Source organism: Isoptericola halotolerans (genome assembly GCF_045689585.1).
Lineage (GTDB): Bacteria > Actinomycetota > Actinomycetes > Actinomycetales > Cellulomonadaceae > Isoptericola > Isoptericola halotolerans_B.
The window spans coordinates 1,699,420-1,925,367 of record NZ_CP140108.1 but is presented as its reverse complement, the minus strand read 5'-3'; the positions used below and the strand labels follow the sequence as shown (position 1 = coordinate 1,925,367).

Genomic DNA, 225,948 nt, shown 5'->3' with positions numbered 1-225,948 from the left:
GACGCGCTGTCCATGCGCCGCATCGCCCGTGAGCTCCACGTCGGCACGATGTCGCTGTACCGGTACGTGCCCACCAAGGACGTGCTGCTCGACCTCATGCTCGACCGCGTGAGCGAGCCCTCGCCGGCGCAGAACGAGGCCGTCGACACCTCGTGGCAGGCCGTCCTGGAGACGGCCGCCCGGGAGGGCCGCGCGCTCTACCTGCGCCACTCCTGGCTCATCGAGGTCAACTGGACCCGGCCGATCATCGGACCCCGCAGCGCGCACTCCCTCGAGGTCCTCATCGCCGGACTCACCGACCTTCCCCTGACCGACCAGGAGAAGCTCATGGTGATCTCGCTGCTCGACGGCTACGTCATCGGCAGCGTGCGCCAGGAGCTGCTGTACGAGTCGGCCTCCGACGAGACCGGGCTCAGCGAGGGCGATTTCTGGAGCATCCAGCTGCCCTACCTGGAGCACGCGATGGCCTCCGGGGCCTACCCGGTCCTGGCGACCATGGACGAGAACTCCTTCGACGCCGGCTGGGACGAGACGTTCGACCTCGGCGTGCGGCTCTTCCTCGACGGGCTGGAGCGGGAGGTCGCACGCCGCGAACCGTCCGACGAGTCACACTGAGGGACGGAACAGCAGCACGGTCCACGGCGTTGCCATCCTGGACACCCCACCGGAAGGACCCGCATGCCCGACGGCCCCCTCATCGTCCAGAGCGACAAGTCGATCCTCCTGGAGGTCGAGCACCCGCAGTCCGGCGACGCCCGCCGCGCCATCGCGCCGTTCGCCGAGCTGGAGCGCGCCCCCGAGCACGTGCACACCTACCGCCTGACGAACCTCGGCCTGTGGAACGCGCGCGCCGCGGGCCACGACGCCGAGCAGGTCGTCGACACCCTCATGGCGTACTCGCGCTACCCGGTGCCGCACGCGCTGCTCGTCGACGTCGCCGAGACGATGGGGCGCTACGGGCGCCTCACCCTCGCCTCGCACCCCGTCCACGGGCTCGTGCTGGAGTCCACGGACGCCGCCGTGCTCGCCGAGGTGCTCAAGTCCAAGCGCACCGCCGGACTCGTGGGCGAGCGGATCGACACCACGACCGTGGCGGTGCACCCCTCCGAGCGCGGGAACCTCAAGCAGGCCCTGGTCAAGCTGGGCTGGCCGGCCGAGGACCTCGCCGGGTACGTCGACGGCGAGAAGCACGCCATCGCGCTGTCGCCCACGACGAAGCCCGTCTACCCGGGCGAGGACGCCGCCGAGTGGGAGCCGCGCCCGTACCAGGCGCAGGCCGTCGACGGCTTCTGGCACGGTGGCTCCGGCGTCGTCGTGCTGCCCTGCGGTGCCGGCAAGACGATCGTGGGTGCAGGAGCGATGGCGCGGTCCGGGACCACCACGCTCATCCTCGTCACCAACACGGTCAGCGCCCGGCAGTGGCGGGACGAGCTGATCCGGCGCACGTCGCTCACCGAGGACGAGATCGGAGAGTACTCGGGCTCCCGCAAGGAGATCCGCCCGGTCACCATCGCGACGTACCAGGTGCTGACGACCAAGCGGAAGGGCGTCTACACGCACCTGGAGCTGCTCGACGCCCGCGACTGGGGCCTGGTCGTGTACGACGAGGTGCACCTGCTGCCCGCGCCGATCTTCCGCATGACCGCCGACCTCCAGGCCCGTCGTCGGCTCGGCCTCACGGCGACGCTGGTGCGCGAGGACGGCCGCGAGGACGAGGTGTTCTCCCTCATCGGGCCCAAGCGTTACGACGCCCCGTGGAAGGACATCGAGGCGCAGGGCTACATCGCCCCGGCGGACTGCGTCGAGGTGCGCCTGACCCTGCCCGAGCACGAGCGGATGCTCTACGCGACGGCCGAGCCGGAGGACAAGTACCGGCTCGCGGCGTGCGCACCGGGCAAGAACCGGGTGGTCGAGCGGCTGGTCGCCCAGCACCCCGACGACCAGGTGCTGATCATCGGTCAGTACATCGACCAGCTCGAGGAGCTCGCCGGGCACCTCGACGCGCCGCTGATCACCGGCGCGACCACGGTCCGTGAGCGCCAGAAGCTGTTCGGCGCGTTCCGGTCGGGCGAGATCTCCCGGCTGGTGGTGTCCAAGGTGGCGAACTTCTCCATCGACCTCCCGGAGGCGTCCGTGGCGGTCCAGGTCTCGGGGTCGTTCGGGTCCCGCCAGGAGGAGGCGCAGCGGCTGGGGCGCGTGATGCGACCCAAGCAGGACGGTCGCACGGCGCACTTCTACGCCGTCGTCGCCCGGGACACCGTGGACCAGGACTTCGCCGCCCACCGCCAGCGGTTCCTGGCGGAGCAGGGGTACGCCTACCGCATCGTCGACGCGGAGGAGCTGGACGGAGCGAAGTGACGGCGACCAGGAGCCCGAGGCACCGGGCCGGCACGGAGCGCGGTCCGGCTTCGACCACAAGCTCCGAGGAGCTGGACGGAGCGAAGTGACCCTCTCGCTGTGGGTATGAAATCTCCCGTCGCGCGCGACGCGCGACGGGAGATTTAATACCCACAGCGCTGGCGGGGGTTCGAGGTGCGGGCATCCGGCATCCGTCCCACCGTGGTCGGGTGACGAGATTCGGATACACCCTGATGACCGAGCAGTCCGGCCCGCGGAGCCTCGTCGACTACGCGGTCCGGGCTGAGGACGCCGGCTTCGAGTTCGAGGTGATGAGCGACCACTACTTCCCGTGGCTCGACTCCCAGGGCCACTCGCCGTACGCGTGGAGCGTGCTGGGAGCCGTCGCCCACGCGACGGAGCACGTCGGGCTCATGTCCTACGTGACGTGCCCGACCCTGCGCTACCACCCCGCCGTCGTCGCCCAGAAGGCGGCCACGGTCGACCTGCTGTCGCAGGGACGCTTCATGCTCGGGCTCGGCGCGGGCGAGAACCTCAACGAGCACGTCGTGGGCGCCGGCTGGCCGGCCGTCGACGAGCGCCACGAGATGCTCTCCGAGGCGGTCCAGATCATCGCGGCGCTGTTCGAGGGCAACCTGCTCAGCTTCCGCGGCGACCACTTCCAGGTCGACTCGGCACGGCTGTGGGACGTGCCGGACGATCCCGTGGAGATCGGCGTCGCCGTCTCGGGCGAGCAGTCGGTGGGCACCTTCGCCAGCCTGGCGGACCACCTGATCTCCACCGAGCCGAAGCCCAGCCTGCTGCAGCAGTGGGACGCCGCGCGCTCGGACGCCGACCTGCCGGCGTCCCGCAAGATCGCGCAGATGCCGATCTCCTGGGACCCGGACCCCGACGCCGCCGTGGAGCGTGCGCACGAGCAGTTCCGCTGGTTCGGCCTCGGCTGGCCCGTGAACGCCAACCTCCCGACCACGGAGGCGTTCGACAGCGCCAGCGCGTTCGTGCGCCCGGAGGACGTCGCCGAGTCGATCCCGTGCGGTCCGGACCTCGACGCGATCGTCGAGTCGGCGTCGGCCTTCTGGGAGGCCGGCTACACGGACCTGGCGCTGCACCAGATCGGCGACGCCAAGCAGGAGGAGTTCCTCGGCACGGCCGCCGGGCCGCTGCTCGAGAAGCTGCGGGCCGCTGCGCCGGACGACGCGACCGCCTGAGACGCCGGTTTCCCGGGGGAACCGGGCGCCGACGCAATACGGTGCGAGCATGGCCGACGACGACGGCGCACCCTCGAGCCCGCCCGACGACACGGCGGACGGCGGTAGCCGCCCGGTGCTGCACGACTCCGCCCGGCCGCCACGCTGGGTGCCGCGGGTGCTGGTCATGGGCGCCGTCGCCGTCTTCGTCGCCGCGTGGGTGTGGCGGGCGCTCGGCCAGCTCACCACCCTGTTCGTCTACCTGCTGATCGCGTTCTTCGTCGCGCTCGCCCTCGAGCCGGTCGTCACGTGGCTGGTGCGCCACGGCTGGCGCCGGGGCGTCGCCGCCGCCACGGCGTTCTTCGGGTCGGTGATCGTGGCGGTCGCGGTGCTGGCACTGTTCGGCAACCTGTTCATCCAGCAGCTGATCCAGCTCGTCGGGGCGCTGCCGGAGCTGTACGCGTCGGTCAGCGAGAGCGTGCAGGCGGCCTTCGACGTCGACCTCCCCGCGTCCGACGACCTCCTCGCCCAGCTCCTGAGCACCCACGGCACGGACGTCGCGACCGGCACGCTCGCCGTCGGCACCACCGTGGTCGGCTTCGTGTTCGCCGGGCTGACGATCGGCCTGGTGACCTACTACCTGATGGCGGCCGGTCCGCAGTTCCGCGCCGCGGTGTGCCGGTGGCTGAGCCCGGGTCGGCAGACCGAGGTGCTTCGGCTGTGGGAGATCACGCAGGTGAAGGTGTCGGACTTCATCAGCTCACGCATCGTGCTCGCCGCGCTGTCGGCAGCCTTCACGGCGGTCTTCCTCGTGGTCCTCGGGACGCCCTATGCGCTGCCGTTGGCCCTGTTCACCGGCGTCGTCTCGCAGTTCATCCCGACGATCGGCACCTACATCGGCGGGGCGCTGCCGGTCGCCGTCGCGCTGACCTCGCAGGGGATGCCGCAGGCCGCCGCCGTGCTGGCGTTCGTCATCGCCTACCAGCAGCTCGAGAACCTGTACTTCTCCCCCAAGATCTCGGCGCGGGCGCTGGAGATGAACCCGGCGGTGAGCTTCGTCGTCGTGCTCGCGTTCGGTGCAGTGTTCGGGGCTCTCGGGGCGTTCCTGGCCCTGCCGATCGCCGCGACGATCCAGGCCGTGGCGAACACCTACCTCACCCGGCACGAGCTCGTCGACTCCGAGCTGCTGCGCGACCCGGAGCGTGCCCCGCCCCGGGAGTCGCGGCGGTCGCGCAACCTGCGTGCCGCCCGGGAGGCCGCCCGCACCGTCGACGCGCGCCGGGCGGACGGCGTCGAGTAGGCGCGGTGCCGGGGCCTCGCGTCGAACGTCACCCACCCCGGGATTGCGCCGTGCCTCCGCGCGCGGAACGATGCAGTCCGTGATCCCGTCTCCCCAGGCCGCGCGGCGACGCGCGGCCACGCTCGCCCGCCGGACGCTGCTGCTGGCCGCCGCGCTGCCGGTGGCGTTCACCCTCACCGTCGGCGTCTCGCACGCGCAGCCCCCGCTGACCGACCTGGACGGCGACGTCACCGACACCGCCGACGTGCTCAGCGAGGACGAGCTCGCCGAGGTGCAGGGCGCGCTCGACGAGCTCGCCGACGAGACGCCTTACCAGCTCTTCGTCGTGTACACCGACCGGTTCGACGGTGTGGACGGCCGCTCCTGGGCGGACGCGACGGCGACGAACGCCCAGCTCGGCTCCTCCGACCTGCTGCTGGCTGTCGCGACCGAGGACCGTCTCTACGGTCTGAGCTGGGACAACAACATCGACCTGACCGACGAGCAGCTCGACACGGTCCGCGACGCCACGGTCGACGCCCTGCGCGACGACGACTGGGCCGGCGCGACGGTCGCCGCGGTCGACGCGACCCTCGCCGTCACGGGGGCCGGTGACTCCGGCGGGGGCGACGACGACGCCACCTCTGGCGGGTTCTCCGTGCCCGCACCGGTGCTGGTGGGCGGGGCCGCCGTCGTCGTCGGCGGGGGTGTCTACCTGTGGGCCCGCTCCCGACGTGACAAGGAGCTGACCCGCCGGGGAGCCGCCGCGGCGGCGGCCCGCACCGGCGCGGGCGGACCCGACCCCGACCCGCTCGCGAACCTCACGACCCAGGAGCTGGCCCAGCGGGCGGGCAGCGCTCTCGTGAGCGTCGACGACGCGATCCGGACGTCGGAGCAGGAGCTCGGCTTCGCCCAGGCGGAGTTCGGGCTCGAGGCGACCCGGGAGTTCACCACCGCCCTGGAGCAGGCCCGCGCGGACGTCGCCGAGGCGTTCCGCCTCCGCCAGGAGCTCGAGCACGGCGTACCGGCCGGCGGGTCGCTCGGTGACGCGCCGCCGTCGGACGCCGCCCGGCAGCGCGCCGTGCTCGCGGACGTGGTCCGGCGCTGCGAGGCGGCGGCAGCGGCCCTGGACGCGCAGACCGACTCCTTCGACGACCTGCGCCGGCTGCAGTCCCGCGCCCCGCAGGTCCTCGACGAGGCGGAGCAGCGCGCGGGCGAGATCGAGGCCCGCCTGGAGGTGGCCCGCAGCACGCTCGCCGGGCTCACCGCCACCTATCCCGCCTCGGCACTGACCAGCGTGCGCGACAACCCGGACCAGGCGGCGGCACTCGTCGCGAACGCCCGCGAGGCGGTCACGGCCGGCCGCACCGCCGTGCAGAAGCGCAAGAAGGCGGTCGCGGTCGCCGACGCGCGCGCCGCGCAGAACGCACTGGGCCGGGCCGTGGCGCTGCTCGACGCCGTGGCGAGCGCCGGCGACGACCTTGCCTCCGCCGGGACGAACCTGGACAAGGGCATCGCCTCGATCACGCAGGACATCGTCGATGCCGAGCGGCTGGCAGCGCACGACCCCGCCGTGCAGCAGGCGGCGTCCGAGGCGCGGTCCGCCGCCGAGCAGGCACGCGGCGCCCGCGGCGGCGGCGACCCGCTGGCGGCCCTCGCCCGGCTGACCGAGGCCGAGGCGGCGCTCGACACGGCACTGGCGCCGGCCCGCCAGCAGGCGGAGTCCGACGCCCGTGCCCGCGCCCTGCTCCGGGACGTCCTGGGCCGAGTCGAGTCGCAGGTCCGCGCGACGCAGAGCTACGTCACGACCCGGCGCGGCGCCGTCGGACCCGACGCCCGCACGCGGCTGGCCGAGGCGGAGCGCCTCGCCGCCGACGCGCGCAGCCGGCAGACGACGGACCCGCACGGGGCGCTGGCGGCCGCGCAGCAGGCGGAGCGCTTCGTGCAGCAGGCCGCGCAGATGGCCCAGACGGACACCTCAGGGTGGGACATGCGCCACGGCGGCCCCGGCGGCTTCGCCGGGTCGGGCGGGCGGTCGACGAACGTGGGCGGCATGATCCTCGGAGGGATCGTCCTCGACTCGGTGCTGCGTGGCGGTTCCCGGCGCGGCCGGCGCGGTGGCGGGCTCGGAGGCTTCGGCGGCGGGTTCGGCGGGGGCTCGCGCGGCGGGTTCGGCGGGGGCTTCGGCGGCGGCGGTGGCCGGGGCGGCGCCGGGGGGCGCTTCTGATCGTCCGGCAGCGTCCGGCCCGGGAACTACCGGGCCCGCGCCGTCGTCCTCTTCACATCGGCAACACACCGGGTACAAGGCACCAGGAAGGCACGTCATGACGCAGAAGCAGAGCATCCTCGGGCGCATCAGCCAGCTCGCGAAGGCGAACCTCAACGCGCTGCTCGATCGCGCCGAGGACCCGCAGAAGATGCTGGACCAGCTCATCCGGGACTACACGAACAACATCGCCGAGGCCGAGCAGGCCATCGCCCAGACGATCGGCAATCTGCGCCTGGCCGAGCAGGACTACCAGGAGGACGTCCAGTCGGTGCGGGAGTGGGGCGGCAAGGCGCTGGCGGCCTCCCGCAAGGCCGACGAGCGGCGCGCCGCCGGTGACGCGGCCAACGCGGACCGGTTCGACGAGCTCGCCAAGGTCGCCCTGCGCAAGCAGCTCGACGCCGAGGGCGAGGTCCGGTCCGCGCAGCCGATGATCGAGCAGCAACAGGTCACCGTCGACAAGCTCAAGACCGGCCTGGCGCAGATGAAGGACAAGCTGGTCGAGCTGAAGTCCCGGCGCGACCAGCTCGTCGCGCGGCAGAAGGCCGCGGAGGCGCAGCAGACCGTCCACGGCGCGATCAGCTCGATCAACATCCTGGACCCCACCAGCGAGCTCAGCCGGTACGAGGAGATCGTGCGTCGCGAGGAGGCCCAGGCCATGGGCCAGGCCGAGATCGCGGCGTCGTCCCTGGACTCGCAGTTCGCGGAGCTGGAGGGCTCCATGGAGGACGTCGAGCTGGAGGCCCGCCTCGCCGCGCTGAAGTCCGGCGAGACCCCGGGCCAGATCGGCTCCTGACCCTCCTCCCCTCGGGCGCTGTGGGTGCACGACACGCCGTCGGACGCCATCCGGCGACGGCGTGTCGTGCACCCACAGCGCCGAGGAACAACAGCTCAGGCGGCCGCGGGTGCGGTCCGCTGCCCGACGGCGGCCCGCGCCTGGTCGAGGAACGCGGCGGCGAGCAGGTCGCCGGCCCGCGCCAGACCGTCGTCGTGCGCGGTGACCTGGGTGTGCACGACGGCGGTGTCGACGTCCGTCTCCCCCAGCGCCCAGCGCACGGCCAGCGACGGGCTCGCCTCCGGGTGGAACTGCACGCCGAGCGCCGACCCCCACCGGAACGCCTGGTACGGGTAGGTGTCCGACCAGGCGAGCCACTCCGCGCCCGCCGGCAGCTCGATGACCGCGTCGGAGTGCATGGACACCACGGGTGTGACGCAACCGGGCCGTTCGACGTCGTCGTCGCACGCCGCACCGGCGTCCCGCACCAGCGGGCCGAGGACCGGGTCGTGCAGCGCCGGGGCACGCCAGTGCACGTCCACGACGCCGGCCTCCCGACCGGGCGGGGCGGCGACCTGCACGGCCCCTCCCCCGGCGACGGCGAGGAGCTGGGCGCCCAGGCAGATGCCGAGCGTGGGCAGCCCGGCGCCCACCGCGCCGGCCAGCAGCGACCGGACCGCGGGCAGCCAGGGCGCCTCGTCGTCCGCGTAGGCATGCATCCGACCGCCGAGGACGACGAGCGCGTCCCCGCACTCGTCGAGGGCCGGGACGGGGTCGCCCGCGAACAGCCGCACGACGCGGGCGTCGTGGAACCGGCGCGCGAACCGGTCGAGGGGGACGTCGGAACCGTGCTGCAGGACGGTCACCCGCGGGTGGTCGAGCCTCGTGATGTCGGACACGGCCGCTGAGATTACTCCGCCGAGCGGCCCGGGTCCATGGGCGAGAGCGTCCCGGCCGCCGGACCGGCGTCGTCGCGCGTACCCTGGGCGCATGGTCTCCCCCTTCTCTGCGTCGACCGCCTCGCCTGCCCCGGTGCCGGCACCGGACCCGGTGTCGCCGGACGTGCCGAACGAGCCGCGCCGGACCACCTACCTGCTGGTGGACGGCGAGAACATCGATGCCACGCTCGGCATGAACGTGCTGAACCGCCGCCCGAACCCGGAGGAGCGGCCTCGGTGGGACCGGATCACGAAGTTCGCGAGCCGGGTGTGGGGATCCGACGTCGTCCCGCTGTTCTTCCTCAACGCGACCAGCGGCCAGATGCCGATGTCCTTCGTCCAGGCGCTGCTCGCGATGGGCTACCGGCCCATCCCCCTGGCGGCGAACGGCGACGAGAAGGTCGTCGACCTCGGTATCCAGCGCACCCTGGAGGCGATCGCCGGACGCGACGGCGACGTCCTCCTCGCCAGCCACGACGGCGACTTCCTCCCCCAGGTCGAGCGGCTGCTGGCCGACGACGGTCGGCGGGTCGGCCTGCTGGCCTTCCGCGAGTTCGTCAACGGCCAGCTGACGTCGCTCACCGACGAGGGGCTGGAGATCTTCGACCTGGAGGGTGACGTCGACGCGTTCACCAGCCCGCTGCCGCGCGTGCGGATCATCCCGATCGACGAGTTCGACCCGCTGCGCTTCCTCTGACGGTCAGGGGGTGGGGGCCTGCGTCGAGCGGCGCTCACCGGGGACGTCCGCCGTCCGCTGGGCGACGGAGATGCCCACCAGGCACGCCGCGCCGAACAGCGCGACGAGGACGAGTGCCACCCAGCTGAAACCGGTGAGGACCACCACCAGCACGGCGAGGCCGATCACCGTGACCCGCAGGACGTCGGCGTGCCGGGCGACCCCCTGCGCCAGCCGGCCGTCGCCGCCGGTCACGGTCCGCACCCACGGCCACCGTCCGGCCGCCCGCTCGAGCCAGTCCGGGCGGCCGAGCAGCACCCCGACGACGACGGCCACGGCGGCGATGATCCCGATCAGCCAGAAGATCTCGTGGAGGCCCCCCGAGACGGTGTCGAACAGCACCGCCGCGACCCGCTCACCGTCGGGCGTGCGCGCGGCGTCCACGAGGACGCCACGGAGCTGTGCCACCAGTGCGGCGGCGATCACCAGCCCCGCCACGACGCCGATGCCGAGCTGGGCGGTGCCGCGCCGGCGGTCGGGCGTGACCACGAGGGTCACGACGACCAGCAGCACCGTGAGCACGACCAGCAGCCAGACCGCGCGGTCCACGGTGGTGACGGAGCCCTGGACCATGTCGAACGCCTCGCGGTCGAGGAGTGTGATCTGGCCGAATCCCTCGGGCAGCCGCGCTCCCAGGGCCTCACCGAGCTGGGCCCGCGCCTCCGGCACCCGCTCCGCGAGGGCGTCGGGCAGCGTCACGTCGGGCAGCATGTCACCGACGCTCCCGAGAGCCTCCCGCAGCGCCTCGGCGATCAGCGGCGTCGTGTTCAGCACGACCGCCTCGTCCGTGAGGTACACGTTCGGGTAGTCGGCGACGTCGGCGCGCGCGATGCCGACGGCGGCGCGGTGCGCGCGCTCGACGAGCTGCGGCAGCCGCTCGTGGAACGCCTCGGACGTGACGAGCCGGTCGACCACGGTCTCCACCCGCGCCTCGAGCCGGTCGACGACCACCGGGGTGAGCGCCGCGAGGCTGGGACGGTCGATGCGGGTGCTCAGCGCCTCGAGCAGCGGCCCCGGTTCGGCGTCGAGGCGCTCGACGAGGGCGAGCGCCACGACCTCGTCGAGCTCGGTGAGCCGCGCCGAGACGCGGGTGTCGAGGTCCAGGGCCAGCAGGGTCTGCTCGGTCACGTTGTCCGCGAGCGCGTCGTAGAACGCCGGGTCGTCCAGCGCCGGCCCGACGGTGTCCATGAACTCGTCGGTGTCGAACACGGTGCGGTGCGCCCACACCGCCACCGACGACGCCACGACGAGCAGCGTGGTCACGACCACGAGGACCGCGGCGACCCATCGGCGCACGGTCGGGCTGCGCGACGGGGCGGGGGCGAGCACCGGTGCGGTCACACCACGCATACTGCGGGCTGCCGGAGCGGCACGCGACTCGTACGCCGCACGTCCAGGAAACCCTCAGGGATCCGGCGCACACTGGAGTCATGGCTGCCTCCACCGACACGCCCGAAGCCCGGCTCGTCGTCGTCGACGACGAACCGAACATCCGTGAGCTGCTCTCCACCTCCCTGCGCTTCGCCGGGTTCGAGGTGCACGCCGCCGCCGACGGCGGGAGCGCCCTGCAGCTCGTGCGCGACACGGAGCCGGACCTCGTGGTGCTCGACGTGATGCTGCCCGACATGGACGGCTTCACCGTGACCCGCCGCATGCGCGCCACCGGGCGGCACACGCCGGTGCTGTTCCTCACCGCCCGCGACGACACCCAGGACAAGATCCAGGGCCTGACCGTCGGCGGCGACGACTACGTCACCAAGCCGTTCAGCCTCGAGGAGGTCGTGGCCCGGATCCGCGCGGTGCTGCGCCGCACCGCGGGCGGAGAGCCCGACGACGACGCCGTCGTGCGCGTCGGCGACCTCGAGCTCGACGAGGACTCGCACGAGGTGCGCCGGTCCGGGGTCGAGGTCGACCTGTCCCCCACCGAGTTCAAGCTCCTGCGCTACCTCATGCTCAACGCCGGCCGGGTGCTGTCCAAGGCGCAGATCCTCGACCACGTGTGGCAGTACGACTGGGGCGGCGACGCGAACATCGTCGAGTCCTACATCTCCTACCTGCGGCGCAAGATCGACCACGTGGCCGTCACCGGCCCGGACGGCGAGGACGTCGAGCTGCCGCCGCTGATCCACACGAAGCGGGGCGTCGGCTACCTGCTGCGAGCCCCGCAGCGATGACCTCGGACCGCCCCGACAGCACCGAGCCGACGTTCGCCGCACCGGAGGTTCCCCGTGCGGCGAGCGGGGCGGCGGTACCGCCGTCGAGCACGGACGGCGCGACGCCGGGGGCCTCCGAGGGCGCGGCGCCCCCGCCCGGCGCGGGGGCCACCGCGGAGCCCGCGTCGCACGGGCCGCAAGGGTCGCTCGGAGGCTGGTTCGCCCGGGTGCCGCTGCGGGTGCGGCTCGTCGCGATCATCGTGCTGCTGCTGGGCGCGGGCATGATCATCGCCGGCCTCACGACCCGGACCGTCGTCTCGAACTACCTGGTCGACCAGCTCGACACGCAGCTCAAGCAGTCGGCCCAGGGCGTGGCCCGGATGACGGCCCTGAACCCGACGGAGAGCAGCCAGCACATCCCCAGCGACTACGCCGTGGCCCTGCACAACTGCAACGGCCTCTACGGCGGGCCCGAGGGCTGGAACGCGACGCTCGAGCGCTTCGGCGAGCCGAAGATCCCCGAGGAGTCGCTGACCACTGTGGTCGACCGTGGTCTCGAGCCCTTCACCGTCGACTCCGAGGGCGGCTCCGACCCGACGACGTGGCGGGTCGTGTCCATCCCCTGCAGCCAGACCCAGGACAGCCCCGTGGAGGGCGCCGCGTACGTCGCGCTGCCCATGGCCGCCGTCGACAAGACGACCGCCTACCTGTCGAGCTCCCTGCTCTGGTCGGGCCTCGGCATCGTCGTGCTGGGCGGCGCTCTGGCCTTCTGGCTCGTGCAGCACTCGTTGCGCCCGCTGCGCCGGATCGAGGCCACGGCGGCCGCGATCGCCGAGGGCGACCTGTCGCGCCGCGTCCCGGAGCAGCCGCCCTCGACCGAGGTGGGCTCCCTGTCCCGCTCGCTGAACGCGATGCTCGCCCAGATCGAGGTGGCCTTCGCCGCCCAGGAGGCCTCCGAGCAGCGGATGCGGCGTTTCGTCTCGGACGCGAGCCACGAGCTGCGCACCCCGCTGGCGACGGTCCGCGGCTACGGTGAGCTCTACCGGATGGGCGCCCTCGACACCGAGGACAAGGTGGACGACACGATGGTCCGCATCGAGGACTCCGCCCGCCGGATGGGTGCGCTGGTCAACGACCTGCTGGTGCTGGCCCGCCTGGACGAGGGCCGCCCGCTGCGGCACGACGTCGTCGATCTCGCGGACCTCGCCCGCGAGACCGCTCAGGACCTCCACGCCCTCGACCCGACCCGCACCGTCACGGTCACGGGGCTGCGTCCCGGCGAGGCGCCGCCGTCGACCCTGCGCACCATCGGGGACGCGGACCGGCTGCGGCAGGTGCTCACCAACCTGGTCGGCAACGTCGCGCGCCACACCCCGGCCGGGTCGCCGGCCGAGCTCGCCCTCGGGACCGCGGCGGGCGGCGTCGTCGTCGAGGTGCGCGACCACGGACCGGGCGTCCCGGCGGACCAGGCCGGGCGGATCTTCGAACGCTTCTACCGGGCCGACTCCTCGCGCAACCGGGAGTCCGGCGGGTCCGGGCTGGGCCTGGCGATCGTGGCGGCGATCCTCGGGGCGCACGGCGGCTCCGCGTCCGTGGCGCAGACGCCCGGCGGTGGACTGACCGTGCGGGTTCTCCTTCCGGGCGCCGACGGCTACGCTGCGTGACGGCCCTGTCAGCACGGGTCGGCGCACCGGACACGTTTGTCGGTCGGCGGTCGTAGGCTGGCAGGGAGACAGAGAACGATCTCCGAGCGAAGGTCTTGATAGCGATGGGCGTCCTCAGCGCCGGCGCGCCGCAGTGGTTTCTCTCGGCGTTCGTCCGCACCTGTCGAGGGGCGGGTGCCACGGGGTCCGAGGACTCGATCCGCGCGGTGGGTGAAGAGCTCATCGAGCGCTGGTCCGGGCCGGGCCGCCACTTCCACAACCTGCGTCACCTGGCCGCCGTCCTGCACCGGGTCGACGAGCTCGCGCACGAGACCCACGGGCCCGACCTCGTCCGGCTCGCCGCCTGGTACCACGGCGCCGTCTTCGACGCCGACCGCAAGGTCGCCTACGCGACGCGCGGCGGCGAGCAGACGACGCTCAGCGCCGAGCTCGCGCGCACCCAGCTCGTGGAGCTCGGGATCCCCGCCGAGTCGGCGGACCGCGTCGGGGAGCTCGTCGACACGCTCGCCCGGCACAAGGCGGCACCCGGCGACTTCGACTCCGCCGTCCTCAACGACGCCGACCTGGGCATGCTCGCCGCCGAGCCCCAGCGCTACAAGGAGTACGTGGCGGAGATCCGCGCCGAGTACGCCCACATCCCGCTGTCGGACTATCTCGACGCCCGGATCAACGTCCTGACCAAGCTGCTGGGCCGCCCGAAGCTCTACGTGAGCCCCCTCGGCGCGACGTGGGAGGAACCTGCTCGGCAGAACCTCGACGCCGAGCTGCACCGCCTGGTCAAGGAGCGCCGCAAGCTGGGTCAGGAGGCGACGGCCGGCCCGGCCCGGCGCTGACCCTCCGCACGTCCGGTCGTCCACAGGCTGTGGACGACGACGGCGCGGGACGCGCACCGCACCCTACCGTCGAGGCCAGCCCGGACCACCGGGACCCACGACGAAGGAGCAGCACGTGCGATACGAGGTCGACAGCGATCGGGTGGCGCAGGCGAGCGCCGCGGTGAACGGTTCCGTGGGCGCGATCCGCGCCGAGGTGGGCGCCATGATGCGGCACCTGCAGGATCTGCAGGCGAGCTGGCACGGGAGCGCGGCGACGTCCTTCGCGGGAGTCATGACGCAGTGGCAGTCGGCGCAGGCCCAGGTGGAGACGGCCCTCGACTCCGTGACGGCGGCGTTGCAGTCGGCGTCGACGACGTACGCGGAGGCCGAGAGCCAGGCAGCGCGCCTCTTCGCCCGCTGACCCCCGCTGCCGCTGTGGGTATGAAATCTCCAGGCCCCAGCGACGAGAGCTCATAGATTGCCTACCCACAGCGAAAGACGACGGTCGGTCGTCCCGGGAGCGAGGATCCCAGGACGACCGACCGACGTCGTGCATGGCGCGGGCTACCGCACCGAGCGGGCGTGGATCAGAAGCCCATGCCGCCCATGTCACCCATGCCGCCACCGTCGCCGGCCGAGGCACCGGCGGGCTCCGGCTTGTCGGCCACGACGGCCTCGGTGGTGAGGAACAGCGCGGCGATCGACGCGGCGTTCTGCAGCGCGGAGCGCGTGACCTTGACCGGGTCGTTGACGCCCGCGGCCAGCAGGTCCTCGTACTCGCCGGTCGCGGCGTTGAGGCCGTGACCCGGAGTGAGCTGACGGACCTTCTCCGCCACGACGCCGCCCTCGAGGCCGGCGTTGATGGCGATCTGCTTCAGCGGGGCCGAGATCGCGGCGTTGACGATCTGCGCACCGATCGCCTCGTCGGCCTCGAGCTCCAGCTTGGCGAACGCGGCGGCACCGGCCTGCAGGAGCGCGACGCCACCACCGGCGACGATGCCCTCCTCGACGGCGGCCTTCGCGTTGCGCACCGCGTCCTCGATGCGGTGCTTGCGCTCCTTGAGCTCCACCTCGGTGGCCGCACCGGCCTTGATGACGGCGACGCCGCCGGCCAGCTTGGCGAGGCGCTCCTGGAGCTTCTCGCGGTCGTAGTCCGAGTCCGACTTCTCGATCTCGGAACGGATCTGCTGCACGCGACCGGCGATGAGGTCGGCGTCGCCGGTGCCCTCGACGATCGTGGTCTCGTCCTTGGTGACGACGACCTTGCGGGCCTGACCGAGCTCCTCGAGCGTGGCGTTCTCCAGCTTGAGGCCGACGGTCTCGGTGATGACCTGACCGCCGGTGAGCACGGCGATGTCCTGCAGCATGGCCTTGCGGCGGTCGCCGAAGCCCGGGGCCTTGACGGCGACGGACTTGAAGGTGCCACGGATCTTGTTCAGCACCAGGGTCGCCAGGGCCTCGCCCTCGACGTCCTCGGCGATGATCAGCAGCGAGCGACCGGACTTCATGACCTGGTCGAGCAGCGGCAGCATGTCCTTGACGTTCGAGATCTTCGACTCGACGATCAGGACGTACGGGTCCTCGAGGACGGCCTCCTGGCGCTCCGGGTCCGTCTCGAAGTAACGCGCGAGGAAGCCCTTGTCGAAGCGCATGCCCTCGGTGAGCTCGAGCTCGAGGCCGAAGGTGTTCGACTCCTCGACGGTGATGACGCCTTCCTTGCCCACCTTGTCGAGGGCCTCGGCGATGAGCTCGCCGATGGCGAGGTCGCCGGCGGAGATCGCGGCCGTGGCGGCGATCTGCTCCTTGGTCTCGACCTCGACCGAGGCGTTGAGCAGCTGCTCGGTGACCGCCTCGACGGCCTTCTCGATGCCGCGCTTGACGGCGATCGGGTTCGCGCCGGCCGCGACGACGCGCAGGCCCTCGCGCACGAGCGCCTGGGCGAGCACGGTCGCGGTGGTGGTGCCGTCACCCGCGACGTCGTCGGTCTTCTTGGCGACCTCCTTGACGAGCTCGGCGCCGATCTTCTCGAACGCGTCCTCGAGCTCGATCTCCTTGGCGATGGAGACACCGTCGTTGGTGATCGTGGGGGCGCCCCACTTCTTGTCCAGGACGACGTTGCGGCCCTTAGGGCCGAGCGTGACCTTGACGGTGTCGGCGAGCTGGTTGAGCCCGCGCTCCATGCTCCGACGAGCTTCCTCGTCGAAGGCGATGATCTTGGCCATGGGGACTGATCCTCCGCTGTGGCTGGTGGATGGTCGGCCGGTGCCCGCGACGGACGACGCGCCCCCGCACCGTTCACATCACGGGCGTGGGCGTGCCTCACCTTTCGACCAAGGTTGTTCACCCCCGGCTGTCACTCGACAGTCGAGAGTGCTAACCCATTATTGGCACTCTCCCCCCGAGAGTGCAAGACGTTCCGCCGCCGGCGCACAGCGCTCCCCCGCCCGGGCCGGTCGGTGCGCGACGGCGGCACCCCGGACACGACGAAGGCCGGCGCCCCCGACGCATCGCTGCGCCGTCGGACGCCGGCCCTCGCCGACGCTGCCTGTCGAGGTCCGCTCGATCAGAGCGGGCGGACCTGCTCCGCCTGCGGACCCTTCTGGCCCTGGCCGACCTCGAACTCCACCTGCTGACCCTCGTCGAGGGTGCGGTACCCGTCTGCCTGGATCGAGCTGAAGTGGACGAACAGGTCCTGTCCGCCGTCGGCCGGCGTGACGAAGCCGTACCCCTTCTCGGCGTTGAACCACTTGACGGTGCCCTGAGCCATCTACTTCTCCTCATCGTTCTGGCACACGGGGCCGGTGCCCCGCAGTGGACAGGAGACTAGTGGTGAAGGTCACTCGAAGGGAAGCATCCTCGCAGGGACGTCCCGATCCTCGGCGAGCGACGCCGGCTACTCCGCGATGTCGAGGGCTTCCTTGATCACGACGACCACGTCACCGCTGGCCAGCGGCTGCTGCGACGTCTCCTCGGCAGGGATGCCCATGATCGCGGCGACCGCCGCCGCCGTCTCCGCACGCCCCTCGGCGTACCAGACGACGTTGGCCGACTGTCCCGAGTCGCCGTCGTAGTTGTTCGCCTCGGTGTTCGTGAAGCCGTGGTCCGCGAGCGCGTCGGCACCACGCCCCGCCTCGCCGCTCTCGCCGCTGTCGTCGTTCAGCACCCGCACGAGGGCGCTGGTGTCGCCGGCGGCGACGAGCGCCTCGATGTCGGTCGCCTCCCCGGACTCCTCGTCGCTCGGCTCCTCCGACTCCTCGTCCTCGGACCCGTCAGCCCCGGAAGCGTCCTCGGCGCTCTCGCCGTCGGTCGGTTCCTCACCGTCGGTCGACTCCTCGCCCTCCGACCCCTCGGCCCCGGAGCCCTCGCCCTCGGACTCCTCCGGCGCAGGCGACTGCTCCGAGGCTGCGGGCGGGTTCGCCTCGGGCGTGTCCCCGCCGTCGGAGAGGTAGGCGACGATGCCGACCCCCAGGCCGGCGAAGACCACGGCGACGAGCAGGAACGGCCACATCGAGCTCCACCCGCTCCGGGGCTCGCGGTGGACACCCACCGGCGCGCCCTCCGGACCGCGGACGTCGAACTCGTCGGGCGGGTACGGGTACTGGCTCTTGGTCACGCCGGACAGGGTAGCGGTTCCCCGCCGCGAGACCTACAGACCTTGTTCAGCGTCCCGGTCAGCATCGCGCCGCCGCAGGTCAGCCGTTCGTGCCGTCGAGGCGCCGCGCCGTGCGGGCGCGCTGCCGGGTGGCGCGCATCCGGCGCAGCCGCTTGACGAGCATGGGGTCGTGCTCGAGCGCGGCGGGGGTGTCGATCAGCGCGTTGAGCACCTGGTAGTACCGCGTGGCCGACATGTCGAAGAGCTCACGCACGGCCTGCTCCTTGGAGCCGGCGTACTTCCACCACTGCTTCTCGAAGGCGAGGATCTCGCGGTCCCGGTCCGTCAGGGCACCGCTGTCGGTGGCCGACGACGGGGCCTCCGTCGTGGTGTCGATGTCCTGGACCAGCATCTCGCTCATAGCGGCCAGTATGGGGCACCTCGGGCGCCGTCCCGGGCATCTGACGCCGCGCGTCGCGACCCGCCCGAGTTGTCAGAACGTGGTGGCGGCATGTCCGCACCTGGATCTGACAGCTGGGGGCCGCCGCGAGTTGTCAGATCCACGTGGCGACAGACAGAGGCCTCGTCCTGACAGTTCGCGGGGCGGGTGCGCTAGCGTCGCCGTCGTGGACACCCCGACGACGACGCGCCCGGCGCTCGAGACCGTGATGGCACCCGACTGGGCGGCCGCCCTCTCTCCCGTCGAACCGCAGATCCACGCCATGGGGGACTTCCTGCGCGACGAGGTCGCCGCGGGCCGCACGTACCTGCCCGCCCCGGGCGACGTCTTCGCCGCGTTCCGGCGCCCGCTGGCCGACGTCCGGGTGCTGGTGGTCGGCCAGGACCCGTACCCGACGCCCGGGCATCCCATGGGGCTGTCGTTCTCCGTGCAGCCGCACGTGCGCCCGGTCCCCAAGTCTCTGGCCAACATCTACACGGAGCTGGCGGACGACGTCGGCGCACGTCCGCCGTCGTCGGGCGACCTGAGCCCGTGGGCCGACCAGGGCGTGATGTTGCTCAACCGGGTGCTCACCGTCCGGCCGGGCGAGCCGGCCTCGCACCGCGGCAAGGGGTGGGAGCAGGTGACGGAGGCCGCGATCAAGGCCCTCGTGGCCCGCGGCGGACCGCTGGTCGCGATCCTGTGGGGCCGGGACGCGGCGTCGCTCACGCCGTGGCTCGGCGGGACGCCCACGGTGGAGTCCGCTCATCCGAGCCCGCTGGCCGCCTACCGCGGGTTCTTCGGCTCCAAGCCGTTCTCCCGGGTCAACGCCCTCCTGGATCAGCAGGGCGCCGCGCCCGTGGACTGGCGCCTGCCCTGAGCGACGGGTGCAGAATGGCGGGGTGACTTCGCCCGAGACCACCCCTGCCGGCACCCCGCGCTGGTCGCGCTACGTCGCGATCGGCGACTCGTTCTCCGAGGGGCTCTGGGACCCCTACCCGCGCACGGACGGCACCCCCGTCCCCGCCGGCACGGAGTCCGACGGCGTCCAGCGCGGCTGGACCGACCGGCTCGCCGACCACCTGGCCGAGCGCCGCGGCGACGCCCCGCTGGAGTACGCCAACCTGGCGATCCGGGGCCGCAAGCTGCGCCAGATCATCGCTGAGCAGGTCCCGACGGCCCTCGCCACGGCACCGGACCTGGTGTCGCTGGTGGGTGGCGGCAACGACATCCTGCGGCCGCAGGCGGACCCGCACGGGCTCTCGGCCGTGCTCGAGCGCGCGGTGGTGCAGATCCGCGCCACGGGCGCCGACGTGCTGCTGGCGACCGGGTTCCGCACGGCGGGCGCCCTGAACTGGACGCAGGGCCGGGTCGGCATCTACAACGCGAACATCTGGTCGATCGCGCGACGCCACGGGGCGTTCGTGCTGGACACCTGGGGGCTGCAGAGCCTGCAGGACTGGCGGATGTGGTCCGACGACCGCATCCACCTCACCGACGAGGGGCACCGCCGCATCGCGAACGCCGCGCTCGTCGGTCTCGGACTCGCGCCGGACGACCCGGCGTTCGACGCCCCGCTGGACGCCGCGCCGTCGCCGCGGTTCCGGCAACGGCTCCAGGCGGACGCGCAATGGGCGCGGGTGCACGTGGCCCCCTGGGTCCGACGGCGGATCACCGGCACGTCGAGCGGTGACGGCCGGGCGCCGAAGTGGGCGGAGCCGCAGGTGTGGCCGCCGTCCGAGCGCTGATCGCTCCGGGCCGACCCGGGGCGCCGGGCGGAGACCCGAGGCAGGTGAGCGGTGGAGCCGCCTGTCGGATTCGAACCGACGACCTTCCGTTTACAAGACGGGAGCTCTACCAGCTGAGCTAAGGCGGCGAGGCGGGGTCCATCGTACCGAGCGCGGGCCCGCCACCGAACCCCGAGCGCTGTGGGTATGAAATCTGCGGGTTCCGTCGCTGGAGACCCGGAGACTTCATACCCACAGCGCGGTGGTGGGGGCGGGGGTCAGCCCTCCGAGGATTCCTCGGCCGGCTCCTCCGACGGCGCGGGCTCGCCGCCCTGGACCGCCGAGAGCAGGGCGCCGGGCTGGTTCCAGCTCTCGAAACGCTCACCGTCGATGAGGATGGTCGGCGTGCCGAAGCCGCCGTTGGCGTTGAACAGCGCCTCGTCCGAGGTCGCGTCGTTCGTCAGGGAGTGCACGTACTGCCCGAACGTCGCGCGCGCGGTGCCGTCCGCGATCCCCGCCGCGACGTCCGCGGGCACCCCGGCGTCCTCGGCGATCTGCGCGAGCTCGTCGTCGTCCAGACCGGCCGTGCTCTCCTCCGGCTGGTTCGCGAACAGCGCCTCGTTGAACTCGTAGAAGGACGCCGGGGCCCGGTCGGCCACCCAGTAGGCGGCGGACGCGGCGCGCGTGGAGTACTCGGTGTTGCTCGACATCCGGTCGAGGATCGACACCGGGTGGAAGACGACGGTGGCGTCACCAGAGGTGAGCATCGTCTCGACGTCGGCGCCGTTGATCTCCTCGAACTGGCCGCAGACGGGGCACAGGTAGTCGAGGTACTCGTCCACGACCGGCGCCTCGGGGTTCTCCGACCCGGCGACCAGGTCGGAGCCGACCGGGATGCCGCCCGACTCCAGCGCCGTCGACGGCACGTTCTCGACCTCGGACAGCGGGATGTCCTCGACGCTCTTCTTCTCGCCCTCGTTGATGAGGATGAACGCCGCCACGGCGACCAGCGCGGCGATCGCGACCCCGAGCCCGCCGAAGACGAGGAGGCGGTTGCGCCGGTCGCGCTGCGCCTGCTTCTGCTGCAGCGCGAGCGCCTCGGCGCGCGCCTCTTCGCGGCGCTGGGCCTTGTTCTTGTTCGACATCTCGGTAGAGGTCCTTCGGTTCGTGGGTTCCGGAGCGACAGATCCGCGCGCCAGCCTACCTGTGCGGACGCGTCGGCCCGCGTGACCGTAGCGAGCCTTCCTGGGAGGGACCTGAAGAGCCTCAGAAGAACGAGGGCGGCCCGTCCATCGGCCACCACTCGATCGGGTGCGGGTCACCGGTGAGCTGGCCGTACAGGATCCAGGACCCGACGACGCACAGCCCCACCACGACCGCGGCACCGACCAGCCCCGGGGCGAGGTTGCCGAGGATGGTCCGCGCCCCGTCACGCGCCGTCCGGCCGGCCGGACCGAACCACGTCGCCAGGACCGCCGCCACCATCGCCCCGACGAGCACGAGCCCGAAGACCACGGGAGCGTTGCGGCCGCCGACCGACCGCGACTCGACATCGGCCAACGGGGCGACGATGAGGTTCCCGTCGCCGAACAGCCAGAAGCCCCCCACGATCGCGAGCAGCCCCACGCAGCCGCCGACCAGCGCGGCCGGGATGATCCCCAGCGCCCCGACCACCGCGTGGTAGGGCAGCAGCAGCGCCGCCACCCAGCCGTCCGAGCGCCGGGCTCCCTTGTGCTCGCGCCGCTCGTGGAACCGGTGGCCCGCCGTCCCGACGATCCGGCACAGGACGGTGACCCCGCAGAAGACGCCGAACGCGACCAGCGGGTAGAACGCGGCCAGGACGACGAACGGCAGGCCGAGCGCCAGCACCGTCCCCCACCGCCGCGGATGGCGCGGGGCGACGTACGGCCCGGCCGGCTCGTCCGGCACGGGGTCGGGCACGACGTCGCCCAGCTCGTCGTAGCTGCGGTAGCGCACGTCGCCGACGGGGACGGCCTGGGTCGCGCCGTCGTGGGCGAGCGCCCGCTCCCGGTCGTCGGCCGTCATCACGTGCCCGGTGTCCTGCTCGTCCGGCGGCAGCGGCGGACCGAGGACGGCGGTCTCGTCGCCACCGGGCGCGGGCGGCGCGCCGGGCGGTCCGACCGGGGCGACGTCGGCGGTCCCGGTGCCCGGCTCGTCGCCCGACGCCCCCGAGACCGCGGTGTCGGAGCCCGCGCGGGCCCCGGCCGCCGTGGCCCCGGCCAGGGCCGCCGTCGCGGCCCCCGCCGCGACCACGATGCGCTGGGTCGCCTGCGGGTCGTCCGGCACGCCGACGACGGCGTTCCCCCCGTCCTCGAGGTCGCGGCGGACGGCACGGACCACGTCGGTCGGACCCCACCGGCGGACGGGGTCGGCGTGCAGCGCCCCGGCGAGGGCACGGCCCGTCCGCGCCGGCACGCCGACGAGGTCGGCCCGTCCCTCCCGGGACCGGCGCAGCACCAGGTCGGTGGGGCGCACCCCGAACGGCGAGCGGCCGGTGGCGGCGAAGGCGAGGAGCGCGGCCCAGCTCCACCAGTCCGTCTCGGGCACCGGGTCGCCGCCGTCGAGCAGCTCGGGGGCGATGTACCCGGGGGTGCCCATGACGAATCCCGTCATGGTGGTGCGGGCGTCCTCCGTGCTCTGCGCGATCCCGAAGTCGATGAGCGTCGGCCCGGCGCCGGTGACCATGACGTTGGAGGGCTTGAGGTCGCGGTGCACCACGCCGGCGGCGTGCACCGACTCGAGGGCGTCGGCGAGCTGGTCGGCCAGGGAGAACAGGTCGGCGACGTCCAGCGGCCCGCGGGCGTCCACCTCCTCCTCGAGCGTGAGTCCCTCCACGAGCTCGGTGACGACGAACGCGTGCGGCCCCTCGAATTCCGCGTCCAGCACCTGCGCCACGGCGGGGTGCCGCAGGCGTTGCAGGGCGGCGACCTCGCGGCGCAGCCGTTGCCGGCCCGCCGGGTCGGCGTCGACGTGCGCGTGCAGCACCTTGAGCGCGACGCGCTGCCCGCCGCCGTCGACGGCCTCGTAGACCGCCCCCATCGCCCCCCGGCCGAGCAGGGAGGCCACGGAGTACCCTCCGACGTCCGCACCGGCGGGGAGCGCCCCGTCGGCTCCGGACGCGGGAGCACCCGTCGTCATCACCTGCGCCTCGTCGCCCTCACCCATGGGCCACACCGTAGCGCCGGGGCGCGGGTCCCCGCGCTCGCGGTGCGCCCGGGACGCCGCGTGTCGCGCGCCCTGCACGGACAGGCCGAGCGGCCGCAACCTGGGCTCGGTAAGGTTCGCCGTGGGCGTCTGGCTACCCTGTCGAGCACACGACAGGGGCCACCAACCTGGGGAGAGAACACGTTGACGGATCAGGGATCGGCACGCAGCTCCGAAGGCTCAGGAGACTACGACCTGGTCGTCGTCGCGAACAGGCTCCCCGTGGACTTCTCGGTGGGCGCCGACGGCGAGGTGGACTGGCAGCGCTCGCCGGGCGGCCTGGTCTCCGCGCTCGAGCCCGTGATGCAGGAGAACGACGGCGCCTGGGTGGGCTGGTCCGGGGCACCGGAACTCGCGCACGAGCCCTTCGAGGCGGACGGCATGATGCTCGTGCCGGTGACGCTGTCGGCGAGCGAGATCCGCAAGTACTACGAGGGGTTCTCCAACGACACGCTGTGGCCGCTCTACCACGACGTGATCGCCCCGCCCGCCTACCACCGGCAGTGGTGGGAGGCCTACCGGCGCGTCAACCAGCGGTTCGCCGAGGCGGCGGCCGCCCAGGCGTCCCGGGGCGGCGTCGTCTGGGTGCACGACTACCAGCTCCAGCTGGTGCCCAAGATGCTGCGGGACCTGCGGCCCGACCTGCGCATCGGGTTCTTCGACCACATCCCGTTCCCCCCGGTCGAGCTGTTCCAGCAGCTCCCGTGGCGGCGCAGCATCCTCGAGGGGCTGCTCGGCGCCGACCTGGTCGGTTTCCAGCGCGGCGGGGACGCCTCGAACTTCGTCCGTGCCGTCCGTCGGCTCACCGACCACCCCACCCGCGGGTCGGTGGTGTCCATGGACGACGGCGACGCCCAGGGCCGGCGCGTGCGGGCGGCGGCGTTCCCGATCTCCATCGACACCCAGCGCTTCGACGACCTGGCCCGCAACCCCGACGTGCAGGCCCGGGCCCGGGAGGTGCGGGCCGACCTGGGCGACCCGGACGTCGTCATGCTCGGCGTCGACCGCCTCGACTACACCAAGGGCATCCGCCACCGGATCAAGGCGTACGGCGAGATCCTGCAGGACGGCCGCATCGACGCCGAGCACACGACGCTCGTGCAGGTCGCGAGCCCGTCGCGCGAGAACGTCGGCGCCTACCAGGAGCTGCGCGAGCACGTCGAGGGCCTGGTGGGGCGCCTCAACGGCGAGTTCGGCGAGATCGGGCACTCGGCGATCCACTACCTCCACCACTCCTACCCTCCCGAGGAGATGGCGGCGCTGTACCTCGCGGCGGACGTCATGCTCGTCACCTCGCTCCGCGACGGCATGAACCTGGTCGCCAAGGAGTACATCGCCGCGCGCTCGGACCTGGGTGGCGTGCTCGTGCTCAGCGAGTTCACCGGCGCGGCGGACGAGCTCGCCCCAGGCCCGCTGCTGGTCAACCCGCACGACATCGACGGGATGAAGGACACCATCGTGGCCGCCGCCCACATGGACCCCAAGGAGAAGCGGCGCCGCATGCGACGCCTGCGGCGCAAGGTCATGGGCGACGACGTCGCGAAGTGGTCGAAGAGCTTCCTCGGTGTGCTCACCGCGATGCCCTCCCGGGACACGCATGTCTGACACGCTCGGCACCACGCTCGGCACCGCGCTGGAGCGGCTCGTGGCCGACGACGGCGCCGCGGTGCTCGTCGCCCTCGACTTCGACGGGGTGCTCGCCCCGCTCGTCGACGACCCGACGGCGTCCCGCATGACGCCGGCCACGCGCGCGGCCGTGGACGGGCTCGCCGCGCTCGTCCGCGGGGCGATGCACGGCACCGCGGGGCGCGCTCGACTCGCCTTCGTCTCGGGCCGCGACCTCGAGGACCTGGCCCTGCGCTCGCTCCCGCCGGCCGGCGCCTACCTCGTGGGCAGCCACGGGGCGCAGACCGGCCACGCGACCGCCGACGGGCTCGACGCGGTGCCGCTCGAGCTCACGCCCGAGCAGGCCGACGTCCTGGCGGCGCTCACCGCGGCGCTCGACGCCGCCGTCGTCGGCAGGGACGGCGCCTGGGTGCAGCGCAAGCCGAGCGCCGCCGTCCTGCACACGCGGCAGGCCGGACCGGACGACACGGCGGCCTCGGTCGCCGCCGCGGACCAGGCCGCCGCACGCCTCGGGCTGGACGCGATGCACGGCAAGGACGTGGTCGAGATCGCCGTGCTGCACACGTCCAAGGGCGAGGCGCTCGAACGGCTGCGCACCGTCGTCGCGCGGGATGTCGACGCCTCGGTCACGCGGGTCCTGTACGCAGGCGACGACACCACCGACGAGAAGGCGTTCGCCGTGCTCGGCGCCGGCGACGTGACCGTCAAGGTCGGGCCCGGCGAGACGCTCGCGACGCACCGCGTCGCCGACAGCGACGGCGTCGCCGCGGTCCTGGACCGGATCGCCGAGCTCCTCGCGCCGTGACCGGGGACGCCGCGGAGAGGTGACCAGCGACATGGCGTGATCCCTGTCACGGGCATGTACTATCGAGCAGCGCGCCGGAGCCCCGGGACGGACCGCGGCGGGGCGTGCCGAACAACAGAATGTGTCACCGCCGACACGCACGTCGTGAACGCAAGACACCCGACCACAACGGATCGTCCGGCACGTACCTGCCGGTGGAGGGAATCATCATGGCTTCGGTCACCTACGACCACGCGACACGTATCTACCCGGGCACCGAGCGCCCGGCCGTGGACCAGCTCAACCTCGAGGTGGAGGACGGCGAGTTCCTCGTCCTCGTCGGCCCCTCGGGCTGCGGGAAGTCCACGTCGCTGCGCATGCTGGCAGGGCTCGAGGACGTCAACGGCGGGCACATCTACATCGGCGACCGCGACGTCACCGACGTGCAGCCCAAGGACCGCGACATCGCGATGGTCTTCCAGAACTACGCGCTGTACCCGCACATGTCCGTCGCGGACAACATGGGCTTCGCGCTGAAGATCTCCGGCACGCCGAAGGCGGAGATCCGCCAGCGCGTCGAGGAGGCCGCGAAGATCCTCGACCTCACCGAGTACCTCGACCGCAAGCCGAAGGCGCTCTCCGGTGGTCAGCGCCAGCGTGTCGCCATGGGCCGCGCCATCGTGCGCCAGCCCCAGGTGTTCCTCATGGACGAGCCGCTGTCGAACCTGGACGCCAAGCTCCGTGTGCAGACCCGTACGCAGATCGCCTCCCTGCAGCGTCGTCTCGGCGTCACGACCGTCTACGTGACGCACGACCAGACCGAGGCCCTCACCATGGGTGACCGCATCGCGGTGCTCAAGGACGGGCTGCTGCAGCAGGTCGGCACCCCGCGCGAGATGTACGACACCCCGGCGAACGTGTTCGTCGCGGGCTTCATCGGCTCCCCGGCCATGAACGTCGGCACGTTCGACGTCAAGGACGGCAAGGCCGTCGTCGGCCACGCGGCCGTGCCGATCGACCGCGACGCCATCAGCCAGCTCACGGACGCCGACGGCGGCAAGATCACCGTCGGGTTCCGCCCCGAGGCGCTGAACATCGTCTCTGCCGGCTCGCCCGACGCGCTGCAGGTCGAGGTCAACCTCGTCGAGGAGCTCGGCTCGGACGCCTTCGTCTACGGCTCGCTCAAGAGCGAGGGCGTCACCGGCGACCTGCACTCCGGCAACTCCGACCAGGTCATCGTGCGCATCGACCCGCGCGACGTCCCGATGAAGGGTGACACCATCCACGTCACCATCGAGCCGGGCAAGTCGCACGTCTTCTCGCCCGCCACGGGTGCCCGCCTCTGAGCGAGCGCACCGCGTAGCACCACGCCGCGGGGCGGGTCCGGCTTCGGCCGGGCCCGCCCCGTCGTCGTCTACGCTGACACCCGATGGAACAGCTGCAGATCACCTCGGCGACGCCGAACTCGGCGCTGCTCGACCTCCCGTGGCGGCAGCCGCTCGCCGAGTGGCCCGCCGACGTGCTCGCCGCGCTGCCACGCGGCATCTCGCGGCACGTGGTGCGCTTCGTGCGCCTGGACGGCCGGGTGCTGGCCATCAAGGAGATCAGCGAGTCTGTCGCGTTCCGCGAGTACGAGATGCTGCGCCAGCTGCGCAAGCTCGAGGTCCCGGCCGTCAAGCCCGTCGGCGTCGTCACCGGTCGCCGGTCGGACGCCGGGGGGCCGCTCGAGGCCGCGCTGGTCACCGAGCACCTCGCCTTCTCGCTGCCGTACCGCTCCGTGTTCAGCCAGGCGCTGCGCGACGAGACCGCCAATCGGCTCATCGATGCCCTGGCCGTGCTGCTCGTCCGCCTGCACCTGACCGGGTTCTTCTGGGGCGACGTCTCGCTGTCCAACACCCTGTTCCGCCGCGACGCCGAGCAGTTCGCCGCCTACCTCGTCGACGCGGAGACCGGCGCGCTGCACCGCGAGCTCACCCGCGGCCAGCGCGACTACGACCTCGAGCTCGCCCGCGTCAACATCATCGGCGAGCTCATGGACCTCGCGGCGGGCGAGCTGCTCGACGAGGAGGTCGACGAGATCGGCATCGGCACCTCGCTCGTGGCGCGGTACACCGAGCTCTGGGAGGCGCTCACCGGGGTCGAGGCCTTCCACACCGACGAGCGCTGGCGCGTGGCCGCCCGCATCGAGCGGCTCAACGAGCTCGGCTTCGACGTCGGCGAGCTGTCGATCACGACCGACATCGACGGGACGACGGTCCAGATCCAGCCCCAGGTGGTCGACGCCGGCCACCACTCGCGACGGCTGCTGAAGCTGACGGGCCTCGACGTCCAGGACAACCAGGCGCGACGACTGCTCAACGACCTCGACTCGTACCAGGCGGCGACCGAACGCCAGGAGGACGACGAACAGCTCGTCGCGCACGACTGGCTGCAGAACGTCTTCCACCCGACCATCCGGGCGGTGCCGCGCGAGCTGCGCCGCAAGCTGGAGCCCGCGCAGCTCTACCACGAGATCCTCGACCACCGCTGGTTCATCTCCGAGCAGGCGCAGCGCGACGTCCCCATGCCCGAGACGGTGGCGTCGTACGTCGAGAACGTGCTGCAGCACCGGCCCGACGAGAAGGCGATCCTCGGGCTGGCCCCGGGCGAGGAGCCCGAGGCCGGCCCCGAGGCGGACTACTTCCACTACGCCGCCGCCGATCCCGACGACGACCCGGCAGGCTAGCGCTACCTCGCGGAACGTCGCGCTACCTCGCGGAACGTCGCGCTACCTCGCGGGGATCGCGCTACTGCGCGCTGCGAGCCTGCGCGACCTCGTAGAGCGCGATCCCCGCGGCCACGCCGGCGTTGAGGGACTCCACGGACGAGGCGATCGGGATGGACGCCACGGCGTCGCACGTCTCGCGCACGAGGCGTGACAGCCCCTTGCCCTCGGAACCCACCACGATCACCAGCGGGTCGGTCGCGAACGCGAGGTCGCGCACGGCCGTGTCGCCGCCGGCGTCGAGCCCCACGACGAACACCCCCGACTTCTTCAGCTCGGTCAGGGTGCGTGCGAGGTTCGTCTCCTTGGCGACGGGCACCCGCGCGGCAGCCCCTGCCGACACCTTCCAGGCCGACGCCGTCATCGATGCCGAGCGCCGCGAGGGCACGAGCACGCCGTGCGCACCGAACGCGCCGGCCGACCGCAGCACGGCCCCGAGGTTGCGCGGGTCGGTGACCGAGTCGAGCGCCACGATGAGCGGCGGCTCGTCCGCCTCGGCGGCAGCATCGAGGAGGTCGTCGACCGAGGCGTACTCGTACGGCGGCACCTCGAGCGCCACACCCTGGTGCACGGAGCCCTCGGTGAGCTGGTCCAGCGCACCGCGCGAGGACTCCAGCAGCCGGGCGCCGCGCATCGAGGCCAGCTCGAGGATCTCACGGGTGCGGTCGTCGTGGTCGATGCGGTCGGCGATGTGCACCGCCGTCACCGGCGCCTGGGTGCGCAACGCCTCCAGGACGGCGTTGCGGCCTGCCACGACCTCGGCGCCGCCCGTCGCCTTGCGCGTCCCGCGGGCCACTCCCTTGCGGGCGCCCTGGGTGGCCTGCGACGCCTGCCGCTTCTCGGCGGCGACCTTCTTGCGGTGCGCCGGGTGGTAGGTGCGGTCCTCCGCCTTCGGCGTCGGGCCCTTGCCCTGCAACGCCTTGCGGGAGTGCCCGCCGGTGCCGACCTGGGCACCCTTCTTCGTGCCGTCCTTGCGCTTCGCGCCCGGGCGCTGCGAGTTGCCCGCCATCAGTTCTCCTCGGCTGTGGACAGCGTCCAGCGGGCGCCGTCGGGTGAGTCCTGCACGACGACGCCGGCCGCGGCGAGGCGGTCCCGGATCGCGTCGCTGGTGGCCCAGTCCTTGGCGGCACGTGCCGCGGCCCGGGCGTCGAGCTCGGCGCGCACGACGGCGTCCAGCGCGTCGGCGACCTTCGTGTCGGTGCTGCTCGCCCACCAGGGGTCGGCCGGGTCGAGCCCGAGCACGTCCAGCATGCCCCGCAGCGCGACGAGCGCGGCGCGCGCACCGTCGTCGTCGGACGCCGCGAGCGCCGTGTTCCCCGCGCGGAGCGTCTCGTGCACGACGGCGAGCGCGGCCGGGACGTTGAGGTCGTCGTCCATCGCGGCCTCGAACGCCTCGGGGAGCGCGGTCGTGGCGACCTCGTCGCGAGGCACCTCGCCGACCCGCTCGGAGGCGCGGCCCACGAACCCGCCGAGCCGCTCCCACGTGGCGCGGGCCTCGTCGAGCGTGTCCGGACCCCACTCGAGCATCGACCGGTACTGGACCGCCGCGAGGGCGTACCGCACCACGGGTGCCGGCGCCTTGGCGAGCAGCTCGCTCATGAGCAGCCCGTTGCCGAGTGACTTGCTCATCTTCACGCCCTGCTGCGTCACCCAGGCGGAGTGCATCCACCGGTCGGCGAACCCGTAGCCGGCCGCACGGGACTGCGCCTGCTCGTTCTCGTGGTGCGGGAACCGCAGGTCGAGCCCACCGCCGTGGATGTCGAACTCCTCGCCCAGGTAGCGGTGCGCCATGGCCGAGCACTCGAGGTGCCAGCCGGGACGACCGCGCCCGTAGGGCGTGTCCCAGGCCGCCGTCTCCGGCTCCCCCGCACGCGGCGCCTTCCACAGCGCGAAGTCGTGCGGGTCGCGCTTCTCGGTGGCGACGGCGTCGTCGGTCGCCTCGGGGTTGAGGTCCTCGAGCCGCTGCGTGGTCAGCTCGCCGTAGGACGGCCACGAGCGGACGTCGAACCAGACGTTCCCCGGGCCCGTGCTGTAGGCGTGGCCACGCTCGACGAGCCGTTCCATGAGCTCGACCATCTGTGGCACGTGCCCGGTGGCGCGCGGTTCGTAGGTGGGGGGCATGATGCCCAGCGCGTCGTAGGCGGCCGTGAAGCCGCGCTCGTGGACGGCCGCGTGCGCCCACCACTCGACACCGGCGGCAGCCGCCTTGGTGAGGATCTTGTCGTCGATGTCGGTGACGTTGCGGATGAGCGTGACGTCCAGGCCCTTGCGCAGCAGCCAGCGGCGCAGCACGTCGAAGGCGACGGCGGGGCGCAGGTGTCCGACGTGCGGCGCCGACTGCACGGTCGCCCCACAGAGGTAGATGCCGACCTTGCCCGGGGTTCGAGGGACGAGCTCGCGCACGGTGCGCGTGGCGGTGTCATACAGGTGCAAGGTCACCGGTCCAGGGTACCGGCCTGGTGTCAACCGAACGTGCGACCCTCGCCCCGGTAGGTGGGCACCGTGTCGGCCACCTCGTCGCCGCGCACCAGGTGCACGGCGGCGAACCGCTCCATCGGCTCGCCCGCCTTGGCGGGCCTGAACCACACCCGGTCGCCCACGTGAAGGGTCTTGCCCCCGCGCAGCCGCAACGGTGTCTGGACCTCCCCGGCGGCCTCCTGCCGGGTCAGCGACCAGCCGGGCGTGACCAGCCGTGGCAGCCGGGACGTCCCCGCCGGCCCCGAGGCCACGTACCCGCCACCGAAAGCCGTCGCCCACCCCCGTGCCGGCCGACGCACCACGTCCAGCCCGAAGAACGCCGACGGCCGCTGCGTCACCCGGCGCATCCCGTCGAACGTGCCCGGCACGAACAGCCCGGAGCCCGACGTCACCTCGGTCACCCCGGTGCCGGCCGAGGACGTCTCGAGGGATCCGGTGCCACCGGCGTTGACGAGCTCGAGGTCCTGCCCGACGGCGGCACGGACCGCGGCGAGGATGTCGCGGCGCCGGCGGTCGACGTCGGGCACGGACAGCGCCTTGACGACGCGGACCGCGGCCGTGTCGGGCAGTCCGGCGACCTGCGCCTCGTAGAACATCAGGCCCCGCAGCCGCAGGCCGTCGGTGCCGGCGACCCGGGCGGCGAGCTCCGCCACCTGCGCGGGCGTGCGCAGCGGCGAGCGCCGGGTGCCCAGGTGGGCCTGCAACCGGCCGACGCCCAGGCGCAGCGAGGAGTCCACGTCGAGGCACACCGCCACGTCGCCTGAGGGACCGGGGGCGCTGGATGCCCGGGGCGCGGAGTTCGGCCCGTCGTCCGCCCGGACGCGCTCGAGGGCGGTGCGCGCGAGCGCGAGCTGAGCGACGTCGTCGACCATCAGCGTGATCTCGCGCCGGGCGACCGGGTCGGCGGCGAGGCGGTCGAGCGCGGCGGCGTCGACCGTCGGGTACCCGAGCAGCACGTCGCGCACGCCGGTGCCGACGAGCCACAGGGCCTCCTCGAGGGAGTAGGCCATGACGCCTGCGAACCCGGCGTCCAGGGCGCGGGCGACCAGGGAGCGCACGCGGACGGACTTGCTCGCCACGCGGACCGGGGTGCCGCCAGCACGCCGCAGCAGGCTCGCGGCGTTGGCGTCGAACGCGTCGAGGTCGACGACGGCGAGCGGCGCGGGCAGGCCCCGGGTCGCCCGGGTCAGTCGCTCGGTCGCGTTCATGCAGGCACGCTACACCGGCGGCCGGACGTGGCAGAGTGTGCGCCGTGACGTTCACCACGTGGGGGCGGACCTTCACCGCCGAGCCGGCACGGCGCGCGATGCCGCGGGACGAGCCGGAGCTCTGCGCGCTCGTGGCGCGCGCCGCGCAGGACGGCATGCACGTCCGGGCGGTCGGTGCCGGGCACTCGTTCACCGACGCGGCGGTCACCGACGGGCTGCTGCTGAGCCTCGACCACCTGCGCGGGATCGAGTCGGTGCAGCGGCTGCCGTCGGGCGGCGCGCTGGTGACGGTCGCGGCCGGCACCCGCCTGCACGAGCTCAACCGGCTCCTCGCCGCGAACGGGCTGGCGATGCGCAACCTCGGCGACATCGACCGGCAGTCCGTGGCCGGCGCGATCTCCACGGGGACGCACGGCACCGGGGAGCGGCTCGGCGGGCTCGCGACCCAGGTCCGCGGGGTGCGCGTCGTGCTGCCGGACGGCTCGGTGCGCTCCGTGTCCGACGACGACCCGGACGGCTCGCCGGAACGTGTCCTCTTCGAGGTCGCCCGCCTCGCCCTCGGCGCGGTCGGGGTGCTGGCGGCCGTGACGCTGGAGGTGGTGCCGGCGTACCTGCTGCGTTCGACGGAGACGGTGCGGCCGTGGCGCGAGGTGGTGGACGGATACGACGAGCTGGTGGCCCGGCACGAGCGGGTGGACGCGTACTGGTTCCCCGGCACGGACCGGATGCTCACCTGGTGCAACGACCCGCTCGACCGGGAGGAGGCGGCGGCGCACGCCGCGCGGCAGGAGGGGCCGGCCGGGGCGGTGCGGCGGCTCGGCGCGGGCGCGCGCACCTTCCTCGACGAGGAGGTCCTGGCCAACGCGGCGCTGGGAGCCGTCATGCGCACGGCCACCGTGGCCCCGCGGTGGGTGCCGCAGGTCAACCGGGTCAGCGCGGCGCTCCTGGGCGACCGCACGTACGTCGCGCCGTCGGACCGCGTGCTCGTGACCCGGCGCCGGGTGCGCTTCGCCGAGATGGAGTATGCCGTGCCCCGGTCAGAGCTGGCCGGGGTGCTGACGGAGCTCGCGGCGTGGTTGCGCACCTCGGGCGAGCCGGTGCCGTTCCCGGTCGAGGTGCGGTGCGCGGCCGCGGACGACGTCTGGCTGTCGACCGCGCGGGGCCGGGACACGGCCTACGTGGCCGTCCACCAGTTCCACCGGATGCCCCGCGAGCGCTACTTCGCCGCCGCGGAGGAGATCTTCGTCGCCGCGGGCGGGCGGCCGCACTGGGGCAAGCTGCACACCCGCACGGCGGACGACCTGGCCACGCACTACCCGCTGGACGACGTGGCCAAGGTGCGGGCCGTCGTCGACCCCGACGGCGTCTTCCGGAACCGCTACACGGACCGCGTCCTCGGCACACCGTAGCGCTGTGGGTATGAGATCTCCCGCCGGCGAAGCCGTCAGGCGGGAGATCTCATACCCACAGCGCTACGGGCGGGGTGCGACGACGGCGGTGGCGATGGCGGCGACGCCCTCGCCGCGGCCCGTGAGCCCGAGACCGTCGGCCGTGGTCGCGCTGAGCGAGACCGGTGCCCCGGCCGCCTCCGACAGCACGGCCTCGGCCTCCGTGCGGCGCGGGCCCAGCCGGGGCCGGTTCCCGATCACCTGGACCCCGACGTTCCCGATCTCGAAGCCCGCGGCGCGCACCCGGCGGGCGGCCTCCGCGAGCAGCGCGGCACCGCTCGCCCCGGCCCACTCGGGCTCGCTCGTGCCGAAGTGCGCACCCAGGTCACCGATCCCGGCGGCGTTGAACAGGGCGTCGGCCGCCGCGTGCGCCGCGACGTCGGCGTCCGAGTGCCCGGCCAGCCCTCGCTCCCCCGGCCAGCGCAGCCCGCCGAGCCACAGCTCGCGCTCGGTCCCGTCGGGAGCGAAGGCGTGCACGTCGACGCCGACGCCGGTCCTCGGCAGAGCGGTCATCGTTCCTCCGGCGCGCTCGTCCACCAGCAGGGCCGCGCGCGCGAGATCGGCCTCGGTGGTGATCTTCAGGGCCGCCGGATCGCCGGCGACCACGTGGACCGGCTGGCCGAGCGCCTCGACCAGGCCCGCGTCGTCGGTGGCGGCGAGGTGCTCCGCGGCGGCCCGGGCGGTCCCGTCGGCGTGCGCACGCTGCAAGAGCTCACGCTCGAAGCCCTGCGGGGTCTGCACAGCGCGCAGCACGCCCCGGTCGGGGGTGTCGACGACCCTCTCGACCACCGGCTCGCCGGCGGGCCGGCCGTCCGGGGTGGCGTCCCCACCAGGCGAGGCGGGCAGCACCCGCTTGATCGTGTCGGTGACGGGGAGCCCGGGGACGACGGCGCGATGCCCGCCGCGCACCGCCGCCACCACGCGCTCCACGAGGGCGGGCGGCGCGAACGGGCGGGCGGCGTCGTGCACCAGGACGACGTCGACGTCCGGACCGGCGAGGGCGAGCCCTGCGGCGACCGAGGCCTGCCGGGTGGCTCCTCCGTCGACCACCCGGACGTCCACGTCGAGCGGTCCGACGGCGGCGCGCATCTCCGCGCTGCGGCCGGGGGGTGCGGTGACGACCAGCGCGTCCACCGCGCCCGACCGCACGAGACCGCGGGCCGCATGAGTGATCATCGGCAGCCCGCCGACCTCGACGAGCGCCTTGGGGAGGTCGCGCCCGAGCCGCGTCCCCGACCCGGCGGCAGTGAGGATCGCGAGGGTCGTCAGGAGGCGAGCACCTCGTCGATGATGGCGCCGGCCTTCTCCTCGTCGACGCCCTCCGCGAGGGCGACCTCGGACTCGAGGATCTGGCGCGCCTTGGCGAGCATGCGCTTCTCGCCGGCGCTCAGGCCGCGGTCCGCGTCACGGCGCGAGAGGTCGCGCACGACCTCGCCGACCTTGATCACGTCGCCCGAGGCCAGCTTCTCGAGGTTCGCCTTGTACCGGCGCGACCAGTTCGTCGGCTCTTCGGTGTACGGGGCGCGCAGCACGTCGAAGACCTTGTCGAGCCCTTCCTGGTCGACCACGTCGCGCACGCCGACCAGGTCGACGTTCTCGGCCGGGACCTCGATCGTCAGATCACCCTGGGCGACCTTGAGCTTGAGGTACATCTTCTCTTCGCCACGGATCTTGCGCGTCTTGACCTCTTCGATCAGCGCGGCGCCGTGATGCGGGTAGACAACCGTCTCGCCTACTGTGAACGTCATCTGTAGATGTCCCCTTTCCCAGTGGCCGAGTCTATCACGGGAAAGGGCTCCCTCCCCGTGCCCGAACAGTTCGACGCCGCCGCTCGAGAGAGCATCGCTGCAGGTCAGAGGACTGGAACTGGCCTCGGTGGATGTCGGTCTGCCTCCCCCACTAGGATGGCTTCGGGCGCACTGCGTCCTCCCATCCAGTGACACAACGCGTGCACAAGACCTGCCGTCGGCACGCACGCTCCACCCGAAGGAGAGCACGTGGCCCGCTCCGCCCGTCCTGCCCGTCCCGCCCTCGCCGTCGCGGCCACCGCCGCCGGGGCGCTGCTGCTCGGGGCGTGCGCGCCGATCACCACGCAGCTCCCGTACGCGCCGTCCGACGGGTCACGCGTCGACTTCGAGGACCTCGACGTCCGCGGCCTCAACCTGCTGCTGATCTCGCCCGAGGAGGGCGCCGAGGGCAACGTCCTGGGAGCGCTGGCCAACAACACGTCCGAGGAGGTCGAGTTCGTCCTCACCGTCTCGGGCGCCGCCCCTCTCACGTTCGTCGTCCCGGCCGAGGAGACCGCCTACCTCGGCACCGACGGCGTGGAGACCCTGGTCGACTCCGTGGCGACCATCCCCGGCGGGACGCTCGAGGCCACCCTCTCGGTCGACGGTTCGAGCGAGGAGTTCTTCATCCCGGTGTTCGACGCGACCCTGCCGGAGTACGCCGAGTACGTCCCCTCCTGACCACGCACGAAGCCCCTCCCGCTCGAACGAGCGGGAGGGGCTTCGTCGTTCCACGACCGAGGTTCACCGGCCGGGCGCGGGGGTCACCCGAAGCGGCCGGAGACGTAGTCCTCGGTGGACTTCTCGGCGGGCGACGAGAAGATCGTCGAGGTGTCGTCCATCTCGATGAGCTTGCCCGGCTTGCCGGTGCCCGCGATGTTGAAGAACGCCGTCCGGTCGCTCACGCGGGCCGCCTGCTGCATGTTGTGCGTGACGATCACGATCGTGTACTCGCTCTTGAGCTCGCCGATGAGGTCCTCGATCGCGATCGTGGAGATCGGGTCCAGGGCCGAGCACGGCTCGTCCATGAGGAGCACCTGCGGCTTGACGGCGATGGCCCGAGCGATGCACAGACGCTGCTGCTGCCCGCCCGAGAGGCCCGACCCGGGCTTCTCCAGACGGTCCTTCACCTCGTTCCACAGGTTCGCCCCGTGCAGCGAGGACTCGACGAGGTCGTCGGCGTCCGCCTTCGAGATCCGCTTGTTGTTGAGCTTGACCCCCGCCAGCACGTTGTCGCGGATCGACATCGTGGGGAACGGGTTCGGGCGCTGGAACACCATCCCGACGTTGCGGCGCACCGCCACGGGGTCGACGTCGCTGCCGTAGAGGTCGACGCCCTCGAGCTCGACGGTCCCCTCGACGCGCGCGCCCGGGATCACCTCGTGCATCCGGTTGAGCGTGCGCAGGTAGGTCGACTTCCCGCAGCCGGAGGGACCGATGAGAGCCGTCACCGACTTCGGCTCGATCGTCATCGCGACGTCCTGCACGGCGAGGAAGTCGCCGTAGTAGATGTTGAGATCCTTGACATCGATGCGCTGTGCCATCGTTATTTCCTTCGTGTGAGCTGCGGCTGATCGACAGGTCTGCGCGTCAGCGCAGCTTCGGGGAGAACCATCGGTTCACCAGTCGGCCGACGAGGTTGAGGAGCAGGACGATCACGATGAGCACCAGCGCGGCGCCCCACGCGTTCTGGAACGCGATGTCGGCGACGCACGACGCCGACTCGCCGGCGGGGCACGGGGCGTACCCCTGGTGGTACTGCCGGTAGCTGAAGACCGGCAGCGTCATCATGCGGCCGTCGAACGGGTTGAAGTTGATCGAGTCCGTGACACCGACGGTCACGAGCAGGGGCGCCGTCTCCCCGATCACCCGGGCGACGGCGAGCAGCACGCCGGTGGTCAGTCCGGCCACCGAGGTGCGGAGCACCACCTTGACGATGGTCAGCCACTTCGGCACGCCGAGCGCGTAGGAGGCCTCCCGCAGCTCGTTCGGCACGAGCTTGAGCATCTCCTCGCAGGAGCGCACCACCACGGGGATCATCAGCACCGAGAGCGCCACGGCGCCCATGATGCCCATCTGCGCGCTCGGCCCGAGGAAGAGCGCGAAGAGCGAGAAGGCGAAGAGACCGGCGACGATGGACGGGATGCCCGTCATGACGTCCACGAAGAACGTGACCGACCGGGCGAGCCAGCCCTTGCCGTACTCCACCAGGTAGATCGCCGTGAGGATGCCCACCGGCACGGAGATCACCGCGGCGATCCCGGTGATGATGAGCGTGCCCATGATGGCGTGGTAGATGCCGCCGCCGGGGTCGCCGCCGAAGATGTTGCGCGTCGACAGCGTCAGGAAGTCGATGCTCATCCGGCCGACGCCCTCGACCGTGACGGTCCACAGCAGCCAGACCAGCGGGATCATCGCCAGGGCGAAGGCGAACCAGATCAGCCCCTGCATGATGCGGTCCGTGCGGCGCCGACCGCCGTCGGCGGTCGTGAGCAGCGCGCGCGTCCGCTCGGTGGACTCCAGGGTGTTCGTGCTTTCGGTCGCGGCACTCATCAGTTGGCCCCCGAGAATTCCTTGCGGCGCGCGACGATCCAGCGCGCGGTCATGTTGACGGCCAGCGTGATGACGAAGAGGACCAGGCCCGCGGCGATCAGCGTGTTGATGCCGAGCCCGGTGGACTCCGGGAAGTCGGCCGCGATGTAGGCGGCGATGGTCTGGTGCTGGCCGGCGGCGAGGATGTCCAGGCTGTAGCTGAACCCGGGCGAGATGATCATGAGCACCGCCATGGTCTCGCCGAGCGCACGCCCGAGGCCGAGCATCGCCGCCGAGATGACACCGGAGCGCCCGAACGGCAGCACGGCGGTCCGTACCACCTCCCACCGCGTCGCCCCCAGGGCGAGGGCGGCCTCCTCGTGCAGCTTCGGCGTCTGGAGGAAGACCTCGCGCGAGACGGCGGTGATGATCGGCAGGATCATCACCGCGAGGACCACGCCGACGGTCGCCATCGCGCGACCCGTCGTGGAGGCCTGCCCGCCGTACAGCGGGATCCAGCTCAGGTTCTCGTTGAGCCAGAGCCAGAACGGGGTCAGCACGGGTGCCAGGACGAGGAAGCCCCACAGCCCGTAGACCACCGAGGGGATCGCGGCCAGCAGGTCGACGAGGTACCCCAGCGCCTGCGAGAGCCGCCGCGGCGAGTAGTGCGAGATGAACAGGGCGATGCCGATCGCCACGGGCACCGCCAGGCACAGGGCGAGCACGGCGGCCAGGAGCGTGCCGAAGACCAGGGGGCCCACGTACGCCAGGAAGGACGTGTCCTCCGGGAACCGCGGGACCTCGGCGGCGAGCTCGTCCCCGCCCGCCGTCAGAGCCGGCCACGCCTGCCAGAGCAGGAACAGGGCCACCGCGGCCAGGACGACGAGGATCAGGACGCCGGCGCCGACGGCGATCCAGCGGAAGCCACGGTTCAAGCCGCGGTCGGACGACCGCCGTCGGCGGCCCGTGCGGGTGCCCGCTCGCGGCGGGCTGTCGGTGGTGGTCACTCGGATTCCTCGCTCATGCGTATGCGCTGCTCTCGTCTGTCGTGGCCCGTGCCGCTGCCGACGGCCGGGCGCCTCGCCTCGCTCGGCGGGGTCGCCCGGCCGCCGGCCGGTGTCGTCGGCTCGGGTCAGCCCGCGGAGATCGACTCGATGCCGGGCAGGACCGCCTGGCGGATCGTGTCGGACAGCGGGGCGGAGCCGGCGGCGTCCGCGGCGGCCTGCTGGCCCTCCTCGCTGGCGACGTAGCTCAGGAAGCCCTTGACCAGCCCGGCGGTCTCCTCGTCCTCGTAGCTGGTGCAGGCGAGGCTGTAGGAGACGAGCACGATCGGGTAGGTGCCGGCGATGTCCCGCTCGAGGTCGATCGTGTAGACGTAGTCGCTGGTGCCCTCGGTCCGCGGCGACTGGGCCACGACCTCGGCGGCGGCCTCGGCCGAGTACGGCACGAACTCCTCACCGACGCCCACGGCGACGGTGCCCAGGTCGGCGACCTGCGAGGCGTCGGCGTAGGTGATGGTGCCGTCACCGGCCTGGGCCGCGCCCACGACGCCGGAGGTGCCCTGCGCGGACTCCTGGCCCTCGACGGGCCAGACGCCGGAGGGCTCGTGCGGCCACGCGTCAGGGGCCGCAGCGGCGAGGTACTCCTCGAAGTTCTCCGTGGTGCCCGACTCGTCCGAGCGGTGCACGACGGTGATCGCGGTGTCCGGGAGCTCGGCGTCGGGGTTGTCCGCGGCGATCGCCTCGTCGTTCCAGGCGGTGATCTCGCCGGAGAAGACTCCGGCGATGGTCTCCGGGGCCATGTTCAGCGAGTCGACGCCCTCGAGGTTGAAGGCCACGGCGACCGGGCTGACGTAGCCCGGGAACTCGATGACGCCGCCCTCGCCGCACTGGGCCTCGGCGGCGGCGAGCTCCTCGTCGTCCAGCGCGGCGTCCGAGCCGGCGAACTTGTACGAGCCGTCACCGAAGCCGGTGCGGCCGCCGCCGGAGCCGACGGGGTCGTAGTTGACGGTCGCGTCCGGGTTCGCCTGCTGGAAGCCGGCGCGCCACGCGTTCATCGCGGCCTCCTGCGACGAGGCGCCGCCGCCCGAGAGCTCGCCGGCGAGCGATGCCATCTCGCCGGACTCCGTCTCGGTCGACTCCGGCGCGTCGCCCGCCGCGTTGTCCGCGGGCTCCGGGTCCGAACCGCACGCGGCGAGGCTCAGAGCGAGCACGCCGACGGCGACGGCAGATCCGGCACGAGTGAATCGGCTGAGGTTCACGAGTCGTCCATCCTTCACGCATTTGGTGGCACCGGCGGCCGCCGGCGTTCGTCAGGAACGCTAGGGATGCCAGGTGGACCGGTGACCAGGAGCAGGTGAACGACGAATGAACAGCCGACGGCCGATAGGCGAGAAGGCCTACGACTCGTCGTCGGCGAGCTTGTAGCCCAGTCCTCGGACGGTCAGCAGCAGGGTGGGTGAACCGGGGTCGGACTCGATCTTGGACCGGATGCGCTTGACGTGGACGTCGAGGGTCTTGGTGTCGCCGACGTAGTCCGCACCCCACACCCGGTCGATGAGCTGTCCCCGGGTCAGGACGCGACCCGCGTTGCGCAGCAGGAGCTCCAGCAGGTCGAACTCCTTGAGCGGCAGCGACACCGCCGTCCCGCCCACCGCCACCGTGTGACGCTCCACGTCCATGCGGACGGAGCCGACCTCGAGGACGGACTCGCCGTCGTCGTCGTGGCCGTTGGCGCCGCTGTCGACGCTGCCGGTGCCGCGACGCCGCATGACGGCGCGCATCCGTGCCAGGAGCTCGCGGAAGGAGTACGGCTTGGTGACGTAGTCGTCGGCGCCGAGCTCGAGGCCCACGACCTTGTCGATCTCGGAGTCCTTGGCCGTGAGCATGATGATCGGGACGTCACCGCGCTGGCGCAGCTCGCGGCACACCTCCGTGCCGCTCAGGCCGGGGAGCATCAGGTCGAGCAGCACGAGGTCCGCGCCGCCGTCGTCGAACCGGTCCAGCGCGTCGTTGCCGTTCGACGTCGCCACGACCTCGTAGCCCTCACGGGTGAGCTGGTACGTCAGCGGGTCGCGGTAGGACTCCTCGTCCTCGACCACCAGGATGCGCGTCACGCGCCTACCTCCTCGTTCGTCGGGCCTTCCGGCCCGCGGTCATGGTCACCGGCGCGTCCCGCCGTCGGGGGCGCGTCCGGAGCGTGCTTCACGTCGTCGGTCTGGTCGTCGGGGCTGTCCGACGAGCCGGACGGCAGCTCGCCGGCCGGAAGGTCCGCGGCAGGAATCCGCAGGGTGAACGTCGAACCCTTGCCCGGCTCGGACCACACCCGCACGTCCCCGCCGTGGTCGGCGGCGACGTGCTTGACGATGCTCAGGCCGAGCCCGGTGCCGCCCGTGTCGCGCGAGCGCGCCGGGTCCACACGGTAGAAGCGTTCGAACACCCGCTCCTGGACCTCGGCCGAGATGCCGATGCCCTGGTCGACGACGTCGATCTCGACCAGGCCGCCCCGCTCGTGCACGCCCACGCCCACCCGGGTGTTCTCCCCCGAGTAGGACACGGCGTTGTCCAGCAGGTTGCGCACGGCCGTCACGAGCAGGTTGTGGTCGCCGAACACCACGCAGTCCGCGGAGCCGCCGACCGTGATGGTGATGTTCTTGCCCTGCGCCGTGGTGCGGGCCCGGTCGACGGCCTCGTCGACGACGTCGCGCAACGGGACGGGCCGCACCTTCTGCAGCGCCCCGGCCACCTGGAGACGGGACAGCTCGATGATCTCGTGCACGAGCGCGGAGAGGCGGTGCGCCTCCGACTGCATGCGTTCGGTGAACCGCCGGACCGCGACCGGGTCGTCGGCGGCGTCCTGCACGGTCTCGGCGAGCAGGGCGAGCGCGCCGACCGGCGTCTTGAGCTCGTGCGAGACGTTGACGACGAAGTCGCGCCGGATGGCCTCGACGCGGCGCGCCTCGGTGCGGTCCTCGGCGAGGACCAGCAGCTTGTCGAGCCCGAGCGCGGCGACCCGCACCTGCAGCAGCACGGTGCCCGAGCCGATGGGGCCCCGCGGCAGCTCGAGCTCCTCCTCGCGGATGACGCCGTCGCGCCGCACGTCGCGCACCATGTCGACGATGGCGGGGTGCACGAGGGCGTCGTTGCGGACGACGCCGAGGGCGTAGGCGGGCGGCGAGGCGCGGACGACCTCGTCGTCGTCGTCCAGCACGACCGCGGCCGAGCGCAGCACCGACAGCACCCGGACCAGCCCGCTGTCGAGCTCGGCGGCCCCGGAGTCCGCGTCACGGTGCTGGGCGCGGTCCGAGAAGCGGAAGGCGAGGGCAGCGACGAGCCCGACGACGACGCCGAGCACGCCGGCGACGACGGCGGTCGCACCCTGGATGATTCCCTCCACACCCTCAGCCTAGGTCGCGCGAGGCCCGCCACCGTGCCAGGGCGCCTTCTGCTCCCTGACGTGTCGTCCACTGTTCACCTGTGGACCTCGCGACGTTCACCTGAGAGTCTGTGCCGGCTGCGAGAGTTGCTCAGCACCAGAATCGAGAGGACACCCATGCGAGAGATCTTCGACGCCGAGCTGCAGCAGATCGGTCAAGGACTGGTCGAGATGAGCCGGCTGGTCGAGTCCGCGATCACGCGGGCCGGCGCCGCGCTGCTCGACGGCGAGCACCAGCTCGCTCAGGACGTCATCGCCGCCGATCACGAGATCGACCGGCTGGAGAAGGAGCTGGACGAGCGGTGCGTGCACCTGCTCGCCCAGCAGGCGCCCGTGGCCACGGACCTGCGGGTCGTCATCAGCGCCCTGCGGATCAGCGCCACGCTGGAGCGCATGGGTGACCTGGCCCAGCACGTCGCCGAGGTGGCGCGCGGCCGCTACCCCGCGGCAGCGGTGCCGGAGCCGGCGCGCGAGACCTTCGTGCGGATGAACGAGGCGGCGACGCTCGTGGCCCGTCGCACCACCGAGCTCCTCGCCACCCGGGACGTCGCGCTGGCGGCCGAGGTCGAGCAGGGCGACGACGACCTCGACCAGCTCCACCAGGACACGTTCGCGGCCACCCTGTCGCCCGAGTGGGCGGGGACGGCGCAGGAGACCGTGGACGTGACGCTCCTGGGCCGCTACTACGAGCGGTTCGGCGACCACGGCGTCTCGGTCGCGCGCCGCATCACGTTCCTCGTGACCGGCGAGTTCGAGGCGGAGCACGGCGTGACGAGCCCGAACGCCTGAGCCCTCGGCACACCGGTACGACGACGGCGACGCACCCCACGTGGGGTGCGTCGCCGTCGTCGTCGGTCGTACGGGCCGATGCCTACCGGCCCTGGCTGGCCACGGCCGCGATGGCGTCCTTCGCGGCCTCCGGGTCCAGGTAGGTGCCGCCGGGGTTGGTCGGCTTCAGCGTCTCCTCGTCGAGCTCGTACACCAGCGGGATCCCGGTGGGGATGTTGAGGCCGGCGATCGTCTCGTCGTCGACCCCGTCGAGGTGCTTGACGAGCGCGCGCAGCGAGTTGCCGTGCGCGGCGACCAGCACCGTCTGCCCGGAGCGCAGGTCGGGCACGATCTGGGCGTCCCAGTACGGCAGCGCCCGCTCGAGGACCTGCTTGAGGGCCTCGGTGCGCGGGATCGGCTCACCGGCATAGCGCACGTCGGCGTCCTGGGAGAACTCCGAGCCGAGCTCGATCGCGGGCGGGGGCACGTCGTAGGAACGGCGCCAGAGCATGAACTGCTCCTCGCCGTACTGGTCACGCACCTGCTTCTTGTCCTTGCCCTGCAGGTCGCCGTAGTGACGCTCGTTGAGGCGCCACGACCGCTTGACCGGGATCCAGTGGCGTTCGGCGACGTCGAGGGCGTAGTTGGCCGTCATGATGGCGCGACGCAGCAGCGAGGTGTGCAGCACGTCCGGCGCGACGCCCGCCTCGGCGAGGAGGGTGCCGCCGCGCTTCGCCTCCTCGACGCCCTTGGTCGACAGCGGGACGTCGACCCAGCCGGTGAAGAGGTTCTTGGCGTTCCACTCGCTCTCGCCGTGGCGGAGCAGCACGAGGGTGTAGGTCATGCCTCCATCCTGCCCTGAGCGAGGGGCCCGACGCACCATCCGGCCGGATCGCGGACGCCCGCCGTCCGCCGCGAGGCCCGCCGTCAGACGTCCGCGCGCTCCAGGACGAAGACGGGGATCTCGCGGTCCGTCTTCCTCTGGTACTCGGCGTAGTCGGGCCACGCCGCGACCGAGCGCTCCCACCACACGGCCTTCTCGGAGCCGGTGACCTCGCGCGCGACGTAGTCGTGCTTCTCCGTGCCGTCCTGCAGCTCGACCTGCGGGTCCGCCACGATGTTGTGGTACCAGACGGGATGCTTCGGCGCACCGCCCAGCGAGGCGACGACGGCGTAGGCACCGTCGTGCTCGACGCGCATCAGCGGCGTCTTGCGCACCTTGCCGCTCCTGGCGCCGAGCGTCGTGAGGATCACGACGGGCTTGCCGCGCATCGTGGTTCCCTCGGTTCCGCCCGAGGCCTCGTAGGTCGAGACCTGGTCGGCGGCCCAGGCGGACGGGCTGGGGACGTACTCTCCGGTGATAGGCATGTCCGCGGCAACGCCGTCGTGCCGCCCGGGCATTCCCGCCCGCCGCAGCGTCCTACCGCGCGCGGCGCACCTTGCCCGCCTGGGAGTAGACGTCGAGCATCGCCGCGGCGGCCCGGTCCCAGGAGAACCGCTCGCTCGCCCGTCGGGCACCGGCCGCGAGCCGCGCGAGCCGCGCCTCGTCCTCCAGCAGGTCCGCCAGCTCGCGCGCCCACGTCCACGGGCTGTGGTCACCCACGAGCACCCCGGAGACGCCGTCGACGACGACGGTCTGCAACCCGCCCACCGCCGCGGCGACGACGGGCGTCCCGCAGGCCTGCGCCTCGGCCGCCACCAGCCCGAACGACTCGTTGTGCGACGGCACGGCCACCACGTCCGCCGCCCGGTACCAGTCGGCGAGCTCCTCGCGAGGCACGGGCGGACGCACGTCGAGCCGGTCGGCGACGCCGGTCTGGTGGGCCAGCGCCTCGAGCTCGCGCACCGCCGTCGGACGGCCGCTCGCTCCACCGAGGACGACGAGACGTGGCAGGCCCGTGCCCCCCGGCGCCGTCGGGTCCGCGTGGTCGGCCATCACGCCGAGCGCGCGGACGAGCACGTCGGGCCCCTTGAGGAGCTGCACCCGCCCGGCGAACAGGATGACCGGGTCGTCCACGGGCAGCCCGAGACGACGCCGCGCCGCGCCGCGCGACTCGGCCGGCGCGCCCGGTCCCGGCGCGAACTGCTCCAGGTCGACGCCGGGCGCGACCACGTGGACGCGGTCCGGGTCGGCGGCGTAGTACCGGACGAGGTCGTCGGCCTCCTCCCGGGTGGAGGCGACGAGCGCGTCCGCGGCCGCCACCACCTGCTCCTCGCCGATCACCCGGCCCTGCGGTTCCGGGCTGTCCCCCGGGGCGAGGGCCGCGTTCTTCACCCTCGCCATCGTGTGCATCGTGTGCACCAGCGGGACGTCCCACCGTTCGCCGGCCAGCCAGCCGACCTGCCCCGACAACCAGTAGTGCGCGTGCACGACGTCGTACCAGCCCGCCGGGCGGTGCGCCTCGGCCCGCAGCACGCCCGCCGTGAACGCGCAGAGCTGCCCGGGCAGCTCGTTCTTGTCCAGTCCTTCGTAGGGTCCGGCCGCCACGTGGACCACCCGGATCCCCGGTTCGGCGTCGACGACCTTCGGTTGGGCCGACGTCGTCGCCCGGGTGTAGATCTCGACCTCGGCACCTCGGCGGGCGAGGGCACGCGACAGCTCCAGCACGTAGACGTTCATGCCGCCGGCATCGCCGGCGCCCGGCTGGTCCAGGGGTGAGGTGTGGACCGACAGCATCGCGACCCGCGGGCCCGGCCCCGGCGAGCCGCTCACCGTGCCACCAGGACGCAGGCCGGTGGGGTGTCCCAGGACGCACGGGCGACGACCTCTCCCCGGCCGGTCGCCGCCTCCACGCGCACGCAGGCCAGCTCGGCCGTCCCCTCCAGCGCGACGACGACGAGCTCCTCGTCGCCGACCACCTCGTGGTGCCGGGGTCGGGCGCCCTCCCCGAGCGGGACGTCGGCGAGGTGCTCGACCCGCGGGACCGCACCGTCGGACACCGCATGGACGGCCAGCACGTCCGCCCCGCGCACGCCGACGTGCAGGCGGGTCCCGTCGGCGCTGAGCGTGACGTGACCGCCGAAGTCCGCGCCCGCGACGGCGCCGGGAAGGATCGGCACGCTGCCGGAGTGCTCCCACCGCCCGTCCGCCGGGACCAGGACGTGCAGCCGCGCGTCGAGCTCACCGACCACCACGAGGGCCCCGCTCGGCAGCACGACGAGGTGTCGTGGGCCGGTGCCGGCCGGGAGCCGCGCGGCCACCGCCTGATCGTCGGCCGCTCCGTCCGCTGCGGCAGCCCCGGCCGCCTCGGGATCCGCGGCCGTGCCCGGCCGCGCGTCGACGGGATAGCGCCGGACGAGGTCGGCGCCGAGATCGGTGACCAGGACCTGGTCGCCGACGGCGGTGACCTGGTGGGCGTGCGGCCCCGCCTGACGGTCCGGCACGGGGCCGGTGCCCGACCCGGTGTGCAGCGCACGACGGTCCGTGGCCGGTTCGCCGTCCCCCTCGGAGACCCCGAGGGCGGCGGCGGTCCCGTCACCGTAGTTCGCCACCCAGACGGTGCGAGTCGTCGCCGCGAGGTGGCACGGGTCGTCACCGCCGGAGGGCGCCTCCCCGAGCGGTGCGAGGGTGCCGTCGGGGTGGACGCGCAGGGCGGTGACGCGTCCCGCCGGCGTCTCCGTCACGGCATAGAGCGCCGGGGCCCGCGGGTGCAGCGCCAGGAACGACGGCGAGGCGACCTCGGCCGCGAGGACGGGGGTGCCCAGGGCACCGGACGCCGGGTCGACGTCGACGCGCCAGACGCCCTCCCCCGACCCCGGGGCACGGTCGCCCGGATACGTGCCGATCCACAGGGTGCGCGAGCTCGTGGCGATCATGGGTCAAGCGTAGGCTCCGGGCGGCTCGCCGCCGCACCCCCGCCCGGTGCTGCCGGCCCCGGACAGCACCGCGCCCCGGCCGGGTCGATCCGGCCGGGGCGCAGGCTGACTGGGGAGGGGCGTCAGTGCGCTGCCTCGTAGGCCTCCAGCACCCGCCCGGGGATGCGGCCGCGGTCGTTCACGGTGTGGCCGTTGGCGCGGGCCCACTCGCGGATCTTCTGGAGCTGTTCCCGGTCGGTCCGACCGCGACGAGATCCGGAGGTGGCGCGGGGCGCGACCTTCGAAGCCGTCTTGCGGCCGTGCCCGACCCACTGGGAGAGAGAATCGCGCAGCTCCGCAGCATGCGCCGCGGAGAGGTCGATCTCGTACGACACCCCGTCCAGCGCGAAGGTGACCGTCTCGTCACCCTCCGTGCCGTCGATGTCGTCGAACAGTACGACCTGTGTCTTCTGGACCACGCTGTCACCCTCCGGTGTCTCGAAACTCTTGAGCGATTCGAGCATGCACGAACAGAGAATGAAAAGTCAACTCACCACGACGAGTTCTGCATTGCCTGCGACGGATCTTTCAGTAATTCCTACTGCATGTCCAGCCGCGCCTCGGCGTCGTGCCGTTCCAGGGCCGCCCGTTCGTTCCGGTCCGCCCGGACGATCTTTCGCATCGCCAACCAGAAGAGCAGACCTACTCCGATGGAGGGAATCAACCCTGCGATCACTGCCCAGAACGTACTCATGACCTGTCCTCTCAGTGTGTCGGCTTGACGAGGGGAAAGAGAATGGTCTCGCGGATCCCGGCGCCCGTGAGCGCCATGAGCAGCCGGTCGATCCCCATCCCCATCCCGCCCAGCGGGGGCATCGCGAACTCCATCGCGGTGAGGAAGTCGTCGTCGAGCCGCATGGCCTCGTCGTCCCCCGCGGCAGCCAGCCGGGCCTGTGCCTCGAAGCGCTGCCGCTGGATCACGGGGTCCACCAGCTCGGAGTAGGCCGTGGCGAGCTCGAAGCCGCGCACGTACAGGTCCCACTTCTCGACCTGTCCCGGCACGGTCCGATGATCACGCGTCAGCGGAGAGGTCTCGACCGGGAAGTCACGGACGAACGTCGGCTCGTGCAGGTGGTCCCCGACGTGGTGCTCCCACAGCTCCTCGATGAGCTTTCCGTGGCTGGTCTTGCGGGGGTCGACCGAGATATCGGCCTTCTCGGCCAGGTCGGCGAGGTGCTCCACCGACGTCTGCGGCGTGATGTCCTCACCCAGGGCCGCCGAGAGGGAGTCGTACATCTTGATATCGGCCCACTCGCCGCCGAGATCGTACTCCTCACCATCCGCCAGCGTGACGAGAGTCGTGCCGAACACGTCCGCGGCCGCCTGCTGGACAAGGTCCTTGGTGAGCGCCGCCATCGTGTCGTAGTCACCGTAGGACTCGTACGCCTCGACCATCGCGAACTCCGGCGAGTGCGAGGAGTCGGCGCCCTCGTTGCGGAAGTTGCGATTGATCTCGAAGACGCGCTCGACGCCGCCGACGACGGCCTTCTTGAGGAACAGCTCCGGCGCGATGCGCAGGAAGAGATCCATGTCGTAGGCGTTCATGTGCGTCTCGAAGGGCCGGGCGGACGCACCGGAGGCGACCGCCTGCAGCATCGGGGTCTCGACCTCGAGGAAGTCGCGGCGGTGGAAGTTCTCGCGCAGCGAGCGCATGACGCCGGCTCGCACCCGCACCATGTCGCGCGCAGCAGGGCGCGCGATGAGATCCACGTACCGCTGGCGGACGCGGGCCTCCTCGGACAGCTCCTTGTGCAGGACCGGCAGCGGGCGCAGGGCCTTGGCCGCCATCCGCCAGGAGTCCGCGAAGACGCTGAGCTCGCCCCGCCGGGACGCCCCGACCCGGCCATGGACGAACAGGTGGTCACCGAGGTCGACGTCGCCCTTGAACGCCGTCAGCGACTCCTCGCCCACGACCTTCTGGCTGAGCATCGCCTGCAGCCGGTTCCCCTCGCCGTCCTGCAGGGACACGAAGCACAGCTTGCCGGTGTTGCGCAGGAAGACCACCCGCCCGGCGACACCGACGACGTCGTCCGTCTCGACGCCCGGTTCGAGGTGCCCGTACCCGTCGCGGACCGCCGCGATCGTGCTGGTGATCGGCAGACCGACGGGGTACGCCTCACCCCCCGCGGCGATGATGCGGTCCCGCTTCTCACGGCGGACACGCAACTGCTCGGGCAGGTCGTCGGGCAGGTCGTCAGGCACCGATGAACCGGTGTTCTCGGGGGATGTCACCGTCCGATTCTACGGGCGCCGCCGACCGTGTCCCCGCACCCGTCAGACCAGCGAGACCCGACGGTTCCACGAGTGGGCGGTCCACACGACGCACACCACAGCGCTCAGCAGCAGCGCCGGCAGGAACCCGATCGGCATGATGTCGGCCGAGCTGCCCGCCATCATCTCGGCGAAGAGGTCGAACCGGACGATGCCGAGCCGGCCGTCCTCCATCCCCACGGCGAACGGCACGGTGGCGAAGGACACGAAGGTGAGCACCTGGGTGGCGGTGTACACGCCCAGCCAGACGAGAACCGGGCCGCCCACCCCGAGCCGGTTCATGGGGGCCTGACTGCCGATGGACGCCGCGAAGAAGTACTGGGCGGGCCAGACGAGCACGAGCGCCACGAGCAGGAGCACGCCGGCGGCGATGCCCCAGCCGGGCGCCACCTCCCTGAGCGTCGCCCAGCCGTCGCCGAGCCGCTGGAAGACGTCGCCCCATCCCGCCCGCGACAGGAGCGGCGAAACGGCCAGCGCGAGGCCCACGCTGAGGGCCACCCCGGCGACCGAGACCGCCGCCGCCCAGAGCGCCTTGGCCCCGTAGATGGTGGAGCCCTTGACCGGGAAGGTCTGTGTCAGATACCCGGTCCGCCCGTAGGCGGATCGCCAGTAGGCCACGACCAGCAGGATCTGGGCGGCCGGGACGAGAGCGAAGACCGCGCCGACCGCGAGCAACGTCCCGAGCGGTGCGAGCACCGCCCAGCCGGTCGCGGCGAGCAGCGCACCCACGACGGCGACGAGCGACGCCACCAGCCCGACGAGTGCCAGCATGCCGCGGGTCTGGATGATCTCATGCTTGAGGAGCGCGATCATGAGCGGTACACCTTCCGGAAGATCTGGTCGAGGCTGGACCCGTGCTCGGCGCGCAGGTCGTCCACCTCTCCGGTGAGCAGCACCCGGCCGTGACGCATCATCACGACCGAGTCGAGCGTCGTCTCGAGGTCGTGGACGAGGTGGGTGGCGACGAGCAGCGACGAACCCGGCTCGAGGTTGTCGAGGACCCCCGCGAGGATGCCCTCGCGTGCGGCCGGGTCCACGCCGGAGATCGGCTCGTCGAGCAGGAACACGCGGGCCCGGCGCGCCATGGTCAGGGACACCTGCACCTTCTCGCGCATGCCCTTGGACATCTGCTTGAGCCGCATCGACTCGTCCAGCCCGAACCCGGCGACCAGCCGGCGCGCCTTGTCGAGGTCGAAGTCGGCGAAGACGTCGGCGAACAGCTCCAGGCAGTAGCGGACCCGGACGTGGTCCGGCAGCGAGCTGCGGTCCGGGAGGTAGGAGACGATCGCCTTGGACTCCGGGCCGGGTGCGTGCCCGCCGATCCGGATCTCGCCGCTGTAGTCCGCGTAGAGCCCGGCGAGCGTCTTGAGCAGCGTCGACTTGCCGCAACCGTTCTCCCCCAGGAGACCGACGATCTGGCCGGCGGGGACGTCCAGGTCCAGCCCGTCCAGGGCGGTGCGGGAGCCGTACCGTACGGTGAGGCCGCGGGTGCTGACCAGCGCGTGCTCAGGCGCCATCGTGTCCCCCCGGTCCGACAGGGGCAGGGACGTCGTCGTCATGGGTCCATCTCTCCTCGATGAGTCGCCGGGCCTGGGCCGGGGGCATGCCCAGCCCCCGCGCCCGGCGCACGAAGTCGTCGGCGGCCTCGCGTGCGAGCTCCGCTCTCAGGTCGTCGATCGTCGGTCCGTCGGACGTGACGAACCTGCCGGCCGTGCGCTCGGAGCGGCACAGGCCCCGGCGCTCGAGCTCGGCGAGCGCCCGCTGGACGGTGTTGGGGTTGACGCCCAGCCCGGATGCCAGCTCTCGAACGCCCGGGATCCTGTCACCGGCCGACCACGCCCCGGTGACGATGCGCCGGGAGAACTCGGTGACCAGCTGTCCCCAGATGGGCGAGCCGGTGTCGAACTCCACGCCGCACCTCCTGTCTCGCTGTATTAAGCCACTAACACACTAACACAGCCCCCACCCGGTCCTCGCTGTGGGTGGACGACGCGCCGCATGCCCGGACGGCCCATCGGCGCGTCGTCCACCCACAGCGCTGGAGGTCTCCGCGGGTACCGTTCCGGTGTGAGCACGCCCGAGACCTCCCTGCCCGTCCATGTGTCCCCCTCCGCCGTCGAACCGGCCCTCGACGCCGCGTGGCTCGCCCGCACGGTCGAGGTAGCGCTCGCCGAGGACCTGGGCCCCGCACCCGGCCGCGACGTCACCACCCAGGCGACCGTCCCGCCGTCGGCCACCGGCACGGCCGATCTGCTCGCCCGCGAGAGGGGCACGGCCGCAGGCCTCGTCGTCGTCGCCGAGACCCTGCGCCAGACGGCGGAGCGCCTCGACCTGCCGGCGCCCGAGGTGACGTTCCACGCCCAGGACGGCGACGCCGTCGTCCCCGGGCAGGTGCTCGCCACCCTGGCAGGTCCGACCCAGGTGCTGCTCGTGGCCGAGCGGACCCTGCTCAACCTCGCCTCGCGCGCCTCCGGGGTGGCCACCGCGGCCGCCGCCTTCACCCGCGAGCTCGACGGCACCGGCGCCCAGGTGCTCGACACCCGCAAGACGACACCGGGGCTCCGGGCGCTCGACAAGTACGCCGTCCGCGCCGGTGGTGGGACGAACAAGCGGATGGGCCTCTACGACGTCGCGATGGTCAAGGACAACCACGTCGTCGCGGCCGGTGGTGTGGCCGCCGCGATCCGTGCCGTCCGCGCCGCGTTCCCCGACGTGCTCGTCCAGGTGGAAGCGGACACGACCGCCCAGGCCATGGAGGCTCTCGACGCCGGCGCGGACTTCCTGCTCCTGGACAACATGCCCACCCCCGTGCTCGCCACGACCGTCGCCGCGGTCCGCGAGCGCGAGGGGCGCGACGGCGTCGCCGAGCACGTCGAGCTGGAGGCGACCGGGAACCTCACCCTCGACCGCGCCCGGGAGGTCGCGACGACCGGCGTCGACTACCTGTCGGTCGGGGCGCTGACGCACTCCGCACCGATCCTCGACCTGGCGCTCGACCTGCGGGACCGAGCGCTACCTCGCGAGCTGTAGCGCTACCTCGCGCCTCGCAGCGCTACCTCGCGGGCCGGTGCGCTACCTCGCGAGCAGGGTGCCGTCGGCGTCCAACGACACCGTCACGCGCCGCTCCCACGCGGGATCCCGGTCGGGAAAGTCCGTGCGGAAGTGCCCGCCGCGACTCTCGGTCCGCGCCCACGCCGCCCGCACGAGAGCCCGCGCGACCTGGTGGACGTTCGTCGTCTCCCACTCGGCCGTCTGCGGGGCCGCCACGACCTCCGCCTCCTGGTGGGCCGACGTCGTCACCCCGGCGAGCGCCGCGTCGGCACGCTCGAGCGACTCGGCCGACCGGACGGGCCCGGCGCCGTCGGACGCCGCCCGCTGCACCCTCGAGCGGGCGACCGCCGCGACCAGCGCCGCCTCCCCGGGCCGCGCCACCGCCGCGGGGGCGTGCCGCAGCTCACCGCTCTCGTAGCAGCGCACGGCGTCCGCCGCCGCGCGCTGGGCGAAGACGAGCCCCTCGAGCAGCGAGTTGGACGCGAGCCGGTTGGCGCCGTGCACCCCGGTGCACGCCACCTCCCCCACGGCGTACAGCCCCGGCACGGAGCTCCGCCCGTGCAGGTCCGTGACGACGCCGCCGGAGTGGTAGTGCTGCGCGGGTGCGACGGGCACCGGCTCCTCGGTCCAGTCGATGCCCGCCTGGCGGAGCCGCGCCGTGATGCCGGGGAACCGCCGTCGCAGGAAGTCGGCGCCGAGCGCACGGGCGTCGAGCAGCACGTGGTCGGCCGACGTCGCGGCCATCCTCCGCACGATCGCGTGCGCCACGACGTCGCGCGGGGCGAGCTCCGCCAAGGGGTGCGCGTCCGGCATGAAGCGGTGACCGGTCACGTCGAGCAGCAGCGCGCCCTCCCCGCGGACCGCCTCGCTGATGAGCGGCAGCTGGCCGCGCGCCCCCGCGCCGAGCCACAGGACGGTGGGGTGGAACTGGACGAACTCCAGGTCGCCGAGCACGGCACCGGCCCGCAGCGCCGCGGCGATGCCGTCGGCCGTCGCACCGGGCGGGTTGGTCGACGAACGGAAGACCTGACCCACCCCCCCGGTCGCCAGGACCACCGTCGGGGCGAGGACCGCCCCGACGCCGTCCCGCGACCCCTCGCCCCGCACGTGCAGGGTCACGCCGGCCACCGGGCCGGGGCCGTCCGACGACGGCGCACCGGTCAGGACGTCCAGCACGAGGGCGTTCTCGATCACCTCGATGCCGGGGTCGTGCTGGACGGCCTCGATCTGGGCGACCAGCGCCCGGGAGATCTCCGCACCGGTCGCGTCGCCGCCGGCATGGGCGATCCGGTCCGCACGGTGCCCGCCCTCGCGGGTGAGCGCGATGCCGCCGTCGTCCGCCCGGTCGAACGTCGCGCCCCGGGCGACCAGCTCGCGGACCCGGTCCGGGCCCTCCGTGACGAGCACCTCGACGGCGGCCGGGTCGCTGAGCCCGCCACCCGCGACGAGCGTGTCGTGCTGGTGCGCGGCCGGGGTGTCGTCCGGGTGCAGCACCGCGGCGATCCCGCCCTGCGCCCAGACGGTCGAGCCGGAGGACAGCGCCGCCTTGGTGACGAGCAGCACCCGGGGCACCCGGGTGCGCAGCTCGAGCGCGGCGGTCAGCCCGGCGATGCCCGACCCGACGACGACGGCGTCCGCGTGCGCCGTCCAACCCGGCGCGGGCGCGGCGAGGGTGCGGGCGAGCCGGGCCGGCCTCACCGGGCCGCGACGGGGATGCCGGAGCTGACCAGACCGAAGCCGTCCGGGACCTGGCCCGGGTCGTCGTCGACCTGGACGATCCGGTTCGCACCGTCGACGAACACCACGTTCGGCAGGAAGCTGCGTGCGTCCGCGTCGGACAGCATCCCGTAGGCGATGATGATGACCGTGTCGCCGGGGTGCACGAGGTGCGCCGCGGCACCGTTGATGCTGATCTGCCCGGAGCCGGCCGCGCCGGGGATGACGTAGGTGGTCAGCCGGGCCCCGTTGTCCACGTCCACGACGTCGACCTGCTGGCCGGGGATCAGGTCCGCGGCGTCGAGCAGGTCGGTGTCGACCGTGATGGATCCCACATAGTGCAGGTCCGCCTGCGTCACCGTCGCGCGGTGGATCTTGCCGATCATCATCGGGCGCTGCAACGAGGCGGGGCGCGGTGCCGGCGTCCGGGGGTCGCGCACGCCACCGGCGGCGACGTCCGCGGCAGAAGCGGTCTGGTCAGTCACGAGATGCCTCCTGGCCTGGGGTCTCGTTGCCGTCGGAAGGCGCGACGACGTCCACGGCCTGGTTGTCGATCAGTCGGGTGGTCCCCACGCGCGCCGCGACGAGCAGGAGCGCGGGTCCGGTGTGCTCGGCGGGAACCTCCTCCACGGTATCCGGGTCGACGAGCGCGAGGTAGTCCACCACAACGTCGGTGGCCTCGTTGAGGATTCCCGAGGCCGTCGCCCGGACCGCCGCCGCACCCGCCCCGTCGGCCGCCCGCTCCGCCCCGGCCCGCAGCGCACGGGACAGCGCCAGCGCGGAGCGACGCTCGCCGTCGGACAGGTAGGCGTTGCGCGAGGAGAGCGCCAGGCCGGCGTCGTCGCGACGGATGGGCACCCCCACGATCTGGACGTCCAGGTCGAGGTCGCGCACCATACGGCGCACCGCGAGCAGCTGCTGGGCGTCCTTCTGCCCGAACAGCGCGACGTCGGGGCGCGTCTGGTGCAGCAGCTTGAGCACCACCGTCAGCACCCCGTCGAGGTGTCCGGGCCGGAACGCCCCCTCGAGCACCTCACCGATCTGACCTGCGCTGACACGCACGATCGGGTCACCGTCGGGGTAGACGACGGCGGGCGTGGGCGCGTAGACGACGTCGGCTCCCGCGGTCGCGAGGAGCGCGACGTCCCGCTCGAGGTCGCGCGGGTAGCTGTCGAGGTCCTCCCCGGCGCCGAACTGCAGCGGGTTGACGAAGATCGTCACCAGCACCTGCCCGCCCGGGCCGGCCTCCTCGCGAGCACGCCGCACCAGGTCGAGGTGCCCCTCGTGCAGCGCCCCCATCGTCATGACCACGGCTCGCCGGTCGGTCGCGGCAGGCGCGGACAGCGCCCAGACCGCCATGGCGTCCCGCAGTGCGGCGCGGGTCGTGACGACGGCGGGTGGCGGGGTCGGCGCGGACCCGTCCTGCGACGTCGTCGCAGGTTCGGTGGGAGTACTCATTCCTGCTCCTGGGGTGGTGCACCGAGGACGTCGAGCAGCGTGCGTGCGGCGTCCTCGTCGATCCGGTGGCTGGCCAGGGCGCGCCTCGTGGCACCCCTCGCGAGCCGGGTATAGCTGTCGGGCACGTCCGTCGCGCCGGTCCGGGCGGCGAGGTCACCGAGGACGTCGAGGTGCGCGGTCACCGTGCCGCTGTCGCCGCGCGAGACCGGCCCCGTCAGGGCGGCGATGGCCCCGGGGCCGACGCCGTCGCGCACGTCCGCCGACCGCGTGGCGCCGTCGAGCGCCGCACCGAGCAGCGGCGCGAGCACCCGGCCGGGCCGCTCGACCCCGGCGGCCTCCAGGGCCTGCGCGGCCTGCGCCACGAGCACCACGAGGTGGTTCGCGCCGTGGGCGAGAGCCGCGTGGTAGAGACCTCGGGCCGCCTCGTCGACGACGACGGGCTCCCCGCCGATCTCCACCACCAGCGCCTGGCCGATCGGCAGCACGGCACCCGGGGCGGTGACCGCGAACGTGCAGCCCGTCAGGCGGGCGAGGTCGAGAGACGTGCCCGTGAACGTCATCGCCGGATGGATCGCCAGCGGGATCGCCCCGGCCCGCTGCGCGGGCGCCAGCACGTCGGTGCCGTAGCGGCCCGACGTGTGCACCACGATCTGACCGCCCTGCCACGCCCCGACCTCCGCGAGGCCCGCGACCAGGTCGGCCAGCGCGTCGTCGGGCACCGCGAGCAGCACCAGCTCCGCCCGCTCGACGATCTCGGGGATCTGCAGGTTCTCGACGCCCGGCAGCAGCGTCTCGATCCGCTCGCGGGAGTCGTCCGAGACGCCGCTCGCGCCGACGACGGCATGCCCCGCCGACCGCAGCGCGCCGCCCAGCACGGCGCCCACGCGGCCCGCGCCGACGACACCCACGCCGAGCCGCCCCGGTCGCGACGGGCTCGCGGGGTCCGGGCCGCCCGACGACGGCACGCCGCTCACGCGTCGTCCTCGCGTCGCGCCGGGGTGGTACCGGGCTGCGCTGCGCCGTCGGCAGGCCCGCTCCCCTGCTGGGTGTCGGGCTGGGCGTCGGGCCGGGCGGCGGCCACCGCGGCCACCGTCTCCATCCAGCGCTCCGGCGTCTGCTGGGCCCGCGCCGTGCGGGCACGCACGGCCTGCTCCGCGATGAGCCGGGCGGCGTCAGGCGCGTCGAGGTGGTACACGGCCGGGCTGATCGGCCCCGGGGTGGAGTGCACGGTGAACGACGCCACACCACGGCGTCGTTGCCACGGACCCTGCTCGACGCCCAGGGACTGGGTGCGCTCGTGCGGCACGACCGCGAGCCGCCGGGTCAGGCGCCCGCCGCGCAGCAGCAGCGCCCGGTCGGTCACGACGAAGCCGTTGCGGCGCCACGTCAGCGGGTCGAGGACCCGGGCGCGGCGCGGGCTGGTGGTGAAGCTCGCGTCGGTGCGCGAGTCACCGGTCAGGCCCTCGTCGACGAGCGCCGCCGGGTCCTGGGTGCCGAGGTCCGGCAGGACGAGCCACAGCGCGGTCAGCGCCTCCTGCCGAGTCCCGACGGGCAGCAGCACGCTCTGGGTGTCGTTGCCCTCGATGCCGTACCCGGCGACGTTGACCTTGATGCGCCACCAGTCCTTGCCACGCCACCAGATGCCCTGCGTCAGCTCGATGGCCTGCACCCGGCCCGGCGGGATGGTCTGGGCTCGGGTCTCGAGCAGGCCGTGCCGCAGCCGGATGCCGTCCGGGGACACCGCTGCCCGGAAGCCGAACTCCCCCGCGAACCGGTTGAACAGGAACGTCGCCACGCCCAGCAGCCCGGGCAGCAACGAGAACAGGATCCCGAAGTTGCGGGTGGCGGCCACGCCGAGGCCGACCAGGACGAGGACGAGGAGGATGATCCAGACCGCCGGCAGCCGGATCAACGAGGCCACCAGCCGACCTGGCGGCACCTCGTAGACCTGGTTCTCGGGAGCCTCGACCGGCACGGCGGGGACCGTGGAGAGGTCGGCGGCCTCTGTCGGCACGCCACCGGGCGCCGTGCCGTCGACGGGGGCGGCGCTCGACGTCGCGCTCTCGGCGCCCGGACCGGCACCGTCGTCCGTGCCCGCTCCCGTGCCCGGCCGGGCGACCGTCCCCGTAGCACCGTCGACGGTGCGTGCCGTGGACGCCCCGGCGGCCCGACGCGCCTTGACCCCCGCGGCCCGAGCGAGCAGGTCCGCGCGCAGCGCGGTCGCCTCGTCGAGCCGCAGGAACCCGATCGCGACCGCGGAGTCCGTGCCACCGGCCACCTCCAGGGTGAGCTCGGCCAGCCCGAAGATCCGGGCGAGCAGCGGCTGGCGGACGTCCACCGCCTGCAGCCGGTCGAGCCTGGCGTGCCGCTGCTGGCGGAACAGGATGCCCTTGCGCAGGTGCGCGGCGTCGTCGTCGACCGCGTAGCTGGTCATCCGCCAGGCCAGCGCCGCGAAGCCGAAGACGAGGAGCAGCACCCCGAGGACCCCGAGGGCGAGCACCCACCAGATCCGGGCGAGGTCGTCGACGATCTCGCCGTACGGGATCCCGTCGAAGCTCTGCTGGGCGACGACGAAGAGCAGGGCGACGATGATCGCCCAGCCGCGCACGAACGGCGTGACCGGGTGGACACGACGCCACTCCAGGCCCTCGCCGGGGCCGCTGGGACCGTCGCCCGACGACGTCGAAGGGTCTTGCGCCGGTACGGGTGCCGGGCTGCTGTCGCTCACAGGCCCGCCAGCCTCGCCTCGCCCCGCGCGGTGAGACGGTCGCGCAGTCGCTCCGCCTCGTCCGGGGCCAGCCCGGGGATGACGGCGTCCGTGCTCGCCGCCGCGGTGTGCAGCTGCACCTTGGCGATGTCGAGCTTGCGGTCGAGCGGACCGGCCTGGACATCGACGAACTGCATCCGCCCGTAGGGGACGACGACGAGCTGGCGGAACAGGATGCCCTTGCGGATCAGCAGGTCGTCGTCGCGCTCGGCGTACCCGATCGCGCGGACCTGGCGCGGCACGAGCAGCACCACCCACAGCAGCAGGACGCCCAGGACGCCCGCCGGGACCCACACCCAGGGCGTCACCAGCACGGCCACCAGGACGCAGGCGAGCGTCGGCAGGCCCAGCCCGACGCCGAGCGAGACGAGCCGCGCCGTGACGAGCCGCGGCGAGACGCGGTCCCAGGTGATGTCCGGCGGGTCGAACGGGCCGACGGCGGCATCCGGCACGGTGGCAGACGGCGGCACGGGCGTCGCACCCTCCGCGGATGCCTCGGACGGCACCGGCGAGGACTCGGGACTGGTCATGGGTCCATCCTGGCATCGGCCGAGGGAAGGAACAGCATCAGCCCCGGCTCCGAGGCGTCACCGCTCTTTGAAGTAGCGGAAAAGATGCTTCTCACGGGTGGTCAGCACCCCGACCAGCGTGCCGATCAAGGTCGCCGCCGCGCCCGTACCCGCGGCCATCCCGGCCGTCGCCCACGTCCCGAGGTACGGCCCCGGGCTGCCGACCAGCGCCGCGACGCCGGTCGCTGCGGCCGTCACGGACAGCGCTGCGGCGAGCCAGCACCCGGCCTCCAGCAGGTGCTGCCAGGTGAGGAAAGGCTTCGGCACCCGGGCGTGCAGCGCCGAGGCGAGCTCGAGCCGTCGGGTCCGGACCGCGAGGTAGCCCAGCACGAGCCCCACGGCGGCGGCCGCTGCCGGAGCGACCGCCGTGGGACGCGCGTCGACCAGCCCGGACAGGTCGTAGCCGCTCCCTCGGGTGGAGTTGAGCTGCCCCAGGCGAAGGTCGTCGGCACCCGGAGACGTCGCGGAGTAGAGCAGCCCGGCGGCATCGTCGTCCACCGGCCAGGCTCCGGCCCAGCACCGTTCGAAGGTTCCCGTCGCCGGCACCGCGACCACGGCGGCGTAGGCCAGCACGCGGTCTCGGCCGTCATCCGGCCAGGTATACACGCCGGCGACGCGCACACGTCCGTCGTCGATCACGAGCTCGTCCCCGGCTGAAGCCCCGAGGGCAGCGGCAAGGTCGTCCGCCAACCAGAGACCACCCGTCGTCGTGCCGGTCGCGGTGCGGACCGGACGGGCCGTCGTGGTCAGCAGATCGAGGACACCGGGGGTGACCTCCCACACCGTCAGGTCGGAGCTCGGCATGCTCGCCGCGCGGACAGGTGCGCCCGGCCGCAGCGCCCCCGCTCCCGTCAGCCCCGCGACGCCGCTCAGTGCCTGGCAACGCGTTCCGTCCACGACCTGTTCGCGCTCGGACGCCAGCGTCTGGACAGCAGCTCCCGCGGACCGGAAGGCGTCGGCGTCCTGCCAGACCCGCACGAGCACCCGGGCGTCGGCCACGGCCAGACCCCCGACGAGGACGACGAACGCCAACGCCCACCACAGCGCTCGCGTGGTCCCCGTGACCAGGTTTCGTGCCGCCTCACCGGCGACAGAACGAGCCTGCATGCTCACGCTGCCGCACGGACGGCAGGCGAGAACTCAGCCAGGTCGACCACGCGGGTGCAGGCGTCGCGGGTGGCCGTATCGTGCGTCGCGACGAGCACGGCCGTGTCGTCCTGCACCAGCTGTGCCAGGACACCGTTCACGGTCGCTGAGGTGGCGAGGTCGAGCTGCGCCGTCGGCTCGTCGACCAGCAGCAGATCCGGTGCGGTGGCCACGGCACGCGCGAGCATGAGCCGCTGCGCCTCACCGCCCGAGAGCGCCTGGAACGGCCGTCCAGCGATACCCGACACACCGAACCTCGCCAGGATCAGCTGCGCTTCCGGCTCGGCGGCACGGCGGGACCGCCCCCGAGCCAGCAGCGGCAGCACGACGTGGTCCAGGGCGCTGCGCCGGGCGGAGCCGTGCGGGTTCTGGAACACCCATCCGGTGCGCACGACACCTTCCCGGACGACCTGGCCGCGGGAGGGCACGACCCATCCCGCCAGGATCGCCATCAGGGTCGACTTGCCCGATCCGGACGGCCCGACGAGTGCCACGACCTCGCCCGCGTGCACCTCCAGGTCGAGACCCTCGAAGAGCATCCCGTCCGGGGGAAAGCTGTGCGCGAGCCCGGTGGCGTGCAGCACCGCCATCAGCAGTCCACCCCGTCTGGCTCCAGGCGGACCGGACGTGGCTCCTCCGTGTCGACGAGGCGGACCATCGTCTGCCCCAGCGACGACGCCACCACCTCCACGCGCAGCGCCTCACCGTCGTCGGTCTGGACACACCCCTGCCCTTCCCCGGTGGGGACGATCGCCGACGGCGGAACCACCACCACGTCGATCTCCTTCGCGAGGGCGATCTCCATCGTCAACCGGTCCGTCCCCTCGTCCTGGCCCTGCCGAAACTGCTCGCTGGCCTCGACGGCGGCGAGAAGCTGGCTGTCCCGCACGACGCCGTCGCTGTCGATCGCTCCGACGTGGCCGTCGTGCCGCACGACCCAGCCCTCACCGGGCGGCTCGACGACGGTCAGTTCCGTCAAGCCCCCGGAGACCGTCGCGATCTCGCCGTCGGTGACCCGGTCGCCCACCTGTGCGAGGCAGTCGGCGACCACTACCTCGGGATCCGGCAGCCACAGGACAGAGGCAGAGGCCAGCACTCCGTCAGGTCGTCCGACCCCAGCGCCTTCCTGGACCGCACGGACGGCGGCTCGCGTCGCCTCCCCGAAGTAGCCCTCCGGCTCCAGGTCGTGGCCCAGTCGGGAGAGCTCCTCCTGCAGCGCGAGAACGTCCTCCCCCCGGGAGCCCGACTGCAGGTCGCGCCACAGCGGAACGTCGGTGGCCAGAGCGACGGCGGGCCGGTCGTCGATGACCAGCGGGACGTCACCGGACTCGACGGTCCCACCGGGCTCGCAGGCCGACGCCGTCACCCGGCCTGTGTCGGCGACCGTCAGTGACTCCGCAGACCTCACGGTGGCCCGCACCGACACCTGCCGGGCACCGTCGTAGGTCTCGGTGCTGACCGCTACGGCGTCCTCACCTACGGTCGACTGCGCCGGAGCCTCCTCGACAGGGCCGGGCAGCAGGATCAGGGCCGCTGTCACACCACCAGCGGCCAGTGCCGCGACCGCCAGCAGCCCCGCGGAGAATGCGACCCGAAGGCCCCCGTGCCCCTTCACTCCCCGCCGGCCTCCATCTGGCTGCCGGCCAGGAGCTCCCTGGCGGCATCGGGCGTGAGGCCATTCGTCCCGAACGGATCGTGGAGGCAGACCATCGCCTCGGGGGTGGTCGGCCGCATCTCGGCCGCCTTGATCTGCCGGTCCAGCTCGGCCCCGGGCACGCCGGCGAGCTCCGTGGCCCCGGCCTCGTCCAGGCAGCGGCGCATCGCCTCACCCGGGCCGAGCCCTTCGGGGTTCTCTCGCATACCGAGGTAGATCGCCTCGACGGGCCCGGTCGTGCTGTCCAAGCACCCCGTCGTCAGGTCGAGCGTGCGGGAACCGTCGTCATCACCCGCGATATCCGCCGTTTCCAGACTTCCGCCCTGATCCGGATCCATATCGTGCTCGATCCCGTGCCCGGAAAGGCAGTCCGACAACTGTTGGCGGAGCTCACCGTACTCGGCCTCGCTGATGGTGTAGTCGGCGAGAATCTGGCGGTGCGCCTCGGTCACATGCTCACTCTCACTGGCCAGAACCTGATCGATCTGCACCCGCCACAGCTCCGGAGCGTCGCCCGCGATCTCCTCGGATGCTGAGCATCCCGCCAGGACGAACACGGCCAGCGTCACCACTGAAGCAGTACTCGCGGCAACTCGATGCATCAGTACCTGTACCACGCGGAGTTCGCCGCTCCGACCTGGGCTCGCACTCCGCGAACGATGCCAGACGAGTTCCCTGCCGACGCAGAAGAGTACCCCGCCATGGCACCGTAGTTCGTGACATTGGTGCCATAGTTGTTGTATCTGATGTAAACCTGCACCTTGTTGCACGCCGCCGCCTGCGCACTCGCCGCCAGCGAAGGCTTGTACACGTCGACCGTACAACTGTACGCACCGCGTGTGATCGTCTTCGGCGCAGCCTGCGAAGGCGCCACGCCCACCGTCAGGACGAGCCCCAACGAGGCCAAGACCGTCACGGTCGCACGAATGAACTTGCGAATCTTGCACTCCCGTCGTTGTGGAGCGCTCCCGTCGTTGTGGAGCGCTCCCATGCCGAAATTAGTGATATGTCGCTGCGGCTGTCAAGGCAACATCCGCGATGGCGGGCAAAGCCGCCGTGCCGTCGCGCACGGCGTCAGGACGTGATCGCCTCGGCCTCGCCGTCGTCGTCCTCGGGCGGGGGGATCTGGCAGAACTTCTCGACGAGCACACCCGCCGTGCTCAGGGCCACCGCGGCCAGCGCGGCGACCCCCGACGTGATCGCCTGGTCGAGGCGCGCCTCGACCTCGAGCTCCGGCAGCACCACCAGCACGTGCGCTGCATACCGCCCAGCGAGCAGCGCTCCCGTGTACGCGGCAGCCTTGCCCATCGCGAACGTCCGTGCCGCACGCAGGGCGTCGAGGTCCGGCTTGTCGCCACGCAGGTAGGCGCGCACCGACCAGCCGGCAGCGAGGACCAGGCCGGCGAGCAGGACGATCGCGAAGACCTCCACCCACGCGGCGCCCGGCAGGTAGACGCGGTGCGACTCCAGCAGCCGCAGCACCAGCGCGCCGACGCCGGCGACCGTCGCCGCGACGGCTACCAGCGTGCGGACGCGGGAGCGGCGCACGTCAGGGTTGCCTCGGACCGGTGTCCGGTGCGGGCGGGATCGGAGCGTGCAGCTGTGGCTGCGGCGAGGACTGCGGGTACGGCTGCTGGTACGGCCGCGGCGCCGGGATGGTCGCCTGCTCGGCCGACGACGGCGGCTGAGCCGTCGGCGGCAGCGTGGGCGGCACAGTGCGTGCCGGCTCGGCATAGACCGGCTGAGCGCCGTACCCCGGCGAACCGCCGTTCGGGTCCTGAGCACCGTGCTCGGTGCGCCCGTCGGGTACCGCGCCCCGCCAAGGCTCGGGGTGCACGGGCTGGGCGGGGGCCGGGGCCGGGACCGGCGCGGCGGGCACGAACGCCGGTGGCTCCTGACGCTCGGGCAGCACCTCCGGCTCGTAGGCCCACCCGGCGTCACCGGCGCGCTCGGACGTCTCACTCGCCTCCCGAGCGGGCTCGTAGCCGTGGACCGGGCCTGGCTGCGAGGACTCCTGCCGCGGGACCGGGATCGACGGTGGCAGCTGGTCGCGATCCCGGGACGGCGCCTCCGACGAGGCCGGGACTCCCCCGGTCGCCGGTTGCTGCCCGGCGGGCTGCGGCGCCACGCCGCCGGCAGCAGGCTGCGCGCTGGACGGCGCCTCCTGGTACTGCTCCGGCTCGTCGGCTGCCTGCGGCTGTGCCGCCACGGCGCCGGTCGTCGCCGACTCGGTCAACCAGTCCAGGGCCAGCCACCGGATGCCGGAGCGGTCGGGAGCGGTCGCGGCGAGCTGCGCCACGGGACCCCCGCCGAGGCCACCGAGGACGGCCTGCGGGTCGACCTCCGCCCACGGCACGAGGACGAAGGCCCGCTCCCGCGCCCGCGGGTGCGGCAGCTCGAGGTCGTCCGCGCTCGCCACCAGCGAGTCGTACTGCACGACGTCGACGTCCAGCGTGCGCGGCCCCCAGCGCTCGTCGCGGACGCGGCCGTGCAACAGCTCGACCTCTTGGCAGGCATCCAGCAGGTCGCGCGGCGGCAACGTGGTCCGCACGAGCAGCACCGCGTTGAGGAAGTCCGGCTGCTCGGGCCCGACGGCGGCGGTGCGGGCCAGCGGCGAGACCTCCATGACCTGCAGCCCGGCGATGCGGTCGATGTCGGTCACGGCGGCTCGCAGCGTCCCCTGCGGGTCACCGAGGTTCGACCCGAGGGCGAGCACGGCGTCCACGGGCTCGGTGGGCGGCGTGTCCAGCGGGTCCCGCGGCGTGGCCTGCTCGGGCTCGGGAGCGGGCTCGGGAGCGGGCTCGTGGAGGGTCTCCGGCGCGCGTTCCGGTTCCGGGACCGAGGCGCCCGCGAACTGCGCCGGCACGGCGGAGATCATCGTGGCGTCCGGCCCGGGCGCGGCGGCCGGCGCGGGGTCCGCCACCGTCGCCGGTGCGGCGGGAGGCGTGGGAACGGGCTCCGGCTCGCGTGCCGACGCCGTCCGAGGCTCCGGGTGCGACGGCACGAGGGGCAGGTGCTCCCGGTCGCGGCGGACGACGATCTCGATGTCGTCGAACGGCACCGCGACGGGCGCCTGCGGCTTGTGGACCCGCACGTCGACGGCGTGCACCGCGGAGTACGCGAGCACGGCGGCGGCGATCCTCTCGGCTACGGTCTCGACGAGGTCGGCGGGCGGCCCGGCGAGCACGTCGTGCACGTCCTCGGCCACGTCGGCGTAGCTCACGGTCGCGGCCAGGTCGTCCGAGCCCGCCGCGGGCTGCGTGTCGAGGTGCAGCACCACGTCGGCGCGGAACACCTGTCCCTCCGCACGCTCCTGGGCGAGGACTCCGTGGTGACCGGTCGCGGTCACGCCGGACAACCGGATCTGGTCGAGGGGACGACCGTCCGGGCCGGGCACGGCATCGGCAAACGTCACGGGGTGGCCTCCGTCTCGTGGACCGGGTGCGCGACGGCGTCGCGCCCCGGAGGGGTCTTCTCCTGGGTGGTGCACGCTGCGTCCCAGGCGGCTGCCACGCGCACGGCGTCCACGCTCGCACGCGTGGCGTGCACGCGCACGCACCATGCCCCGGCGTGTGCGGCGAGCGCGGAGATCGCGGCGGTGGCGTCGTCCCGCGCGAGCGGGGGCGCCGGGTCGCCGCCGGCCGGGGCGAGCAGGTGACCGAGGAACCTCTTGCGCGAGGCACCGACCAGCACCGGCCGGCCGAGGGCGTGCAGCGCGTCGAGGTGCGCCAGCAGCGGCCAGTTCAGCGACCCCGCCTTGGCGAACCCCAGGCCGGGGTCGAGGATGACCTGCACGGGTGCGACACCGGCGTCGTGCAGCGCCGCCAGGCGGGCACCGAGCTCGTCGCGCACGTCCGTGACGACGTCGTCGTACTGCTGGAGGTCGTCCATGACGTCGGAGTGGCCGCGCCAGTGCATGGCGACGTAGGCGGTCCCGGTCTCCGCGACGACCTCGGCCATCGCCGGGTCGGCGAGACCGCCGGAGACGTCGTTGACGAGCCGCGCACCGGCCGCCACCGCGCGCTCGGCCACCGCGGCGCGCGTCGTGTCCACCGAGACGACGGCGCCGGCCGCGGCGAGCCGGCCGATGACCGGGATCACGCGGCGCAGCTCCTCCTCCTCGTCCACGCGGACGGCCCCGGGCCGGGTCGACTCGCCGCCGACGTCGAGGATGTCCGCCCCGTCCGCGAGCAGCTCCAGGCCGTGCTGGACCCCGGCGTCCGGCTCGAACCACTCGCCGCCGTCGGAGAACGAGTCGGGGGTGATGTTGACGACCCCCATGACCAGGCAGCGGCCGGTGCCGGACAGCTCCGGGAGCCCGGCGACGACGGCGTCGCGCGCGACCATCGGGCTACCGTCCCAGGATGAGGCTCATCGCCTCGGCCCGGGTCGCCGCGTTCTGCATGCCGCCGCGCACCGCCGAGGTGACGGTGCGCGAACCCGGCTTGCGCACGCCGCGCATCGACATGCACAGGTGCTCGCACTCGACGACGACGATGACGCCCCGAGGATCCAGGATCCGCACCAGGGCGTCCGCCACCTGCGACGTCAGCCGCTCCTGCACCTGCGGTCGCTTCGCGTAGACCTCGACGAGCCGCGCCAGCTTCGACAGCCCGGTGATCCGGCCGTCCGTGCTGGGGATGTAGCCGACGTGCGCGACCCCGTGGAACGGGACCAGGTGGTGCTCGCAGGTCGAGTACACCTCGATGTCCTTGACCAGCACCATCTCCTCGTGGCCGAGGTCGAAGGTGGTGGTCAGCACGTCCTCGGGCTCCTGGTGCAGGCCCGCGAAGATCTCCCGGTAGGCGCGGGCGACCCGCGCGGGGGTGTCGCGCAGGCCCTCGCGGTCGGGGTCCTCGCCGACGGCGAGCAGGAGCTCGCGCACCGCGGCCTCGGCTCGTGCGGCGTCGTACGCCGGCACCTCGGCGGCCGGGCGGACGCCGAGGGACACCGCGCTCAGGGGCAGGTCCTCCCCTGTCACGGGCTCTCCTCGGCACGCCCGTCGTCCGACGTGGGCCCCTCGCCGTCGCCGGCGGCCCGCGCGATCCGCCCGCCGACGTCGGACCGTGCCGCCTCCTCCGCCTCGAGGTTGCCGACGACGGCGGCCTCGTCCTGCGGGACGCCCGGCGTGCCGTTCGTCGAGAAGGCGGCCTTCTCGCCGTCGGTCATGACCGGGCCGCGGGTGTGCACGGCGCGCTGCTCGCTGGACAGCCAGACGTCCCGTGCGGGTCGCTTGACGACGGGGCCGAAGACCTCGGCGAGCTCGGCCTGGTTGAGCGTCTCCTTCTCGAGGAGCTGGAGGACCAGGTCGTCGAGCACGTCGCGGTACTGGGTCAGCACCTCCCAGGCCTCGTCGTGCGCCGCCTCGATCAGCCGGCGCACCTCGTGGTCGACGGTGCCCGCCACGGCCTCCGAGTAGTCGCGCTGGTGCCCCATGTCCTTGCCGAGGAACGGTTCCGACGACGCGGACCCGAGCTTGATCGCCCCGACCTTGTCGCTCATGCCGTACTCCATGACCATCTTGCGGGCGATGGCGCTGGCCTTCTCGATGTCGTTGCTCGCCCCGGTCGTCGGGTCGTGGAACACGATCTCCTCGGCCACGCGGCCGCCCATGGCGTAGGCGAGCTGGTCGAGGAGCTCGTTGCGCGTCGTGGAGTACTTGTCCTCGGTGGGCATGACCATCGTGTAGCCGAGGGCGCGACCGCGCGGCAGGATCGTCACCTTCGTGACGGGGTCCGTGTACCGCATGGCGGCGGCCACCAGGGCGTGACCGCCCTCGTGGTATGCCGTGATCTTCTGCTCCTTGACCTGCATCACGCGGGTGCGCTTCTGCGGTCCGGCGATGACGCGGTCGATCGCCTCGTCGAGCGCGCGGTCGTCGATCAGCTGGGCACCGGACCGGGCGGTGAGCAGCGCGGCCTCGTTGAGCACGTTGGCCAGGTCGGCACCGGTGAAGCCCGGGGTGCGGCGGGCGACGGCGGCCAGGTCGATCTCGTCGACCATCGGCTTGCCCTGGCCGTGCACCTGCAGGATCCGCTCGCGGCCCTTGAGGTCCGGCGCCTCCACGGCGACCTGCCGGTCGAAGCGGCCGGGACGCAGCAGCGCCGGGTCCAGGATGTCGGGACGGTTCGTCGCGGCGATGAGGATGACGTTCGTCTTGACGTCGAACCCGTCCATCTCGACGAGCATCTGGTTGAGCGTCTGCTCACGCTCGTCGTGCCCGCCGCCCATGCCGGCCCCGCGGTGACGGCCGACGGCGTCGATCTCGTCGACGAAGATGATCGCGGGAGCGTTGTTCTTCGCCTGCTCGAACAGGTCGCGGACGCGCGAGGCGCCCACGCCGACGAACATCTCGACGAAGTCCGAGCCGGAGATCGTGTAGAAGGGCACGCCCGCCTCGCCCGCGACGGCGCGGGCGAGCAGCGTCTTGCCGGTGCCGGGCGGGCCGTACAGCAGCACGCCCTTCGGGATCTTCGCCCCCACCGCCTGGAACTTGTCCGGCTCCGCGAGGAACTCCTTGATCTCGTGCAGCTCCTCGACCGCCTCGTCGACCCCCGCGACGTCCGCGAAGGTCACCTGCGGCATGTCCTTGCTGATCAGCTTCGCCTTGGACTTGCCGAAGCCCATCACGCGGTTGCCGCCGCCCTGCATGCGCGACATCACGAACCAGAAGATCGCCAGGATGATGAGGAACGGGATGAGGAACGACAGCATCGACCCCCAGAACGACGCCTGTGGCACGTCGGTGTCGTACCCGTCCGGCAGGTCGGCGCTCTCGACCGCCGCGACGACGTCCTCGCCCTGCGGCGCCACCCAGAAGAAGTCGACCTTCTCGCCGTGGTCCACCTCGTCGTCGGTGTCCGCGTCCACGACGTACGGCTCGGACAGGTCGAGCTCGACGCGTTGCTCGCCGTCGACGATCAGGGCGTGCTCGACCGTGTCGCCCTGCAGGAGCTCGAGGCCCTGCGAGGTCTCGACACGGCTCACGCGCTCGCCGGTGAAGGCCGAGAACGCGAGCGCGACGAGCACCAGGCCGAGGACGATCCAGACGATCGGTCCGCTGAAGATCTTCTTGAGGTTCATCCGTGACGGGGCGCTGCCCCGCTTCCCTTCGTCCGGGCGGTGGTTCGAGAACCGAAACTACACGGCGGCCCTGAAAGTTCCCCGTGTGTTCGCGCAGGGCTCAGCACGGTCAGGAGTAGACGTGCGGTGCCAGGGTCCCGATGAACGGCAGGTTGCGGTACTTCTCCGCGTAGTCGAGGCCGTAGCCGACCACGAACTCGTTGGGGATGTCGAACCCGACGTACTTGACGTCGACCTCCACCTTCGCGGCCTCCGGCTTGCGGAGCATCGTCGCGATCTCGACCGAGGCGGGCCCGCGCGAGCGCAGGTTCTGCACCAGCCAGGACAGGGTCAGCCCCGAGTCGATGATGTCCTCGGCGATGAGGACGTTGCGGCCCGACAGGTCGGAGTCGAGGTCCTTGAGGATGCGCACCACGCCCGAGGAACGGGTGCCGGAGCCGTACGACGACACCGCCATCCAGTCCATCTCGACCGGGTGGTGCAGGCGGCGCGAGAGGTCGGCCATGACCATCACGGCACCCTTGAGGACGCCGACCATCAGCAGGTCCTTGCCCGCGTAGTCCGCGTCGATCTGGGCGGCCATCTCGTCGAGCCGCTCGCCGAGCTGGTCCTCGGTGAGCAGGATGTCGGCAAGGTCGCCGGCGACGTCCGACTGGTCCACGGGCTACTCCTCATGGTGCGGGGTGGGGGCAGCGCCGGGACCGGGGCCCGAGCGCAGCACCAGCCTGCCACACGCGCGAGCGGCCCGTGCACCACCGGGCAGGTGCACCTCGCCCTGCCCACGCCACCGCACGACCAGGGCGTCGAGCGCCTCCACGTGCCGCGCCGTCGTCGTCCCCGCAGGGCATCCGGCCTCCAGCGCCGCCGCCCGGAGCGCACGACGACGCAGAGCGGTGGGTGCCTCGGCGAGCGGTGTGACGTCCAGCACGACGGCACCGCCCCCCTCGTCCTCCTCACCCGTTTTGCCGATGTCGGTAGTTCGTGTCGAGATCGGCAGTCCGGACTGCCGATCTCGACACGAACTACCGACATCGGCAAAACGTCCGCGGGGGGACGTGCGGGCGGCGGCGAGGAGGTCCGCGGCGAGCTCGTCGAGCAGGTCCGCGTCGTCGCGCAGCTGGTCGGCGCTGCGCCCGAGCGCCTCGACCGCGCCGGGCCCGAGCACGTCGGAGAGGGACGGCAGCAGACGGCCACGGACCCGTGAGCGCAGGGGTGCCCCGGCCGCCCACCCCTCGTTCGTGGGGTCGTGCCAGGGCTCGAGGCCGACGACGGCGCACACCTGCTGCGTCTCGGCCCGCCGGAGCCCGAGGAACGGCCGGCGGTAGCGGCCGCGCCGCCGAGGCATCCCGGCGAGCGACCGCGTCCCGCTCCCCCGCGCCAGCCCCAGCAGCACCTGCTCGGCCTGGTCGTCGAGGGTGTGACCCAGCAGGACGACGACCGCTCCCGTGGTCGTGGCGACGTCCTCGAACGCGCCGTAGCGGGCGTCGCGCGCACCGGCCTCCGGACCGCCCGCCGCCGGGTCCACGGCGACACGACGGACGACCACGGGGTCGAGACCCAGCCCGCGGCACTGCTGCGCGGCCCGCTGCGCCACGCCGTCGGACCCGGGCTGCAGCGCGTGGTCGACGACGACGGCCCCGGCCCGCACCGCATACCCGCGCGACCGCACGGACCGGCCCACCCGCCGCGCCTCCGTGGCGACGGCGGCCGCGAGCGCCAGGGAGTCCGGGCCGCCGGAGCACGCGACGAGCACCAGGTCGTCCGGGGCGAGGTCGGCGAGCTCGGCCCGCACGGCGGTGCGGGCCGCGGCCAGGGCCGGGTCGACGGGAGGCATGCGGCCCCTAGGAGTGGACCCGGCGGACCCATGCGCGCGGGTCGTGGATCTCCCGCGGCCCGGGCAGGTTCTCGGGTGCGGCCCAGACGGCGTTGAGCCCGGGGCGCCCGACCTGCTTCTCGACGGCGCGCACGAAGGCCGCCCCGTCGCGGTACTGGGCGAGCTTGGCGTCCATGCCGAGCACCCGGCGCAGGACGGCGTCGAACCGGGGCGCGCCCTCGCCGTCGCGCCGCTTCTCGAACCGGGCGCGGATGGTCCGCACGCTGGGCACGACGCGTCGCCCGACGGCGTCCATCATCACGTCGGCATGGCCCTCGAGCAGCGCCATCACGGCCGTGATCTCGGCGAGCACCCGCTTCTGCTCCGGCCCCAGCACGGGGTCCAGCGGGGTGGTGAGGTCGCCACGGACGGCGTCGAGCACGGCTCGCCCCACCAGCGCGGCCTTGTCGCGCCACGGGGCGCTGGTCAGGTCCCGGGAGGTGGCGGTGACGTCGCGCAGGAGGGTGGCGAGCCGGCCCGCGAGGTGGTCGGCGAGCCACGGCGCGGCGGCGAACTGCAGGGCGTGGGTCTGCTCGTGCAGGCACACCCACAGCCGGAAGTCGTGGGGGTCGAGCCGCAGGGCGCGCTCGGTGGCGAGGACGTTGGGGGCCACCAGCAGCAGCACGGGCCGACCCTCGCCGTAGGGGTCGAACTGTCCGAGCACCTTCGAGGAGAGCAGGGCGAGCAGCCCGCCGACCTCGGCGGCCCCGGCGAGCCGGGCGGCGCCGGTGCCGCCCGGGCGGGCGTCCGGCGAGAGCGTCGTGAGGGCCGGACCGGTCATGGCCGCCATGGACCGGGTGTTCGCGAGAGCCCACGTCGCGCGGTCGACGACGCGCACGTCCCCCAGGTCGGGGCGCGGCACCCGCACCCGGCGCAAGCGGCCGTCAGGGTGGTGGTGCCGCTCGACGTCGCCGGTCGCCGGCCGCATCCGGGTGACGCGCAGCACGTGCCCGACGGCGTCGTCGGCGGCCGTGCGCAGCCCTCCGACGAGGTCGTCGAGCTCGGTGCGCGAGGCGACCGGGCCGGGCCGCGCGACGTGGCGGGCGATCTGGGCGGCCGTCGCCCAGTCGACGAGTGCGGTGCTGGGTGCGGTCACGGCTCCACCGTAGCCGCACGGTGCCGAGCAGGAACCTGGGCCCGCACAGGTGAAGGGTTGCGGGCACAACCTCCTGTTCGGCGCCGCTGGGGGTCAGGAGCAGCCGCAGGCGGCGAGATCACCGACGAAGTCGTCGAAGATCAGGTTGGCCCCGAACGACCCGCCCTCGGGGATCCGGTCGGCGATGGTGGCGAAGACGAGCAGGCGGTCGTCGGCTGTGACGACGGTGCCGGCGAGCGCCCGCACGTCCGGCAGGCTGCCCGTCTTGGCCTCGGTGTACCCCCGCCCGGGGTTGTCCCCGCCGAACCGGTCGCTCAGCGTGCCTTGCAGCCCGGCCACGGGCAGCCCGGCGACGGCCTCGCGCAGCTCCGGTTCGGCGGCGCCCACGACGAGCGTGTCCACGAGCTGACGAGCGGTCATCCGCGAGCCGGTGCCGAGCCCGGACAGGTCGGTGAGCTCCGCACCGGTGAGGTCCACGCCGAGGCCCTCGACCTCGGCCAGCACCTCGCTGACGGCGGCCTCGCCCGACCCGGGCAGCCCCGCGTCGATCGCGACGAGGCGGCCGACCACCTCGGTGATCGTGTTGTCGGACTCCCGGAGCAGGTAGCTGACGATCTCGCCCAGCCGCGCGGACTCGACGCGCCCGACCTCCTGGGCCGACGACGGCGCCGCCTGGCGCACGATCTCGCCGGTCACCGTGACCCCGCGCTCGGCCAACACGTCGGCGAACGTCTCGGCGGCCGCCAGGGCGGGATCGTCCTCGCGGAGAGCGTACTTCTCGTCGGAGAGCCGCGCGACGTCCACGGCGAGCGCGGCGACCGGCGCGATGTAGTCCTGACCGCTCTCCCCGCGCCGCTTCTCGGTGACGGACGGCGGGATCGCCGGGCCGGTGAACAGGGTGTCGTCGACGGCGACGGTGACCCGGTCGACGCCGGTGAGCGCGATCTGCGCGACCACCTGGTCGGCGAGGTCGCCGAGCCCGGCCCGGCCGTTGACCGCCTCCGGGTCGCCGTCCCCGGCGGCGAGCATCATGTCGCCACCGCCGACGAGCACCAGCCGGTTGTCGCTGTGCAGCATCGCCCGGGTGACCAGCCGCGTGTCGCCCCCGGGCCCCGAGTAGGCGGCGACGGCGGTGAGGACCTTCTGCGTGGACGCCGGGACGAGGAGCCGGTCCTGGCCGGAGGCGCCGAGCGTCTCGCCGGTGCCCGCGTCGGCCACCATGACGCCGACGCGCCTGCCGAGGCGGTCGTCGTCGGCGAGCTCTTCGACGAGGTCGCCCGTCGCGGAGGCGGACGGCATGGGCGCCTCGTCCGACAGGGCGGGGACGGCGACGGCGGGGCTCGGCCCGGTGACGGCGCCGGGTGCGGTGGGGAACGGGGCGGCGGGTTCGGGGGCGGGCTCCAGGGTGACCATGCCGGGCACGACGTCGTAGGAGTCGGCCACGAGGTAGCCGCCGAAGAGGGCCACGACCGTCGTCACGGTGGCGCCGACCCTCAGCCGCCACCCCATGCGGTCCTCCCCGTTCTCGTGAACCTGGTCACAAGCAGGTTCCTCCACCGGCATTCTCGCACGTTCTCGCCCGTGAGCGGCACTGCGCCACGGCGTCCGGACGGCGTCCGCGTGGCACACTGGGGGTGCGCGCACGCCCCGAGACTGGAGGAACAGTGGAGTTCGACGTCACGATCGAGATCCCGAAGGGTCAGCGGAACAAGTACGAGGTCGATCACGAGTCAGGTCGCATCCGCCTCGACCGCATGCTCTTCACCTCGACCCGCTACCCGGACGACTACGGGTTCATCGAGGGGACTCTCGGCGAGGACGGCGACCCGCTGGACGCCCTCGTCCTGCTGGAGGAGCCCACGTTCCCCGGCTGCCTCATCAAGTGCCGGGCGCTCGGCATGTTCCGCATGCGCGACGAGGCCGGCGGTGACGACAAGGTGCTGTGCGTCCCGCTCGGCGACCAGCGGGCGGCGTGGCGCCAGGACATCGACGACGTCTCGGACTTCCACCGCCTGGAGATCCAGCACTTCTTCGAGGTCTACAAGGACCTGGAGCCCGGCAAGTCGGTCGAGGGTGCGCACTGGGTCGGCCGCGAGGACGCCGAGGCGGAGATCGAGCGCTCGTTCCAGCGCGCGAAGGACTCCGGCTACAACCACTGACAGCGCGACGACAGGCCCCCACTCCGGTGGGGGCCCGTCGACGTCTCAGGTAGTGGATCGCCCCTTCCGCCCACCGAGACCGACCTCGTACGGTCGGGCCATGACAGACGCACCGCGGTGGTCGTTCGCGACCCGCCAGATCCACGCCGGCCAGGAGCCCGACCCGACGACGGGGGCTCGGGCGCTGCCCATCTTCCAGACGACGTCGTTCGTCTTCCCGGACGCGGAGACCGCCGCCAAGCGGTTCGCGCTCGCCGAGCTCGGCCCGATCTACACCCGGATCAACAACCCGACCCAGGAGGTCGTGGAGAACCGCGTCGCGGACCTCGAGGGCGGTGTCGGCGCGCTGCTGCTCGCCTCCGGCCAGGCGGCCGAGACGTTCGCCATCCTCAACCTCGCCGGCGCCGGAGACCACGTCGTGGCCAGCGCCAGCCTGTACGGCGGCACGTACAACCTGCTCAAGCACACCCTGCCCCGGCTCGGCATCGAGACCACGTTCGTCGAGGACGCCGACGACGCCGACGCCTGGCGCGCCGCGGTGCAGGACAACACCAAGGCGTTCTTCGCCGAGACGATCCCCAACCCGAAGAACGACTTCCTCGACATCACACTCGTCGCCGACGTCGCGCACGCGACCGGGGTGCCGCTCATCGTCGACAACACGGTGGCGACCCCGTACCTGGTCCGGCCGATCGAGCACGGGGCGGACGTCGTCGTGCACTCCGCGACGAAGTACCTGGGCGGGCACGGCACCACCGTGGCCGGTGTGATCGTGGACTCGGGGAACTTCGACTACGCCCGGTACCCGGAGCGGTTCCCCGGCTTCAACACCCCCGACCCCTCGTACAACGGCATCGTGTACGCCCGTGACCTGGGCGTCGACGGCATCCTCGGGGCGAACCTCGCCTACGTGCTCAAGGCGCGCGTCCAGCTCCTGCGCGACCTCGGTTCCGCCCTGTCGCCGTTCAACGCGTTCCAGATCGCCCAGGGCATCGAGACCCTGTCCCTGCGGGTGGAGCGGCACGTCGACAACGCCCAGCGGGTCGCCGAGTGGCTCGAGGCCCGCGACGACGTCCGCACCGTGCACTACGCGGGCCTGGAGTCCAGCCCGTGGCACGCCACCCAGCAGCGCTACGCCCCCCGCGGCGCCGGTGCGGTCCTGGCGTTCGAGCTCGACGGCGGCGCGGACGCCGGGCAGGCGTTCGTCTCGGCCCTGCGGCTGCACTCGAACGTCGCGAACATCGGCGACGTGCGCTCGCTGGTCATCCACCCCGCCTCCACCACGCACAGCCAGCTCACCGCCGCGGAGCAGGCACGGTCGGGCGTGACGCCGGGCCTGGTGCGCCTCGCCGTCGGCATCGAGGACGTCGAGGACATCCTCGCGGACCTCGAGCTGGGCTTCACCGCCGCCAAGTCGGCGCTCGACGGCTGAGCCGTAGGCCGACGAGCTCGGCCGGCCGCCACCTGAGACGAGGTCTCACGACGTCCGCCGACGGCGGTGCCACACCGGCGCCGTCGTCGGCCTACGGTGGGGACCATGCTCTCCACGATGATCCACGGCGCGCGGGACGTGCGCGCCGAGCGACGCCCCGACCCGGTGCTACGCACCCCGCGCGACGCGGTGCTGCGGGTCACGGCCGCCTGCGTGTGCGGCTCCGACCTGTGGCCCTACCGCGGGGTGGCGCCCACCCAGGAGCCGCACCCGATCGGGCACGAGCTGGTCGGCGTCGTCGAGGAGGTCGGCGCCGAGGTGACCTCGGCGCTCCCCGGGGACTTCGTCGTCGTGCCGTTCTCGCTGAGCTGCGGGCGGTGCCAGTCCTGCCGGGCCGGGTTCCCCTCGGCGTGCGACCTGGTGACCGGATTCGGCTCGACCGACCGCGACGGCCACCCGGTCGACGGCGCCCAGAGCGAACGCGTGCGGATCCCGCTGGCGCAGCACTCCCTGTTCCCGGTGGGGCGGAGCGAGGCCGACCTGGAGGCCGCAGGGCTCGTGCCGCACCTGCTGACCCTGTCCGACGTGATGTCCACCGGTCACCACGCGGCGGTCTCCGCCGGCCTCGGCCCCGGTGACACCGTGGCGGTGGTCGGGGACGGTGCGGTCGGCCTCTGCGGGGTGATCGCCGCCCGGCGTCTCGGGGCCGAGCGCGTGGTCGCCTTCTCCCGGCACCCGGACCGGGCCGCGCTGGCCCGCGAGCTCGGCGCGACCGACGTCGTCGCCGAGCGGGGCGACGAGGGCGTGGCTGCGCTGCGCGAGCTCCTGGGCGGCGACCTCGCGGACGCCGCGCTGGAGTGCGTCGGCACCGAGCAGTCGATGGCCCAGGCGCTGGGTTCCGTCCGCGGTGGCGGACGCGTCGGGTTCGTCGGGGTGCCGCACGGCGGCTCCCGGGTCCCGATCGGCAAGCTGTTCGGCCGGAACATCACCGTCGGCGGCGGCATGGCGCCCGCCCGGGCGCACATGGTCACGCTGCTCGACGACGTCCTTTCCGGGGCGATCAGCCCGGGAAAGGTCTTCGACTCCGAGATGCCGCTGGCCGACGTCGCGGACGCCTATGCGGCGATGGACGAGCGCCGTGCGACGAAGGTCCTGCTGCGGCCCTGACCCCCACGGGCGCACGACCTCGGACCTACCGCAGCGAGCGGTACCGCCTCCAGGTGCGGGCTGCCCGCACCGCCGTGTACAGGCCGACGGGCACCGCGGGACCACGACGTACCACGGGAAGACGGCACCGCCCCGGAAGCCGCCCACCGGGCCGCCGTCGAGGTCGTTGACCTGCGCACCCCACCAAGCGAACGAGACGATCACCGCCATGCCCCACAGGGTGAGCGTGAGCCAGAGCCACATCCGGACGAAGCGCCGCGCACGGGCAGGATCCCCGTGGTCGTCGAACGGGCCGGGTACCGGCTCGCTCATGCCAGGGCCTCGGCGAGGACGGTGAACGAGGGGTCCGCCGCCGTCGGCACGGCGTCCGGCACCGAGTCTCCGGGCCCGGTGGCCAGCTCCCACCGACCCTCGGTGTCCACGTGCACCGACGCGACGCGAGATCTCGACGCCGTGGTCAGCTTCAGGCTTCCCGCGAAGGGACGGCCCGTGTTGTTCTCGAACTGCGAGCGCACGAACCGCGCACCGGCCGACGGCAGGTCGGGCGACGGCGGCATGGACCACGCGTGCCAGATCGAGTAGGGACGGGGCTCCAGGAGCGCACCGCCGTACTGCGAACCGACGAGGACGCCCTCCCCGAGGTCCGTCGCGAGCCCGGTCCAGGTCGCACCGTTCTGGATGTCGGTGAGCCAGTCGGGGAACAGGTCGGGCCCACCCGCGTCCGGTCCGCCGGCCGCGCCGCCTCCCGCCGAGCCGGCCCCGGCGCCAGCACCTGCACCTGCACCTGCACCTGCACCTGCACCTGCACCGTCGTAGGTGTTGCTCGTGTCCTCCTGGGCGTCCGCGTTCCGCGCAGCCTTCACCGAGGCGTCGGTGAGGCCGTGCGCGGCGGACCGCAGCGACGGCGCGTGCGACGCGTGCCACTCGTCGCGGAACATCTCGGCGCCGGGGCCGAACCAGGGGACGGTCTCGACCATCTGCGACACCATGCCGGCAGCGTCCTCCAGCGCCGAGCTGCGCTCGCTCGACTGCTGGGACAGCGCGCGCAGCTGCTCGACGTCCGCGCCGTACATGATTCCCATCGCCCCTCCGCACCGACCACCGCGCACCCTGCTCGTCCGGACGTTCTCGCAGATCGTAGCCGCGCCGGTCCGCGCCGACGACGGGGAGCACGCGCCGTCACACGACCGGACCGTGCCTGTCGGGACGCTGGTGGATCGCCAGGTCGCCGCGCCCCGGGGCGTGCTCGTCGAGCAGCCGGCGCTGCCCGTCGTAGTCGTCGAGCAGGCGCCGGTACGGCAACGGCCGGTCGGTGCCGAGGTTCTCGAACCGCTTGCGCACCTGCGCCCGGGCGTCGTCGATGCCGGCCCACACCGGGGAGTCCACGCCCAGCAGGGCGAGCGGCGCGAGCGGCTCGATGCCCGTGTACCAGAGGATCCCGTGGTTGACGGGGAACAGCAGGTCCTCGATGTGGCCGTTGACGCCGCGGGGCCCGAAGGCCTCCGCTCGGTCCCCCGCCGTCGTCACGACGAGCCCCTGCTTGCCGGCGAAGGCACCGTCGCCGTACTTGCGGGGGTTGCCCTCGGCGTCCCGCAGCCCGTAGGCGAACCCCTGCGTGAAGACCCGGTCGACCCAGCCCTTGAGGACGGCCGGCATCCCGGCCCACCACAGCGGGAAGACGAGGACGAGGAGGTCGGCCCGCCGCAGCAGCTCCTGGTGGCGCCGGACCTCCACGTCCAGGGTCCCGGCCGCCGCCGCCTCGACGGCATGTGTGCCGACGGGCGCCGAGAGCTCCTCGACCCCGTAGTCGGAGGGACGCACCGCGGGGTGCCAGCCGCTCCGGACGAGGTCGAGGACGTCGACGTCGTGGCCCTGGTCGCGGAGCGTCGCGGCGGCCGTGCGGGTGAGGTCGGCGGTGAGGGCGCCGTCCGAGGGGGCGGCGGAGACGATGAGCGTGTGCATGCTTCGACCGTAGGCAGAACATCGCCCGGGCGGTAGTACGGTCATTCTTGTCACCAAGGGTCATCACAGACAGCATCGAGCACGGTGCGGAGCGGGAGCGAGGACGAGATGCGTGAAGCCGTACGGCGCGCCCTGGAGGTGTGCCCGATCGAGGTCGGCGTCGCCGTCGCCGGTGGCGACTGGAAGCTGACCGCCGTGTGGAAGCTGAGCGACGGGCCGCTCCGGTTCGGGGAGCTGCAGCGCGCCGTCGGTCCCGTCTCGGCCAAGACCCTCACGCGCCAGCTCCGTGCGCTGGAGGCCGACGGGATCGTGGTGCGGACCGTGTTTCCCGAGGTGCCACCGCGGGTGACGTACGAGCTCACGGAGGCCGGCCGCGAGCTGGCCTCGATCGCCGTGCTGCTCGGCCGGTGGAGCGAGCGGTTCGTCGCACGGGACGGCGGGGAGCGCGACGAGAACAGCATCTCAGAATATGGTCCCGCATCGTGAGATCCGGTGGGCAGCGTCCCACCTGCGGGTTACCGTCGAACCCATGACTCGTCGAATGCGCAGCTGACCATCGCGCACCGTCGCCTGCCTGCGGCCACCGGGCAGCCGCACGCCGTGTGCGCGCCCGCCCGCACCGCCGGAGACCGCAGCCAGGAGAGACGATGACCTCGACGCCGACCAGCACCACGGGCCACCGCGCCACCGGCGCGACCCGCACCGGGGACGGGCGCCGCAGCCCCGCCGGGCCGGTCCCGGCCTCCGGCGCCTGGCGCGACGGCGACCCGCCCGCTGGCCGGAAGTTCGCCGACGTCGGCACGTTCGACCTGGAGGCCGGCGGCCGCCTGCCGGACGTGCGGGTCGCGTACGAGACGTACGGCGAGCTCGCCGAGGACGGCTCCAACGCCGTCCTCGTGCTGCACGCGCTCACCGGCGACGCCCACGTCCGCGGCCCGGCCGGCCCGGGCCAGCTCACCGCCGGATGGTGGGAGCCGATGATCGGGCCCGGCGCACCGATCGACACCGACCGGTACTTCGTCGTCGTGCCCAACGTGCTCGGCGGGTGCCAGGGCACGACGGGCCCGTCCTCCCCCGCCCCCGACGGCCGTCCCTGGGGCGGACGCTTCCCCCGCATCACCACGCGCGACCAGGTCGCCGTGGAGGTCGAGCTGGCTCGCCTGCTCGGCATCGACTCCTGGGCGTCCGTCGTCGGGGCCTCCATGGGCGGCATGCGGGTGCTGGAGTGGTCGCTCCTCGGCCCCGAGGCCGGGATCGCCGTGCGCTCGATCGCCGCCATCGCCACCGCGGCGCAGTCCTCCGGCGACCAGATCGCCTGGGCCCACCCGCAGCTCGGCGCCATCCGCGCCGACCCGGGCTGGAACGGCGGTGACTACTACGACGCTCCCGACGGCGAGGGCCCGCACGCCGGGCTGGCGATCGCCCGCCAGATCGCGCACACGACGTACCGCACCGCGGTCGAGCTCGACGAGCGGTTCGGACGGCTGCCGCAGGGCGGCGAGGACCCATTCGACGACGGCCGGTTCGCCGTGCAGTCCTACCTCGACCACCACGGGGACAAGCTCGCGCGGCGGTTCGACGCCAACTCCTACCTGCGCCTGACCGAGACGATGATGACGCACGACCTCGGCCGTGACCGCGGCGGGGTGGAGTCCGCGCTGGCGCAGATCACCGCACGGGCGCTCGTCGTGGCGGTGAACAGCGACCGCCTCTTCCCGCCGACGCAGGCGGCGCGGCTCGCCACCGGCATCCCCCGGGCCGAGGGCCTGCGGGTCATCGCCTCGGACTTCGGGCACGACGGCTTCCTCCTCGAGCACGACCAGACGGGTCCGCTCCTGCGGGACTTCCTGGCCCAGGTCGCCCCGGTGCCTCCCGCATAGCCGTACCGGTGTCGGCCGCCGACGCGCGAGCGCCGTGCCCGGGCCTCACCATGGTGCCGGACGCCGACGACGGCGGCCCGGAGCACCTCCTGGAGGGCACCATGGCTCGACTCGACCCGTACCTCAACTTCCGCACCGAGGCCCGCGAGGCGCTGGAGCTCTACCGCTCCGCGCTGGGCGGCGAGCTCGACATCTCGACGTTCGGCGCCGTCCCCGGCATGGTGGAGGACCCCGCTGAGGAAGACCTCGTCATGCACGGCCAGCTCGAGACGCCCGCCGGGCTCACGCTCATGGCCGCCGACACGCCGTCGTCCATGCCGTACGCCGCGCCGACGGCCGGTGTCACCGTCGCGCTCACGGGCGTGGCGGAGGACATGGAGTACGTCCGGGCCGCCGTCGCCGTCCTCATCGAGGGCGCCACCGACGTCCTGCCGTTCGAGCTGGCCCCCTGGGGCGACCACTACGGTCAGCTCACCGACCGGTACGGCGTCACCTGGATGTTCGACGTCGGTACGCCCTGAGTCACCGCACGCGCCGCCGCCCGCCACCGCCCGCCACCGACCCGTCACGTCACGTCACGTCACGTCACGTCACGTCACGTCAGCAGGAGGTTCTCCCGCCGGCGGTCGAGGCCGACGAGGTCCTTCTCGACCGCGGTGAGCCGGTCGGCGAGCCGTCCGGCGACGTGCGCCACGGCGGCCCGGGCCGCGTCCACCCGGTTCCGTGAGTCCCGGATGTGACGCGCCACCGACAGGTCGCTGAAGACGTTGTCGAACCAGATGTCGAACGTGCGCGCCATCCCCTCGACACCCAGTCTGCCGACCCCGCGCTCGCCCACGTCGCCCAGCTCGACCGCCAGGTGGGCGAGCGCCGCGTCCGCCGCACGGGCCCGCTCCGCCGCACGGTCCAGACGGTCGTGCTTGGCCATGCTGGCGAGCAGGTCACCGCCGAAGTAGGTGTCGTAGGTCGACCAGCCGTCGGCCCCGGCCAGCTCCTCCGCCGCGGCGTCGAGGGCGTGCCGGGCGCCGTCCGCCGCCTCCTGCGCCTCGGCGATCTCGACCAGCTCGGCCTGACGCCGTCCGCGCCGTTCGGCGATGTCGACCAGCTCGGCACCGCGTCCGGTCCCCGACGACCACAGCCAGGCCTCCTTGTCGGCGAGCGCCTGCAGCCGGCGGCCGGCGACGTCGCCCAGGCCGTCCACGGCCTCCTGGGCACGGGCCAGCTCGCGGCGGGCCGCCTCCTGGCGCGTCCGTGCCGCCGCGAGCGCGTACTCGGCGCGACGCAGCTCGGCGCGCTCGTCGTCGAGACGCGCGTCGCGGTCACCTCGCAGGCTCGCCCAGAGTCGGGCGAGGCTCAAGGACTCCAGGCGGTCCACGTCACCGGACTCGTCGGACAGGTTCGCCTCGGCCCGCGCGACCGCCTGCTCGGCGCCGTGCAGCGCCGTCGCCGACCGCTCCCGTCGCGCCAGGTAGTCGGCGAGCAGCGTGGCGTCCCGCTGCGCCCGCTCGACGCGCTCCTCGAGGGCTGCCGGGTCGGGACCGGCCGGGTCGAGGTCGGTCGGGTGGTCCTGGACGTCGTCAGCCATGCCGACCAACATAGTGGCCCGCGGCACCGTGGCATCACCTAGGTTGGGACCATGCTCGCTGCCACCGTCGCCCGCTTCTCCCCCGACGGCCCCCTCGAGGGCCTGGAGGTCTCCGACCGGCCGGCACCGGCCGCGCGGGAGCACTGGACCACCGTCGACGTCCGCGCCGCCAGCCTCAACCACCACGACCTGTGGTCGCTGCGCGGCATCGGACTGCGCGAGGAGCAGCTCCCGATGATCCTCGGCACGGACGCGGCCGGCGTCACCCCCGACGGCACCGAGGTCGTCGTCCACGGGGTGATCGGTGCTGACGGCCACGGCGTCGGGCCTCACGAGCGCCGGTCGCTGCTCTCCGAGCGCTACCCGGGGACCCTCGCGGAACAGGTCTCCGTCCCCACGGCCAACCTCGTGCCCAAGCCGCCGGAGCTGACCTTCGCGGAGGCCGCCTGCCTGCCGACGGCGTGGCTCACGGCCTACCGGATGCTCTTCGGCGCGGCGTCGCTGCGGCCGGGCGACCGGGTGCTCGTCCAGGGGGTCGGCGGCGGCGTCGCCACCGCCGCGATCGTGCTGGGCGCCGCCGCGGGCCTCGAGGTCACGGCCACGTCCCGCGACGAGGCGAAGCGCGACCGTGCTCTGGCGCTCGGTGCCGCGCACGCCGTCGCCCCCGGGGAACGGCTGCCCGCCCGGGTGGACGCCGTCGTCGAGTCCGTCGGGCAGGCGACCTGGGCGCACTCGGTGCGATCGGTGCGCCCCGGCGGGGTCGTCGTGGTCTGCGGGGCGACCAGCGGTGACGCACCGCCGGCCGAGCTGACGCGGGTGTTCTTCTCCGAGATCCGGGTGCAGGGCGTCACGATGGGCTCCCGGGAGGACCTCACGGCGCTGCTGCGGTTCTGCGCGCGGACCGGCGTGCGGCCGGTCGTCGACTCCGAGGTGTCGCTGCCCGACGTCGCCGCCGGGCTCGCGCGGATTGCGGCCGGTGAGCAGACGGGCAAGATCGTCGTCGTCCCCTGACGGGTGGCGCCTCGCGGACCGGCTCCGGCGAAGGAACCGGGTCCGACGAACGCGGTCGAACGCGTCAGCTCAGGCGAACCGGGCGCGGTAGGCGTCCAGGAGCGACGGCCCGCCGGGTCCCAGGTGCCAGACGTTCCACCCGTCGTCGGTCAGGGTGCCGCAGGCGGCCGACGCGGCATGGTCCGGGTGCTGGAACCGCGAGCCGTCGGCCAGCTCGATGACGCCGTCGGGGTGCAGGACCGCCTCGAAGTGCTGGCGTCGCCGCGGGCGCGACCACACGAGCAGGGTGGGCTGGTGCAGGGTCGAGGCCAGGGCGATGAGGTCCCCGTCGACCTCGTCGTCGAGCATCACCGGAGCCCGCTCGGCCGTGTCGTAGAGGCTCCGCTCGGGCGGGGGCGTGTACGACGGCGCCTCGAGCGGCGGGACCTCGAGGCGCGGGAGGTCGTCGGACGCGTTCGTCCAGCTCGACGGCGTCGACGGCTCCCACTGTGTCGAGCCGTACGGTGCCGGGTCGTTCAGCGGGTCGTCCCACCGCTGCACCGGCGGGTCCCACGGCGCCGGCTCCCGGTGGGGCGCGGGCGGTGGGGGCGGGGCCGGCGCAGGCGGGAGGTCGAGCGCGGGGGCGGTGTACCGCGCGAAGTCCTCGCCGAGCCCGGGGGTGTCGGTGCTCGCGGCCGAGGTGGTGGTCCGTCGGGCCAGCTCGGCGAGGTCGAGGTCCTCCGCCGAGCCCGCGGACGCCGCGGTGAACGCCGCGAGGTCGGGCGTCGGCTGCTGGGGCCGCGTGAACCGGTCCGTCCGCGAGCGACGGCGGGAGCGCTCCGGTGCCGGCGCCGGAGCCGGCGGCGTCGCCTCCGCCGCGGTCCACGCCGGTGCAGGCACGGGCGCGGGGCCGGCGGACGGCGGGTCGGCGGGCGGCGCGGGGACCGGCGGGACGTCGGTCCGGACGGCGGGGAGCGAGAGGCTGCCGGCACCGGCCGCCGTCCGCCGTCCGGACCGCGTGCGCGGCTGCTCGGCCGTGTCCCGGGCGGCCTCGGCGCGGGCGTCGTCGGCGCGGGTGCGCGCGGCGCGGGTCGGGGTCGCCGGCCGGGCCGGAGCGGGAGCGCTCTCGTGCACCGTGCCGGACGTGCTCGCGCCCCCGGGCTGCGCGACCGCCGGGTGCTTCCCGGTGAGCGCGATGCCGACCTTGACGCCCTCGGCGAACGACTCCGGCTCGGTGTCGTTCGCCGCCGGGGCCCCGCGACGCTCCTCCGCGGGCGCGGCACCGGACAGGCGCGGCGCCGTCGGCGTGGAGGCCGGGTGGATCACCAACGGCGAGACGTCCACGAACCGGCGGCCGTCCTGGCTGTGGACCACGCCCATCTTCAGCACCTCGACCGGCATGGTCGGCTGGCGCAGGAAGTCGACGGCGTTGAGGATCTCCTCGCCGGCCTCCTGGCAGATGACGATGAGCCGCGCGCTGGAACGCCCCGGCTGGGAACGGGTGATGGGGACCGAGTCGTAGAACGACGCGACGTCACGCTGGAACGCGTTCGGGCCACCGTGGTACCGCGAGGCCAGCTCGCCCCGGGTGAGCCGCCCGGCCCACCCGGCGTGGTCGAGCGCACGGGTCAGCGCCGGCCGGTCGAGCTCGGCGACCAGCTCGACGACGACGGGGGACCCGGTGGCGTCGAGGGCCAGCAGGTGCGGCTCGTCCGGCCCGACGCCCTGCGCGACGGGGAAGATCTGCTCCCCGAGGAGACCGTCGATGTGCGAGTCCACGACGCGGTGCGCCGTCGTCCCGAGGCCCGGCTCGCCGCCGCCCGGCGTGCGCCCGGACTGCACGAGGAGCGGCCTGCTGGCGTCGACCTCGAACAGTGGCATCGCGCTGACTTCTCCCCGGTTGCTGCACACGGCCCCGTGCCGTGTGCGGCATAGCCTACGGCGAGTCGTGCCGTGACCTGCAACACCCCAGGTGGGGTGACCGGGGTCACGCGTGCCCGGCCTGCTCCTCGTCCGCCGCGAGGGCTTCCTCGACCCTGCGGACCTTGGCGTCGAGCTGGCCGGTGAACCCCGGGCGGATGTCCGCCTTGAGGACGAGCGAGACCCGGTGGCCGCCCGCGCCGACCGCCTCGGTGGCCCGCTGGATCACCGGCATCACCTCGTCCCACTCGCCCTCGACCTCGGTGAACATCGACGTGGTCCGGTGCGGCAGCCCGGACTCCCGCACGATGCGCACGGCTTCGGCGACGGGGCCCGCGACGGACTCGCCGGCGCCGAGGGGGGACACGGAGAACGCGAAGACAGCCATGCGCTCATCATGCCTCCACCTCGCCCGTCCAGGGCGCTTAGGCTCAGGTCGTGAGTACTTCGGTGACGGTCCTGGCCGGTGGCGTCGGCGGCGCCCGGCTCGCGCACGGCTTCGCGCTGGCGCTCCCCGACGGCGGTGCCCCGGCGGACGGCGGCGGCCTGACCTGCGTGGTGAACGTGGGCGACGACACCGAGCGCCACGGGCTGCACGTCTCGCCCGACCTGGACACCGTCATGTACACGCTCGCGCGGCTGAACGACGAGGAGCGCGGCTGGGGGCTGACGGACGAGTCGTACGCGACGCTGGCACAGCTGGAGCGGCTCGGCGAGGACACGTGGTTCACCCTCGGGGACAAGGACCTGGCGACGCACGTGGTGCGCACGGCGCGCCTACGCGAGGGCGTCCCGCTGAGCGAGGTGACCGCCGCGCTGACGGCCGCCCTGGGCGTGCGCGCCCGGCTGCTCCCCGTCACGGACGACCCGCTGCGCACCCGGGTGTCGACGCCGTCGGGCACGCTGGCCTTCCAGGAGTACTTCGTGCGCCGCCAGCACGCGGACGCCGTGCTGGGCCTGACCTTCGACGGCATCGGGTCGGCGCGCCCGGCGCCCGGGGTGCTCGACGCCGTGACCGGCCCCGACCTGCTGGTGGTGGCGCCGTCGAACCCGTTCCTGTCGGTGGAGCCGGTGCTCGGTGTGGCCGGAGTGCGCGACGCCGTGCGGACCTCGCCGGCCCGCCGGGTGGCCGTGAGCCCGATCGTGGGCGGGCAGGCGGTCAAGGGGCCGGCGGCACAGGTCCTCGAGACCCTCGGGCACGAGGTCTCGGCGCTCGGTGTGGCCCGCCTGTACGCCGGTGTCGTGGACACGATGGTGATCGACGACGCCGACGCCGCGCTGGCCGGACCGGTCGAGGACCTCGGCCTCGACGTGATCGTCACCGACACGATCATGCGCGGGCCCGCGGGCCGCGAGCGCCTCGCCCGTGAGCTGCTCGCCACCGTCGGGCCGCGATGACGGGCACGGTCGCCGTCGTCCCGCTGCGGGACGGCGTCTCGGGCAAGTCTCGGCTCGCGGCCACCCTGGACCCGGGGGCCCGACGGCGGCTAGTCGTCGCGCTCGCCCGGCACGTCCTGGAGGTGCTCGCCTCCCCGGCCGCGGGCGGACGGCTGGCAGGGGTCGTCGTGGTGACGGCGGACGTGCCGTTCGTCGAGGAGGTGCTGACCGATCTGCCCGGCAGCTCGTCCGGTCCGCGGTCCGGGCCCCCGACCCGAGCTGCCGAGGTGATCGCGGAGCCGCCCGACCAGCCGGGCCTCGACGGCGCCCTCCACCATGCCCGCTCGCACCTCCGGGACCTCGGCGCCGACCGGATGCTCGTGGTGCACGCCGATCTGCCGCGACTGGGCACCGACGACGTCCGGGCGCTCCTGGCCGACCCGGCGGACGTCGCCGTCGCCACCGACCGGCACGGGACCGGCACGAACCTGCTGGCCGTGCCCCTCGACCCGCCGGACCTGCGGTTCCGGTTCGGTCCCGGCTCGCGGGCCGCGCACGAGGCGGAGGCCGCCACGCACGGCCTGACCTCCGCCGTCGTGCGGCGACCCGGCACCACCGCCGACCTGGACACGATCGACGACTGGGCCGAGCTGCCGGCCGAGATCCGCGCCCGCGTGGGTGCCGCCGTCGGGCACCCGCTGGCCGCGCGGTAGCGTCCTCAGGCCGCGTCGAGCCGGGTGCGGACCTCGTCCGGCAGGTCGAGGTGCACCGCGCCGACGGTCTCGGCGAGCGAGGTGGCCCGGTCGTCCACGTGGCCGTAGAGCACGTCGATCTGCTCGATGCCGAGGTGGCGCAGGCTCTCGTGCGCCTCGCGGGGTCACGCAGGCCCCGCGAGGCCAGCCAGCCGCCCAGGAGGTCCTCGCTGTCGCGGCCGTGACCGCCGTTCCAGATCGCATAGTTGTTCGCGGTGTCGAGGAACGTCCCGCCGGCCTCGACGAACCGGTCGAGGATCGCCTCCGACGTGGCCGGGTCCACGAGGGTCCCGTAGTTCACGGTGCCCAGGCACAGCATGGACACCTCGCTCGCGCGGTCCCCCGTGCCGATGGTGCGGTAGCGCGTGGTGTTCTCCGTTCGGTGGTGTCGGTTCAGACGGCGTCGAGCCGGGCGCGCAGCTCCGGGTCGAGGTCCAGGTCGGCGGCGCCCAGCAGCTCGTCGAGCTGTTCCACGCTGCTCGCGCCGACGACGGGGATCACGGGGACCTCGCCGCCGAGCAGCCACGCGAGCACCACCTGGTTCGGGGTCGCGCCGAGCTCGTCCGCGACCTCTCGCAGGACCCGTAACCGTTCGTGGGTGGTGGGGTGGTCGAAACTGTCCCACAGCGGCCTGTCGTCGCGGACCAGCGCACCCTGCATGAGCGGGGAGTACGCGGCGACGGCGAGCGGGGCGCGGCCGTCCGCGGTGACCTGCCTGGCGTAGTCGAGCATCTCGGCGGACGCCCAGCTGTGCCGGCCGACGTCGGGGCGCGGGTAGGGGTAGGTGCGCTGCTGCTGCACCAGACCGTAGGGGGCGACGCCCTGCCGGTCCGCTTCCTCGCGCGCCTCGACGAGGCGGTGCAGCGCCACGTTGGAGATCCCGGAGATGCCGACCAGCCCCTCGGCCTGGAGCTTGCCGAACGCGCCGACGGTCTCGGCGAGCGGGGTGGCGTGGTCGTCGACGTGCCCGTAGCAGACGTCGAGGTGATCGATGCCGAGGTGGCGCAGGCTCGTGGCGACCTCGCGCACGACGGTCCGGGCACCGAGGCCCTGGAAGTTGGTGGGCTCGACGTTCTGCAGCGGCAGTTTCGGGTCCTTCTTCGCCGCGCCGACCTTGGTGGCGATCCGCACCTGGTCACGGGTCCCGCGGTCGGCGAGCCACCGGCCGATCACGTCCTCGCTGTCGCGGCCGTGGCTCCCGACCCAGGCGTTGTAGTTGTTGGCGGTGTCCAGGAAGGTGCCTCCGGCCTCGACGTACCGGTCGAGGATCGCGCGGGCGGTGGTCTCGTCGGTCCGGGTGCCGAACCACATGGTGCCGAGGCACAGGGTGCTCACCTCGAAAGAGGTCGAGCCGTTGCTGAGCGTGCGATAGCGCATGGTCTCTCCGTGGGATGACGGTGTCGGGATGACACCGTCGACGCTAGGCGCAGATCGGCCCGGGTGTACGGTCCAATGTCATGGCCGTCGACCAGACCAATCTGGCGTGGGAGACCCTGCTCGACCTCGAGGCCGGCGCCGGTCCCCGCGTGGTTCGCCTCGAGCGCGCATTGCGCGACGCCGTCGGTTCCGGTCGGGTCCCGGCGGGCGCTGCGCTGCCCGCCAGCCGTCGTCTCGCCGACGCGCTCGGCGTCTCGCGGTGGGTCGTCACCGAGGCGTACGGCCAGCTCGTCGCCGAGGGTGTGCTCGAGGCACGCGTCGGCGCGGGGACCCGCGTGGCCCGCACGGCGGCACCGGGCTCACACCACGACTCCTCGTCCGCCCCCCGCGACGTGGCGCCCCCGGCACCCGGCGCGGTCCCGCCGTTGCCCCCGCGGCCCAGGTTCGACCTGCGCCCCGGGGTCCCCGACCTGCGGCACGTCCCCCGCGACGCCTGGCTGCGCGCCGCCCGGGACGCCGTGGCCAGCGCGAGCAGCGCCGACCTGTCGGCCCCGCCCGCCGCCGGGCACCCCGCCGCGCGGACCGCCGTGGCGGCCTACCTGCGGCGCGCACGGACTGTCGACGCCCCGGACACGGCCGTCGTCGTCACGCGCGGGGCCACCGACGCGATGGGCCGCGTCGCCGCCGCCCTGCGGTCCGCCGGGCACACGCACCTCCTGGTCGAGGACCCGTCCTGGCCGGTGCTGCGCGACGTCGCGCACCGGGCAGGCCTGGAACCCGTGCCCGTGCCGGTCGACGCCCACGGGGTCGACGTGGAGGCGCTCGCGGGTGCCGCCGCCCGCACCGGCGCCCGAGCGGCGCTGCTCACCCCCGCCCACCAGTTCCCCACCGGGGTGGCCCTGTCCGGCGGCCGCCGCGAGGCCGTGCTCGACTGGGCGCGGTCGGTGGACGGGCTGGTCGTCGAGGACGACTACGACGCCGAGTTCCGCTACGACCGGCGCCCCGTGGCCGCACTGCAGCGCCTGGACCCGGAGCGGGTGGTGCTGCTCGGGTCCGTGAGCAAGACGATGTCACCGGCGTTCGGGATCGGCTGGATGGTGGTGCCCGCGCGGTGGCGGCCCGCCCTCGCCGAGGTGGGAGGCCCCCTGCCGGGGCCCTCGGCGATCGACCAGCTCGCCCTCACCAGCTTCCTCCACGACGGCGGCTACGACCGGCACCTGCGCGCCGCGCGCAGCCGGTACCGGCGCCGGCACGATGCGCTGGCGACCGCCGTCGGGCATCTGCTGCCCGCCGCGCGCCTGCACGGCATGGCCGCCGGCCTGCACGCCCTGCTGGAGCTGCCCGACGACGGCACGGAGCGGGATCCGGACGCCGCGGAGGTGGTCCGCACCGCCGCGGCCCACGACGTCGGGCTGGTGGACCTGCGCCGGTACCAGGCCCGTCCCGCGGCACGGTCCCGGACGCTGGTGCTCGGCTACGGCAACCTCGTCGACGCCCGGCTCGACGAGGCGGTGTCCCGGTTGGCGGAGTGCGTCTGAGCTCACCATCGCCCGTGGTGCACGACGTCGCCCGTCGCCTTGCGCTGCCGGCGTGCCGGCGACCCCTTCGCACCCCCGGCCACCGGGTGCCCGACGGCGACCACACCGGTGGGTGCCCACTCCGCCGGCACCCCGAACGCGTCCCGGAAGGCCCCGAGACGGCCGGCGTCGATCCCGAAGAAGCAGGCGCCGAGCCCCTCGTCCACGCACGTCTGCAGCACGAGCAGGGAGGCCATGCCGGCGTCGACGTGCCAGTACGGCACGGGCCAGCGGGCCTCGTCCCGGTCGGTCCACCCCTTGTCCGGCTCCGCGTACCGGCCCACGTACGCGTCCCGGGACGTCAGGACCACGATCAGCACCGGGGCGGTCCGCATCCCGGCGAGCCAGGCCGACATGTCGCGGGCGGAGTCCGGCGGCGTCGCCGCCGCCCAGAACCGCTCCCGCTCGGCGTCCGTGGTCAGCACCAGGAACGACCAGCCCTGCGTGAACCCGGCGCTCGGGGCGCGCACGGCGTGGTCGAGCAGCCGGTCCACCAGCTCGGGGGCGACCGGCTCGCCGCCGAAGCGGCGGACCATGCGCCGCCGTCGGACCACGTCACGGAACTCCATGCGAACGATGCCTCCCCGAGCTGTCAGAACCACGCACCGGTATACCTGCACCTCATTCTGACAACTCCACGAGGCTGCGAGCTGTCAGACCCACGTCGCGGTGGACCCGGGCCACGTCCTGACAGGTCGCGGGAGCTCAGAGGCGCTCGGCCAGGACCTCCACCAGCGCCTTGCCCTCGACACCCTCGAGCTGGACGGCCTGGGTGCGGCAGGAGAACCCGTCGGCGATGAACTCCTCGCCCTCGCCCTGCTCCCGCAACGCCGGGAGCAGGGCGTTCTCCGCGACGGCGACCGACACGTCGTAGTGGCCCTTCTGCATGCCGAAGTTGCCGGCCAGCCCGCAGCAGCCTGCCAGCTCGGTCACGGTCGCCCCGGCGTCGGCCAGCAGCGACCGGTCGGCCGCGAAGCCCATCACGGAGTGCTGGTGGCAGTGCGGCTGCACGACGGCGGTGACGTCGCTGAGGTCCGGCACCTCCCAGCCGGAGTCCTCGGCGGGTGCCGTCGCCGGGTCGGTCAGCAGCTCCGCGAGGGTCTTGGTGGCGCCCGCCACCGCAGTGGCGCGCGGGTCGTCCGGGAACAGGTCGAGCAGGTCGGAGCGCAGCACGGCCGTGCAGGACGGCTCCAGTCCCAGGATCGGGATGCCGTTCACCGCGTACGGCCCGAGCACGGCCAGCAGGTCGCTCAACCGGCGCCGGGCACCGTCGAGCTGGCCGGTGGAGATCCACGTGAGCCCGCAGCAGGCCTGCTTGTCGGGGACGACGACGTCGTAGCCGGCCGCGTCGAGAACCTTCACCGCGGCCTGGGGCACCGACGGCGAGAGCGAGTCGCTGAACGAGTCGGTCCACAGCACGACCTTCGGCCGGGTCGCCGGGGCCGGCCTGCCCGGCAGCTCGCGGTGCGCCAGGCCGGGCACACCGTGCGTCGCGTACCCGCGGCGCCACCAGGTGCGGAACGGCAGCTCGGCGAATCGGGGCATCTCCCGCCGGGTGTCCATGCCGCCGCCCCACAGGACGGCCCGGCGGACCCAGTCGACGGACAGCAGCCTGTTGATCGCCCGGGGGGCCAGGCCCGCCAGGCGCGCCCAGCGCGGCAGCCAGCCCAGCGCGTAGTGGTCCACGGGCCGCAGCCGCCCCTTGTACGTCCGGTGCAGCACCTCGGACTTGTACTGGGCCATGTCGACGCCGGCCGGGCAGTCGGACGAGCACGCCTTGCAGCTCAGGCACAGGTCGAGGGACTCACGCACCTCGGGCGCCGTGAGACCACCCACCAGCGAGCCGTTGACCGCCTCCTGCAGCACGCGCGCCCGGCCCCGCGTCACGTCCTTCTCGTCCTTCGTCGCCAGGTAGCTCGGGCACATGAACCCGCCGGCGGCCGTGTTGTCGGCGCGGCACTTGCCGACCCCCACGCAGCGGTGCACCGCCGTCGTCAGGTCGTGGTGGTCGTGGGGGAACGCAAAACCCGCATAGCCCGCGTGCCGCGCAACGCCCCGCAGGGTCCCGGAGCCCAGCAGCCCACGTTCCCCGATCGGTGCGGTCGACGGCACGGCCTGCGCCGCGGGCCGGCGCAGGTCGGCGTCCACGGCGGCGGGCCGCACGACGACGCCCGGGTTGAGCACGTCGTCCGGGTCGAAGAGCGCCTTGACCTGCTCCAGCAGCGCGATCGCCTCGGGCGAGTACATGACGGGCAGCAGCTCGGAGCGGGCGCGGCCGTCGCCGTGCTCGCCGGACAGCGACCCGCCGTACTTCGCGACGAGCTCGGCCGCCTCGATCATGAACGTGCGCAGCACCGAGCCGGACGCCTCCAGCGGGATGTCGATCCGCAGGTGCATGCAGCCGTCGCCGAAGTGCCCGTACGGCAGTCCGTCGACGCCGTAGCGCGCCATGAGCGCGTCCAGGTCGCGCAGGTAGTCGCCGAGCTTCTCGGGCGGGACCGCCGAGTCCTCCCAGCCGGGCCACGCCTGCTCGCCCGCCGGGGTGCGTCCCGCGAGCCCCGCGCCGTCGGCCCGGATCCGCCACATCTTCGTCGCGTCGGGACCCGCCGGGTAGATCGCCGCACCGGTCGCGGACGAGGCGCCGACGATCATCTCGGCGATCTCGCGCGCCTCGCCCGGCGACGTGCCGCCGACCTCGATCATCAGCCAGCCCGCACCGTCCGGGAGGTCCGGCACCGAGTCCACCCCGTGGGCGCGGCGCACCACGTCGACCAGGCGGGCGTCGAGCCCCTCGATCGCGAGCGGGTCGTGCCGCAGCAGCACGGGGACGTCGTCGGCCGCGGCGGGCATGTCCGGGTAGCCGAGCACCACCAGCGTGGGCGCCTGCGGCGTCGGCACCAGCTCCAGGGTGGCGCCGAGCACGGTGACGAGCGTGCCCTCCGTCCCGACGAGCATCTTGGCGAGGTCCGAGCCGTTCTCCGGCAGCAGGTGCTCCAGCGAGTACCCGGACACCTGGCGGCCGAACCGCCCGAACTCGGTACGGATGAGCGCGAGGTTCTCGCGCACGAGCTCCGCGAGGCCCGGAACGGCCGCGAACGTCGGGTCGCCCCGGCCGGCGGTGAAGCGGCGCCCGCGCCCGTCCACCACGTCGAGCGACACCACGTTGTCCGCCGTGCGGCCGTACGCCACGGCGTGCGGACCGCACGCGTTGTTGCCGATCATGCCGCCGAGCGTCGCCCGGTTCTGCGTCGAGGGGTCGGGGCCGAACCGCAGCGCGTGCGGCGCCGCCTCGCGCTGCAGCGCCGACATGATCACGCCCGGCTCGACGACGGCGGTGCGCGACTCCGGGTCGACGTCGTGGATGGTGGTCAGGTGCTGCGCGAGGTCCAGCACGACCCCCGGCCCCACCGAGTTCCCGGCGACCGACGTCCCGGCCCCCCGGGCCGTCACCGGCACCCCGAGCTCGCGCAGCACCTCCAGCGCGGCCACGACGTCGTCCGTCGACGTGGGGAAGGCTACGACGTCGGGCACGACCCGGTAGTTCGAGGCGTCCGTGGAGTACTCGGCCCGACGGCGCGTGGTCGTGTCGACCGTGCCGGCCATCACCGTCCGCAGCGCGGTGGCCACCGCCTCCCGCGCCTCGGCGGCCGCCTGCTGCGCCTCGCGCTCGGCCTCCCGCTGCGCGGCGAGCGCCGCCGCCCGCTCGTCCGCCGCGGAGGGCGCGCCGTCCGCTGACGAGTGGTGGCCGGAGGGTGTGGTCGTCGACTGGGCAGACACGGAGCGATTGTGCCACCGCTCGCCACGGGGCCGCGGCAACGACCACCCCGACGCGCGAGTCACCGCCGCCGTGCCCGCGCGTCCTGCCCTCACCACCGATAGCGTCGGGACATGCGCGTCGTCGTCGTGGGAGCCACCGGGAACGTCGGGATGTCCGTGCTGCGTGCGCTCGCCGCGGAACCGGTGGTGACGTCGGTCGTCGGGGTCGCCCGCCGGGTGCCCCGCACCGACGGCAGCAGCACCGTGACCCCGCCGTTCGACACGGCCGAGTGGGTGCGGGCCGACCTCGCGGCCGAGGGCGCCGTCGCCCAGCAGCTCGACCGGGCGGTGGCCGGGGCCGACGTCGTCATCCACCTGGTCTGGGCGATCCAGCCGGCCCGCGAGCCCGACGTGCTGCACCACGTCAACGTCGACGGCACCCGCGCGGTGGTCGACGCCGTCCTCCGCCACCGGGTGCCGCACCTGCTGTTCATGTCAGCCTCCGGGGTGTACTCCCCCGGACCGGCCGACGGGCATGCCGTCGACGAGGACTGGCCCACCCGCGGTGTTCCCGGCTCGTCCTACGCCCTCGACAAGGCCGAGGTCGAGCAGCTCCTCGACGAGGTCGAGGCCCGCGAGCCCTGGCTGACCGTGACACGGTTGCGGCCCGCGATCATGCTGCAGCGGGAGGCGGGCGCCGAGATCGGCCGCTACTTCCTCGGACCGGTCGGTCGCCTGGGGCTCAAGGTGGCGGCCGGACCGGTCGGCCAGGTCGCGAGCGGTCTGCTCCGCGGCTGGCAGGCCGACGAGCCTCCCGCGCCCGCCGAGCCCCCGATGTTCCCGCTGGTGCCGTTCCCGGCCGGCGTCCGCCTGCAGGTGCTGCACCCGGACGACACCGCGAGCGCCGTCCGGGCCGCCGTCGTCGGCCGCCACCGCGGGGCGTTCAACCTCGCGCCGGACGGGGCGCTGACCGGTCAGGACCTCGCGGACCTGCTCGCCGACGGCCGGGTCCTCGATCTGCCCGTCGGTCTCCTGCGACGCGGGCTGGACCTGGCGTCGCGGGCACGGCTCGTCCCGATCGACGCCGGCTGGCTCGACATGGCCGCCGCGAACATCGTCATGGACGCCGCCCGCGCCCGGGACGTGCTGCGGTGGCAGCCGACCCGGACGCAGGACGAGGTGCTGCTCGACGTGCTCGGCGGGGTGCTCGACGGTACGCACGCCGACACCCCGCCGCTCAGCAAGTAGCCCGTCCGCTGTGGGTATGAGATCGACGACTCTCCACCATCGAGAACTGTAGATCTCATACCCACAGCTGGGGCCAGCTCGCTCCGGGTCAGCCCTCGTACGTGCTGGTCGGGCCGACCCCTGCACTCGCCAGCTCGCTCCGGGTCAGCCCTCGTACGTGCTGGTCGGGCCGACCCCTGCACTCGCCAGCTCGCTCCGGGTCAGCCCTCGTAGCTGACGTCGAGGGTGATGTCCTCGACGGCGCCCAGCGCCTTCGAGACCGGGCAGCCGGCCTTCGCGGCCTCGGCGGCCTTGCGGAAGCCCGCCTCGTCGGTGCCCGCGGCGTAGCCGCGCACGCTGAGCGCGATCTTCGAGATCTTCAGCCCGCCGGCGGGGTCGGGGCTCAGCGTGACGTCGGCGGAGACCTCCACCTGCTCGGGCGTGGCGCCGGCGTTGCCGAGCTCGCCCGAGAACGCCATCGCGAAGCAAGAGGTGTGCGCCGCGGCGATCAGCTCCTCGGGGCTCGTGACGCCTTCGGCGGAGTCGGCCGTGCGGCGCGGGAACGAGACCTCGAACGTGCCGGCGCCCGAGCTGGTCAGCTCCGTCTGGCCGGTCCCCTCCTGCAGGGTGCCGTTCCAGGCGGTGCGGGCGGTACGAGTAGACATGGAAGCTCCTTCGCGGGGTACGGCAGGGACGTCCCGACCGTACCTCGCCCTCACGACGAGGTCGTGTCCAGACCCTCCTCCGCCACGGCGAGCACCGACCAGGTGTTCCCCGCGGCGTCGCTCAGCTCGTAGGCGGGCAGCAGCAGCACCGACCCGCTCGCGTCGTGGTGCCGGGTGAGGCCCAGCCGCGCCTCCGTGATCGTCACCTCGGACACCGGCCACGGCAGGGCGTCGCCCGACGCCGGTGGTGCGGGCGGAGGGGTCGGCTCGCTCCCGTCCTCCTCGGCCCACCTCTCCTCCAGCATCGCCTCCGACTCGGCCGCGTAGGCGACCGGCCACGAGGACCCGCCGAACCGCGGGTCACCGAGCCGCTCGACCGCGTCGGCAGGGCTCACCACCGGGTAGTCGCCGAGCGGGACCGTCTGAGCGAGGAACCCGTCGAGCCACGCGATGCCCTCGTCGCCGACGGTCGCGCTCCAGGTCGTCCCCGTCTCCTGGCCGTCGACCTCCTGCTGGGCGCTCACCCACACCGCGCCCTCGCCGCCGTCGTCGGGCGCCTCGAACGCGAACCCGTCCGGGTCGACGTCGAGTCGCTCCATGAGGGCTCGCACCTCGTCGATCGCGTCCTGCGGGGAGAGCTGCGGGTCGCCCGGCGCATCGCAGGGCGCCGGCTCGATCATGTCCTGCCCGTCGCCCGTGTCCTCACGCTCCATCGTCTCGACCGGCTCGTCCGCGCAGCGCCACGGGTCGGCCGCCGGGTCGTTGAAGCTGAAGGTCCCGGTGCCGTCCGCGGAGAGCCAGACGCTCGGCCCGTCGCCGTCGCGCGGACCCACGTTCCACGCCCCCCACTCCCAGCGGGTCTCACCGGACACCCCGAGCGTCTCGGCCAGCCGCGCGGCCGCCTCCTGGGTACCGACGTCGCGGGCGTCGTAGGCGTACGCCGTCGCGGTGCCCGCCTCGGCGGAGAGCCCGCTCGCGCTGAACACGGACCGGCCCTCGTACCAGCCCGGCAGCGCGACGTCCGCCGTCGCCGCGTCGTCGCCCGACTCCGTACGTGCCAGCGCCTCGCCGTCGGCTGCCCCCGCCGCGTCCTGTGCACCCTCCGCGCCACCGCGGACGTCGCCCAGGGTGATCGGCGGCAGCGCGTCATCGGCGGCCTCGCCGCCCGCCGTCGTCGTGCCGGCCCCCGAGCTGCCGAGCGCGTACCCGCCGCCCCCGATCGCCAGGGCACCGACCACAGCGGCGGCGACCAGCCACGTCGCCCGGGGGCGCGCCCGGCGGGAGGACAGGTCGTCGTCCGGCCGGGAACCGGCGCGGAGCGGGTCCGTCTCCGCGGTGCCGTCCGTGGCCGACGACGTGGCCGACGACGCCTCGTCGGCGTGCGTGTCGGTCTTGGCCCGGAGCACCTCCGGACGCGAGGCGGTGCCGGCCGCGGGATCGGCGGCGACGAGCCGCTCGTAGGCCTCGTCCTCGGTGTTCATCACGGCCTCCTCGGGGCGCTCCTGGTCTGGCACCCTTCCTGTGTCGTCACCGGCCGCGACCTTGCGTGCCGTCCAGCTCCTGCGCGTCCCGCCCGACGCCGTCGCCACCGGCCGCCGGACGATCGGGAGGTGCCTCGTCGGTGGCGGCCTCGTCGGTGGCGGCCTCGTCGGTGGCGGCCCACGCGTCACGCAGCCTCACCCTCGCCCGGCTCAGCGCCGCGTCGGCCCCGCCGCGGGAGACGCCCAGGACCTCGGCGAGGTCCTCCCCGCCGAGCCCGTCCCACGCCACCAGGAGCAGGATCCGCCGGTCCCGTGCCGAGAGCCGGGCCAGCGCCTCACGGACCCGGTCGTCGACCACGGCGAGCGCGGCGGGGTCGACGTCGTCCGGCTCGTCGGGGACGACGGCGACGGGCAGGGCGCGGTGCTTGCGCCGATGGTTGGCCAGCACGTACCCCGCCGTGCGGTAGAGCCAGGGCAGCTCCGCGCCGTGCGGGACGTCCACGCGTCGCCGCCAGGCGGTGGCGAGCACCTCGGCGGCGAGGTCCTCGGCGTCGTCCCGGGACCCGTCCCCGCCGGGGAGCCGTCGCAGGAAGTACCGGTGGACGGCGCCCGCGTGCGCGGCGAAGAGCGTGTCGAACCAGGCGTCGTCGTGCTCGGTCGCCTCGTCGGGGGTCACAGGGCCTCCTGCGGTCGGTGGTCGGCCCGGCACCGTGCTGACCACCTGCTGGCCATCGGGGCGTCGGACGTGCCGGTCAACTGCACTGTGTCGCGGCGGGCCCCACCCTTGCACCCTCGTCGCCCCTCGTCACGAGCGGTTTCACCCCGCCCGGGCCCACCCCGCGGGCAGCCGACGACGTAGCCTGCGGACATGACCGTCGAGACCCGCGGTACGGCCGGTCCGTCGGCAGCACGTCCTCGCCGCCACGTCCTGCGCTGGGTGCTGCTGTGCATGCTGGTGCTCGTCGTCGCCACCGCCGTCGCCGCCGTCGTCATGGTCCGTGAGGCCCTGGTCGCCCGCGACGCGCTGGAGGAGGCCGCCGACCAGATCCCCACCGTCGAGCAGGCCCTGCGCGACGGTCTCCTCGACGGGTCCGTCGGCTCCCTGACGGGCTCCCCGGAGCTGGCCGTCCTGCAGGAGCAGACGGCGACCGCACGCGACGCCACCGACGGGGTGCTGTGGACCCTCGCGGCGTACCTGCCGGTGATCGGGCCGTCGGTCGACGCAGTGCAGTCGGTGGCCGCGGCGCTCGACGACGTCGCCGCCGACGTCCTGCCCGCGCTGGCGTCGACCGCGGACGCCGGGGCGGCGATCAGCCGGACCGACGGGGGCGGTGTCGGCCTCTCGTCGCTGACGGCGGTGGCGGCACCGGTGGCCGACGCCCGCGAGACCCTCGACGCCGCGCGGGCCGACCTCGACGACATCGACCCGAGCCGCGTCCGTCCCGAGCTCGTCGACCCCCTGGTGACGCTCGAGTCCCGCCTGGACACCCTGGCCGGACTGACCGCGACGGCCGAGCGTGCGACGTCGCTCCTGCCACCGATGCTGGGCGCGGACGGGCCCCGCCAGTACCTCCTGCTCGGTGTGAACAACGCCGAGCTGCGCGCCGCCGGCGGGATCGTCGGCGCGCTGACGCTGCTGTCCGTCGAGGACGGCCGGGTCACGGTCGAGGAGCAGGCCTCGACCGGCGACGTCGGGCCGTTCGACGAGCCCGTGGTCCCCCTCGACCCCGAGGTCGAGGCGGCGTACTCCGAGCGCCTGGGACGGTTCGTGCAGGACGTGACGGCCACCCCGGAGTTCCCCACGACCGGCGAGATCGCCGCCGAGATGTGGTCCCGCGACCAGGGCGACGACGTCGACGGCGTGGTGGCCACCGACCCGGTCGCGCTGTCGTTCCTCCTCGAGGTCACCGGCCCGGTCGAGGTCCCGCTGCCCCCGGAGGTCGCTGCCGCCGTCGGACGAGACACCCTCGAGGTGGGCTCCGAGAACGTGGTGGACCTGCTCCTGCGTCGCGTGTACGACACGCTGCGGCCGGAGGAGGCCGACGCCCTGTTCGCGGCGGTCGCCGCAGCGGTCTTCGACTCGCTCATGGCCGGCGACCTGGAGCCCGGCGCCATCCTGCCCGCCTTCGAGCGGGCGGCCCAGCAGCACCGGTTCCTGGTGTGGTCGCCGCAGCCGGCCGAGCAGGAGCTGCTGACCGGCACCCTGATCGCCGGGACGTTCGGTGCCGACCGGGCGGCGGACGCGGTCGGCGTGTTCCTCGACGACACACGGGCGGGGAAGATGACCGCCTACCTGGACGTGGAGGTCGCGGCGACGTCGTCCGTCTGCACGGGCGACGTCCGCCACGACACGGTGGAGGTGACGCTGACGAGCACGCTCGACCGGGCCGCCGCCCGCGACCTCCCCTTCTACGTCGCCGGTCCGGAGGACGCCCGGCGCCGCGTAGACATCCAGGTCAACCTGTCGGCGGCGGGCGTGCGGGACGGGCCCGCCCCCACGCTGACCCAGGACGGCGACGCCGTCGGCGGCTCGACGTACTCCGTGGGCGGGCGGGAGAACACCGCTGTGCCCGTGACGCTCCGCCCTGGACGTACGACGACGTTCGAGATCACCGTGCCGTCGTCGGCCGCGGCGGCGCACGGTGCGGGTGCCGGGGCCCCCGGCACGCTGGAGGTGTGGTCCACGCCGACCGCGAGCACGTCCGGCCTGCACGTCTTCGACGTGCCGTTCTGCGGGTGAAATCGGCCGTCCGCCCGCTTTCACCCGTGCCCGCTCTCCCCGCCGCGACGCGCCGTGGCTAGCGTGAATGGAGCAACGAGAGGGCAGGCCACCGCCTGCGGACGGCGACCACCAAAGGGGACGGACCCATGACTTCGGGACCACGCGCGCGGCGACGCGCACTGACGGCGGTCGGGCTGAGCGCCGCCGTCGTGCTCGGCGGCGCGTCGCTCGCGGTCGCCGACACGGAGGACGCCCCGGGCGCGGAGCCCAGCCCGAGCGCGTCGGGGTACGTGGAGGAGCCCGAGGAGGGGCTCGAGCTCGACATCCTCGAGCCGATCTGCGACGGCGACGTGCCATACCTCCGCTACGACGCCGTGGTCACCGGCGTCGAACCTCCGCCCGAGACCGCGACGATCACGTTCGTGAACCCGTCGGGCGACGACTACGTCCTCGCGGACCAGCCCCTGTCGGGCCGCGTGCTGTGGCCCGGCGCCGAGGTCGACGGCGCGGGCGAGCCGGTGGACTGGCCGGGTTGGAGCCTCGTGGACGGCGAGTGGGTCGTCGGCGACCAGTGGGACTGGGTGCGCCCCTCGGTCGAGATCCTGGTCGAGGTGAACCCGACGGTCAGCAGGACCGTCGGATACCCGCCGTCCTCGCCCGACTGCGACGCGAACCCGCCGGGCTCGGAGGAACCGTCGATCGAGGTCGACACCCTCACCCCCGTGTGCGTCGAGGGCGTGACCTACCTGGACTACGGGGTCACCGTGGACGGTGTCCCGGAGTCCGAGGTGACGCTCACGTGGCACAACGCCGACGGCGACGACTTCGTCCACAGCGACCAGCCGCTGCGCGGCCGCGTGCTGTGGCCCGGCGCCTACCCGGAGCGGTTCGTCGAGCTGTCGCCCGACGACGGCTGGGAGCTCGTGAACAACATGTGGCAGAACACACGTGACTTCGGCTGGGCCGTGGGCACCGTGGACGTCACCTTCTCCGTCAACCCGGAGGTGACCGTGCCGGTCACCTTCCCGACGGACACGGACGGCTGTGTCGACCAGGACGCCCCGCCGCCCGGCAGCGGCGCGGAACCGCCGCCGTCCACCACCGGCGCTGCGCCGCCCACGTTCCTGCCGAACACGGGCGCCGAGGTGCTGGGCCTGCTCGCGGCGGCCGCCGGGCTCCTCGTCGTGGGTGCCGGGATCGTCCTCGTGGTGCGCCGTCGCCACCGGTCCGCGGACGCCGACTGAGACGTCGCGCCCGGAGCAGCCGGAAGGCCCGGCCCCTCGACCTGTCGTCGAGGGGCCGGGCCTTCCGCGTGGGGTCAGCAGGCGCCGAGGTCCCTCCACACGCCCCACTCACCCGTGGTGCCGGGCTCCTCGCCCGTCGTCCACCACTGGGCCCGCCACTCGTTGCCGCCCCAGGAGACGACGTCGCCCCCGGTGTAGACGTCGGCGGCGACCCAGGGCGTGCTCGCGCAGCCGGGGTCCGGGTCCGGGGTCGGGTCGGGGTCCGGCGTCGGGTCCGGCGTGGGGTCGGGGTCCGGCGTCGGGTCCGGGTCCGGCGTACCGGGGTCGACCGGGCCGGCCGGGCCGGCCGGGCCGGTGAACAGCCCGCCCGCGACGGCGTCGAGCAGCTCGGCGTCGTCGTCACCGGACAGGTCCCACCACATGGCTCCGCCGAGACCCTCGTCCCGGATGTAGGCGGACTTCTGCGCCACGGTCTGCGGCGTGTCCAGCGACCACCACTGGTCGCCGTCGTAGCGCCAGGCGGCGCCCAACGCGGCGTCGTAGTGCTCGGTACCGACGTTCTTCAGCACGTCGTAGTCCTCGATGCCGGCCTCCCACGTGCCCGGCGCGGCACCGGTCGCCGGCCCCCACGCGTCGGCCGAGGTGGCACCCTGCCAGCCACGGCCGTACATGGCCATGCCGACGCCGAGCTGTGCGGGGTCCACGCCGGCCGAGACGTACTCCCGGACGGCCTTGTCCACCGAGAACTGGCGGCTCGGCTCACGGGTGTCCGCCGGGTCGTCGTAGAGGTTGATCTGGTGACCCGTCAGGTCCGCGTCCCAGGCGCCGTGCAGGTCGTAGCCCTGGACGTTGCCGAAGTCGAGCGAGTCGAAGATCCGCGGGTCGTTCCAGCCTCCGGCGGCGATGTCGTCCGGGTTGGCCGGCAGGAACGCGCTGAGCAGGTAGTCCTCGCCCGTCTGTGCCCCGTAGGCGTCGAGCTGCTCACGGAACTCGGCGAGCAGCAGGCGGAAGTTCTCGGCGTCGTTCTCCTCGTCGACGTGGTTGCCCTCGAGCCCGCTGTGCGTGCCAGGCCACTCCCAGTCGATGTCGATCCCGTCGAACACCCCGGCCGCGGCGCCCGGGCCGCCGCGCCCGTCGATGACGGGCAGGTCGCCCTTGAGGTACAGGTCGATGCACGACGAGACGAACTTCTCCCGCGACTGCTGGGTCGCCGCGGCGAGCGAGAAGTTCTTCGACCAGGTCCAGCCACCGATCGACAGCATGACCTTGAGGTCCGGGTGCAGCTCCTTGAGCTGCTTGAGCTGGTTGAACGAGCCGGCCAGCGGCTGGTCCCAGGCGTCGGCGACGCCGGCCACCGAGTTCGCCGCCGTGTAGCCCATCCCGTAGTCCGCCCAGGCGTCGCCCGCGCCGTCGGACCCGTTCGGCCCGGTGCCCTGCGCCTTGTTGGCCACGAAGCACTCGAGGCTCTCGTGGTGGATGTTGCCGAAGGAGTAGTTGATGTGGGTGAGGCGCTCGGCGGCGCCCGACGTCACCAGGTCCTTGACCTGGAAGTCGCGCCCGTAGACGCCCCACTGCGTGAAGTAGCCGACGTTGCGGAAGCCGTTGATCGCGCTGTCGCCCGACGACGTCGGTGCTGCGGACGCGCTGGTCGCGGCGACGGCGCCCAGGGCACCGACGAGCGCGACGGCCGCCCCGGCGAGGGCCGCCGTGAGGCGGCGTCCTCCTCGTGCTGTTCTGGACATGGTCCTTCCTCTCTCGAGGGCCCGACCGTCCTGTCGGGCCGTGGTGTGGTCCGGTGCGTCAGCAGCCGGCCCCGCACGGCGCGTCGACGACGGTCACGCCGCGCGGGTGGTCGTAGGTGGTCGCGTGGTCGACGCCGTCGATCGTGACGACGACGTTCGAGAACTGCGCGACGGGCAGTGCCCACTTCAGCTGGTTGGTGATCGAGCCGCCGGCGGGGATGCCGCCGGCCGGCACGGTGAACGTCGCGGTGTGGAAGCTCGCCCCCAGCCCGCCCACGTTCGGGCCGCTGCGTCCCGGCGTCGTCGTCGTGCCGTACCCGGACCAGTCGCTCATCTCGCCGGTGTCGGTGGTGCCGTACTGGAAGGTGACCGTGGCGCCCGCGGGGACGTCGGTCGCACCGCGGTTGTGGAAGAGGACCTTGGGGGCGATGGGGTAGTTGTTGTCCCCGAGAGCGAACTCCGTGTACTCCAGGTCCACGTCCAGGGCCTCGTCGGGCATCGGCGCCTCCGCCTTGGTCGCGCCGTACGGGGTGGTGGTGGACAGCTTGCTGTGCATGAGGTCGACGAGGTCGCTGCCCATGGCGTACTGGCCGGCCGCCTCGTCGTACGAGTAGTCCCCCGCCAGCTCCCAGATCATGAGTCCACCGAGGCCGGTGTCGGCGACGTAGTCGGCCTTGGCGCCGATCGCGTCGACCGAGTCTCCGGACAGGAACGTGCGGGTCTCCGCGTTCCACCACCACTCGTTCATGGTGACCTCGTCGAAGTGGTGGGTGTAGTCGCCCTCGATGGTGGTCGGGACGCCGTACGCCTCGGCGTAGTCGCCCACGACGCCCTGCTCGAGGTTCAGCGCGTGCCAGATCGGGTTGACGCCCGCCGGGACGGCGTTGCCCTGCGGGTCGGTGTCGAACCAGAGGTTGTCGATGCCCTCCGCCCCGTAGCCGCACCTGCCGTTGGTGCCCGCCGGGCAGTCGAACCCGGACGGCGCCGGCGCTCGTCCGCCCATGCCGTGCGTCCCGCCCGTCACGTCCTGGAAGCCGCGGGTGTAGAACGGCACGCCCAGGTTGATGCGCCCGGCCTGCATGGCGCCGCGGAAGTAGTGGGCGGCCCAGTCGCCGTTGAGGTACCCGATCCCGTCGTAGGCGGTGTAGACACCGCCGGCCGCGAGCTCGGGGTCCTGACCGTCGTCGAAGAGCGCGGCGTTGCCGCCGACGTACTCGTTCCAGGCACCGTGCAGGTCGTAGGTCATCATGTTGACGTAGTCGACGTACTCGGTGATCTGGTGGACCTCCATGCCGCGCAGCAGCCAGCCCGACGACGGCGTGGCGGTGGTGAGGACGTAGTACTCGCCGTCCTCGGCACCGGCCCGGTCGAGGTGCTCGCGCAGGGTCTTCATGAGGGCGACGTACCCGTCGAACAGCTCGCCGCGGCGGGCGTTGGAGATCTCGAAGTCGTCCGGGTTGCCGGCGTCGGCGTTGGACGTCGGGTACTCGTAGTCGATGTCGATGCCGTCGAACCCGTACTCGCGGACGAAGTCGACGACGGAGGCCGCGAACGTGTCCATCCGGTCCTGCGACTCGGTGAGGGTGTAGAAGCCGCCCGACGCGACCCGGTTGCCGTCACCGTCGAAGTAGCCGCCCGTCTCGGCCCAGCCGCCGACGGCGGGGATCACCTTCACGCCGGGGTTCTCGGCGCGGTAGCGCGACAGCAGGTTGAAGTGGCCGGTGTAGTCCAGGGACGGGTCCATCTCGGCGCCCGGGACCTCGGGCCACGTCATGTCGGTGGCGGCGTTGCCGGGCACCTGCGCGTTCACCGAGACCTTGTCGTCCGGACCCACGTGCGCGAAGGCGTAGTTGATGTGGCTCAGCGAGCCCCAGGGGATGTCGTTCGCGAGGTAGGCGGGCTGGCCGTTCTTGCCGGTGCGCCAGCTCGTGAAGTAGCCGATCACGCGGCGGTCGAGCCCGTTCGGCAGGATCTCGCGGCCGTCGGTGTCGTAGACGTCGCAGTACGGGGTGTCGACGCCGTCGGTCGGGGCCATGCCGTCGGGACGGCAGACCTCGTCCGGGTTGTCCGACGGCGGGCCGGTCGGGTCGGGGTCGGGCGTCGGATCGGGGTCGGGCGTCGGATCGGGGTCGGGCTCGCCGCAGGCGCCTTGCGACGTCCACGGACCCCATGCCGCCGCTCCGGGCTCGTCGCCCTGCGTCCACCACGAGGCCGTGTAGTTCTCCCCGTCGTACGACGCGAGGTCTCCCTGGGTGTAGACGGCGGTGGCTGCCCAGGCGGGTGCGCACTCGGCGGCAGCCGTGGCGGTCGTGCTGGCCGCGGCCGTCAACCCGGCGGTGCCCAGGAGTAGCGCGGTGGCCGCGGCGCCGAGTCGGCGCCTGCCGGTGGACAAGGCTGCTCGCATCGAAGAGTCTCCCTGCTTCGTCGGTCGATGCCGCGTTGCATCGTCCACCAAATGTAAGGAGTCTTCTCATTCCGTGCATGAGGGATACCCACACGATCGTGGCAGCGTCTACGCGTTTTCCCTTACCGATGCCGGCCGACGTCCAGCAGTGCCCCGATCGACGCTCGGGAACACTGGCTCCGCTCATCCGTACCTGCCGGCCCGGTCGACGGCGGTCGGACCAGACCGTGCCGGCGCCAGCGCCAGCACGACCAGCTCCGAGCGGGACCGCACGTCGAGCTTGCGGAACACGCGGCTCAGGTGCACCTCCACCGTCCGCACCGAGACGCACAGCGCCGCCGCGACCTCCCGGTTCGTCATCCCGGACGTGACGAGCCGGGCCACCTCCGCCTCACGCTCGGTGAGCGCCGCGGACCAGCCGGCCGACGGCGTCGGGTCGCCGTCCGACGCCCCGGACGACTGCCCGGGCCGGTCGCGGGCCGTCACCGCGGCGAGCAGCGAGCCGCAGGTCCGCACGGCGGCTCCGCCACGGGCGGCCCGCCCCGACCTCGCGACGGCCGACGCGGCCGACGGGCCGGCGGGCTCGCGCGGGCCGGCGGCCTCCAGCGCCGCCGTCGTGCGCGTCGTCCGCGCGCCGAGCTCGTCGAGACGGCGGGCCACCACCGCCGCGAGCCCGCCCGCGACGTGCGTCACCGGCAGCCGGGCCGCGGCGTCGTCGAGGACGGCGGCGGCCGCCTCGGCCTCGGTCCCGTGCAGCAGGAGCAGGGCCTGGGTCACGCGGACGTGCGCCTCGGCCAGCGGCGAGAGCGCACCGGCCGACCTCGGCCACGGCCCGGGCCGCGACCGGGCCGGCGTGGCCGCGAGGACCGCGCGCGCGAGCAGGCTCTCGGCACCGGCCCCGTCGACGTCGAGCAGGCTCAGGCACCCCACGACGGCAGACATCGCGGCGCGGTCCGCGCGGGTCGCCGGGAGGTGGACCAGGGGTTCGACCAGCCGTGCGAGGCGGGCGCCCGGGCCGGTGGCGCGCACGACGGCCTGCTCGGCACCCTCGACCGCGCTCCCCGCCCGCAGCGTCCAGACGGCCGCGGCGCAGTGCTCGGCGGCCCGGGCGACCGTCGGCACGTCGCTGCCCGCCGCCCGGCGCAACCAGTCGTCGGCGTCAGCGAGATGGCCGCTCCAGAGGGCGGCGCGCCCGGCCGCGAGGAAGGCTCGCGCCCGGCGCGCGCCGGTGGCGTGGCTCGCGGCCTCACGGGCGACCTGGTGAGCCGCCTCCATGTCGCCGCGTGCGGTGAGGGCGGCCGCGAGCTCGACCAGCCCGTCGGCGAGGAGCTCGTCGCCGACGACGGTGCCCAGCGCCGTGTGCCAGAGGGCGACCTCGGGCTCCCCGAGGTCCCGGGCCGACCGAGCCAGTGCGGAGTGGGCCGCCGTGCGTGCGCCCAGGTCCGCGTCGTCGTGCACCACGCACCGCAGCCGGGCGTCCGTCACCCGGGCACGGCCGGCCACGACCTCGACACCGGCAGCCGCCGACCCGACGACCAGGGCCTCGGCTGCCGGCCCGACCGCCTGCAGCAGCACGTCGGCCCGGTCGGTGACCGCCACGGCGGCGCACAGCAGCGCCCACCGGTCGTCGTCACCCAGGGGTGCTGGGTCCAGGCCCGCACGGGTGGCCGGGACGGCCGGCAACGGGTCCGGCAGGAGGGCGAGGCCGGCCAGGTGCTCGGGACGCAGGACGGCGGCCACCTGCGCCAGCGCGGGAGGGTCGCCGCCGAGGGTCCGCGACAGGCGCACGGCGACGTGCGGCGCCACGGGCCCTCGACCGGTGTCGAGCAGGGCGAGCGCGGCGGCCGGTCGGTACGACGTCATCGTCAACCTCCGGGACGACCTGCGCCGCTCAGCGCAGGTCAGTGCAGGTCAGGCGGGCGGCCAAGTTTGTGAGGGCTCCTCCCTCAGGAGGTTTCCACCATCATAGTGATCGGCCCGTCGTTCACCAGCTCGACCGCCATGTCCGCCCCGAACACCCCCGTCGAGACCTCGATCCCCCGGGCGCGCAGGTCCGCCACCACGGCCTCCACCAGCGGCTCCGCGACCGGCCGGGGAGCTGCGGCCTGCCAGGTCGGCCGGCGGCCCTTGCGGGCGTCGCCGTACAGCGTGAACTGGCTGACGACCAGGACCGGCGCTCCCACATCGGTTACCGACCGCTCGTCGCGCAGGATCCGCAGGTCCGCGATCTTGCGGGCCACCGTCGCGGCGTCGGCGGGGCCGTCGTCGTGCGTCACGCCGACCAGCGCCACCAGTCCCGGCCGGTCGAACGCGCCGACCACCTCGCCGCCGACCGTCACGCTCGCCCGCGTCGCCCGCTGCAGTAGCGCCCTCACGGCCGTTCCCCCGGCCCGACGGCAGACCGTCCGCCGGTCGCGTCGAGCACGGCGTCGTCGAGCACCGCGTCGTCGAGCACCGCGCGGACCTCGCCCACGGGCCGGCCACCGCCCAGCACCGGGACGTGACCGACCGCCGCCAGCGCGTCCACGTCGGCGCCCGGCACGTCGGCGGCGCCGGCACGCCGCAACGCCGCCGCCAGCACCGCCGGGCGGGGCCGAGCGGCGCCGTCCAGCACCTTGAACGCCAGCGCCGAGCCGTCCGGCAGGCCTGCCGCGCAGACCCCGTCCGCGCCGATCTTGGCGACCAGCCCCGGCACCGCCTGCATCGCCAGCGTGTCCTCCCGGCCCGTGCCCGCCACCATGTGCGGGTGAGTGCTCATCGCCCGCGCCACCTGCGCCGCCGGGCTGCCGCCGGCATCGACGTCGGGGTCGGCGTCGGGGTCGGCATCGACGCCCGCCGCCGCGGACGCCAGTCGGCCGAACGACCGTGCCAGCCCGTCCAGCGTCGTCGCGAACAACGGCGCCCCGCAGCCGTCGACGGTCACGTGGGCGGGCTCCGCGCCGGTCAGCTCCGCGAGCGTGGCCCGCACCGCCCGCTGCAGCGGGTGGGCCGGGTCGAGGTAGTCGGCGGTGCCCCACCCCGCCGCGACACAGGTCGCGAGCATGCCCGCGTGCTTGCCCGAGCAGTCCTGGGTGACGGACGCCGCCGACCGGCCGGCACGGAGCCAGCCCGCGGCGGCGGGCGGGTACATCGGCAGGGTCGGGGTGTTGCGCAGCGCGTCGAGCCCCAGCCCGGCGCCGCCGAGGATCGCGCGGACCCCGTCGCGGTGCACCGCCTCGCCGTTGTGGCTCGCCGCGACGAGGGCCAGCAGCTCGGGCGGCAGGTCGAGCCCCGCACGCACCATCGCCACCGCCTGCAGCGGCTTGACGGCCGAGCGCGGCCAGATCTTCGCCGCCGGGTCCCCCGCCGCGAGGACGACCTCCCCCGCGGCGTCGAGCACCACGAGATGGCCGAGGTGCACCGACTCGACGAGCTCGCCGCGCACCACCTCCGCGAGCGGGACGGCCCCTCGGGCGACGGGCGCGCTCACCATCCGCTCGGTCCCTGACGGCGGCCCTTGCCGGGCCCGTACGCCTGCAGCTTGGGGCGCACGTCGACGAGGTACACGATGGCGGCGACGCACGCGATGAGGTTGAGGAAGCTCGTCGAGGTGAGCATCATCGGCGGCAGCCCGAGGAAGCCGAGCGCGGCGGCGACCCCCAGGATGAGCAGCCAGATCGGCTTGGTCAGCTTGCCCTCCGCGGTGAACCCGCGCGCCGGGCGGCGCAGCGCATCGACGAGCGCCCAGGCCTGCACGACGAAGACGACGATCGCCAGGAGGACGAAGACGTAGTACTGCAGGTTCGCGATCACGCGACCAGGCTACGGGAGGACGCGCATCCGCCGGTCCCGCGCAGCGGTCGCGACGTGCTCGTCCCACGCGGCGACGAGCGTGTCCTCGTGCGCGACGGCGAGCGCGCTCGCCACGTGCACGGCGTCGCCCCCGCGCAACGGGTGCGGACCGGACGCGAGCTCGGCGGCGGTGGCGGCCACCCCGGCCGTGACCTCGACGACGTGCAGGCCCGGCCAGAGCGTGGTCCAGCGCTCGAGCGCACGGCGGCGGGCCGCGGCGTCGAGGACGCCCGCACGCTCCCCGGCGGCCAGGGTGGCGCGCATCTCGGTGTCCGCCAGGCGCGAGGTGACGACGACGTCGGCCCGGTTCCACAGGGCGCTCGCCAGGGCTGACCCCTGCTCGGGGACGCACAGCTTCACCAGTGCGCTGGCGTCGAAGTAGATGAGTGCCATCGCTTCCTCCCCGGCTCAGCGGCGGATGCGCCGGACGAGGCCCGACAGACCGGAGCGCGAGGCGCCGTTGCCCGCCCCGACCGCCTGCGCCGTCGTCGGCACCGTGTGCGTGGGCCGCTCGGCCTGCGCCGGGGTGAGCAGTCCGTCACGGACCAGCTCGCCGACGAGGTCGGCGCTGCCGACGCCGGTGAGCCGGGCGACCGGGACGCCGCGCTCGGTGATGACGACGTCCTCCCCGTCGCGCGCCTTCTCGATCCACGACTTCAGCTCGGCGCGCAACGCGCTGACGGAGACCTCCATGGGCGACGACGCTACCGCGCCGTGCGCTGCAGGAACAGCCCTCGTCATGTCCGGGCGCCGTTCGTCCGCTGCGCGCGCGGCACCGTGCGGGCCGTGACAGGCTGCCGAGCAGGCAGGCACCAGGGAGGACCCGCGTGACGTCGCAGACCACCGACCCGCAGGCGCTACCGCAGTCGAAGATCTGGGCGATATTCGGCGGGCTCATGCTCGCCATGCTGCTCGCCGCGCTCGACCAGACCATCGTCGCCACCGCGCTGCCCACTATCGTCAGCGACCTCGGCGGCGCCGAGCACCTGTCCTGGGTCGTCACCGCCTACATGCTGGCCACGACGGCCACCACGGTGCTGTGGGGCAAGCTCGGCGACCTGCTCGGCCGCAAGGTGCTCTTCATCGTCTGCATCGCCATCTTCCTCGGCGGCTCGATGCTGTGCGGCACGTCCGAGACGATGGGGCAGCTCATCGCCTGGCGTGCGCTCCAAGGCGTGGGCGGCGGCGGGCTCATGGTGCTGAGCCAGGCCATCATCGGGGACGTCGTCTCCCCGCGGGAGCGCGGGAAGTACCAGGGGATGTTCGGTGCCGTGTTCGGCGTCGCCTCCGTCGCCGGACCACTGCTGGGCGGCTGGTTCGTGGACAACCTGTCCTGGCAGTGGGTGTTCTACATCAACGTCCCCCTCGGGATCGTGGCGCTGGTCGTGGTCGTCGCCGTGCTGCCGCCCATCACGCCGCGCAGCCGACCGCGGATCGACTACGCCGGCATCGTGCTCCTCGCCGTCGTGTCCACGGCCGTCGTGCTCACCACGAGCCTCGGCGGGACCACGTGGGGCTGGGACTCGGTGCAGGTGTACTCGATGGTCATCGTGGCCGTCGTGGGCGTGGTCGCGTTCGTGCTCGTGGAGCGCCGCGCCCCCGAGCCCGTGCTGCCGCTGCACCTCTTCCGCAACCGGGTGTTCTCCGTGGCAGCGGTGGTCGGGTTCGTCGTCGGGTTCGCGATGTTCGGCGCCATCACCTACCTGCCGCTCTACCTGCAGACGGTCAAGGGCTCCTCCCCGACGATGTCCGGCCTCGAGATGACGCCGATGATGCTGGGGCTGCTCCTCACCTCGATCGGCTCCGGGCAGCTGATCACCCGCACCGGCCGGTACAAGGTCTTCCCGATCCTCGGCACGGCGATCACCACCGTCGGTCTCTTCCTGCTGTCCCTCATGGACCGGGACACGAGCACGCTCCAGTCGAGCCTGAGCATGTTCGTGCTCGGCACGGGGCTCGGCATGGTCACCCAGGTGCTCGTCATCGCCGTGCAGAACGCGGTCGCCTACCGCGACCTGGGGACCGCGACGTCGGGAGCCACGTACTTCCGCACCATCGGGTCGTCCGTCGGCGTCGCCGTGTTCGGCACGATCTTCGCCGACCAGCTCGTCGCGAACCTCTCGACCGGCGTCCCCTCCGCCGCGCAGGGCCGCTGCGGCCCCGCCGCCCTCGAGGCGTCGGTCGAGGGGCTCGCCCAGTGCCCGCCCGAGGTGCAGGGCTGGTTCCTCGACGGGTACGCCGACACCCTGCAGACCGTGTTCCTGTGGGCCGTTCCGGTCGCCGTCGTCGCCTTCGCCCTGGCCTGGCTCCTGCCCCAGGTGGAGCTGCGCACCGCGACCCGCGACGCCGACCCCGCCGTCGTGGCCGGCCACGCCGCCGGCGAGTCCTTCGCCCTGCCGTCGAGCCGCACCTCCCTCGAGGAGCTGCGGATGATCCTGTGGCGCCGGGTGGGCGTCCAGGACCCGCTGCGCGTGTACGAGATCACCGCGCCCGACGCCGACCTGGGCCCCGAGGAGGCGTGGATGGTCACCCGGGTCTCGCTCAAGCGGTCCCGGACGGTCGCGGTCATGGCGGAACGCAGCCACGTGTCTCCGGAGACCGTGCGGCACGTGGCTGCCGGGCTGGCGGCGCGCGGGCTCGTCGTCGTCGACGGGGACACGGTCCGGGCGACCGACCAGACGGACGTCGCCGCGGAGATCCTGCGCGAGGCGGAGCGGCGCCGGCTTCAGCGGGTCGTGGCCGAGTGGCCCGGCGACGAGCCCGAGATCGACGCCCTGGTCCACGAGGTGTCGGCGCTCGTCTTCGCCGACGCCACGGACGGTGCCGCACCCTGACGTCCGCACCACTCGCCGCATCCGCCGGGACCTTTTGCCGATGTCGGTAGTTCGTGTCGAGGTCGGCAGTGCGCACTGCCGACCTCGACACGAACTACCGACATCGGCAAAACGGGAGAACGGGTCAGAGCTCCGGCAGGTGCTCCCGCGCCGCCTGCGCGTCCAGCCCAGCCGCCTCGAGGGCGTCCACCACCGGCGAGCGCAGCAGCACGACCAGCGAGGCGACCCGCAGGTCACCGCCCCCGAGCGCGTGCGGGTCGGCCGCCTCGGCGACGTCGACCAGGAGCTCGCGGGCCTCCTCGAGGGAACCACCGCCGCCGACGGCGGAGGCCAGCAGACGTGCCCCGCCGGCGAACCGCTCCACCTCGTCGGCCAGCGCACCGAGCTCGGGCCACGTCCCGTCGGGTCCGACGACGGTCGGGGCGCGGCGAGCGAGCAGCCGCACGCTGCGCATGGCCCGGTCCACCAGCACCGCCTGCCCCGCCAGGTGGTGGATGTCCCCGCGCTGCCCACGGTTGACGCCGACCCGGGCGATCTCCTCGGCCTTGCGCGCGGTGTCCCGCCAGTCGGCCAGCACCGACTCCGACGCCCGGCCACGGACCAGCGCCGCGCCGAGGTCGTCCATGTCCCGGACCCGCAGCCCGCGACCGACCGCCTCCAACGTCTCGGCGAGCTCGGTGGTCGCCTCGTAGGCCAACGAGCGCAGCCTGCGCAGCGGGTCGCTCGGCAGCAGCAGCGTCACGGCCAGGGCGACGAGACCGCCGACGGCGGCGTCCGTCCAGCGGCCGAACGCGCCGTCGTGCGCGACGGCTGCCGGGAGACCGACCACGACGATGGCCTGCACGCCTGCCTGCGTGACGAGCAGGGGTCCGCGGTCGATGAAGCGGGCGAGGAGCGCCGAGACGAGCAGCACGACCGTGAGCTGCCACCATCCCGTGCCGATGAGCTCGACGATGACCTCGCCGATGCCGACGCCGACCGCGACGCCCACGGCGACCTCGGCCACCCGTCGCAGCTCCCGGTCGAACGAGAACCCCAGGCACACCCAGGCGGCGACCGCCGCGAAGAACGGTTGCTCGTGGCCCAGCACGAGGTGCGCCAGCAGGTAGGCCACCCCGGCGGCGAGCGACGCCTGGACGATGGGCCAGAAGCCCGACCGCAACCGCGCGAAGCCCTGCCGGATGCGGATCCGACGGAGGAGCGTCCGCACCGCGGCACCCGCCGCAGCACCCGCCTCGCGCGGGCCCGGTGCTCTCACCGCACGATCACAGCAGGCTCTGGGTCCCGTCGCCACCGCGTGGGGTCAGGCCGCGCAACGTCTCGCCGCGCCCCTCGGGCCGGTCGGCGGAGACACCCTCACCGGGGACGATCGTCTCCTGGGTCGCGTCGACGACGAGCTCCTGCGCGTCCGCACGGGTCCCCACCGCCCCGACGACGACCAGCGGGGCATCGTCCGGCAGGTTCCGCTTGACCACGGCGAGCGCCACCGGGCCGAGCTCGTGGTGGCGGGCGACCGAGGTGACCTGGCCGACCACCTTGCCGTCGGCGCCGTCGCGCCGGACGTCCGCACCGGCGTCGGGCACGACGTGCTGCGACCCGTCGAGGTGGAGCATGACGATGCGTCGCGGGGGCCGGCCGAGGTTGTGCACCCGCGCGACGGTCTCCTGGCCGCGGTAGCAGCCCTTGTGCAGGTGGACGGCGGTGCGCAGCCAGTCGAGCTCGTGCGGGACGGAGCGGTCGTCGACCTCGCGGGCCAGCCGCGGGCGCCACGCCTCGACGCGCAGCGCCTCGGTGGCCCACGTACCGGCGAGCCGCCAGCCGGCGGCCTCGCGCTCGGCGACGGCCTCGGCCAGGGTCGCCCGCGGGACGAGCACGAGCCGCCAGGCGCGGTCCGCCCCGGGGTGCTCCTCCTCGGGCGGGCCGTACCGGGTGCCGCCGACGGCGACGCGCGGCCAGGTGTCCCACCACGTCACGGGCTCGCCCTCGGCACCCTCGGCGGCCACGGGCTCACCGAGCGCGGCGTAGTCGTCGGTGACGTCGTCGATCTCGACGCGCATCATGAAGCGCATCCGCGTCAGCCAGGCGACGAGCGGCTCGACGCGGTCCCGCTCGGTGACCAGCCAGGTGGACGTGCCGTCGTCGACGACGCCGAGCGCGTGCTCGACGCGACCCTGCGGGGACAGCACGAGCAGCTCGGTGGAGGTGCGCGGGGCGAGGTGCTCGACGTCCTGCGAGGTGATCGAGTGCAACCAGCTCAGGCGGTCGGGTCCGGTGAGACGGACGACACCGAGGTGCGACTGGTCGACCACGGCACCGCCGCGGGCCAGCGCGCGCTGCTCCGCGACGGGCTCGCCGTAGTGCCAGGCCACACCCTCGTCGGGCCCCGTGGCGGCGACGGCTCCGGGTCGGTCCAGGATCGGGCTGCGGTAGGTCATGACGGGGTGTCGGTCCGGTCGAGCTCGCCGGAGGCGTAGGAGCCCATGGGGTGGCCGAACGCGGCCAGCTCCTCGAGCCACAGCAGGCGACCCTCGACGTTGCCGTACAGCCGCTTGGCCGCGGTGACCTCCGCGGCGGTCGAGGTCCGCGCCACGAAGTCCGTGGCCAGGTCGACCCGGCCGTCGCCGACGATCCCCAGGAACAGGGACAGGCGGCCCGAGGCGTCGGTGACGAGCACCTCGAGGGGGTGCTTGCCCTCGGGCAGGTCGTCGGGGCGCTCGGTGGACACCCGCCAGTAGCCGGTCTCGGTCGACCAGACGGTGTCGAAGGCGTCGTCGCCCTCGCCGTCACCGTCCGTCGTCTCGCCGTCGGCCGCCGCACCGGACCGGACCCGCAGCGTCGAGGTGAAGCGCAGGTACGGGCCGCCGTCGTGGTCGAAGAGCAGCTCCTGGCGGAACGGCGTCTCGGCGATGCCCTCGTACTTGATGACACCACCGCCGGTCCACCGACCGACGAGCCAGGCCAGCGGGTACACCTCGGGCGCGAGGCCCTCGGGGAAGGTGAAGGGCATCAGCGCTGACCCTGGAACAGCTTGTAGACGACGTAGCCCGCGAACCAGGTGATCACCCCGACGGTGACGACCAGGAGGCTGGTGAAGAAGATCTCGAGCGCGTGGACCGACATGCCTCGATCGTACCCACCGCCGCGCGGCTAGGGTCGGCGCTATGACCGAGACCACATCGCAGCGCTCACTCGTCGTCAAGACCACCGCCGGCACGGAGCGACCGGAAGCGACGAACCAGGCGCTGACCGTCGCCGCGGCAGCCGTCGCCGCCGGCGTGGAGGTCTCGCTGTGGCTCACCGGGGAGTCGGCCTGGTTCGCGGTGCCGGGCCGCGCCGCCGAGCTCGAGCTCGACCACGCCGCGCCGGCGGCCGACCTGCTCGAGGCCGTCCTGGCGGCGGGGACGGTGACCCTGTGCACCCAGTGCGCGGCCCGGCGGGACATCGGGCCCGACGACGTCGTGCCGGGTGTGCGGATCGCTGGCGCACCGGTGTTCGTCGAGGAGTCGCTGCGTCCGGGCGCGCAGGCGCTCGTCTACTGACGGTCAGACGCGGACGCCGCGGAACCGCCGTCCCAGCAGGTACAGCTCGCACCCGAGGCAGAGCCCGACGGTCGCGTTGAGCGCTGCCGCGAGGAACGCGACCCCGGCCGCCCACGGCACGGCACCCGGCACGCCCGCGAGGCCGAGCGCGACCCCGGCTGCGGTGACGAGGAGCCCGACGAGCTGGGCGAACTGCGGTGGCCGCGGGTCCTCGAGGTGCTCGGGGGCACCGAGCCGCGCGCGGACGAGCGTGCGGAACAACCACCCCTGCCACGTCGCGTGCGTGCCGAGCAGCGCGCCGGGGAGGAAGCTGAGCGCGACGACGGCGAGCAGCGCGAGCGCCTCGGTGCCGGGACCGAGCAGCACGACGACGGCGAGCAGTGCCGCGGTGATGCCGGCGCCCACCCGGGGGCCGCGAGGGTCGATGCCGGCCGGTTCCGACGTCCCGGAGGGGCTCGGATCCGTCGGTGCGGCGGGGCGGTCGGACGAGGTCATGCGCTCCTCCCGGAGGGCAGGTCGGTGGGGGTGGCGGCGTCGAGCGCCGCGCGCGCCTGGGCAGGTGTCATCGCACCGGACGCCCGGGCCACCTCGGACCCGGCGGCGTCGAGCACGAGCACCGTGGGAGTGCGCAGCACGCCGGCCCGGAGCACGAGGTCGAGGTGGTCCTCGACGTCGATCTCGACGTGCGCGACGTCCGGGTGGACGGCGACGAGCTCACCGAGAGCGCGGGCGGTGGCACGGCACGGTGCGCACACCGCCGCCGAGAACTGGACGAAGGTGGCCCGGGCGCCGGGCGCGGCGCCCAGCGCGGCGAGGTCCGCGTCCCAGGGGGCCGACGCCGTCGCACCGCTGGTGGCTCCGACCCGGACCCGGCCCTGCCGGTGGCGCCAGACCAGGCCCACCACGACGGTCAGCGCCACGAGCGCGCCGAGGACCACGGGCTGCGGGACCATCCGGACCTCCTGTTCACGGGACGCGTCACGACCACGTCGACGGTGGGAACAGATCGGTTTGCATGAATGTTCCCGGTACCGTAGGCGTGGTGACGCGCCCGTAGCGTACGCGCACCTGTCCCGACGACGCCGCCCCGCACTCGAACACCGGGTGCCCAGCGTCGTCGGGCATCCAGGAGGCCCCTGATGACCGAAGCACCCACGCGGACCAGGAACGGCCTCGTCGTCCCCGCTGCCGGCACGTACGAGCTCGACGTCGCCCACCAGCGCATCGGCTTCCTGGCGATGCACATGATGGTCAGTCCCGTCCGCGGGCAGTTCGGCACCGGGGGCGCCGTCATCCACGTCGCCGAGGTCCCCCTGGCCTCGTCCGTGTCGGCCACCATCGACGCCGCCTCCGTCGCGACGTGGACACGACCCGGGCCACGGCCGGGACCAGCACCAAGTTCGTGCTGCACGGGCATCTCACGATCCGCGGGATCACGCAGCCGATCGCGCTCGACGCCGAGTTCGGTGGCGTCGGCACCGACCCCTACGGCCGCCACCTCTTCGGTTTCAGCGCCACGGCGGACTTCGAGCGCGCGGCGTTCGGCCTGCTGTGGAACGTCGCCCTGGAGGCCGGTGGCGAGCTCGTGGCCAGGACGGTGCGGATCGAGCTGGCCGGCGAGGCGCTCCGCGTCGGGTGAACCAGCACGTCAGATGACGACGCGACCCACCACGAACACCAGGATCCCGGTCACCACGACGGGGACCGCCGACGCCGACGCTCCCGCCCGGCGACGGGACAACGCCGGCTGCCGCTCGAAGAGGAACCGCAGCGCGGCGGAGACGAGACCGGCGACCAGTCCCGTCAGGGCACCGGTCAGCGGTGCCACGTCGTGGACGACGGTCGCGGCCGCCGCACCGGCCACCGCGCCGAGGGCGACGGAGAGCAAGGATCCGGTCCAGCCGGCAGCGACCGGGAGCGCGGAGACAGCGGCCGCGACGACCAGCGACACGGCGCTCGTCACCACCAGGGCGGCCCCGGCGTCCGAGCGACCGGTGGCGACCCAGCCCGCGGCCGCGGTCGCGACGACGACGCCGGCCGTCATGCCGCTCACCGACTCCACCAGCCGGGGGCGCCCCCCGCGACGGAGCATCTGGGCCACGAACGCCAGGACCAGGGCCATCGCGATCACGACGGGGACGTGCCGCAGCACCGGCTCGTCCGGTGTCGCCCAGGCCACCGCCACCGCGCCCAGGCCCCCGAGCAGGACGACGAGGACGGTCGCGCCCTCGGCCGGGAGCCGCAGGAGCGCGGGCCAGCCGACCGCCACCAGGATCACCAGCCCGGCGGCCGCCGCCGTCGTCCACAGCGGCCCCAGGTACGCCGCCGCGGCGACGAGAGCGGCGAGCGCAGCGGTCGTCACGGCACGGGTGGTCACGGTCACGTCGAAGAGTCTCGCATGCCGACCCGTTGTGACCCGCGGTCCGCGGCACGGTACCTTTACCACCACCGGTGGCGGGAGGAGGTGCGTGTGGCCGAGCTGTTGATCCTGACACCCGCGACGGGCGGGTCGGTCGAGGTACTACCTGCTCTCGGACTGCTCTCGCACAAGGTGCGGGTGCTGCCGATGGAGCCGTCCGCGCTGGTGGACGCGCCCGACTCGGACGTCGTCCTCCTGGACGCGCGCCGCGACCTGGTCGCCGCCCGCACCACCTGCCGGCTGCTGCACGCGACCGGCCTGACCGTCCCGCTCGTGCTCGTCCTGACCGAGGGCGGCCTGACCGTGGTCAACCACGAGTGGGGCGCCGACGACCTGCTGCTGGAGAACGCCGCCCCCGCCGAGGTGGAGGCGCGGCTGCGGCTCGTCGTGGAGCGGTCCGCGCACGGGCCCGCCGAGGACTCTCCCCAGGAGATCTCCGCCGGCGAGCTGGCGATCGACGCCGGCGGGTACACCGCCCGGCTCCGCGGCCGCCCCATCGACCTCACCTACAAGGAGTTCGAGCTCCTCAAGTACCTCGTCCAGCACCCGGGCCGGGTCTTCACCCGGGCCCAGCTGCTGCAAGAGGTGTGGGGGTACGACTACTACGGCGGCACCCGCACCGTCGACGTGCACGTCCGGCGGCTGCGCGCCAAGCTCGGGCCCGAGCACGAGCAGCTCATCGGCACGGTGCGCAACGTCGGCTACCGGTTCGACCCGCCGAAGGAGCCTCGCGAGGACCGCGACGGCGAGCCCGGGCCCGGCGCGAAGGGGTCCACCCGCGTGTCCTCCGGCCGTTGAGCCGGTAGGTTCGGCGCGTGACCGCCATGCCTGACGCCGACTACACGTCCGCCCTCGTCGAGGGTCCGTGGCGTCACGAGTTCGTCCCGGCCAACGGTTCGCGGTTCCACGTCGCCACGGCCGGTCCGGCCCGCACGAACGGCGACCGGGCTCCGCTCGTGCTGTTCCTGCACGGCTTCCCGGAGTTCTGGTGGGGCTGGCGCCACCAGCTCGAGGCCTTGGCCGACGACGGCGTCCGGGTCGCCGCGCTCGACCTGCGGGGGGTCGGCGCGTCCGACAAGCCACCGTCGGGTCACGACGTCCCCACCCGGACGCGGGACGTCGCGGGCGTGGTGCGTTCCCTCGGCCACGACCGTGCCGTCGTCGTCGGTGCCGGCACCGGTGGCGTCCTCGCCTGGGCGATGGCGGCGCTGCAACCGGCGGTCACGGCGGGGGTGGCCGCGCTCGCCGCGCCGCACCCGTTGCGCCTGCACGTGCCCAGCCGGCGGCTCCTCACGCCCGTCGCCCGGCGGATGCTCGCCCTCTACCAGGTGCCCTCGCTCGCCGAGCGTCGCCTGGCCGACGGCGACGAGGTCGCGCGTGTGCTCGACGCCGGCGCCGCCCGGCCGCTCGCCCGGGACGCGGTGGAGCGGTACCGGGAGGTCCTGCGCGTGCCCTTCGCGGCGCACAGCGCGGTGGAGTCGGTGCGCTGGTTGACGCGGTACGCCGTGCGGCCCAGCGGCCGCCGGTTCCTGGGCGCCCTGCGGCGCCGGGTCGACGTGCCCGTGCTGCAGGTGCACGGCGCGGCGGACGGATTCGTCCGGGCCGCGACCGCGGACGTCGACGGCGCGGCCCTGGCGCGCGACTTCCGGTTCGAGGTGGTCGACGGCGCGGGGCACTATCTCGCCGAGGAGGATCCCGAGGCGGTCACCGCGCTCCTCGCCGACTGGCTGCCCCACGCCCTCGCGGCGGGGTAGACCGGCGGGCACCGCAGGACGGCTCGGGCACGGCGGGAGCGGCTCAGGCGCGCCCGCCCGTGCGGACCAGCTTCGCCGCGGCCGCCGGGTCCGTCTCCCCCGCACCGTACGACGGGCACCACCGCGCGACGGGGCACGCCCCGCACGCAGGACGTCGCGCGTGGCACACCCGCCGGCCGTGCCACACCAGGTGGTGGCTGAGCATCGTCCAGTCCTTCTTCGGGAAGATCGCACCGACCGCGTGCTCCACCTTCACCGGGTCCTCCTCGCGCGTGAACCCCAGCCGCCGCGCCAGCCGCCCGAAGTGCGTGTCGACGGTGATCCCCGGGATCCCGAACGCATTGCCCAGCACCACGTTCGCCGTCTTGCGGCCCACACCGGGCAACGTGACGAGATCCTGCAGCCGCGGGGGGACCTCGCCGTCGTACCTCTCCACGAGCGCCCGGCCGAGACCCATGACCGCGCGGGTCTTGGCACGGTAGAAGCCCAGGGGCCGCAGGATCTCCTCCATCTCGGCAGGGTCCGCCCCGGCGAGCGCGGCCGCGTCGGGATACCGCTCGAACAGGACGGGTGTGGTCGCGTTCACCCGGACGTCCGTGGTCTGCGCGGACAGCACCGTCGCGACCAACAGCTCCAGGGGCGTGGTGAAGTCGAGCTCGGCGCGCGCCTCGGGGTACGTCTCGGCGAGCACCCGGTCGATCCGTCGCGCCCGACGGACCAGTGCCAGGGACGACTCCCCCGTCGGGGTAGGCTGCTGTGGCTTCTCGGCGGTCACCTCGGCAGCGTATCGGCCACCCTCCGACAAGGACCTCGACGTCCCTGTCAGGAACCGCCGGCGGTCCTCGGACGTTCGCCAGGGAGCCACCTGAGACACCCCTTCCAGGCATGATGCCCCTGCGTGAGGCACACTGAGACCTGGAACACATTTCGAGACAGCACACGTCCCGAGCGGACGCGACCTGAGAACGTGAGGATTCCTGTGGACGACACCGTCGTGCTCTCCGCCCCCCTCTTCGCGGACATGGACAGCGAAGAGTCGAAGGCGCTCTTCGAGTCCATGGTCCCCGTGGAGCTGACCCGCGGAGACGTCCTGTTCCGCGAGGGAGAGCCGGGCGACCGCCTCTACGTGATCGCCCAGGGCAAGATCAAGCTCGGTCGCCGCTCGAGCGACGGACGCGAGAACCTGCTCTCGATCCTCGGTCCGGGCGAGATGTTCGGCGAGCTGTCGCTGTTCGACCCCGGCCCCCGTACCGCCACGGCCTCGTCCGTCTCCGACGCGCTCTGCTACGAGCTCCGTCACCAGGCACTCGTGCAGTGGATCGCCGCGCACCCCAACGTCGCCACGACCCTCCTCGGAGCACTGGCCCGGCGCCTGCGCCGCACCAACGAGACCCTGGCCGACCTCGTCTTCTCCGACGTACCAGGACGCGTCGCCAAGGCGCTGCTCGACCTGTCCAACCGGTTCGGCGAGCCGAACGACGAGGGCGTCCGCGTCGCGCACGACCTCACCCAGGAGGAGCTCGCCCAGCTCGTCGGCGCCTCCCGCGAGACCGTCAACAAGGCGCTGGCCGACTTCGCCACCCGCGGCTGGGTCCGTCGCGAGGGCCGCGCCGTCGTCCTCCTCGACCTCGACCGCCTAGAGCGCCGCGCCCGCTGAACCCTGGTCGTCCCGCTCGCTCACGCGGGGACGACGAAGCCCCCGGCACGGTCGCGTTCACGGGCGCGGGGCGCCCTCCACTTCGGGTTGACGACCGTGCCGGGGGCTTCGTCGTCCCCGCTTCGCTCTTCTGCCCGCGGTTCGCGCAGCGCAGGGTGAGAGGAGCGGGAGAAGGGGCGAGCCGCGCGCGGTCGTCCCTCTCCCGAAGTGGAGCGCCCCCTGGGGCGCGTGAACGCGACCGCGCGCGGCTCGGCACTTCCCCCGCGGAACCGAGCGCGGTGCTACGCCGTGAGCTCCGCGATCAGCTCGACCTCGACGGGAGCGTCCAGCGGGAGGACCGCGACGCCGACGGCGGAGCGTGCGTGGATGCCCGCGTCGCCGAAGATCTCACCCAGCACGTTCGAGGCGCCGTTGAGAACGGCGGGCTGGCCCGTGAACGACGGGTCGCTCGCGACGAACCCGGTCACCTTGACGATGCGGACGTCGTCGAGGGAGCCGACGACGGAGCGCACCGCCGCGAGGGCGTTCAGCGCGCAGGTGCGGGCCAGGTCCGCCGCGGCGGCGGGGTCGACGAGACCCTCGCCGTCACCGACCTTGCCCGTGGTGGGCAGCGCACCGTCGACGAACGGGAGCTGGCCGGCGGTGTAGACGTGCACGCCCGAACGCACGGCCGGCTGGTAGGACGCCACCGGGGCGGCGACGTCGGGCAGGGTGATCCCGAGCTCGGCGAGGCGGGCGTCGATGCTCATCGCGCTCACTGCCCCGAGGGCCGCTTGAGGTAGGCGACCAGGCCGGTACCGTCCGGGCCGGGCACGACCTGCACGAGCTCCCAGCCGTCCGCACCCCACTGGTCGAGGATCGCCTTGGTGTTGTGGATGAGGAGGGGGATGGTCGCGTATTCCCACGTGGTAGCCATGCGGCGATGGTAGCCCGACCGGGTGAGGCCTCGCCCCGTGAGGTCGTCCTGACGAGCGCTCCACAGGACCTGCACACGCGCGCCGTCCGGATCGGCCGGCCCGCCCCACCTGACCCTCTAGGCTGAGAGCATGGCGAATCCTGAGCCGCGCCGCATCACGCGCACGATCCCCGCCACCCAGATGGTCGCACTCCTGCTGGCGTTCCTGCTCGCCGCGGGAGCCGGTGGCGTGCTCGCGGCCGGGTTCGTCATCCCCGCCGTGGCGGGTGCCAACGCCGCAGCCGACAGCACCATCGAGATGTACGACGAGGTGCCGGCCGAGCTCGAGCCGCAGCCCTTGTCGCAGCAGTCGCGCATCTATGCGGACAACGGCAAGCTCCTCGCGACGTTCTACTACCAGAACCGCATCGTGGTCTCCCTCGACGAGATCTCCGACCACATGGAGCACGCGGCCGTCGCCATCGAGGACGAGCGCTTCTACGACCACAACGGCGTCGACCCGAAGGGCATCACCCGAGCCGCGCTGAACAACCTCAGCGGCTCCGCCACGCAGGGTGCGTCCACGATCACGCAGCAGTACGTGAAGAACATGCTCATCGAGGCGGCGCTCCAGGAGGACGACCCGTTCGCGGTGATCGACGCGCACGAGGACACGCTCAACCGCAAGCTGCGCGAGGCGAAGATGGCGATCGCCATCGAGAAGAAGATGTCCAAGGAGGAGATCCTCCAGGGCTACCTCAACGTGGCGCAGTACGGCGTGAACCAGATCTACGGCGTCGAGAGCGCCGCGCGCTACTACTTCGACAAGTCGGCGGCCGACCTCAGCATCGTCGAGGCCGCCACGATCGCCGGCGTGACGAAGGCCCCGAGCGACTTCGACCCGACGCGTCAGCCCGAGCAGGCCGAGGAGCGCCGCAACCTCGTGCTGCAGAACATGTGGAAGCTCGGCTACATCACCACGAGCGAGCGTGAGGAGGCGCAGGCTGTCCCGATCAAGGACACGCTGAACGTCAGCCCCGTGTCCGCCGGGTGCCAGTCCGCGAAGGGGTCGGCATTCTTCTGCGACTACGTCATCAAGGAGATCCTCCTCGACCCGACGTACGGCGAGACCCGCGCCGACCGCAACGAGCTGCTGTACCGCGGCGGCCTCGAGATCCACACCACGCTGGACATGAAGATGCAGCGGGAGGCGAACAAGACGATCAAGGCGCACGTCCCCGCGGACGACGCGAGCGGCCTCGAGGCGTCCGTCGTGTCGGTCGAGCCGGGCACCGGTGAGATCAAGGCGATGGCCCAGAACGTGCCCTACTCGGGGACGGCTGCCGCCGAGAAGACCCGCCACACCACCGTCAACTACAACGCGGACTACATCCACGGTGCGTCCGGCGGGTTCCAGCCCGGCTCGAACTTCAAGCCGGTGGTGCTGGCCCAGTGGCTGCGCGAGGGCCACACGCTGAACGAGACGGTCACGGCCAACAAGGTGGGACGCTGGCCGCAGAACTTCAACGCTCCCTGCACCCGGCTCACCAGCGAGAAGCCGTGGGAGCCGGCCAACGCCGAGGGCAACACGGCCGGCAACATCTCCGTGCTCCGCGCGACGTACGAGTCGGTGAACACGGCCTACGCGTCGATGGGCTACGAGATCAACCTGTGCGACCTGGCGGACAACGCCTGGGACATGGGCTTCCGGCCCACGAGCAAGACCGGGCACGGCCCGCTGACCGTCGCCGAGAAGCCGGACGTCGACGTCCAGGCGCCGATGGTGCTCGGGACCCAGGAGTCCTCCCCGCTGAACATGGCCGCCATGTACGCCACGCTCGCCTCGGGCGGCACGTACTGCACGCCGGTCGCGATCACCGAGGTCACCGGCCCTGACGGCGAGGGGTACGACGTCCCCAAGTCCCAGTGCGACTCGAACGCCCTGCCCAGCAACATCGCGAACACCGTCGTCTACGCGATGGAGCAGGTCTTCTCCGGGACCGGTACGGCGCGCTCCCTCGGCGGCCTCGCCGACGGCCGACCCGTCGCCGGCAAGACCGGTACGTCGCAGCTGGCCGCCCAGACGTGGTTCAGCGGGTTCGTCCCGCAGCTCGCGACGTCCGTCTGGGTCGGGTCGGTCGACGACCCGCAGGAGGACCACGCGACGGTGCCGATCACGGTCAACGGGGTGACCCACATCCCGATGTACGGCTCCCGGGTCGCGGCTCCGGCGTGGAAGGACTACATGGACGATGCGGTCGCGGGCATGCCTGTCCAGGACTTCGGCGCACCCGACGCGAACCTGATCGGGCGATCGCCGGTCACGTACACGCCGTCGGCCGACGGGGACGACGACTCCGAGGAGTCCGACCAGAGTGACGACGACGGCGGTGACGACGACGGCGGTGACGACGACGGCGGTGACGACGGCCCCGGGAACAGCGGCGGCAACGGCGGCGGGAACGGCAACGACGGGGACGACGACTGAGCCCCCGGACGCTGCTCGGCGGTGCTGCCGCCGTCACGGCAGCCGGTCTCGCCTACGCCCACCTCGAGACCAAGCTCTTCACGGTCCGCCAGGTCACGATCCCGACGCTGCCGCGCGGTGAGCGGGACCTGCGCGTGCTGCACGTCTCCGACCTGCACCTCACGCCGACGCAGCACCGCAAGATCGCCTGGGTGCGGTCGCTGGCCGACCTCGAGCCGGACCTGGTGATCGACACCGGCGACAACCTGGCGCACCGTGAGGCCCTGGGCCCGCTGCTGCACGCCCTGGAGCCGCTCCTCGAGCGGGCTCCCGGTGCCTTCGTCATGGGGTCGAACGACTACTACGCCCCCAAGCCGAAGAACCCGGCCCGCTACCTGTGGACGAGGTCCGGGCCCCGTACCCGCAGCAGGCCCAACCTGCCGGCCGCCGAGCTCGCCGCGGCGATGTCCGCCGCCGGGTGGTCCGACCTGACGAACCGGCGTGACGCCGTCGTCGTCGACGGGCGTCGCATCGCCTTCGCGGGCGTCGACGACCCGCACCTCGGCCTCGACGACTTTCCCGCCCCAGCACCCGAGCACGACGACGGCGCCCTGCTCCGTCTCGGCGTGACGCACGCGCCGTACACGCGCGTGCTGGACCAGATGTACGCCGACGGTGCGGACGCCATCATCGCGGGGCACACGCACGGCGGCCAGCTTTGCGTGCCGTTCTACGGCGCGCTGGTGACGAACTGCGACATCGACCGCCGGCGGGCCAAGGGGTTGCACGGCTGGCCCGGCGCCCGCCCGGACGCGCCCGACGGCGCAGCCTCCACGTGGCTGCACGTCTCGGCCGGCGCGGGGACCTCGCCGTACGCGCCGGTGCGCTTCGCGTGCCGTCCCGAGGCGACCTTGATCACGTTCACCGCCAGGTAGCCGGATCCGGTTTTCGTTCCGGGGCGATCGTCGGCTATTCTGAGCAGGCTTCCGCACACGGGACCGTCCTTCGGGTCGGGTCGCCAGCGGGTGCAGTCCTTCGGGGTGTGGCGCAGCTTGGTAGCGCGCTTCGTTCGGGACGAAGAGGTCGCAGGTTCAAATCCTGTCACCCCGACCAGTGTGATGTCTCAGGACATCGGCAAGGCCCGGACCCACGGATGTGGGTTCGGGCCTTTGTCATGTGTCGGTGGTGGTGCCGCGTGGCTGGTAGTCGCGGGTGAGGTCGATGGTGAGCTCGCGCAGGATCTCGCTGGTGGCGGCGTTGATGATGCTTACGTCGTGGTCGTGGACGACAGCAGGACGTGGGTTCCTGCGTGGGGTCGTCCGATGCCGATGTGTCGGAGCTTGCCGGCGATGCGCAGGGTGACGCATCCGGTCTTGTCGATCTTGTCGCGGCGTAGCCGGTCGTGGCTGTCGGTCCGGTTGGTGGGGTCGGGTGTTGTTGTAGCAGGTGGCGAACGCCGTGAGCAGGGTCCGTAGCTGGGCAAGGATGGTCGGCTGGGTGTGCTGGGCTCGCAGCCACTTCTTCATGGTTTGCTGGAAGCGTTCGACCTTGCCCTGGGTGGTGGGGTGGTTGGGGCGTCCGTTCTTCTGGGTGATGCCTTGGCGGTGGAGCTCGTACTCGAGGTGGTTGCGGCCGCCGCGTCGGCCGGCGAACCGGACGGTGTAGACCATGCCGTTGTCGGTCAGGACGGAGGCGGGGCGTTCGTGCTGGTCGCAGGCCTGCACGAAGGTGTCTAGCACGATGGGTGCGGTGATGCGCTGGTGGGCGGAGATGTGCAGGGCGTAGCGGGAGTGGTCGTCGAGCCAGGTGATGATCTCGACGTCGGTGCCGGGTTGCCCGTCGGGGCGGGTGAGTCGGTAGTGGGTGAAGTCGGACTGCCAGGTCTCGTTGGGTTGGTCGGCTTGGAAGCGGATGTAGGAGCTGCGGGGGCGCTTCTTGGGTGCGGGGGTCACGGCGCCTTCGCGGGTCAGGATCCGGTGGATGGTGGCCCGCGAGGTGGTGATGTCGTGGTGGTGGGTCAGGTGCCAGGCGATGGTGTCGGCGCCGCAGTCGTGGCCTTGTTCGTCGAGGTTCCTGCGCAAGCCAGGATCTGTTGCACGACGGGCTCGGGTATCGCGGCCGGGTAGGTGTGTGGTCGCCGTGAGCGTGGCTCGAACGCTGCTTGACCCTCGGTGCGGTAGCGGGCCATGAGTCGTGAGACCCATCCCTGAGAGACGTCGTAGCGGCGGGCGACCTCGCTCTGCGAGGCGCCGGCCAGGACCGCTGTGATCACGAGTCTGCGTTTCGACACGATCGAGCATCGACCCGTCGGGTCATGCCGATGACCCGAGACACGCCATGTCGATGACGTGAGACACCCCATTCCGATGTCCTGAGACCAGACACTGTCACCCCGACCAGCCGACAAGGGCCGCTGACTTGAGCACCTGCTCAGGACGGCGGCCCTTGTCGCGTCATCCGGGAGACCTCATGGTCGCTGAGGGCTTACGAAGCGGCGTGGACCTCTTCGTACACCGGCTCCGGTGTCGCGTCCGCCCAGGTCAGCAGCTTGTGTAGAGCGCGCGACTTCTTGGTGCCGGGCGAAGCAACGACGCGGCACTCAAGCAGGAGGGTCTGTTGGTTGCCCGGAGGTCCCTGAAACGGGCCTGCCGGCTCAACGGCGGCCCCGCACGCCTGGACGCTCGATGCGACACGGTGGGTGAGTGGTCACGGCGACGACGTGCCAGGCGAGTAGTGAGCGACCCGGGTCAGGCGCCGGTCTCGGCGGGAACCTCGTCGATCTCGCGCACCTTGTCGGCGAGCCAAGCGCGGGCCTCGTCGAGCGTCGCGAGGATCGGTGTGGTCTTGTCGACGAGAGTCTCGTCGCGCGCGTCGACATACGCCAGGGTCCAGTCGTCCATCGGCCGCAGCGGCAGCGGGGGCCAGGACTGCTGGTTGCGGAAAGCGAAGGTGCGCACGCACATCTGCCGCAGCACGCTCAGGTCGGGGCGGGCCAACCACAGCAGTTGCAGGTCCACCAGGTCGTGGGCCCGCACGTAGTCGGGGTCGGTGACGGCGTGAAGCTTCTGCGAGATCTGGTACTCCAGATCGACGAGCTCGACCGGCTGCAAGTCGCCGAACCCGAAGTGGTCGCCGAATTCCACCAGGTGCCCGTCGATCTGCCTGCGGGTGTGAGCGAACGGGTCGATCTCGGGGTCGGAGACCTCGACGTCCAGGCCTGCCCACGCCTTGCCGAGGAACGAGATCGCGACGCGGTAGGGGTGCATCACGTACTGCGGCTCGGCAAGCCCGGGGTCGTGGAGTCGCACCGCACGCACCGAGGCCGTGAAGGCGACCCGGGCCGGGGCATCGGGGTCGCGGCGCAGCGCACCCTTGGATGCCGGAACCTCACCCCAACCGCGTGCGAGCCGGTCACGGAACGCCTGCTCGAAATCCTCACCACGCGCACGCGTGGAGACATCGAGGTCGGCGGTCGCGCGAGTGCCCTGCTCGCCCATGCGCAGCTTGACGCCCATGCCGCCCTTGATCGCGACGGCGTCCGGCAGCATCTGCGAGACGACCAGCGTGCACAGCATCACCCGTGCCCGCGCCACCGGAATCCCCATGCTCCGGGCGACCTCCGCCAATCGGTCGTTCAGTTGCTGGATGTTCAACGGCGGCGTCAGTTCAGCCACGGGCGCTCTCCTTCAAGTCCGGGATCTCGTCGGGGCGCACGAGCTCGCGCCCCACGAGGGTCGCGACCAGCGCGTCCCAGCGGTCGGGGGCGACCCGTGCCCGCAGGTCCTCCAGCGCCCTGGAGATCGTGGTCGCGGGCACGCCCTCAACATCCGTCAGGTCCTCGTCGGTGATGTCGGCGCGGCGTTCCAGCACCATCCAGTCCGGGAGGGTTCGACGCACGCGACGACGGGTTCCCACGCGCACCTGCCGGGGGTTGAACTGGCCAACCCCCAGCAGGTCGAGGACCGACTCACGCTGCAGGAACGCCCCCGGCCCAGCGAGGGCGGCAGCGACTGCCGGCTCGGTCAGACGGGTCGTCGGAACGTCCCGGTGGGTGTAGACGCCCTGACCGTACGAGCGCAGCACGCCTCGCGCTGCCAGCTTGCGCACCTCCACTGCGGGCACGCCAGCGTCCTCTGCCTCGGCGACGGTGACGACGCCGTGGTCGCTCGCCGCGATCTCCCACAGGTCATGCCGATATCCCACTACCCACCTCCAATGCCAATACCGTACCACTAGCGGTACGTTTTTGACCTGCTGAGGCTCGGTCCTCACTTCGGCCTCACCGTCGCCGTGACACGGCACGGCACGGGCACGGCACGGGCACGGGCACGGGCACGGGCACGGGCACGGGCAGACGGTGAAGTTCTGAGTCCCGGCAAAGGCTGACCTGTCAGTTGACGTCGCCGCGCTCCAGTGCGCGTCGGCCAAATTGGGCGCGTTGATCGGCGAACAGGGTCTGGACGTCGAGGACCCGATGGAGAGACTTCAAGGCCCCCTCGCCGAGACGAGGCGGTAGCGCAGATCGACAGCAGCATCGTTCTGAACGCGAATGTCCCGGACACGTCGCGTCCTACACCTCGCCGTTCGCCTACAACGACATCCGCCTTCGACGAGGAGTCCTACGCAGCGAAGCGGGTGCAGATCTCAACGCTGGATGCAGAGGGCCTTTCGTGGTTCCCCCGAGCAGGCGGGCACGACCATCGCCTGGCGTAGCGTGACCGCATGACGTCGCGCCCCTCTGCGCTCAAGCGCCCCGACGACCTCGACGCGTTCCTCACCACCCGCCCGCAGCTCTTCGGCATCGCCTACCGCATGCTGGGCAGCGTCGTCGAGGCGGAGGACGTGCTGCAGGAGGCATGGATCCGGTGGCAGGGCACCGACCGGACCCGCGTGGAGAACCCTGCCGCGTTCCTCACCACCGTCGTGACGCGTCTCGCGATCAACGCGACGACGTCGGCGCACGCCCGGCGCGAGACGACGTACGTCGGGCCGTGGCTGCCGGAGCCCGTCGACACCGCCGCTGATCCCGCCCTGGGCGCGGAGCGGGCCGAGGCGCTCGAGCTGGCGGTCCTCGTCCTGCTCGAGCGGCTCACACCCGTCGAGCGCGCCGTCTACGTGCTGCGGGAGGCCTTCGACTACCCCCACCGCCGGGTCGCGGAGATCCTGGGCCTGACCGAGGCGAACACACGCCAGCTCGCTCGTCGGTCCCGCGAGCGCCTCGGCACTCGCGACGCGGTCGCCGTGGACGCGAGCGAGCACCGCCGTCTGCTCGGAGAGTTCGTCGCCGCTGCGCGCGACGGCGACCTGGCGCGCTTCGAGCAGTTCCTCGCCGAGGGCGTCGTAGCCCGGACGGACGGCGGCGATCGTGTGCACGCCGCGCGCATCGACCTCGTGGGGCCGGCACGGGTGGCGTCGTTCTTCGACAAGATCTGGCACAAGTACGGCACCGGCATCGAGGCGCACCTGGTCGAGGCGAACGGCCAGCCCGTGCTGGCTCTCCGACGGGAGGAGACCCTCGTCGGACTCCTGGCGCTCGAGGTGGCCGCCGCGGGTATCGAGCGGGTGTTCGTGCAGCTCAACCCCGACAAGCTGGCGAGGTTCACACCGTGAGCTCCTGAGCAACGGGTACTCCCTGGACCGCGCGCCGGCGCCTGCCTCACGTCGCGGGCGCCTGGCCGGTCATCCGCGCGACGGCCGACCTGTTCGGCTGAGTCCCGGAGCGCGCACCCGAGGCATCGCTCGTAGCATCGCACCAGGCAGCCGCGCCACGAGGAGGCACCGCGATGTCAGACGCCAGCGCCCCGATGTCCAGCCGCACGGTCGGCACGGCGCGTCGGCTGTGGGGCCTCGTCTACCTCCGCGCCGCCGTCCAGCTGGTGGCGGGCGTCCTCCTGTTCGTCAACCCGGACGAGGGCCTGACGTGGCTGCGCTGGCTCGTCGGTATCGCGATCGCGGTGCAGGGTGTGCTGCTGGTGGTCGAGAACCGGCGTGCCACCGGCGGATCCGGCGGTGAGGACCTCAACGCGCGACTGGTCGCGGGGATCGTCAGCGTCGTGGCGGGGGTCGCCGTCGTCGCCTGGCCGTCGATGACCGGTCCGCTGCTCTTCCTGATCGTCGGCATCTGGGCGTGCGTGGCCGGGGCGATGGCCCTCGTCGGCGGGTTGCGGGGCCGTTCCGCCCGTACCGTGGCGTGGGACTGGCAGCTCGTCAACGCGGCGCTGTGGCTGGTGCTCGGCATCGTGCTGCTGGCCCGGCCGACCGATGACACGACGACCGTCGCGATGCTGCTCGCGCTCTACCTGCTGCTCTCGGGCGCCGTCGTCCTGGTGGGCGGTCTGGCGACGACCACGCGCCAGAAGGACGCGGACGCGTCCGTGGCATCCGGCCTCGGATCTGAACCCGGCGCTACGCCGTAGACGGCCGGCGCCTGTCGGCCGGCAGCTCCACGGGATCGTCCAGCCGCTCCAGCACCCGTCGGGTGTGCCCGAGGACGACGTCGAGCGATCTCACGCGGATCTCTTCCGCCTCCGAGGTCCCGATGCCGTGCAAAGCATCCGCGAAGGCATCCGGAAAATCCTCTGCCATCGCGCGGGCCCGGGAGCGCATCTCGTCGCTCGACATGTTCAGCAGGGTGGCGGCACGGTCCCAGTGCTTGCCGAGCACCTGCCCGAAGGCCCGCCGTCCGCCGATGGAGACGGCAATCTCCTGCAGCGCCCGGTTCGTCGCTTGGTACGGCAGTGCGGTCGCGAGGTCATAGAGGGGCGCGACTCGCGTCGTCCCCGGCAGGAGGAGCAGCGAGATGTTCTTCGCATGGCCATCGGGAGCTCCCGCCACGTAGTTGAACGCGGCGAAGTCACCCAGCGCGCGGAGGCCGGTCCGCCGATCACCGACGTTCTGACGGACCAACCTCGCCATGTCGGCGAGCCCGGGCCCACCGTTCGACTCGTACTTGCGACGGGGCGATCGGCCGAAGGCGGAGCAGAAGTCTTCCTGGTGAAGTCTGAGGACGGTCCCGTCCTGCCTGCGCGCTCGGTCGTAGCGCGTCACGACGATCGCCGACTCGCCGTCGAACTGCTGGTACTCGCTGCGCGCGACATCCAGGCCCAGGGTGCGCGCGGCGCGCATCGTCGCGTGCTCGACCAGCGCCTGATGGCTCAAGATGCCGATGCCAGGCTTGACGATGTGAGTCGTCGCCGCTGAACCACGGGCCTCGGACCAGCCGTCACCGTCACGCCGGAGAGCGAACTTTGCCTGTTGTCCCGCGAGCGACCAGCGCTCGCCGGGCAGGGTCCACGACGGCTGCGACCCGGTACGCAGGTCTCGCAGCCGCTCGGCGATGTCGGCGACACCCACCGGCGTCGTCTCGTGGGACCGGGCCCGCATCTCGTCGAGCTCCTCCGGACGGCAGAACTGGACCGCTCCGGGGCAGTCCCAGCCCATCTGCGCCAGCACCCCGACCGTGTCGCCGGCGGGCACCGACAGTCGGCGCGCCCACTGGTCCCGGGTCCCCTGCGCCTCCGGGAGCAGACCGTCGAGGAAGGCCCGGACGGGGCGGCCTCGGTAGGTGGTGTCCGCCAACGGCATCCGGATCCCGATCGGCGTCGAGCCCTGGGCGAGGTAGTCCGGGGTGTAGGTGAACTCCGGTTCGGCCGACGGGGCACGTTGGTCGATCCGACCGATCACTGCCCCGTACAGGCTGACGACGAGCTGCCGGGCGGTCATCGCTGGTCCTCCGCCGCGAGCGTGTCGAGGACGTCCGCCTCTGCCGCGGTGAACGTCCGTTCGGTCACGGCGAGTCCCAGACCCAACGTGTCGAGGACGCGGAAGACCGGTTCGAGGCTGGCTGCCGGATGTCCCCCTTCGAACCGCGCGAGCCATGCTCGGGACACGCCCGCGGCAGCGGCGAGCGCCGACTGGGAGAGACCACGATCACGCCTGGCGGCCCGGACGACGGCGCCGAGCTGCCGCGAACTCCCCACTGCCACCATCTTTGCTCCGTCCACGAACGTAGACACACCAGGAGTGTCTACGTTCGTAGACGATAGCAGATGTCTACGTTCGTAGTCAGGCTCCCCCTGTTCTCAACCACTCGTCGAACGTCACCGACCCGCGCGGCCCCTCGCCGTCGGGCAGCAGCGCCCCACCCCGGAAGTCGGCACCTGTGCCGGGGAAGTCGATCGGCAGCACCCACCGCCGTCGGCCCTGCGCGCGCAGCAGCCGGCGCGCCAGGTCCACCATCTGCTCCTCACGCGGCCCGGCGATCTCCGGCGCGGTGCCCTGCGCCGGCGCGGCGGCGACCTCGGCCAGGTACGAGCCGACCTCGGCCGCCGCCACCGGCCGGCACCGCATCCGCGGCATGATCGCCACCGGCCCCGGCACCGCCCCGAGCACCTGCCCCGGGAACTCGTGGAACTGCGTCGCGCGCACCACGGACCACGGCACGTCTGCCGCGCGCACCACCGCCTCCTGGGCCACCTTGGCCCGGTAGTAGCCGTACCCCGACGCCCGGTCGACCCCGACGATCGACAGCAGCACGTGATGCTCGACGCCGGCCCTCACCTCGGCCGCGAGCAGGTTGCGCGAGGTGGTGGTGAAGAACTCGGTGGCGACCCTCTCCTTCAGGCTCGTGACGTTGAGCGTGTCGACGACGGCGTCCACCGCGTCCAGCGCGGCGTCCAGGCCCTGCCCGGTCACCGCGTCGACGCCTCGAGCGCGAGCCAGCACCGCCACCTCGTGCCCGGACCGCTCCAGCGCGGCCACCACGTGACGTCCGACCACACCGGTCCCCCCGGCGACGGCGATCCTCATCTGTCCGTCCTTTCGATACGACCGACTCCTGACACCTTGACGACAGCACGGCGTCCCTCGACGTGACAGGCTGTGAGGCGGATCACTGCCGCTGCAGGGGAGGACCGATGGAGCCGATCGTCGTCGTCGGAGGCGGGTTCGCCGCTGCCCGCGCCACCGAGACGCTGCGCACGGAGGGGTACGACGGCGATCTCGTCGTCGTCGCCGGGGAGGCGGTCCCGCCGTACGAGCGACCGCCGCTGTCCAAGGCCTACCTGCGCGGGGAGGTCGGACGCGACGCCCTGGTCCCGCTGGACGAGCGCTGGTACCGGGACCACGACGTCGACCTGCGCACGTCGACGACGGCGGTCGGCCTGGACGTCGCCGGACGGACGGTCACGCTGGCACCGGGCGGCTCGCTGCGCTACTCGCGGCTGCTGCTGGCCACCGGGTCCCGGGTCCGGCGGCTCGACGTCCCGGGCGGCGAGCTGCCCGGAGTGCTCCACCTGCGCAGCGTGCGCGACGCCGACCGGTTGGCGAGCGCGCTCGACCACGACGGTCCGGTCGTGGTGGTCGGCGACGGCTGGATCGGTATGGAGGTGGCGGCGTCGGCCCGTCAGCTCGGCCACGACGTCACCGTGGTCAGCAGGTCCCCGCACCCGCTGCACGGCCTCGGGCCGCAGGTCGGGCAGATCTTCGCGGACCTCCACGAGAAGAACGGCGTCCTGCTCGTGCGCGAGGCCACCGTGACGAGCCTGCCCGGGACGGACCGGGTCACCGGGGTGACGCTCGACGACGGCCGCACGCTCGAGGCACGCACCGTCGTGGTGGGCATCGGCGTCACGCCCGAGGTCGGCGTCGTCCAGGGCGCCGGGATCGAGCTGCGCCCCGCGTCCGACGGCGGAGGGATCGTCGTGGACGGGACGCTGCGGACCACCGCCCCCGACGTGTGGGCCGTGGGCGACATCGCCTCGGTCCCGTCCCCGCGCTACGGGAGACCGCTGCGCACCGAGCACTGGGCGACCGCTGACCAGACCGGCCGGCACGCCGCCCGGTCGATGCTCGGGGACGGGACCGCCTACGACGTGCTGCCGTACTTCTTCACCGACCAGTTCGACCTGGGCATGGAGTCGAAGGGCGTCACCGAGGGTGAGGTTGTGGTCAGCGGCTCGCCGGCGGACTGCGAGGGTGTCGTCTTCTGGGTCTCCGACGGGCGGGTCTCCGGGGCGATGGGCCTCAACGTGTGGGACCGCATGGACGAGGCGGAGGAGCTGATCCGGGCCGACGGTCCGGTCGACCGGGCCGTGCTGGAGTCGTTCGTCTGATCCGGAACGTCGCGGACGGTGCGCCGCGGTCTAGCACGATCAGCACATGTCACGTCGCGTCGTCCTCGGGTGGGTGGCGCTGGTCGCCGTCGGCCTCGTCGCGATCGGTCTCTGGCGGCCGTGGGACACGGTGCCGAACACCGTCCCGAACACGGTGCCGGGCGCCCTGCGCGAAGCCGTCGGACCGATCGAGTCCATCCCTGGCGTCGTCGGAGCAGAGGTCCGCTACGACGTGCTCCACCACGACGCGAAGGACGGCGACACCGCCGTGGCCGGGCTCGAGGTCCGGCTCGAGGAGGACCTGACGCCGCAGGAAGCCGGTCGGGCGGCCGGCCAGGTGTCAGCACTGTTCACCGCGGCCCCCGTCCCCGGCGTCGAGCTGACCCGGTCGATAGGGATCGCCGCCGGCCAGCCGGACGAGAGCGGCACCGCCCCTGCCTACCCGCTGAGCGTGCGGACCCTCGACAACCCCGACCTCGACATCGCCGTCACCCAGGCCTACGAGCTGTGGCAGGCAGGCGCCGCGCGCGCCTCCGACAACTCCGCGGAGACGAGCACACCGGACGAGCTCCTCGCGTTGGCCGACTTCGCCGAGCGGCGCGGATTCATCGCCGCCCTCGCCACGCTCGACGGCACGGTCCGCTACGAGCCCGGCATCCCCGTCGTCGTCGACGTCGCTCTGGTCCGTCTCGCCGTCGAGGCTGCCGAGCGCGACGGCGTCGAGTCGGCGTTCTCCACCGGTGAGAGGGGCCTGATGCTGCACCAGGCGGACGACCGGGCGAGCACGACCGCCGCGCTCGAGGACTGGCTGGAGACGCACGCCGTGGCGGGCGACCCCGTGCCGTACACCCTCTTCTCGCCCGGCCACGACACGCTCGCCGAGGGCTGGGTCGGCGGTGTCGCGCCGCCCGAGCCTGAGCCGCACACCCTCCCGCTGCCCGACGGCACCGAGGCCTGGCCCGCCGACGCCGCGGCGCCGGCATGCACCGGCGCCGACCTCGAGCCCGCCCTCAGCTCGCCCGACGCCGCCACGGGAGCGCGCTACCTGTCGGTGCGGGGCCGCAACGTCTCCGACGCCCCCTGCGCCGTCGACGGCGTGCCCGAGCTCGCGTTCCTCAACGCGGACGGCGAGCGCCAGCGGGACGTCACGATCGTGCCGACGGCCCCGGGCGTCGTCGCCGGACGCGTCGTCGTACCGCCGGGGGAAGCGGCGATCGCCACCCTGGAGTGGCGGGCCATGTCGACCGCGAACGACCCCGACGTCACCACCGCGGTCGAGGTGGTCGCGGTGCCCGAGGCCGACCCGGAGCGCCTCGTGCCGCGCGCACCGGGCCTGGCCGACCAGCCGCCCGCCGAGGGCGAGGACGCCGCGGCCGGCGGCGCCCCGGCCCCGCTGGACGTCCTCGACGGCGCCGAGGTGCGGGTGGGACCGTGGGCCCAGGCGGTCGCCGGCTGGTCCTGACCCGGGACGATCACCCGAAGGTGAACGTGTAGACCGACACCCCGGCGGGCACCTCCAGCTCGACGATGCCGTCCGTCGGGCCGTCACCGCGCAGCACGTCGTACAGCGTGGGGTTGCCGCCGACGGCGATCTCCTCCTCGGAGCGGACCGTCCCGTCAGGTGCGGTCACGCGCGCCGTCACCGTGCCCTCGCCGCCGAGCACCGCGAACACGTCCGTCGACCGGTAGGCGAGACGCAACCGGGCGTCGTCGGACACCGCCGTCGCGCCCTGGAAGTCGACGTCCCACGTGCCCGCCAGCGAGAACGTATCCGGCTGCTGCTCCGCGGCCGGCTCGAACGTCTCCTCCCCGCTGCCGTACGCCGTCGGGCCCGCGTAGTTGAAGACCTTGTTCAGCGCGAGGTACGTCTCCGGCGTGGTCTCCGCGTCCGGCGTCGTGTCGACCACGTCGGACGGCGGCGGCAGCTCGACGTCCGGGTCCGCAGCCCGCAGCAGGTCGCGGATGTGCTGCTCGGTGACGTCGTAGTCGCCCTCACCGAACTTCAGGTAGCGCACCGTCCCGTCGGCGTCGATCAGGTACTCCGCCGGCCAGTACCGGTTCCGGTAGGTGGTCCAGGTCGAGTAGGAGTTGTCCTGGGCGATCGGGTACTCCACGCCCAGGTCCTCCGCGCCCGCGACCACGTTGCGCGTCTCGCGCTCGAACGCGAACTCCGGCGTGTGCACCCCGATGACCTCGAGCCCGGCGTCCTGGTACTTCTCGTACCAGTCCGCGATGTGCGGGACGGCGCGCTGGCAGTTGATGCAGGAGTACGTCCAGAAGTCGACGAGGACCACGTCGCCGCGCAGGTCCGCCAGCTCGACGGGCTGCTCGTCAGGGGTGTTGAGCCACTGCGTGATGCCCGTCAGGGGCGGCGCGGTGCCGCAGTCGGCCAGCTCGGTGGACCCGCTCGTGCAGTTCGACAGCTCCCGGTTCGCGTCGGTGACGATGCCGCCGAGCTCCAGGGCCTCCTGCACCGACTCGTTGGAGTCGACCTGCTCCTGCAGCGCGCCGGTGTAGTCCGGCAGCGCGCGCTGGATCTGGGCCGGCACGTCGAAGGCCAGCCCGACGGCCAGGACGATCATGACGACACCGCCGGTGACCCGGATGCCGCGCTGGTGGCGCTGGAACCCGCGCACCCGCTCGGCGACCCGGCGCCCGGCCAGCGCGAAGACCAGCAGCGGGATCGCGGCGCCGACGGCGAAGCTCACCGTCAGGGCGACGGTGCCCGGCCCGATGTTGCCCGTCGCGCCGGCGACGGTGATCGCGGCGAGCACCGGCCCGGCGCACGGCACGTACAGCACGCCCAGCCCGAGGCCCAGGAGGAACGCCCCGCGGTCCTGCCGGGCGGCACCCTTCCGGGAGCCGAACGCCGCGATGCGCTGGAACGGCCGCTCCAGCACCTCCTCGATTCGCGGCACGATCATCCCGACGCCGATCGCCGCCAGCAGCGTGATGCCCAGCCAGCGCAGCAGGTCCTGCGGCAGCCCCAGAGCCGTCAGGAGCACGGAACCGAGCAGGGTGAAGACCGTGAAGCTCAGCACCAGCCCGGCGATCACCAGGTAGGGCCGCCACGACCGACCCGCGCTGCTCGAGGACCGGCGCGATCGCCGGTCGTCCGCCGGGGGCTCGTCCACCGTCTCGTCCGCCGAGAGCGGCAGCCTCACCGTGCCGGCGCGGCCGGTCGGGGGGCCGCTCGTCACCTGCCCGGACCTGCCCACCCGCACCGCGGACGGGGCGCCGGCGAACAGTGCGGGGCTGACGCCGCCGCCCTCGCCGGCCGCAGCGTCCGGACCGGCGTCCGGAGCGCCGTCGTCGGCCGCTGCGCTTCCCCCGGCTGCCGCCGCGCGCTGCCGGGCTCCCTCGACGCCGCCCGCGAAGAAGATCACCGGCAGCATCGGCAGGATGCACGGCGAGATGCCGGTGATGAGGCCGCCGAGCAGGCCGATGATGATCAGTGTCTCCATGCCACGGGTTCGGAACCGTGGGCCGCTCGGATGGGTCGGAGCACGCCGTGCGCCCCGTGCGCGTCATCCGCGGACGGTGGTGACGACCTGCGTCAGGGATGGCCGCCGGGGCGTCGAGCCGAACCCGAACCGCACCGGAGGGTCCACGTCCGCCAGCGCGCCGAGGTCCCGGCCGGCCCAGCTCACCCGGACGCCTGTCAGCGCCCGCACGTCCGTGGCGCTGTAGGTCTCGTGCCGACCGTTCCCGGCGCTCCCGCGAGTGCGCACGCCGTCGAGCAGGACGCGCGCCACCGGGTCGGTCAGGAGCGCGAACGTCGGCGCGACGGCGAGCCGGGCAGGAACGAGCCGCAGCAAGCGCCCGAGCGCGGTGCGGCGTCCGACGGCGGCACGCAGCCGCAGCGGACCGGCCTCGGCCTCGAGGTGGTCCGGCGCCCGGCCGGTGCCGGTCCGGACCGACACCGGGGTCTGCACGACCTCGTCGAACCGGTAGGTCGTGGACACGAAGTCCGCGACCTGCGGCGGTGCGACCAGCACCCGGTGCCCGGCGGCGTCCTCGACCATGGCGTCGGCGAACGGACCGAACGGCGACTCCCACCAGTGCCCCAGGACCACACGGGTGCCGGACGTCGTGCCGCACCCGAGGATCTGCCCGCGGAACCTCTGCTCGTCCACCATCCCCCGAGTCTGCGGGCGCGTCCCCGCACGTGCGCGGTCACATCCAGAGAGCTCGCGTCCGGAAGAAGTTCCGTCCGCGACCCATCCGCTGCGACCAGGGCTCCGAACCTCCGGTGAAGCGCCCCGGGACCAGGTCGGGGCGACGAGGCAAGGAGAGAACCATGAAGAACCTTCGTACCCGCACCGCCGCCGCCGGCCTCGCCGCTCTGGCCCTGCTGGCCCTCGGCGCGTGCTCCTCCGACGACTCCGACATGTCGGGCTCCTCGGAGGAGACGATGACCGAGGAGTCCCCGATGGCCGAGGACATGGAGGAGTCCGAGGACATGGAGTCGGACATGGCCATGGACCCCGCCGCGAACCTCGTGGGCGCCGGCTGCGAGGCCTACGCCGAGGAGGTTCCCGAGGGTGACGGCTCGATCACCGGGATGTCGACCGACCCGGTCGCCGTGGCCGCGTCGAACAACCCGATGCTCACCACGCTGACGTCCGCCGTGAGCGGCGAGCTCAACCCCGACGTGGACCTTGTCGACACCCTCAACGGTGACGAGTTCACCGTCTTCGCCCCGGTCGACGACGCGTTCGCCGCGGTGGACGCCGAGACGATCGACACCCTCTCCACCGACGCCGACCTGCTGACCACGGTGCTCACCTACCACGTGGTGCCCGGTCAGATCCTGCCCGAGGACATCTCGGGCGAGCTCGAGACCGTCCAGGGCGAGACCGTCGAGGTCACCGGATCGGGCGACGAGCTCATGGTGAACGACGCCAACGTGATCTGCGGTGGCGTCATGACGCAGAACGCCACGGTCTACCTCGTCGACTCGGTGCTCATGCCGTCCATGTGATCGGCACCTTTCCGGTCCGGTTCCCGGGCACGGGTGTCCGGGAGCCATTCGAGGCCAGGTCCGTCTCGTCATCCGACGAGGCGGGCCCGGCCCCTTCGTGCGCGCGCAGGTGCCGCTCCGCACAGGCGCTAGGGTCGGCCCATGCCTCGTCCTCGCACCCGCGTCGTCGTCGTCGGAGCCGCCGTCGTCGCCCTGCTCGCCGGGCTCTTCCTCGCCGTCCCGGTGGCTTGGCTCGAGCTCGACGGCCCGCCGGCGCCGCCCGTCTCGACGATCGCCGACCTGCCCGAGGGGGCCCAGGTCACGGCGATCGACCGGGCCTGCGGGTCAGGCGGCTGCTGGCTCGAGGTCTCCGTGCTGGCCGCTGCGGGAACCACGGGTCAGGAGCTGTCGAACGAGGTCACCCCGGACGGAGAGGTGTGCGGGGTCCGCAGCGTCGTGGACCTGCGCCGGGTGTGCACCTCGACCAGGGCGGTCGGGCCGACAGACGCGCGGTTCGTCGTCCGGTACCAGCGCTACCTGGACCTGTAGCGGGTCGGCCGGTCCGGGCTGTCGCTCCGGCTCGGGGCGTCGAGCACCGCGCCCGCGGGCAGCTCGATCGCCTCGAGCGCCGGATCCGCCACGAGGGAGTCCACGAGCGCCCGGGAACCGCCCACCAGGGTCCATGCGTCGTCGACGTCGTTCGCCGCCACCCACGCGCGGTCCTCGGGCCAGAAGATCGCGGGGGTCCGGGGGTAGGAAGTCCGGCGGTCCAGGTCGTCGATCCACGGAGCGTCGTCGATCCATCCCGGCCCCGTGAACCGCTCGATACCGGCCGCGAAGAGGATGTGGCTGCGGAAGGGCAGCTCCAGGCGCGGACCGGCGGCGGCGTCGACGGCGAGGACCCCCGTGCCGGGAGCTGGGGCGTCCGGGTCCGGTGGTGCGAGCCCGTACTCGACCGTCCCGCGTGCCCGGCGTCGGTGCCGGAGCTCGACGGCGACCCGCCGCACCGTCCGGATCAGCTTCCACACCGGCACCACGAGCCACCGCAGCCACCACACAGGGGACCAGGCCACGAACGACGCCCGGCCGGCCGAGGACACCAGTCCCCCGATCCCCTCCCACACACCCACCACGCCACGGTCCGGCGTGGAGGTGTGCCGCGCGAGACGCTCGGCGACGGCAGCCAGCACGTCAGCCGGCACGAGGCCCTCCACCGGCGCCTCCAGCGCCTCGCCCTGCGGCGTCACGACATCCTCGTTGCCGGACCACGGGCGCCCGCACAGCCGATCCAGGTCCGCCGTCGGGCGCAGCGGCGTGCCGAACGCCGCGGCGACCTGCGACCACCGGACGTCCGCGCCGTCGACCTCCCGTCGCAGCGGGTGCAGGACGCGGGCGTAGGCCTCGAAGCCGCGCGGGACAAAGGTGTGGATGGTCCACCGGCCGTCGCCCTCGAGATCCAGCCCAGCACGCACCCAGTCACCGCAGGCCGGGTCGGGGACCCAGGGCATCGTCGTCATCGAGCGATGATGGCACGCCGCACAGCCGGGGCTGCTCAGCCCTCGGCGAGGACCACGATCGGGTCGGTGGTCGGCTGCTCGGACCCGCCCTCGGGCTCCACGGAGATTGCCAGGCCCACGCCGGAGACGTCGCTGACCAGCTGCTCCACCTCGCCGTCCTGCGGCTCGAGGAGCCCGGCCGACGTCACGCCGCCCTCGGCACCGACCAGCCAGAGCTGGTAGACCGACTCGTCGCCCACGTCGGGCAGGTCTCCCGCGCTGAAGAGGAAGTCGTCACCCGCCGCGAGCACCGTGGCGTAGCCGCCACCGGTGACGTCGCTGCGCAGGAGGGTCGCGGACGGGTCGGCCATCATCTCGGCGACCGTGTCGGCCTGCTCCTGCAGGCGGTTCTGCTCCACCGTGGCCTGGATCGCGACGGTCGTGGGCACGGCGACGGCGAACACGGCGGCCGCCGCGACGGCCAGCACACCCCACCGGCGGCGACGCGAGGCGAGATCGACGACCTCCGCTCCGGCCGGGGCGGCGCCGTCGTCCCCGGCCGGTGCACCGCCGTCGGCGACCGGGGCCGAGATGCGCTCCATGACCGCGGCGCGCACGTGCGCCGGAGGCTCGGACTCGACGGCGAAGGCGGCCACGACCTCGCGGTACTCGTCCAGCGCGCGCCGGGCCTCGGTGTCGTCCGCGAGGAGACGCTCGACGGCGCGGCGCTCGAGGTCGTCGACCGCGTCGAGCGCGTGGGCGGGGAGCAGGTCCCAGGCGTCACGGGTGCTGTCAGGCACGGGCCACCCCCAGGCAGTCGCGCAGGCGGCCGAGGCCGTCGCGGATCCGGGACTTCACCGTGGGCAGCGCGGCGCCGAGCCGCTCGGCGACCTCACGGTAGGTCCGTCCGCCGTAGTAGGCGTCGACGACGGCCTCGCGCTGGGTCGCGGTCAGCGAGTCCAGGCAGCGGCGCACGGCCGCACCTTCGAGCCGGCGCTCCACGTCCTCGGCGACGACGTCGTGCTCGCTCACCTCGCGCAGACCGTCCATGTCTCGCTGGTCGCGGTCACGGCGCGACTGCTCGGCGCGGACCCGGTCCACCGCCCGGCGCCGGGCCAGGGTGGCGACCCAGGTGCGCGCCGAGGCACGGGAGGGGTCGAAACGCGCTGCTGTCTGCCACACCTCGACCATCACCTCCTGGGTCACCTCGGCGGCATGGTCCGGGTCGCGGAGCACACCGAGCGACGAGCCGTAGGCCACCGGGGCCAGGGCGTCGTAGACGGGCCCGAACGCCGCCGGGTCACCGTCGACGCACGCCACGAGGGCATCGTCGACAGGAGTCGGCAGGGAACGCGGCACCGTCACAGTGTGCCGCACCCCAGCCGTCCGGTCGATCTGCACCCGTCCCGCATCGCTCGTCCCGGACCGTCCGGGACGTCATGGGTTCGGCGAGGACGGCGTCCTGGATGGGTGAGACGCTCCGTGGCGCTCATCACTCGCCGCGCAGCAAGAAGGCCTCGTCTCGGTGCGACAGTGCCTCGCTGCCGGGATGACCCGCGAGCAGGTGGCCGCGCGGACACGTACCAAGGAGTGGGAACGCGTCGCCCGCGCGGTCCTCGACACCGGACCGACCGGCGTGAAGCGGGCCGACCAAGGCCTCGAGATCGAGCATCGCCGGCGCCGGGCCGCGCTGCTCGGGCTGCTGGCGCACCCGGGGTCCGTGGCCACCGGTCTCTGCGCCCTCGTGCTCCACGGAGTGCAGGGTGCGCCGGCGCAGCTCACGCCCGAGGTCGCGATGCCCACCGGAGCCCCCCGGGCGAGACGTCCGCCGGTCAGGCTTCGGCGCTCGCCGGTCGACCGATGGGTCGACGTCGGAGGCTTCCGCTGCGTGGACCGAGCGCTCGTCGAGGCCGTGCCGCAGGTCGGGCGCCGCCACGCCGCGGCACTCATGGACTCGGCGCTGCACCGAAGGCTCATCGACGCCGAGCGACTCGACACTACCTCTCGAGCCGCCGCCGGGCGCCGCGGCATGGCGAGGACACGCGAGTGGTGGCCGTTGGCCGACGGACGCTCCGAGTCGCCGGCCGAGACGTGGGCCCGGCTGTCCTGCGTCGAGGGCGGCTTCCCGCCCGACATCCTCCAGCTCCAGGTCGCCGGACCCGGTGAGCAGGTCTTCGCCCGCGTGGACCTGGCCTGGCGGTTGCCGGACGGCACGGCGCTGCTCGTGGAGATCGACGGGCAGGAGGTCCACTCGGCACCGCGGGCGCTCTACCGCGACCGCGCCCGCCAGAACCGTCTGGCCACCTCGCGCACCGTCGTACGCCGGTTCACCGGCACCGACGCCTGGCACGGGCGGGTCGGACCCGAGGTCGCCACCGTGCTCCGAGGCTCCGGGTGGCGGCCGCACCCGCTGCCACCGGACGCGATCCTGCACCTTGCCTGACGGCACACCGTCGCGAGCGTCTCTGTTCGTCAGCTATCGGGCCCCATGCCTGACGAACAGAGACGCTCGTGGCAGCAGGTGCCGACGACGGCGCGCCAGCCGGCGTCAGGCGTCCCGCCGCGAGCGCACCGCAGCGGCCAGGACCTCCAGCAGCTCCGCCGTCGTGCCCCAGTCCATGCACTTGTCCGTGACGGACTGGCCGTACACGAGTGAGTCCAGCGGGCCGGGCTTCTGGGCGCCCTCCTCGATGAAGCTCTCCAGCATCAGGCCGGTGATGCCCGGCTCCCCCTCGGCCAGCCGCGAGGCGACCTCCCGCACCACCTCGGCCTGGCGCACGTGGTCCTTGCCGGAGTTGCCGTGGGAGGCGTCGACGATCACGCCCGTCTCGACGGCGCCGCCCAGGTCCGAGGTGCGGGCGACCGCCAGGGCCGCGGCGACGTCGTCGGCCCCGTAGTTCGGGCCGCCGCGCCCGCCACGCAGGATGACGTGGCAGTCCGGGTTCCCGGCGGTCTCGACGGCGGCGGCGCGACCCTCGGAGTCCGCCCCGAAGAACGTGTGCTCGCTGGCCGCCGTGATGCAGCCGTCCACCGCGATCTGGACGTCGCCGTCGGTGGCGTTCTTGAAACCGACCGGCATCGACAGCCCCGACGCGAGCTGGCGGTGCACCTGCGACTCGGCGTTGCGCGCGCCGATGGCGCCCCAGGTGACGGCATCGGCGATGTACTGCGGGGAGGTCGGCTCGAGGAACTCGCACGCGGCCGGGACACCGGCGTCGAGCACGCCGAGCAGCACCTCGCGGGCGAGCCGCAGGCCGTGGCGCACGTCGTGCGAGCCGTCCAGGTGCGGGTCGTTGATGAGACCCTTCCACCCGACCGTGGTGCGCGGCTTCTCGAAGTAGACCCGCATCACGACCACCAGGTCGTCCGACAGGTCGCGGGCGACGGGCGCGAGCCGGCGGGCGTAGTCGAGCGCGGCGGCCGGGTCGTGCACCGAGCAGGGCCCGACGATGACGACGAGCCGGTCGTCCTCCCCGGTCAGCACGTCGCGGACCTCGCGGCGCGACGTGGTCACGAGGTCGCTGCGCCGGGTGCCCAGCGGCAGCTCGGTGCGCATCGTGCGGGGCGCGGGAAGGGGGTCCAGGGCGCGGACGCGCAGGTCGGAGGTCTCGGCCATCAGATCAGTATCGTCGGTCGTCGCGGTGCCGCGCGCGGCGGGCGAGGTGGTGGGACTCATCGGGGCTCCTGGTGGTGGCGGTCTCGTCGGTCGGCCGGCGCCGTCGCAGGCGGACCGGTCCCGACCGGAAGCCCCGACGACAAAGGGCCCGGACGCACGACGCGTCCCAGGCCCTGTGCTGGCTCCGGTGGAAGGTGTCGGTCAGGCGCAAGCCCGCCGAGCTCCCAGCGGAGCCGGCGTAAAGCGCCAATACCAACGGATGTTCACGGCGATGACAGTACGCCTGGGCACGCCGCACCGTCCAGCGGTGTCCACGATCCGGTCCCGGGTACGGTCGCCCCATGCCGATCCCCGAGTTCGTCGCCGCCCTCCGCGCCCAGGTCGGGACCGCACCGCTGTGGCTTCCCGGGGTGACCGCCGTCGTGCACGACGACGCCGGGCGCCTCCTGCTGGGCCGGCGCTCTGACAACGGGCTCTGGGCGCTGGTCAGCGGGATCCTGGAGCCCGGCGAGGAACCGGCGCACGGCCTCGTGCGCGAGGTCCTCGAGGAGACCGGCGTCGAGGTGGAGGTCGACGCCCTGGCCGCGGTGTCCACCACGCCGGAGGTCGTCTATCCGAACGGCGACCGCAGCGCGTACCTCGACCTGTGCTTCCTCGCGCGGCCCGTCTCGGCCGCGTCCGCCGAAGCCGCGCACGTCGCCGACGACGAGTCGGTCGCGGTGGCGTGGTTCGCGTCGGACGCATTGCCCGAGGACCTCGCACCCTCCACGCGCCGGCGGCTCGCGTCCACGGAGCGGTACCGGGCCGACCCTGGCGCGGGCACGGTCTTCGTCCGCTGAGGTCGGCACGAGCCGCTCGATCCGTCGTCGCGCACGTGACCACGGTGCTGGTCAACCGACGGAGTTGTCAGGCTCAGGATCGTGTAGACCAGGTCCTGAGCCTGACAGCTCCGGGGGGCGCGGGAGCTGTCAGAACGTGGCGGCTGTAGACAGCGTCCTGGTCCTGACAGCTCCGGGAGCGGGACACCGACCGTCAGCGTCGGTAGAGCTCGACGAAGTTGCGCAGGATCCGCATCGGCTCCGTCACGCGCCGCGCGGCCGCCCGGGTGACGACGTCGTCGGCCTCGTCCGCCGCGAAGTAGCCGTAGTCGCGGTACACCTGCACCCGCTGGGTCAGCCCGGCGAGGTCGAGCTCGGGGTGGAACTGCGTCGCGTACAGGTGTGAACGGAGCCGGAACATCTGCACGGGCGACCGCGGCGAGAGCGCGAGCCGGACTGCGCCGGGCGGCAGGCCGCGCATGGCCTCCTTGTGCCCCACGAACGCGGTGAACGCGGGTGGCAGGCCTGCCAGCAGCGGGTCGGCGGTGCCCTCCTGGGTGAGCTCGACGGTCGCGAGGCCGACCGCCTCTCCGTAGAGCCGGTCCACCACTCCCCCGGCGTACTGGCCGAGGGTCCCGACGCCGTAGCAGGCACCGAGGAACGGGAAGTCACGGTCCACGACCTCGTCGAGCAGCGTGCGGAACTCACGCTCCACCCGGCGCTGCACCGCCGACTTGGCGTCCTCGGGGTCGGAGGAGTTGAAGGGGCCGCCGCCGACGATGATCCCGGCGTAGTCGTCGAGGTCGATCCGTGGCATCGGGGCGGCCTCGAGACGCACCCGGTGGAGCTGTTCCGGGGCGAGCCCGGAGTAGCGGCACATCGCGGCGTACTCGCCGTCGGCGGCGACGTCCTCGGCACGCGTCGCCAGGAGCAGGAACGGCGTCACTCCGGCAGCGTAGGCCGAACCTGCCCCGGGGTGCCGAACAGGAGGTTGGGCCCGCTATGGCAGGCCATAGCGGGCCCAACCTCCTGTTCGGCACCGGGGGATCAGGACCAGCGGAACATCCGGATCGCCAGCGGCAGCAGCACGGCCGTCCACACGGCCATGACGACCACCTGCAGCAGCGGGAATCCCGTCTCGAACCAGCCCGTGGTCAGCGCCTGGGCCGCCGCCCCCAGCGGGGTGAACTGCCCGATCTGCTGCAGCAGCTCCGGCATGATCGGTCCCGGCGTCCACAGGCCGGCGAGCATCAGCATCGGGAAGTAGAGCAGCATCGACACGGCGTTCGCCGTCGACGCCTTGGGCGCCCACGCCGCGATGAGCATGCCGAGCGAGAACATCGCCGCCATGCCGAGCACGAAGGCGAGCAGCACCACGCCGAGCTGCCCCGGCATCGGGACGTCGAACATGAACCGGCCGACCAGGACGGCGACCAGCACACCCACCAGCGTGGTGGCGACGTTGATGATCAGGTGCGCGACGACGATCCCCTGCGAGCGCATCGGCGTGGTGCCCAGCCGGCGCAGCACCCCCTTCTCGCGGAACGTGGCGAACGTGACCGGCAGGACGGTCAGCGCGGCCGTGCCCAGTGCCATCGCGACGACCACCGGCAGGTAGGTCGCGATCGGCGTGAGCCCGTACCAGACGGATGTCTCGGGGGCGTCGAGGATCGGGTCGCGCATCCCGGGGATGGCGTAGCCGACACCGATCATGAGGACCGTCGGGAACAGGATCCCGAAGAACACGGCGGCGAAGTCGCGCAGCCAGACCTTCGTCTCGGTGGTCAGCAGCGTGCTGAAGCCACGCCAGGACCCGGTGGGCCGGCGGGTGGCGGGAAGCGTGGTGGTGGTCATGAGCGGGCTCCTTCGGTGAGCTCCTGCGGGTCGTAGGTGCGGCCGGTGACGGCGAGGAACACGTCCTCGAGCGACCGGCTGACGGTGGCCACGTCGTCGGGCACGACGTCAGCCTCGGCGAGGGCGGGCACGACGGCGAGCAGCACCCGCCGCGACCCGGTGACGGCGATGCGCCGCTCCCCCGCGTCCCCGGTGCGGTAGACGTCGGGGTGCCGGTCCGCGAGGTCGGCGAGCAGGGCCCGTGCCCGGCCGGTGTCCTCGGTGGCGAAGCGCACGACGACGGTGCGTTCGTCGTCCAGGTCGTCGATGAGCCCGTCGGGGGTCCCCTCGGCGACGACGCGGCCGCGGTCGATGACGACCAGCCGGTCGCAGAGCCGCTCGGCCTCGTCCATGAAGTGCGTGACGAGCAGGATCGTCACCCCGGAGTTGCGCACCCGTTCGACCAGGTCCCAGGTGCTGCGGCGAGCCTGCGGGTCGAGCCCGGTGGTGAGCTCGTCGAGGATGGCGACCTTGGGGTTGCCGACGAGCGCGAGCGCGATCGACAGCCGCTGCTTCTGCCCGCCGGACAGCTTCGCGAACTGCTGGCCGGTGTGCTCGGTGAGGTCGAGCATCCGGGTCAGCTCGTCGACGTCGGCCGGGTCGGGGTAGAACGAGGCGAACAGCCGCAGGGCCTCGCCCACGGTGATCTTGTCGTGCAGCGCGGCCTCCTGGAGCTGGACCCCGAGGTGCTCGCGCACCCGTTCGGGGTGCCGCTGCGGGTCGATGCCGAGCACGCGGACGGTGCCGCCGTCGGCGTGCCGCAGGCCTGCGAGGGTCTCCACGCTGGTGGTCTTGCCGGCGCCGTTGGGGCCGAGGATCCCGAAGATCTCCCCGGGCTGCACGGCGAACGACACGTCGTCGACGGCGATCTTGTCGCCATAGGTCTTGCGGAGGTTGCGGACCTCCACGATGGGCTCGGCCATGTCTGGCCTCCTTCTGCGCGGTGGGACGAGGGTGGTTCACGCCGGACGCACGGTGGCGTCGCGGAGCACGAGGTGCGCGACCACCGCGGCCAGGGCCGCGGCGAGGAGCGCGCCGACGAGGCTGACGACGACGCCGGCCGCCGAGTCGACGGGGCTGTCGCGGAGCGGGATCGCGAAGACGCCGGAGCGGCTCGCGAGGTCGGCGAGCGCGGCGGGGACCAGCAGCGGGACCACGGCGAGGGTGCCGCGGACGGGCCCCGATCGCCGGTAGCCGCCGTGGACGGCCGTGCCGACGAGCACGTAGGTGACGATGACGAGCGTCTGGGCGACGACGGTCGCCGCCACCCCGGACACGGTGTCGAGCGGGAAGCCGCCCGCGCCCTGGTAGGGCCGCTCGAGCGCCGTGTAGACCTGCTGCTCGACGAGGCCGAGCGCGACGGTCAGCACGCCGAACACGAGCCCGCCGACGACGGCGCCGCGCGCTATCCCCTCCACGAGGGATCGCCGCGACCCGCCGGCGGCCAGGTGGGTGCGCAGGAGCGCGGCGGTCAGGATGATGCCGACGGCGAACGCCGGCCAGCGCGCAGGGCTTCCGGCAGCGTCGTAGGTCAGGCCGTCGGCCACGCCGCCGTAGCGGTTCACGATCACCGGTACGGACAGGACGAGCAGCGCCCAGCAGGCCCAGAACCAGATCGCCGTCCTGAGCAGGTAGCGCTGGAGCCGGCGCCGGGCCGCGGAGACCGCGCGCCGGTGGGGCGTGGCGTCGCGGACGGCCGTCGTCGTGGTCATGGCGCTCACCTCGTCGGCCGGAGTCGGACGGTGCGCAGGCGCAGGTGCAGCCACACGGCCGAGAGACCGATCGCGGCGAGGGCCACGACGATCCCGGCGACGGTGCCCGACGCCTCGTCGGGAAGCAGGGAGCCGAGCACGTCCGTGGCCCAGCCGCTGCGGGTGGCGAGCTCGACGAGCCCCAGCAGCACCAGGCCGGGCAGGAGGAGCAGCGTGCCGCGCCACGGACCGTCGGACGTGTACCCGATGGCGACGGCGCATCCGACGAGGACGTAGACCACGACGACGAGGACCTCGGCGCCCGCGGTGGCGAGGACGCCTCCGCTCCCGGTGGCCAGGCCGCCCTCGGGCTCCGACCAGGGCCAACCCACGGCGCGGAACACCTCCCGTTCGGCCACCGTCGCGAGGGCGCGGAGCACCCCGTAGGCCGGGGCGGTGACGACGGCGGTGACCAGCGCGGCGTCGCGGAGCGCCCGGCGGGTGCCGCCGGCGGCCAGGTGCGTGGCCAGGATGGTCGAGCAGGTGATGAGCCCCAGCGAGAACGCGAACCACCGGGCGCTGTACTCGGCGGCGACCAGCACGCCGACGTCCATGTGCCCGCCGGCGCGGTCGACGACGAACGGCACCACGACCGCCGCCGTCGCGAAGAACACCCAGAAGCCGGTGCCGACGAGCAACGAGGGGACGGCCATCGACCGCGTCGCCCGGCGGGTGGCGCGCCGCTGCGAGACGGCGGCGAGCGCTGCCCGGGACGGCGGTGGGCTCGTGGTGGCGCTCATCGGTCCGCCTCCGTCCGGCTCGGCTCGGTGAGGCGCACGAACAGGTCCTGCAGCGGGAGCGCGCCCAGCTCGACGCCGGCGGCTCGTGCGGCTGCCGCCTCGCCGTCCTCGGGCGCGCCCTCGAGCGTGACCTGCAGCGTGCCGCCGAGCTGCTGGCGGTGCAGCACCCGACGGTCCCCGGCGAGCCGCTCGACGGCGGAGGCGGGACCGGTGAGGCTGAACCCGCGCCGGCCCATCTCCTCGGCCGTCTCGGCGAGCAGGACCCGGCCACGGTCGAGCACGATCACGTCCTCGAAGAGCCGCTCGACCTCCTCGACCAGGTGGCTGGAGAGCAGGATCGTGCGGGGGTGCTCGGCGTAGTCGGCGAGGATCTCGTCGTAGAACGCGTACCGCGTCGGGGCGTCCATGCCGAGGTAGACCTCGTCGAAGATCGTCAGCGGCGCGCGGGCGGCGAGGCCGATGGTGGCCCCGACGGCGGACTTCTTGCCGCGCGAGAGGGCGGTCGGCTTCTTGCGGGGGTTCACCTCGAACATATCGAGCAGCCGGGCCGCGAGGTCCGCGTCCCAGTGCGGGCGCAGGTCCGCGTAGTACTGGAGGGACTCGGACAGCTTCTCGTCGTCCTGGAGGTCGCCGGACTCACGCACCAGCTGGACGTTGGAGGTGACCCAGGCGTTCTCCCAGGGGTCCTCCCACACCTCCGGGGCGTCGCCGTCGGGGCCGAGGCGCACGGTGCCCGCGGTGGGCCGGTTGAAGGCCGCCAGCAACGAGAGCAGCGTGGACTTGCCGGCGCCGTTGCGCCCGAGGATCCCGGTGATCACTCCGGGGCGGACGGTGAGGTCCACGCCGTCGAGCGCGACGGTCGCCTCGTCCTGGTAGGTCGTGCCGTCGACCGTCATCCGGCGCTGCTTGCCGAACCGGACGCCGACGTCCTCGAGGCGCGCGCCGAAGGGCTCGGGGGTCATGACTTCTCCTGGGTGGTCTCGGTGGGCGAGCCGTCGCCGCCCTGGACGTAGGCGACGATGTCCGCGGTCGGGATGCCGAGGACGTCCGCCTGGGCGAGCGCCGGGGCGAGCACGTCGTCGAAGTAGGCCTTGCGGTGCTGGTCGAGGAGGCGTTCGCGCGCGCCCGGGGCGACGAACATGCCGAGCCCCCGCCGCTTGTAGAGCACCCCCTCGTCGACGAGCCCCGTGAAGGCCTTCGCCGCGGTGGCCGGGTTGATGCGGAACGTCGTCGCGAACTGGGTGGTGGACATGACCTGCTCCTCCTCCGCGAGCTCGCCCGTGAGGACCTGCGACCGGATCATCTGGGCGATCTGGACGTAGATCGGTTCGGGGCCGTCGAACACGCGACCCTCCTCAGGGTGTGCTGGTGCTGTGGTTCATTACTTAACTAATGAACCACAGAGCAGTGGCGACCGTCAACCCCTGCGGCCGCGCGGCCGGTCGTGACCGTCTGGTGAGACGTCGTCCACAGGCCCGTGCCCGAGATGGTCCGGTTTCGCTACGGTGTCGAGGTGTCGCCGTCGACCCGCTGGTGAAGGAAGCCGTGAAGGAGCCCTCGATGCCCCCTGCCGCCCCTGCGCTCGGTGCGCTCGCACTGGTGGCGCTCCTGCTCACCGGCTGCACCCAGCCCGCGCCCGCGCCGACGGGTCCGGGCACGACGGCGGAGGCCACCTCCAGCCCGTCGCCGTCGGTCACCGAGTCCTCGCCGGCACCGTCGCCGACACCCGTGGTCGTCGCGCCCGAGCGGCCCGCCGCGATGAACGACGACGGGCACGAGGGCGCCGAGGCCGCGGCGAAGTACTTCCAGCTGCTCGACCCCTACATGATGAAGACCGGCGACACCGCCGAGTGGGAAGCGATGTCGCACAAGGAGTGCAGCACGTGTTCCAACCGGCTGGAGCAGGCGCGGACCATCGCGGAGAACGGAGACGTGTTCGAAGGCGGAGAGACAACGGTCCGCGTGTTGCACACCTATGAGCAGGACGAACCCACCGGTGGTTGGCCCCTCGACGTTGAAGTCAACACCGCCGCAGTCACGATCACTGCTCCCGACGGGACTGTTGCTGCGGAGTTCGACGAGGATCAAGGTCGCGTACGCATGGAACTGGCGCACCGCAACGGCCAGTGGTACATCCTCGGAATCGCGCCGCTCAAGGAGGAGTAGCCAGTGAAGGCAATGGCGTCCGCCATCGTTTTAGCACTCGTCGCCCTGGGAGTTCCGGCCGACTCCTACACGCCGACTCTTGACGACCCCACGGACACGGTTGAGCTTGGTGCAGCAGGCGACGCGGAGAACCCGGCGACGTCCGGGGACGACGGTCCCCGTGACCGCTACTTCCGCACCGACTCCACCACCTGCAACCTCGCCGCCACCACCGACGGCGCGGACTTCATCACCACCCTGGACTCCTGCCCCGACGGCTCCCAGGAAGCAGACTTCCAAGGCGCACCCTGCCCCGAGGACGAGTACGAGCTCGCCGAGCTCTGGGTCGAGCGCCTCCAGGACGACGGCACCTACACCGCCCCCGAACGCGTCTCCGGCACCGAGTGCATCACCCCCGCCGACCTCGCCGCCCCCGCCCGGCACGAGTTCGCCACCATGCACATCCCCACCCCCGAAGCCGTGCTGCAGGCCCGCGAACCCCTCCTGGTCAACGTCCACTACCCCGCCTACGCCACGACCCAGCCCCAGATCGTCGACGTCACCCTGCTCGACGTCCCCGTCCAGATCCGCGCCGACCCCGTCCAGTACACCTGGGACTTCGACGACCCCCACACCCCCGGCACCACCACCCTGACCACCACCGACCCCGGCCACCCCTGGACCGACGGCACCCCCGCACCCGACAGCACCTGGATCGGCCACACCTACACCCACCTCGGCCACCCCGATCAGGACACCGGAACCCTCCGCGACCAGGCCGGCAACTGGTACCGCGACAACGTCACCACCACCCTGACCACCACCTGGGAAGGACACTTCCGCATCACCGGCACCAGCACCTGGACCCCCATCGAGGGCACCATCACCACCACCAGCACCACCGACCCCGTCACCCTCACCGAAGCCCGCGTCCGCCTCGTGTGCGACGACACCCACGCCAACCCCACCTGCTGACCCCCCACCCCCTCGTTGTGGGTGCACGACACGCCACCAACGACCCGACCACCACCGCGTGTCGTGCACCCACAGCGAGGGGGCCGACGGTGCCGGCTCGCCACGGCTACCCGAGCGAGCTCCGGCGCTCGTACCGCTGTCGGGCCGCGTCGTGCGCCTCGCGAAGCGCCTCGACGACGGCGGGCCCCGTCCGGTCCGCCGGGTTGACGACGCACACCCACCCCATGCCGCCGTACACCGGGTGCGCCACGAACGTGTCGGTAGGGACTGCGTCCGACGGCGACGCCCCGGTGGCGTGCGCCGCATGCGGCCCGGGGTCGCGCAGGAGCACCTGGGCCCGGTCGCGGCCCACGTGGATGTTGACGCGCCACCTTCCTGGCCGGTCGAGGTCGCAGCTGGTGTCGTCCGGGTAGTCCTTCGTGACGATCGTGCCGTAGGGCTGCACGGTGGTCGGTACCCGACCGTCGGGTGCGTAGTAGAAGAAGGCGTCACCCCAGGCGAGCTCCGGGGCGCTGCTGCCGGGCCCCGGCTGCAGGACGAGGACGCCGTCCCACCCGCGCACCGTCTCGATGATCTGGTCCATACTCATGGTTCAAGCATCACCTTGAAGTGCTTCTGTGGGGTTGACATGGATCGACCGATGCGGACCGTCGAGGTCGCCCGCGCGACGGGGTACTCCGTGCAGCAGGTGCGGGACCTCGAACGGCTCGGCGTCCTCCCGTCGGCCGCACGGTCCGCCACCGGCTACCGGCTGTACCGGCCGGTCCATGTCCGGGCGGTCCGTGCCTACCGGGGGCTCGCCACCGCCGTCGGCCCCGTCCTCGCGCGCCGCACGATGGCCGGACTGTGGGGATCGGCGCCCGATGTCGCCGTCGCGGCCCTGACCGATCTGCACGTCGGCCTCGCCGAGGACCGCCGGCAGACCCTCCTGGCGCTCGACGCGCTCGACGAGATCGGTGCCGAGCCGGCGGCGACCCGTCCCGGGGACGTCCTGACCATCACCGAGCTCGCCGACGCCCTGGGTGTCCGGACCTCGACGCTGCGCCACTGGGAGGCCGAAGGGCTGGTCACCGCACGACGATTCGGGTCCCTACGCGTCCGCACCTACGACGTCGAGCAGGTCGGTGCCGCGCGGATCGTCGCGGCGCTGCGCGCGGCAGGCTACGGCGTCCCGGCGGTGGCGACCGCCATGGCGGCGCTGCGGGGAACCGGCGCCACGTCCCCGGCCGGGACCGTGCTGCGCGCACGGCTGGACACGATCGCGGCGCGGTCGCGGGCGCTGCTGCGCGCCGGTACCGACCTGGCCGACCTGCTCGACACCGTCCAGCACGGGCGGGCCGAGGTCAGGTGAACACTCCCCCCCCCCCCCCGCCGCTGTGGGTGTACGACACGCCGCCGAACACTCGGCGACGACCGCGTGTCGTACACCCACAGCGGAAGAGGGGACGACGAAGGGCCGCGGCGGGACGAGTCCCACCGCGGCCCTTCCTGCGCTACCTCGCGCGAACGAGCGCTACCTCGCGCAGAGTTGCGCTACCTCGCGTCAGGCGTCGACGGCGGCAGCGTCGACCTCGTCGTACGTCGAGAGCTCGGCGAGGTCACCGGCGACGATCTCCGCGATCTGCACGGCGTTCAGCGCCGCACCCTTGCGCAGGTTGTCGTTGGAGACGAAGAGGACGAGCCCTCGACCGTCCGGCACCGACTGGTCGGTGCGGATGCGGCCCACGAACGACGGGTCAGCACCCGCTGCGCCCAGCGGCGTCGGGACGTCCGCCAGCTCGACACCCGGAGCGGCGGCGAGCAGCTCGCGCGCCCGCTCGGGCGACAGGGCCGCACCGAACTCGGCGTGGATCGCGAGCGAGTGACCCGAGAACACCGGCACCCGGACGCAGGTCCCGGCCACCGCCAGGGAAGGCAGCCCCAGGATCTTGCGCGACTCGTTGCGGAGCTTCTGCTCCTCGTCGGTCTCGCCCGACCCGTCGTCGACGATCGACCCGGCGAGCGCGATGACGTCGAACGCGATCGGCGCGACGTACTTCTCCGGCTCGGGGAACTGCACGGCCGAACCGTCGTGGGTGAGCCCCTCGAGGTCACCGGCGACGGCGGCACGCGCCTGGTCGGCGAGCTCCTTGACCCCACCGAGCCCGGACCCCGAGACCGCCTGGTACGTCGCGACCCGCAGCCGCTCCAGCCCGGCTTCCTTCGCCAACGGCGACAGCACCGGCATGGCGGCCATCGTGGTGCAGTTCGGGTTGGCGATGATGCCCTTGGCCGCGTCGCTGATCGCCTCCGGGTTCACCTCGGAGACCACCAGCGGGACCTCGGGGTCGAGACGCCAGGCGGACGAGTTGTCGATGACGACGGCGCCCGCCTCCGCGAAGCGGGGCGCGTGCTCGCGCGACGTGCCCCCGCCCGCCGAGAAGAGGGCGACGTCGATGTCGGCGAGCTCCGCCGTCGGCGTCGCCGCGACGTCCTCGACCGTGACGTCGACACCCTCGTAGGCGAGGGTCGACCCCGCCGACCGCGCCGAGGCGAAGAGCCGCAGCTCCTTGACCGGGAACCCGCGCTCCGTGAGGAGACGGCGGAGGACGGCGCCGACCTGGCCGGTCGCGCCGACCACGGCGACGTTGACTCCCTGAGCGTTGATGACAGTCATCAGATCACCGCCCCGTCCCGGCGTAGACCACGGCCTCGCCCTCGGAGGAGTCCAGACCGAACGCCGTGTGGATGGCCCGGACCGCGTCGTCGAGGTTGTCGGCGCGGGTGACCACCGAGATGCGGATCTCCGAGGTGGAGATCATCTCGATGTTGATCCCGGCGTCCCGCAGCGCGCCGAAGAGGCGCGCCGAGATGCCGGGGTGCGACTTCATGCCGGCACCGACGAGCGACACCTTGCCGATCTCGTCGTCGATCTGCAGCTCGTCGAACTTCAGCTCCGACTTCACGGCGTTGAGCGCGGCCACCGTGGACCGGACGTCGCCGTGCGGCAGCGTGAACGAGATGTCCGTGCGCCCGGTCGCGGCGACCGAGACGTTCTGGACGATCATGTCGATGTTCGCGCCGGCGCCGGCCACCACCTCGAAGATGCGGGCGGCCTGGCCGAGCGTGTCGGGGACACCCACGACGGTGATCTTGGCCTCGCTGCTGTCGTGCGCGACGCCGGAGATGATCGGGTCTTCCATGGCTTCCTCCTGCTCACCAGTGCTGGCGTTCGGGTCGATGAGATCTCCGTGGGTGCCGGCCACGAGCGTGCCGGTCTTGCCCGAGAACGAGCTGCGCACGTGCACGGGCACGCCGTACCGGCGTGCGTACTCGACGGCACGCAGCGCGAGGACCTTGGCGCCGGACGCCGCCAGCTCGAGCATCTCTTCGTAGGTGACCCGGTCGATCTTGCGGGCGCCCGGCACGATGCGCGGGTCGGCGCTGAAGATGCCGTCGACGTCGGTGTAGATCTCGCAGACGTCCGCGTCGAGCCCGGCGGCCAGGGCGACCGCCGTCGTGTCGGATCCACCACGACCCAGCGTGGTGACGTCGTTGGAGGTGCTGACGCCCTGGAACCCCGCGACGATCGCGACCTGCCCCTTGGAGAGGGTCTGCCGGATCCGGTGCGGGACGACGTCGACGATGCGCGCCTTGCCGTGGACGGCATCGGTGAGAAGACCGGCTTGCTGGCCGGTGAAGGACTTCGCCTTGACCCCGAGCTTGTCGATCGCCATCGCGAGGAGGGACATCGAGATCCGCTCACCGGCGGTGAGCAGGATGTCCATCTCGCGCTGAGGGGGCTTCGGGCTGATCTCTCCGGCAAGATCGAGGAGCTCGTCCGTGGTGTCGCCCATGGCGCTCACCACGACGACCACGTCGTTGCCGGCGCGCCTGGCCTCGGCGATGCGCTTGGCCACGCGCTTGATGGAGCGGGCGTCCGAGACGGACGACCCGCCGTACTTCTGCACGACCAGTGCCATGCATGCAACCTTTCTGTTGCCGGCCACCGTCTCTCTCAACGGCCCGCCGGTGTCTTGTGTGTGCGCGAACCATCGTAGCGACCGGCTCCCGGGACCGGTGTGTCGACGGTCACAAGGAGAGCCTGGACACCCGCGCTACGCCGCGCCGGTGAGGACGTCGTAGCCGAGCTTGCAGATGAGCGCACCGACCACCACGACGAAGACGACGCGCACGAACCCGGAGCCCTTCGCCACCGCCATGCGCGCCCCGACGTACCCGCCCACCAGGTTCGCTGCGCCCATCGCGAGCCCGAGCCCCCAGATCACGGCGCCGGCCGGCACGAAGTACAGCAGCGCTCCCAGGTTGGTGGCGAAGTTGACGATCTTCGCGAGCGCCGACGCCGGGAGGAAGGCGTAGCCGAGCACGCTCACGAGCGAGATCACCAGGAACGTCCCGGTCCCGGGACCGAGGAGGCCGTCGTAGGCACCGATGACCAGCCCGATCCCCGCGGCCGTCCCCCGGTGCCGGTTGCCCTCCCAGCGCAGGTTGTCCTGCTGGCCGAGCTGGGGCTTGAGAAGGGTGAACGTCGCGACGCCGATGAGCACCACGAGGATGATCGGCGTGAACAGCTCGGCGGGGATCTGGGTGGCGAGCGCGGCACCACCCACCGCGCCGGCCAGGGCGGCGACGGCCATCGGTCCCGCCGTCGTCAGGTCCGGCCCCACCCGGCGGTAGTACGTGATCGAGCTGACCGACGTGCCCATGATCGAGCCGAGCTTGTTCGTGGCCAGCGCCTGCACCGGCGAGATGCCCGGCACGAGCAGCAGCGCCGGCAGCTGGATCAGCCCGCCCCCGCCGACGACGGCGTCGACCCAGCCGGCCGCGAGGCCGGCCAGGACGAGCAGCAGGACGGTGGTGACGTCGAGATCGAGCACGCGTCGAATCCTCGCACGCGGTCACGACCGGTCGCCGGTGTCGCGCCTACTTCACGCGGACGGCGAGCTTCTTGCTGGTGGTCTCGCCGAGGTCGTTGGCGAACATGATGCGGTAGGTGTAGCGGCCCGGCTCACGGCCCGCGACCGGCACCTCGACGTGCTGGGCCGACGGCGTCGCGTCGGTCAGCTCGCCGGTCGCGACCTGCTCACCGTCCTCGAGCAGCGTCCAGGAGGTGGCGTTGGTGCCCCACCACAGGTCCGCGGAGACCGTGTACGTGCCGTCCTTGTCGTGGTTGTCGTGGCTGAGCTTCGGCGCCGCCGGGGCGGCGTCGGTCACCTTCACCCGGTGGTCGCGGCACTCGGTGGTGCCCGCGGCGTTCACCAGCTCGCAGGTGTAGGTGTACGTGCCGTCGGTGCGCCCGGTGAGGTCGAAGTCGACGTGCTGTGCCGACGGCGAGGCGTCCACCAGGTGGCGCGTGGCGACCACCTCGCCGTTCTCGAGCAGTCGCACCTGGGTGGCGTTCTGGCCCCACCACAGGTCGACGGACACGGTGTAGTCGCCGCCCCGGACGCCGTCGTGCGCGTTGTCGTCGCTGAGCACGCCGCGCGCCGGGACCTCGGTGGCGGGCGGGCCGTCGATCGCGTACAGCGTCGTCGATCCGGAGACCTCGTTGCCGACGGCGAGCGCCGGCTCTCCGGTCGGCGAGTCCTCGGCGGCGATGAACGCCAGGCCCTCGGGGCCGAGGTCGCCGGCCGCGGCGACGGTCACGGCCGCATCGGCGCCGTCGTCGATCGCGTCCTCGGCGGAGACGGAGAAGTCTCGGTTGTTGACGTACTGCACGAGCTCGGCCCGGGCCGGGTCGGTGACGTCGTAGACCATGATGCCGCCCACCCGTTCGAGCCCGACGAACGCATAGGTGCGGCCGTCGACCTCGCCGATCGCCATGTTCTCAGGCTCCGGGCCCTTGGCGTCCGAGCGGGACTCGAAGGACGACTCGCCGTGGTCGGAGTTGAAGTTCTCGGGCGCGACCTCCGCGGTGATCCGCTCGAAGTCGTCGCCGGAGTCGAAGACCTGCTCGCCGTCGGTGGTCCAGATCGAGAAGGAACGGCCGCCGAACGCGAACACCTCCTCGTAGCACGTGCCGTCGGCCCGCAGCCCGGAGGCCCGCGACACGTCCAGCCGGCCCAGGTCCTCGTCAGCCGTGAGCCCCGCGACGGGGCTGCCCTCGCACAGCGGCGCGACGCCGTCCTCCCCCAGGTCCTCGACCCGCACCGGCTCCTCGTAGTCGCCCCACTCGCGGGCGTCGCCCTCGTTGGCGGTGACCAGGTAGGTCTCGCCGCCGGCGGTGTAGGCGTTGATCCCGTCCGGCATGTACAGGCCCTGGACGGGGATCGTCCGGATGTCGATCCCGCCGTCCTTGTCGGACGGGTCGATGCCCTGCCCCTCGACCGAGAAGTCCTTGGCGCCCAGCGGCCAGATCTCGGTGACCTCGGCGGCGGCCAGGTCGACGACCGCCACGGCGTTCGCCTCCTGCAGCACCGCGTAGGCGGTGGCCGAGTCGGCCGAGACGGCCACGTACTCGGGCTCGAGGTTGCGCGAGACGGGGTGGTCGACGCCCGCGATGCCGGCGAAGACGCGCACGCCGTCGGGCAGCGCCCCATCCGCCTCGTACGCGTGGAAGTCTGCGATCCGCACGGCGTCCTGCGACGGCGCGGCCACGCCGTCGGGCAGCTCCACGACGGCGACGTCACCCTCGGGGTCGACGGTGTAGTCGTCGTCCGGCTCCCCCTCGTCGGCGACGACGGCGCGGGCACCGTCCGGCGTGATCGTCACCATGTCCGGCAGCGCACCGACGCGGACCGCACCGAGCGCGGCGCCGTCGGCGGCCGCGTCGAAGAAGACCAGCCAGCCCGCGTCGGTCTTGGGGTCGGACTCGACCGCGACGGCGACCAGACCGTCCGCGCGCACGGTCACGGAATTGGCCACGGCGCCGGCCGGGACCGTGGAGCCGTCGTCGGCCGCCACGCCCGCGGTCCGCAGGGCGAAGAGCTTCGTGGGCGAGGCCGGGGCCGCGACGTCGAGCACGGTGACCTCGCCGGCGTAAGCGTTGACCGAGAACAGCCGCTGCGAGCCGCCGTGGTGGGCGACGACCTCGGCCGCGGACTCGTCGAACAGCCCCGTCTCGTAGCTGCCGAGCGCCCGCAGGTCGATCGCGGCGTCGTCGGCGCTCGTGCCGACCGGGTCGTCGATCACGGACGCCCGGGCGGGCAGCGCCAGCACGGCCCCGCAGAGCGCGAGCCCGGCCGCGGCGGCGACGGCGCGGGCGACAGGTGGGTGGATGCCTCGGACGGGCACGGGTGCCTCCGGTATGAGGGGACGGGTCCTGCCGCACGCTAGGAGGCCCCGGTAGCGCGCCCACGCCACGGCGGTGAACGCCGGATGACGTGGAGGTGGCGGGGCGTCGCCGCTGGTGGGACGCAACGTCACCCCACGGGATGATGTCCTCCGGGTCACGGCGGGCGTAGGTTCACGCCATGACCGACGACGGTGGCGGGATCAGGACACGTGACGTGCGGCGCGCGTTCGGGGCGGTGCACGCGGTGGTGAGCGTCGACCTCGACGCGCGGCCCGGGCGGGTGACGGCGCTCGTCGGTCCCAACGGGTCCGGCAAGACGACGCTGCTGCTGATGCTGGCGGGCCTGCTGGCCCCGGACGGGGGCGAGATCCGCGTCGCCGGCCTCGACCCCGCCACCCACGGACGCGCCGCTCGTGCCCGGATCGGCTGGATGCCCGACGTGTTCGGGACGTGGGAGTCGCTCACCGCGCGCGAGGTCCTGGTCACCGTCGCGGCGGCCTACCGGATGCCGCCCGACGCCGGGGCCCGACGCGCGGTCGAGCTGCTCGACCTGGTCCACCTCACCGAGCTGGCCGACGCCCCCGCGCACGTGCTCTCGCGCGGCCAGAAGCAGCGTCTCGGCCTGGCACGCGCGCTCGTGCACGACCCGGACGTGCTCCTGCTCGACGAGCCGGCCTCCGGCCTGGACCCGCGCTCGCGCGTCGACCTGCGGGTGCTCGTGCGCCGGCTCGCCGCCGCCGGCAAGACGGTCCTCATCAGCTCGCACGTGCTCACCGAGCTCGACGAGATGGCCGACGACGCCGTCTTCCTCTCCCAGGGGCGGACCGTGCGGTCCCGGTCGGTCGACGACGCCGCGGCCGAGCGCCGGGCGTGGCGGATCGCCGCGCTCTCGCCGGTGGCGCTCACGGACTGGCTCACCACGGCGGGGATCCCTGCCCGGGCCGAGGAGGACGGGTCCGCGCTGGTCGAGCTGGACGGCGACGAGGCCGCGGCGGCCCTGCTGCGGGACGCGATCGCGGCCGACGTGCCGGTGGTCAGCCTGGCGCCTGCTGGCGGCGCCCTGGAACAGGCATACCTGCGACTCGAGGAGGAACGGCGATGAGCGTCGACACGCAGGAGGCACGGGCGTCGGGCGACCGGCCGTCGAAGGTGCCGACGAGCGACTGGTCGCTCTCGTGGCAGGGCGTGCGGACGGTGACGCAGCTCGAGCTGCGTCAACGGATCCGTTCGACCCGGTGGAAGATCGCGCTGGTCGTGTGGTTCGTGGTCGTGGGGGTGATCACGCTGCTCACCTCCGGCGCGATCGCCATGCTCTTCGACGACCCCTCGATGGGCGCGGGCGCGGGTCGGACGATGTTCGGCGTCGTGGTGTTCTTCGTGCTGTTCCTCGGGCTGCTCGTCGCACCGGCGCTCACCGCCTCCGCGATCAACGGCGACCGGACCGCCGGCACCTTGGCGACCCTCCAGGCGACCCTCCTGACGCCGGCCGAGATCGTGGTCGGCAAGCTGCTCGCCGCCTGGCTGGCAGCGCTGGCGTTCCTCGCGACGAGCGTGCCGTTCCTCGCGTGGGCGTTCGTCGTGGGCGGGCTGCCGTTCTGGTCGCTCGTGTCGGTGCTGCTGGTGCTGGCGATCGTGCTCGGCGTGGTGTGCGCCGTCGGGCTCTGCTTCTCCGCCCTGACGGCGAAGACCTCCGGCTCGGCCGTGCTCACCTACCTCACGGTGGGCGGGCTGTCGGTGATCACCGTGGCGCTGTTCGGGCTCAGCGTCCCGCTGGTGACCACCACCGAGGAGGTGCGGACCTGGGACGTGCCGGTCGGCTACGACTGGGAGGACACGGAGCCTCCCGAGTGCGAGTGGACCACCCAGAGGCAGGAGGTCTGGCACTCGGAACGCACCTGGTGGCTGCTGGCGGCCAACCCGTTCGTCGTCGTCGCCGACGCCCAGCCGCTCGCGGACCCGGAGACGTACGACGACGCCGCGGACCCGTTGACCCTGATCCAGTACGGGGTCCGGTACGCGCGCACCGGCCCTGCCCCGGAGCAGGACTGGTGCGGCGACATGTGGTACTCGGAGAGCCGGAGCGGGGTGCCGATGGCCTCGCCGGTCGAGGAGCCGGAGCCGAGCGAGTCGCCCGTGTGGCCGTGGGGCCTCGGGATCTACGTGCTGCTGGGCGCGGGCGGCATCGTCACCGCCGTCCGCCGCCTGCAGATCCCGGCGCAGCGCCTCCCGAAGGGCACGCGCGTCGCCTGACCCGGCGTCAGGCGTGGAGGGCGTCGTACTCCGCCTCGGCGGCGACGTCGTCCGCGACGTCGAGGCGCAGGTGCGCCAGCACACCCTGGAGCACCCGGAGCGCCGAGGAGGCGCGTTCTCCCCAGCTCGACAGGTAGCTGAACTGCCACCACCACAGGCCCTCGAGCTCGTGGCCGTCGTCGAAGTGCTGGAGCCCCTTGGCGATCTCGTCGGCGACGCAGGCCAGGTCGCCGGAGAGCGCGGCGGGCGCGACGTCGGTGCTCAGCACCGGGTCGGACACCTCGACGTAGTCGTCGAACCCGTCGAACATCTGGGCCAGGGCGATCCGCAGCGGGTCCATGTCGGTCTCGCGACCGGCGTCGGGCTCGAAGCGCTCGACGGGGACGACGTCGGTGATCGCGGCGAGGCGCGCCCCGGCGGCGAGCAGGTCCGACGTCGCGAGGATGAGCAGCGACAACTCGGCACCGGGGAACCCGCCCGAGGCGACCTGCGACGTCGTCGACAGGAAGGTCCGCGCCTGGGCGGACATCTGCTCGGCGACGTCCCGCAGCTCGGAGTCGGGGGAGATCTCTGGCACGTTCCTCACCTGTCCCTGCGTTCGGTGCCTGGCCGAGCATGTCCTCGGCCGCGTGCTGCCAGTGTCCCCCGAGCGGCCGTCGAGGCGCCAGGCGGGTCACGGATCGGCCAAGGACCGAGCATGATCCGGAGATGAACTTTCAACTTTTGCTTGATCGCTAGCATAAGTGGGGCTACGGTCGAGGACGGTCGATCGCACCGTCTTCGAGGAGGAAGAACATGCCAGCACGGCCGTCAGGCCCCGCCAGGAGATCTCTCGCGGGACTCGTCACCCTGACCTTGGCGGGCGGCACCGTAGCCCTCGCCACCGCACCCGCCGGGGCCGTCGAGCCCGCCTCCCCGGCCGCCACCCAGCTCCGGACCGCCGACCTGCCGCCGCAGGAGCCGGGCGTCACCCTGCGCACGTACGACCTGCGCCAGGGCATCGACCAGCTCTGCCGCCTCAAGGACGGACAGACCCCCAACATCGACAAGCTCATGCCGACGGTCGACTGGACCGAGGCGAGCCAGTTCGGGCTCGAGGACCACTTCCTCACCCACGTGGTCGGCAACGTGCACGCCCCCGAGGACGGCGAGTACACGTTCCGCCTCACCAGCGACGACGGCTCCCGGCTGTCGATCGGCGGGGATGTCGTCGTGGACAACGACGGCCTGCACGGCGAGGAGTCCGTGGACGGCACCGTCACGCTGACCGCCGGCGCCCACCCGCTGTTCGTCGAGTTCTTCGAGGACGCCTACGGCCAGGTCCTGCGGCTCGAGTGGATGCCGCCGGGCGCCACCGAGTTCACCGTGGTTCCGCAGGAGGCGCTGAGCACCGAGGCCGACGTCGTCCGCGTCACGGCACCCGGCACCAAGTACTGCGAGGGCGCCGAGGACACCGCCGGTGACGGCCTGCCCCTGGACGCCGTCCACCCCGGCTACGACCTCACCGACCTGCGACCCGAGGGCTTCGAGCCGATGGTCTCCGGCATGGACTGGACCGCCGACGGCGACCTCGTCGTCGCGACGTCCGGCTCCGTGAGCCCCGGCGGCTGGGTCGAGGACCCGGAGCCCGGCGAGCTCTTCGTGCTCGACCAGGTGACCGGCGAGACGAGCGCCGAGGAGGTGACGGCGACGAAGATCGCCACCGACCTGTTCAACCCGATGGGCGTGGCCGTCATCGACGACTCGATCTTCGTCACCGAGCGCGACGCGCTCACCGAGCTCACCGACCCGGACGGCGACGGCTTCTACGACCAGCGCTCCACCGTCGCGGAGTGGCCGTTCGGCGGCAACTTCCACGAGTTCGCGTTCGGGCTGCTGCACGACGAGGACCACTTCTACGTCAACCTCTCCGTGGCCATCAACAACGGTGGAGCGACGACCGACCCGCAGCCGGCCGAGAACCGCGGCACGAGCATCACGGTCGACCGCGAGACGGGCGAGATCGACTACGTGGCCGGCGGCCTGCGGACCCCGAACGGCATGACGTTCGGGCCGGAGGACGAGCTGTTCGTCATGGACAACCAGGGCGCCTGGCTGCCCAGCTCCAAGCTGGTGCACGTCGAGCAGGACCGGTTCTTCAACCACTACACGAACCCGGACGGCCCGTTCGACGACCAGCCCGTCACCCAGCCGGCCCTGTGGATCCCCCAGAACGAGATCGGCAACTCGCCCAGCGAGCCCGTGCAGCTCTCCGAGGGCCGGTTCGCCGGTCAGCTCCTGTTCGGCGACGTCACCTACGGCGGTCTGCAGCGCGGGTTCCTCGAGAAGGTCGACGGTGACTTCCAGGGCGCCGTCTTCCGGCACACCGCGGGCCTCGAGGCGGGCGTCAACCGCACCGTGATCGGGCCCGACGGCGCCGTCTACGTGGGCGGCATCGGCGAGGCCGGCAACTGGAGCGAGCCCAACAAGCTCCGGTACGGCCTGCAGAAGCTGACGCCGAACGGCCAGGAGTCGTTCGACATGCTGGAGATGCGCGTGCAGGAGGGCGGCTTCGAGGTCGAGTACAGCCAGCCGCTGTCCGACGAGACGGTCGCGAAGATCGCCGACGACGCCGCGCAGGCGTACCGCGTGGACCAGTGGCGCTACGTGCCCACCCAGCAGTACGGCGGACCGAAGATCGACGAGGAGGTGCTGCACGTCAGCGACGCCACCGTCTCGGAGGACGGCACCACCGTCAGCCTCTCCGTCGACGGGCTCAAGCCGGGCCGGGTCGTGCACCTGCGCTCGCCGCGTCCGTTCAGCGACGCCGAGGGCCGCGAGCTGTGGAACACCGAGGCCTGGTACACGCTCAACAGCCTGCCCGGCTACGTGGCGCCCGCCGACCGCGGGTACTACGAGGCCGAGGAGTCGGTGCTGCTCGGGTCCGCCGGGCTCAACAGCGAGCACAGCGGCTACTCGGGCTCCGGGTTCGTCGACGGCATCCAGTCGCCCGGCGCCGGCGTGACGTTCACGGTGGACGCCGACGCGGCCGGCACGCAGCCGGTCAACCTGCGGTACGCCAACGGACCCAACCCGTTCGAGGGCGACAAGTCGATCTCGGTGCTCGTCAACGGCACCGAGGTGGACCCGTGGGTGCTGCCGAGCACGGGTGATTGGAAGACGTGGGACTTCGCCACGCGCGACCTCGACCTGCGCGAGGGCGGCAACACGATCACGCTCCGGTTCGACGAGGGGGACGACGGCAACGTCAACCTCGACGTCCTGTCGATCGGCGAGAACCCGGACCTGTGCGCACCGAGCGAGCCCGACGAGGGGTACACCGCCCTGTTCGACGGCACGCTCGCCTCCTTCGACGACTGGCGTCTCGCCGGTGCCGGGTCGTTCGGGCGGCAGGACGACTGCACGCTCGAGGGCGCCGGGGGGATGGGCCTGCTCTGGCACACCGAGGAACTGCAGGGCTCCTACAGCCTCCAGCTCGACTGGAAGCTGGTCAAGGACGACAACGGCGGCGTGTTCGTCGGGTTCCCCGACCCGGGCGACGACCCGTGGGTCGCCGTCGACCAGGGCTACGAGATCCAGATCGATGCCTCCGACGAGCCGGACCGCACCACCGGTGCGGTCTACACCTTCCAGGGTGCCGACCCGGAGGCCGTCGAGGAGGCGCTGAACCCGGTCCCCGAGTGGAACTCGTACGACATCCGCGTCCAGGGCGACACGATCCAGATCTACCTCAACGACGTGCTGGTGAACGACTTCACGAGCACGGACCCGGCGCGAGACCTCTCCCACGGCTTCCTCGGGGTCCAGAACCACGGCGCCGGCGAGACGGTCTTCTACCGGGACATCCAGGTCAAGCCGCTCAGCGACGTGCCGGCCACCGCGACGCCCGAGGTGTCGGTCACGCAGCCGGACTGCGAGGCGGGGACGTCGGGGTCGATCGCGGGAGTGCCCGTCGAGGGTGTCGAGCGGTACGTCCTCAAGGAGTGGGTCGACGGTGCGGCGGGCGGCTACGTGCCCGCCGGCGAGGTCGAGGCGGGCACCTACGTGGTGCGAGCCTGGCCGGCCGAGGGCACGGAGCTCGAGCTCAGCGGCGACTGGGAGGCGATCTTCAAGGGACGCGCCCAGCTGGTCGTCGAGATCGAGGACTGCGCACCCGAGCACCCGGTGTGGGACGCCTCGACGGTGTACACCGCGGGTGACCGGGTGACGCACGAGGGTGCCGTGTTCGAGGCCACCTGGTGGACGCGGGACGCCGAGCCGGGGTCGTCGCCGTGGGGGTCGTGGCAGGAGATCGCCTCGACGGACGACGGCACCGCGGTGTGGACCGAGTCGCGGATCTTCGTCGCGGGTGACGTCGTGGAGCACGACGGCGCGACGTACACCGCGCGGTGGTGGACGCGGAACCAGCAGCCCGGCGGTTCGCCGTGGGGCCCGTGGGAGCTGACCGCCTGATCGGCTGACCCGAACGCGAGACCGCGAGCGTCTCTGTTCGTCCGGATTCGAGAGCTGATCCTGGACGAACAGAGACGCTCGTGCGTTCGGGGCGGCTCAGCTGCCGACGACCCGGCGCCCCTCGAACGCCCGGCCGAGCGTGACCTCGTCGGCGTACTCGAGGTCGCCGCCGACGGGCAGGCCGGACGCCAGCCGCGAGACGGTCAGCCCCATGGGGCCGATGAGGCGCGAGAGGTAGGTGGCCGTCGCCTCCCCCTCGACGTTCGGGTCCGTGGCGATGATGACCTCGCTGACGGCACCGTCGGCCAGCCGCGACATCAGCTCGGAGATGCGCAGGTCGTCCGGTCCGACGTTGTCCAGCGGGTTGATGGCCCCGCCGAGCACGTGGTACCTGCCGCGGAACTCCCGCGTGCGTTCGATCGCGACGACGTCCTTCGGCTCCTCGACCACGCAGATCACGTCGTCACCGCGCCGGGGGTCGGCGCACACGCGGCAGCGCTCGGACTCCGCGACGTTGCCGCACACCTCGCAGAACCGCACCCGCAGCTTGACCTCGGTGAGCGCGTCGGTGAGCCGCCGCACGTCCGCGGCGTCCGCGGCCAGCAGGTGGAACGCGATCCGCTGCGCGCTCTTGGGCCCGACGCCGGGGAGGCGGCCGAGCTCGTCGATCAGGTCCTGGACCGCTCCTTCGTACACGCGCCCAGCCTACGGGCCCCACCCGACACCCACGCCCCACCCCCGTCGCTGTGGGTGCACGACGCGCCGTCTGGCCTCGTGGCCAGACGGCGCGTCGTGCACCCACAGCGAGAGAGGTGGCGGGTCAGACCCAGCCCTTGGCGCGCGCCACCCGGACCGCCTCGTGCCGGTTGGTCACCCCGAGCTTCGCCACCGCCGAGGACAGGTAGTTGCGCACCGTCCCGGGGGCGAGCGCGGCGCGGTCGGCGATCTCCTCCACCGGCGCGCCGTCGGCGGCGAGCTCGAGCACGTCCGCCTCGCGCGCCGTCAGCGGCGAGTCGCCGGCGGCGATGGCGTCGGCCGCCAGCTCAGGGTCGACGTACCGGCCGCCGGACGCCACCTGCCGGATCGCGGCAGCGAGCACCGTCGCCGACACCGTCTTGGGCAGGAAACCCCGCACCCCGGCCCCGAGCGCCTTCTTCAGGTGCCCGGGCCGCCCGTGCCCGGTGACGATGACGATCCCGCAGCCGGGGACCTCTTCCCGCACGGCCTCGGCCACCTCGATCCCGTCGGCGCCCGGCATCTGCAGGTCCAGCACCGCGACGTCCGGCGCATGGTGCCGCACCACCGCGACGGCCTCCGTCCCGGAGCTCGCCACGGCGATCACGTCGAGGTCGTCCTCCAGGTCCAGGAGCTGCGCGACGGCGTCCCGGATGAGGGTCTCGTCGTCGGCGAGGACGATGCGGATCATGGAGCAGCTCCAGGAGTCGGGACGCGGGCCGTCACGATGAACCGGTCACCGTGCGTCGTCACGTCGAGGGTGCCGCCCACGGCGGCGAGTCGTTCGCGCAGACCGGCCAGCCCGGTCCCGCCCCGGTCGCCAGCACCGCCGGCGCCCGCCCCGGCACCGGCGCCCGCCCCGCCGACGCCGTCGTTCGCGATCCGCAGGACCGTCGCCCCACCGCCGTCGTCGTCGAGCTCGAGCCGGCACTCGGTCGCCCGCGAGTGCCGCACCACGTTCGTCACCGTCTCGCGCACCACCCAGGCGAGCGCCTCCTGCTGGGGCGAGCCCAACGGCGGCACCTCACCGATGACGCGGACCGCGATCCCGGCCGCCCGCAGGACGGACCGCGCCCCGGCCAGCTCGGTCGCGAGGTCGGTCGAGCGGTACCCGGCGACCACGCCGCGCACCTCGCGCAACGACTCCTGCGCCAGCGTGCGCACCTCGTCCATCTCCTCGGCCGCCCGGGGATCGCCGCGCCGGGCCAACGCGGCGGACAGGTCGCTCTTGACGGCGACGGCGGACAGGGCACGGCCGACGACGTCGTGCATGTCACGCGAGATGCGCAGCCGTTCCTCCGCGACGGCGAGCCGGCCGGCCACCTCCCGGGCCACCTCGAGCTCGCGCACCACCTCGACGATCCACATCGAGATGCGCACGGTTCCCGTCCAGAACAGCACCACGGCGTAGAGGAGCACGGCAGCCACGACCGCGCCGCCGCTGAACGACCCGTCGAGGACCCAGGTGAACAGGACGACCACCGGCACCCACAGCGCGACCACGGCCAGCGGCCGGATCGCGAACCCGGTGGCCAGCGCTCCGCAGGTCGCGGCGCCGCAGACCGCGATCGTCATCGCACGAGCATCGAGGCGCACCGCGTCCGACGCCGTCCCGGGCAGCACCACCAGGGCGAGGACGACGACGACGGCGGTCGCGGCGAGCAAGGCGATCACGATCGGGTGCAGCCTGCCGCCGGCGACCAGCGGCCGGTCGAAGCCGACGTGCACCGTCGCGAACGCCGTCCCGATGTGGACCAGGGCGGCGACGGCGAGCGCTCCCAGCCCGACGGCGGACGGCAGCGGGTCGTGCTCCGCCAGCGCGACGACCGCGTACAGGTAGAAGAAACCCTCCAGCGGCACGAACAGGTACAGGCTGATCCGCGTGTAGATCTCCACGCCCCGGGCGCCACCGGCCAGCGAGGCGGCCGGCCGGTGCGACGCCGTGCGAGGTGCGGCGGTGGGCTCGGAGGTCACGTCGTCAGCCTGCCACGTCCGCGCGACGGGCGAGGTCACCGCCGCGGCGCCCAACGCATCCAGCGCCGGGCGGCGAGCACCCCGAGCGCGGTCCAGCCCACGAGTACAGCGACCGGCAGTGCTGCCGCCCCGGACGTCTCGACGAACGACAGCGTCTGCCCGTCGACGTCCGTCCCGGTGAGCCCCAGGGCCATGAGCTCGGACACCGGCCGCAGCGGGGTGAACCGCGCGACCGTGCCGAGCACGCCGGCGTCCGGGGTCGGGAACATCCCCGCGAACGGCAGGACCAGGGCGATCACGGGCAGCGTGGTGAGCTGGACGGACTCCACCGTCCGGGAGAAGCCCGCGGTCGCGGCCGCGAGCGCCCCGAGCACCGCCGCGCCGCCGAGCACGGCGACGAGGAGCAGGACCGGGTTGACCAGGCCCGGCGGCTCGATCACCACGGCCACCGCCAGGTACCCGAGCACGAGCTGGGCGAGGATGACCACGACGGCGGGCAGCGCGGGCGCGAGCAGCGCCTCGACACGGGTCGTGGAACCCGTGAGCAGCCGCTGGAGCACACGGTCCTCACGACGGGCCACGTACGCCGTCGTGAGGTTGTAGTAGACGACGAAGAGCAGGGCGACGAGCAGCAGCATCACCAGGACGCTGGTCGCCACGGCCGCTCCCGGCGCGCCGTCCTCGCCCACGGCGCCCAGGACGGCGAACAGTCCGACGAACCCGATGGGGAGCAGCAGGGCGTTCGCCAGCGCCGTGCGGTTGCGCACCAGGAGCAGCGTCTCGGCGCGGCCCAGCGCGAGCAGCCGCCGGGTGGGCGACGCCGGCCGGGCGGTCGGTGCGGTGACGGTCAGGGCGTTCATGCGGCGACCTCCTCGGCGTCGGACTGTTCGGCGAGCGAGAGGAACGCCTGCTCCAGGGACGCCGACCGGGCGTCCAGCTCCTCCAGCCGCATACCGCGCTGACGCGCCCAGGTCAGGACGGCCTCCAGGTCCTCCTGGAGTGCCGTGGTCCGCAGGTGCACGCGCGCCCGCCGGACCTCGGCGTCCACCAGCCCGGGAAGGGCCGGCAGGTCCGCCGTCGTGAGCGTCAGCGGGGTACCTGCGCCGTCGTGCGGCACGAACTCGATGCGTGCCGGCTCGGCGGCGACCGCCTCGGCGACGGTGCCCTCCCGCACGACCCGCCCGGCCCGCATGATCGCGACCCGGTCGGCGAGCTCCTCCGCCTCCTGGAGGTAGTGGGTGGTCAGCAGGACGGTGACACCGTCCTCCAGCATCCCGCGCACGAGCCGCCACACCGCACGGCGGCTCTCGGGGTCCAGGCCCGTGGTCGGCTCGTCCAGCACCAGCAGCTCCGGGCGACCGAGGATGGCGAGCGCCAGGTCGAGACGACGGCGCTCCCCACCGGAGAGGCTGCCCACCCGCACGTCGGCGCGGGAGGTGAGTGCCACGTCGTCGAGCACCTCCTCGAGCGGGCGGGGCCGGGCGAGGGTCCCCGCCCACAGGCGCATCGTCTCGACGGTGGTCAGGTCGGAGGAGAAGCCGGCCTCCTGGAGCATCACGCCCAGGCCGCCGACGATCCGCGCCCGCTCGCGGTACGGGTCGTGACCCAGCACACGGATCTGGCCGGCGTCGGCCGGTGCGAGGCCCTCGACGAGCTCGACGAGCGAGGTCTTGCCGGCGCCGTTGGTGCCGAGCAGCGCCAGCAGCTCGCCGCGCCGGACGTCGAGGTCGACACCGCGCACGGCCTCGAACTGGCCGTACCGGCGCCGGACCCCGCGGACGGAGACGATCGGTTCGTAGGTCATGTCCCGAGCCTGCCGCCACCGCGTCGCCGCAGGTAGTGCCCGGTCTCACCGGTGGCCGTGAAGTTCCCACCGGCCGGGCATGACATCTGTCAGCAGGGCGAGGGCGCCGACACCGACGGCGAGGGTGGGCTCAGCGTGCGGCGCCGATCCCGGTGGCGCGGAGCAACGTCGTCGGGCCGAACGACACGTTCTGGTCGACGGCCACCTCGACCCGGCGGCCCTCACCGTCCCCGCCGAAGGTCAGGCGCATGTCGAGGGCGAACGGCGTGCCGCGCCACAGCAGGCGGCACGTCAGCTCGTGCGGGGCCGTCCACGCGGCGCCCCCGGCGACGGGCACCTCCTCGTGGTCGACCCGGGCGCGGCCCAGCGCCCAGCGTCCGACGCCGCAGCGCACCACCTGGCGTTCGTCGCTGTCCGCGAGGGTCCAGCCGAGCTCGATCTCGTCACCCTGCCGGTCGATGCCCACGGAGTCCCACCGCAGGACGGACGGCGCGTGCTTGTCCGGCGCTCCCGGTACCGGGCCGTCCGGCGTGCCCGGGTCTTCGCCGTCGTGCACCCCGAGCGTGAACGTCGAGCCGCGCACGAAGTCCTCGAGCGCCACGTGCGACGCGCCGCGGGGCAGCGTGACGGCGTGGTCCTCGCGCACGAGGGGGCTCCCGCCGTCGGACGGCACGTCCGTGCCGGGGCCGGCGGGGTCGGCGACGGGGTCAACGGCGCCCATGACCTCGAGGACCGCCTCGAGCTCGGCGGCCGTCGCGGAGGTGCCCGACGTGAGCACCGCGACCATGTCGCGGTCCGGCGACACGACGCAGAACTGACCGAACGCTCCGTCGGCACGGTACGCACCACCGCGGCACCGCCAGAACTGGTAGCCGTACCCCTGCTCCCAGTCGGCGTTCTGGTCGGGGCCGTTGGGCACCTGGGCGCTGGTCATCTCGTCGACCCACGCGGCCGGGACGAGCTGTTCGCCGCGCCAGGCGCCGCGCTGGAGCAGGAGCTGGCCGAACACGGCGAGGTCCTCGGTGGTCAGCCGCAGGCCGTAGCCACCGACGTCGATGCCGCGCGGGCACTGCTCCCAGGTAGCCCCCGCGATGCCGAGCGGCACCAGCAGGCGCGGTTCGAGGTAGTCGAGCAGCCGGCCACCCGTGAGCCGGTGGAGGATCGCCGAGAGGAGGTGCGTGGCCCCCGTGTTGTAGACGAAGTGCGTGCCTGGTTCGTGGGTCACCGGCGCGGCGAGGATCGCCCGCGCCCAGCTCGACCCGGGCACGTGCAGGTTCGTCAGGGTGAAGTTCATCGTGTCGGTGCCGTGGCCGGACGTCATCGTGAGCAGGTCGCGGACGGTCATGGCGGCGAGGTTGTCGCCCGGGTCGGCGGGGGCGTCCTCGGGCAGCAGGTCGACCACGCGGTCGTCGGTGGCGAGCAGGCCCTCGTCGACGGCGAGACCGACGGCGGTGGCCGTGAAGGACTTGGACACCGAGAACATCGTGTGCGGCTCGTCGGGTGCGTAGGGGTGCCACCAGGCCTCGGCCACGACGGCACCGTGGCGCAGCACCATGAGGCTGTGCACGTCACGGAGCTCGTCGAGCGTCTCGACCAGCCGTGTCAGCGCGGCACGGTCCACCCCCTGGGCCTCCGGGTCGGTGCGGGGCAGGCGGGCTGATGTCGTCGTCGTCGGCACGGGGCCAGTGTGCCGCACGGCTCGCGCGAGCGTCTCTGTGCGTCCCTCATCAGCAGTCGATGAGGGACGCACAGAGACGCTCGCGGGCAGGGTGAGATCAGGAACGGGCGTGGGCGAGCAGGTCGACCGAGAGCGCCGCGACCGGGTGGGTCGTGACGGGGTCGGCGGGGTCCAGCCAGACGAGCTCGGCCAGCTCGGCCCGGGGCTCCGGCTCGAACCCGGCCGGGAGCTCGACGGTGAAGGCGTCCGCGACGACGACGTGGTCCGGCTCGTTGGCGGCGGGCGCGCTGAAGCGGCCCAGCGGCACCACGCCGGCCGGGTCGACCACGAGCCCGATCTCCTCCGCGCACTCGCGCACGAGCGCCGCCAACGGCTCCTCGCCCGGCTCCGGCTTGCCGCCGACCTGCATGAACGCGCGGGTTCCGTGCTTGCGCACCAGGAGGAACCGGCCTTCGCGCACGATGACGGCTGCCACCACGTGGACGATTCTCACGGCTGGTCCGCGACCTCCTCCACGACCGTGCCGTCCAGCACCCTGACGACGAGCGGCACCCCGACCAGCCCGGTCGAGGCGATGTCAGGGTCGTCGTCGGAGGCGTCGTCGTACCCGCCCGTCGACGGGCGCGCCCGCTGCTCGGAACGCTCCTGCGCGTGCGAGGCGGCAGCGGCCTGCTCGGCCGCCTGGCGCGGCGTTCGGGCCGGGGCCGACGGCGGCAGCGCGGTGCGCTGCGACGCGCGGGCCGGCGACTCCTCGGCACCGGTGGCCGGCGCGGACGACGCACCGTCCGGCGAGGTGGACGATCCGGCGAGCCAGGCCGCGTCCGCAGCGTCGGCCGCCGACTGCGCGGTCTCCGCGGACTGAGCGCCCGGTGCAGGCTGTGCGGCCGGTGCGACGGTGGCGTCGCGCGGATCGTCAGCACGGGCGTCGCCACCGGGAACCGCTCGGCGTCGCACCTCAGGGGAGTCTCTGTCCGGAGCCTCACCCTGGGAGCCGCCGGGCGCGGTGACGTCGGGCCACGGGTCGGCGGCGGGAGGGGCATCGGGTGGTGCAGCAACGTCAGAGCCGCCGGACCGCGCGGGAGCCGGGCTCGCCGCCGGGCCGGGCGCACCCACCGTGGCCTCGAGACGGACCTGGACACCGAGCGTCTGGAAGACGGCGTCCACCACGGCGTCGACGTGGCGCGGCTGCGCGGAGAACGTGCGGGCCATCCCTTCCGCGTCGAAGGCGATGCGCAGCACGCCACCGGACAGCGAGGCCACCTGCGCGTTGGGGCCCACCAGGGCCCGGGTGACCGGGCTGGACAGGTTCGCGACCACCTCGTCCCAGCGCCGCCGGACGAGCTCTGCCGTCACCTCGGGCGACCCCGGCGACGGTGCAGGCGCTGCGTCAGGAGCGTGGCCGGCGGCGACTGTCGGCTCGGTAGGCACGTCCGGCTCAACAGGAACGTCCGGCTCAGCAGGCTCGGTGGCCGCGGGCTCGGCAGCCACCGACTCGGCAGTTTCGTCCGACCACGGGGGCTCGCCGGTGGAGCCGGAGACCGGCGGCTGCTCGCCCGGAGCGTGGGCACGGTCGGTCGCGGCCTCGTGCGCACCCGGACCGCGCGCCCCGGCACCTTCCGGCTCGGTACGGTCCATCCCGGCAGCGCCCGCCCCGGCGCAGTCCGCCGAGGTGGTTCCGGTCGCAGGTGCGGGCTCCGGCACAGCTGCCGGCTCGGTCGCCGGTGCAAGCTCGGTCGCCGGTGCCGGTGGAGCTGCCGGCGCCGGCACGGCCGAGGCCACTGACGAGGTCGACGCCGCGGAGGCGGTCGACCCAGCGTCCTTGGCGACCGGTCGGCGGCTCTGCTGCAGCGCGGCCCGCGCGGCCGCAGCACCGGACAGGCCCGACGTCGCCGCGCCCCCGGCTCCGTCCCCGGCGGCCGGGCTGGGACCGCCGGACGCAGGTGCCGCCGTCGGCCGCTGCTCCATCGCGTCGCTGCCGGCAGGTCGTTCCGCCGCGACGACGGGCGCCCCCGACGGTGCCGCGGCGATCGCGCCGCGCTCGAGCCGGTCGATGCGCGCGGCGAGACCATCGGCGCCGTCGTCGGCCCCGGGCAGCAGGAGGCGGGCGCACAACAGCTCGAGGTGCAGGCGCGGCGAGGTGGCGCCGGTCATCTCGGTGAGCGCGGAGTTGACCAGGTCGGCGGCGCGCGAGAGCTCGGCGAGCCCGAGGTGGGAGGCCTGCTCCGCCATGCGTTCGAGCTGGTCGGCGGGAAGGCCGCGCAGCACCGCTTCGGCGGCGTCCCCGGATACCGCGATGACGACGAGGTCCCGCAGCCGCTCGAGGACGTCCTCGACGAACCGGCGCGGCTCGTGCCCCGTGGCGATGATCTGGTCGACGACCCGGAAGATCGAGGCACCGTCGCGCGCCGCGAGGGCGTCCACGACGTCGTCCAGCAGCGTGGCGTGCGTGAACCCGAGCAGTCCGACGGCGGTGTCGTACTCGACCGACCCGCCGGTCGCGCCGGCGATGAGCTGGTCCATGACGGAGAGCGAGTCACGGACGGAGCCGCCGCCGGCGCGCGTCACCAGCGGCACGACTCCCCCGCCGATCTGGACTCCCTCGGCGGTGCACAGCTCCTCGAGGTACGGCCCGAGGACGTCGGGCGGGACGAGCCGGAACGGGTAGTGGTGGGTGCGCGAGCGGATGGTGCCGATGACCTTGTCCGGCTCCGTCGTCGCGAACACGAACTTGATGTGCGGCGGCGGTTCCTCGACGATCTTCAGCAGCGCGTTGAAGCCCTGCTGGGTGACCATGTGGGCCTCGTCGAGGATGAAGATCTTGTACCGGTCGCGCGCGGGGGCGAACGTGGCTCGCTCGCGCAGGTCGCGGGCGTCGTCGACGCCGTTGTGCGAGGCCGCGTCGATCTCGACCACGTCGAGCGAGCCCGAGCCGCCGCGCGCCAGCTCCACGCACGAGAGGCACTCGCCGCACGGGGTGTCGAGCGGCTTCTCGGGGGTGTTGCGGGTGCAGTTGAGCGTGCGCGCGAGGATGCGCGCCGAGGTCGTCTTGCCGCAGCCCCGCGGGCCGGAGAACAGGTAGGCGTGGTTGACGCGCCCGCTGCGCAACGCCTGCATGAGCGGCGCGGTGACGTGCTCCTGGCCGATCACCTCGGCGAAGGTCTCGGGCCGGTAGCGGCGGTACAGAGCGGTGGTCACGCACGCCACGATAGACGCCGCGGCTGACAGGGACACGTCTCGGCCGGACGGTGGCCGCTCCAGATGTTAGTGAGTAACATGGTCACCGTGACCCCTCCGAGCCCGCGGGCGCTGCGCACCCGGGCACGCATCCTCGACGCCGCGCTCGACCTCTTCGAGCGACAGGGCTACGACGCGACCACCGTGGCCGAGATCGCCGCGCGGGCGCAGATCACCTCGATGACCTTCTTCCGGCACTTCCCCACCAAGGCCGCCGTGCTCGTCTCCGACCCCTACGACCCGCTCATCGCCCGGTCCGTCGCCGCCCAGCCCCGTGACCTGGCACCCGTCGAGCGCGTCCGTCGCGGCCTGCTCGCGGCGCTCGGCACCATCGAGCCCGTCGAGGACGCCACGGCCGCGCGCCGCGTCCGGCTGGTCGCCGCGCACCCGTCGCTGCGCTCCGCCGTCGTCGCCGCCACGGCGGACACGGAGCGGGCGATCGTCGAGGCGCTGGTGGCCGACGGCGCCGACCCCTTCGACGCCGGCGTCGCGGCGGCCGCCTGCCTCGGCGCGTGCAACGCCGCTCTGCTCATGCTGCCGGACCCGCACGGCCGGTCCGACGAGCTCCACCTCGGCGCGGCCGTCACCCGGGCGCTGGACCTTCTCGGGAGGACCTCATGACCTCGCTGACCCTGCACGACCTGCGCCACCGGTTCGGCGACCGGCCGGCGCTCGACGGGCTCTCCCTGGAGGTGGCACCCGGCGAGATCGTGGCGATGGTGGGCCTCAACGGCGCCGGCAAGACGACGGCGCTGCGCGTCCTGACGGGCCGACTCCGCCCGGAGCAGGGCACCGCCCGCGTGCTCGGCGCGGACCCTGCCGTGCTGGGCACGGCGGCGGCCTGCCGGTTCGGCCACGTCGTCGGCACCGCGCTCGTCTCACCCGACCTCGCCGTCACGGAGAACGTCCGCACCGCCGCGCTGCTGCAGGGCGTGGCCCGGGCCGACGTCCCGGCCGCGAGCGCCGCCGTCGTCCATCGCCTGGACCTCAGCGCATGGGCCGACGCCCGGGCCCGCACGCTGTCCGCCGGCAACGCCCAGCGCCTCGGGATCGCCTGCGCGGTGGTGCACGGCCCGTCGGCGCTGGTGCTCGACGAACCCACCTCCGCCCTGGACCCGCGCGGCGTCGTGCTCGTGCGCGAGCTGGTCCGCTCCCTGGCCGACGAGGGTGCGGCCGTGCTGGTCTCGAGCCACCACCTGGACGAGGTGGCACGGGTGGCCGACCGGGTCGTCGTCGTGCACGGCGGGCGGGACGTGGGCGAGCTCGCGCCGGGGCCGGAGATGGAGCAACGGTTCTTCGCGCGGGTGCTCGCGGCGGACGCCGGGACGGCCACGCCCGGAGCGGCGGCATGACCGCGCTCGGCACGGCGAGGCTCGGCACGACGGGGCTCGGCACGGCGCTGCGGGTGGAGACGCTCGCCTGGCGCCGCTCGGCGGTGCAGCGGATCACGACACCGCTGCTGGTGCTGCTCGTCCCGCTCGCCGCGGTCGGCCTGGTGGCGTTGGCCAGGTCGGGCGCGGTCGTGGGGGCGGGCGCGGCCAAGCTCGCCGACTACGCGGACGGTCCGCTGTCCGCGACCCACCTGGCCGTGGCCGGGCAGGTGCTGTCGGTCGGGCTCCTCATGGCGGGCGGCTTCGCGTACGCGGCGGCGTTCGGCCAGCCGCTCTCCGACGGACGCGCGGGGGCGATGTTCGGGCTCGCGACACCGCGGTCGACGATCGCGCTGGCGCGGTGCCTCGTGGTGCTCGGCTGGGCGGCGGCGTGCGTGGTCCTCGCGGTCGGGCTGACGGCCGCAGCGTCGACGGCGGCTGCGGCCCTGAGCGGCGAACCGTTCACGGCCGCGGCCTGGGCGTCGGCCGGGAGGGCCCTGCTGGCCGGGCTGCTCGCCGCCTGCCTGGCGCCGCCCTTCGCCGCGGTGGCGACGGCGACCCGCAGCCCGCTGGGGACCGTCGGGGCGCTGATCGGGATCGTCGCGGCGACGCAGATGATCGTCCTCGTCGGTGGCGGGGCCTGGTTCCCCTACGCCGTGCCGTCGCTGTGGACGGGGACGGGGGGCCCGGAGGCCGCGGCGTCGGTCACCCCGGTGGCGCTCTGGCTGACCGCGGCCGTCGCACCGGTGGCGGTCGCCGTCGTCGTGCGTCAGTGGCGGCGCCTCACCGACGTGTGAGCGTTGACGCGGCAGCCGGCTCGCCCTACTGTTCAATCGATTCAATCACCCACCGGAGGACCGATGACGATCCACCTCGCGGGCGACTCCACCGTCGCCCCCACCGACCACGGCACCACCTCGGGCCACCCGGAGATCCCGCTGCTGGGCTGGGGGGACGAGCTCGCCCCGCTGGTCGACGACGCCGTGCACAACGCCGCGATCGGCGGTGCCACCACGAGGTCGTTCCGCGAGGAGGGCCACTGGGACCGTGTGACGGAGGCGGTGCGGCCCGGGGACACCGTCATCATCCAGTTCGGCCACAACGACCAGAAGGACCCCGAGGGCCTGGCCGCCGAGGGCGGGTACCGCCGTCGGCTCACCGAGTTCGTCACCGAGGTGCGCGACGCCGGAGCCCGGCCCGTCCTGGCCACCAGCGTCGAGCGCCGCTGGTTCGCCGCCGACCGGTCGCTGCGCTGGTCGCACGGGCCCTACCCCGCGACCGTGCGCGCCCTGGCGAAGGAGCTCGACGTGCCGGTCGTCGACCTGACCGTGTTCACGCGCTGGCTGTACACGTGGCTCGGCGAGACGGCGTCGGCCGCGCTGTTCCCGCACGGCGCCGCCGCGGCGGCCGGCCTGTCCGTGGGCGACGCCCTGGCCCAGGACAACACGCACTTCACCACCGCCGGAGCCCGCTACGTGGCGCGGTACGTCGCCGAGGCGCTCGTCTCGATCGACGGTGTGCACGACGGCACCGAGCCGATGGGTGCGGCGATCATGGCGGCCCAGCAGGGCTGACCGACGTCGCGGACGGTCATGTATCAGCGCCTCATGCGTGACTCTCCGCGACGGCAGCTCCGTGCGACGTCGTCGAACATCGCCCGTCACCGCCGCATGCCTGACTCCCCGCTACGGCGACGCGTCGGCCACCAGGTCGAGGAACGCCAGAGCGGCCGGGCGAGGGTTGAGGTCGCTCCACGCGAGGTACTGGACCCGCGCCGGGCCGCGCGTCACGGGCAGCGCGGCCACGCCGTCGGCGGCGGCGACCACCCCCTCGGGCAGCATGGCGACCGCGAGCCCCTCGCGGACGAGGCCGAGCAGCACCTCGCTCGTCGGCGCCTCGAAGGCGACCTCACGGCGCAGCCCGGCCGCGGCGAACGCGCGGTCGCTCTGCGCCCTGCCGGGCGAGCCGGCAGGGAAGTCCCCGAAGGTCTCGTCCGCCAGGACCGCGAGGTCGATGCGCGCCCGCCCGCGGAGCGGATGGTCCGGGCCGACGGCGGCCACCAAGCGTTCCCGGAGCAGCTCCCGGGAGCGCACGCCTGACGGCGGCGGACCCTCCGGCAGACCCAGCAGCGCGACGTCGGACTCCCCGGCCCGGACGGCGGCGACGAGCGCGTCGCTGGCGTCGACGCGCAGGGACACCGTCACCTGCGGGTGGGCCGACCGGAACCGTCGCAGGGCGGCCGGCACGTCGAGAGCGGTCACCGTGGGGATGATCCCCAGCCGCAGCGCCCCACGCACCCGGCCGGCCGCGGCGGCCGCCTCGACGCCGGCGCGCTCGGCGGCGTCCAGCGCGACCCGCGCGGAGGCCAGGAACGACTCCCCCGCCGCCGTGATCTCGACCCGCCGGCTGGTGCGGGCGAACAGCCGGACGCCGAGCTCGCGCTCGAGCGCGGCGACCTGGTGGCTCAGGGCCGACTGCACGACGAAGCACCGTTCGGCCGCCCGGGTGAAGCTCCCCGTCTCCGCGACGGCGACCACGTAGCGCATCTGCTGCAGCTCCATCCATCTATCGTGTTCCACGATAGATGCGGTGACAAGCATGTGTTGGACTCATGACGGCGTCCGGGAGCACCGTGGGCGCATGGCCACCACCGCCCCGCCGCCGGGCACGACGACGTCACCGACGCCCGTTCCGCACGCCCCTGGCACGCCACTGTTCCGCACCACGGCCCTGACCGCGCTCACCCCGGTCGTCTGGGGCACCACCTACCTCGTCACCACGGAGCTGCTGCCGCCGGACCACCCGGTGTTCGCCGCGGCCGCTCGTGCCCTGCCCGCCGGGCTGCTCGCCCTCGCTCTCACACGAACACTCCCCCGCGGGTCCTGGTGGTGGCGCGCGGCCGTCCTCGGGGTGCTCAACATCGGGGCGTTCTTCCCGCTGCTCTTCGTCGCCGCGGAGCGCCTGCCCGGAGGTGTCGCGGCGACGATGGGCGCCGCGACACCGCTCGTCGCCACCGTTCTCGCCGTCGTCGTCCTGGGCGAGCGGTGGTCGCGGTGGCGGCTCCTCTGGGGAGCCGGCGGGGTGCTGGGCGTCGGGTTCGTCGTCCTGGGCCCCGACGCCGCTCTCGACCCGGTCGGCGTCGTGGCCGGCCTGGGTGGCGCGGCCGTCATGGCGCTCGGCGTCACGCTGACCAAGAAGTGGGGGCCGCCGCCCGGTGTCGGCCCGATGGCGTTCGCCGGCTGGCTGCTCACCGCGGGCGGTCTGGCACTGCTGCCGCTGGCGCTGGTCGAGGGCGTCCCGACACAGGTGGACGCCCCGGCGCTGGGCGGCTACCTCTGGCTCGGGATCGTCGGCGGGCTCGTCGCCTACGCCCTCTGGTTCTCGGGCATCCGCCGGCTGTCCGTGCCCGCCGTGGCGTTCCTGGGCCTGCTGTCGCCGCTGACGGCGGCGGTCCTGGGGGCCGTGGTGCTCGGCGAGTCGCTGGACCCGCTGCAGCTCGTGGGGTTCGGCCTGGCACTGCTGGCTCTGGTTGCGGGTCAGGTGGTCCCGCACCGGCGACGGGTCGGGGTCGCTCGCCCGCGTCCGGTCGAGGACTCGGCGGTCAGCGCCGCAGAGCCTTCCGGGCCAGCGAGTTCCCCAGCCACTGCACGAGCTGGACGATCACGATGATGATCACCACGACGATCGCGGTCACGGCCCAGTCGTACTGCCGGTAGCCATGGACGATCGCGAAGTCGCCCAGCCCGCCGCCGCCGAGGTAGCCGGCGATCGCCGACATGTCGAGCACACCGACGAACAGGAACGTGTAGCCGAGAATCAGGGGCGACAGCGCCTCGGGCACGACGACGGTCCGCACGATCCGCAGCGGCGAGGCGCCCATCGCCCGGGCCGCCTCGATCACTCCCGGGTCGATCGAGACGAGGTTCTGCTCCACGAGCCGGGCGAACACGAACGCCGCCATGATGCACATCGCGAACGTGAACGCCTCGATGCCGATCGTGGTCCCGACCACCGCCCGCGTCAGCGGGCCGATGGCGACCAGGAAGATGAGGAACGGCACGGGTCGCACGATGTTGACGGCCACGTTGAGCACGGCGAACAGCGGACGGTTCGCCAGCAGGTTGCCGGGGCGCGTCAGGTACAGGCCGAGGCCGAGCAGCAGCCCGAAGAACCCGCCGACGGCCAGGGTGATCAGCACCATGAACAGGGTCTGGCCGAACGCGTCCCACAGCAGGGGCACCAGGTCGGGTCTCATCGGTCGTTCCCTTCGTGAGCGGGCGCGGCCGCCGTGCCGTGGTCGACGACGGCGGTCACCGCGCGCAGGCCCTCGAGCGCGGCGTGCACCGCAGCATCGGACCCGACCAGCTCGAGGGTGAGCGAGCCGTAGGGGCGCTCGGCCACCTCGGTGATCCCGCCGTAGACGATCGTGCCGGCGACCCCGTGCTCCGCCAGCACGCTCATCACGTGGGCCGACGAGCCCGCGACCTCGTCGATCCGCACGGTGACGACGCGACCGGCGTGCCGCTGCCGCAACCGCTCCAGCACCGCCGTCGACGGCACGTCTCGCAGGGCGGAGCCCACGAACCGTCGGGTGACCGCCTGCTGGGGCGCGCTGAAGACCTGGTAGGCGTCGCCGAGCTCGACCACGCGTCCGCGCTCCATGACCGCGACGCGGTGGCAGACGGACCGGACGACCTCCATCTCGTGGGTGATGACCACCACGGTGATGCCGAGCTCGCGGTTGACCCGCTGCAGCAGGGCGAGCACGTCCGCCGTGGTCTCGGGATCGAGCGCACTCGTCGCCTCGTCGGCCAGCAGGATCTTGGGGTTCGTGGCGAGCGCCCGGGCGATGCCGACGCGCTGCTTCTGCCCGCCCGACAGAGCCGACGGGTACGCACCGGCCTTGTCCGCGATGCCGACGAACTCGAGCAGCTCGGCGACGCGGGCGTCCCGGTCGGCACGCGACCACCCGGCGACCTCCAGCGGGTAGGCGACGTTCCCGGACACGGTGCGGGCCCGCAGCAGGTTGAACTGCTGGAAGATCATGCCGATCCCGGCCCGCACCGGCCGCAGGCGCGCCTCGCTCAACCCGGTGAGGTCGGTGCCGTCGACGACGACGGAGCCCGCCGCCGTCGTCTCCAACGCGTTGACGAGCCGCACGAGCGTGGACTTGCCGGCGCCGGAGTAGCCGATGACCCCGAAGATCTCGCCGGCGGCGATGTCGAGCGTGACGCCGTCGACGGCGCGGACGGGCTCGCTCCGGCGGCGGCCACGAGCCCCCCGCGCGGCGGGGAACTCCTTGACCACGTCACGGAAGCTGATGACGGGCTCGCTCACGACAGTCCTTTCGGCGAGATAGCGCAGGTCAGCGCGAGATAGCGCAGGTCAGCGCGAGGTAGCGCAGGTCAGCGCGAGGTAGCGCTACCTCGGCACGGGGTGCGCTACCTCGCGCATCCGGTCACTGCGCGGCGAGGTTGGTCTCGATCTCGTCGAGGATGGCCTGCAGGTCCGCGGCGTCGTTGTCCTTGATGACGCCGGTGCCGCCGGACGCCTCGACGACGCCCTGCTCGATCTCCTCGGTGTGGAAGATGTCGACGAGCTTGTTCAGCGTCTCGTCGTCGGCGTCCTCGGCGCGGGAGACCCAGACGTTGATGTACGGCTCGGCGGCCGTGGCGTCCGGGTCGTCGGAGTAGAGGGCGTCGTCCGCGGTGAGGCCGGCGTCGCCGACGAAGTCGTTGTTGACGATCGAGGCGTCGACGTCCTGCAGCGCCAGCGCCGTCTGCGCGGCGTCCACCGGGGTGACGGACACGCGGGACTCGTCGGCGAGGACGTCGGCCGGGGTCGAGAACGAGTTGCCGCCGTCGCGCAGGGCGACGAGCCCGGCCTCCTGCAGCACCAGCAGCGCGCGGGCCTGGTTGGTGTCGTCGTTGGGGATGGCGACCTCGCCGCCGTCCGGGATCTCTTCGAGGCTCGCGTGGGTCGTGGAGTACAGGCCCAGCGGGTAGACGGCGGTCGCCCCGATGGGGGTGAGGTCGTCGCCCCGTGCCACGTTGTAGCCCGCGAGGAACTGGACGTGCTGGAACTGGTTGAGGTCGAGGTCACCGTCGCTGAGCCCCTGGTTGGGGAGCTGGTAGTCGGAGAAGTTCACGATCTCGACCGTGATGCCCGCGGCGTCGACGGCGTCGACGAACGTGTCCCAGTAGGCCTCGCCGGACGAGACGACGCCGATGCGGATCGGGTCCTCGGCGGTGCCCTCGGCGACGGCGGCCTCGGCACCCCCGGAGCAGGCGGCGAGAGCGAGGACGGAGGCGGCGGCGCCGGCGGAGAGCAGGGTGGAGCGCACAGACATGGGTGGGTCCTTCCACGGGCACGACGGCAGGGGGCGCCGTCGGCGGTTCATGAACAGAGGAGAAGCAGGCAGGCCGCGGCCATCAGCGCGCGGCGGGCGCAAGGAGAGAGGGTGCCGTCAGGGATGTCCGACGGCGGTGCGGAGCGCTGTCAGCGCACGCACATTCGGGTGCTCCGCATCGCGGCACGGCACATCCGGTCGCGCAGCGTGGTGCGCGCGGTGCGGGGTGCGGTGACGTCGAAGCGGTGCATGGCCCCACTTGAACACCGCGAGGGCTACTTCTCCAACTCGAACTGCCCAGAATCCCGCGATGTGGGCGCCAACCGTCTCGCCATGTAAGAACCTGCTGGCCAGCGGGACACAAAGGACCCCTCGCGCACCCACCAGAGCTCACTTACCCTTGCTGCCTTCCGGCCCTGGGGGAGTTCGGCGAGGTGATGCCGCACGAGGGGTCTGCCCTCAGCCTAACGGTACGAGGCCCCGGATCCGAAACCGGATCCGGGGCCTCGTACCGACCGAGACGAGGGTCACCCCGACGCGATTCGGAGAAGACCGCACACGTCGGCTATTCTGCTGGGGTTGCCTGCGCCGCGTGCGGAGGCGGCACCAGAGGAGGATTCGCCTAGCGGCCTATGGCGCACGCTTGGAAAGCGTGTTGGGTTCACGCCCTCGGGGGTTCGAATCCCCCATCCTCCGCAGCGAGCCCGCCTCCCGCACCACGTGCAGGAGGCGGGCTCTTTCGCGTCATGGACGCTCGGCGGCCGTGGACCTCGGCGCTGCCGGCGCCTCACGAGCCGGTCACTCCGTGACGACGAGCACCTCGTCCTGCGCCCCCGCGGCACACTCGTCGGGAAGCCCGTCCACCGCGTCCACCGGCACCGGCACGGCGGTGACGTCGAAGTCCTCGCCCACGCGGACGGTGCCCAGCCCGGACGTGGTCACGGACGGGCGGGCGTCATGCAGCACGAGCTCCGCCCCGTCGGCGAAGACGAGCACCTGCGGCGGTGCGTCGTCCTCCATCGCCAGGCAGCCCCCGGGCCCGGCGATGAGCATCCCCGAGTAGTCCTGTGCCTCACCGTCCGGCCCGTCCGCCGTCAGCAGCCCGAAGGGCCCCTCCCCCTCGACCTCGACGGCCAGGGAGCCGGAGGCGGGGCTCTCGTCGGCACCCTCGGTGTCGTCGTCGCCAGCACCCTCGTCGGGGTCCTCACCGGCGCCGTCGGTGACCTCGGGCGTCGAGTCCTCGGCGCCCTCGGCGGACGGGCTGCCGCCGTCGGGCTCCACCGTGGCCGCGGCGTCCGGGGAGGCGGTGCCGCCCGGGTCCGGCGCCGGGTCGTCGTCGGAGCAGCCGGTGAGCACCGCACCCGCCAGCAGTCCGACGATCAGCAGGTTGCGCACCCGAGGTCGCGCCATGTTCCGTCCCTCCAGCCCCCGAGGGGTTCGTTGCCGACGGGGCCGCGCGACGGGCGCGCCGAGCGACATGGCCGTCGATGTCGACGGCCAGGCTAGCCATCGACGGATGCGCCGGCAACGACCCCTCGGAAGCGCCCCTGGCCAGGCGACTCCTTCCCGTTCCGACATCACCCGGCACCATGCTTAAATCGATTCATGCCTCGCTTTGAGATCGGTGACCAGGACTTCCTCCTCGACGACCGACCCCACCAGATCGTCAGCGGCGCCCTGCACTACTTCCGCGTCCACCCGGACCAGTGGGCCGACCGCCTCCGCAAGGCGCGGCTCATGGGCCTGAACGCGATCGAGACGTACATCGCCTGGAACGTCCACTCCCCCGACCGCGGCGAGTTCCGCACCGACGGCCCCCGCGATCTCGGCCGGTTCCTCGATCTCGTCGCCGCCGAGGGCATGCACGCCATCGTGCGCCCCGGCCCCTACATCTGCGCCGAGTGGACGGGCGGCGGGCTGCCGGGCCGGCTGTTCACCGACCCGACGGTGGGCGTGCGGCGCGCCGAGCCGCAGTTCCTCGCGGCGATCGAGGAGTACTACGCGGCCGTGGCCGGGGTCGTGGCGCCCCGACAGGTCACGGCCGGCGGCCCCGTGCTGATGGTGCAGGTCGAGAACGAGTACGGCGCCTACGGTGCCGGCCCGTTGGACGAGCGACAGCACTACCTGCGCACCCTCGCCGCGATGCTGCGCCGTCACGGCATCGACGTCCCGCTCTTCACGAGCGACCAGGCCAACGACGAGCACCTCACCCGCGGCAGCCTGCCCGAGCTGCTCACGACGGCGAACTTCGGCTCCCGCACGGCCGAACGGCTCGCGACGCTGCGCCGCCACCAGCCCTCGGGCCCGCTGATGTGCATGGAGTTCTGGGACGGCTGGTTCGACTCGTGGGGTCTGCACCACCACGTCACCGCCCCGGAGGCCAACGCCGGCGACCTCGACGCTCTCCTCGCCGCCGGCGCGTCCGTCAACCTCTACATGTTCCACGGGGGCACGAACTTCGGGTTCACGTCCGGCGCGAACGACAAGGGCACCTACCGCGCGATCACCACCTCGTACGACTACGACGCCCCGCTGGCCGAGCACGGCGCGCCGACGGTGACGTTCCACGCGCTGCGCGAGGTGATCTCCCGCTACCGGGCGGTCCCCGAGGAGCTGCCCGCGCCGCCCGGGCCGACCCCCGAGCTCACCGTCCCGCTCGACCGCCGGGTCCCGCTGGACGAGGTCGCCGACGACCTGGGCGAGACGCACCGCGGCCACCACCCGCCCACGCACGACGACGTCGCCGCGTGGGAGGGGTTCGTCCGATACCGGGCTCGCATCGCGGCCGACGACGCCGTCCTCGTGGTCGAGGACGTCCGGGACCGTGGGCTCGTCACGCTCGACGGCGAGCCGGTCGCCCTGCTGGACCGCACGACGCACACCACCGCCGTCGCCCTGCCCGCTCGTACCGGCCGCCTCGAGGTGCTCGTCGAGGACCAGGGTCGCGTCAACTACGGCCCACGCATCGGCGAGCCCAAGGGCATCATCGGCCCCGTACGGACCGCGACGCGCGAGCTCACCGGCTGGGAGGTCACGCCGCTGCGGTTCGCCGACGACGACGGGACGCTGCGCGAGGAGGTCACGTCCGCGCTGCGTGCCGCCTCGCCCCGCCCGATGCCGCCGTCGGCCCCGGACGCGCCGCTGGCCGGGCCGGTGCTGGCGCACGGGACGTTCGCGAGCGTCGAGGGCGCCGACCACTTCCTCGCGCTGGACGGCTGGACCAAGGGCGTGGTGTGGGTCAACAGCTTCTGCCTCGGCCGCTACTGGAGCGCCGGGCCGACGGGCACCCTGTACGTGCCCGGGCCCCTGGTGCGAGCCACCGGCAACGAGATCGTGGTGCTCGAGCTGCACGGTGCGCGCGGCGGCACCGTGCAGCTCGTCGCCGGCCCTCGGCTCGGCCCCGTCGAGGAGTGAGCACACGACGAGCGGGCCGCCGTCGCGGTCTCGGCACCACCACATCGTGTGATGCCGGTCACGTCACAGGCCGGTCGCCGGGGTGAACGTTGCGAAGCGGTGTGTACACCGTGTCGAGAACGACCTGATCGTGACCTCATCGTGACGAATTCTTGCCCTGAGACGCACGTCGGCCCGGACACCCACCTCTACGATGACAGCCATGATCTTCAAGGCCGTGGGCGACGGGCGTCCCTACCCGGACCACGGGCGCGAGAGCACCAACGACTGGTCCGACGTCCCGCCCCGCCAGGTCCGCCTGGACGAGCTCGTCACGACCAAGCGCACGCTGGACCTCGACGCCCTGCTCGCAGACGACTCCACGTTCTTCGGTGACCTGTTCGCCCACGTCGTGGAGTACCAGGGCACGCTGTACCTCGAGGACGGTCTGCACCGCGCCGTCCGGGCCGCCCTCCAGCAGCGCCCGATCCTGCACGCTCGCGTCCTCGCCGTCGGATGATCACTCCGGATCCGCGATTCTCAGGTAGTTTCTTCGCGTGACATCACCAGCCCAGGACCCGGCGCGGGTCGCCCGCCGTCGGCGCAAGCACGAGCGCCAGGCGGTCGTCTTCGGGCTCATCATCGCCTTCCTCGTGGTTCTCGGCCTGGGCGCCCTGGCCATCTACACGGACACGATCGACTCGCCGGTCTCGGAACCGATCTACACCCCGAGCACGGCCGTCGAGCACATGGCGCCCGCCTGCCTGCCCGAGGACGAGGACTCGCCCGACGGCGTGCTGCCGATGCCGTACGACAAGGTGCGGGTCCGGATCTTCAACGCGGCCGACAACCGCTTCGCCCTCGCCGGGGCCAGCGAGGACGTCCTGTCCGACCGCGGGTTCGACATCCGCGACACCGGTGACTTCACCTATCAGGTGGAGGGGCCGTCGGAGATCCGCTACGGCACGAGCGGCATCGTGCAGGCCTACACGCTGGCCGCGCAGTTCGACGACATCGAGCTGATCCTGGACGACCGCGGGGGCAAGGTCGTGGATCTCGTCATCGGCACGGGCTGGGCCGAGCCGCTGCCCGTCGAGGAGGTTCCCCTCGCCGCCGACCAGCCGCTCGAGAACCTGCCCGGCTGCGTCCCCGCCGCCGACATGGAGCCCGTCGAGCGCGAGTACGGCCTGGGCCGCCAGCCCGAGGCCTGAGGCCCCGCACCGACCTCGTGCCCGCGCCCGCGCCCGACCTCGCGCTATCTCGCCGCGCCGTCGTGCTCCTCGGCCGGTGACGGCGTCGGCCGGGTCGTCCCGCGCCAGCGGCCGATCGCCCGCATGCCGTGGTAGACGACCAGCGCCGCCCCGGTGCCGAGCGCGATGCCCTCGAAGCTCAGCTCACCCACCACCCAGGTGTAGTTGGCGACACCGATGACCAGCGGCACGGCGGCGGTGGTGAGGTTGACCGGGTCGGCGAAGTCCACCCGGTTCTGCACCCAGATGCGGAAGCCGAGCACGGCGATCATGCCGTAGAGGATGGTCGTCACCCCGCCCAGGACCCCGGGCGGCACGGTGTTGATCACCTCGCCGAACTTCGGGGAGAACGACAGCAGGAGCGCGCAGACGCCCGCGACCCAGTACGCGGCCGTCGAGTAGACGCGGGTGGCGGCCATGACACCGATGTTCTCGGCGTAGGTGGTGGTGCCGGAGCCACCGCCGGTCCCGGCGAGCGTGGTGGCCACACCGTCCGCGAACAGCGCCCGTCCCATGCGGTCGTCCAGGTCCTGGCCCGTCATCGCCGCGACCGACTTCACGTGGCCCACGTTCTCCGCCACCAGCACGAACACCACCGGCAGGAAGAGTCCCAGGACGCTGGGCTCGAAGCTCGGCGCCGTGAACTCGGGCAGGCCCAGCCAGCCCGCCTCGTCGACCTTGGTGAAGTCGACCTCACCGCGCCACACCGCGAAGGCGTACCCGAGGACCACCCCGACGAGGATCGACAGCCGCCCGAGGATCCCGCGGAACAGGACGGACACGAGCACCACCGAGACCAGCGTGACCAGCGCCGTCGACGGTGACTGCTGAAAGTTGCCCCAGGCCGCCGGCGCGAGGTTGAGGCCGATGAGCGCCACGATGACGCCGGTCACCACGGGTGGCATGACGACGTCGATCCGACGGGGCCCGGCCCGGTGCACGACGGCACCGACGATCATCAGCAGCACCCCCGTGACGAAGATGCCGCCGACGGCCGCGGCGTGACCCTGCGACGCCGTCACGGCGCTGATCGGTGCGATGAAGGCGAAGCTCGAGCCCAGGTAGCTCGGCAGCCGGTTGCCGGTGAGGAGCAGGAAGCCGATGGTGCCGACCGCCGAGAAGAACAGCGTCGTGGACGGCGGGAAACCGGTCAGCAGCGGCACCAGGAAGGTGGCGCCGAACATCGCCACGACGTGCTGCGCCCCGATGCCGATGGTGCGCGGCCAGGACAGCCGCTCCCCCGGTGCCACCGTCGCGCCGGGAGCGATCGACCGGCCGTCGCCGTGCTTGGTCCAACCCCACTGCATGCGTGCGCTCCGTCCGTGAAGGTTCCGTGAATCCACGGCACACCTTAACGGCGTCCGGCGGCGCGCCACCCCCGGCTATCCCGCGCGGCTCATCAGCCAGGCCAGCATCCACGACCTGGTCGAGCCGTCGTCGATCCGCTCGCCCGGGAGACCACGCGCCACCTCCAGCGCCGCCTCGGCGTCGTCGGTCCCGAGCAGGCCCGCGTACATGAGGAGCTGGTCGCCGAAGAGGACGTCCCAGACGTCCGGGTCGGACCAGAGCTCGTCGGTGCCCAGCGCCTCCTCGAGGTTCGCCCGCACACGGTCGCGGTCCTCCCCCAGGTAGGCAGACACGCCCGTCACCGGAAGCACCACGATACCGAGCGCCGCGCTCGGCTCGGTCGAGAACCAGGTCGCCCGCTCCCTCTTGCCGTCCCACACCAGGGACGTCACCGAGGCGTCGAGGCCGGCGGTCGCGGGGTCGGCGGTGTCGAAGTCCGTCCAGTAGGCACGCGCCGACGCCGCTTCCAGGGCGAGCATCCAGCGCGCCTGCTCGTCCAGCCCATCGTCGTCGAGCCCCGCCGCCTCGCGCGCCTCGGCCCACAGCGCCAGGCCGTGCCAGGCCGAGACCGCCTCGGAAGCGGACTCCTGGTTGTTCCCGTCGGCAAAGGGCGACTGACCGGAAGCCCACGAGTGTCCCATCACCACATCGAGGACCCGCAGTCCTGGCATCGGCGCGCCACCCTCCACGGGCACGTCGGTCACTGCGGCCACGTCCGCAGCGAGCAGGTCGAGCACCGGCGCCAGGTCACGGGCCAGCTCGGCGTCGTCGGCCGCCACGAGCCCTGCGGCGTAGAGGAAGTACCCGTAGTGGAAGTGGTGGTCGTTGCCCTCCTCCGAGCCGAAGGACGTCGCCTGCCCCACGACGGTGCGCAGCGTCGGCTCCCACGTGAAGCAGCGTTCGGCTCGCTCAGCGCAGCCCGCGGGCTCCGCCCAGGTCCGCAGGTCGGCCGCGACGCTCGCGTGCAGGTCGGCCGCCACCTCGTCGAGCCCGAGCTCCCGGGCCAGCGTCCACAGCTGGGCGTCGCGGGCCAGCGCCTTGCCGCCGAAGTACGTGTCCGCGGGCCTGACCTCGTCCAGCACCGCCGCGGCATCCGCGCTCACCTGGTCCGCGAGCGCCTCCCGTGCCGACCCGTCGAGACCGGACAGGTCCAGCCCGCGCGCCGGCTCGCGGACCGGTGAGCGCCACGCCAGGGTCGTCGTGAGGCACACCTCGGCGGTCCCGCGGACGGTGGCAAAGGTGCCCAGACCGCACGTGGTCCCCTCGGACGGGCCGGCGTCGTCCTGCTGGTGGGGCCAGCGCACGACGACGGCGGGCCCCCCGGAGCTCGTCGCGTAGGTCAGGGAGGTGGTCACCTCGTCGGCGTCGCTCTCGTAGCCGACCTCCGCGCGGACGACGGGCTCGCGCGCGGCCTCGACGAGCTCGGCGAGCGTGCCGGGGTCGTCCGTGTCCGGGGCGACGAGCCACGACACGGCCTCGCCCGCGCTCAGCGTCAGGGCCGTGCCGGCCGCGTCGAGGGCGGCCGCCGCGTCGAGGCCGTCGGCACCGACCAGTGCGTGGGCGCGTCCGTCGACCTCCGTGGAGGCGACGTCTTCGGGCAACCCGGCCGCTCCCCGGCCGAAGGCGATGCCGGTCCCGAGCTCCTGGTCCGTCAGGGCGGTGTACGTCAGCACCGGCGATCCGCGGGTCAGGTGGAGGCGCCCGAGGACCCTCTCGTCACCGCCGACCAGGTCGACCGTCACGGTCGCCGGGTCGTAGACCGACACGACTCCGGTGACGGGCTCGCGCAGGTCCATCTGCACCTGCGGGGCGTACGGGCCCGTCAGCACGGTGCCGTCACCGCGCACCTGCGGCAGTCCGTAGGCGAACCCGGACGCGGTCAGCCCCACGGCCAGCGGCAGCGGGAACACCGGCTGCGGGGACTCGCCGAACACCAGCCCGGAGAACCACCGGTTGGTCGGCGGCGCGAGCCCGTCCGCGAGACGCATCGGGACGTCCCCGCGGTCCACCACCGGCAGCACCGTCGGGTCGACGGCGGGGGGTGCGACGTCGGTCAGGCCTGCACCGGAGGACGGGACCGCCGGTGGTGCGGCCGTCGTCGTGCAGCCCGCGAGCAGCGTCGCGCCGAGGAACGCGGCGGTGAGGCGCGCGGCGGCGCGCCCGCTCACAGCCCGATCCTCTGCAGGAACCGTTGGAACGCGACGTCGACGCCGGACATCGGCCCGTCGTCGTGCAGCTCGACGCTGGCCACCACCGGTGTGCCCGGCTGGACGAGCCCTGCTCCTGCCTGCTGCGAGAGCGTCACGCTGTCGACGAGCACCTGGGCCTCGGCCTGGTTGCGCGTGTTGCTGACGGCGATCGCGGCGACCTCGCCCGGGACCTCGCTCTGGTCCGGCAGCGTGATGCGGACGAACGACCCCGGCCGGATCCGCGCGAAGTCCGCCGGATCGAGCATCAGCCGAGCGTCGACCCCCGTCGACCCGGCGCGGTACAGGGACGCGACGACCTCGCCCGACTGGACGAACCCGCCCGGGGTGGTGGCGATCTCGGCGACGACGCCGTCGACGGGGGCGACGACGGTCATCTTGCCCGACCCGCTCACCTCGTACGACGCCGCCTGCCGGGAGACCAGACCGACGGACAGGTCGTGCGCCAGCAGCAGGCTGCGCATCGTGAACAGCGGGTCGCCCTGGGCCACCTCGTCGCCCGCCTGGGCGTGCGTCTCGACGATGGTCCCGGCGTAGTCGGCCCCCACCGCGATCTCCTCGGCCACGATCGTGGCCTGGGACGAGGTGGCCTGGCTCATCCGTCGGTTGAGGACGAGGGTGAGCGTGGCGCACAGGGCGAGGATCACCACGACGCCGACGGCGAGCTTGAGACGGGTGGTCCAGGTCATGCGACACCTCCGGTGACGACGGCCCGGTGCTCGCGCACGGCCGTGAGCAGGAACCCGCCGAGGATGAGCGTGTTGGTGACGTTCCACGCCACCGACAGGTTGGGTAGCAGGTCGCCCCAGTACTGCCATATCCCCACTGCCGAGGTGACCAGCAGGAACACGAAGCAGAGCGTCTGCGGGACGATCACCTCGAACGGGCTGGTGGCGCCGCCCACCCGGCCGGTGACGGCCCAGGCCTGCTGCTTGCCCGTCAGGGCGTTCCAGAACGCCTTGACGTAGATGGGCCACGAGACGGCGGCCAGCAGCAGGACCTCCCAGCGGAACGACCCGAGGGTGAAGAACGCGATGGCGATCTGCAGGCCGTAGAAGCCGAGGTAGTACAACGCCCACGTCCCGACCGAGACGTCCAGGCGCATCGGTGCGAGGCCGAGGTAGATCTGGAGGGGCGGCACGAGGAGCAGGAGCAGCGGCGCGATGCCCGAGAGGTAGTGCGTGGACGTCACGAAGTACTGCAGCCGCTGGTCGAGCGTGAGGTTGCGGCGCGGGGACAGCGGGTTGTGCTGCAGCAGGATCTCGAACCCGCCGGTGGCCCACCGCAGCTGCTGCTTGGCGTAGGCCACGACGGTCTCCGGGGTGTCGCCCACCGCAAGGGTCTGCGGGATGTAGACCGACCTCCAACCGCGCTCGTGGAGCGCGAGCGACGTCCAGACGTCCTCGGACTTGGAGTCGGTGTGCATCCCGCCGATGTCGTCCACGGCCGCCCGGCGGAAGACGACGTTCGTCCCGACGCAGAACGCCGCGTTGAACCGGTTGCGGCCCGGCTGCACGAACCGGTAGAAGACCGCCTGCATGTACCCGGCGCCCCGCGAGATGAGGGAGTTCATGTTGCCGTACGTCTGCGGCGACTGGACGAACGCGACGTCGTCGCCCACGAAGAACGGGACGGTCTCGACCAACAGCTCGGGGCGCGGCATGAAGTCGGCGTCGAGGATGACGAACAGGTCGCCCTTGGCGAGGCTCAGCGCATGGTTGACGTTGCCGGCCTTCTGCCCACCGCTGGACAGCCGACGGACGTACCGGGCCCCCAGCGTGGCCGCGAGGTCGCGCACCTCGTCGGACCGGCCGTCGTCGAGCACCCACGTGCGGTGCTCGCCGTGGACGGCGACGGCGGCCCGCACGGTGTGCGCGATGGTGTCGGCGTCCTCGCCGCAGGTGGTCACGAAGACGTCGACGGCCACGGGCCGGTCGCCGAGGTAGAGCTGCCACCGGGTCGGGTCGTCGGTGACGCGGTCCCGCAGGACCTGCGGGGCGTCGAAGAGTCGCTCGCGCGCCTGGTGGTAGGCGAAGTCGCGCGGGTCGTAGCCCGACGAGAGCACCGTCCACATGGCCAGCAGCGCGAGGACGAGCAGGATGGACTCGGCGACGATCACCAGGCTGTAGGGCAGCCAGTCGCCCCGGTGGTCCGGGTCGAGCAGGAACACGGCGTAGGCGACGGCTCCGAGGGTCGCGAGCATCATGACGAGCATCAGCGACGGCGAGTGCGCCGCGGCGTTGGCGTCCCGCCGTCGGGCGGCGGACCGGGGGTCGCCGTGAACGGTGGCGCTCGGGTCCCGGAGCGCCGCGTCGAGCAGCCGGGGCGGGGTGGAGCGGGTGTCGAGCGTGGGCATCAGCGTGTCTCCTCACGAGAGCACGAACCACGGTGGGTGCGGGTCGGCACTGCACGGGGGTCACCCGGGAACGACGAAGGTGGGTCCCTGGCGTTCGCCGGAGAACCCACCTCGTCGTCTGGTGCCAGACGCTAGAACGTGCCGTCGGAGGTGTCACGGGTGAAAGGGGCTCGCTGCGAGAACCTCCACGAACCGGAAACAGCACAGGTCGTTCTGTGCAACCTGCCGGCCTCAATCCCTGCTCGGCGTGTCAGCTGGCCAGGCTGTCCAGCCAGGAGGAGCGCAGGCGGAGCGCACGTTCGACGCTGCCGAGGACGGCGGCGACGCCCACGGTGATCTCGGCCCACAGCGGGAGGTCCAGCGGAGACTCGAAGGTGCCGACGGACTCGGCGATCGGCGGGATCCGCGAGACCGGCTCGATGATCGCCGGCAAGGCCACGCAGAGGCCCACGAGCACGGCCATGATCGAGAGCACCCCGAGGTTCCGGCTCGTCCGCGGGTGGTCCCGGTCGAGGCGGGCCCGTCGCCCCTCGGCCGACCGTGGGTGCGGGGCCAGCAGCTGCTCGGCGCCGTCCGCGGCCACGAAGTGGCACCGCTTCATGCCGAAGCCGCCCACCGCGACCTCGACCGCTCCACCCGGCACCGGGAACCGGGCGGGGAGCTTCGACACCAGGTGCAGGGCGCCGTCGACGTAGAGACGCGCGCGCACCTCGCCGTCGCTCCCGTCGCCCAGGTGGCGCACGTCCACGGCGTACGACGACGTCCCCCGCCCTGGCCGGGTAGCTCGAGGGTGAAGAGCGACCGGGACCGGACGTGCCACCACCGGTAGCGCGGCAACGGTCTGCCGTCGCCGGGCTGGACCCGCTTCGCCTGTCGTCGCTCACGCCAGCGCTTGATCATCCGAGGACCTCCCGGGGACGAGTCCGACTAGCACGCTGTACTAGTCGAGGTCCGGAGGGCGAGCAGGATGGCGACGTCGGAGAACGACGGGCACAGCACGCGCGACAAGATCCTCGTCGCGGCGGCGACCATGGTCGGGGAGGACCCGACGGCGCGGCTCTCCGTCCGCGCGGTCGCCGCACGAGCCGGGGTGAGCACCGGCTCGCTCCGGCACTTCTTCCCGACGCAGCAGGACCTGCTCGACACGGTCGTCGCCGGGATCTACGACGTCGCGCTCCTGGGCGACCCCCTCCACGACCGCGAGCGGCCCGCGGCCGAACGCCTCGTCGCCTGCCTCCAGCAGGTCCTGACCCTGGTGGGCACCGGGGACAAGGCGCGAGAGACGTGGCGCTCGACCTATCAGGCCTACGTGGCGTCCCGGCCGTCGGACGGCGCGGCGACGACGTACCTCGCCCTCGAGCGCAGCGCACGACGCCGCATCGAGCAGTGGCTGGCGGTCCTCACCGACGAGGGAGCGATCCCGGCCGGCGACGACGTCCAGCGCGCACGCTTCCTCAGCACCGTCCTCAACGGGCTCACGGTCGAACGGGCGCTGCCCGCCGACGGACCGCGGCTCGCCGCCGAGGCCGACACCCTGCGCCTGGCGGTCCTCAGCGTCCTCCACGACGGCGACGGCCGGGGGACGGCGACGCCGTCAGCCGACCCCTCGCCCGCACCGGGATAGGCGAGACGCCGGTCAGAGCTGCGGCGCGATCTCCCGGGCGACGAGGTCCAGGTGGTCCAGGTCCTGCTGGTCCAGGACCTGCAGATAGACGCGCTCGACGCCCTGGTCGCGCAGCGACGCCAGCCGGTCGACCGCCTCGGGGACGGTGCCCGCGATCCCGTGCTCGCGCAGCTCGGCCGGCTCACGACCGATGGCGGCAGCGCGGCGCGAGAACTCGGCCTCGTCGGCACCGACCGCCAGCACCAGCGCGACGGACTGCGTCAGCGAGTCCGCCGGCCGTCCGGCGTCGGCGAGCGCCTGGTCGATCACGCCGATCCGCGGTCCGATCGCGTCCAGCTCCGGGAAGGCCTGGTTGTACTCGGTCGCGAACCGGGCGGCGAGCGCCGGGGTGCGCCGCGGACCCCCGCCGCCGACGATGATCGGGACCTGGTCCTGGACCGGCTTCGGCAGCGCCGGGGAGTCCGTCAGCGTGTAGTGCGTCCCGGAGAAGTCGAACGTCTCGCCTGCGGGCGTCCCCCAGAGACCGGTGAGGATCTCCAGCTGCTCCTCCAGGATCCCGAACCGCTTGTCGGGGAACGGGATCCCGTAGGCCGCGTGCTCGGCGGCGAACCAGCCGGTGCCGAGGCCGAGCTCGACGCGACCGCCGGACATCTGGTCGACCTGGGCGACCTGGATGGCGAGGACCCCCGGCAGGCGGAAGGTCGCCGAGGACACCAGCGTGCCGAGCCGCACGGTGGACGTCTCACGGGCGATGCCGGCCAGGGTGGTCCACGAGTCGGTGGGGCCGGGCAGGCCGTCGCCGCCCATCGCCAGGTAGTGGTCGGAACGGAAGAACGCGCTGAAGCCTAGCTTCTCGGTCGCCTGGGCGACGGCGAGCTGGGTGTCGTACGAGGCGCCCTGCTGGGGCTCGGTGAAGATGCGCAGGTCGAGGGTCATGCGGGGGAGGTCTCCTCGGTCGGGGGCTCAGTCGTGGACCGGACGCTCGGTCCGCGTCCGCTTGAGCTCGAAGAAGTGCGGGTTGGCGGCGAGCGTGACGGCGGCGTCGAAGAGGCGCTCCGCCTCCTCGCCGCGGGGCACGCGGGTGAGGACGGGCCCGAAGAACGCGACGCCGTCGACGTGCAGGGTCGGGGTGCCGACCTCCTCGCCGACGGGGTCCATGCCGGCGTGGTGCGAGGCGGCGAGCGCGTCGTCGTACGCGTCGGAGGTCGCGGCGTCGGCCAGCTCCGCGGGCAGGCCGGCCTCGGCGAGCGACTCGCGGACCACGGCGTCGACGTCCTTGTTCTCCTGGTCGTGCCACCGGGTGCCGAACGCCGTGTAGTAGGCGGACAGGGCCTGGAGCCCGTGCTCGGTCTGCACGGCGGCGGCGACCCGGCCGGTGCCGCGGGACGCCTCGATCTTGCGGCGGTAGTCCGCGGGGATGTCCTTGTCCTTGTTGAGCAGGTACAGGCTCATCAGCCGGAAGGTGAGGTCGACGTCGCGGTGCTGCGCCACCTCGAGCGCCCACCGGGAGGTGACCCAGGCGAACGGGCAGGTGGGATCGACGTAGACGTCGACGACGGGCATGGAGGTCTCGGCGGAAGTCACGTCCAGCACAGTACTCGTCCTGGCGGGGGTCACGATGGGTAGGCTCGGAGCCGTGCTCTCGACGGTGCGCTCGATCAGCTGGTCCAGCCTCGCGATGGTGGCCGGGGCCGCCGTCGTCGCCGTGCTCTGCCTCCTCGTCGCGCTGCGGGGCCGGCCGTGGGCGTGGCTGCCGTTCGTCTTCGCCGCGGCGATCGTGGTGCGCGAGGTCCGGTTCCTGCAGCGCTCCCGACGGCGGCACGTCGGGTTCGACGAGCCGGACCGGCGCGAGCAGTCCCGCTGAGGCGCCCGGCCCGACCTGCCTCTGCGCTACCTCGCCGGGGCCTGCGCTACCTCGGCGGGCGCTGCGCTACCTCGCGACGGGGTCAGCCCTCGGGCGACACCGGCCTGCGCGAGGCGGCGGGCCAGCAGCCGCCCGAGCCAGGTGCACGCCAGGAAGCTGCCCATCATGAGCACCACGAACGTCACCAGCACGGCCGGTGCCATCGCATCCATGTGGAACGCCGCCCAGCCCGAGGCCACGTACGCCGCGCCGAACAGCAGCGCGTCGACGTAGTACAGCCACGCCGACCACACGCGGTACCGCGTCAGCAGGAAGGCCAGCTCCACCGCGGCGCCGGCCATGAGGCACGTGACGACCGACCAGGCACCGACGGGCGAGGCGGCCGAGACGACGCCGGCCACGAACGTCGTGAGCAGGGCGGCTCCCGGTCGCCGCAGCAGCGCCAGGGCCAGCACGGGCCCGATGACCCACAGGCCCACGAGCGGCGCATAGGCCATCGGCGCGGACGCGGCCAGCGGCGCGCTGACGAAGTTGGCGGGGATGAGGAGCACCCCCATGGCGGCGCCGATGGCGGCGCACGTCATGAGGTAGCGGGTGGTGAGGTTCTTCATGGCACTCCGATGGTCAGACGAGCGTGGCGGCCAGGAGCGCGCACGCGGCGCCCCCGGCCCAGAACGAGAGGAGCAGGACGACGTCACGCGCGTGGAACGGCACGGTCACCCGGTCGGTGCGCCGCGGGTGCGCGCCGAACCCCCGGGCCTCCATGGCCAGCGACACCCGTTCGGCGTGCCGGATGCCGCCGGCGAGCAGCGGCACCACGTAGCCGGCCTGCCGCCGCACCGGTGCGAAGGGACCCCGGCCCGCGGCCACGCCCCGCACCCGGTGGGCACCGCGGATCACCTCGAGCTCGTGGGAGAACCGCGGCACGAACCGCAGGGCGGCCAGCGCCGCGTACCCGACCCGGTACGGCAGCCGGAGCTGCTGGGTCAGCGCCCGCACGAAGTCCGCACCCGACGTCGTGAGTCCGCCGAGCAGCACGAGCATCAGCAGGGCGACGGTCCGCACGGCGGTCGCCAGGCCGGTCACCAGGGCGCCGGACCTGACCTCGAACCCGCCGACGGTCGCGATCAGCGCCGTGCCGCGGACCGCAGCAGGGTCGGTCAGCAGCCCGAACGACAACGTCATGACCAGGGTGAGCAGCACCGCCCCCAGCGCCATCGCCGCGAGCGCCCGGATCCGCAGCCGCCCCATGACGACCACCGCCGCGAACGCCGCGAACGCCACCAGGGCCGGGGTCAGCACGTCGCGCGTGGCCACCACGAAGACCATGACCGGCACCGGCCCGAGGATCTTGACCAGAGGGTTGTAGGTGCGCAGGTCGCCCAGCCCGCGGCGGGCCGGCACGGGTGCCGCCGGAGCCGCGGGCAGGTCGGAGGTCACAGAGCTCGCGAAGGCGCTCATCCGGCGACCACCTGCGCGAACCGCGCCGCGGGCAGGTCGGCGAGCCGCGCGACCGCCCGCCAGGCGGGGTCCCCCAGCCCGCGGGTGGCCCGGACCAGGGGCGGGGCGCGCAACCCGGCCGCGGCCAGCAGCGCGTCGTCGCCGAGCACGACGTCGGGCCGCCCGTCGGCCAGCACCCGCCCGTCCGCGAGCGCCACCACGCGGGTGGCGTGCTCGGCGACCAGCTGCATGTCGTGGCTGACCACCACGACCGTGGTGCCGTCGTCGTGCAGGTCGGTGAGCAGGTCGAGGAGCTCGACGGCGCGCTCGCGGTCCTGGCCGTACGTGGGCTCGTCGAGGACGAGCACCTCGGGCCGGCACACGATCGCGGTGCCGACCGAGAGCCGGCGCTTCTGCCCGCCGGAGAGCCAGAAGGGGTGGCGGTCGCGCAGGTCGGCGAGGCCGAAGCGTTCGAGGACGTCGTCCACCCGGGCGGTGACCTCGGCGGCGGGCACGCCGCGCACGCGCAGCCCGTGCGCGAGCTCGTCGTCGACGCGGCCGGTGACGAACTGGTGCTCGGGGTTCTGGAAGACGAAGCCGACGGCGGTGGTGAGGTCGGTGGGCTCGGCCCGGCGGGGGTCGAGCCCGGCCACCCGGACGGTGCCGGTGACGGCGCGCCGTGGAGGCCGGAGCGCGCCGGCGACGACCTGGGCGAGCGTCGTCTTGCCCGCGCCGTTGCCGCCGACCAGGGCGAGGAGCTCGCCGGGCGCGACGTCGAGGCACACGTCGTCGAGCACGGTGCGCCCGCCGCGGCGCACCGTGAGGCGGTCGACGCTGATCACCGGCGGTGTCGGCGCGGCAGGGCGAGGTGCCGCCGAGGCCAGGGTCGGTGCGGGAACGGCCGCGGTCCCGTCGAGGGCGCTCGTGAGCACGGTGGCGAGCTCGTCAGGCGTGAGAGGAAGCGGGTCGACAGGCATCCCGGCCGCGCGGAGCCGCAGCGCGGCGAGGGTGGCGGTGGGCAGCCAGACCCCCAGGTCGGCGAGCAGCTCGGCCTGGCCGGCGAGGACCTCGCGCACGGGACCGACGGTCGCCGGACGCCCCGCGCGGTCGAGCACCACCACGCGGTCGGCGACGGGTACGGCGGCGTCGAGGTCGTGCTCGACGAGCAGCACCCCGCGCTCACCGGTGGCGGCGATCGAGCGCAGGACGTCGTAGACCTCCTCGACCCCGGCCGGGTCGAGGTTCGCCGTGGGCTCGTCGAGCACGAGCAGCCGGGCACCCGTCGCGAGGGCACAGCCGAGCGCCAGCCGTTGGCGTCCGCCGCCGGACAGGACGGCCGGGTCGTCGTGGCGGCGCTCCCAGAGCCCGACCTGTCGCAGGGCGGTCTCCGCGCGGGCCAGCACCTCCTCGACGGGCAGGCACAGGTTCCCGGGGGCGAAGCAGACCTCGTCGAGCACGGACCCGGTGACCACCTGCGCGTCGGGGTCCTGGAAGACCATCGCGACGTCGGCGGCGAGCAGCGGTGGCCTCGACCGCGCGACGTCCTGGCCCCCGACGTGCACGGTGCCGTCGGTCTCGGCACCGACGACCTGCGGCACGAGCCCGTTCGTGGCGAGCGCCAGCGTGGACTTGCCGCAGCCGGACGGCCCGAGCAGCAGGACGACCTCGCCCGGCTCCACGACGAGGTCGACGCCGTCGGGCGCCGGGGCACCGAGGTGGTGCCCGCCGTCGTCGTGGGGCACGTGGTGCCGCACGCGCAGCGCACGCAGGTCGAGGAGCGGAGACGTCACCGGGCCAGGATAGGCAAACCTCACCTGCGCCCGCGAGCCCCGTCCCGCCCGCTGGACCCGACCGGGTCGCCGCCGGCCACCGGGAGGCACCCACCTTCAGCTTCGTGGGGGACGTACCCGAGGGCGCCGGCGACGACGCCACCGGCGCCCTGGAGTACGACGACGACGGCGAGGCCGCCGCGATGCGTCTGCGATCCACCGACGCCGACGGCGACCTCACCGAGGCACCACGCCGTACCGCCTGACGTCCGAGGAGGACGGCGGCGAGCAGACGTGGTGGGTCGACGACGAGGACCAGATGCTGCGGTTCGAGAGCGAGCTCGGGGTGTCGGTGGACGAGCTCTCGGGCAGCACCGCCTACTGCTGCGCCATCGCGATCCGCAGCCGTTCCTCCGGGCTGATGAAGTGGTCGTGATCGTCCCTGCCCACGTCCAGCTGGACCCACGAGATGCGTCCCGTGAACCTGCTCGTCCGGGCGCTGTAGGCCCTGGACACACAGGTTCCTGACTCGCGCCCCACGTCGGTGGTCTCGTCCGCGGAGAAGACGAGCGGCTGGGTGGCCTCGACCCGTCCGCTCCCGACCGGGGAACCGTCGTGGTAGAGGGTGACGTCGCCGCCCTTGGCGAGACCTCCGCCGTCGTAGGCGAACTCGGCGCGCAGCTGCTGCTTGCCGGCGGGCACCGGCTCGTCCGCGACCACGTCGAACTGATGGATGCCGAGCACGTTGTAGGTGAAGGTCAACCGGCCACCGGTGGTGTGCACGGACCATCCACCGAACCGTCCACCCTGGGCGATGAGCACCCCGTCGGCGCCGTCGGCACCCACCTCGACCTCTGCCGTCACCGAGAACGACTTGTTCTTGACGTTCACCACGCTGTTCTCCGAGAGCCTCCCCATCCCGGGGAAGAAGAGCTGCGAGTCGCCGTGGATCAGGGTGGGTCGCCCGGCGACCTCGGGCACGAGCCGATCGGCGGTGCGGTCGTCCAGCGGCAGCACGCCGTACCTGGTCGCCTCGATGAGCCAGAGACGCTGCAGCTTGGCGAGCATCTCCGGCTGCTCTACCGCGAGGTCGCGCGCCTGGCTGAAGTCCGTGGTGCCGTCGTAGAGCTCCCACGTGTCGTCGTCGAACGCCACCAGGTCCCCGCCGACCATGTCCCACGGCGTCCGGTGCTTGGTGACCGCGCTCCAGCCCCGGTGGTAGACGCCGCGGTTGCCGAACATCTCGAAGTACTGCAGGTCGTGGCGCTCGGGCGATTCGGCGTCGTCGAACGCGTACAGCATCGACGTGCCCTCCACAGGCGCCTGCAGGACCCCGTTGACCATCGTGGGCTCCGGGATCCCCGCGGCCTCCAGCACGGTCGGTGCGACGTCGACGACGTGGGTGAACTGTGACCGCAGGCCGCCGGCGCCGGTGATCCTGCGCGGCCAGTGGACCACCGTCCCGTTCCGCGTGCCGCCCCAGTGGGACGCCACCTGCTTGGTCCACTGCAAGGGCGAGTTCATCGCCCACGCCCACCCGACCGCGTAGTGGTTGTAGGAGTCGGGCGAGCCGAAGTCGTCCACCTTCGAACGCATGAACTCGGGCGTCTCGAGAGCGGCCATGCCGTTGAAGTTCGCCATCTCGTTGAAGGCGCCGTTCACCGTGCCCTCGGCAGACGCCCCGTTGTCGCCGAGGATGTAGAAGACGAGCGTGTCGTCGAGCACACCGAGGTTCTCGAGCGTGTCGACGAACCGCCCGACGTGGTGGTCGGTGTGCTCCATGAACGCCGCGTAGACCTCCATCTGACGGGCCAGCACGGGCTTGAGCTCGTCGGGCATGTCATCCCACGCAGGGATCTCGTCGTGCCTGACGGTCAGCTCCGCGTCGACCGGCACCACCCCGAGCTCCTTCTGCCGGGCGAACGTGCGCTCACGCTGCACGTCCCAGCCGTCGTCGAACGCGCCCTGGTACTTCTCGATCCACTCGGCCGGCACGTGGTGAGGTGCGTGCGTGGCACCGGGTGCGAGGTACACGAAGAACGGCTTGTCCGGCATGAGCGCCTTCTGCTGCCGCACCCACGCCGAGGCGTGGTCCACGAGATCCTCGGTGAGGTGGTAGCCCTCCTCCGCCGTCGCCGGCGGCTCGACGGGCGTCGTCCCGTCGTACAGCGCCGGGTCCCACTGGTTGTTCTCGCCGCCGATGAAGCCGTAGAACGTCTCGAACCCTCCGCCTCCTGTCGGCCAGGCGTCGAACGGCCCCATCGGCGACGACTGCCACACAGGCACCTCGTGACACTTGCCGAACTGGGCGGTCGAGTATCCGTTGAGTCGCAGCGTGAGCGCCAGCGGCGCTTTCGTGTTGGGGCGGAGCGAGCTGTTCCCTGGGGCCGACGTCGCCGTCTCCGTGATGCTCCCCATGCCGACCGAGTGATGGTTGCGGCCCGTGAGCAGCGCCTGGCGCGTCGGCGCGCACAGCGCCGTCGTGTGGAACCGGTTGAACCGGAGCCCGCCGCCGGCGAGGCGTTCGGCGGTCGGGGTGTTGCACGGCCCCCCGAAGGTGCTGGAGGCGCCGAACCCCACGTCGTCGAGGAGCACCACGACGACGTTCGGGGCTCCGTCCGGCGGCAGCAGCGGCTCGATGGGCGGGAACTTCGTGTCCGGGTCTCGCGCGTCGTAGGTGATGGTGCCGGGAGCGGCGCGGTCCGGGATGGGCAACATCGTCCGGGTGTGCTGGTCAGGGCGCATCGTGGGCTCCGCTCGGTCCGGTCGCAGATGGAGGACGGCCCCACGTTAAGAATCACTCGCGCGGGCATGCATCACCCAGACAGCGTGAGATTCCGGCCGGGCCCACGTCACCCTCACCCGATCCGGGTGATGCGCCGCCCGAGGGTCGGGTGTCGACTGGCAGGAGGTCAGCCGTCCTGCCTGACGGTCGGCCGTCGGTACGCCGGCGAGGAGAGGGGGCGGTCGACGTGGACTACGGGGAGACGTTGCAGCGGCTGATGGTCAACGATGCCCGCATCGAGGACGGTCAAGGGCTGGAGCCGGGGGTCCTGTCGGCAAAGCTCCTCGCACTCGTCCGTCTCGCCGCCGTCGTCGCCGTGGGAGGGTCGGCACCGACCTACGGCACGGAGATCGACGCCGCGCTCAATGCCGGGGCCTCCGCGGCAGAGATCGTGGACGTGCTGTGCGCGATCGTGCCGGTCGTCGGTGTGCCCAACGTGGTGGCTGCCGCGCCCGACGTCGCGCTCGCCCTCGGTTTCGAACCCTTCGAGAGCTGACCGGGGGCCACCTGGTGCCCGGCACCCGCGAACCGTGCGCAACCCCTGCTGTTGAGGGACCTCCGCCACCTCCGTAGGCTGCGAGACGTGCTCGAGGAGAGCGGGAGACCGGTCACTGCTCGACCAGATCTCGGGGTCGCGCTGCTCACCGGCAAGCTCCAGGTGCCGACGACCCGTCGAGGGACGGTGTCCCGGCGCCCTCTGATCGATCGTGCTCGCGCCAGCGGCGCACGCGTCGTCGGTGTGACCGCACCACCGGGATACGGCAAGTCGACGATGCTCGCCGAGTGGGCGGACCTGGAGGACCGAGAGGTCGTGTGGGCCACCGTCGACCGGCTCGACGACGACCCGGCGTCGCTCCTGTCCCTGCTCGCGCTCGCGTGCGCCCCGGTCTCGCCGGAAGTCGCCGAGGTGGTCTCCGACATGCGTGGCACCGGCCTCACGGTGCTGGGCCGCTCGGCGCCGCTCCTCGCTGCAGCGCTCGTACGGACCGCCGCCCCGTTCGTCCTGTTCGTCGACGACCTGCACGAGGCCGGCTCCCCCGGCTGCCAGGACGCTCTCGAGATCGTCCTCGGCCATGTCCCGGCCGGCTCCCAGGTCGTGATCTCGAGCCGCCACGACCAGCCGCACCTCGCCCGCCGGCGGGTCGAGGGCACCGTGATGGACATCGGGCCCGACGACCTGACGATCGACGTCACCGGCGCGCGGGCGCTCTTCGCGTCCGCCGAGGTCGACGTCGACGACAGCACGCTCGCCACCGTCGTCGAACGTTGCGAGGGCTGGCCCACCGGCCTGCTCCTGTGCGCGCTCCTCGTGCGGGACGGCGGCGCGGCGTCGTCACTCTCGGGCGACGACCGGTTCGTCGCCGACTACCTGTACCGCGAGTGCCTGGCACGGCTGCCAGTGCGAACGCAGCACTTCCTGCGCAGCACGGCCGTGCTGGACCACCTCTCCGCGGGCCTCTGCGACGCTGTGCTCGGATCGAGCGGCTCCGCCACGATCCTGCGAGGTCTCGACACCTCGAACCTCTTCCTCATCCCGCTCGACCACCGCCGCAGACGGTTCCGGTACCACACGCTGTTCCGCGAGTTCCTGCTCGACGAGCTCGCCCGCGTCGAGCCCGACGCGGTCACCGCGCTCCACCGTCGGGCCGCGGCCTGGTACGAGGCCAACGACCTCGGGCCGCGCGCCGTCGAGCACCTGCTGGCGGCGGGAGACCGCGAGAGGTGCTGCCTCCTCATGGCGGACCTGGCGCTCCCCCTGTACCAGAGCGGTCAGGTCGCCGTCATCGCCCGCTGGCTCGCCGCCGTGGGCGACGCTGCGATCCAGGCCTGCCCGCCCCTCGCCGTCATCGCCGCGTGGAAGGCCATCCTGCTCGGCGAGACGACGGACGCCGAACGGTGGGCCGCCGCCCTCGAACAGGTCGACACGGACTCACTGCCCGACGACGACCGTGTCGCCCTCGAGTCCGCACGTCGCCAGATCCGGGCGGCGATGTGCCTCGACGACGTGGAGCTGGGGCTCGCGCACACCCGCTTCGCCGTCGAGCACGAACCGGCGTGGAGCCCGTGGCGCGACCAGGCGCTGCACCTGCACGGATCGATGCTCCTGCTGACCGGCGACGCAGACGGCGCGCGCGACGCCTTCACCGAGGCCTCCGCGTGCGCCACGCAGGCGGGCAACCCTGACTCCGTGCTGCTCAGCGAGGCCGAGCTCGCGATCCTTGCCGTCGAGGACGGCCGGTGGACGACGGCGGCCCAGCATGCCCGGGCTGCGGTCGACGTGATCGACACGCACCACATGGAGGGCTACAGCACCACGACGCTCGCCCTCGCCGCCCGTGCACGGGTGGCGCTGCACACGGGCGACGTCGTCGCCGCAGAACGCCTCCTGGCCCGCGGCATGCGGGCCCGGGTGCAGTGCACGCACGTCCTGCCCTTCCTCGCCGTCAAGGTACGGCTCCAGCTCGGGTACGCCTTCATGACGCTCGGGGACCGCGTGACCGCGCTGCACCTCGCCCACGAGGCGGCGAGCCTTCTCCGCCGACGCCCGCACCTCGGGCTCCTGGCCGACGAGACCGCCACCCTCCTCGAGCGGCTGGAGCATGTCGCAGCGTCGCCGGGCGCTCCGCCCCTCACCCCGGCCGAGCTGCGCCTCCTGCCGTACCTGCAGACGCACCTCACGATGGCAGAGATCGGCGACCGGTTGTTCGTCTCCCGCAACACCGTGAGCACGCAGGTCGGCTCGATCTACCGGAAGCTGGGCGCCACGACCCGCGGTGAGGCCGTCGGCCTCGCCGTCGACCTGGGTCTGCTCGGCGCTTGAGCGGTGGCACCCCGCGCACGCACCCTCCACGCCGACGGCGACGGCGTCTCGCGCGATCTGCACGATGCCGGCCGCGGCCGGCGGTCGTAGCGTGATCGCACGGGCGGAGCTCCGCCATGCACGGGCGACGAACAGGCGGGGCAGATGAGCACCGAGGAGGCCGACGGACACGTCGCGCTCGAACGGGTCCGGGAGATCGTCGCCGTCGTGGTCCTGTCACTCACGGCGATCCTCACCACATGGTGCGGCTTCGGGTCCTCCAAGTGGAGCGGACAGATGTCGATCCAGTTCAGCCAGGCGTCGAGCGCCCGGATCCAGTCCGTCGACCAGCGTGGTGACGACTACGCGCTGCTCACGGTGCTCTTCGCGCTCGTCCTGGTCTGATCGGCGAGGGAGACACGATGAGCGAAGGACGCGAGGGCGGGCACGGGCGATCGGTGGTGATCCGGCGAGGCAGCTTCGACATGGGCAGCGACGACTTCTACGCCGACGAGCGGCCCGCGCACCGACGGACGGTGGAGCCGTTCCGCATCGACCGGTTCGCCGTCACCAACCAGGACTTCGCACGCTTCGTCGCCGAGACGGGGTACGTCACCGTCGCAGAGCGACCCCTCGACCCGAGCGTCCTGCCGGGAGCCACCAGCGCGCAACGGGCTCCGGGAGCCCTCGTCTTCACGCCGACCCGGGGGCCGGTCGACCTGCGCGACTGGCAGCAGTGGTGGCGGTGGCAGCCCGGTGCCCAGTGGCGCCATCCGGAGGGTCCGGGCACGTCGATCGAGGACCGGATGGATCATCCCGTGGTCCAGGTGGCGTACGAGGACGCCACGGCCTACGCACGATGGGCGGGGGCACGGCTGCCGACGGAGGCGGAGCACGAGTACGCCGCGCGTGGTGGGCGCGGCGGGAACCCGCCCTACGCCTGGGGGACCGATCCGTACCCGGGCGGGTCCTACCAGGCCAACACGTGGCTCGGACGGTTCCCGTACGAGCACCGGGGCCCCTACGGTGCGACCACGGCACCCGTGGGCAGCTACCCGGGCAACGGTTACGGGCTCTTCGACATGATCGGCAACGTCTGGGAGTGGACGGGCACTGCCTACACCCCGCGCCACCACGTCCCGGGGACGGTTCCCGTGGATCCGGGCCACCGCCCCGGACTGCTGGCCGAGGCGGACGGCGGACCCGGTCCCGCGGTGCCGCGCCGTGTGCTCAAGGGCGGCTCGTACCTGTGCTCGCCCGAGTACTGCCTCCGGTTCCGGCCGGCGGCCAGGTCGCCCCAGACCGACGACACCTCGGCCACGCACATCGGCTTCCGTTGCGTCCGCAGCGTCTGAGGATCCGGCTCCACCGCACTTTCACGCGTTCTGCGTGAGGACATCGGCGCCTCGTCGCGTGAGCCTGGACCAGGGCCCGCCTCCCGAGCGGGCACGGGCCGAAGGGACGGCGACGATGGCAGAGCAGCTGGACGATCGACTCCAGGACGGACGCGACGACCTCGCCGAGAGCGGCCCCGTCGACTACCTCGTCGTGGAGCTCCCGACCGACCGGGCGACGGGAGACGCGGCATTCCCGCACCTCGTCGACCTGGTGGACCGCGGCATCATCCGGATCCTCGACCTCGTGATCGTCAGCCGGGACGCCGACGGATCCGTCGTCGGCATCGGGATGGACGAGCTGGACGACGGTTCCACGAGCCTGGAGGTCTTCGCCGGCGCCCGCTCGGGGCTGCTGGACGAGGACGACCTCGCCGAGGCGGCCGACGTCGTGGCCCCGGGGACGACCGCGGCCGTCCTGGTCTACGAGAACGCGTGGGCCGCGCCCTTCGCGACGGCACTGCGCCGCAACGGCGCCCGGCTCGTGGCGAGCGGGCGCATCCCGGTCCAGGCGCTGCTCGCGTCCCTGGACGCCGACGAGCCGGGCCGCTGACTCCCGACCCCGAGAAAGGACAGCACCGTGCCAGGACTTCTCCGCGGCGTCGCACGCACCGCCGCCATCGCCGGGACGGCCACGGCCGTCTCCAACCGTGTCTCCCGCCGCCAGGCGGGACGGTGGGCGGCGCAGGAAGCGCAGCAGCCCGCACCGACGTCCGCACCGCCTCCGCCGCCTGCCCCCGCGCCAGCTCCGACGGCGTCAGCCCCGACGGCGGACGACCGGATCGCCCAGCTCACCCAGCTCGCCGCACTGCGCGACCAAGGAGTCCTCTCCCCGTCGGAGTTCGAGGCGGAGAAGGCACGCATCCTCGCCGGCTGACTCGTCGGCCCGATCGAAAGGCACGGACATGGACTCGTTCTGGGACTGGTTCTGGCTCCTCACGTGGTGGTTCTTCCTCGTCATGTACCTGGTGATCCTCTTCCAGATCATCGGCGACCTGTTCCGCGACCGTCACCTGAGCGGGTGGTGGAAGGCACTGTGGCTGATCGCTCTCGTCGTCCTGCCGTTCCTGACCGCGCTGGTCTACCTCATCGCGCGCGGGCGGGGGATGGCGCACCGCCACGCGGAGCGCCTGACGAACGCACAGGAGGAGACGGAGGCGTACATCCGCGACGTCGCCGGGACGCCCGCGACCTCGCAGATCGCGGACGCCAAGGCGCTGCTGGACTCCGGTGCCATCGACGAGCGCGAGTTCGCGGCGCTCAAGGCCAAGGCGCTGGCCTGATGGTCAAGCCCACCTACACCCGTGACGCCGTGCGGTCAGCCCTGCCCCGGGACACGATGCCGGACGCCGAGATGGACCCGACGACGGCCTATCAGCTCGTGCACGACGAGGTGATGCTCGACGGCAACTCCCGGCTGAACCTGGCGACGTTCGTCGCGACGTGGATGGGCGACGAGGCAGACCGCCTGTACGCCGAGGTCTACGACAAGAACATGGTCGACAAGGACGAGTACCCCCGGACCGCGGAGATCGAGGAGCGTTGCTGGCGCATCCTCGGGTCGCTGTGGAACGTCCCCGACGTCACCGCGAGCATCGGGACCTCCACCGTCGGGTCGTCCGAGGCGTGCATGCTCGGCGGCCTCGCCCTGAAGCGCCGCTGGCAGGCGTCCCGGCGCGCGGCGGGTCTGTCCACCGAGCGCCCGAACCTCGTCATGAGCTCCGCCGTCCAGGTCTGCTGGGAGAAGTTCTGCAACTACTTCGAGATCGAGGCCCGCTACGTCCCGATCGAGGCCGACCATCCGTGCCTCGACGGGAGCAACGTCACGGCGTACGTCGACGAGAACACGATCGGCGTCGTCGCGATCATGGGGGTGACGTACACGGGGATGTACGAGCCCGTGCAGGAGATCTCGGCCGCCCTCGACGCGCTGCAGGCCCGCACGGGGCTGGACGTCCCGATCCACGTCGACGGTGCCTCCGGCGCGATGATCGCGCCGTTCCTCCAGCCCGACGTCGAGTGGGACTTCCGGCTGCCACGCGTGCACTCGATCAGCACGTCGGGACACAAGTACGGCCTCGTCTACCCCGGCGTCGGCTGGGTCGTGTGGCGCACCCTCGACGCGCTTCCCGAGGAGCTGGTCTTCCGGGTGAGCTACCTCGGCGGCGACATGCCGACCCTCGCCCTGAACTTCTCCCGGCCCGGCGCCCAGGTGCTCCTGCAGTACTACCAGTTCCTCCGGCTCGGGAGAGAGGGCTACACGGCCATCCAGCAGGAGTCCCAGGACATCGCGAAGCTGCTGGCGCACGGCATCGCGGACATCGGGGCCTTCGACCTGTGGAACGACGGGTCGGACATCCCCGTCTTCGCGTGGCAGCTCAAGGCCGGCCACACCGAGAACTGGAACCTCTACCACCTCTCGGACCGGCTCCGGATGAAGGGCTGGCTCATCCCCGCCTACCCGATGCCCGACGACCTCGCGGACCTGACGGTCCAGCGGATCGTGGTGCGCAACGGCATCAGCCGTGGCCTTGCCGACGACCTCCTGGCGGACATCCGCACGGAGACCGAGTGGCTCGACGGCCTGAGCTCTCCCATGCCGTCGGAGGGGCAGCGGTCCGGCTTCCACCACTGAGGCCGGGGAGACACCGTCCCGCACGGACGTCGCGCGCGGTGCGGGCTCGTCCCGGAGTAGCCTCCTGCCCATGACTGCCGTCCGGACGCACACCCACGCCCAGGCCGTCGACGCCGCGATCGACCTGTTCTCCCGGCAGGGCTACGAGCAGACGACCGTCGAGGAGATCGCCGACGCCGCGCAGGTCAGCCGCGCCACCTTCTTCCGCCGCTTCCGGTCGAAGGAGGACGTGGTCTTCGCCGACCACGAGCTGCTGCTGGAGGAGGTGGTCGTCATGCTGGCCGCTACCCGACCCGAGGCCCGCGACAGCGTCGAGGCGGGCGCCCGGGAGACCGTCTGGAACCCGGCCGTCGACCCGTACCTGGAGGTCTGCCGCGCCGCCCGGCTGGTGTTCGACCACCACGTGGGCCAGCGCGAGACGTCCCTGGCGCGGCACCGGCTGCTGCAGGAGGTGCCCGCGCTGCGGGACCGCGAGCTCGTCACCACGCACCGCTACGAGCGCGCGTTCACCGCGTACCTGCGGGACACGCTGCCCGCGGACCGGTCGTCGACGACCATGTCGATCGCGTTCGCGGCGTCGGTCGTCGCCGTCCACAACGCGGTGCTGCGCCGCTGGCTGCGCAACCCCTACCTCGACCTGCGCCCCGACCTGGAGGAGGCGTTCGCCGAGCTGCGCCGCGCGGCCTGGGCACCGGGGGCCGACGGCGCAGGGTCCGACGGCGATCCACCGGACGATCCGTCCGCTGCGGCGTCGTCGGGGGGCGCCGCCGGGTCGAACCGCCGGGTCGTCGTGGCCGTCCTGGACCAGGACGCCGACGCCGACGACATCGCGCGGGCCGTGCGCGACGTGCTGGCCTGACGATGATCGACTGGCTCTTCACCGCGACATTCACCGTCGGCGCCGAGCAGATCCTGTGGCGCGAGGTGATCGGCAACGCCTTCGGGCTGGCGTCGGCGCTCGGCGGGATGCGGCGCAAGGTGTGGGCGTGGCCCGTGGGGATCGTCGGGAACCTGCTGCTGTTCACCGTGTTCCTCGGCTCGCTGTTCGGCGACGCCGGCCGCGTGGACATGCTGGGCCAGGCGGGCCGGCAGGTCATGTTCATCGCCGTGTCGGTGTACGGGTGGATGCGGTGGCGCGAGACACGCCGTCAGGACCTGGAGGTCCGCGCGGACGGCAAGGTGCCGTCGTCGGGCGGCGAGGGAGTGCACCCGCGGTGGGCGACGTGGCCGCAGCGCGCGTTCCTCGTCGTCGCGCTGGTGGGCGGGACGCTCGCGCTCACCCCGCTGTTCACGGCGCTCGGGTCCTACAAGCCGGTGTGGGCGGACGCCTGGATCTTCATGGGCTCGCTGCTCGCGACGTATGGCATGGCGCGCGGCTGGGTGGAGTTCTGGCTGATCTGGGTGGCTGTGGACGTGGTCGGGGTGCCGCTGCTGTGGAGCGCCGGCTACTTCGCGACGTCGCTGATGTACGTCTTCTACGGCGCGTTCACCCTGGTCGGCTTCTTCGTGTGGTGGCGCGTGAACCGCCGCGAGCAGGTGGCCACGATCTGATCGCCCGGTGTGAACTCCGGTCAGAGGGTCTCGTCCATCGCGTCGGCGAAGCCGCGCGCGGTCAGCTCCCCGGTGAAGACGCGGTGCAGGTTGTCCAGCAGGGGGCCGGACTGGTCGGCGGGGAGCGCCTGGTCCCACGAGAGCTGGAAGTGCGGCGCCGACGCGACCATGTCGTGGACGAAGCGCAGGTAGTCCTCGCTCTCCAGGCCGTCGAGCCGGCGGTCGAGCTTGCGCACCGGCGGGACGGTCCGCACGACGAGGAACCGCTCGACCTCTCGTTCCGCGTACGTCTGCTCCACGAGGAAGTCGATCGCGACCTGCTGCGCCTCGGGGCTGGCGGCGGCGGACACGGACCAGACGTTGGCGGGGTTGCCGACCACGTTGTCGGGGTCGCCCGTCCCGCCGTCGACGACGGGGAACGGGGCGAACCCGAGCCCGTCGCGGGCGACCAGCGCGGGGTCCGACTCGAGGAAGTCGGGGTAGACCCAGGCCCCCTGCAGGACGAACGCCGCGTTGCCGGTCGCCACGAGCGACACGTCGCCCGACCCGTCCGCGACGGTCTCGGTGAAGTACTCGCCGAAGGCGCCCGCGTCCACGAGCTCGCGGATCAGGCGCAGCGCCTCGAGGATCGCGGGGTCGGACCACGCGCCGGGCTCGCCGTCGACGACCCGTTGGAAGACCTCCGGGCCGCCGATCCGGTCGGTGAGGTACTGGAGGTACATGAGCTCGGGCCACCGGCTGCCTCCCGCGAGCGCGATGGGCAGCACGCCGGCCTCCTCCAGCACGGGCACGGCCGCGAGCAGGTCGTCGTAGGTCTCGGGCGGCTCGACGCCGGCCGCCTCCAGCACCTCGGCGTTGTGGTAGAGCACCACGGGCTGGGTCTGGTTGTTCGGCACGGCGTAGGTGCGTCCGTCGACCTCACCGTTCGCGGCGACGGCGGGCAGCACCCTGTCGAGCACGGGCTCGACGGCGTCGGTGAGGTCCACGACGGCGTCGTCGGCCACCAGCCGGTCGAGGTCGCTGCCCGCCCAGCCCAGGATGAGGGTGGGCGGGTCGCCGGCGTCGAGAGCCTCGCCGATCCGCGCCTTGTAGGCGTCGTTCTCGAGCCACGACACGGTGATCTCCTCGCCGGGGTGCTCACGGTTCCACTGGTCGAACGCTCCTTCGAGGACGACGTCGCTGCCCCCGGAGAGCGCCCAGGCGGTGGCCGCGGCGGCCGGCTGGTCGCTCGTGGCCGGCCCCTGGTCGGCCCCGTCGGCGCACGCCGCGAGCAGCAGGCGCGCTCCTGTCACCCCTGCCAGGACCTCCGCGTACCGTCGCCTCATCGCCTGCACCCCTCCACGCCGTCGTGTCGCGCACCGGGTGGCCTCGTCGTCGAAACCGTTTTCTCTCCCGGTGGGTCGAACCCTAGAGCAGGCCGCCCACCACCGGTCAAGAGGCCGGGACGTTTCGACAGCGCTCTCGTCGCGTTTCGAAACCCGCGGGAAGCGCTGCCTGGTGACCGCGCCGGACTACCTCGGGGCGGCTTCGGACGCCTCGACGCCGGCCGCCTCGCCCGTCCGCGGGGGTTCGGCGTCGCGCCGGGACCGGAAGATCTCGACGGTCATGCCGACGACGGCGCCCGTGAACAGCGCGACCGCGAGCGTCGACGTGCCGCCGACGAGGACCATGGCGGAGACGAGTGCGAGCAGGGCGAGGCGCGAACGGACCCGTGCCCGCCGGAGGTGCTCGTGTGCCGAGGCGCTGCCGAGCACGGCACCGACGACTGCGGCCAGGACGATCGCTGCGAACCCCTCCATCACATGATGAGCGTGCCAGCCCATCGCGCGGCCCGTCCACCGCGGGACGGACCTCGCTCCCCCGCGCGACGGATCCGGCCGCGCCCGTCCCCGGGCAGGATCAGAGCATGATCATCGCCGAAGAGCTGCTGCTCCTCACCTACGACGACACCACCGGCAAGCCGGACCCGGCCGTCGGCAACCTCGACTACCGGGTCGCAGGCGCCCTGCTGGTCGAGCTGGCGCTCGCCGGCCGGGTGGAGGTCCTCGGGGCGGACACGGCCGCGCCAGACGGCTCCCGGCTGCGACGAGGCACCGTCGTCGTACGCGACCCGTACCCCACCGGGCATCCGGCGCTCGACCAGGCGCTCGCCGTCGTCGGGCAGCGGCCACGCAAGCCGAAGGACCTGATCGGGCCGCTGTCCAAGGGGACGCGCGAACCGTTGCTGGCCGGGCTCGCGGACCGAGGCGTCCTGCAGCGCGAGGAGCGCCGTGTGCTCAGGATCTTCCCCACCACCGCATGGCCCGCCACCGACTCCTCCCACGAGCTGAGGCTGCGTGCCGAGTGCGAGGCCGTGCTGCTCGGCGCGCAGGCGCCGCGTCCGGCGACGGCCGCACTGCTGTCGGTGCTGCACGGCACCGGACTGGTCAAGAAGCTCGTGCCCCCGGGCCGCGGCAAGGCCGCCGTGCAGCGCGCGGACGTCCTGGCCCAGCAGTCGTGGGCGAACGCGGCGGTGAAGAAGGCCGTCGACGAGGTCAACGCGGCAGTGCTGGTCGCCGTCATGGTGCCGGCGGTCAGCGCGGCGACGACCTCGACCTGAGCACCCGTCGACGGGTGAGCAGCACGGCTCCCGCCTACCGTGTTCGCGTGACCTCGACCTCGGGCCCCGCCCACCGACCACCGGCCCGGCGCGCGGCAGCGGACGGCCCGGCAGTGGGCGGTCCGGCACGGGGCGTCCCGGGCGACCTGCTGCGGGTAGCCGCCCTGGCGAGCGTGGTCCTGGCCGGCATCCGGGCCGGCTGGCTCGGTGTCGCACTGTTCCTGCTCGTGCTCGGCGGCACGATGGTCCCTCGCGCCGTCGGGACGCGCACCGCCCTGGACGTGACGTACTGCGGCGCGCTCCTCGCGGCGGCCTGGTGTGCCCAGCTCGGGGTCTACGAGAAGGTGACCTGGCTCGACCTCGTGGTGCACGCCGCGACGACGGGCGCCATCGCCACGGTCGCCCACCAGGTGCTCGCCCGCGGCGGGCTGGTGGCGCCCGCACGGCACGCCGGTGCCTCCGCCGCCCTGTCGATCATCGGGCTGGGGTCGCTCGTCGCCGTGGTCTGGGAGCTCCTGGAGTGGGTGGGGCACACCTTCGTCGACGGCGACATCTTCGTCACGTACACCGACACCCTCGGTGACCTCGCCGCGGCGCTGGTCGGCAGCGCCGTCGCAGCGGCCGTGGTCGCGCGTGACGCCGAGAGCGCCCGATGAGCGGGGCGCCCGAGGTGCGGCCGACCGTGTCCGTCGTGATCCCCGCCCGCGACGACGCGGACGAGCTCGACCGGTGCCTGGCCCTGCTCGCCGCCCAGTCGGTGGCACCGCTCGAGGTGGTCGTGGTCGACAACGCCTCGCAGGACACGACGGCGCAGGTCGCCCGTCGGTGGGGTGCCGTGGTGGTGCACGAGCCGCACCGCGGCATCCCCGCGGCGGCTGCCACCGGGTACGACGCCGCCCGCGGCGACGTCATCGGGCGCCTCGACGCGGACTCCCGTCCCGGGCCGGACTGGGTGCGCTCGATCGCCGCGTCGATGGCCGCCGTCCCGGCGCCGGACGCCGTCACGGGGTCCGGCACGTTCACCGACCTGCGGTACGGCGGGCGGCTCGCCTGCTCGGTCTACCTCGGGGCGTACTACGCCCTGACCCGGCTGGCGCTCGGGCACACCGCCCTGTGGGGATCGAGCATGGCGCTGCGGCGCAGCGTGTGGCAGGAGGTGCGCGCGACGGTGGAACGGGTGGACCCGGACGTGCACGACGACATGGACCTCGCCTTCGCGCTCGGGCCGCACCGCCGGATCGTGCGCGAGCGCGCGCTGCACGTCGGTGTCTCCGCCCGGTCGCTGCGTGCGGGACGACGCCGTCGGCTGCTGCGGGCGTGGAACACGCTGCGGGCCAACTGGGCCACGGCGCCGCCCTGGGACCGCTGGCGGGAGCGGTTGCGGAGCTCCTGAGCGCCACCGGGCACCGCCGTCGGACGCCGTGCGTCCACCGGGGTTCGATGCCACGGTGAACCATGCGCGTCGTCGTCGTGGGACAGTCCGGGAACGTGGGGACCGCCGTGCTGCGTGCCCTGCGAGCAGCCGAGCAGGTCGACTCCGTCCTGGGGGTGGCCCGGCGCCTGCCGGACCGGACCGCCGACCCCTACCGCGACGCCGAGTGGGCGGCCCTCGACCTCTCGGACCCCGACGAGGAGAGCGTCGTGGACGGGCTGACCACCCTCTTCCGCGGTGCCGACGCCGTCGTGCACCTCGCGTGGCTCATCCAGCCGAACCGTGACCGGGACCTGCTGCGGCGGACAAACGTCGACGGGACCGCTCGGGTGACCCGCGCCGTCGTGCGCGCCGGGGTACCGCACCTCGTGGTCGCCTCCTCCGTGGGCGCGTACTCGACGGTCGACGACGACGAGCCCCGCCGCGAGGACTGGCCGGCGACCGGCATCCCGACGTCGCACTACAGCGTCGACAAGGCCGCGCAGGAGCGGGTGCTGGACGAGCTCGAGCGGGACCACCCCGAGGTGACCGTCGCTCGCCTGCGCACCGCCCTGGTGTTCCAGGGCGACGCCGGGCACGAGATCGTGCGCTACTTCGTGGGCAACCTCGTCCCCGTGAGCCTGCTGCACGACCACCGGCTGCCCCTGGTGCCGCTGCCGGCCGGCGTGCGCGCCCAGGCCGTGCACGCCGACGACGCCGCCGACGCCTACGTCCGGGTCGTGCAGCAGCGCGCCGCCGGTGCGTTCAACGTCGCCGCCCACGACCTGCTGCGCGGGCCAGATCTGGCCGCCGTCCTCGACCACGGACGTGCGGTCGAGCTGCCGCCACGGGTCGTGCGCGCGGCCCTCGCCGCCGCGTACGCCGCCCACGCCGTGCCGACCGACCCGGGATGGGTCGACATGGCCATGGGCGTGCCGGTCATGGACACCACGCGCGCGACGACGGAGCTCGGCTGGGAGCCCCGGCACAGCGCCGCCCAGGCGCTCGAGGAGGTCGTGGCCGGGATGGCCGAGGGCCGCGGGCTCGGCTCCGCGCCGCTGCGCCCGAGCCCGCGCCTCGCCGTCGGACCGTCGCCCCTGCCGCCTGCCGAACGCGACGCCGCCGTCCCGCCGGACGTCGACCGCGAGCTGTTCGGGCTCTACCTGTCCGACCACCTCACCGGAGCGACCGCCGGCCTCGACCGCATCGAGCGCATGGTGGAGAGCTATCGCGACACCCCGTTCCACGCCGACCTGGCCGAGCTGGCCGAGCAGGTCCGCGGCGAACGACAGCTCTACCGCACGCTGCTCGCCACCCTGGGGATCCGTCGTCGTCGCTACCGGCAGATGCTCGCCGCGGTCGTGGAGCGCGCCGGGCGCCTCAAGCTCAACGGGCGGGTCCTGCAGACCTCGCCGCTGACGCCGCTGCTCGAGGTCGAGCTCATGCGGTCCGCGGTCCTGGGCAAGCTGGGTGGCTGGCGGACCCTGGAGGAGTACGCCGACGACGTCGGGCTCGACCCGGCGCGGTTCGCCGCGCTGGCCGAGGTGGCCCAGCGGCAGCTCGCCCTGCTCGACCGGCTCCACGAACAGACCCGTGAGCGCGCCTTCCGTCGCACACCCTGAGCACGACGGAGCGCCGCCCCGGATCCCTCGGGGCGGCGCTCGCCGCTGGTGCACCGCGCCGTCGGCTGGTGGACGACGACGGTGATGCACACGACCGGCGTCGACCCACGCCGGGAGCTGGGGGTGCCGCTGCGACGTCTCAGGCGAAGGAGGAGATGCCGGTGATGTCACGGCCCACGATGAGCGCGTTCATCGACTCGGTGCCCTCGTAGGTGTGCAGCGCCTCGATGTCGGCGAAGTGCCGTGCCACGCGGTTGGCGAGCAGGATGCCGTTGCCGCCGAGCATGTCGCGGGCGACGGAGGCCACCTCGCGCGCCCCGCGGGTGCACGTGTACTTGGCGAGCGACGCCTGCGCACCGGTGAGCAGGCCGGCGTCGGCGAGCTCGGTGAGGCGCCCCACCAAGAGCTGCATCTGCGTGACGGTGGAGAGCATCCGGGTCAGGCGCTCCTGCACCATCTGCTTCGCGGCGAGCGGCTTGCCGAACTGGACCCGCTGCTTCGCGTACTGCACGGCCGCCTCGTAGCAGGCCACGGCGTGCCCGACGGCGGACCACGCCACGGCGAGGCGCGTCGCGAAGAGCACAGCGGCGGTCGCCTTGAACGACGTGGCGCCGGGCAGCGCGGCGTCGGCCCGGACGAACACGCCGTCGAGCTCGATGTGCGCCTGCCAGATCGCCCGCAGCGCCATCTTGCCCTCGATGGTGGTGCCGGTGTAGCCGGGGGCGTCCTGCGGCACGAGGAACCCGTGCACCTGCCCGTTGCGCTCGCCAGCCTCCGGGTCGTCGAGCCGGGCCCACACCACGGTGATGTCACCGCAGGAGCCGAACCCGATCCACTTCTTCTCGCCGTCGATGACGTAGCCCTCCACACCGTCACGCGTCTCCTTGCGTGCGGTGGTCTCCAGGGAGACGGAGTCGGAGCCGTGCGTGGGCTCGGTGAGGGCGAACGCGCCGAGGATCTCGCCACGCGCCATCGGCTCGGCGTACCGCTCGACCTGCTCGGGCGAGCCGTGCATGACGATGGAGCGCAGCGCGAGGCCGCCCTGGACGCCGCAGATGGTCGCGACCGACCCGTCACCGCGCGACATCTCCATGCTCGCGAGGCCCTCGGCCATGAAGGAGACCTTCGGGCGGCCGGGCACGTCGACGCCGTCGCGCAGAAAGTCGTGCTCGCCGAGCTTCTTGACCAGGTCGAACGGCACCTCGGCCCGCTCCCAGTAACCGTCGATGACGGGCAGCACCTCGTCCTGGACGAACTGCCGCACGGCGAGCTGGTGCTCGCGCTCGGCCGGCGCGACGTCGGCGAACGCCTGGGCGTAGTCGACGTCCGACGGCTGGGAGAGGTCGTAGTCGGGCGCGGTGACGCCGGGCAGGACGGGGGCGGTGCGGGACATGCGGTGCTCACTTTCCACGGGGGCGACCGCGCCGCCGCAGAGGCTGGGGACGACGGCGTCGGTCTGCCTCCATGGTGCTCCGCGACGCAGTCTCAGTCAAGCGATACGCAGTATCAGGCGTGGCGTCTGGCACGATGTGGCGCGTGCCTGCCGACCCGCCCGCCGACGCGCGCGACACGCCGCCGCCGTCGACGACCAGCGACCGTGGCGGCAGCCTCCTGCAGTCGCCCTGGCTGCTGACCCTCGCCTTCGTCGTCGTGCACGCCCGCCTGGTGCACGAGGCGATCACCTGGCAGAACACGATCTTCGGCGACGTCACGCTGTACGAGTGGTGGGCCCGGTACGGGCTCGACACCGGGCAGTGGCCCGTCCTGGACTACGACTGGGTCTACCCCGCCGGCGCCCTCGCACCCGTGGTCGCTCCCTCGCTCGTCACCGACGACCTGCTCGGCTACGAGATCCTGTGGACGGCGATGATCGTCGCGCTCAACGCGGTCGCGACGGTCCTGCTGGTGCGCTCGACGCCCCGCGGTGTCCTCGGCGCCTGGTGGTGGCTGCTCTTCCTGCTGGCCCTCGGCCCCATCTTCCTCGGCCGGCTCGACGGCGTCGTCGCGCCCATGATCCTCGTCGCCCTGGTCCTGGCCCGACGGCACCCGCGCCTCGCCGTCGCGGTCGCCACCGCCGGGGCATGGGTCAAGATCGCGCCCGGCGCCGTCGTCGTCGCGATCGCCGCGACCCGCCGCAGCCTGGGCGACCTGCTGCGCGCCGTCGTCGTCCCCGGCGCGATCGTCTCCGTCGTCGCCGTCGGGCTGGCGCTGGCCGGCGGCGCCGGGACGCGCGCCCTCAGCGTGTTCGGCGAGCAGGGCGACCGCACCCTCCAGGCCGAGTCCGTGGCCGGCACCTGGTTCTCCGTGGCGCGGCTATGGGACCCGAGCATCGCCATCGACTACAACGACGTGATCTTCACCTACGAGTTCCAGGGCACGGCCGCGGCCGCCGTCGCCGACGCCCTCGACTGGGTGCTGCCGCTGGTCGTCGTGGCGCTGGCCGTGCTGACGCTGTGGGCCGCCCGGCGCCATCCCGAGCACGCGCACGAGCTGCTGCTGCTCTCGGCCGCCACGCAGCTCGTGGCGCTCGTCGTGTTCAACAAGGTCGGCTCGCCGCAGTTCGTCGCCTGGCTCGGCCCTCCCGTCGCGGTCGCCCTCGCGACGCTCCCGGCCGGTCGCGCGCTGCGCTGGTGGTGGCCGCCCGCGCTGGGCATGGTGCTCGTCGGCTACGCGACCTATCTCGTCTACCCCGTCGCCTACGGCCCGTTCCTCGGGGGCGAGACCTGGATGATCGCCGTCGAGGCGCTGCGCAACCTCGCCCTGGTGGCGATCATGGCCGGGGGTGTCTGGCGGATCGCCCGGCTCGGGGCAAGTTCGCCTCGGGCGACCAGCAGCGAGACCGCCTCCGGAGTGAGACCGCGGTCGCCGAAATAGGCCTCGACGAACCTGGCTGGACCGCCTGGTGCTCGCCGTCGCAGGAACGCGGATGGTCGATGACCAGGGGGAGCGCGGAGTCGTCGGTGATGGAGCTGCTCTGCTGCCCGCTCAGTGATGCTCGACTCTCCCGGCAGCCCGGCGCTGCCGCCGCGCCCCGCCCTGAGCGCGAGGAGCACGTCCTGGCACAGCACGCACGGGGAGCCCGTCGTGCAGCGTCCGTCGTCCGGACCTCGCCGCCCGCGGTTGCGTGCACGGGCACCCGCCCTGAACCTGAGGCGTCCGACCACCGACCCCGGGAGGTTCCCGTTGCCAGGTCCTGCCGCACCGCGGCCCGTCAGCCTCCGCCCCGCCGACGGGCTGCCTCCGCAGGACGGCCCGCCGCTGCTCGACGCCGAGGACCTGGCCCACGCCGCCCGCCATGCCACCGCCGTCGTCCCGCTGCTCGACTGGGCCGCGCGCACCGCCCCACGCCTGCCCCTTCCCGGAGACGGCCGCACCGTCGAGCTGTGGTCCGCGCTGGCCTCGGTCGCGGCCGCGGACGTCGGTGCCGCCCGCGTCCTCGAACCGCACCTCGACGCCGTCGCCGTCCTCGCGCAGGTTCCGGGTGGCGTGGACCTCGGGGCGTTGGGCGCCGGCACCTCCGCCACGTGGGGCGTCTTCGCTGCGGAAGGGCCCGACGTCCGGCTCGTGGCGGAGCCCACCGGGTCCGGGGCGACCGGGTGGACACTGACCGGCACCAAGCCGTGGTGCTCGCTCGCCACCCACCTCAGCCATGCGCTCGTCACCGCGTGGGTCGGCGACGAGCGTCGCCTGTTCGCCGTGGGCCTGCGCTCCGACGACGTCGAGCCGGACGGCGGGCCGTGGGTGGCCCGCGGCCTGGCACAGGTCGTCAGCTCGCCCGTGCACTTCGCCGGTGCCCCGGCGGTCCCCGTCGGGGCACCGGGCTGGTACCTCGACCGCCCGGGCTTCGCCTGGGGCGGGATCGGCGTCGCCGCCTGCTGGTGGGGCGGTGCCGTCGGGCTGGCACGGACGCTGTTCGAGACCCTGCGGCACCGCCGGCCCGACCCGCTCGCCCAGTCGCACCTCGGCGCCGTCGACGTCGCGCTCGGCGGTTCGCGTGCCGCGCTCGCGGAGGCGGCCGCCCAGGTGGACGCCGGTGTCGAGGGTGAGGCGTCCGCGCTCCTGGCGCGGCGGGTGCGTACCGTCGTCGCCGACGCGGTCGAGACGGTGCAGCGGCGCTGCGCCCGTGCCCTCGGCCCGGGCCCGCTCACCACCGACGAGACGTTCGCGCGACGGGTGGCCGACCTGGGCCTGTACGTGCGCCAGCACCACGGCGAGCGGGACGAGGCCTCGCAGGGCCGGGCCCTGCTCGCCGGGGAGGGGCAGCCGTGGTGACCTTCGACCACCGCGACCCGGGCACCTCGGAGGACGCGTGGGTCCGGGCCGGGATCCTCGAGCGGACGGAGCCGCTGCACCTGCCACCGGTCGACGCGCTGGTGGTGGTCGCCGCCCATCCCGACGACGAGTCCTTCGGCGCGGCCGGTCTGATCCGCCGGCTCGCGAGCGGCGGTGTGCCTACCACGGTGGTCGTGGCGACGGACGGCGAGGCCTCGCACGAGCGGGGCACCGTGCCGACCGACGAGCTGCGCGCCGTCCGGCGCCGCGAGGTGGTCACCGCCCTGGCCGCGCTGTCCGGCACGGCCCGGCTCGTCCTGCTGGGCCTGCCCGACGGCGGGCTGCGGGAGCGCCGCCGCGAGCTCGCGGCGGCGCTCGACGCCGTGATCGACGTCGCCCTCGGCACCGCCGACGGCGGGCGGGTCGCGCTGGCCGCACCCTGGCGGGGCGACGGTCACCGTGACCACCGCATCGCCGGCGAGGTGGCTGCCGACCTCGCGTCCCGGCGCGGCGCGGTGCTGGTCGAGTACCCCGTCTGGTGGTGGCACTGGGGAGACCCCGAGGACGCCTCGGGACCCTGGGACCGCCTGCGCGCCCTGGCACTGACGGCCGAGGAGTCCGCGGCGAAGTCCAAGGCCCTGGCGGCCCATGCGAGCCAGGTCCAGCCGTTCGCACCCGGCGTCCCCCCGGTGCTCGGGTCCGAGATGCTGCGGCACGCCGCCCGGTCCGTCGAGGTGTTCGTGACCGCGGGCACCGAGGCCCCGCTGCGGGCCGACCCCACGACGTCGCTCGGCCGTGACTTCTTCGACCGCTTCTACACGGGCCGGGACGACCCGTGGGGATTCGAGTCGCGCTGGTACGAGGAGCGCAAGCGTGCGTTGCTGCTCGCCGCGCTGCCGCGGCAACGGTTCCGCGCGGGCCTCGAGCTCGGGTGCTCGACCGGCGTGCTCACCGCCGACCTGGCCGCACGCTGCGACCGCCTCGTCGGCGTCGACGTCGCCGACGCGCCGCTCGACGCCGCCCGCCGGCGCCTCGGCGAGGCCGTCGAGCTCGCCCGGCTCGACACCCCGGACGAGTGGCCTGCCGGCGCGTTCGACCTCGTGGTGCTCTCGGAGGTGCTCTACTACTACGGCTCCGACGACCTCGACCGCGCGCTCGACCGGGTGGTGGGGTCGCTCGCCCCGGACGGAGCGGTCGTCGCGTGCCACTGGCGCCACGACGTGCCCGAGTACCCGCTGAGCGGGGACGAGGTCCATGCCCGGCTCCGGGACCGCGACGAGCTGACCGTCCTGGCGCGGCACGAGGAGGAAGACTTCCTGCTGGAGGTGCACGTGCCCGGCCCGGCGACGTCGGTGGCCCGCGCCACGGGGCTGCTGTGAGCGGCGGCGGGCGTCCCGCCCTCGGCGCCGTCCACGTCGTCGTGCCGGTGCACGACGAGGAGGAGCTGCTCGGCATGTGCCTGGGCGCGCTGCAGCGCGCCGTCGCCCGGCTGCGCCGCACCTGCCCCGACCTCCGGGTCCAGACCGTGGTCGTCCTGGACGGTTGTACGGACGGCAGTGCCGCCGTCGCCCACGGCTCCGGCCTGGCGGTGGTGACGACTCCCGCGTCGGGCGTGGGAGCGGCCCGGCACGCCGGCGTCGAGGCGGCCCGCCGGCGGGCGGCGGCCGCCGGGCGCCCCGTCGATCCGCTCGCTACCTGGCTGGCCTGCACGGACGCCGACTCGGAGGTTCCCGAGCACTGGCTCGTCCGGCAGGTCGACCTCGCCCGGGCAGGGGCCGACGTCGTGGTCGGTACCGTCCGTCCCCGCCTCGACGAGCTCTCCCCCGACCGGGCCGCCGCCTGGCTCGCCACGCACGACCCCCACAGCGCCAACGGCCACGTGCACGGCGCGAACCTCGGTGTGCGCCTGTCCACCTACCTCGCGGCGGGCGGGTTCGCCCCCGTGCAGGAGCACGAGGACGTCGGGCTGGTGCTCCAGGCGCGACGGTCGGGTGCGCACGTCGTCGCGGACGCCGGTTGCGAGGTCCTCACCTCCGCGCGCCTCGTCGGGCGGACGCCGGGTGGATACGCCCGGCACCTGCGGGAGGACCTCGTCACGGCCGACCAGCGCACCTGAGGCCCGCCGCACCGGGCAGCACCCTCCTGGACGCTGCGTCGCCCGGTCCGCGTAGTTCCGCCTCAACGTTTCCCCGCCGTTCGGGACATCGACCCCGACACGTCGCCCCCCGCACGCCCACCGGTCACCCTGGGCCGTGACAGTGCGGAGCGTGAGGGTAGCGATCGTCGCAGAGTCCTTCCTCCCGCAGGTCAACGGGGTCACGAACTCCGTGCTGCGGGTCCTCGAACACCTCCAGCGGTGCGGGCACGAGGCCCTGGTCCTCGCCCCCGACTCCGACGAGGCCGACGTCCCCCCGTTCGTGCACGGCGCTCCCGTCGTCGAGATCCCCTCCGTGGGGCTGCCCGGGTACGCCGACGTGCGCGTCGTCGTCGGGCAGCGCGCCCGCATCGAGCGCACGCTCGCGGCGTTCGGTCCCGACGTCGTCCACCTCGCTTCGCCGTTCACGCTCGGCTGGCGCGGGATGCAGGCCGCCGAGGCGCTCGGCGTGCCGACCGTCGCCGTCTACCAGACCGAGGTGCCCGGCTACGCCGCCCGGTACGGCATGCGGCACCTGGAGCCGCTGCTGTGGCGACGGGTGCGCAACCTCCACGAGCGCGCCTCGGTGACCCTGGCGCCGTCGACGCCCACCATCGACCACCTGCGCGCCCGGGGCGTCCCCCGCCTGCACCGCTGGGGGCGCGGCGTGGACACCGTGCAGTTCCGGCCCGCGGCCCGCGACGAAGCCTGGCGGCGCGAGGTCGGCGCCGGCCGACCGCTGCTCGTCGGGTACGTCGGTCGGCTCGCTGCCGAGAAGCAGGTCGAGGCCCTGCGCGTCCTGTCCGGGCGCGAGGACGTCCGGCTCGTCGTCGTCGGCGAGGGGCCCGAGCGCGCGCTGCTCGAGGAGCTGCTGCCCGACGCGCACTTCACCGGGCTGCTGCGGGGCGAGGAGCTGGCGCGAGCGATGGCGAGCCTCGACGTGTTCGTCCACCCGGGCGAGCTGGAGACGTTCGGCCAGACGCTGCAGGAGGCGAACGCCTCCGGGGTGCCCGTCGTCGCGCCGGCCGCGGGCGGGCCGATCGACGTCGTCGCGCACTCGCACACCGGCTGGCTGTACCCGCCGGGCGACCACGCCGCGATGCGGGCCCACGTCGACGACCTGCTGGGCGACGCCCGCAAACGGCGGGCGTTCGGCAGCGCCGCCCGCGAACGCGCCCTCGGGCGAACCTGGGCGAAGATCTGCCACGACCTCGTCCAGCACTACGAGAGCGTCATCCGGATCGCCACGGAGGTGTGAGCCGTGCGGATCGTGCACGTCGCCAACGCGTACGCCCCGCGGTCGGGCGGGATCCGCACCGCGATGCACGCCCTGTCGCACGAGTACCTCGCCCGCGGCCACGAGCCGGTGCTGGTGGTGCCGGGTCCGACGGCGGCGGTGCGGTGGGTCGGCGACGTCCGGGTGGTGCAGGTGGCCGCGCCGCGCGTACCCGGCGTGGCCGGCTACCGGATGGTGGTGCGGCCCGGCGCCGTGCGCTCCGTGCTGGACGCGCTGGCCCCGGACCGGCTGGAGGTCTCCGACCGCGCCTCCCTCACCGGCCTCGGCCTGTG

General features: G+C 73.2%; 216 protein-coding genes, 3 tRNA genes, 1 other RNA gene and 2 pseudogenes (2 of these 222 cut by a window edge). 90 read left to right on the top strand and 132 right to left on the bottom strand.

Annotation, left to right across the window (positions count from 1 at the left end):
• From UQW22_RS09020 to UQW22_RS08995, 6 genes are all read left to right on the top strand, one after another.
• Positions 1-615: the 3' portion of a TetR/AcrR family transcriptional regulator gene (locus UQW22_RS09020; protein ID WP_407320598.1), read on the top strand. It extends 273 nt beyond the left edge of the window; the window shows 615 of its 888 coding nt (coding positions 274-888); its start codon lies beyond the left edge, outside the window; its stop codon occupies positions 613-615.
• Positions 616-678: 63 nt separating this feature from the next.
• Complete coding sequence (locus tag UQW22_RS09015; RefSeq protein ID WP_407320596.1) at positions 679-2,358, top strand: DNA repair helicase XPB; 1,680 nt, start codon at positions 679-681, stop codon at positions 2,356-2,358.
• Positions 2,359-2,567: 209 nt separating this feature from the next.
• The gene (locus UQW22_RS09010) at positions 2,568-3,566 is read left to right on the top strand and encodes a TIGR03557 family F420-dependent LLM class oxidoreductase (protein WP_407320594.1); all 999 of its coding nucleotides are present in this window, start codon (positions 2,568-2,570) and stop codon (positions 3,564-3,566) included.
• A gap of 49 nt (positions 3,567-3,615) precedes the next feature.
• On the top strand, positions 3,616-4,845 hold the full coding sequence (locus UQW22_RS09005) for an AI-2E family transporter (RefSeq protein ID WP_407320593.1): 1,230 nt from the start codon (positions 3,616-3,618) through the stop codon (positions 4,843-4,845).
• 70 nt (positions 4,846-4,915) lie between these two features.
• Complete coding sequence (locus tag UQW22_RS09000) at positions 4,916-7,051, top strand: TPM domain-containing protein (protein ID WP_407320592.1); 2,136 nt, start codon at positions 4,916-4,918, stop codon at positions 7,049-7,051.
• A 97-nt stretch (positions 7,052-7,148) separates the two neighbouring features.
• On the top strand, positions 7,149-7,886 hold the full coding sequence (locus UQW22_RS08995; protein ID WP_407320591.1) for a PspA/IM30 family protein: 738 nt from the start codon (positions 7,149-7,151) through the stop codon (positions 7,884-7,886).
• A gap of 95 nt (positions 7,887-7,981) precedes the next feature.
• On the opposite strand, the gene UQW22_RS08990 is transcribed toward UQW22_RS08995, so the two are convergent.
• Complete coding sequence (locus UQW22_RS08990; RefSeq protein ID WP_407320590.1) at positions 7,982-8,764, bottom strand: type 1 glutamine amidotransferase; 783 nt, start codon at positions 8,762-8,764, stop codon at positions 7,982-7,984.
• Between the two features lie 91 nt (positions 8,765-8,855).
• Here UQW22_RS08990 and UQW22_RS08985 point away from each other — a divergent pair, with 91 nt between their 5' ends.
• Entirely contained in the window at positions 8,856-9,500 is a 645-nt protein-coding gene (locus UQW22_RS08985; RefSeq protein WP_407320589.1) for an NYN domain-containing protein, read from the top strand.
• Between the two features lie 3 nt (positions 9,501-9,503).
• Here the strand turns inward: UQW22_RS08985 and UQW22_RS08980 are convergent, their stop codons facing one another.
• The gene (locus UQW22_RS08980) at positions 9,504-10,880 is read right to left on the bottom strand and encodes a hypothetical protein (protein WP_407320587.1); all 1,377 of its coding nucleotides are present in this window, start codon (positions 10,878-10,880) and stop codon (positions 9,504-9,506) included.
• 89 nt (positions 10,881-10,969) lie between these two features.
• Here UQW22_RS08980 and UQW22_RS08975 point away from each other — a divergent pair, with 89 nt between their 5' ends.
• The 4 genes from UQW22_RS08975 to UQW22_RS08960 all read left to right on the top strand — a co-directional run bounded on the left by UQW22_RS08975 (position 10,970) and on the right by UQW22_RS08960 (position 14,592).
• The gene (locus UQW22_RS08975; protein ID WP_407320585.1) at positions 10,970-11,713 is read left to right on the top strand and encodes a response regulator transcription factor; all 744 of its coding nucleotides are present in this window, start codon (positions 10,970-10,972) and stop codon (positions 11,711-11,713) included.
• Positions 11,710-13,356 carry a sensor histidine kinase gene (locus tag UQW22_RS08970; RefSeq protein WP_407320584.1) on the top strand — a complete coding sequence of 549 codons (1,647 nt, stop codon included), beginning with the start codon at positions 11,710-11,712 and terminating at the stop codon, positions 13,354-13,356. The genes UQW22_RS08975 and UQW22_RS08970 overlap by 4 nt, the downstream gene beginning before the upstream one ends.
• 104 nt (positions 13,357-13,460) lie before the next feature.
• A complete protein-coding gene (locus UQW22_RS08965; RefSeq protein WP_407320583.1) occupies positions 13,461-14,189 on the top strand; it encodes a hypothetical protein in 729 nt (242 codons plus the stop codon).
• A gap of 115 nt (positions 14,190-14,304) precedes the next feature.
• Positions 14,305-14,592, top strand: a complete 288-nt coding sequence (locus UQW22_RS08960) for a WXG100 family type VII secretion target (RefSeq protein WP_407320582.1) — start codon at positions 14,305-14,307, stop codon at positions 14,590-14,592.
• 166 nt (positions 14,593-14,758) lie between these two features.
• On the opposite strand, the gene groL is transcribed toward UQW22_RS08960, so the two are convergent.
• From groL to UQW22_RS08940, 4 genes are all read right to left on the bottom strand, one after another.
• Positions 14,759-16,393, bottom strand: coding sequence for a chaperonin GroEL (groL, locus tag UQW22_RS08955; RefSeq protein ID WP_407320581.1), 1,635 nt, complete (start codon positions 16,391-16,393; stop codon positions 14,759-14,761).
• A gap of 341 nt (positions 16,394-16,734) precedes the next feature.
• Positions 16,735-16,938, bottom strand: coding sequence for a cold-shock protein (locus UQW22_RS08950; RefSeq protein WP_106266085.1), 204 nt, complete (start codon positions 16,936-16,938; stop codon positions 16,735-16,737).
• A gap of 126 nt (positions 16,939-17,064) precedes the next feature.
• Positions 17,065-17,784: a LytR C-terminal domain-containing protein gene (locus UQW22_RS08945; protein ID WP_407320580.1), complete on the bottom strand. Its 720-nt coding sequence runs from the start codon at positions 17,782-17,784 to the stop codon at positions 17,065-17,067.
• 79 nt (positions 17,785-17,863) lie between these two features.
• Complete coding sequence (locus tag UQW22_RS08940; protein ID WP_407320762.1) at positions 17,864-18,175, bottom strand: DUF3263 domain-containing protein; 312 nt, start codon at positions 18,173-18,175, stop codon at positions 17,864-17,866.
• Positions 18,176-18,431: 256 nt separating this feature from the next.
• On the opposite strand from UQW22_RS08940, the gene UQW22_RS08935 reads away from it, so the two are divergent.
• Positions 18,432-19,082 carry a uracil-DNA glycosylase gene (locus UQW22_RS08935; RefSeq protein ID WP_407320761.1) on the top strand — a complete coding sequence of 217 codons (651 nt, stop codon included), beginning with the start codon at positions 18,432-18,434 and terminating at the stop codon, positions 19,080-19,082.
• 22 nt (positions 19,083-19,104) lie between these two features.
• A complete protein-coding gene (locus tag UQW22_RS08930) occupies positions 19,105-19,950 on the top strand; it encodes an SGNH/GDSL hydrolase family protein (RefSeq protein ID WP_407320579.1) in 846 nt (281 codons plus the stop codon).
• A 52-nt stretch (positions 19,951-20,002) separates the two neighbouring features.
• Here UQW22_RS08930 and UQW22_RS08925 read toward each other — a convergent pair.
• From UQW22_RS08925 to UQW22_RS08915, 3 genes are all read right to left on the bottom strand, one after another.
• A tRNA-Thr gene (locus tag UQW22_RS08925) sits at positions 20,003-20,078 on the bottom strand.
• 129 nt (positions 20,079-20,207) lie between these two features.
• A complete protein-coding gene (locus tag UQW22_RS08920) occupies positions 20,208-21,074 on the bottom strand; it encodes a DsbA family protein (RefSeq protein WP_407320578.1) in 867 nt (288 codons plus the stop codon).
• A gap of 121 nt (positions 21,075-21,195) precedes the next feature.
• On the bottom strand, positions 21,196-23,115 hold the full coding sequence (locus UQW22_RS08915; protein ID WP_407320577.1) for a protein kinase domain-containing protein: 1,920 nt from the start codon (positions 23,113-23,115) through the stop codon (positions 21,196-21,198).
• A 183-nt stretch (positions 23,116-23,298) separates the two neighbouring features.
• On the opposite strand from UQW22_RS08915, the gene UQW22_RS08910 reads away from it, so the two are divergent.
• The 4 genes from UQW22_RS08910 to UQW22_RS08895 all read left to right on the top strand — a co-directional run bounded on the left by UQW22_RS08910 (position 23,299) and on the right by UQW22_RS08895 (position 28,289).
• The gene (locus UQW22_RS08910; RefSeq protein ID WP_407320576.1) at positions 23,299-24,759 is read left to right on the top strand and encodes a trehalose-6-phosphate synthase; all 1,461 of its coding nucleotides are present in this window, start codon (positions 23,299-23,301) and stop codon (positions 24,757-24,759) included.
• The gene (otsB, locus tag UQW22_RS08905; RefSeq protein WP_407320575.1) at positions 24,752-25,585 is read left to right on the top strand and encodes a trehalose-phosphatase; all 834 of its coding nucleotides are present in this window, start codon (positions 24,752-24,754) and stop codon (positions 25,583-25,585) included. Before UQW22_RS08910 ends, otsB begins: the two co-directional genes overlap by 8 nt.
• Positions 25,586-25,794: 209 nt before the next feature.
• The gene (locus UQW22_RS08900) at positions 25,795-26,910 is read left to right on the top strand and encodes an ABC transporter ATP-binding protein (protein WP_407320574.1); all 1,116 of its coding nucleotides are present in this window, start codon (positions 25,795-25,797) and stop codon (positions 26,908-26,910) included.
• An 83-nt stretch (positions 26,911-26,993) separates the two neighbouring features.
• Positions 26,994-28,289, top strand: a complete 1,296-nt coding sequence (locus tag UQW22_RS08895; protein ID WP_407320573.1) for a DUF4032 domain-containing protein — start codon at positions 26,994-26,996, stop codon at positions 28,287-28,289.
• Between the two features lie 61 nt (positions 28,290-28,350).
• Here the strand turns inward: UQW22_RS08895 and rlmB are convergent, their stop codons facing one another.
• Genes rlmB through UQW22_RS08880 form a run of 3 tightly spaced genes read right to left on the bottom strand, consistent with a single transcriptional unit; the run spans position 28,351 to position 32,014 of the window.
• Positions 28,351-29,337 (bottom strand): 23S rRNA (guanosine(2251)-2'-O)-methyltransferase RlmB, encoded by a 987-nt coding sequence (gene rlmB, locus UQW22_RS08890; protein WP_407320571.1) that lies wholly within the window; start codon positions 29,335-29,337, stop codon positions 28,351-28,353.
• Positions 29,337-30,767: a cysteine--tRNA ligase gene (gene cysS / locus UQW22_RS08885; protein ID WP_407320570.1), complete on the bottom strand. Its 1,431-nt coding sequence runs from the start codon at positions 30,765-30,767 to the stop codon at positions 29,337-29,339. Before cysS ends, rlmB begins: the two co-directional genes overlap by 1 nt.
• A 23-nt stretch (positions 30,768-30,790) precedes the next feature.
• Positions 30,791-32,014 (bottom strand): alanine racemase, encoded by a 1,224-nt coding sequence (locus UQW22_RS08880; RefSeq protein ID WP_407320569.1) that lies wholly within the window; start codon positions 32,012-32,014, stop codon positions 30,791-30,793.
• 44 nt (positions 32,015-32,058) lie between these two features.
• Here UQW22_RS08880 and UQW22_RS08875 point away from each other — a divergent pair, with 44 nt between their 5' ends.
• Entirely contained in the window at positions 32,059-33,423 is a 1,365-nt protein-coding gene (locus UQW22_RS08875; protein ID WP_407320568.1) for a D-arabinono-1,4-lactone oxidase, read from the top strand.
• 63 nt (positions 33,424-33,486) lie between these two features.
• Here the strand turns inward: UQW22_RS08875 and ispD are convergent, their stop codons facing one another.
• Entirely contained in the window at positions 33,487-34,716 is a 1,230-nt protein-coding gene (gene ispD, locus UQW22_RS08870; RefSeq protein ID WP_407320760.1) for a 2-C-methyl-D-erythritol 4-phosphate cytidylyltransferase, read from the bottom strand.
• 11 nt (positions 34,717-34,727) lie between these two features.
• Positions 34,728-35,210 carry a CarD family transcriptional regulator gene (locus UQW22_RS08865; RefSeq protein WP_171783492.1) on the bottom strand — a complete coding sequence of 161 codons (483 nt, stop codon included), beginning with the start codon at positions 35,208-35,210 and terminating at the stop codon, positions 34,728-34,730.
• A 249-nt stretch (positions 35,211-35,459) separates the two neighbouring features.
• Between UQW22_RS08865 and UQW22_RS08860 the strand changes: the two genes are divergently transcribed.
• A complete protein-coding gene (locus UQW22_RS08860) occupies positions 35,460-35,930 on the top strand; it encodes a hypothetical protein (protein ID WP_407320567.1) in 471 nt (156 codons plus the stop codon).
• Positions 35,931-36,013: 83 nt separating this feature from the next.
• Here the strand turns inward: UQW22_RS08860 and pstB are convergent, their stop codons facing one another.
• The 6 genes from pstB to UQW22_RS08830 form a co-directional block, all read right to left on the bottom strand.
• Positions 36,014-36,793, bottom strand: coding sequence for a phosphate ABC transporter ATP-binding protein PstB (gene pstB / locus UQW22_RS08855; RefSeq protein WP_407320565.1), 780 nt, complete (start codon positions 36,791-36,793; stop codon positions 36,014-36,016).
• A gap of 46 nt (positions 36,794-36,839) precedes the next feature.
• Entirely contained in the window at positions 36,840-37,802 is a 963-nt protein-coding gene (gene pstA / locus UQW22_RS08850; RefSeq protein ID WP_407320564.1) for a phosphate ABC transporter permease PstA, read from the bottom strand.
• Positions 37,802-38,788: a phosphate ABC transporter permease subunit PstC gene (pstC, locus tag UQW22_RS08845; protein WP_407320563.1), complete on the bottom strand. Its 987-nt coding sequence runs from the start codon at positions 38,786-38,788 to the stop codon at positions 37,802-37,804. Before pstC ends, pstA begins: the two co-directional genes overlap by 1 nt.
• 125 nt (positions 38,789-38,913) lie before the next feature.
• Positions 38,914-40,041, bottom strand: a complete 1,128-nt coding sequence (locus UQW22_RS08840; protein WP_407320561.1) for a phosphate ABC transporter substrate-binding protein PstS — start codon at positions 40,039-40,041, stop codon at positions 38,914-38,916.
• A 138-nt stretch (positions 40,042-40,179) separates the two neighbouring features.
• Positions 40,180-40,896 carry a response regulator gene (locus UQW22_RS08835; protein WP_407320559.1) on the bottom strand — a complete coding sequence of 239 codons (717 nt, stop codon included), beginning with the start codon at positions 40,894-40,896 and terminating at the stop codon, positions 40,180-40,182.
• Positions 40,893-42,176 (bottom strand): sensor histidine kinase, encoded by a 1,284-nt coding sequence (locus UQW22_RS08830; RefSeq protein WP_407320557.1) that lies wholly within the window; start codon positions 42,174-42,176, stop codon positions 40,893-40,895. Before UQW22_RS08830 ends, UQW22_RS08835 begins: the two co-directional genes overlap by 4 nt.
• Before the next feature lie 156 nt (positions 42,177-42,332).
• Here UQW22_RS08830 and phoU point away from each other — a divergent pair, with 156 nt between their 5' ends.
• The gene (gene phoU, locus UQW22_RS08825) at positions 42,333-43,004 is read left to right on the top strand and encodes a phosphate signaling complex protein PhoU (RefSeq protein WP_407320556.1); all 672 of its coding nucleotides are present in this window, start codon (positions 42,333-42,335) and stop codon (positions 43,002-43,004) included.
• An 82-nt stretch (positions 43,005-43,086) separates the two neighbouring features.
• Here phoU and UQW22_RS08820 read toward each other — a convergent pair whose 3' ends face one another.
• The 10 genes from UQW22_RS08820 to UQW22_RS08775 all read right to left on the bottom strand — a co-directional run bounded on the left by UQW22_RS08820 (position 43,087) and on the right by UQW22_RS08775 (position 51,020).
• Entirely contained in the window at positions 43,087-43,827 is a 741-nt protein-coding gene (locus UQW22_RS08820) for a phosphoglyceromutase (RefSeq protein ID WP_407320555.1), read from the bottom strand.
• A gap of 83 nt (positions 43,828-43,910) precedes the next feature.
• On the bottom strand, positions 43,911-44,351 hold the full coding sequence (locus UQW22_RS08815) for a nitroreductase family deazaflavin-dependent oxidoreductase (RefSeq protein WP_407320554.1): 441 nt from the start codon (positions 44,349-44,351) through the stop codon (positions 43,911-43,913).
• 52 nt (positions 44,352-44,403) lie between these two features.
• The gene (gene mshA, locus UQW22_RS08810; RefSeq protein ID WP_407320759.1) at positions 44,404-45,660 is read right to left on the bottom strand and encodes a D-inositol-3-phosphate glycosyltransferase; all 1,257 of its coding nucleotides are present in this window, start codon (positions 45,658-45,660) and stop codon (positions 44,404-44,406) included.
• A 32-nt stretch (positions 45,661-45,692) separates the two neighbouring features.
• Complete coding sequence (locus UQW22_RS08805) at positions 45,693-46,799, bottom strand: lactonase family protein (RefSeq protein WP_407320553.1); 1,107 nt, start codon at positions 46,797-46,799, stop codon at positions 45,693-45,695.
• Between the two features lie 122 nt (positions 46,800-46,921).
• Complete coding sequence (locus UQW22_RS08800; RefSeq protein WP_407320552.1) at positions 46,922-47,257, bottom strand: Lsr2 family protein; 336 nt, start codon at positions 47,255-47,257, stop codon at positions 46,922-46,924.
• A gap of 119 nt (positions 47,258-47,376) precedes the next feature.
• A complete protein-coding gene (locus UQW22_RS08795; protein ID WP_407320551.1) occupies positions 47,377-47,532 on the bottom strand; it encodes a hypothetical protein in 156 nt (51 codons plus the stop codon).
• An 11-nt stretch (positions 47,533-47,543) separates the two neighbouring features.
• On the bottom strand, positions 47,544-49,070 hold the full coding sequence (gene lysS / locus UQW22_RS08790; RefSeq protein ID WP_407320550.1) for a lysine--tRNA ligase: 1,527 nt from the start codon (positions 49,068-49,070) through the stop codon (positions 47,544-47,546).
• Positions 49,071-49,112: 42 nt separating this feature from the next.
• Positions 49,113-49,922 (bottom strand): hypothetical protein, encoded by an 810-nt coding sequence (locus tag UQW22_RS08785; protein WP_407320549.1) that lies wholly within the window; start codon positions 49,920-49,922, stop codon positions 49,113-49,115.
• Positions 49,919-50,668 carry an ABC transporter ATP-binding protein gene (locus UQW22_RS08780; RefSeq protein WP_407320548.1) on the bottom strand — a complete coding sequence of 250 codons (750 nt, stop codon included), beginning with the start codon at positions 50,666-50,668 and terminating at the stop codon, positions 49,919-49,921. Before UQW22_RS08780 ends, UQW22_RS08785 begins: the two co-directional genes overlap by 4 nt.
• The gene (locus tag UQW22_RS08775; RefSeq protein WP_407320547.1) at positions 50,616-51,020 is read right to left on the bottom strand and encodes a GntR family transcriptional regulator; all 405 of its coding nucleotides are present in this window, start codon (positions 51,018-51,020) and stop codon (positions 50,616-50,618) included. The genes UQW22_RS08780 and UQW22_RS08775 overlap by 53 nt, the downstream gene beginning before the upstream one ends.
• Positions 51,021-51,176: 156 nt before the next feature.
• Here UQW22_RS08775 and nadC point away from each other — a divergent pair, with 156 nt between their 5' ends.
• A complete protein-coding gene (gene nadC / locus UQW22_RS08770; RefSeq protein WP_407320546.1) occupies positions 51,177-52,139 on the top strand; it encodes a carboxylating nicotinate-nucleotide diphosphorylase in 963 nt (320 codons plus the stop codon).
• 42 nt (positions 52,140-52,181) lie between these two features.
• On the opposite strand, the gene UQW22_RS08765 is transcribed toward nadC, so the two are convergent.
• The 19 genes from UQW22_RS08765 to dacB form a co-directional block, all read right to left on the bottom strand.
• A complete protein-coding gene (locus UQW22_RS08765) occupies positions 52,182-53,858 on the bottom strand; it encodes an L-aspartate oxidase (protein ID WP_407320545.1) in 1,677 nt (558 codons plus the stop codon).
• Positions 53,855-54,265 (bottom strand): aspartate 1-decarboxylase, encoded by a 411-nt coding sequence (gene panD, locus UQW22_RS08760; RefSeq protein ID WP_407320758.1) that lies wholly within the window; start codon positions 54,263-54,265, stop codon positions 53,855-53,857. The genes UQW22_RS08765 and panD overlap by 4 nt, the downstream gene beginning before the upstream one ends.
• A gap of 88 nt (positions 54,266-54,353) precedes the next feature.
• Positions 54,354-55,334 (bottom strand): pantoate--beta-alanine ligase, encoded by a 981-nt coding sequence (panC, locus tag UQW22_RS08755; RefSeq protein WP_407320544.1) that lies wholly within the window; start codon positions 55,332-55,334, stop codon positions 54,354-54,356.
• Positions 55,331-56,299, bottom strand: coding sequence for a Rossmann-like and DUF2520 domain-containing protein (locus tag UQW22_RS08750; protein ID WP_407320757.1), 969 nt, complete (start codon positions 56,297-56,299; stop codon positions 55,331-55,333). The genes panC and UQW22_RS08750 overlap by 4 nt, the downstream gene beginning before the upstream one ends.
• Positions 56,300-56,304: 5 nt before the next feature.
• Positions 56,305-58,062, bottom strand: coding sequence for a PH domain-containing protein (locus UQW22_RS08745; RefSeq protein WP_407320543.1), 1,758 nt, complete (start codon positions 58,060-58,062; stop codon positions 56,305-56,307).
• A complete protein-coding gene (locus UQW22_RS08740) occupies positions 58,059-58,631 on the bottom strand; it encodes a PH domain-containing protein (RefSeq protein WP_407320542.1) in 573 nt (190 codons plus the stop codon). Before UQW22_RS08740 ends, UQW22_RS08745 begins: the two co-directional genes overlap by 4 nt.
• Before the next feature lie 57 nt (positions 58,632-58,688).
• Positions 58,689-59,777, bottom strand: coding sequence for a hypothetical protein (locus UQW22_RS08735; protein WP_407320541.1), 1,089 nt, complete (start codon positions 59,775-59,777; stop codon positions 58,689-58,691).
• A 2-nt stretch (positions 59,778-59,779) separates the two neighbouring features.
• A complete protein-coding gene (locus UQW22_RS08730) occupies positions 59,780-60,406 on the bottom strand; it encodes an ABC transporter ATP-binding protein (RefSeq protein WP_407320540.1) in 627 nt (208 codons plus the stop codon).
• The gene (locus UQW22_RS08725) at positions 60,406-61,356 is read right to left on the bottom strand and encodes a peptidoglycan-binding protein (protein WP_407320539.1); all 951 of its coding nucleotides are present in this window, start codon (positions 61,354-61,356) and stop codon (positions 60,406-60,408) included. The genes UQW22_RS08730 and UQW22_RS08725 overlap by 1 nt, the downstream gene beginning before the upstream one ends.
• A gap of 71 nt (positions 61,357-61,427) precedes the next feature.
• Entirely contained in the window at positions 61,428-62,039 is a 612-nt protein-coding gene (locus tag UQW22_RS08720; protein ID WP_407320538.1) for a hypothetical protein, read from the bottom strand.
• A gap of 505 nt (positions 62,040-62,544) precedes the next feature.
• A complete protein-coding gene (locus UQW22_RS08715; RefSeq protein ID WP_407320537.1) occupies positions 62,545-63,018 on the bottom strand; it encodes a DUF3180 domain-containing protein in 474 nt (157 codons plus the stop codon).
• A 1-nt stretch (position 63,019) separates the two neighbouring features.
• Positions 63,020-64,885 (bottom strand): 2-amino-4-hydroxy-6-hydroxymethyldihydropteridine diphosphokinase, encoded by a 1,866-nt coding sequence (gene folK / locus UQW22_RS08710; protein ID WP_407320535.1) that lies wholly within the window; start codon positions 64,883-64,885, stop codon positions 63,020-63,022.
• Positions 64,882-65,817, bottom strand: a complete 936-nt coding sequence (gene folP / locus UQW22_RS08705) for a dihydropteroate synthase (protein ID WP_407320533.1) — start codon at positions 65,815-65,817, stop codon at positions 64,882-64,884. Before folP ends, folK begins: the two co-directional genes overlap by 4 nt.
• 4 nt (positions 65,818-65,821) lie before the next feature.
• Positions 65,822-66,421: a GTP cyclohydrolase I FolE gene (folE, locus tag UQW22_RS08700; RefSeq protein ID WP_407320756.1), complete on the bottom strand. Its 600-nt coding sequence runs from the start codon at positions 66,419-66,421 to the stop codon at positions 65,822-65,824.
• Positions 66,422-66,447: 26 nt separating this feature from the next.
• Positions 66,448-68,553 (bottom strand): ATP-dependent zinc metalloprotease FtsH, encoded by a 2,106-nt coding sequence (gene ftsH / locus UQW22_RS08695; protein WP_407320532.1) that lies wholly within the window; start codon positions 68,551-68,553, stop codon positions 66,448-66,450.
• 109 nt (positions 68,554-68,662) lie between these two features.
• On the bottom strand, positions 68,663-69,214 hold the full coding sequence (gene hpt, locus UQW22_RS08690; RefSeq protein WP_407320530.1) for a hypoxanthine phosphoribosyltransferase: 552 nt from the start codon (positions 69,212-69,214) through the stop codon (positions 68,663-68,665).
• 3 nt (positions 69,215-69,217) lie between these two features.
• Complete coding sequence (gene tilS, locus UQW22_RS08685) at positions 69,218-70,387, bottom strand: tRNA lysidine(34) synthetase TilS (RefSeq protein WP_407320528.1); 1,170 nt, start codon at positions 70,385-70,387, stop codon at positions 69,218-69,220.
• Positions 70,388-70,394: 7 nt separating this feature from the next.
• A complete protein-coding gene (locus UQW22_RS08680) occupies positions 70,395-71,522 on the bottom strand; it encodes a zinc-dependent metalloprotease (RefSeq protein ID WP_407320527.1) in 1,128 nt (375 codons plus the stop codon).
• 93 nt (positions 71,523-71,615) lie between these two features.
• On the bottom strand, positions 71,616-73,031 hold the full coding sequence (dacB, locus tag UQW22_RS08675; protein ID WP_407320526.1) for a D-alanyl-D-alanine carboxypeptidase/D-alanyl-D-alanine-endopeptidase: 1,416 nt from the start codon (positions 73,029-73,031) through the stop codon (positions 71,616-71,618).
• 155 nt (positions 73,032-73,186) lie between these two features.
• Between dacB and UQW22_RS08670 the strand changes: the two genes are divergently transcribed.
• The 3 genes from UQW22_RS08670 to UQW22_RS08660 all read left to right on the top strand — a co-directional run bounded on the left by UQW22_RS08670 (position 73,187) and on the right by UQW22_RS08660 (position 76,280).
• Positions 73,187-73,681 carry an inorganic diphosphatase gene (locus UQW22_RS08670; protein ID WP_407320524.1) on the top strand — a complete coding sequence of 165 codons (495 nt, stop codon included), beginning with the start codon at positions 73,187-73,189 and terminating at the stop codon, positions 73,679-73,681.
• Positions 73,682-73,781: 100 nt separating this feature from the next.
• Positions 73,782-75,113: a bifunctional o-acetylhomoserine/o-acetylserine sulfhydrylase gene (locus UQW22_RS08665; protein ID WP_407320523.1), complete on the top strand. Its 1,332-nt coding sequence runs from the start codon at positions 73,782-73,784 to the stop codon at positions 75,111-75,113.
• Positions 75,114-75,218: 105 nt separating this feature from the next.
• Positions 75,219-76,280, top strand: a complete 1,062-nt coding sequence (locus UQW22_RS08660; protein ID WP_407320522.1) for a zinc-dependent alcohol dehydrogenase family protein — start codon at positions 75,219-75,221, stop codon at positions 76,278-76,280.
• 308 nt (positions 76,281-76,588) lie between these two features.
• Here UQW22_RS08660 and UQW22_RS08655 read toward each other — a convergent pair whose 3' ends face one another.
• Both UQW22_RS08655 and UQW22_RS08650 read right to left on the bottom strand, forming a co-directional pair.
• The gene (locus UQW22_RS08655; RefSeq protein WP_407320521.1) at positions 76,589-77,362 is read right to left on the bottom strand and encodes a hypothetical protein; all 774 of its coding nucleotides are present in this window, start codon (positions 77,360-77,362) and stop codon (positions 76,589-76,591) included.
• 97 nt (positions 77,363-77,459) lie between these two features.
• Complete coding sequence (locus UQW22_RS08650) at positions 77,460-78,242, bottom strand: NAD(P)H-dependent oxidoreductase (RefSeq protein WP_407320519.1); 783 nt, start codon at positions 78,240-78,242, stop codon at positions 77,460-77,462.
• 108 nt (positions 78,243-78,350) lie between these two features.
• Here UQW22_RS08650 and UQW22_RS08645 point away from each other — a divergent pair, with 108 nt between their 5' ends.
• The 3 genes from UQW22_RS08645 to UQW22_RS08635 all read left to right on the top strand — a co-directional run bounded on the left by UQW22_RS08645 (position 78,351) and on the right by UQW22_RS08635 (position 80,643).
• Positions 78,351-78,728: a winged helix-turn-helix transcriptional regulator gene (locus tag UQW22_RS08645; RefSeq protein ID WP_407320518.1), complete on the top strand. Its 378-nt coding sequence runs from the start codon at positions 78,351-78,353 to the stop codon at positions 78,726-78,728.
• A 161-nt stretch (positions 78,729-78,889) separates the two neighbouring features.
• Entirely contained in the window at positions 78,890-80,122 is a 1,233-nt protein-coding gene (locus UQW22_RS08640) for a homoserine O-acetyltransferase (RefSeq protein WP_407320516.1), read from the top strand.
• 8 nt (positions 80,123-80,130) lie between these two features.
• The gene (locus UQW22_RS08635; protein WP_407320515.1) at positions 80,131-80,643 is read left to right on the top strand and encodes a VOC family protein; all 513 of its coding nucleotides are present in this window, start codon (positions 80,131-80,133) and stop codon (positions 80,641-80,643) included.
• Between the two features lie 74 nt (positions 80,644-80,717).
• On the opposite strand, the gene UQW22_RS08630 is transcribed toward UQW22_RS08635, so the two are convergent.
• Complete coding sequence (locus UQW22_RS08630) at positions 80,718-81,707, bottom strand: hypothetical protein (protein ID WP_407320513.1); 990 nt, start codon at positions 81,705-81,707, stop codon at positions 80,718-80,720.
• Between the two features lie 51 nt (positions 81,708-81,758).
• Here UQW22_RS08630 and UQW22_RS08625 point away from each other — a divergent pair, with 51 nt between their 5' ends.
• Positions 81,759-82,718 (top strand): zinc-binding dehydrogenase, encoded by a 960-nt coding sequence (locus tag UQW22_RS08625; protein WP_407320511.1) that lies wholly within the window; start codon positions 81,759-81,761, stop codon positions 82,716-82,718.
• A gap of 69 nt (positions 82,719-82,787) precedes the next feature.
• Here UQW22_RS08625 and UQW22_RS08620 read toward each other — a convergent pair whose 3' ends face one another.
• Positions 82,788-84,578 carry a hypothetical protein gene (locus tag UQW22_RS08620; RefSeq protein WP_407320509.1) on the bottom strand — a complete coding sequence of 597 codons (1,791 nt, stop codon included), beginning with the start codon at positions 84,576-84,578 and terminating at the stop codon, positions 82,788-82,790.
• Between the two features lie 106 nt (positions 84,579-84,684).
• Positions 84,685-85,005, bottom strand: coding sequence for an MTH1187 family thiamine-binding protein (locus UQW22_RS08615; RefSeq protein ID WP_407320508.1), 321 nt, complete (start codon positions 85,003-85,005; stop codon positions 84,685-84,687).
• A 50-nt stretch (positions 85,006-85,055) separates the two neighbouring features.
• Between UQW22_RS08615 and cofD the strand changes: the two genes are divergently transcribed.
• Positions 85,056-86,015, top strand: coding sequence for a 2-phospho-L-lactate transferase (gene cofD, locus UQW22_RS08610; protein WP_407320506.1), 960 nt, complete (start codon positions 85,056-85,058; stop codon positions 86,013-86,015).
• Positions 86,012-86,707, top strand: a complete 696-nt coding sequence (gene cofC, locus UQW22_RS08605) for a 2-phospho-L-lactate guanylyltransferase (protein WP_407320504.1) — start codon at positions 86,012-86,014, stop codon at positions 86,705-86,707. The genes cofD and cofC overlap by 4 nt, the downstream gene beginning before the upstream one ends.
• Positions 86,708-86,930: 223 nt before the next feature.
• On the opposite strand, the pseudogene UQW22_RS08600 reads toward cofC, so the two are convergent.
• A pseudogene (locus UQW22_RS08600) lies at positions 86,931-87,065 on the bottom strand (aldo/keto reductase); the annotation flags it as partial.
• A 74-nt stretch (positions 87,066-87,139) separates the two neighbouring features.
• Complete coding sequence (locus UQW22_RS08595; RefSeq protein ID WP_407320503.1) at positions 87,140-88,123, bottom strand: aldo/keto reductase; 984 nt, start codon at positions 88,121-88,123, stop codon at positions 87,140-87,142.
• Between the two features lie 80 nt (positions 88,124-88,203).
• Between UQW22_RS08595 and UQW22_RS08590 the strand changes: the two genes are divergently transcribed.
• Positions 88,204-89,661, top strand: a complete 1,458-nt coding sequence (locus UQW22_RS08590; RefSeq protein ID WP_407320501.1) for a PLP-dependent aminotransferase family protein — start codon at positions 88,204-88,206, stop codon at positions 89,659-89,661.
• Between the two features lie 2 nt (positions 89,662-89,663).
• Here the strand turns inward: UQW22_RS08590 and UQW22_RS08585 are convergent, their stop codons facing one another.
• Both UQW22_RS08585 and UQW22_RS08580 read right to left on the bottom strand, forming a co-directional pair.
• Entirely contained in the window at positions 89,664-90,269 is a 606-nt protein-coding gene (locus tag UQW22_RS08585; protein WP_407320500.1) for a nitroreductase family protein, read from the bottom strand.
• Between the two features lie 136 nt (positions 90,270-90,405).
• Positions 90,406-93,303, bottom strand: a complete 2,898-nt coding sequence (locus UQW22_RS08580) for an FAD-binding and (Fe-S)-binding domain-containing protein (protein WP_407320755.1) — start codon at positions 93,301-93,303, stop codon at positions 90,406-90,408.
• A 285-nt stretch (positions 93,304-93,588) separates the two neighbouring features.
• Between UQW22_RS08580 and UQW22_RS08575 the strand changes: the two genes are divergently transcribed.
• Positions 93,589-94,704, top strand: coding sequence for an NAD-dependent epimerase/dehydratase family protein (locus UQW22_RS08575; RefSeq protein ID WP_407320499.1), 1,116 nt, complete (start codon positions 93,589-93,591; stop codon positions 94,702-94,704).
• 200 nt (positions 94,705-94,904) lie between these two features.
• Here the strand turns inward: UQW22_RS08575 and UQW22_RS08570 are convergent, their stop codons facing one another.
• Genes UQW22_RS08570 through UQW22_RS08560 form a run of 3 tightly spaced genes read right to left on the bottom strand, consistent with a single transcriptional unit; the run spans position 94,905 to position 97,505 of the window.
• On the bottom strand, positions 94,905-95,348 hold the full coding sequence (locus tag UQW22_RS08570; RefSeq protein WP_407320498.1) for an OsmC family peroxiredoxin: 444 nt from the start codon (positions 95,346-95,348) through the stop codon (positions 94,905-94,907).
• Positions 95,349-95,398: 50 nt separating this feature from the next.
• On the bottom strand, positions 95,399-96,829 hold the full coding sequence (locus tag UQW22_RS08565; protein WP_407320496.1) for a hypothetical protein: 1,431 nt from the start codon (positions 96,827-96,829) through the stop codon (positions 95,399-95,401).
• A 46-nt stretch (positions 96,830-96,875) separates the two neighbouring features.
• Positions 96,876-97,505 (bottom strand): RNA polymerase sigma factor, encoded by a 630-nt coding sequence (locus tag UQW22_RS08560; protein ID WP_407320494.1) that lies wholly within the window; start codon positions 97,503-97,505, stop codon positions 96,876-96,878.
• Positions 97,506-97,697: 192 nt separating this feature from the next.
• On the opposite strand from UQW22_RS08560, the gene UQW22_RS08555 reads away from it, so the two are divergent.
• Positions 97,698-99,569 (top strand): DUF4012 domain-containing protein, encoded by a 1,872-nt coding sequence (locus tag UQW22_RS08555; RefSeq protein ID WP_407320493.1) that lies wholly within the window; start codon positions 97,698-97,700, stop codon positions 99,567-99,569.
• Between the two features lie 128 nt (positions 99,570-99,697).
• A complete protein-coding gene (locus UQW22_RS08550; RefSeq protein WP_407320492.1) occupies positions 99,698-100,795 on the top strand; it encodes an LPXTG cell wall anchor domain-containing protein in 1,098 nt (365 codons plus the stop codon).
• Between the two features lie 74 nt (positions 100,796-100,869).
• Here the strand turns inward: UQW22_RS08550 and UQW22_RS08545 are convergent, their stop codons facing one another.
• From UQW22_RS08545 to UQW22_RS08510, 8 genes are all read right to left on the bottom strand, one after another.
• Positions 100,870-102,537 carry a glycosyl hydrolase family 18 protein gene (locus tag UQW22_RS08545; RefSeq protein WP_407320491.1) on the bottom strand — a complete coding sequence of 556 codons (1,668 nt, stop codon included), beginning with the start codon at positions 102,535-102,537 and terminating at the stop codon, positions 100,870-100,872.
• Positions 102,538-102,595: 58 nt separating this feature from the next.
• Positions 102,596-104,941: a glycosyl hydrolase family 18 protein gene (locus tag UQW22_RS08540; protein ID WP_407320490.1), complete on the bottom strand. Its 2,346-nt coding sequence runs from the start codon at positions 104,939-104,941 to the stop codon at positions 102,596-102,598.
• A gap of 183 nt (positions 104,942-105,124) precedes the next feature.
• A complete protein-coding gene (locus tag UQW22_RS08535; RefSeq protein ID WP_407320488.1) occupies positions 105,125-106,804 on the bottom strand; it encodes a LuxR C-terminal-related transcriptional regulator in 1,680 nt (559 codons plus the stop codon).
• An 83-nt stretch (positions 106,805-106,887) separates the two neighbouring features.
• On the bottom strand, positions 106,888-107,316 hold the full coding sequence (gene dtd, locus UQW22_RS08530) for a D-aminoacyl-tRNA deacylase (protein ID WP_407320487.1): 429 nt from the start codon (positions 107,314-107,316) through the stop codon (positions 106,888-106,890).
• Entirely contained in the window at positions 107,313-108,413 is a 1,101-nt protein-coding gene (locus UQW22_RS08525; RefSeq protein WP_407320485.1) for an asparaginase, read from the bottom strand. Before UQW22_RS08525 ends, dtd begins: the two co-directional genes overlap by 4 nt.
• Entirely contained in the window at positions 108,407-108,733 is a 327-nt protein-coding gene (locus tag UQW22_RS08520; RefSeq protein WP_407320484.1) for a DUF2516 family protein, read from the bottom strand. Before UQW22_RS08520 ends, UQW22_RS08525 begins: the two co-directional genes overlap by 7 nt.
• 9 nt (positions 108,734-108,742) lie before the next feature.
• Complete coding sequence (locus UQW22_RS08515) at positions 108,743-109,165, bottom strand: type II toxin-antitoxin system VapC family toxin (RefSeq protein ID WP_407320483.1); 423 nt, start codon at positions 109,163-109,165, stop codon at positions 108,743-108,745.
• A 15-nt stretch (positions 109,166-109,180) separates the two neighbouring features.
• On the bottom strand, positions 109,181-109,465 hold the full coding sequence (locus UQW22_RS08510) for a type II toxin-antitoxin system Phd/YefM family antitoxin (RefSeq protein ID WP_407320482.1): 285 nt from the start codon (positions 109,463-109,465) through the stop codon (positions 109,181-109,183).
• A 134-nt stretch (positions 109,466-109,599) separates the two neighbouring features.
• Between UQW22_RS08510 and UQW22_RS08505 the strand changes: the two genes are divergently transcribed.
• Positions 109,600-111,606: an MDR family MFS transporter gene (locus tag UQW22_RS08505; RefSeq protein ID WP_407320481.1), complete on the top strand. Its 2,007-nt coding sequence runs from the start codon at positions 109,600-109,602 to the stop codon at positions 111,604-111,606.
• A gap of 124 nt (positions 111,607-111,730) precedes the next feature.
• Here UQW22_RS08505 and UQW22_RS08500 read toward each other — a convergent pair whose 3' ends face one another.
• From UQW22_RS08500 to UQW22_RS08490, 3 genes are read right to left on the bottom strand one after another with little or no spacing between them, the layout of a single operon-like run.
• Positions 111,731-112,816, bottom strand: coding sequence for an FUSC family protein (locus UQW22_RS08500; RefSeq protein WP_407320480.1), 1,086 nt, complete (start codon positions 112,814-112,816; stop codon positions 111,731-111,733).
• 55 nt (positions 112,817-112,871) lie between these two features.
• Positions 112,872-114,041, bottom strand: a complete 1,170-nt coding sequence (locus UQW22_RS08495; protein ID WP_407320479.1) for a YgfZ/GcvT domain-containing protein — start codon at positions 114,039-114,041, stop codon at positions 112,872-112,874.
• On the bottom strand, positions 114,038-114,613 hold the full coding sequence (locus UQW22_RS08490; RefSeq protein WP_407320477.1) for an FABP family protein: 576 nt from the start codon (positions 114,611-114,613) through the stop codon (positions 114,038-114,040). The genes UQW22_RS08495 and UQW22_RS08490 overlap by 4 nt, the downstream gene beginning before the upstream one ends.
• Before the next feature lie 154 nt (positions 114,614-114,767).
• Between UQW22_RS08490 and UQW22_RS08485 the strand changes: the two genes are divergently transcribed.
• Positions 114,768-115,145 carry a DsrE family protein gene (locus UQW22_RS08485; protein WP_407320475.1) on the top strand — a complete coding sequence of 126 codons (378 nt, stop codon included), beginning with the start codon at positions 114,768-114,770 and terminating at the stop codon, positions 115,143-115,145.
• A 3-nt stretch (positions 115,146-115,148) separates the two neighbouring features.
• Here UQW22_RS08485 and UQW22_RS08480 read toward each other — a convergent pair whose 3' ends face one another.
• Positions 115,149-115,640: a DUF4395 domain-containing protein gene (locus tag UQW22_RS08480; protein WP_407320473.1), complete on the bottom strand. Its 492-nt coding sequence runs from the start codon at positions 115,638-115,640 to the stop codon at positions 115,149-115,151.
• Positions 115,637-116,098 (bottom strand): thioredoxin family protein, encoded by a 462-nt coding sequence (locus UQW22_RS08475; RefSeq protein WP_407320472.1) that lies wholly within the window; start codon positions 116,096-116,098, stop codon positions 115,637-115,639. Before UQW22_RS08475 ends, UQW22_RS08480 begins: the two co-directional genes overlap by 4 nt.
• A gap of 186 nt (positions 116,099-116,284) precedes the next feature.
• On the opposite strand from UQW22_RS08475, the pseudogene UQW22_RS08470 reads away from it, so the two are divergent.
• Both UQW22_RS08470 and UQW22_RS08465 read left to right on the top strand, forming a co-directional pair.
• Positions 116,285-116,446, top strand: a pseudogene (locus UQW22_RS08470) (YceI family protein); the annotation flags it as partial.
• A 59-nt stretch (positions 116,447-116,505) separates the two neighbouring features.
• A complete protein-coding gene (locus tag UQW22_RS08465) occupies positions 116,506-116,784 on the top strand; it encodes a YceI family protein (protein WP_407320471.1) in 279 nt (92 codons plus the stop codon).
• A gap of 9 nt (positions 116,785-116,793) precedes the next feature.
• Here UQW22_RS08465 and UQW22_RS08460 read toward each other — a convergent pair whose 3' ends face one another.
• On the bottom strand, positions 116,794-117,528 hold the full coding sequence (locus UQW22_RS08460) for a hypothetical protein (protein WP_407320470.1): 735 nt from the start codon (positions 117,526-117,528) through the stop codon (positions 116,794-116,796).
• An 87-nt stretch (positions 117,529-117,615) separates the two neighbouring features.
• Between UQW22_RS08460 and UQW22_RS08455 the strand changes: the two genes are divergently transcribed.
• Together UQW22_RS08455 and UQW22_RS08450 are read left to right on the top strand one after the other, a co-directional pair.
• Complete coding sequence (locus tag UQW22_RS08455; protein WP_407320469.1) at positions 117,616-118,362, top strand: winged-helix domain-containing protein; 747 nt, start codon at positions 117,616-117,618, stop codon at positions 118,360-118,362.
• A gap of 26 nt (positions 118,363-118,388) precedes the next feature.
• Entirely contained in the window at positions 118,389-119,318 is a 930-nt protein-coding gene (locus tag UQW22_RS08450; protein ID WP_407320754.1) for an alpha/beta fold hydrolase, read from the top strand.
• Positions 119,319-119,361: 43 nt separating this feature from the next.
• On the opposite strand, the gene nth is transcribed toward UQW22_RS08450, so the two are convergent.
• The gene (nth, locus tag UQW22_RS08445; protein ID WP_407320468.1) at positions 119,362-120,093 is read right to left on the bottom strand and encodes an endonuclease III; all 732 of its coding nucleotides are present in this window, start codon (positions 120,091-120,093) and stop codon (positions 119,362-119,364) included.
• A gap of 204 nt (positions 120,094-120,297) precedes the next feature.
• On the opposite strand from nth, the gene UQW22_RS08440 reads away from it, so the two are divergent.
• Entirely contained in the window at positions 120,298-120,975 is a 678-nt protein-coding gene (locus tag UQW22_RS08440; RefSeq protein ID WP_277211188.1) for a Crp/Fnr family transcriptional regulator, read from the top strand.
• A 281-nt stretch (positions 120,976-121,256) separates the two neighbouring features.
• On the opposite strand, the gene UQW22_RS08435 is transcribed toward UQW22_RS08440, so the two are convergent.
• Together UQW22_RS08435 and UQW22_RS08430 are read right to left on the bottom strand one after the other, a co-directional pair.
• Positions 121,257-121,724, bottom strand: coding sequence for a RidA family protein (locus tag UQW22_RS08435; RefSeq protein WP_407320467.1), 468 nt, complete (start codon positions 121,722-121,724; stop codon positions 121,257-121,259).
• A gap of 5 nt (positions 121,725-121,729) precedes the next feature.
• On the bottom strand, positions 121,730-121,891 hold the full coding sequence (locus tag UQW22_RS08430) for a hypothetical protein (RefSeq protein ID WP_407320466.1): 162 nt from the start codon (positions 121,889-121,891) through the stop codon (positions 121,730-121,732).
• A gap of 130 nt (positions 121,892-122,021) precedes the next feature.
• On the opposite strand from UQW22_RS08430, the gene UQW22_RS08425 reads away from it, so the two are divergent.
• From UQW22_RS08425 to UQW22_RS08415, 3 genes are all read left to right on the top strand, one after another.
• Entirely contained in the window at positions 122,022-124,358 is a 2,337-nt protein-coding gene (locus UQW22_RS08425; protein ID WP_407320464.1) for a transglycosylase domain-containing protein, read from the top strand.
• Positions 124,355-125,272 (top strand): metallophosphoesterase, encoded by a 918-nt coding sequence (locus UQW22_RS08420; protein WP_407320753.1) that lies wholly within the window; start codon positions 124,355-124,357, stop codon positions 125,270-125,272. The genes UQW22_RS08425 and UQW22_RS08420 overlap by 4 nt, the downstream gene beginning before the upstream one ends.
• Before the next feature lie 101 nt (positions 125,273-125,373).
• Positions 125,374-125,450, top strand: a tRNA-Pro gene (locus UQW22_RS08415).
• 59 nt (positions 125,451-125,509) lie between these two features.
• On the opposite strand, the gene UQW22_RS08410 is transcribed toward UQW22_RS08415, so the two are convergent.
• The 4 genes from UQW22_RS08410 to UQW22_RS08395 form a co-directional block, all read right to left on the bottom strand.
• On the bottom strand, positions 125,510-126,289 hold the full coding sequence (locus UQW22_RS08410; RefSeq protein WP_407320463.1) for a DDE-type integrase/transposase/recombinase: 780 nt from the start codon (positions 126,287-126,289) through the stop codon (positions 125,510-125,512).
• 65 nt (positions 126,290-126,354) lie between these two features.
• Entirely contained in the window at positions 126,355-126,699 is a 345-nt protein-coding gene (locus UQW22_RS08405; RefSeq protein WP_407320461.1) for a helix-turn-helix domain-containing protein, read from the bottom strand.
• A gap of 385 nt (positions 126,700-127,084) precedes the next feature.
• Entirely contained in the window at positions 127,085-128,011 is a 927-nt protein-coding gene (locus UQW22_RS08400; protein WP_407320459.1) for a nucleotidyl transferase AbiEii/AbiGii toxin family protein, read from the bottom strand.
• The gene (locus UQW22_RS08395; protein ID WP_407320457.1) at positions 128,004-128,540 is read right to left on the bottom strand and encodes a type IV toxin-antitoxin system AbiEi family antitoxin domain-containing protein; all 537 of its coding nucleotides are present in this window, start codon (positions 128,538-128,540) and stop codon (positions 128,004-128,006) included. The genes UQW22_RS08400 and UQW22_RS08395 overlap by 8 nt, the downstream gene beginning before the upstream one ends.
• 519 nt (positions 128,541-129,059) lie before the next feature.
• Between UQW22_RS08395 and UQW22_RS08390 the strand changes: the two genes are divergently transcribed.
• Together UQW22_RS08390 and UQW22_RS08385 are read left to right on the top strand one after the other, a co-directional pair.
• Positions 129,060-129,947 (top strand): sigma-70 family RNA polymerase sigma factor, encoded by an 888-nt coding sequence (locus tag UQW22_RS08390; RefSeq protein WP_407320455.1) that lies wholly within the window; start codon positions 129,060-129,062, stop codon positions 129,945-129,947.
• Positions 129,948-130,120: 173 nt separating this feature from the next.
• The gene (locus UQW22_RS08385; protein WP_407320454.1) at positions 130,121-130,753 is read left to right on the top strand and encodes an HdeD family acid-resistance protein; all 633 of its coding nucleotides are present in this window, start codon (positions 130,121-130,123) and stop codon (positions 130,751-130,753) included.
• On the opposite strand, the gene UQW22_RS08380 is transcribed toward UQW22_RS08385, so the two are convergent.
• Genes UQW22_RS08380 through UQW22_RS08370 form a run of 3 tightly spaced genes read right to left on the bottom strand, consistent with a single transcriptional unit; the run spans position 130,743 to position 133,145 of the window.
• Positions 130,743-132,059 (bottom strand): type II toxin-antitoxin system HipA family toxin, encoded by a 1,317-nt coding sequence (locus tag UQW22_RS08380; RefSeq protein WP_407320453.1) that lies wholly within the window; start codon positions 132,057-132,059, stop codon positions 130,743-130,745. The two genes, UQW22_RS08385 and UQW22_RS08380, sit on opposite strands and share 11 nt — an antisense overlap.
• On the bottom strand, positions 132,056-132,352 hold the full coding sequence (locus UQW22_RS08375) for a helix-turn-helix domain-containing protein (RefSeq protein WP_407320452.1): 297 nt from the start codon (positions 132,350-132,352) through the stop codon (positions 132,056-132,058). The genes UQW22_RS08380 and UQW22_RS08375 overlap by 4 nt, the downstream gene beginning before the upstream one ends.
• 49 nt (positions 132,353-132,401) lie before the next feature.
• Positions 132,402-133,145 carry an SDR family oxidoreductase gene (locus tag UQW22_RS08370; RefSeq protein ID WP_407320451.1) on the bottom strand — a complete coding sequence of 248 codons (744 nt, stop codon included), beginning with the start codon at positions 133,143-133,145 and terminating at the stop codon, positions 132,402-132,404.
• Between the two features lie 107 nt (positions 133,146-133,252).
• On the opposite strand from UQW22_RS08370, the gene UQW22_RS08365 reads away from it, so the two are divergent.
• Positions 133,253-134,449 (top strand): NAD(P)/FAD-dependent oxidoreductase, encoded by a 1,197-nt coding sequence (locus UQW22_RS08365; RefSeq protein ID WP_407320450.1) that lies wholly within the window; start codon positions 133,253-133,255, stop codon positions 134,447-134,449.
• A 46-nt stretch (positions 134,450-134,495) separates the two neighbouring features.
• A complete protein-coding gene (locus UQW22_RS08360) occupies positions 134,496-135,911 on the top strand; it encodes a DUF4232 domain-containing protein (RefSeq protein ID WP_407320449.1) in 1,416 nt (471 codons plus the stop codon).
• A gap of 10 nt (positions 135,912-135,921) precedes the next feature.
• Here the strand turns inward: UQW22_RS08360 and UQW22_RS08355 are convergent, their stop codons facing one another.
• Complete coding sequence (locus UQW22_RS08355; RefSeq protein ID WP_407320448.1) at positions 135,922-137,913, bottom strand: cytochrome c biogenesis protein DipZ; 1,992 nt, start codon at positions 137,911-137,913, stop codon at positions 135,922-135,924.
• A 63-nt stretch (positions 137,914-137,976) separates the two neighbouring features.
• Positions 137,977-138,588, bottom strand: coding sequence for a hypothetical protein (locus UQW22_RS08350; RefSeq protein WP_407320447.1), 612 nt, complete (start codon positions 138,586-138,588; stop codon positions 137,977-137,979).
• A 161-nt stretch (positions 138,589-138,749) separates the two neighbouring features.
• On the opposite strand from UQW22_RS08350, the gene UQW22_RS08345 reads away from it, so the two are divergent.
• Entirely contained in the window at positions 138,750-139,433 is a 684-nt protein-coding gene (locus UQW22_RS08345; protein WP_407320445.1) for a fasciclin domain-containing protein, read from the top strand.
• A gap of 141 nt (positions 139,434-139,574) precedes the next feature.
• On the top strand, positions 139,575-139,961 hold the full coding sequence (locus UQW22_RS08340) for a hypothetical protein (RefSeq protein ID WP_407320444.1): 387 nt from the start codon (positions 139,575-139,577) through the stop codon (positions 139,959-139,961).
• On the opposite strand, the gene UQW22_RS08335 is transcribed toward UQW22_RS08340, so the two are convergent.
• Genes UQW22_RS08335 through UQW22_RS08325 form a run of 3 tightly spaced genes read right to left on the bottom strand, consistent with a single transcriptional unit; the run spans position 139,946 to position 142,267 of the window.
• Positions 139,946-140,929: a hypothetical protein gene (locus tag UQW22_RS08335; protein WP_407320443.1), complete on the bottom strand. Its 984-nt coding sequence runs from the start codon at positions 140,927-140,929 to the stop codon at positions 139,946-139,948. The two genes, UQW22_RS08340 and UQW22_RS08335, sit on opposite strands and share 16 nt — an antisense overlap.
• A 35-nt stretch (positions 140,930-140,964) precedes the next feature.
• Positions 140,965-141,708 carry an anti-sigma factor domain-containing protein gene (locus UQW22_RS08330; RefSeq protein WP_407320442.1) on the bottom strand — a complete coding sequence of 248 codons (744 nt, stop codon included), beginning with the start codon at positions 141,706-141,708 and terminating at the stop codon, positions 140,965-140,967.
• The gene (locus UQW22_RS08325) at positions 141,701-142,267 is read right to left on the bottom strand and encodes a sigma-70 family RNA polymerase sigma factor (RefSeq protein WP_407320441.1); all 567 of its coding nucleotides are present in this window, start codon (positions 142,265-142,267) and stop codon (positions 141,701-141,703) included. The genes UQW22_RS08330 and UQW22_RS08325 overlap by 8 nt, the downstream gene beginning before the upstream one ends.
• A gap of 190 nt (positions 142,268-142,457) precedes the next feature.
• On the opposite strand from UQW22_RS08325, the gene UQW22_RS08320 reads away from it, so the two are divergent.
• On the top strand, positions 142,458-143,351 hold the full coding sequence (locus UQW22_RS08320) for a hypothetical protein (RefSeq protein WP_407320440.1): 894 nt from the start codon (positions 142,458-142,460) through the stop codon (positions 143,349-143,351).
• A gap of 105 nt (positions 143,352-143,456) precedes the next feature.
• On the opposite strand, the gene UQW22_RS08315 is transcribed toward UQW22_RS08320, so the two are convergent.
• Complete coding sequence (locus UQW22_RS08315; protein WP_407320439.1) at positions 143,457-144,584, bottom strand: 3-deoxy-7-phosphoheptulonate synthase; 1,128 nt, start codon at positions 144,582-144,584, stop codon at positions 143,457-143,459.
• Positions 144,585-144,865: 281 nt separating this feature from the next.
• Between UQW22_RS08315 and UQW22_RS08310 the strand changes: the two genes are divergently transcribed.
• Complete coding sequence (locus UQW22_RS08310) at positions 144,866-145,363, top strand: NUDIX hydrolase (protein ID WP_407320438.1); 498 nt, start codon at positions 144,866-144,868, stop codon at positions 145,361-145,363.
• Positions 145,364-145,556: 193 nt separating this feature from the next.
• Here the strand turns inward: UQW22_RS08310 and UQW22_RS08305 are convergent, their stop codons facing one another.
• From UQW22_RS08305 to UQW22_RS08275, 7 genes are all read right to left on the bottom strand, one after another.
• The gene (locus UQW22_RS08305; protein WP_407320437.1) at positions 145,557-146,288 is read right to left on the bottom strand and encodes a glutamine amidotransferase; all 732 of its coding nucleotides are present in this window, start codon (positions 146,286-146,288) and stop codon (positions 145,557-145,559) included.
• 101 nt (positions 146,289-146,389) lie between these two features.
• A complete protein-coding gene (locus UQW22_RS08300) occupies positions 146,390-147,196 on the bottom strand; it encodes an ABC transporter permease (protein WP_407320436.1) in 807 nt (268 codons plus the stop codon).
• Positions 147,193-148,158 (bottom strand): ABC transporter ATP-binding protein, encoded by a 966-nt coding sequence (locus tag UQW22_RS08295; RefSeq protein ID WP_407320435.1) that lies wholly within the window; start codon positions 148,156-148,158, stop codon positions 147,193-147,195. Before UQW22_RS08295 ends, UQW22_RS08300 begins: the two co-directional genes overlap by 4 nt.
• A gap of 36 nt (positions 148,159-148,194) precedes the next feature.
• Positions 148,195-148,947, bottom strand: a complete 753-nt coding sequence (locus UQW22_RS08290; protein ID WP_407320434.1) for a hypothetical protein — start codon at positions 148,945-148,947, stop codon at positions 148,195-148,197.
• 5 nt (positions 148,948-148,952) lie between these two features.
• Complete coding sequence (locus UQW22_RS08285) at positions 148,953-149,726, bottom strand: hypothetical protein (RefSeq protein ID WP_407320433.1); 774 nt, start codon at positions 149,724-149,726, stop codon at positions 148,953-148,955.
• Complete coding sequence (locus tag UQW22_RS08280; protein WP_407320432.1) at positions 149,723-150,688, bottom strand: ATP-binding cassette domain-containing protein; 966 nt, start codon at positions 150,686-150,688, stop codon at positions 149,723-149,725. Before UQW22_RS08280 ends, UQW22_RS08285 begins: the two co-directional genes overlap by 4 nt.
• Positions 150,685-151,071, bottom strand: a complete 387-nt coding sequence (locus UQW22_RS08275) for a GntR family transcriptional regulator (protein WP_407320431.1) — start codon at positions 151,069-151,071, stop codon at positions 150,685-150,687. The genes UQW22_RS08280 and UQW22_RS08275 overlap by 4 nt, the downstream gene beginning before the upstream one ends.
• Before the next feature lie 188 nt (positions 151,072-151,259).
• Here UQW22_RS08275 and UQW22_RS08270 point away from each other — a divergent pair, with 188 nt between their 5' ends.
• Complete coding sequence (locus tag UQW22_RS08270; protein ID WP_407320430.1) at positions 151,260-151,892, top strand: DUF6318 family protein; 633 nt, start codon at positions 151,260-151,262, stop codon at positions 151,890-151,892.
• 3 nt (positions 151,893-151,895) lie between these two features.
• Positions 151,896-152,846 (top strand): hypothetical protein, encoded by a 951-nt coding sequence (locus tag UQW22_RS08265; RefSeq protein ID WP_407320429.1) that lies wholly within the window; start codon positions 151,896-151,898, stop codon positions 152,844-152,846.
• A 106-nt stretch (positions 152,847-152,952) separates the two neighbouring features.
• On the opposite strand, the gene UQW22_RS08260 is transcribed toward UQW22_RS08265, so the two are convergent.
• On the bottom strand, positions 152,953-153,435 hold the full coding sequence (locus UQW22_RS08260; protein ID WP_407320428.1) for a DUF6194 family protein: 483 nt from the start codon (positions 153,433-153,435) through the stop codon (positions 152,953-152,955).
• 51 nt (positions 153,436-153,486) lie between these two features.
• Here UQW22_RS08260 and UQW22_RS08255 point away from each other — a divergent pair, with 51 nt between their 5' ends.
• The gene (locus UQW22_RS08255; RefSeq protein ID WP_407320427.1) at positions 153,487-154,197 is read left to right on the top strand and encodes a MerR family transcriptional regulator; all 711 of its coding nucleotides are present in this window, start codon (positions 153,487-153,489) and stop codon (positions 154,195-154,197) included.
• Positions 154,198-154,389: 192 nt separating this feature from the next.
• Here UQW22_RS08255 and UQW22_RS08250 read toward each other — a convergent pair whose 3' ends face one another.
• The 4 genes from UQW22_RS08250 to UQW22_RS08235 form a co-directional block, all read right to left on the bottom strand.
• Positions 154,390-155,502 (bottom strand): aspartate-semialdehyde dehydrogenase, encoded by a 1,113-nt coding sequence (locus tag UQW22_RS08250; RefSeq protein ID WP_407320426.1) that lies wholly within the window; start codon positions 155,500-155,502, stop codon positions 154,390-154,392.
• A 4-nt stretch (positions 155,503-155,506) separates the two neighbouring features.
• The gene (locus UQW22_RS08245; protein WP_407320425.1) at positions 155,507-156,808 is read right to left on the bottom strand and encodes an aspartate kinase; all 1,302 of its coding nucleotides are present in this window, start codon (positions 156,806-156,808) and stop codon (positions 155,507-155,509) included.
• Between the two features lie 135 nt (positions 156,809-156,943).
• Positions 156,944-157,723 (bottom strand): TSUP family transporter, encoded by a 780-nt coding sequence (locus tag UQW22_RS08240; protein WP_407320424.1) that lies wholly within the window; start codon positions 157,721-157,723, stop codon positions 156,944-156,946.
• Positions 157,724-157,769: 46 nt separating this feature from the next.
• Positions 157,770-160,079: a choice-of-anchor I family protein gene (locus UQW22_RS08235; RefSeq protein ID WP_407320423.1), complete on the bottom strand. Its 2,310-nt coding sequence runs from the start codon at positions 160,077-160,079 to the stop codon at positions 157,770-157,772.
• A gap of 179 nt (positions 160,080-160,258) precedes the next feature.
• On the opposite strand from UQW22_RS08235, the gene UQW22_RS08230 reads away from it, so the two are divergent.
• Positions 160,259-161,182 carry an ABC transporter ATP-binding protein gene (locus UQW22_RS08230; protein WP_407320422.1) on the top strand — a complete coding sequence of 308 codons (924 nt, stop codon included), beginning with the start codon at positions 160,259-160,261 and terminating at the stop codon, positions 161,180-161,182.
• Complete coding sequence (locus UQW22_RS08225) at positions 161,179-162,330, top strand: ABC transporter permease (RefSeq protein ID WP_407320421.1); 1,152 nt, start codon at positions 161,179-161,181, stop codon at positions 162,328-162,330. The genes UQW22_RS08230 and UQW22_RS08225 overlap by 4 nt, the downstream gene beginning before the upstream one ends.
• A gap of 7 nt (positions 162,331-162,337) precedes the next feature.
• Here the strand turns inward: UQW22_RS08225 and UQW22_RS08220 are convergent, their stop codons facing one another.
• Entirely contained in the window at positions 162,338-162,907 is a 570-nt protein-coding gene (locus tag UQW22_RS08220; protein WP_407320752.1) for a DUF5063 domain-containing protein, read from the bottom strand.
• Positions 162,908-163,125: 218 nt separating this feature from the next.
• On the opposite strand from UQW22_RS08220, the gene UQW22_RS08215 reads away from it, so the two are divergent.
• Positions 163,126-166,782: a family 16 glycoside hydrolase gene (locus UQW22_RS08215; protein WP_407320419.1), complete on the top strand. Its 3,657-nt coding sequence runs from the start codon at positions 163,126-163,128 to the stop codon at positions 166,780-166,782.
• 96 nt (positions 166,783-166,878) lie between these two features.
• Here the strand turns inward: UQW22_RS08215 and recR are convergent, their stop codons facing one another.
• The 8 genes from recR to UQW22_RS08175 all read right to left on the bottom strand — a co-directional run bounded on the left by recR (position 166,879) and on the right by UQW22_RS08175 (position 176,168).
• Positions 166,879-167,478: a recombination mediator RecR gene (gene recR, locus UQW22_RS08210; protein ID WP_407320418.1), complete on the bottom strand. Its 600-nt coding sequence runs from the start codon at positions 167,476-167,478 to the stop codon at positions 166,879-166,881.
• Positions 167,479-167,602: 124 nt separating this feature from the next.
• Positions 167,603-168,208, bottom strand: a complete 606-nt coding sequence (locus UQW22_RS08205) for a DNA-binding response regulator (RefSeq protein WP_407320417.1) — start codon at positions 168,206-168,208, stop codon at positions 167,603-167,605.
• Entirely contained in the window at positions 168,205-169,491 is a 1,287-nt protein-coding gene (locus tag UQW22_RS08200) for a sensor histidine kinase (protein ID WP_407320415.1), read from the bottom strand. The genes UQW22_RS08205 and UQW22_RS08200 overlap by 4 nt, the downstream gene beginning before the upstream one ends.
• A 35-nt stretch (positions 169,492-169,526) precedes the next feature.
• Positions 169,527-170,351, bottom strand: coding sequence for an ABC transporter permease (locus UQW22_RS08195; protein WP_407320413.1), 825 nt, complete (start codon positions 170,349-170,351; stop codon positions 169,527-169,529).
• Entirely contained in the window at positions 170,348-171,295 is a 948-nt protein-coding gene (locus tag UQW22_RS08190) for an ABC transporter ATP-binding protein (RefSeq protein WP_407320412.1), read from the bottom strand. Before UQW22_RS08190 ends, UQW22_RS08195 begins: the two co-directional genes overlap by 4 nt.
• Before the next feature lie 130 nt (positions 171,296-171,425).
• Complete coding sequence (locus tag UQW22_RS08185) at positions 171,426-172,973, bottom strand: serine hydrolase domain-containing protein (RefSeq protein ID WP_407320411.1); 1,548 nt, start codon at positions 172,971-172,973, stop codon at positions 171,426-171,428.
• Positions 172,974-173,070: 97 nt separating this feature from the next.
• Positions 173,071-173,466 carry an NUDIX hydrolase gene (locus UQW22_RS08180; RefSeq protein ID WP_407320410.1) on the bottom strand — a complete coding sequence of 132 codons (396 nt, stop codon included), beginning with the start codon at positions 173,464-173,466 and terminating at the stop codon, positions 173,071-173,073.
• Complete coding sequence (locus tag UQW22_RS08175; RefSeq protein WP_407320409.1) at positions 173,463-176,168, bottom strand: DNA polymerase III subunit gamma and tau; 2,706 nt, start codon at positions 176,166-176,168, stop codon at positions 173,463-173,465. Before UQW22_RS08175 ends, UQW22_RS08180 begins: the two co-directional genes overlap by 4 nt.
• A gap of 78 nt (positions 176,169-176,246) precedes the next feature.
• Between UQW22_RS08175 and UQW22_RS08170 the strand changes: the two genes are divergently transcribed.
• The 4 genes from UQW22_RS08170 (at position 176,247) to UQW22_RS08155 (ending at position 179,151) form a co-directional block, all read left to right on the top strand.
• Positions 176,247-176,828 carry a TetR/AcrR family transcriptional regulator gene (locus UQW22_RS08170; RefSeq protein WP_407320408.1) on the top strand — a complete coding sequence of 194 codons (582 nt, stop codon included), beginning with the start codon at positions 176,247-176,249 and terminating at the stop codon, positions 176,826-176,828.
• A complete protein-coding gene (locus tag UQW22_RS08165) occupies positions 176,825-177,559 on the top strand; it encodes an ABC transporter ATP-binding protein (RefSeq protein WP_407320407.1) in 735 nt (244 codons plus the stop codon). Before UQW22_RS08170 ends, UQW22_RS08165 begins: the two co-directional genes overlap by 4 nt.
• Positions 177,556-178,374, top strand: coding sequence for a hypothetical protein (locus UQW22_RS08160; RefSeq protein ID WP_407320406.1), 819 nt, complete (start codon positions 177,556-177,558; stop codon positions 178,372-178,374). The genes UQW22_RS08165 and UQW22_RS08160 overlap by 4 nt, the downstream gene beginning before the upstream one ends.
• Positions 178,375-178,437: 63 nt before the next feature.
• Entirely contained in the window at positions 178,438-179,151 is a 714-nt protein-coding gene (locus UQW22_RS08155; protein WP_407320405.1) for a rhamnogalacturonan acetylesterase, read from the top strand.
• 111 nt (positions 179,152-179,262) lie between these two features.
• Here the strand turns inward: UQW22_RS08155 and UQW22_RS08150 are convergent, their stop codons facing one another.
• Positions 179,263-180,138 (bottom strand): LysR family transcriptional regulator, encoded by an 876-nt coding sequence (locus tag UQW22_RS08150; protein ID WP_407320404.1) that lies wholly within the window; start codon positions 180,136-180,138, stop codon positions 179,263-179,265.
• Between the two features lie 79 nt (positions 180,139-180,217).
• On the opposite strand from UQW22_RS08150, the gene UQW22_RS08145 reads away from it, so the two are divergent.
• Positions 180,218-181,246, top strand: coding sequence for an EamA family transporter (locus UQW22_RS08145; RefSeq protein WP_407320403.1), 1,029 nt, complete (start codon positions 180,218-180,220; stop codon positions 181,244-181,246).
• Here the strand turns inward: UQW22_RS08145 and UQW22_RS08140 are convergent.
• The 4 genes from UQW22_RS08140 to ffs all read right to left on the bottom strand — a co-directional run bounded on the left by UQW22_RS08140 (position 181,179) and on the right by ffs (position 184,383).
• Positions 181,179-181,832, bottom strand: a complete 654-nt coding sequence (locus UQW22_RS08140) for a methionine ABC transporter permease (RefSeq protein WP_407320401.1) — start codon at positions 181,830-181,832, stop codon at positions 181,179-181,181. The two genes, UQW22_RS08145 and UQW22_RS08140, sit on opposite strands and share 68 nt — an antisense overlap.
• The gene (locus tag UQW22_RS08135) at positions 181,829-182,914 is read right to left on the bottom strand and encodes a methionine ABC transporter ATP-binding protein (RefSeq protein WP_407320400.1); all 1,086 of its coding nucleotides are present in this window, start codon (positions 182,912-182,914) and stop codon (positions 181,829-181,831) included. Before UQW22_RS08135 ends, UQW22_RS08140 begins: the two co-directional genes overlap by 4 nt.
• A gap of 121 nt (positions 182,915-183,035) precedes the next feature.
• Positions 183,036-183,926: a MetQ/NlpA family ABC transporter substrate-binding protein gene (locus tag UQW22_RS08130; RefSeq protein WP_407320399.1), complete on the bottom strand. Its 891-nt coding sequence runs from the start codon at positions 183,924-183,926 to the stop codon at positions 183,036-183,038.
• A gap of 360 nt (positions 183,927-184,286) precedes the next feature.
• Positions 184,287-184,383: signal recognition particle sRNA small type (ffs, locus tag UQW22_RS08125), an RNA gene on the bottom strand.
• 154 nt (positions 184,384-184,537) lie between these two features.
• On the opposite strand from ffs, the gene UQW22_RS08120 reads away from it, so the two are divergent.
• Positions 184,538-184,622 (top strand) — tRNA-Ser (locus tag UQW22_RS08120).
• A gap of 102 nt (positions 184,623-184,724) precedes the next feature.
• On the opposite strand, the gene UQW22_RS08115 is transcribed toward UQW22_RS08120, so the two are convergent.
• On the bottom strand, positions 184,725-185,336 hold the full coding sequence (locus tag UQW22_RS08115) for a hypothetical protein (protein ID WP_407320398.1): 612 nt from the start codon (positions 185,334-185,336) through the stop codon (positions 184,725-184,727).
• Between the two features lie 195 nt (positions 185,337-185,531).
• On the opposite strand from UQW22_RS08115, the gene UQW22_RS08110 reads away from it, so the two are divergent.
• From UQW22_RS08110 to UQW22_RS08100, 3 genes are all read left to right on the top strand, one after another.
• Positions 185,532-187,340, top strand: coding sequence for a glycoside hydrolase family 35 protein (locus tag UQW22_RS08110; RefSeq protein ID WP_407320397.1), 1,809 nt, complete (start codon positions 185,532-185,534; stop codon positions 187,338-187,340).
• Between the two features lie 202 nt (positions 187,341-187,542).
• Positions 187,543-187,839, top strand: a complete 297-nt coding sequence (locus tag UQW22_RS08105; RefSeq protein ID WP_407320396.1) for a type II toxin-antitoxin system VapB family antitoxin — start codon at positions 187,543-187,545, stop codon at positions 187,837-187,839.
• Between the two features lie 37 nt (positions 187,840-187,876).
• On the top strand, positions 187,877-188,530 hold the full coding sequence (locus tag UQW22_RS08100) for a LytR C-terminal domain-containing protein (protein WP_407320395.1): 654 nt from the start codon (positions 187,877-187,879) through the stop codon (positions 188,528-188,530).
• A gap of 44 nt (positions 188,531-188,574) precedes the next feature.
• Here UQW22_RS08100 and UQW22_RS08095 read toward each other — a convergent pair whose 3' ends face one another.
• From UQW22_RS08095 to UQW22_RS08075, 5 genes are all read right to left on the bottom strand, one after another.
• Positions 188,575-189,876, bottom strand: coding sequence for a uracil-xanthine permease family protein (locus tag UQW22_RS08095; RefSeq protein WP_407320394.1), 1,302 nt, complete (start codon positions 189,874-189,876; stop codon positions 188,575-188,577).
• A gap of 75 nt (positions 189,877-189,951) precedes the next feature.
• The gene (locus UQW22_RS08090) at positions 189,952-192,084 is read right to left on the bottom strand and encodes a glycosyl hydrolase (RefSeq protein ID WP_407320393.1); all 2,133 of its coding nucleotides are present in this window, start codon (positions 192,082-192,084) and stop codon (positions 189,952-189,954) included.
• Positions 192,081-192,812 (bottom strand): HlyD family efflux transporter periplasmic adaptor subunit, encoded by a 732-nt coding sequence (locus UQW22_RS08085; RefSeq protein WP_407320392.1) that lies wholly within the window; start codon positions 192,810-192,812, stop codon positions 192,081-192,083. The genes UQW22_RS08090 and UQW22_RS08085 overlap by 4 nt, the downstream gene beginning before the upstream one ends.
• A complete protein-coding gene (locus UQW22_RS08080) occupies positions 192,809-194,479 on the bottom strand; it encodes a glycosyltransferase (protein WP_407320391.1) in 1,671 nt (556 codons plus the stop codon). The genes UQW22_RS08085 and UQW22_RS08080 overlap by 4 nt, the downstream gene beginning before the upstream one ends.
• Before the next feature lie 250 nt (positions 194,480-194,729).
• Complete coding sequence (locus UQW22_RS08075; protein ID WP_407320390.1) at positions 194,730-195,221, bottom strand: hypothetical protein; 492 nt, start codon at positions 195,219-195,221, stop codon at positions 194,730-194,732.
• Between the two features lie 225 nt (positions 195,222-195,446).
• Between UQW22_RS08075 and UQW22_RS08070 the strand changes: the two genes are divergently transcribed.
• A complete protein-coding gene (locus UQW22_RS08070) occupies positions 195,447-196,103 on the top strand; it encodes a TetR/AcrR family transcriptional regulator (RefSeq protein ID WP_407320389.1) in 657 nt (218 codons plus the stop codon).
• 12 nt (positions 196,104-196,115) lie between these two features.
• Here UQW22_RS08070 and UQW22_RS08065 read toward each other — a convergent pair whose 3' ends face one another.
• Positions 196,116-197,039 carry an LLM class F420-dependent oxidoreductase gene (locus UQW22_RS08065; protein ID WP_407320388.1) on the bottom strand — a complete coding sequence of 308 codons (924 nt, stop codon included), beginning with the start codon at positions 197,037-197,039 and terminating at the stop codon, positions 196,116-196,118.
• 27 nt (positions 197,040-197,066) lie between these two features.
• On the bottom strand, positions 197,067-197,666 hold the full coding sequence (locus UQW22_RS08060) for a DsbA family protein (RefSeq protein WP_407320751.1): 600 nt from the start codon (positions 197,664-197,666) through the stop codon (positions 197,067-197,069).
• A 73-nt stretch (positions 197,667-197,739) separates the two neighbouring features.
• Between UQW22_RS08060 and UQW22_RS08055 the strand changes: the two genes are divergently transcribed.
• Positions 197,740-197,967: a hypothetical protein gene (locus UQW22_RS08055; RefSeq protein WP_407320387.1), complete on the top strand. Its 228-nt coding sequence runs from the start codon at positions 197,740-197,742 to the stop codon at positions 197,965-197,967.
• A 26-nt stretch (positions 197,968-197,993) separates the two neighbouring features.
• On the opposite strand, the gene UQW22_RS08050 is transcribed toward UQW22_RS08055, so the two are convergent.
• The 3 genes from UQW22_RS08050 to UQW22_RS08040 are packed head-to-tail and all read right to left on the bottom strand — an operon-like array spanning position 197,994 to position 201,197.
• On the bottom strand, positions 197,994-198,578 hold the full coding sequence (locus tag UQW22_RS08050; RefSeq protein ID WP_407320386.1) for an ECF transporter S component: 585 nt from the start codon (positions 198,576-198,578) through the stop codon (positions 197,994-197,996).
• 13 nt (positions 198,579-198,591) lie between these two features.
• Entirely contained in the window at positions 198,592-199,428 is an 837-nt protein-coding gene (locus UQW22_RS08045; RefSeq protein WP_407320385.1) for an energy-coupling factor transporter transmembrane component T, read from the bottom strand.
• Positions 199,425-201,197, bottom strand: coding sequence for an ABC transporter ATP-binding protein (locus UQW22_RS08040; RefSeq protein ID WP_407320384.1), 1,773 nt, complete (start codon positions 201,195-201,197; stop codon positions 199,425-199,427). The genes UQW22_RS08045 and UQW22_RS08040 overlap by 4 nt, the downstream gene beginning before the upstream one ends.
• A 104-nt stretch (positions 201,198-201,301) precedes the next feature.
• On the opposite strand from UQW22_RS08040, the gene UQW22_RS08035 reads away from it, so the two are divergent.
• Positions 201,302-201,442, top strand: coding sequence for a hypothetical protein (locus UQW22_RS08035; protein ID WP_407320383.1), 141 nt, complete (start codon positions 201,302-201,304; stop codon positions 201,440-201,442).
• Between the two features lie 112 nt (positions 201,443-201,554).
• Here UQW22_RS08035 and UQW22_RS08030 read toward each other — a convergent pair whose 3' ends face one another.
• Positions 201,555-203,921, bottom strand: a complete 2,367-nt coding sequence (locus UQW22_RS08030) for a sulfatase-like hydrolase/transferase (protein ID WP_407320382.1) — start codon at positions 203,919-203,921, stop codon at positions 201,555-201,557.
• 227 nt (positions 203,922-204,148) lie between these two features.
• Here UQW22_RS08030 and UQW22_RS08025 point away from each other — a divergent pair, with 227 nt between their 5' ends.
• The 10 genes from UQW22_RS08025 to pnuC all read left to right on the top strand — a co-directional run bounded on the left by UQW22_RS08025 (position 204,149) and on the right by pnuC (position 212,341).
• Positions 204,149-204,457, top strand: a complete 309-nt coding sequence (locus UQW22_RS08025) for a carboxymuconolactone decarboxylase family protein (RefSeq protein WP_407320381.1) — start codon at positions 204,149-204,151, stop codon at positions 204,455-204,457.
• 87 nt (positions 204,458-204,544) lie between these two features.
• Positions 204,545-206,782, top strand: a complete 2,238-nt coding sequence (locus UQW22_RS08020) for a LuxR C-terminal-related transcriptional regulator (protein ID WP_407320380.1) — start codon at positions 204,545-204,547, stop codon at positions 206,780-206,782.
• Between the two features lie 144 nt (positions 206,783-206,926).
• Positions 206,927-207,166 carry a hypothetical protein gene (locus tag UQW22_RS08015; protein ID WP_407320379.1) on the top strand — a complete coding sequence of 80 codons (240 nt, stop codon included), beginning with the start codon at positions 206,927-206,929 and terminating at the stop codon, positions 207,164-207,166.
• A 17-nt stretch (positions 207,167-207,183) separates the two neighbouring features.
• Entirely contained in the window at positions 207,184-208,116 is a 933-nt protein-coding gene (locus UQW22_RS08010; protein WP_407320378.1) for a formylglycine-generating enzyme family protein, read from the top strand.
• A 115-nt stretch (positions 208,117-208,231) separates the two neighbouring features.
• The gene (locus UQW22_RS08005; RefSeq protein ID WP_407320377.1) at positions 208,232-208,708 is read left to right on the top strand and encodes a DUF6325 family protein; all 477 of its coding nucleotides are present in this window, start codon (positions 208,232-208,234) and stop codon (positions 208,706-208,708) included.
• A 27-nt stretch (positions 208,709-208,735) separates the two neighbouring features.
• Positions 208,736-209,032 (top strand): SHOCT domain-containing protein, encoded by a 297-nt coding sequence (locus UQW22_RS08000; protein ID WP_407320376.1) that lies wholly within the window; start codon positions 208,736-208,738, stop codon positions 209,030-209,032.
• 28 nt (positions 209,033-209,060) lie between these two features.
• Positions 209,061-209,438 (top strand): SHOCT domain-containing protein, encoded by a 378-nt coding sequence (locus UQW22_RS07995; protein ID WP_407320375.1) that lies wholly within the window; start codon positions 209,061-209,063, stop codon positions 209,436-209,438.
• Entirely contained in the window at positions 209,438-210,790 is a 1,353-nt protein-coding gene (locus tag UQW22_RS07990) for a glutamate decarboxylase (RefSeq protein WP_407320374.1), read from the top strand. Before UQW22_RS07995 ends, UQW22_RS07990 begins: the two co-directional genes overlap by 1 nt.
• A 70-nt stretch (positions 210,791-210,860) precedes the next feature.
• On the top strand, positions 210,861-211,649 hold the full coding sequence (locus UQW22_RS07985) for a TetR family transcriptional regulator (protein ID WP_407320373.1): 789 nt from the start codon (positions 210,861-210,863) through the stop codon (positions 211,647-211,649).
• Positions 211,646-212,341, top strand: coding sequence for a nicotinamide riboside transporter PnuC (gene pnuC, locus UQW22_RS07980; RefSeq protein WP_407320750.1), 696 nt, complete (start codon positions 211,646-211,648; stop codon positions 212,339-212,341). The genes UQW22_RS07985 and pnuC overlap by 4 nt, the downstream gene beginning before the upstream one ends.
• 20 nt (positions 212,342-212,361) lie before the next feature.
• On the opposite strand, the gene UQW22_RS07975 is transcribed toward pnuC, so the two are convergent.
• Positions 212,362-213,666 (bottom strand): ABC transporter substrate-binding protein, encoded by a 1,305-nt coding sequence (locus tag UQW22_RS07975; protein WP_407320372.1) that lies wholly within the window; start codon positions 213,664-213,666, stop codon positions 212,362-212,364.
• 186 nt (positions 213,667-213,852) lie between these two features.
• A complete protein-coding gene (locus UQW22_RS07970; RefSeq protein WP_407320371.1) occupies positions 213,853-214,140 on the bottom strand; it encodes a hypothetical protein in 288 nt (95 codons plus the stop codon).
• A 107-nt stretch (positions 214,141-214,247) separates the two neighbouring features.
• On the opposite strand from UQW22_RS07970, the gene UQW22_RS07965 reads away from it, so the two are divergent.
• The 4 genes from UQW22_RS07965 (at position 214,248) to UQW22_RS07950 (ending at position 217,973) form a co-directional block, all read left to right on the top strand.
• Positions 214,248-214,940 (top strand): GPP34 family phosphoprotein, encoded by a 693-nt coding sequence (locus UQW22_RS07965; protein WP_407320370.1) that lies wholly within the window; start codon positions 214,248-214,250, stop codon positions 214,938-214,940.
• A 47-nt stretch (positions 214,941-214,987) separates the two neighbouring features.
• Complete coding sequence (locus UQW22_RS07960; protein ID WP_407320369.1) at positions 214,988-215,596, top strand: hypothetical protein; 609 nt, start codon at positions 214,988-214,990, stop codon at positions 215,594-215,596.
• Positions 215,593-216,333: a glycosyltransferase family 2 protein gene (locus UQW22_RS07955; RefSeq protein ID WP_407320368.1), complete on the top strand. Its 741-nt coding sequence runs from the start codon at positions 215,593-215,595 to the stop codon at positions 216,331-216,333. The genes UQW22_RS07960 and UQW22_RS07955 overlap by 4 nt, the downstream gene beginning before the upstream one ends.
• A gap of 62 nt (positions 216,334-216,395) precedes the next feature.
• Complete coding sequence (locus UQW22_RS07950; RefSeq protein ID WP_407320367.1) at positions 216,396-217,973, top strand: NAD-dependent epimerase/dehydratase family protein; 1,578 nt, start codon at positions 216,396-216,398, stop codon at positions 217,971-217,973.
• A gap of 139 nt (positions 217,974-218,112) precedes the next feature.
• On the opposite strand, the gene UQW22_RS07945 is transcribed toward UQW22_RS07950, so the two are convergent.
• Positions 218,113-219,366, bottom strand: a complete 1,254-nt coding sequence (locus tag UQW22_RS07945) for an acyl-CoA dehydrogenase family protein (RefSeq protein ID WP_407320366.1) — start codon at positions 219,364-219,366, stop codon at positions 218,113-218,115.
• 134 nt (positions 219,367-219,500) lie between these two features.
• Between UQW22_RS07945 and UQW22_RS07940 the strand changes: the two genes are divergently transcribed.
• The 6 genes from UQW22_RS07940 to UQW22_RS07915 form a co-directional block, all read left to right on the top strand.
• Positions 219,501-220,847 carry a hypothetical protein gene (locus tag UQW22_RS07940; protein ID WP_407320749.1) on the top strand — a complete coding sequence of 449 codons (1,347 nt, stop codon included), beginning with the start codon at positions 219,501-219,503 and terminating at the stop codon, positions 220,845-220,847.
• 309 nt (positions 220,848-221,156) lie between these two features.
• On the top strand, positions 221,157-222,245 hold the full coding sequence (locus UQW22_RS07935) for an acyl-CoA dehydrogenase (protein WP_407320365.1): 1,089 nt from the start codon (positions 221,157-221,159) through the stop codon (positions 222,243-222,245).
• Positions 222,242-223,624, top strand: a complete 1,383-nt coding sequence (locus UQW22_RS07930; protein ID WP_407320364.1) for a PIG-L family deacetylase — start codon at positions 222,242-222,244, stop codon at positions 223,622-223,624. The genes UQW22_RS07935 and UQW22_RS07930 overlap by 4 nt, the downstream gene beginning before the upstream one ends.
• Positions 223,621-224,361: a glycosyltransferase gene (locus UQW22_RS07925; protein WP_407320363.1), complete on the top strand. Its 741-nt coding sequence runs from the start codon at positions 223,621-223,623 to the stop codon at positions 224,359-224,361. Before UQW22_RS07930 ends, UQW22_RS07925 begins: the two co-directional genes overlap by 4 nt.
• 151 nt (positions 224,362-224,512) lie before the next feature.
• Entirely contained in the window at positions 224,513-225,637 is a 1,125-nt protein-coding gene (locus UQW22_RS07920; protein ID WP_407320362.1) for a glycosyltransferase family 4 protein, read from the top strand.
• A gap of 3 nt (positions 225,638-225,640) precedes the next feature.
• Positions 225,641-225,948, top strand: partial view of a glycosyltransferase gene (locus UQW22_RS07915; protein ID WP_407320361.1) — the 5' portion only. The gene runs 988 nt beyond the window's last position; the window shows 308 of its 1,296 coding nt (coding positions 1-308); it begins with the start codon at positions 225,641-225,643; the stop codon falls past the right edge of the window.

Coding starts and splice junctions, on each gene's coding strand:
- UQW22_RS08145 (WP_407320403.1), top strand. CDS start 180,218: ATGGCCACCACCGCCCCGCCGCCGGGCACGACGACGTCACCGACGCCC.
- UQW22_RS08315 (WP_407320439.1), bottom strand. CDS start 144,584: ATGAGTCCCACCACCTCGCCCGCCGCGCGCGGCACCGCGACGACCGAC.
- UQW22_RS08350 (WP_407320447.1), bottom strand. CDS start 138,588: ATGGTGGACGAGCAGAGGTTCCGCGGGCAGATCCTCGGGTGCGGCACG.
- rlmB (WP_407320571.1), bottom strand. CDS start 29,337: ATGGCGGGCAACTCGCAGCGCCCGGGCGCGAAGCGCAAGGACGGCACG.
- UQW22_RS08300 (WP_407320436.1), bottom strand. CDS start 147,196: ATGACCACCACCACGCTTCCCGCCACCCGCCGGCCCACCGGGTCCTGG.
- UQW22_RS08805 (WP_407320553.1), bottom strand. CDS start 46,799: ATGATCGCCACGAGCTCGCGCACCCTGTGGATCGGCACGTATCCGGGC.
- UQW22_RS08405 (WP_407320461.1), bottom strand. CDS start 126,699: ATGGGGTGTCTCACGTCATCGACATGGCGTGTCTCGGGTCATCGGCAT.
- UQW22_RS08345 (WP_407320445.1), top strand. CDS start 138,750: ATGAAGAACCTTCGTACCCGCACCGCCGCCGCCGGCCTCGCCGCTCTG.
- UQW22_RS08595 (WP_407320503.1), bottom strand. CDS start 88,123: ATGCGCTATCGCACGCTCAGCAACGGCTCGACCTCTTTCGAGGTGAGC.
- UQW22_RS08900 (WP_407320574.1), top strand. CDS start 25,795: ATGGCTTCGGTCACCTACGACCACGCGACACGTATCTACCCGGGCACC.
- UQW22_RS08010 (WP_407320378.1), top strand. CDS start 207,184: ATGAGCGAAGGACGCGAGGGCGGGCACGGGCGATCGGTGGTGATCCGG.
- UQW22_RS07950 (WP_407320367.1), top strand. CDS start 216,396: ATGCGCGTCGTCGTCGTGGGACAGTCCGGGAACGTGGGGACCGCCGTG.
- UQW22_RS08425 (WP_407320464.1), top strand. CDS start 122,022: ATGGCGAATCCTGAGCCGCGCCGCATCACGCGCACGATCCCCGCCACC.
- UQW22_RS08865 (WP_171783492.1), bottom strand. CDS start 35,210: ATGACGTTCACAGTAGGCGAGACGGTTGTCTACCCGCATCACGGCGCC.
- UQW22_RS07945 (WP_407320366.1), bottom strand. CDS start 219,366: ATGTCCCGCACCGCCCCCGTCCTGCCCGGCGTCACCGCGCCCGACTAC.
- UQW22_RS08735 (WP_407320541.1), bottom strand. CDS start 59,777: ATGCAGGCTCGTTCTGTCGCCGGTGAGGCGGCACGAAACCTGGTCACG.
- UQW22_RS08935 (WP_407320761.1), top strand. CDS start 18,432: ATGGCACCCGACTGGGCGGCCGCCCTCTCTCCCGTCGAACCGCAGATC.
- UQW22_RS08230 (WP_407320422.1), top strand. CDS start 160,259: ATGACCGACGACGGTGGCGGGATCAGGACACGTGACGTGCGGCGCGCG.
- dacB (WP_407320526.1), bottom strand. CDS start 73,031: ATGGGGTGGCGGCTGAGGGTCGGCGCCACCGTGACGACGGTCGTGGCC.
- UQW22_RS08165 (WP_407320407.1), top strand. CDS start 176,825: ATGACCTCGCTGACCCTGCACGACCTGCGCCACCGGTTCGGCGACCGG.
- UQW22_RS08580 (WP_407320755.1), bottom strand. CDS start 93,303: ATGGCCGGCACGGTCGACACGACCACGCGCCGTCGGGCCGAGTACTCC.
- UQW22_RS08335 (WP_407320443.1), bottom strand. CDS start 140,929: ATGACGACGATGCCCTGGGTCCCCGACCCGGCCTGCGGTGACTGGGTG.
- UQW22_RS08355 (WP_407320448.1), bottom strand. CDS start 137,913: ATGGAGACACTGATCATCATCGGCCTGCTCGGCGGCCTCATCACCGGC.
- UQW22_RS08105 (WP_407320396.1), top strand. CDS start 187,543: ATGATCTTCAAGGCCGTGGGCGACGGGCGTCCCTACCCGGACCACGGG.
- UQW22_RS08110 (WP_407320397.1), top strand. CDS start 185,532: ATGCCTCGCTTTGAGATCGGTGACCAGGACTTCCTCCTCGACGACCGA.
- UQW22_RS08615 (WP_407320508.1), bottom strand. CDS start 85,005: ATGGCTGTCTTCGCGTTCTCCGTGTCCCCCCTCGGCGCCGGCGAGTCC.
- UQW22_RS07940 (WP_407320749.1), top strand. CDS start 219,501: ATGTGGCGCGTGCCTGCCGACCCGCCCGCCGACGCGCGCGACACGCCG.
- UQW22_RS08525 (WP_407320485.1), bottom strand. CDS start 108,413: ATGGTGAGCGCGCCCGTCGCCCGAGGGGCCGTCCCGCTCGCGGAGGTG.
- UQW22_RS09005 (WP_407320593.1), top strand. CDS start 3,616: ATGGCCGACGACGACGGCGCACCCTCGAGCCCGCCCGACGACACGGCG.
- UQW22_RS07955 (WP_407320368.1), top strand. CDS start 215,593: ATGAGCGGGGCGCCCGAGGTGCGGCCGACCGTGTCCGTCGTGATCCCC.
- UQW22_RS08625 (WP_407320511.1), top strand. CDS start 81,759: ATGCTCGCTGCCACCGTCGCCCGCTTCTCCCCCGACGGCCCCCTCGAG.
- UQW22_RS07995 (WP_407320375.1), top strand. CDS start 209,061: ATGGACTCGTTCTGGGACTGGTTCTGGCTCCTCACGTGGTGGTTCTTC.
- UQW22_RS08030 (WP_407320382.1), bottom strand. CDS start 203,921: ATGCGCCCTGACCAGCACACCCGGACGATGTTGCCCATCCCGGACCGC.
- UQW22_RS08320 (WP_407320440.1), top strand. CDS start 142,458: ATGACCCGCGAGCAGGTGGCCGCGCGGACACGTACCAAGGAGTGGGAA.
- UQW22_RS08155 (WP_407320405.1), top strand. CDS start 178,438: ATGACGATCCACCTCGCGGGCGACTCCACCGTCGCCCCCACCGACCAC.
- UQW22_RS08660 (WP_407320522.1), top strand. CDS start 75,219: ATGCTCTCCACGATGATCCACGGCGCGCGGGACGTGCGCGCCGAGCGA.
- UQW22_RS08140 (WP_407320401.1), bottom strand. CDS start 181,832: ATGAGACCCGACCTGGTGCCCCTGCTGTGGGACGCGTTCGGCCAGACC.
- UQW22_RS08045 (WP_407320385.1), bottom strand. CDS start 199,428: ATGAGCGCCTTCGCGAGCTCTGTGACCTCCGACCTGCCCGCGGCTCCG.
- UQW22_RS08915 (WP_407320577.1), bottom strand. CDS start 23,115: ATGGGTGAGGGCGACGAGGCGCAGGTGATGACGACGGGTGCTCCCGCG.
- UQW22_RS08640 (WP_407320516.1), top strand. CDS start 78,890: ATGACCTCGACGCCGACCAGCACCACGGGCCACCGCGCCACCGGCGCG.
- UQW22_RS08430 (WP_407320466.1), bottom strand. CDS start 121,891: ATGGCTACCACGTGGGAATACGCGACCATCCCCCTCCTCATCCACAAC.
- UQW22_RS08535 (WP_407320488.1), bottom strand. CDS start 106,804: ATGACGTCGTACCGACCGGCCGCCGCGCTCGCCCTGCTCGACACCGGT.
- UQW22_RS08070 (WP_407320389.1), top strand. CDS start 195,447: ATGGCGACGTCGGAGAACGACGGGCACAGCACGCGCGACAAGATCCTC.
- UQW22_RS08360 (WP_407320449.1), top strand. CDS start 134,496: ATGTCACGTCGCGTCGTCCTCGGGTGGGTGGCGCTGGTCGCCGTCGGC.
- UQW22_RS08260 (WP_407320428.1), bottom strand. CDS start 153,435: ATGAGTATGGACCAGATCATCGAGACGGTGCGCGGGTGGGACGGCGTC.
- tilS (WP_407320528.1), bottom strand. CDS start 70,387: ATGCCTCCCGTCGACCCGGCCCTGGCCGCGGCCCGCACCGCCGTGCGG.
- UQW22_RS08115 (WP_407320398.1), bottom strand. CDS start 185,336: ATGGCGCGACCTCGGGTGCGCAACCTGCTGATCGTCGGACTGCTGGCG.
- UQW22_RS08475 (WP_407320472.1), bottom strand. CDS start 116,098: ATGGTCCCGCAGCCCGTGGTCCTCGGCGCGCTCGTGGCGCTGACCGTC.
- UQW22_RS08820 (WP_407320555.1), bottom strand. CDS start 43,827: ATGACCTACACCCTCGTGCTGCTCCGCCACGGCGAGAGCGAGTGGAAC.
- UQW22_RS08655 (WP_407320521.1), bottom strand. CDS start 77,362: ATGGGAATCATGTACGGCGCGGACGTCGAGCAGCTGCGCGCGCTGTCC.
- UQW22_RS08385 (WP_407320454.1), top strand. CDS start 130,121: ATGTCAGACGCCAGCGCCCCGATGTCCAGCCGCACGGTCGGCACGGCG.
- UQW22_RS08435 (WP_407320467.1), bottom strand. CDS start 121,724: ATGAGCATCGACGCCCGCCTCGCCGAGCTCGGGATCACCCTGCCCGAC.
- UQW22_RS08555 (WP_407320493.1), top strand. CDS start 97,698: ATGACCGTCGAGACCCGCGGTACGGCCGGTCCGTCGGCAGCACGTCCT.
- UQW22_RS08215 (WP_407320419.1), top strand. CDS start 163,126: ATGCCAGCACGGCCGTCAGGCCCCGCCAGGAGATCTCTCGCGGGACTC.
- UQW22_RS08880 (WP_407320569.1), bottom strand. CDS start 32,014: ATGAACGCGACCGAGCGACTGACCCGGGCGACCCGGGGCCTGCCCGCG.
- UQW22_RS08080 (WP_407320391.1), bottom strand. CDS start 194,479: ATGCCCACGCTCGACACCCGCTCCACCCCGCCCCGGCTGCTCGACGCG.
- UQW22_RS08285 (WP_407320433.1), bottom strand. CDS start 149,726: ATGAGCGCCACCACGAGCCCACCGCCGTCCCGGGCAGCGCTCGCCGCC.
- UQW22_RS08250 (WP_407320426.1), bottom strand. CDS start 155,502: ATGACTGTCATCAACGCTCAGGGAGTCAACGTCGCCGTGGTCGGCGCG.
- groL (WP_407320581.1), bottom strand. CDS start 16,393: ATGGCCAAGATCATCGCCTTCGACGAGGAAGCTCGTCGGAGCATGGAG.
- UQW22_RS08510 (WP_407320482.1), bottom strand. CDS start 109,465: ATGGAGGTCTCCGTCAGCGCGTTGCGCGCCGAGCTGAAGTCGTGGATC.
- UQW22_RS08570 (WP_407320498.1), bottom strand. CDS start 95,348: ATGTCTACTCGTACCGCCCGCACCGCCTGGAACGGCACCCTGCAGGAG.
- mshA (WP_407320759.1), bottom strand. CDS start 45,660: ATGCTGTCGGTCCACACCTCACCCCTGGACCAGCCGGGCGCCGGCGAT.
- UQW22_RS08740 (WP_407320542.1), bottom strand. CDS start 58,631: ATGACCAGTCCCGAGTCCTCGCCGGTGCCGTCCGAGGCATCCGCGGAG.
- ftsH (WP_407320532.1), bottom strand. CDS start 68,553: ATGAACCTCAAGAAGATCTTCAGCGGACCGATCGTCTGGATCGTCCTC.
- panD (WP_407320758.1), bottom strand. CDS start 54,265: ATGATGATCGGCAAGATCCACCGCGCGACGGTGACGCAGGCGGACCTG.
- UQW22_RS08545 (WP_407320491.1), bottom strand. CDS start 102,537: ATGTCCAGAACAGCACGAGGAGGACGCCGCCTCACGGCGGCCCTCGCC.
- UQW22_RS08895 (WP_407320573.1), top strand. CDS start 26,994: ATGGAACAGCTGCAGATCACCTCGGCGACGCCGAACTCGGCGCTGCTC.
- UQW22_RS08015 (WP_407320379.1), top strand. CDS start 206,927: ATGAGCACCGAGGAGGCCGACGGACACGTCGCGCTCGAACGGGTCCGG.
- UQW22_RS08370 (WP_407320451.1), bottom strand. CDS start 133,145: ATGAGGATCGCCGTCGCCGGGGGGACCGGTGTGGTCGGACGTCACGTG.
- UQW22_RS08060 (WP_407320751.1), bottom strand. CDS start 197,666: ATGCCCGTCGTCGACGTCTACGTCGATCCCACCTGCCCGTTCGCCTGG.
- UQW22_RS08295 (WP_407320435.1), bottom strand. CDS start 148,158: ATGGCCGAGCCCATCGTGGAGGTCCGCAACCTCCGCAAGACCTATGGC.
- UQW22_RS08490 (WP_407320477.1), bottom strand. CDS start 114,613: ATGCCCTTCACCTTCCCCGAGGGCCTCGCGCCCGAGGTGTACCCGCTG.
- UQW22_RS08950 (WP_106266085.1), bottom strand. CDS start 16,938: ATGGCTCAGGGCACCGTCAAGTGGTTCAACGCCGAGAAGGGGTACGGC.
- UQW22_RS08290 (WP_407320434.1), bottom strand. CDS start 148,947: ATGACCACGACGACGGCCGTCCGCGACGCCACGCCCCACCGGCGCGCG.
- UQW22_RS08645 (WP_407320518.1), top strand. CDS start 78,351: ATGCGTGAAGCCGTACGGCGCGCCCTGGAGGTGTGCCCGATCGAGGTC.
- UQW22_RS08450 (WP_407320754.1), top strand. CDS start 118,389: ATGCCTGACGCCGACTACACGTCCGCCCTCGTCGAGGGTCCGTGGCGT.
- UQW22_RS09000 (WP_407320592.1), top strand. CDS start 4,916: ATGCAGTCCGTGATCCCGTCTCCCCAGGCCGCGCGGCGACGCGCGGCC.
- folP (WP_407320533.1), bottom strand. CDS start 65,817: ATGGTCGCGCGCGACGCCGTCGTCGCCGGGCTCCCGGAGCTGTCCGGC.
- UQW22_RS08340 (WP_407320444.1), top strand. CDS start 139,575: ATGCCTCGTCCTCGCACCCGCGTCGTCGTCGTCGGAGCCGCCGTCGTC.
- UQW22_RS08665 (WP_407320523.1), top strand. CDS start 73,782: ATGACAGACGCACCGCGGTGGTCGTTCGCGACCCGCCAGATCCACGCC.
- UQW22_RS08965 (WP_407320583.1), top strand. CDS start 13,461: ATGGGCGTCCTCAGCGCCGGCGCGCCGCAGTGGTTTCTCTCGGCGTTC.
- UQW22_RS08390 (WP_407320455.1), top strand. CDS start 129,060: ATGACGTCGCGCCCCTCTGCGCTCAAGCGCCCCGACGACCTCGACGCG.
- UQW22_RS08565 (WP_407320496.1), bottom strand. CDS start 96,829: ATGAACACCGAGGACGAGGCCTACGAGCGGCTCGTCGCCGCCGATCCC.
- UQW22_RS08195 (WP_407320413.1), bottom strand. CDS start 170,351: ATGAACGCCCTGACCGTCACCGCACCGACCGCCCGGCCGGCGTCGCCC.
- UQW22_RS08975 (WP_407320585.1), top strand. CDS start 10,970: ATGGCTGCCTCCACCGACACGCCCGAAGCCCGGCTCGTCGTCGTCGAC.
- UQW22_RS08630 (WP_407320513.1), bottom strand. CDS start 81,707: ATGGCTGACGACGTCCAGGACCACCCGACCGACCTCGACCCGGCCGGT.
- UQW22_RS07970 (WP_407320371.1), bottom strand. CDS start 214,140: ATGGAGGGGTTCGCAGCGATCGTCCTGGCCGCAGTCGTCGGTGCCGTG.
- UQW22_RS08085 (WP_407320392.1), bottom strand. CDS start 192,812: ATGACCTGGACCACCCGTCTCAAGCTCGCCGTCGGCGTCGTGGTGATC.
- UQW22_RS08795 (WP_407320551.1), bottom strand. CDS start 47,532: ATGAGTACGTTCTGGGCAGTGATCGCAGGGTTGATTCCCTCCATCGGA.
- UQW22_RS08005 (WP_407320377.1), top strand. CDS start 208,232: ATGGCAGAGCAGCTGGACGATCGACTCCAGGACGGACGCGACGACCTC.
- UQW22_RS08575 (WP_407320499.1), top strand. CDS start 93,589: ATGCGCGTCGTCGTCGTGGGAGCCACCGGGAACGTCGGGATGTCCGTG.
- UQW22_RS08485 (WP_407320475.1), top strand. CDS start 114,768: ATGACCGAGACCACATCGCAGCGCTCACTCGTCGTCAAGACCACCGCC.
- UQW22_RS08585 (WP_407320500.1), bottom strand. CDS start 90,269: ATGGAGTTCCGTGACGTGGTCCGACGGCGGCGCATGGTCCGCCGCTTC.
- UQW22_RS07990 (WP_407320374.1), top strand. CDS start 209,438: ATGGTCAAGCCCACCTACACCCGTGACGCCGTGCGGTCAGCCCTGCCC.
- UQW22_RS08095 (WP_407320394.1), bottom strand. CDS start 189,876: ATGCAGTGGGGTTGGACCAAGCACGGCGACGGCCGGTCGATCGCTCCC.
- UQW22_RS08550 (WP_407320492.1), top strand. CDS start 99,698: ATGACTTCGGGACCACGCGCGCGGCGACGCGCACTGACGGCGGTCGGG.
- UQW22_RS08130 (WP_407320399.1), bottom strand. CDS start 183,926: ATGTCTGTGCGCTCCACCCTGCTCTCCGCCGGCGCCGCCGCCTCCGTC.
- otsB (WP_407320575.1), top strand. CDS start 24,752: ATGTCTGACACGCTCGGCACCACGCTCGGCACCGCGCTGGAGCGGCTC.
- UQW22_RS07975 (WP_407320372.1), bottom strand. CDS start 213,666: ATGAGGCGACGGTACGCGGAGGTCCTGGCAGGGGTGACAGGAGCGCGC.
- UQW22_RS08255 (WP_407320427.1), top strand. CDS start 153,487: ATGCGGACCGTCGAGGTCGCCCGCGCGACGGGGTACTCCGTGCAGCAG.
- pstA (WP_407320564.1), bottom strand. CDS start 37,802: ATGAGTGCCGCGACCGAAAGCACGAACACCCTGGAGTCCACCGAGCGG.
- UQW22_RS08940 (WP_407320762.1), bottom strand. CDS start 18,175: ATGCTGGTCCAGGACATCGACACCACGACGGAGGCCCCGTCGTCGGCC.
- UQW22_RS08365 (WP_407320450.1), top strand. CDS start 133,253: ATGGAGCCGATCGTCGTCGTCGGAGGCGGGTTCGCCGCTGCCCGCGCC.
- UQW22_RS08515 (WP_407320483.1), bottom strand. CDS start 109,165: ATGGCACTCATCTACTTCGACGCCAGCGCACTGGTGAAGCTGTGCGTC.
- UQW22_RS08920 (WP_407320578.1), bottom strand. CDS start 21,074: ATGTCGAACAAGAACAAGGCCCAGCGCCGCGAAGAGGCGCGCGCCGAG.
- UQW22_RS08170 (WP_407320408.1), top strand. CDS start 176,247: ATGGTCACCGTGACCCCTCCGAGCCCGCGGGCGCTGCGCACCCGGGCA.
- UQW22_RS08620 (WP_407320509.1), bottom strand. CDS start 84,578: ATGCCACTGTTCGAGGTCGACGCCAGCAGGCCGCTCCTCGTGCAGTCC.
- UQW22_RS07965 (WP_407320370.1), top strand. CDS start 214,248: ATGATCATCGCCGAAGAGCTGCTGCTCCTCACCTACGACGACACCACC.
- cofC (WP_407320504.1), top strand. CDS start 86,012: ATGACGGGCACGGTCGCCGTCGTCCCGCTGCGGGACGGCGTCTCGGGC.
- UQW22_RS08050 (WP_407320386.1), bottom strand. CDS start 198,578: ATGAAGAACCTCACCACCCGCTACCTCATGACGTGCGCCGCCATCGGC.
- UQW22_RS08190 (WP_407320412.1), bottom strand. CDS start 171,295: ATGACCTACGAACCGATCGTCTCCGTCCGCGGGGTCCGGCGCCGGTAC.
- UQW22_RS08150 (WP_407320404.1), bottom strand. CDS start 180,138: ATGGAGCTGCAGCAGATGCGCTACGTGGTCGCCGTCGCGGAGACGGGG.
- UQW22_RS08280 (WP_407320432.1), bottom strand. CDS start 150,688: ATGACCCCCGAGCCCTTCGGCGCGCGCCTCGAGGACGTCGGCGTCCGG.
- UQW22_RS08245 (WP_407320425.1), bottom strand. CDS start 156,808: ATGGCACTGGTCGTGCAGAAGTACGGCGGGTCGTCCGTCTCGGACGCC.
- UQW22_RS08785 (WP_407320549.1), bottom strand. CDS start 49,922: ATGATCGCGCTCCTCAAGCATGAGATCATCCAGACCCGCGGCATGCTG.
- UQW22_RS08970 (WP_407320584.1), top strand. CDS start 11,710: ATGACCTCGGACCGCCCCGACAGCACCGAGCCGACGTTCGCCGCACCG.
- UQW22_RS08480 (WP_407320473.1), bottom strand. CDS start 115,640: ATGACCTCGTCCGACCGCCCCGCCGCACCGACGGATCCGAGCCCCTCC.
- UQW22_RS08065 (WP_407320388.1), bottom strand. CDS start 197,039: ATGACCCTCGACCTGCGCATCTTCACCGAGCCCCAGCAGGGCGCCTCG.
- UQW22_RS08160 (WP_407320406.1), top strand. CDS start 177,556: ATGACCGCGCTCGGCACGGCGAGGCTCGGCACGACGGGGCTCGGCACG.
- UQW22_RS08985 (WP_407320589.1), top strand. CDS start 8,856: ATGGTCTCCCCCTTCTCTGCGTCGACCGCCTCGCCTGCCCCGGTGCCG.
- UQW22_RS08995 (WP_407320591.1), top strand. CDS start 7,149: ATGACGCAGAAGCAGAGCATCCTCGGGCGCATCAGCCAGCTCGCGAAG.
- UQW22_RS08540 (WP_407320490.1), bottom strand. CDS start 104,941: ATGCGAGCAGCCTTGTCCACCGGCAGGCGCCGACTCGGCGCCGCGGCC.
- pstB (WP_407320565.1), bottom strand. CDS start 36,793: ATGGCACAGCGCATCGATGTCAAGGATCTCAACATCTACTACGGCGAC.
- UQW22_RS08730 (WP_407320540.1), bottom strand. CDS start 60,406: ATGGCGGTGCTGCACGCCACCGGGCTCGCGCACAGCTTTCCCCCGGAC.
- UQW22_RS08310 (WP_407320438.1), top strand. CDS start 144,866: ATGCCGATCCCCGAGTTCGTCGCCGCCCTCCGCGCCCAGGTCGGGACC.
- UQW22_RS08780 (WP_407320548.1), bottom strand. CDS start 50,668: ATGACGACGACGTCCCTGCCCCTGTCGGACCGGGGGGACACGATGGCG.
- UQW22_RS08380 (WP_407320453.1), bottom strand. CDS start 132,059: ATGACCGCCCGGCAGCTCGTCGTCAGCCTGTACGGGGCAGTGATCGGT.
- UQW22_RS08495 (WP_407320479.1), bottom strand. CDS start 114,041: ATGACCTACCGCAGCCCGATCCTGGACCGACCCGGAGCCGTCGCCGCC.
- UQW22_RS08815 (WP_407320554.1), bottom strand. CDS start 44,351: ATGCCTATCACCGGAGAGTACGTCCCCAGCCCGTCCGCCTGGGCCGCC.
- panC (WP_407320544.1), bottom strand. CDS start 55,334: ATGAGTACTCCCACCGAACCTGCGACGACGTCGCAGGACGGGTCCGCG.
- phoU (WP_407320556.1), top strand. CDS start 42,333: ATGCGAGAGATCTTCGACGCCGAGCTGCAGCAGATCGGTCAAGGACTG.
- UQW22_RS07985 (WP_407320373.1), top strand. CDS start 210,861: ATGACTGCCGTCCGGACGCACACCCACGCCCAGGCCGTCGACGCCGCG.
- UQW22_RS08205 (WP_407320417.1), bottom strand. CDS start 168,208: ATGATCCGCATCGTCCTCGCCGACGACGAGACCCTCATCCGGGACGCC.
- UQW22_RS09015 (WP_407320596.1), top strand. CDS start 679: ATGCCCGACGGCCCCCTCATCGTCCAGAGCGACAAGTCGATCCTCCTG.
- UQW22_RS08650 (WP_407320519.1), bottom strand. CDS start 78,242: ATGCACACGCTCATCGTCTCCGCCGCCCCCTCGGACGGCGCCCTCACC.
- UQW22_RS08225 (WP_407320421.1), top strand. CDS start 161,179: ATGAGCGTCGACACGCAGGAGGCACGGGCGTCGGGCGACCGGCCGTCG.
- UQW22_RS08590 (WP_407320501.1), top strand. CDS start 88,204: ATGGCCGTCGACCAGACCAATCTGGCGTGGGAGACCCTGCTCGACCTC.